The sequence below is a fragment of the Rhodococcus sp. P4_F3_2 genome, from assembly GCF_056401335.1.
In genome coordinates this window covers 1-226,137 of the sequence record NZ_JBFUJN010000003.1, presented here as the reverse complement: position 1 = coordinate 226,137, position 226,137 = coordinate 1, and the positions used below count along the sequence as shown (strand labels likewise).

Annotated in this window: 224 protein-coding genes, 4 pseudogenes and 2 riboswitches (1 of these 230 only partly in view); of the genes and pseudogenes, 136 read left to right on the top strand and 92 right to left on the bottom strand. The window is 62.6% G+C overall.

The genetic code is table 11. The features are described from left to right. The 3 genes from pabB to AC1DWA_RS05130 form a co-directional block, all read right to left on the bottom strand. Positions 1–1,279, bottom strand: partial view of an aminodeoxychorismate synthase component I gene (pabB, locus tag AC1DWA_RS05140; RefSeq protein ID WP_477846110.1) — the 5' portion only. Its footprint begins 806 nt before the window's first position; the window shows 1,279 of its 2,085 coding nt (coding positions 1–1,279); it begins with the start codon at positions 1,277–1,279; its stop codon lies off the left edge, out of view. After that, positions 1,276–1,800, bottom strand: a complete 525-nt coding sequence (locus tag AC1DWA_RS05135) for a chorismate mutase family protein (RefSeq protein ID WP_019747551.1) — start codon at positions 1,798–1,800, stop codon at positions 1,276–1,278. Before AC1DWA_RS05135 ends, pabB begins: the two co-directional genes overlap by 4 nt. A gap of 85 nt (positions 1,801–1,885) precedes the next feature. Beyond that, positions 1,886–2,362 (bottom strand): hotdog fold domain-containing protein, encoded by a 477-nt coding sequence (locus AC1DWA_RS05130; RefSeq protein WP_003940943.1) that lies wholly within the window; start codon positions 2,360–2,362, stop codon positions 1,886–1,888. Positions 2,363–2,937: 575 nt separating this feature from the next. Between AC1DWA_RS05130 and rpsJ the strand changes: the two genes are divergently transcribed. From rpsJ to truA, 32 genes and pseudogenes are all read left to right on the top strand, one after another. Next, complete coding sequence (gene rpsJ, locus AC1DWA_RS05125; RefSeq protein ID WP_003938093.1) at positions 2,938–3,243, top strand: 30S ribosomal protein S10; 306 nt, start codon at positions 2,938–2,940, stop codon at positions 3,241–3,243. A gap of 17 nt (positions 3,244–3,260) precedes the next feature. Continuing rightward, positions 3,261–3,917: a 50S ribosomal protein L3 gene (gene rplC, locus AC1DWA_RS05120; RefSeq protein ID WP_003940826.1), complete on the top strand. Its 657-nt coding sequence runs from the start codon at positions 3,261–3,263 to the stop codon at positions 3,915–3,917. Then, positions 3,914–4,588 carry a 50S ribosomal protein L4 gene (rplD, locus tag AC1DWA_RS05115; RefSeq protein WP_003940723.1) on the top strand — a complete coding sequence of 225 codons (675 nt, stop codon included), beginning with the start codon at positions 3,914–3,916 and terminating at the stop codon, positions 4,586–4,588. The genes rplC and rplD overlap by 4 nt, the downstream gene beginning before the upstream one ends. Further along, positions 4,585–4,890 (top strand): 50S ribosomal protein L23, encoded by a 306-nt coding sequence (gene rplW / locus AC1DWA_RS05110; protein WP_003940990.1) that lies wholly within the window; start codon positions 4,585–4,587, stop codon positions 4,888–4,890. The genes rplD and rplW overlap by 4 nt, the downstream gene beginning before the upstream one ends. A gap of 39 nt (positions 4,891–4,929) precedes the next feature. Continuing rightward, entirely contained in the window at positions 4,930–5,766 is an 837-nt protein-coding gene (gene rplB / locus AC1DWA_RS05105; RefSeq protein ID WP_003940895.1) for a 50S ribosomal protein L2, read from the top strand. A 13-nt stretch (positions 5,767–5,779) separates the two neighbouring features. Further along, positions 5,780–6,061: a 30S ribosomal protein S19 gene (gene rpsS, locus AC1DWA_RS05100; RefSeq protein WP_003940820.1), complete on the top strand. Its 282-nt coding sequence runs from the start codon at positions 5,780–5,782 to the stop codon at positions 6,059–6,061. Continuing rightward, the gene (rplV, locus tag AC1DWA_RS05095) at positions 6,058–6,462 is read left to right on the top strand and encodes a 50S ribosomal protein L22 (protein WP_003940717.1); all 405 of its coding nucleotides are present in this window, start codon (positions 6,058–6,060) and stop codon (positions 6,460–6,462) included. The genes rpsS and rplV overlap by 4 nt, the downstream gene beginning before the upstream one ends. After that, positions 6,462–7,268, top strand: coding sequence for a 30S ribosomal protein S3 (gene rpsC, locus AC1DWA_RS05090; RefSeq protein WP_003941003.1), 807 nt, complete (start codon positions 6,462–6,464; stop codon positions 7,266–7,268). Before rplV ends, rpsC begins: the two co-directional genes overlap by 1 nt. A gap of 3 nt (positions 7,269–7,271) precedes the next feature. Next, entirely contained in the window at positions 7,272–7,688 is a 417-nt protein-coding gene (gene rplP, locus AC1DWA_RS05085; RefSeq protein WP_003940899.1) for a 50S ribosomal protein L16, read from the top strand. Next, positions 7,688–7,924: a 50S ribosomal protein L29 gene (rpmC, locus tag AC1DWA_RS05080; RefSeq protein ID WP_003940734.1), complete on the top strand. Its 237-nt coding sequence runs from the start codon at positions 7,688–7,690 to the stop codon at positions 7,922–7,924. Before rplP ends, rpmC begins: the two co-directional genes overlap by 1 nt. Beyond that, on the top strand, positions 7,921–8,202 hold the full coding sequence (rpsQ, locus tag AC1DWA_RS05075) for a 30S ribosomal protein S17 (RefSeq protein ID WP_003941020.1): 282 nt from the start codon (positions 7,921–7,923) through the stop codon (positions 8,200–8,202). The genes rpmC and rpsQ overlap by 4 nt, the downstream gene beginning before the upstream one ends. Positions 8,203–8,559: 357 nt before the next feature. Continuing rightward, the gene (gene rplN, locus AC1DWA_RS05070) at positions 8,560–8,928 is read left to right on the top strand and encodes a 50S ribosomal protein L14 (RefSeq protein WP_003940951.1); all 369 of its coding nucleotides are present in this window, start codon (positions 8,560–8,562) and stop codon (positions 8,926–8,928) included. Then, complete coding sequence (gene rplX, locus AC1DWA_RS05065) at positions 8,928–9,245, top strand: 50S ribosomal protein L24 (RefSeq protein ID WP_003941019.1); 318 nt, start codon at positions 8,928–8,930, stop codon at positions 9,243–9,245. Before rplN ends, rplX begins: the two co-directional genes overlap by 1 nt. A gap of 1 nt (position 9,246) precedes the next feature. After that, positions 9,247–9,813 (top strand): 50S ribosomal protein L5, encoded by a 567-nt coding sequence (rplE, locus tag AC1DWA_RS05060; protein ID WP_003940924.1) that lies wholly within the window; start codon positions 9,247–9,249, stop codon positions 9,811–9,813. 4 nt (positions 9,814–9,817) lie between these two features. Continuing rightward, positions 9,818–9,931, top strand: a pseudogene (locus AC1DWA_RS05055) (uS14 family ribosomal protein); the annotation flags it as partial. 404 nt (positions 9,932–10,335) lie between these two features. Next, entirely contained in the window at positions 10,336–10,734 is a 399-nt protein-coding gene (gene rpsH / locus AC1DWA_RS05050) for a 30S ribosomal protein S8 (protein WP_003940873.1), read from the top strand. Between the two features lie 14 nt (positions 10,735–10,748). Continuing rightward, on the top strand, positions 10,749–11,288 hold the full coding sequence (gene rplF / locus AC1DWA_RS05045; protein ID WP_003940970.1) for a 50S ribosomal protein L6: 540 nt from the start codon (positions 10,749–10,751) through the stop codon (positions 11,286–11,288). Position 11,289: 1 nt separating this feature from the next. Further along, complete coding sequence (gene rplR / locus AC1DWA_RS05040; RefSeq protein ID WP_003940996.1) at positions 11,290–11,697, top strand: 50S ribosomal protein L18; 408 nt, start codon at positions 11,290–11,292, stop codon at positions 11,695–11,697. Positions 11,698–11,728: 31 nt separating this feature from the next. Continuing rightward, positions 11,729–12,400 (top strand): 30S ribosomal protein S5, encoded by a 672-nt coding sequence (gene rpsE / locus AC1DWA_RS05035; RefSeq protein WP_003940718.1) that lies wholly within the window; start codon positions 11,729–11,731, stop codon positions 12,398–12,400. Further along, the gene (rpmD, locus tag AC1DWA_RS05030) at positions 12,400–12,579 is read left to right on the top strand and encodes a 50S ribosomal protein L30 (protein WP_003940751.1); all 180 of its coding nucleotides are present in this window, start codon (positions 12,400–12,402) and stop codon (positions 12,577–12,579) included. Before rpsE ends, rpmD begins: the two co-directional genes overlap by 1 nt. Before the next feature lie 2 nt (positions 12,580–12,581). Next, on the top strand, positions 12,582–13,025 hold the full coding sequence (rplO, locus tag AC1DWA_RS05025) for a 50S ribosomal protein L15 (RefSeq protein ID WP_477846108.1): 444 nt from the start codon (positions 12,582–12,584) through the stop codon (positions 13,023–13,025). A 257-nt stretch (positions 13,026–13,282) separates the two neighbouring features. After that, positions 13,283–14,602, top strand: coding sequence for a preprotein translocase subunit SecY (gene secY, locus AC1DWA_RS05020; protein ID WP_020906895.1), 1,320 nt, complete (start codon positions 13,283–13,285; stop codon positions 14,600–14,602). Continuing rightward, positions 14,599–15,144, top strand: a complete 546-nt coding sequence (locus tag AC1DWA_RS05015) for an adenylate kinase (protein WP_003940868.1) — start codon at positions 14,599–14,601, stop codon at positions 15,142–15,144. The genes secY and AC1DWA_RS05015 overlap by 4 nt, the downstream gene beginning before the upstream one ends. Further along, positions 15,144–15,941, top strand: a complete 798-nt coding sequence (map, locus tag AC1DWA_RS05010; protein ID WP_003940806.1) for a type I methionyl aminopeptidase — start codon at positions 15,144–15,146, stop codon at positions 15,939–15,941. The genes AC1DWA_RS05015 and map overlap by 1 nt, the downstream gene beginning before the upstream one ends. Positions 15,942–16,254: 313 nt before the next feature. Continuing rightward, a complete protein-coding gene (infA, locus tag AC1DWA_RS05005; protein WP_003418601.1) occupies positions 16,255–16,476 on the top strand; it encodes a translation initiation factor IF-1 in 222 nt (73 codons plus the stop codon). 90 nt (positions 16,477–16,566) lie between these two features. After that, a complete protein-coding gene (rpmJ, locus tag AC1DWA_RS05000) occupies positions 16,567–16,680 on the top strand; it encodes a 50S ribosomal protein L36 (protein WP_003938068.1) in 114 nt (37 codons plus the stop codon). Between the two features lie 250 nt (positions 16,681–16,930). Next, positions 16,931–17,305 carry a 30S ribosomal protein S13 gene (rpsM, locus tag AC1DWA_RS04995; RefSeq protein ID WP_003940834.1) on the top strand — a complete coding sequence of 125 codons (375 nt, stop codon included), beginning with the start codon at positions 16,931–16,933 and terminating at the stop codon, positions 17,303–17,305. Then, positions 17,305–17,718: a 30S ribosomal protein S11 gene (gene rpsK, locus AC1DWA_RS04990; RefSeq protein WP_003940683.1), complete on the top strand. Its 414-nt coding sequence runs from the start codon at positions 17,305–17,307 to the stop codon at positions 17,716–17,718. The genes rpsM and rpsK overlap by 1 nt, the downstream gene beginning before the upstream one ends. A 22-nt stretch (positions 17,719–17,740) precedes the next feature. Next, positions 17,741–18,229 (top strand): annotated as a pseudogene (gene rpsD / locus AC1DWA_RS04985) (30S ribosomal protein S4); the annotation flags it as partial. Between the two features lie 99 nt (positions 18,230–18,328). Continuing rightward, positions 18,329–19,390: a DNA-directed RNA polymerase subunit alpha gene (locus AC1DWA_RS04980; RefSeq protein WP_003941016.1), complete on the top strand. Its 1,062-nt coding sequence runs from the start codon at positions 18,329–18,331 to the stop codon at positions 19,388–19,390. 29 nt (positions 19,391–19,419) lie between these two features. Continuing rightward, positions 19,420–19,977, top strand: coding sequence for a 50S ribosomal protein L17 (rplQ, locus tag AC1DWA_RS04975; protein ID WP_020906897.1), 558 nt, complete (start codon positions 19,420–19,422; stop codon positions 19,975–19,977). A gap of 6 nt (positions 19,978–19,983) precedes the next feature. Further along, on the top strand, positions 19,984–20,868 hold the full coding sequence (gene truA / locus AC1DWA_RS04970; protein ID WP_020969044.1) for a tRNA pseudouridine(38-40) synthase TruA: 885 nt from the start codon (positions 19,984–19,986) through the stop codon (positions 20,866–20,868). Between the two features lie 57 nt (positions 20,869–20,925). Here the strand turns inward: truA and AC1DWA_RS04965 are convergent, their stop codons facing one another. Next, positions 20,926–22,068 carry an acyl-CoA dehydrogenase family protein gene (locus tag AC1DWA_RS04965; protein WP_020906899.1) on the bottom strand — a complete coding sequence of 381 codons (1,143 nt, stop codon included), beginning with the start codon at positions 22,066–22,068 and terminating at the stop codon, positions 20,926–20,928. A gap of 57 nt (positions 22,069–22,125) precedes the next feature. Here AC1DWA_RS04965 and AC1DWA_RS04960 point away from each other — a divergent pair, with 57 nt between their 5' ends. Then, entirely contained in the window at positions 22,126–22,704 is a 579-nt protein-coding gene (locus AC1DWA_RS04960; protein WP_020969046.1) for a TetR/AcrR family transcriptional regulator, read from the top strand. Between the two features lie 22 nt (positions 22,705–22,726). Then, complete coding sequence (locus AC1DWA_RS04955; RefSeq protein WP_020906901.1) at positions 22,727–23,284, top strand: NADPH-dependent FMN reductase; 558 nt, start codon at positions 22,727–22,729, stop codon at positions 23,282–23,284. 16 nt (positions 23,285–23,300) lie between these two features. Here AC1DWA_RS04955 and eccE read toward each other — a convergent pair whose 3' ends face one another. Further along, positions 23,301–24,941, bottom strand: coding sequence for a type VII secretion protein EccE (gene eccE / locus AC1DWA_RS04950; protein WP_060938796.1), 1,641 nt, complete (start codon positions 24,939–24,941; stop codon positions 23,301–23,303). A gap of 97 nt (positions 24,942–25,038) precedes the next feature. Between eccE and eccB the strand changes: the two genes are divergently transcribed. After that, positions 25,039–26,505 (top strand): type VII secretion protein EccB, encoded by a 1,467-nt coding sequence (eccB, locus tag AC1DWA_RS04945; RefSeq protein WP_477846106.1) that lies wholly within the window; start codon positions 25,039–25,041, stop codon positions 26,503–26,505. 14 nt (positions 26,506–26,519) lie between these two features. Here eccB and mycP read toward each other — a convergent pair whose 3' ends face one another. Then, positions 26,520–27,932, bottom strand: coding sequence for a type VII secretion-associated serine protease mycosin (gene mycP / locus AC1DWA_RS04940; protein WP_198931656.1), 1,413 nt, complete (start codon positions 27,930–27,932; stop codon positions 26,520–26,522). A 14-nt stretch (positions 27,933–27,946) separates the two neighbouring features. Next, positions 27,947–29,413: a type VII secretion integral membrane protein EccD gene (gene eccD / locus AC1DWA_RS04935; protein ID WP_477846105.1), complete on the bottom strand. Its 1,467-nt coding sequence runs from the start codon at positions 29,411–29,413 to the stop codon at positions 27,947–27,949. 224 nt (positions 29,414–29,637) lie between these two features. Here eccD and eccCa point away from each other — a divergent pair, with 224 nt between their 5' ends. From eccCa to AC1DWA_RS04885, 10 genes are all read left to right on the top strand, one after another. Continuing rightward, entirely contained in the window at positions 29,638–33,657 is a 4,020-nt protein-coding gene (gene eccCa, locus AC1DWA_RS04930) for a type VII secretion protein EccCa (protein ID WP_477846121.1), read from the top strand. Then, complete coding sequence (locus AC1DWA_RS04925; RefSeq protein WP_070796259.1) at positions 33,654–35,156, top strand: type VII secretion-associated protein; 1,503 nt, start codon at positions 33,654–33,656, stop codon at positions 35,154–35,156. Before eccCa ends, AC1DWA_RS04925 begins: the two co-directional genes overlap by 4 nt. A 70-nt stretch (positions 35,157–35,226) precedes the next feature. Continuing rightward, positions 35,227–35,364 (top strand): hypothetical protein, encoded by a 138-nt coding sequence (locus tag AC1DWA_RS04920; RefSeq protein WP_428690527.1) that lies wholly within the window; start codon positions 35,227–35,229, stop codon positions 35,362–35,364. Further along, positions 35,339–35,644 (top strand): WXG100 family type VII secretion target, encoded by a 306-nt coding sequence (locus AC1DWA_RS04915; protein WP_003940986.1) that lies wholly within the window; start codon positions 35,339–35,341, stop codon positions 35,642–35,644. The genes AC1DWA_RS04920 and AC1DWA_RS04915 overlap by 26 nt, the downstream gene beginning before the upstream one ends. An 87-nt stretch (positions 35,645–35,731) precedes the next feature. After that, entirely contained in the window at positions 35,732–36,025 is a 294-nt protein-coding gene (locus AC1DWA_RS04910) for a WXG100 family type VII secretion target (protein ID WP_003940975.1), read from the top strand. Between the two features lie 289 nt (positions 36,026–36,314). Continuing rightward, positions 36,315–36,758 (top strand): 50S ribosomal protein L13, encoded by a 444-nt coding sequence (gene rplM, locus AC1DWA_RS04905; protein ID WP_019747566.1) that lies wholly within the window; start codon positions 36,315–36,317, stop codon positions 36,756–36,758. Beyond that, positions 36,755–37,267, top strand: a complete 513-nt coding sequence (gene rpsI, locus AC1DWA_RS04900) for a 30S ribosomal protein S9 (RefSeq protein WP_019747567.1) — start codon at positions 36,755–36,757, stop codon at positions 37,265–37,267. Before rplM ends, rpsI begins: the two co-directional genes overlap by 4 nt. Positions 37,268–37,421: 154 nt before the next feature. Further along, entirely contained in the window at positions 37,422–38,759 is a 1,338-nt protein-coding gene (glmM, locus tag AC1DWA_RS04895; protein WP_070796113.1) for a phosphoglucosamine mutase, read from the top strand. Positions 38,760–38,870: 111 nt separating this feature from the next. Next, positions 38,871–39,176 (top strand): hypothetical protein, encoded by a 306-nt coding sequence (locus tag AC1DWA_RS04890; RefSeq protein WP_070796114.1) that lies wholly within the window; start codon positions 38,871–38,873, stop codon positions 39,174–39,176. Then, on the top strand, positions 39,173–40,321 hold the full coding sequence (locus AC1DWA_RS04885; RefSeq protein WP_070796115.1) for a hypothetical protein: 1,149 nt from the start codon (positions 39,173–39,175) through the stop codon (positions 40,319–40,321). Before AC1DWA_RS04890 ends, AC1DWA_RS04885 begins: the two co-directional genes overlap by 4 nt. 46 nt (positions 40,322–40,367) lie before the next feature. On the opposite strand, the gene AC1DWA_RS04880 is transcribed toward AC1DWA_RS04885, so the two are convergent. Together AC1DWA_RS04880 and AC1DWA_RS04875 are read right to left on the bottom strand one after the other, a co-directional pair. Beyond that, a complete protein-coding gene (locus tag AC1DWA_RS04880; protein ID WP_070796116.1) occupies positions 40,368–40,562 on the bottom strand; it encodes a hypothetical protein in 195 nt (64 codons plus the stop codon). Positions 40,563–40,568: 6 nt separating this feature from the next. Further along, positions 40,569–41,408 (bottom strand): poly(ethylene terephthalate) hydrolase family protein, encoded by an 840-nt coding sequence (locus AC1DWA_RS04875; RefSeq protein ID WP_019747572.1) that lies wholly within the window; start codon positions 41,406–41,408, stop codon positions 40,569–40,571. A 122-nt stretch (positions 41,409–41,530) separates the two neighbouring features. Here AC1DWA_RS04875 and glmS point away from each other — a divergent pair, with 122 nt between their 5' ends. Continuing rightward, the gene (glmS, locus tag AC1DWA_RS04870) at positions 41,531–43,393 is read left to right on the top strand and encodes a glutamine--fructose-6-phosphate transaminase (isomerizing) (protein WP_029254924.1); all 1,863 of its coding nucleotides are present in this window, start codon (positions 41,531–41,533) and stop codon (positions 43,391–43,393) included. Positions 43,394–43,447: 54 nt separating this feature from the next. Here glmS and AC1DWA_RS04865 read toward each other — a convergent pair whose 3' ends face one another. Then, positions 43,448–43,819, bottom strand: coding sequence for a plastocyanin/azurin family copper-binding protein (locus tag AC1DWA_RS04865; protein WP_477846104.1), 372 nt, complete (start codon positions 43,817–43,819; stop codon positions 43,448–43,450). Between the two features lie 38 nt (positions 43,820–43,857). Here AC1DWA_RS04865 and AC1DWA_RS04860 point away from each other — a divergent pair, with 38 nt between their 5' ends. From AC1DWA_RS04860 to tsaD, 7 genes are all read left to right on the top strand, one after another. Next, the gene (locus tag AC1DWA_RS04860) at positions 43,858–45,291 is read left to right on the top strand and encodes an NAD(P)H-hydrate dehydratase (protein ID WP_070796118.1); all 1,434 of its coding nucleotides are present in this window, start codon (positions 43,858–43,860) and stop codon (positions 45,289–45,291) included. Between the two features lie 55 nt (positions 45,292–45,346). Further along, a complete protein-coding gene (alr, locus tag AC1DWA_RS04855) occupies positions 45,347–46,549 on the top strand; it encodes an alanine racemase (protein WP_060938805.1) in 1,203 nt (400 codons plus the stop codon). Next, positions 46,546–47,598: an alpha/beta fold hydrolase gene (locus AC1DWA_RS04850; RefSeq protein ID WP_003940782.1), complete on the top strand. Its 1,053-nt coding sequence runs from the start codon at positions 46,546–46,548 to the stop codon at positions 47,596–47,598. Before alr ends, AC1DWA_RS04850 begins: the two co-directional genes overlap by 4 nt. Continuing rightward, a complete protein-coding gene (gene tsaE, locus AC1DWA_RS04845; RefSeq protein WP_019747576.1) occupies positions 47,588–48,079 on the top strand; it encodes a tRNA (adenosine(37)-N6)-threonylcarbamoyltransferase complex ATPase subunit type 1 TsaE in 492 nt (163 codons plus the stop codon). The genes AC1DWA_RS04850 and tsaE overlap by 11 nt, the downstream gene beginning before the upstream one ends. Before the next feature lie 136 nt (positions 48,080–48,215). Continuing rightward, positions 48,216–48,914 carry a tRNA (adenosine(37)-N6)-threonylcarbamoyltransferase complex dimerization subunit type 1 TsaB gene (tsaB, locus tag AC1DWA_RS04840; RefSeq protein WP_020906926.1) on the top strand — a complete coding sequence of 233 codons (699 nt, stop codon included), beginning with the start codon at positions 48,216–48,218 and terminating at the stop codon, positions 48,912–48,914. A gap of 10 nt (positions 48,915–48,924) precedes the next feature. After that, positions 48,925–49,419, top strand: coding sequence for a ribosomal protein S18-alanine N-acetyltransferase (gene rimI / locus AC1DWA_RS04835; RefSeq protein WP_020906927.1), 495 nt, complete (start codon positions 48,925–48,927; stop codon positions 49,417–49,419). Further along, positions 49,416–50,453 carry a tRNA (adenosine(37)-N6)-threonylcarbamoyltransferase complex transferase subunit TsaD gene (gene tsaD, locus AC1DWA_RS04830; RefSeq protein ID WP_019747579.1) on the top strand — a complete coding sequence of 346 codons (1,038 nt, stop codon included), beginning with the start codon at positions 49,416–49,418 and terminating at the stop codon, positions 50,451–50,453. Before rimI ends, tsaD begins: the two co-directional genes overlap by 4 nt. A 3-nt stretch (positions 50,454–50,456) precedes the next feature. Here tsaD and AC1DWA_RS04825 read toward each other — a convergent pair whose 3' ends face one another. Next, positions 50,457–52,043, bottom strand: coding sequence for an Hsp70 family protein (locus AC1DWA_RS04825; protein WP_020906929.1), 1,587 nt, complete (start codon positions 52,041–52,043; stop codon positions 50,457–50,459). 161 nt (positions 52,044–52,204) lie between these two features. Here AC1DWA_RS04825 and AC1DWA_RS04820 point away from each other — a divergent pair, with 161 nt between their 5' ends. After that, the gene (locus AC1DWA_RS04820) at positions 52,205–52,765 is read left to right on the top strand and encodes a potassium channel family protein (protein ID WP_477846103.1); all 561 of its coding nucleotides are present in this window, start codon (positions 52,205–52,207) and stop codon (positions 52,763–52,765) included. 18 nt (positions 52,766–52,783) lie between these two features. Here AC1DWA_RS04820 and AC1DWA_RS04815 read toward each other — a convergent pair whose 3' ends face one another. After that, a complete protein-coding gene (locus AC1DWA_RS04815; RefSeq protein ID WP_019747582.1) occupies positions 52,784–54,499 on the bottom strand; it encodes a TIGR03767 family metallophosphoesterase in 1,716 nt (571 codons plus the stop codon). A 233-nt stretch (positions 54,500–54,732) separates the two neighbouring features. Here AC1DWA_RS04815 and groES point away from each other — a divergent pair, with 233 nt between their 5' ends. Together groES and groL are read left to right on the top strand one after the other, a co-directional pair. Further along, the gene (groES, locus tag AC1DWA_RS04810; RefSeq protein WP_003940763.1) at positions 54,733–55,032 is read left to right on the top strand and encodes a co-chaperone GroES; all 300 of its coding nucleotides are present in this window, start codon (positions 54,733–54,735) and stop codon (positions 55,030–55,032) included. An 86-nt stretch (positions 55,033–55,118) separates the two neighbouring features. Then, positions 55,119–56,729 carry a chaperonin GroEL gene (groL, locus tag AC1DWA_RS04805; RefSeq protein ID WP_019747583.1) on the top strand — a complete coding sequence of 537 codons (1,611 nt, stop codon included), beginning with the start codon at positions 55,119–55,121 and terminating at the stop codon, positions 56,727–56,729. Positions 56,730–56,805: 76 nt separating this feature from the next. Here the strand turns inward: groL and AC1DWA_RS04800 are convergent, their stop codons facing one another. The 4 genes from AC1DWA_RS04800 to AC1DWA_RS04785 all read right to left on the bottom strand — a co-directional run bounded on the left by AC1DWA_RS04800 (position 56,806) and on the right by AC1DWA_RS04785 (position 59,345). Further along, entirely contained in the window at positions 56,806–57,543 is a 738-nt protein-coding gene (locus AC1DWA_RS04800) for an anti-sigma factor (protein ID WP_021332460.1), read from the bottom strand. A 1-nt stretch (position 57,544) separates the two neighbouring features. Then, complete coding sequence (locus AC1DWA_RS04795; RefSeq protein ID WP_020969064.1) at positions 57,545–58,171, bottom strand: sigma-70 family RNA polymerase sigma factor; 627 nt, start codon at positions 58,169–58,171, stop codon at positions 57,545–57,547. A gap of 46 nt (positions 58,172–58,217) precedes the next feature. Further along, positions 58,218–58,883 carry a fasciclin domain-containing protein gene (locus AC1DWA_RS04790; RefSeq protein WP_007728616.1) on the bottom strand — a complete coding sequence of 222 codons (666 nt, stop codon included), beginning with the start codon at positions 58,881–58,883 and terminating at the stop codon, positions 58,218–58,220. A gap of 165 nt (positions 58,884–59,048) precedes the next feature. After that, a complete protein-coding gene (locus tag AC1DWA_RS04785; RefSeq protein ID WP_003940939.1) occupies positions 59,049–59,345 on the bottom strand; it encodes a WhiB family transcriptional regulator in 297 nt (98 codons plus the stop codon). 755 nt (positions 59,346–60,100) lie between these two features. Here AC1DWA_RS04785 and AC1DWA_RS04780 point away from each other — a divergent pair. The 3 genes and pseudogenes from AC1DWA_RS04780 to AC1DWA_RS04770 form a co-directional block, all read left to right on the top strand. Beyond that, on the top strand, positions 60,101–60,799 hold the full coding sequence (locus tag AC1DWA_RS04780) for a hypothetical protein (RefSeq protein ID WP_046379846.1): 699 nt from the start codon (positions 60,101–60,103) through the stop codon (positions 60,797–60,799). Positions 60,800–60,975: 176 nt separating this feature from the next. Continuing rightward, on the top strand, positions 60,976–61,554 hold the full coding sequence (locus AC1DWA_RS04775) for a sigma-70 family RNA polymerase sigma factor (protein ID WP_003940953.1): 579 nt from the start codon (positions 60,976–60,978) through the stop codon (positions 61,552–61,554). Then, a pseudogene (locus AC1DWA_RS04770) lies at positions 61,538–61,738 on the top strand (anti-sigma-D factor RsdA); the annotation flags it as partial. The gene AC1DWA_RS04775 and the pseudogene AC1DWA_RS04770, both read left to right, overlap by 17 nt. A gap of 678 nt (positions 61,739–62,416) precedes the next feature. Here the strand turns inward: AC1DWA_RS04770 and AC1DWA_RS04765 are convergent. Further along, entirely contained in the window at positions 62,417–62,821 is a 405-nt protein-coding gene (locus AC1DWA_RS04765; RefSeq protein WP_003940777.1) for a DUF5319 domain-containing protein, read from the bottom strand. 243 nt (positions 62,822–63,064) lie between these two features. On the opposite strand from AC1DWA_RS04765, the gene guaB reads away from it, so the two are divergent. The 3 genes from guaB to AC1DWA_RS04750 all read left to right on the top strand — a co-directional run bounded on the left by guaB (position 63,065) and on the right by AC1DWA_RS04750 (position 67,683). Further along, entirely contained in the window at positions 63,065–64,588 is a 1,524-nt protein-coding gene (guaB, locus tag AC1DWA_RS04760; protein ID WP_020723641.1) for an IMP dehydrogenase, read from the top strand. A gap of 27 nt (positions 64,589–64,615) precedes the next feature. Next, the gene (locus AC1DWA_RS04755) at positions 64,616–65,755 is read left to right on the top strand and encodes a GuaB3 family IMP dehydrogenase-related protein (protein WP_003940976.1); all 1,140 of its coding nucleotides are present in this window, start codon (positions 64,616–64,618) and stop codon (positions 65,753–65,755) included. A gap of 173 nt (positions 65,756–65,928) precedes the next feature. Beyond that, complete coding sequence (locus AC1DWA_RS04750) at positions 65,929–67,683, top strand: GMC oxidoreductase (protein WP_020906934.1); 1,755 nt, start codon at positions 65,929–65,931, stop codon at positions 67,681–67,683. 83 nt (positions 67,684–67,766) lie between these two features. Here the strand turns inward: AC1DWA_RS04750 and AC1DWA_RS04745 are convergent, their stop codons facing one another. Beyond that, entirely contained in the window at positions 67,767–69,524 is a 1,758-nt protein-coding gene (locus tag AC1DWA_RS04745) for an Ig-like domain-containing protein (RefSeq protein WP_153213051.1), read from the bottom strand. Between the two features lie 51 nt (positions 69,525–69,575). Then, positions 69,576–71,345, bottom strand: coding sequence for an Ig-like domain-containing protein (locus tag AC1DWA_RS04740; protein ID WP_477846102.1), 1,770 nt, complete (start codon positions 71,343–71,345; stop codon positions 69,576–69,578). A gap of 367 nt (positions 71,346–71,712) precedes the next feature. Here AC1DWA_RS04740 and guaA point away from each other — a divergent pair, with 367 nt between their 5' ends. Beyond that, positions 71,713–73,284 carry a glutamine-hydrolyzing GMP synthase gene (gene guaA, locus AC1DWA_RS04735; protein ID WP_019747593.1) on the top strand — a complete coding sequence of 524 codons (1,572 nt, stop codon included), beginning with the start codon at positions 71,713–71,715 and terminating at the stop codon, positions 73,282–73,284. A gap of 56 nt (positions 73,285–73,340) precedes the next feature. Here the strand turns inward: guaA and AC1DWA_RS04730 are convergent, their stop codons facing one another. Further along, positions 73,341–73,574 (bottom strand): hypothetical protein, encoded by a 234-nt coding sequence (locus AC1DWA_RS04730; protein WP_020906937.1) that lies wholly within the window; start codon positions 73,572–73,574, stop codon positions 73,341–73,343. Further along, positions 73,571–74,965 carry a PspC domain-containing protein gene (locus AC1DWA_RS04725; protein WP_477846101.1) on the bottom strand — a complete coding sequence of 465 codons (1,395 nt, stop codon included), beginning with the start codon at positions 74,963–74,965 and terminating at the stop codon, positions 73,571–73,573. The genes AC1DWA_RS04730 and AC1DWA_RS04725 overlap by 4 nt, the downstream gene beginning before the upstream one ends. Positions 74,966–75,201: 236 nt before the next feature. On the opposite strand from AC1DWA_RS04725, the gene AC1DWA_RS04720 reads away from it, so the two are divergent. From AC1DWA_RS04720 to AC1DWA_RS04710, 3 genes are read left to right on the top strand one after another with little or no spacing between them, the layout of a single operon-like run. After that, positions 75,202–76,482 carry an ATP-binding protein gene (locus AC1DWA_RS04720; protein ID WP_037134353.1) on the top strand — a complete coding sequence of 427 codons (1,281 nt, stop codon included), beginning with the start codon at positions 75,202–75,204 and terminating at the stop codon, positions 76,480–76,482. Next, on the top strand, positions 76,479–77,138 hold the full coding sequence (locus tag AC1DWA_RS04715) for a response regulator (RefSeq protein WP_020969075.1): 660 nt from the start codon (positions 76,479–76,481) through the stop codon (positions 77,136–77,138). The genes AC1DWA_RS04720 and AC1DWA_RS04715 overlap by 4 nt, the downstream gene beginning before the upstream one ends. 49 nt (positions 77,139–77,187) lie before the next feature. Then, positions 77,188–78,642 carry an MFS transporter gene (locus tag AC1DWA_RS04710; RefSeq protein ID WP_477846100.1) on the top strand — a complete coding sequence of 485 codons (1,455 nt, stop codon included), beginning with the start codon at positions 77,188–77,190 and terminating at the stop codon, positions 78,640–78,642. Here the strand turns inward: AC1DWA_RS04710 and AC1DWA_RS04705 are convergent. The 6 genes from AC1DWA_RS04705 to AC1DWA_RS04680 form a co-directional block, all read right to left on the bottom strand. Next, positions 78,639–79,847 carry an MFS transporter gene (locus tag AC1DWA_RS04705; RefSeq protein WP_060938814.1) on the bottom strand — a complete coding sequence of 403 codons (1,209 nt, stop codon included), beginning with the start codon at positions 79,845–79,847 and terminating at the stop codon, positions 78,639–78,641. The genes AC1DWA_RS04710 and AC1DWA_RS04705 overlap by 4 nt on opposite strands. A 188-nt stretch (positions 79,848–80,035) precedes the next feature. Further along, complete coding sequence (locus AC1DWA_RS04700; protein WP_029254938.1) at positions 80,036–81,430, bottom strand: sensor histidine kinase; 1,395 nt, start codon at positions 81,428–81,430, stop codon at positions 80,036–80,038. Then, positions 81,427–82,125, bottom strand: a complete 699-nt coding sequence (locus tag AC1DWA_RS04695) for a response regulator transcription factor (RefSeq protein ID WP_477846099.1) — start codon at positions 82,123–82,125, stop codon at positions 81,427–81,429. Before AC1DWA_RS04695 ends, AC1DWA_RS04700 begins: the two co-directional genes overlap by 4 nt. A gap of 75 nt (positions 82,126–82,200) precedes the next feature. After that, positions 82,201–82,842, bottom strand: coding sequence for a phosphatase PAP2 family protein (locus AC1DWA_RS04690; protein WP_019747602.1), 642 nt, complete (start codon positions 82,840–82,842; stop codon positions 82,201–82,203). Positions 82,843–82,844: 2 nt separating this feature from the next. After that, entirely contained in the window at positions 82,845–83,429 is a 585-nt protein-coding gene (locus AC1DWA_RS04685; RefSeq protein WP_019747603.1) for a M15 family metallopeptidase, read from the bottom strand. Between the two features lie 110 nt (positions 83,430–83,539). After that, positions 83,540–84,217 carry a winged helix-turn-helix transcriptional regulator gene (locus AC1DWA_RS04680; protein WP_029254940.1) on the bottom strand — a complete coding sequence of 226 codons (678 nt, stop codon included), beginning with the start codon at positions 84,215–84,217 and terminating at the stop codon, positions 83,540–83,542. Between the two features lie 151 nt (positions 84,218–84,368). Between AC1DWA_RS04680 and AC1DWA_RS04675 the strand changes: the two genes are divergently transcribed. Further along, on the top strand, positions 84,369–85,205 hold the full coding sequence (locus tag AC1DWA_RS04675) for a class I SAM-dependent methyltransferase (RefSeq protein WP_069145836.1): 837 nt from the start codon (positions 84,369–84,371) through the stop codon (positions 85,203–85,205). Continuing rightward, on the top strand, positions 85,205–86,593 hold the full coding sequence (locus AC1DWA_RS04670; protein ID WP_020969080.1) for an FAD-binding oxidoreductase: 1,389 nt from the start codon (positions 85,205–85,207) through the stop codon (positions 86,591–86,593). Before AC1DWA_RS04675 ends, AC1DWA_RS04670 begins: the two co-directional genes overlap by 1 nt. 45 nt (positions 86,594–86,638) lie before the next feature. Here AC1DWA_RS04670 and AC1DWA_RS04665 read toward each other — a convergent pair whose 3' ends face one another. Next, positions 86,639–87,838 (bottom strand): serine/threonine-protein kinase, encoded by a 1,200-nt coding sequence (locus tag AC1DWA_RS04665; RefSeq protein WP_020969081.1) that lies wholly within the window; start codon positions 87,836–87,838, stop codon positions 86,639–86,641. Between the two features lie 227 nt (positions 87,839–88,065). Here AC1DWA_RS04665 and AC1DWA_RS04660 point away from each other — a divergent pair, with 227 nt between their 5' ends. The 7 genes from AC1DWA_RS04660 to AC1DWA_RS04630 all read left to right on the top strand — a co-directional run bounded on the left by AC1DWA_RS04660 (position 88,066) and on the right by AC1DWA_RS04630 (position 95,409). Further along, a complete protein-coding gene (locus tag AC1DWA_RS04660; protein ID WP_029254944.1) occupies positions 88,066–88,971 on the top strand; it encodes a hypothetical protein in 906 nt (301 codons plus the stop codon). Further along, positions 88,968–90,521 (top strand): DNA polymerase Y family protein, encoded by a 1,554-nt coding sequence (locus AC1DWA_RS04655; RefSeq protein WP_029254945.1) that lies wholly within the window; start codon positions 88,968–88,970, stop codon positions 90,519–90,521. Before AC1DWA_RS04660 ends, AC1DWA_RS04655 begins: the two co-directional genes overlap by 4 nt. Positions 90,522–90,685: 164 nt before the next feature. After that, positions 90,686–91,531, top strand: coding sequence for an alpha/beta hydrolase (locus AC1DWA_RS04650; RefSeq protein ID WP_387404233.1), 846 nt, complete (start codon positions 90,686–90,688; stop codon positions 91,529–91,531). Then, positions 91,518–92,273, top strand: coding sequence for an alpha/beta fold hydrolase (locus AC1DWA_RS04645; protein WP_019747611.1), 756 nt, complete (start codon positions 91,518–91,520; stop codon positions 92,271–92,273). The genes AC1DWA_RS04650 and AC1DWA_RS04645 overlap by 14 nt, the downstream gene beginning before the upstream one ends. A 67-nt stretch (positions 92,274–92,340) precedes the next feature. Then, positions 92,341–92,682 (top strand): DUF6292 family protein, encoded by a 342-nt coding sequence (locus AC1DWA_RS04640; RefSeq protein ID WP_020906953.1) that lies wholly within the window; start codon positions 92,341–92,343, stop codon positions 92,680–92,682. Between the two features lie 45 nt (positions 92,683–92,727). Beyond that, the gene (locus AC1DWA_RS04635) at positions 92,728–94,365 is read left to right on the top strand and encodes a sulfatase family protein (RefSeq protein ID WP_019747613.1); all 1,638 of its coding nucleotides are present in this window, start codon (positions 92,728–92,730) and stop codon (positions 94,363–94,365) included. 87 nt (positions 94,366–94,452) lie between these two features. Beyond that, the gene (locus AC1DWA_RS04630; RefSeq protein WP_019747614.1) at positions 94,453–95,409 is read left to right on the top strand and encodes a R2-like ligand-binding oxidase; all 957 of its coding nucleotides are present in this window, start codon (positions 94,453–94,455) and stop codon (positions 95,407–95,409) included. Positions 95,410–95,418: 9 nt separating this feature from the next. On the opposite strand, the gene AC1DWA_RS04625 is transcribed toward AC1DWA_RS04630, so the two are convergent. Then, a complete protein-coding gene (locus AC1DWA_RS04625; RefSeq protein ID WP_080909687.1) occupies positions 95,419–96,057 on the bottom strand; it encodes an HD domain-containing protein in 639 nt (212 codons plus the stop codon). A gap of 126 nt (positions 96,058–96,183) precedes the next feature. Here AC1DWA_RS04625 and AC1DWA_RS04620 point away from each other — a divergent pair, with 126 nt between their 5' ends. Further along, complete coding sequence (locus AC1DWA_RS04620; RefSeq protein WP_029254948.1) at positions 96,184–97,140, top strand: GlxA family transcriptional regulator; 957 nt, start codon at positions 96,184–96,186, stop codon at positions 97,138–97,140. On the opposite strand, the gene AC1DWA_RS04615 is transcribed toward AC1DWA_RS04620, so the two are convergent. After that, on the bottom strand, positions 97,137–97,970 hold the full coding sequence (locus AC1DWA_RS04615; protein ID WP_477846098.1) for an alpha/beta hydrolase: 834 nt from the start codon (positions 97,968–97,970) through the stop codon (positions 97,137–97,139). The genes AC1DWA_RS04620 and AC1DWA_RS04615 overlap by 4 nt on opposite strands. A 127-nt stretch (positions 97,971–98,097) precedes the next feature. Here AC1DWA_RS04615 and AC1DWA_RS04610 point away from each other — a divergent pair, with 127 nt between their 5' ends. From AC1DWA_RS04610 to AC1DWA_RS04595, 4 genes are all read left to right on the top strand, one after another. Then, positions 98,098–98,601 carry a hypothetical protein gene (locus AC1DWA_RS04610; RefSeq protein WP_477846097.1) on the top strand — a complete coding sequence of 168 codons (504 nt, stop codon included), beginning with the start codon at positions 98,098–98,100 and terminating at the stop codon, positions 98,599–98,601. Between the two features lie 9 nt (positions 98,602–98,610). After that, positions 98,611–99,183, top strand: coding sequence for a YdeI/OmpD-associated family protein (locus tag AC1DWA_RS04605; RefSeq protein WP_047888590.1), 573 nt, complete (start codon positions 98,611–98,613; stop codon positions 99,181–99,183). 30 nt (positions 99,184–99,213) lie between these two features. Further along, positions 99,214–100,116, top strand: a complete 903-nt coding sequence (locus AC1DWA_RS04600) for a sucrase ferredoxin (protein ID WP_370627635.1) — start codon at positions 99,214–99,216, stop codon at positions 100,114–100,116. A gap of 184 nt (positions 100,117–100,300) precedes the next feature. After that, complete coding sequence (locus AC1DWA_RS04595; protein ID WP_477846096.1) at positions 100,301–100,882, top strand: GNAT family N-acetyltransferase; 582 nt, start codon at positions 100,301–100,303, stop codon at positions 100,880–100,882. 14 nt (positions 100,883–100,896) lie between these two features. Here the strand turns inward: AC1DWA_RS04595 and AC1DWA_RS04590 are convergent, their stop codons facing one another. Then, positions 100,897–101,511 (bottom strand): NAD(P)H-dependent oxidoreductase, encoded by a 615-nt coding sequence (locus AC1DWA_RS04590; protein WP_259118932.1) that lies wholly within the window; start codon positions 101,509–101,511, stop codon positions 100,897–100,899. A 77-nt stretch (positions 101,512–101,588) separates the two neighbouring features. On the opposite strand from AC1DWA_RS04590, the gene AC1DWA_RS04585 reads away from it, so the two are divergent. Further along, complete coding sequence (locus tag AC1DWA_RS04585; protein WP_019747623.1) at positions 101,589–102,173, top strand: TetR/AcrR family transcriptional regulator; 585 nt, start codon at positions 101,589–101,591, stop codon at positions 102,171–102,173. Positions 102,174–102,198: 25 nt separating this feature from the next. On the opposite strand, the gene AC1DWA_RS04580 is transcribed toward AC1DWA_RS04585, so the two are convergent. Next, positions 102,199–103,113: a LysR family transcriptional regulator gene (locus AC1DWA_RS04580; protein ID WP_020906961.1), complete on the bottom strand. Its 915-nt coding sequence runs from the start codon at positions 103,111–103,113 to the stop codon at positions 102,199–102,201. Between the two features lie 81 nt (positions 103,114–103,194). Here AC1DWA_RS04580 and AC1DWA_RS04575 point away from each other — a divergent pair, with 81 nt between their 5' ends. Beyond that, on the top strand, positions 103,195–104,184 hold the full coding sequence (locus tag AC1DWA_RS04575; protein WP_264614162.1) for a threonine ammonia-lyase: 990 nt from the start codon (positions 103,195–103,197) through the stop codon (positions 104,182–104,184). A 156-nt stretch (positions 104,185–104,340) separates the two neighbouring features. Beyond that, positions 104,341–105,459 carry a transposase gene (locus AC1DWA_RS04570; RefSeq protein ID WP_472796135.1) on the top strand — a complete coding sequence of 373 codons (1,119 nt, stop codon included), beginning with the start codon at positions 104,341–104,343 and terminating at the stop codon, positions 105,457–105,459. Between the two features lie 177 nt (positions 105,460–105,636). On the opposite strand, the gene AC1DWA_RS04565 is transcribed toward AC1DWA_RS04570, so the two are convergent. From AC1DWA_RS04565 to AC1DWA_RS04550, 4 genes are all read right to left on the bottom strand, one after another. Next, positions 105,637–105,903, bottom strand: a complete 267-nt coding sequence (locus AC1DWA_RS04565; protein ID WP_477846095.1) for a hypothetical protein — start codon at positions 105,901–105,903, stop codon at positions 105,637–105,639. Positions 105,904–106,129: 226 nt separating this feature from the next. Then, a complete protein-coding gene (locus AC1DWA_RS04560; RefSeq protein ID WP_172933418.1) occupies positions 106,130–108,124 on the bottom strand; it encodes an SDR family oxidoreductase in 1,995 nt (664 codons plus the stop codon). A gap of 50 nt (positions 108,125–108,174) precedes the next feature. Further along, positions 108,175–108,297, bottom strand: coding sequence for a hypothetical protein (locus AC1DWA_RS04555; RefSeq protein WP_019747629.1), 123 nt, complete (start codon positions 108,295–108,297; stop codon positions 108,175–108,177). Positions 108,298–108,426: 129 nt separating this feature from the next. Further along, entirely contained in the window at positions 108,427–110,547 is a 2,121-nt protein-coding gene (locus AC1DWA_RS04550; protein WP_264614166.1) for an MMPL family transporter, read from the bottom strand. A gap of 69 nt (positions 110,548–110,616) precedes the next feature. After that, a riboswitch (cobalamin riboswitch) is annotated at positions 110,617–110,764 on the top strand. A 116-nt stretch (positions 110,765–110,880) separates the two neighbouring features. On the opposite strand from AC1DWA_RS04550, the gene AC1DWA_RS04545 reads away from it, so the two are divergent. Genes AC1DWA_RS04545 through AC1DWA_RS04530 form a run of 4 tightly spaced genes read left to right on the top strand, consistent with a single transcriptional unit; the run spans position 110,881 to position 114,510 of the window. Continuing rightward, a complete protein-coding gene (locus AC1DWA_RS04545; RefSeq protein ID WP_477846119.1) occupies positions 110,881–111,876 on the top strand; it encodes an ABC transporter substrate-binding protein in 996 nt (331 codons plus the stop codon). Beyond that, positions 111,873–112,913 (top strand): FecCD family ABC transporter permease, encoded by a 1,041-nt coding sequence (locus AC1DWA_RS04540; protein WP_029254959.1) that lies wholly within the window; start codon positions 111,873–111,875, stop codon positions 112,911–112,913. The genes AC1DWA_RS04545 and AC1DWA_RS04540 overlap by 4 nt, the downstream gene beginning before the upstream one ends. Further along, a complete protein-coding gene (locus AC1DWA_RS04535) occupies positions 112,910–113,743 on the top strand; it encodes an ABC transporter ATP-binding protein (protein ID WP_020969107.1) in 834 nt (277 codons plus the stop codon). Before AC1DWA_RS04540 ends, AC1DWA_RS04535 begins: the two co-directional genes overlap by 4 nt. Beyond that, a complete protein-coding gene (locus AC1DWA_RS04530) occupies positions 113,740–114,510 on the top strand; it encodes a (2Fe-2S)-binding protein (RefSeq protein ID WP_092763779.1) in 771 nt (256 codons plus the stop codon). Before AC1DWA_RS04535 ends, AC1DWA_RS04530 begins: the two co-directional genes overlap by 4 nt. A 37-nt stretch (positions 114,511–114,547) precedes the next feature. On the opposite strand, the gene phoA is transcribed toward AC1DWA_RS04530, so the two are convergent. Further along, the gene (phoA, locus tag AC1DWA_RS04525; protein WP_021343627.1) at positions 114,548–116,080 is read right to left on the bottom strand and encodes an alkaline phosphatase; all 1,533 of its coding nucleotides are present in this window, start codon (positions 116,078–116,080) and stop codon (positions 114,548–114,550) included. A gap of 269 nt (positions 116,081–116,349) precedes the next feature. On the opposite strand from phoA, the gene AC1DWA_RS04520 reads away from it, so the two are divergent. From AC1DWA_RS04520 to AC1DWA_RS04505, 4 genes are all read left to right on the top strand, one after another. Then, positions 116,350–119,637 (top strand): error-prone DNA polymerase, encoded by a 3,288-nt coding sequence (locus AC1DWA_RS04520; RefSeq protein ID WP_477846094.1) that lies wholly within the window; start codon positions 116,350–116,352, stop codon positions 119,635–119,637. 216 nt (positions 119,638–119,853) lie between these two features. Continuing rightward, entirely contained in the window at positions 119,854–120,201 is a 348-nt protein-coding gene (locus tag AC1DWA_RS04515) for a hypothetical protein (protein ID WP_007727425.1), read from the top strand. Positions 120,202–120,215: 14 nt separating this feature from the next. Continuing rightward, entirely contained in the window at positions 120,216–120,986 is a 771-nt protein-coding gene (locus AC1DWA_RS04510; RefSeq protein WP_020906972.1) for a glucose 1-dehydrogenase, read from the top strand. A gap of 58 nt (positions 120,987–121,044) precedes the next feature. Then, on the top strand, positions 121,045–122,052 hold the full coding sequence (locus AC1DWA_RS04505) for a zinc-dependent alcohol dehydrogenase family protein (RefSeq protein ID WP_477846093.1): 1,008 nt from the start codon (positions 121,045–121,047) through the stop codon (positions 122,050–122,052). On the opposite strand, the gene AC1DWA_RS04500 is transcribed toward AC1DWA_RS04505, so the two are convergent. Next, the gene (locus AC1DWA_RS04500; RefSeq protein WP_099697303.1) at positions 122,039–122,929 is read right to left on the bottom strand and encodes a poly(ethylene terephthalate) hydrolase family protein; all 891 of its coding nucleotides are present in this window, start codon (positions 122,927–122,929) and stop codon (positions 122,039–122,041) included. The two genes, AC1DWA_RS04505 and AC1DWA_RS04500, sit on opposite strands and share 14 nt — an antisense overlap. 33 nt (positions 122,930–122,962) lie before the next feature. After that, positions 122,963–123,802: a CPBP family intramembrane glutamic endopeptidase gene (locus AC1DWA_RS04495; protein ID WP_031330946.1), complete on the bottom strand. Its 840-nt coding sequence runs from the start codon at positions 123,800–123,802 to the stop codon at positions 122,963–122,965. Positions 123,803–123,887: 85 nt separating this feature from the next. Here AC1DWA_RS04495 and AC1DWA_RS04490 point away from each other — a divergent pair, with 85 nt between their 5' ends. Then, the gene (locus tag AC1DWA_RS04490; RefSeq protein ID WP_019747641.1) at positions 123,888–124,196 is read left to right on the top strand and encodes a rhodanese-like domain-containing protein; all 309 of its coding nucleotides are present in this window, start codon (positions 123,888–123,890) and stop codon (positions 124,194–124,196) included. Between the two features lie 49 nt (positions 124,197–124,245). Here AC1DWA_RS04490 and AC1DWA_RS04485 read toward each other — a convergent pair whose 3' ends face one another. Both AC1DWA_RS04485 and AC1DWA_RS04480 read right to left on the bottom strand, forming a co-directional pair. After that, positions 124,246–124,887 (bottom strand): dihydrofolate reductase family protein, encoded by a 642-nt coding sequence (locus AC1DWA_RS04485; RefSeq protein WP_029254966.1) that lies wholly within the window; start codon positions 124,885–124,887, stop codon positions 124,246–124,248. A gap of 74 nt (positions 124,888–124,961) precedes the next feature. Then, entirely contained in the window at positions 124,962–126,047 is a 1,086-nt protein-coding gene (locus tag AC1DWA_RS04480) for a TDT family transporter (protein WP_044480105.1), read from the bottom strand. Positions 126,048–126,137: 90 nt separating this feature from the next. Between AC1DWA_RS04480 and AC1DWA_RS04475 the strand changes: the two genes are divergently transcribed. Next, positions 126,138–127,049 (top strand): LysR family transcriptional regulator, encoded by a 912-nt coding sequence (locus AC1DWA_RS04475; RefSeq protein WP_019747644.1) that lies wholly within the window; start codon positions 126,138–126,140, stop codon positions 127,047–127,049. 25 nt (positions 127,050–127,074) lie between these two features. Here the strand turns inward: AC1DWA_RS04475 and AC1DWA_RS04470 are convergent, their stop codons facing one another. After that, positions 127,075–127,755 carry a TetR/AcrR family transcriptional regulator gene (locus AC1DWA_RS04470; protein WP_141487872.1) on the bottom strand — a complete coding sequence of 227 codons (681 nt, stop codon included), beginning with the start codon at positions 127,753–127,755 and terminating at the stop codon, positions 127,075–127,077. Positions 127,756–127,830: 75 nt separating this feature from the next. Between AC1DWA_RS04470 and AC1DWA_RS04465 the strand changes: the two genes are divergently transcribed. The 3 genes from AC1DWA_RS04465 (at position 127,831) to AC1DWA_RS04455 (ending at position 134,200) form a co-directional block, all read left to right on the top strand. After that, positions 127,831–128,994 (top strand): FAD-dependent oxidoreductase, encoded by a 1,164-nt coding sequence (locus tag AC1DWA_RS04465; protein ID WP_477846091.1) that lies wholly within the window; start codon positions 127,831–127,833, stop codon positions 128,992–128,994. 7 nt (positions 128,995–129,001) lie between these two features. Next, on the top strand, positions 129,002–129,835 hold the full coding sequence (locus AC1DWA_RS04460; RefSeq protein WP_477846090.1) for a DUF3626 domain-containing protein: 834 nt from the start codon (positions 129,002–129,004) through the stop codon (positions 129,833–129,835). Between the two features lie 180 nt (positions 129,836–130,015). After that, a complete protein-coding gene (locus AC1DWA_RS04455) occupies positions 130,016–134,200 on the top strand; it encodes a bifunctional nitrate reductase/sulfite reductase flavoprotein subunit alpha (protein ID WP_069146063.1) in 4,185 nt (1,394 codons plus the stop codon). Positions 134,201–134,206: 6 nt separating this feature from the next. On the opposite strand, the gene AC1DWA_RS04450 is transcribed toward AC1DWA_RS04455, so the two are convergent. Continuing rightward, entirely contained in the window at positions 134,207–134,671 is a 465-nt protein-coding gene (locus AC1DWA_RS04450) for a tRNA (cytidine(34)-2'-O)-methyltransferase (RefSeq protein WP_019747649.1), read from the bottom strand. A gap of 136 nt (positions 134,672–134,807) precedes the next feature. On the opposite strand from AC1DWA_RS04450, the gene AC1DWA_RS04445 reads away from it, so the two are divergent. Next, complete coding sequence (locus tag AC1DWA_RS04445; RefSeq protein WP_020969120.1) at positions 134,808–135,488, top strand: excalibur calcium-binding domain-containing protein; 681 nt, start codon at positions 134,808–134,810, stop codon at positions 135,486–135,488. Positions 135,489–135,521: 33 nt separating this feature from the next. Then, complete coding sequence (locus AC1DWA_RS04440; RefSeq protein WP_003940770.1) at positions 135,522–136,142, top strand: pentapeptide repeat-containing protein; 621 nt, start codon at positions 135,522–135,524, stop codon at positions 136,140–136,142. A 6-nt stretch (positions 136,143–136,148) separates the two neighbouring features. Here AC1DWA_RS04440 and AC1DWA_RS04435 read toward each other — a convergent pair whose 3' ends face one another. After that, a complete protein-coding gene (locus tag AC1DWA_RS04435) occupies positions 136,149–136,424 on the bottom strand; it encodes a DUF1905 domain-containing protein (protein WP_020969121.1) in 276 nt (91 codons plus the stop codon). Between the two features lie 31 nt (positions 136,425–136,455). Then, positions 136,456–136,935 carry a GNAT family N-acetyltransferase gene (locus tag AC1DWA_RS04430; RefSeq protein WP_081328952.1) on the bottom strand — a complete coding sequence of 160 codons (480 nt, stop codon included), beginning with the start codon at positions 136,933–136,935 and terminating at the stop codon, positions 136,456–136,458. Between the two features lie 64 nt (positions 136,936–136,999). Here AC1DWA_RS04430 and AC1DWA_RS04425 point away from each other — a divergent pair, with 64 nt between their 5' ends. Together AC1DWA_RS04425 and AC1DWA_RS04420 are read left to right on the top strand one after the other, a co-directional pair. Beyond that, complete coding sequence (locus AC1DWA_RS04425) at positions 137,000–137,857, top strand: bifunctional methylenetetrahydrofolate dehydrogenase/methenyltetrahydrofolate cyclohydrolase (protein ID WP_007727401.1); 858 nt, start codon at positions 137,000–137,002, stop codon at positions 137,855–137,857. A gap of 5 nt (positions 137,858–137,862) precedes the next feature. Continuing rightward, on the top strand, positions 137,863–138,147 hold the full coding sequence (locus AC1DWA_RS04420; protein WP_003940740.1) for a DUF3017 domain-containing protein: 285 nt from the start codon (positions 137,863–137,865) through the stop codon (positions 138,145–138,147). Between the two features lie 5 nt (positions 138,148–138,152). Here the strand turns inward: AC1DWA_RS04420 and AC1DWA_RS04415 are convergent, their stop codons facing one another. The 4 genes from AC1DWA_RS04415 to AC1DWA_RS04400 form a co-directional block, all read right to left on the bottom strand. Further along, a complete protein-coding gene (locus tag AC1DWA_RS04415; protein ID WP_020969123.1) occupies positions 138,153–138,728 on the bottom strand; it encodes an SWIM zinc finger family protein in 576 nt (191 codons plus the stop codon). Continuing rightward, a complete protein-coding gene (locus tag AC1DWA_RS04410) occupies positions 138,728–140,557 on the bottom strand; it encodes a DEAD/DEAH box helicase (protein WP_241896052.1) in 1,830 nt (609 codons plus the stop codon). The genes AC1DWA_RS04415 and AC1DWA_RS04410 overlap by 1 nt, the downstream gene beginning before the upstream one ends. A 118-nt stretch (positions 140,558–140,675) precedes the next feature. Further along, on the bottom strand, positions 140,676–141,812 hold the full coding sequence (gene metX, locus AC1DWA_RS04405) for a homoserine O-acetyltransferase MetX (protein ID WP_080909701.1): 1,137 nt from the start codon (positions 141,810–141,812) through the stop codon (positions 140,676–140,678). After that, the gene (locus AC1DWA_RS04400; protein WP_477846089.1) at positions 141,809–143,134 is read right to left on the bottom strand and encodes a bifunctional o-acetylhomoserine/o-acetylserine sulfhydrylase; all 1,326 of its coding nucleotides are present in this window, start codon (positions 143,132–143,134) and stop codon (positions 141,809–141,811) included. The genes metX and AC1DWA_RS04400 overlap by 4 nt, the downstream gene beginning before the upstream one ends. Positions 143,135–143,277: 143 nt before the next feature. Further along, a riboswitch (SAM riboswitch) is annotated at positions 143,278–143,418 on the bottom strand. Between the two features lie 305 nt (positions 143,419–143,723). Between AC1DWA_RS04400 and AC1DWA_RS04395 the strand changes: the two genes are divergently transcribed. The 7 genes from AC1DWA_RS04395 to yhjD all read left to right on the top strand — a co-directional run bounded on the left by AC1DWA_RS04395 (position 143,724) and on the right by yhjD (position 150,368). After that, a complete protein-coding gene (locus tag AC1DWA_RS04395; RefSeq protein ID WP_019747659.1) occupies positions 143,724–144,947 on the top strand; it encodes an NADP-dependent isocitrate dehydrogenase in 1,224 nt (407 codons plus the stop codon). Positions 144,948–145,076: 129 nt separating this feature from the next. Beyond that, positions 145,077–146,285, top strand: coding sequence for an MFS transporter (locus AC1DWA_RS04390; protein WP_021332495.1), 1,209 nt, complete (start codon positions 145,077–145,079; stop codon positions 146,283–146,285). 36 nt (positions 146,286–146,321) lie between these two features. Beyond that, entirely contained in the window at positions 146,322–147,167 is an 846-nt protein-coding gene (locus AC1DWA_RS04385; protein WP_080909703.1) for an exodeoxyribonuclease III, read from the top strand. Positions 147,168–147,193: 26 nt separating this feature from the next. Beyond that, a complete protein-coding gene (locus tag AC1DWA_RS04380; RefSeq protein ID WP_477846118.1) occupies positions 147,194–147,727 on the top strand; it encodes a guanyl-specific ribonuclease in 534 nt (177 codons plus the stop codon). Then, entirely contained in the window at positions 147,727–148,221 is a 495-nt protein-coding gene (locus AC1DWA_RS04375; RefSeq protein WP_046378292.1) for a barstar family protein, read from the top strand. Before AC1DWA_RS04380 ends, AC1DWA_RS04375 begins: the two co-directional genes overlap by 1 nt. A 26-nt stretch (positions 148,222–148,247) precedes the next feature. Then, the gene (gene trpS / locus AC1DWA_RS04370; RefSeq protein ID WP_003941025.1) at positions 148,248–149,282 is read left to right on the top strand and encodes a tryptophan--tRNA ligase; all 1,035 of its coding nucleotides are present in this window, start codon (positions 148,248–148,250) and stop codon (positions 149,280–149,282) included. Between the two features lie 51 nt (positions 149,283–149,333). Further along, positions 149,334–150,368: an inner membrane protein YhjD gene (yhjD, locus tag AC1DWA_RS04365; RefSeq protein WP_020969131.1), complete on the top strand. Its 1,035-nt coding sequence runs from the start codon at positions 149,334–149,336 to the stop codon at positions 150,366–150,368. Here the strand turns inward: yhjD and AC1DWA_RS04360 are convergent. Then, positions 150,365–151,678 carry a D-alanyl-D-alanine carboxypeptidase family protein gene (locus AC1DWA_RS04360; RefSeq protein WP_477846088.1) on the bottom strand — a complete coding sequence of 438 codons (1,314 nt, stop codon included), beginning with the start codon at positions 151,676–151,678 and terminating at the stop codon, positions 150,365–150,367. The two genes, yhjD and AC1DWA_RS04360, sit on opposite strands and share 4 nt — an antisense overlap. 198 nt (positions 151,679–151,876) lie before the next feature. Between AC1DWA_RS04360 and AC1DWA_RS04355 the strand changes: the two genes are divergently transcribed. Beyond that, a complete protein-coding gene (locus tag AC1DWA_RS04355) occupies positions 151,877–152,449 on the top strand; it encodes a dihydrofolate reductase family protein (RefSeq protein ID WP_029254981.1) in 573 nt (190 codons plus the stop codon). A gap of 62 nt (positions 152,450–152,511) precedes the next feature. On the opposite strand, the gene AC1DWA_RS04350 is transcribed toward AC1DWA_RS04355, so the two are convergent. Genes AC1DWA_RS04350 through iolC form a run of 8 tightly spaced genes read right to left on the bottom strand, consistent with a single transcriptional unit; the run spans position 152,512 to position 161,714 of the window. Then, positions 152,512–154,017, bottom strand: a complete 1,506-nt coding sequence (locus AC1DWA_RS04350; protein ID WP_019747667.1) for a CoA-acylating methylmalonate-semialdehyde dehydrogenase — start codon at positions 154,015–154,017, stop codon at positions 152,512–152,514. 24 nt (positions 154,018–154,041) lie between these two features. Beyond that, positions 154,042–154,926, bottom strand: coding sequence for a sugar phosphate isomerase/epimerase family protein (locus tag AC1DWA_RS04345; RefSeq protein WP_070796145.1), 885 nt, complete (start codon positions 154,924–154,926; stop codon positions 154,042–154,044). A gap of 2 nt (positions 154,927–154,928) precedes the next feature. Next, positions 154,929–155,969, bottom strand: coding sequence for a Gfo/Idh/MocA family protein (locus AC1DWA_RS04340; protein ID WP_019747669.1), 1,041 nt, complete (start codon positions 155,967–155,969; stop codon positions 154,929–154,931). Between the two features lie 26 nt (positions 155,970–155,995). Continuing rightward, positions 155,996–156,901: a sugar phosphate isomerase/epimerase family protein gene (locus AC1DWA_RS04335; protein WP_477846087.1), complete on the bottom strand. Its 906-nt coding sequence runs from the start codon at positions 156,899–156,901 to the stop codon at positions 155,996–155,998. 52 nt (positions 156,902–156,953) lie between these two features. Then, on the bottom strand, positions 156,954–158,909 hold the full coding sequence (iolD, locus tag AC1DWA_RS04330) for a 3D-(3,5/4)-trihydroxycyclohexane-1,2-dione acylhydrolase (decyclizing) (RefSeq protein WP_317831037.1): 1,956 nt from the start codon (positions 158,907–158,909) through the stop codon (positions 156,954–156,956). Between the two features lie 14 nt (positions 158,910–158,923). Beyond that, positions 158,924–159,796 carry a 5-deoxy-glucuronate isomerase gene (iolB, locus tag AC1DWA_RS04325; RefSeq protein WP_477846086.1) on the bottom strand — a complete coding sequence of 291 codons (873 nt, stop codon included), beginning with the start codon at positions 159,794–159,796 and terminating at the stop codon, positions 158,924–158,926. A gap of 21 nt (positions 159,797–159,817) precedes the next feature. Beyond that, complete coding sequence (locus tag AC1DWA_RS04320; RefSeq protein ID WP_477846085.1) at positions 159,818–160,717, bottom strand: Cgl0159 family (beta/alpha)8-fold protein; 900 nt, start codon at positions 160,715–160,717, stop codon at positions 159,818–159,820. Next, positions 160,710–161,714, bottom strand: a complete 1,005-nt coding sequence (iolC, locus tag AC1DWA_RS04315; RefSeq protein WP_175470287.1) for a 5-dehydro-2-deoxygluconokinase — start codon at positions 161,712–161,714, stop codon at positions 160,710–160,712. The genes AC1DWA_RS04320 and iolC overlap by 8 nt, the downstream gene beginning before the upstream one ends. 199 nt (positions 161,715–161,913) lie before the next feature. Here iolC and AC1DWA_RS04310 point away from each other — a divergent pair, with 199 nt between their 5' ends. From AC1DWA_RS04310 to iri, 4 genes are all read left to right on the top strand, one after another. Next, positions 161,914–162,651: a GntR family transcriptional regulator gene (locus AC1DWA_RS04310; protein ID WP_003941006.1), complete on the top strand. Its 738-nt coding sequence runs from the start codon at positions 161,914–161,916 to the stop codon at positions 162,649–162,651. Positions 162,652–162,757: 106 nt separating this feature from the next. Further along, positions 162,758–163,906, top strand: a complete 1,149-nt coding sequence (locus AC1DWA_RS04305; RefSeq protein WP_020907002.1) for a Gfo/Idh/MocA family protein — start codon at positions 162,758–162,760, stop codon at positions 163,904–163,906. Between the two features lie 30 nt (positions 163,907–163,936). Next, a complete protein-coding gene (locus tag AC1DWA_RS04300) occupies positions 163,937–165,322 on the top strand; it encodes an MFS transporter (RefSeq protein ID WP_134998747.1) in 1,386 nt (461 codons plus the stop codon). Between the two features lie 121 nt (positions 165,323–165,443). Next, entirely contained in the window at positions 165,444–166,871 is a 1,428-nt protein-coding gene (iri, locus tag AC1DWA_RS04295) for a rifampin monooxygenase Iri (protein WP_243617088.1), read from the top strand. A gap of 35 nt (positions 166,872–166,906) precedes the next feature. Here the strand turns inward: iri and AC1DWA_RS04290 are convergent, their stop codons facing one another. The 4 genes from AC1DWA_RS04290 to AC1DWA_RS04275 form a co-directional block, all read right to left on the bottom strand. Beyond that, on the bottom strand, positions 166,907–167,386 hold the full coding sequence (locus AC1DWA_RS04290; RefSeq protein ID WP_243617089.1) for a peptide deformylase: 480 nt from the start codon (positions 167,384–167,386) through the stop codon (positions 166,907–166,909). Positions 167,387–167,615: 229 nt separating this feature from the next. Continuing rightward, a complete protein-coding gene (locus tag AC1DWA_RS04285; RefSeq protein ID WP_037119347.1) occupies positions 167,616–167,933 on the bottom strand; it encodes a hypothetical protein in 318 nt (105 codons plus the stop codon). A 61-nt stretch (positions 167,934–167,994) separates the two neighbouring features. Next, positions 167,995–169,179, bottom strand: a complete 1,185-nt coding sequence (locus AC1DWA_RS04280; protein ID WP_020969145.1) for a phytanoyl-CoA dioxygenase family protein — start codon at positions 169,177–169,179, stop codon at positions 167,995–167,997. Between the two features lie 95 nt (positions 169,180–169,274). Continuing rightward, positions 169,275–170,270 carry a Gfo/Idh/MocA family oxidoreductase gene (locus AC1DWA_RS04275; protein WP_020969146.1) on the bottom strand — a complete coding sequence of 332 codons (996 nt, stop codon included), beginning with the start codon at positions 170,268–170,270 and terminating at the stop codon, positions 169,275–169,277. Positions 170,271–170,350: 80 nt separating this feature from the next. Here AC1DWA_RS04275 and AC1DWA_RS04270 point away from each other — a divergent pair, with 80 nt between their 5' ends. Then, positions 170,351–171,391, top strand: coding sequence for a Gfo/Idh/MocA family protein (locus AC1DWA_RS04270; RefSeq protein ID WP_047890274.1), 1,041 nt, complete (start codon positions 170,351–170,353; stop codon positions 171,389–171,391). On the opposite strand, the gene AC1DWA_RS04265 is transcribed toward AC1DWA_RS04270, so the two are convergent. Next, positions 171,388–172,164 carry a TIM barrel protein gene (locus AC1DWA_RS04265; RefSeq protein WP_243617091.1) on the bottom strand — a complete coding sequence of 259 codons (777 nt, stop codon included), beginning with the start codon at positions 172,162–172,164 and terminating at the stop codon, positions 171,388–171,390. The two genes, AC1DWA_RS04270 and AC1DWA_RS04265, sit on opposite strands and share 4 nt — an antisense overlap. Beyond that, a complete protein-coding gene (locus AC1DWA_RS04260) occupies positions 172,161–173,186 on the bottom strand; it encodes a Gfo/Idh/MocA family oxidoreductase (protein ID WP_477916491.1) in 1,026 nt (341 codons plus the stop codon). Before AC1DWA_RS04260 ends, AC1DWA_RS04265 begins: the two co-directional genes overlap by 4 nt. Before the next feature lie 116 nt (positions 173,187–173,302). On the opposite strand from AC1DWA_RS04260, the gene AC1DWA_RS04255 reads away from it, so the two are divergent. From AC1DWA_RS04255 to AC1DWA_RS04240, 4 genes are all read left to right on the top strand, one after another. Continuing rightward, positions 173,303–174,304, top strand: coding sequence for a LacI family DNA-binding transcriptional regulator (locus AC1DWA_RS04255; protein WP_019747686.1), 1,002 nt, complete (start codon positions 173,303–173,305; stop codon positions 174,302–174,304). A 160-nt stretch (positions 174,305–174,464) separates the two neighbouring features. Further along, entirely contained in the window at positions 174,465–175,466 is a 1,002-nt protein-coding gene (locus AC1DWA_RS04250) for a substrate-binding domain-containing protein (protein ID WP_007727338.1), read from the top strand. Positions 175,467–175,529: 63 nt separating this feature from the next. After that, positions 175,530–176,588: an ABC transporter permease gene (locus AC1DWA_RS04245; RefSeq protein WP_003940759.1), complete on the top strand. Its 1,059-nt coding sequence runs from the start codon at positions 175,530–175,532 to the stop codon at positions 176,586–176,588. Positions 176,589–176,591: 3 nt separating this feature from the next. Beyond that, positions 176,592–177,404 carry an ATP-binding cassette domain-containing protein gene (locus AC1DWA_RS04240; RefSeq protein WP_007727336.1) on the top strand — a complete coding sequence of 271 codons (813 nt, stop codon included), beginning with the start codon at positions 176,592–176,594 and terminating at the stop codon, positions 177,402–177,404. Positions 177,405–177,462: 58 nt separating this feature from the next. Here the strand turns inward: AC1DWA_RS04240 and AC1DWA_RS04235 are convergent, their stop codons facing one another. Genes AC1DWA_RS04235 through AC1DWA_RS04220 form a run of 4 tightly spaced genes read right to left on the bottom strand, consistent with a single transcriptional unit; the run spans position 177,463 to position 181,155 of the window. Then, positions 177,463–178,464: a Gfo/Idh/MocA family protein gene (locus tag AC1DWA_RS04235; protein ID WP_477846084.1), complete on the bottom strand. Its 1,002-nt coding sequence runs from the start codon at positions 178,462–178,464 to the stop codon at positions 177,463–177,465. Continuing rightward, positions 178,461–179,327 carry a TIM barrel protein gene (locus tag AC1DWA_RS04230; protein WP_020969151.1) on the bottom strand — a complete coding sequence of 289 codons (867 nt, stop codon included), beginning with the start codon at positions 179,325–179,327 and terminating at the stop codon, positions 178,461–178,463. The genes AC1DWA_RS04235 and AC1DWA_RS04230 overlap by 4 nt, the downstream gene beginning before the upstream one ends. After that, positions 179,324–180,364 (bottom strand): Gfo/Idh/MocA family protein, encoded by a 1,041-nt coding sequence (locus AC1DWA_RS04225; protein ID WP_021332519.1) that lies wholly within the window; start codon positions 180,362–180,364, stop codon positions 179,324–179,326. Before AC1DWA_RS04225 ends, AC1DWA_RS04230 begins: the two co-directional genes overlap by 4 nt. Continuing rightward, a complete protein-coding gene (locus AC1DWA_RS04220; RefSeq protein ID WP_133728417.1) occupies positions 180,364–181,155 on the bottom strand; it encodes an SDR family oxidoreductase in 792 nt (263 codons plus the stop codon). Before AC1DWA_RS04220 ends, AC1DWA_RS04225 begins: the two co-directional genes overlap by 1 nt. 75 nt (positions 181,156–181,230) lie before the next feature. Here AC1DWA_RS04220 and AC1DWA_RS04215 point away from each other — a divergent pair, with 75 nt between their 5' ends. Continuing rightward, positions 181,231–182,253, top strand: coding sequence for a LacI family DNA-binding transcriptional regulator (locus AC1DWA_RS04215; RefSeq protein WP_020969154.1), 1,023 nt, complete (start codon positions 181,231–181,233; stop codon positions 182,251–182,253). Positions 182,254–182,311: 58 nt separating this feature from the next. Here the strand turns inward: AC1DWA_RS04215 and AC1DWA_RS04210 are convergent, their stop codons facing one another. The 4 genes from AC1DWA_RS04210 to sdhC are packed head-to-tail and all read right to left on the bottom strand — an operon-like array spanning position 182,312 to position 185,707. Beyond that, on the bottom strand, positions 182,312–183,079 hold the full coding sequence (locus AC1DWA_RS04210; protein ID WP_003940925.1) for a succinate dehydrogenase iron-sulfur subunit: 768 nt from the start codon (positions 183,077–183,079) through the stop codon (positions 182,312–182,314). Further along, the gene (gene sdhA / locus AC1DWA_RS04205) at positions 183,079–184,830 is read right to left on the bottom strand and encodes a succinate dehydrogenase flavoprotein subunit (RefSeq protein WP_019747692.1); all 1,752 of its coding nucleotides are present in this window, start codon (positions 184,828–184,830) and stop codon (positions 183,079–183,081) included. Before sdhA ends, AC1DWA_RS04210 begins: the two co-directional genes overlap by 1 nt. A 15-nt stretch (positions 184,831–184,845) precedes the next feature. Beyond that, complete coding sequence (locus AC1DWA_RS04200) at positions 184,846–185,301, bottom strand: succinate dehydrogenase hydrophobic membrane anchor subunit (RefSeq protein ID WP_003940699.1); 456 nt, start codon at positions 185,299–185,301, stop codon at positions 184,846–184,848. A gap of 1 nt (position 185,302) precedes the next feature. Beyond that, positions 185,303–185,707, bottom strand: a complete 405-nt coding sequence (gene sdhC, locus AC1DWA_RS04195) for a succinate dehydrogenase, cytochrome b556 subunit (RefSeq protein WP_020969155.1) — start codon at positions 185,705–185,707, stop codon at positions 185,303–185,305. Positions 185,708–185,960: 253 nt separating this feature from the next. On the opposite strand from sdhC, the gene AC1DWA_RS04190 reads away from it, so the two are divergent. The 3 genes from AC1DWA_RS04190 to AC1DWA_RS04180 are packed head-to-tail and all read left to right on the top strand — an operon-like array spanning position 185,961 to position 188,748. After that, positions 185,961–186,365: a cytidine deaminase gene (locus tag AC1DWA_RS04190; RefSeq protein ID WP_019747693.1), complete on the top strand. Its 405-nt coding sequence runs from the start codon at positions 185,961–185,963 to the stop codon at positions 186,363–186,365. Then, the gene (locus AC1DWA_RS04185) at positions 186,358–187,653 is read left to right on the top strand and encodes a thymidine phosphorylase (protein WP_477846082.1); all 1,296 of its coding nucleotides are present in this window, start codon (positions 186,358–186,360) and stop codon (positions 187,651–187,653) included. The genes AC1DWA_RS04190 and AC1DWA_RS04185 overlap by 8 nt, the downstream gene beginning before the upstream one ends. A 9-nt stretch (positions 187,654–187,662) precedes the next feature. Beyond that, positions 187,663–188,748: an adenosine deaminase gene (locus AC1DWA_RS04180; protein ID WP_133728418.1), complete on the top strand. Its 1,086-nt coding sequence runs from the start codon at positions 187,663–187,665 to the stop codon at positions 188,746–188,748. A 15-nt stretch (positions 188,749–188,763) separates the two neighbouring features. Here the strand turns inward: AC1DWA_RS04180 and AC1DWA_RS04175 are convergent, their stop codons facing one another. The 5 genes from AC1DWA_RS04175 to AC1DWA_RS04155 are packed head-to-tail and all read right to left on the bottom strand — an operon-like array spanning position 188,764 to position 191,999. Continuing rightward, positions 188,764–190,002: a hypothetical protein gene (locus tag AC1DWA_RS04175; RefSeq protein WP_020969158.1), complete on the bottom strand. Its 1,239-nt coding sequence runs from the start codon at positions 190,000–190,002 to the stop codon at positions 188,764–188,766. Between the two features lie 47 nt (positions 190,003–190,049). Then, positions 190,050–190,349: a YbaB/EbfC family nucleoid-associated protein gene (locus tag AC1DWA_RS04170; RefSeq protein WP_477846081.1), complete on the bottom strand. Its 300-nt coding sequence runs from the start codon at positions 190,347–190,349 to the stop codon at positions 190,050–190,052. Beyond that, entirely contained in the window at positions 190,346–190,699 is a 354-nt protein-coding gene (locus tag AC1DWA_RS04165; RefSeq protein ID WP_021332524.1) for a hypothetical protein, read from the bottom strand. Before AC1DWA_RS04165 ends, AC1DWA_RS04170 begins: the two co-directional genes overlap by 4 nt. Further along, on the bottom strand, positions 190,696–191,688 hold the full coding sequence (locus AC1DWA_RS04160; RefSeq protein ID WP_477846080.1) for a C40 family peptidase: 993 nt from the start codon (positions 191,686–191,688) through the stop codon (positions 190,696–190,698). Before AC1DWA_RS04160 ends, AC1DWA_RS04165 begins: the two co-directional genes overlap by 4 nt. Continuing rightward, on the bottom strand, positions 191,685–191,999 hold the full coding sequence (locus AC1DWA_RS04155; RefSeq protein ID WP_477846079.1) for a type VII secretion target: 315 nt from the start codon (positions 191,997–191,999) through the stop codon (positions 191,685–191,687). The genes AC1DWA_RS04160 and AC1DWA_RS04155 overlap by 4 nt, the downstream gene beginning before the upstream one ends. An 81-nt stretch (positions 192,000–192,080) precedes the next feature. Between AC1DWA_RS04155 and upp the strand changes: the two genes are divergently transcribed. Next, positions 192,081–192,704, top strand: a complete 624-nt coding sequence (upp, locus tag AC1DWA_RS04150) for a uracil phosphoribosyltransferase (protein ID WP_007727319.1) — start codon at positions 192,081–192,083, stop codon at positions 192,702–192,704. Here the strand turns inward: upp and AC1DWA_RS04145 are convergent. Both AC1DWA_RS04145 and AC1DWA_RS04140 read right to left on the bottom strand, forming a co-directional pair. Next, positions 192,701–194,293 (bottom strand): phospho-sugar mutase, encoded by a 1,593-nt coding sequence (locus AC1DWA_RS04145; protein ID WP_477916488.1) that lies wholly within the window; start codon positions 194,291–194,293, stop codon positions 192,701–192,703. The genes upp and AC1DWA_RS04145 overlap by 4 nt on opposite strands. After that, on the bottom strand, positions 194,290–195,087 hold the full coding sequence (locus tag AC1DWA_RS04140; RefSeq protein ID WP_477846077.1) for a purine-nucleoside phosphorylase: 798 nt from the start codon (positions 195,085–195,087) through the stop codon (positions 194,290–194,292). Before AC1DWA_RS04140 ends, AC1DWA_RS04145 begins: the two co-directional genes overlap by 4 nt. A gap of 67 nt (positions 195,088–195,154) precedes the next feature. On the opposite strand from AC1DWA_RS04140, the gene AC1DWA_RS04135 reads away from it, so the two are divergent. From AC1DWA_RS04135 to AC1DWA_RS04120, 4 genes are read left to right on the top strand one after another with little or no spacing between them, the layout of a single operon-like run. Continuing rightward, the gene (locus AC1DWA_RS04135) at positions 195,155–195,853 is read left to right on the top strand and encodes an enoyl-CoA hydratase-related protein (protein WP_019747702.1); all 699 of its coding nucleotides are present in this window, start codon (positions 195,155–195,157) and stop codon (positions 195,851–195,853) included. A 12-nt stretch (positions 195,854–195,865) separates the two neighbouring features. Then, the gene (locus AC1DWA_RS04130) at positions 195,866–197,026 is read left to right on the top strand and encodes a M20 family metallopeptidase (RefSeq protein ID WP_020969164.1); all 1,161 of its coding nucleotides are present in this window, start codon (positions 195,866–195,868) and stop codon (positions 197,024–197,026) included. Further along, the gene (locus AC1DWA_RS04125; RefSeq protein ID WP_003940741.1) at positions 197,023–198,171 is read left to right on the top strand and encodes a M20 family metallopeptidase; all 1,149 of its coding nucleotides are present in this window, start codon (positions 197,023–197,025) and stop codon (positions 198,169–198,171) included. The genes AC1DWA_RS04130 and AC1DWA_RS04125 overlap by 4 nt, the downstream gene beginning before the upstream one ends. Before the next feature lie 55 nt (positions 198,172–198,226). Next, positions 198,227–199,303 (top strand): hypothetical protein, encoded by a 1,077-nt coding sequence (locus AC1DWA_RS04120; RefSeq protein WP_021332528.1) that lies wholly within the window; start codon positions 198,227–198,229, stop codon positions 199,301–199,303. 13 nt (positions 199,304–199,316) lie between these two features. On the opposite strand, the gene AC1DWA_RS04115 is transcribed toward AC1DWA_RS04120, so the two are convergent. Further along, positions 199,317–199,787 carry a gamma-glutamylcyclotransferase family protein gene (locus AC1DWA_RS04115; protein WP_003940753.1) on the bottom strand — a complete coding sequence of 157 codons (471 nt, stop codon included), beginning with the start codon at positions 199,785–199,787 and terminating at the stop codon, positions 199,317–199,319. A 154-nt stretch (positions 199,788–199,941) separates the two neighbouring features. Between AC1DWA_RS04115 and AC1DWA_RS04110 the strand changes: the two genes are divergently transcribed. Together AC1DWA_RS04110 and AC1DWA_RS04105 are read left to right on the top strand one after the other, a co-directional pair. Continuing rightward, complete coding sequence (locus tag AC1DWA_RS04110) at positions 199,942–201,345, top strand: NAD(P)H-quinone dehydrogenase (RefSeq protein ID WP_020969166.1); 1,404 nt, start codon at positions 199,942–199,944, stop codon at positions 201,343–201,345. A gap of 180 nt (positions 201,346–201,525) precedes the next feature. Then, complete coding sequence (locus tag AC1DWA_RS04105; RefSeq protein WP_283567979.1) at positions 201,526–202,707, top strand: aminotransferase-like domain-containing protein; 1,182 nt, start codon at positions 201,526–201,528, stop codon at positions 202,705–202,707. On the opposite strand, the gene AC1DWA_RS04100 is transcribed toward AC1DWA_RS04105, so the two are convergent. Both AC1DWA_RS04100 and AC1DWA_RS04095 read right to left on the bottom strand, forming a co-directional pair. After that, the gene (locus tag AC1DWA_RS04100) at positions 202,688–203,473 is read right to left on the bottom strand and encodes a CoA-transferase subunit beta (protein ID WP_477846076.1); all 786 of its coding nucleotides are present in this window, start codon (positions 203,471–203,473) and stop codon (positions 202,688–202,690) included. The genes AC1DWA_RS04105 and AC1DWA_RS04100 overlap by 20 nt on opposite strands. Continuing rightward, on the bottom strand, positions 203,470–204,384 hold the full coding sequence (locus AC1DWA_RS04095) for a CoA transferase subunit A (RefSeq protein WP_020907046.1): 915 nt from the start codon (positions 204,382–204,384) through the stop codon (positions 203,470–203,472). Before AC1DWA_RS04095 ends, AC1DWA_RS04100 begins: the two co-directional genes overlap by 4 nt. Positions 204,385–204,468: 84 nt before the next feature. Between AC1DWA_RS04095 and AC1DWA_RS04090 the strand changes: the two genes are divergently transcribed. Continuing rightward, entirely contained in the window at positions 204,469–205,365 is an 897-nt protein-coding gene (locus AC1DWA_RS04090) for a LysR substrate-binding domain-containing protein (RefSeq protein ID WP_020907047.1), read from the top strand. Here the strand turns inward: AC1DWA_RS04090 and AC1DWA_RS04085 are convergent. Beyond that, positions 205,362–206,777 carry an MFS transporter gene (locus AC1DWA_RS04085; RefSeq protein WP_019747710.1) on the bottom strand — a complete coding sequence of 472 codons (1,416 nt, stop codon included), beginning with the start codon at positions 206,775–206,777 and terminating at the stop codon, positions 205,362–205,364. The genes AC1DWA_RS04090 and AC1DWA_RS04085 overlap by 4 nt on opposite strands. Before the next feature lie 171 nt (positions 206,778–206,948). Continuing rightward, positions 206,949–208,439: a glycerol kinase GlpK gene (glpK, locus tag AC1DWA_RS04080; protein WP_019747711.1), complete on the bottom strand. Its 1,491-nt coding sequence runs from the start codon at positions 208,437–208,439 to the stop codon at positions 206,949–206,951. 108 nt (positions 208,440–208,547) lie between these two features. Here glpK and AC1DWA_RS04075 point away from each other — a divergent pair, with 108 nt between their 5' ends. The 3 genes from AC1DWA_RS04075 to AC1DWA_RS04065 all read left to right on the top strand — a co-directional run bounded on the left by AC1DWA_RS04075 (position 208,548) and on the right by AC1DWA_RS04065 (position 211,699). Continuing rightward, positions 208,548–210,290 carry a glycerol-3-phosphate dehydrogenase/oxidase gene (locus tag AC1DWA_RS04075; protein WP_047890264.1) on the top strand — a complete coding sequence of 581 codons (1,743 nt, stop codon included), beginning with the start codon at positions 208,548–208,550 and terminating at the stop codon, positions 210,288–210,290. Positions 210,291–210,389: 99 nt separating this feature from the next. After that, the gene (locus AC1DWA_RS04070; RefSeq protein ID WP_019747713.1) at positions 210,390–210,932 is read left to right on the top strand and encodes a hypothetical protein; all 543 of its coding nucleotides are present in this window, start codon (positions 210,390–210,392) and stop codon (positions 210,930–210,932) included. Positions 210,933–210,982: 50 nt separating this feature from the next. After that, complete coding sequence (locus AC1DWA_RS04065; protein WP_019747714.1) at positions 210,983–211,699, top strand: GAF and ANTAR domain-containing protein; 717 nt, start codon at positions 210,983–210,985, stop codon at positions 211,697–211,699. Here AC1DWA_RS04065 and AC1DWA_RS04060 read toward each other — a convergent pair. Then, entirely contained in the window at positions 211,668–212,615 is a 948-nt protein-coding gene (locus tag AC1DWA_RS04060; protein ID WP_021332532.1) for a LysR family transcriptional regulator, read from the bottom strand. The two genes, AC1DWA_RS04065 and AC1DWA_RS04060, sit on opposite strands and share 32 nt — an antisense overlap. A 153-nt stretch (positions 212,616–212,768) precedes the next feature. Between AC1DWA_RS04060 and AC1DWA_RS04055 the strand changes: the two genes are divergently transcribed. Further along, positions 212,769–214,145 carry an MFS transporter gene (locus tag AC1DWA_RS04055; RefSeq protein ID WP_020969173.1) on the top strand — a complete coding sequence of 459 codons (1,377 nt, stop codon included), beginning with the start codon at positions 212,769–212,771 and terminating at the stop codon, positions 214,143–214,145. A 42-nt stretch (positions 214,146–214,187) separates the two neighbouring features. Then, positions 214,188–214,781 (top strand): annotated as a pseudogene (locus tag AC1DWA_RS04050) (SDR family oxidoreductase); the annotation flags it as partial. A gap of 22 nt (positions 214,782–214,803) precedes the next feature. On the opposite strand, the gene AC1DWA_RS04045 reads toward AC1DWA_RS04050, so the two are convergent. The 3 genes from AC1DWA_RS04045 to AC1DWA_RS04035 form a co-directional block, all read right to left on the bottom strand. Beyond that, positions 214,804–215,688 (bottom strand): aldo/keto reductase, encoded by an 885-nt coding sequence (locus AC1DWA_RS04045; RefSeq protein WP_099697419.1) that lies wholly within the window; start codon positions 215,686–215,688, stop codon positions 214,804–214,806. Between the two features lie 100 nt (positions 215,689–215,788). Then, positions 215,789–216,325 (bottom strand): hypothetical protein, encoded by a 537-nt coding sequence (locus AC1DWA_RS04040; protein WP_019747719.1) that lies wholly within the window; start codon positions 216,323–216,325, stop codon positions 215,789–215,791. Between the two features lie 17 nt (positions 216,326–216,342). Next, the gene (locus AC1DWA_RS04035; RefSeq protein WP_477846075.1) at positions 216,343–217,284 is read right to left on the bottom strand and encodes an oxygenase MpaB family protein; all 942 of its coding nucleotides are present in this window, start codon (positions 217,282–217,284) and stop codon (positions 216,343–216,345) included. An 87-nt stretch (positions 217,285–217,371) separates the two neighbouring features. Here AC1DWA_RS04035 and AC1DWA_RS04030 point away from each other — a divergent pair, with 87 nt between their 5' ends. Beyond that, entirely contained in the window at positions 217,372–217,941 is a 570-nt protein-coding gene (locus AC1DWA_RS04030; RefSeq protein ID WP_019747721.1) for a TetR/AcrR family transcriptional regulator, read from the top strand. Here the strand turns inward: AC1DWA_RS04030 and AC1DWA_RS04025 are convergent. Next, positions 217,928–218,719 (bottom strand): DNA-formamidopyrimidine glycosylase family protein, encoded by a 792-nt coding sequence (locus AC1DWA_RS04025; protein WP_019747722.1) that lies wholly within the window; start codon positions 218,717–218,719, stop codon positions 217,928–217,930. The genes AC1DWA_RS04030 and AC1DWA_RS04025 overlap by 14 nt on opposite strands. Before the next feature lie 48 nt (positions 218,720–218,767). Continuing rightward, entirely contained in the window at positions 218,768–223,315 is a 4,548-nt protein-coding gene (locus AC1DWA_RS04020) for an ATP-dependent helicase (RefSeq protein ID WP_031330957.1), read from the bottom strand. A 106-nt stretch (positions 223,316–223,421) separates the two neighbouring features. Between AC1DWA_RS04020 and AC1DWA_RS04015 the strand changes: the two genes are divergently transcribed. Next, positions 223,422–224,753 carry an anaerobic C4-dicarboxylate transporter family protein gene (locus tag AC1DWA_RS04015; protein ID WP_428690626.1) on the top strand — a complete coding sequence of 444 codons (1,332 nt, stop codon included), beginning with the start codon at positions 223,422–223,424 and terminating at the stop codon, positions 224,751–224,753. 37 nt (positions 224,754–224,790) lie between these two features. On the opposite strand, the gene AC1DWA_RS04010 is transcribed toward AC1DWA_RS04015, so the two are convergent. Both AC1DWA_RS04010 and AC1DWA_RS04005 read right to left on the bottom strand, forming a co-directional pair. After that, a complete protein-coding gene (locus AC1DWA_RS04010; RefSeq protein WP_020969180.1) occupies positions 224,791–225,882 on the bottom strand; it encodes an N-formylglutamate amidohydrolase in 1,092 nt (363 codons plus the stop codon). A gap of 34 nt (positions 225,883–225,916) precedes the next feature. Further along, on the bottom strand, positions 225,917–226,137 hold a 221-nt coding region (locus AC1DWA_RS04005; protein ID WP_477916485.1), incomplete at its 5' end, for an acyl-CoA dehydrogenase family protein.

Here is a 226,137-nt window from a genome sequence, read left to right as displayed (position 1 = left end):
TCAACGACAGGTACTGATCGCGATCATGCCGAAGGCGAGCCTGCGTCCAGACGGTGTCGCTGATCAGCGGAACCGGGGTGCGTTCCGGAAGGTCCGCGCCGATCCGCGCCAAGGTGTCGACGGTCGATTCGAGCCAATCGTCATAGCCGGCGTCCCGGACTTTCTCGCGCAACCTCAAAACGTGAGTGCGGCCGACGGTGTGATCGATGACGACGGCGCGATCGGCAAACACCAGAGCGGCATCAGGAGTGGGTGCCGGATGGACTGCCCTTCCTCCGGTCTGTGCTTTCAGTTCGTAGCCGAGGTAGCCCACGTAGCCGAGGTTGAAGTCGAGTTCCGGATGCGAGGGCACGAAGCGCGTCGCGAGTTGTGCGTGCAAGTAATCGAAGAACGGAACTCGAATGTGCTCGTCGGACAAGCCTTTTCGGCTGACAGTCAGTACCTCGGCTTGCGCGTCGTACGTGATGAACTCGGCCAGCGGCCCCGACGAATCGCCGAGAATCGAAAAGCGCGCACTCGGCTCTGCGGTTGCCGCGCGGTCCAGCCAGAACGCGTTCGGGCCGTCGGCGAACAGTGCTGCATAGGCCGCAGACGGGTCCACTGCAAAATCGAGAGTCACGTCGTCGACGTCGTAGTTGATCGCCGGCCGCAGGTCGGGTGTTTGCGAAGTCGGTTCGGGTCGGATCACCGAATCCAGAGTGCGTCCGACGGACAGATCGCGGAAGTTCGCGAGCAAATCTATGCCGAACTCGGTACTGATGGACTCCGGATGGAACTGAACGCCCCACATCGGCTTGGTCCGGTGCCGGACACCCATGAGCAGTCCGTCGGACGTCCACGCGGTGCGAACGAAGGCGTTCGGCAGATTCTCGACGGTCAACGAGTGGTAGCGAACAGCTCGGAACGGCGACGGAAGTCCGGCAAAGATGCCCGAGCCGTCGTGATCGATCAGCGAAATTCGGCCGTGCATCGGTACGGGCGCAACGACCACGTCCGCGCCGAACAACTCGCACAGGCCCTGGTGGCCGAGACAGACACCGAGAAGTGGGAGAGGCGCTTCTTCGATGAAACGGCGGCTGATTCCGAAATCACGGTCGCGATCCGGCCGGCCGGGACCTGGGGAGATGACCACGTTGTCGTATGACGCGAGATCGATGGAATCCCAATCCGCGTCGTTGCGGACCACGGTCGGCACAACCCCGTTGACCTCGGTCAACAGGGTGAACAGGTTGTAGGTGAACGAGTCGTAATTGTCCACCAGAAGGGTGCGGGAACTCATGTCGATGATCCTGATCTCGGTCCGACGGATTCCCGAACAGTGTCCTCCTCCTCAACAGGTGCGTTGATCACCAGGTCTTCGAGTCGACAGGTCTCGGCAATCATCAGCTCGTACAGGGCGTTGAAGAAGTCGGGGGAGAGGTCGTGTCTACGGGCGAATTCACGCGCCCGCTCCTGCACGAGGCGGACGCGGCCGGGTTGCATCATCGGAACCTCGCGGGAGCGCTTCCACTCGCCGATGCGTAGGCAGAGTTCCAGCCGCTGCCGCACCGTCTCGAGAAGTAGAGCGTCGATGGCGTCGAGGTCGCGCCGGAAGCTGTCCAATCCCTCGGCCTCGTCCGGATACGACGAGGTCTGCGTGCCTGCTTCGGAACTCGTTGTGGTCAAGAACTCTTCCACGAGGCCTCCCGGTGCTCGGCGTGACGCGAGGTCGACAATGTGGTGCCCGGAACGCAACCCACCTCCGGACACCGGCACCCCGACCGACCATCGCCGTTCGGGGAGGTGTTCCACGATCGTCATTCGCCGAAACCTGCGGTGGTGCCTAATTCTGCGAAACCTGTTTGGCGGTCGAATCAGGTTGCGATGCAGGCGGGTTCGTGAGTGCCTACTTCGGGGAGACCCAGGTGGTGATTTCGGCGTGGACTACTTCCTTGCCGCCCCGGTCGAAGATCGAGATGGGAACGAGAAGTTCCGTGCCACTCTCGATCGCCGCGAAGTCCGGCAAAGTCTCGAGTCGGGCGACCGCCCGCAGGCCGGTCTCGGCCTTGGCGAGGTAGTCGACCTTCATGGACTTGGGGATCCAGCGATGCGAGTTCGGAACCGTCGCTTCGCTCAGCATGCCCATTGCGACCTCCGCGAGATTGCATGCTGCGATGGCGTGAAAAGTGCCGAGATGGTTGTGGACGCCCCACCATTTGGGGGAGCGGACCTCGCACAGGCCCGGTTCCAACTTGGTCACCCGGGGGAGAACGGAGGCGAAGTAGGGCACGCGAATGGACATCGCCGCCGAGAAAACTGCATGTCCGAGGGCGTTGTCCGGCAATTTCTGCCATCCGCGATAGGTGGGGCTGGAAGTAGTCATCGGACTATCTTACTTCTGAGTAAGGTTGTTGTCGCGCAGCTCACTCGGAAAGGCTGGTTCGGGGGAGTTGAGGAATCGGGCTAGGTACGGCATACTGGTCGGGTTGCCTTGTCCGGGACGCGGTCGTTTGCGGCCGTGATCGGGTAAGGGTAAGACGTCACAGACGATCGATCGCAGATCCCGTCAGGGTAATCGGGTCAACGACTGTGACCATGCAAGACATGCAAGACGAGAAGTAATGCAGGACGGAAGCAGTACCTACTTTGTGTTCGACATCGAACACGTCCGGTACGCATCACGCGCCAGATGATCGAAAGATTGTCCGGCGCAGGATGAGTGAGAAGGCGACACGCCCGACCGCGTGTACCGGAGAACAATGACAAACGAACAGCGGCAGCAGATCCTGATCTGATCCGATGCTCGGTTTACCGCTAACACGGTCTTCCGAACTTTCGGACTTGGTCCCGATCGCTTCAGTGTTCGTCGTGTCATCGTCCAGGCAAGGACTGTGCAGACGAGGTAGCTCGAGCCTGACCAGGCGGGCTACGAAACGCGGCAAGAAAAGGACACTAAGCGTGGCGGGACAAAAGATCCGCATCAGGCTCAAGGCCTACGACCACGAGGCGATCGACGCGTCAGCGCGCAAGATCGTCGAGACGGTAACCCGTACGGGTGCCCGCGTCGTTGGACCTGTGCCGTTGCCGACCGAGAAGAACGTATATTGCGTCATCCGCTCGCCGCACAAGTACAAGGACTCGCGCGAGCACTTCGAGATGCGTACTCACAAGCGGCTGATCGACATTCTCGACCCGACGCCGAAGACGGTTGACGCGCTCATGCGCATCGACCTTCCGGCCAGTGTCGACGTGAACATTCAGTGACGGCGGAGACAAAAACAATGACTGATACCAAGATCAAGGGAATCCTGGGCACCAAGCTCGGCATGACCCAGGTCTTCGACGAGAACAACCGGGTTGTCCCGGTCACCGTCGTGAAGGCTGGGCCGAACGTCGTAACCCAGATCCGTACCGAAGAGCGTGACGGCTACAGCGCCGTTCAGCTCGCGTTCGGCGCCATCGACCCGCGCAAGGTGAACAAGCCGACTTCCGGCCAGTTCACCAAGGCTGGTGTGACCCCGCGTCGCCACGTAGTGGAGCTCCGCGTTGCGGACACCTCCGACTACGAGGTCGGCCAGGAGCTCACCGCCGAGGTCTTCGAGGACGGCGCATACGTCGACGTCACCGGAACCAGCAAGGGCAAGGGCTTCGCCGGAACCATGAAGCGTCACGGCTTCAAGGGACAGGGCGCGTCGCACGGTACCCAGGCTGTTCACCGCCGCCCGGGCTCCATCGGTGGCTGTGCAACTCCCGGCCGCGTGTTCAAGGGCATGCGCATGTCCGGACGCATGGGTAGCGACCGCATCACGACGCAGAACCTCTCGGTCCACAAGGTGGATGCCGAGAACGGCCTGCTGCTGATCAAGGGTGCGATCCCCGGCCGCAAGGGCGGCCTCGTGATCGTCAAGAGTGCAGTGAAGGGTGGTGCACGGGCATGACCAGCACCGAGACCAAGTTGACCCTGGACGTCAAGGTCGCCGGCGGCAAGACCAACGGCACCGTCGATCTCCCCGCTGAGATCTTCGACGCTCCGGCCAACATCGCGCTTCTCCATCAGGTTGTCGTCGCGCAGCTCGCAGCTGCTCGTCAGGGAACCCACTCCACCAAGACCCGCGGCGACGTCCGCGGCGGTGGCAAGAAGCCGTACCGCCAGAAGGGCACCGGCCGCGCACGCCAGGGCTCGACTCGCGCACCGCAGTTCGTCGGCGGCGGAACCGTTCACGGCCCGCAGCCGCGTGACTACAGCCAGCGCACCCCCAAGAAGATGAAGGCAGCCGCTCTTCGCGGAGCTCTCTCTGACCGCGCACGCAACGAGCGCATCCACGTCATCACCGAACTGGTTGCAGGGCAGACGCCTTCGACCAAGGGCGCAATCGCGTTCCTCGGCGAGATTTCGGATCGCAAGAAGCTGCTGCTCGTCGTGGGTCGCCAGGATGTAGCCGCTTGGAAGAGCGTGCAGAACCTGGAAGGCGTGCATCCCATTGCACCCGACCAGCTCAACACCTACGACGTGCTCAATGCAGACGATGTCGTGTTCAGCGTCGAGGCACTCAACGCGTTCATCCACGGGCCCGCAGAGAGCGCTCAGAACAAGGAGGACGCCAAGTGAGCACCATCGCTGACCCCCGCGACATCCTGCTCGCTCCGGTCATCTCCGAGAAGTCCTACGGACTGATCGAGGAAGGCACCTACACCTTCCTGGTGCACCCGGACTCGAACAAGACGCAGATCAAGATTGCCGTCGAGAAGGTCTTCGGCGTCAAGGTGACCAGCGTCAACACCGCCAACCGTCAGGGCAAGCGTAAGCGGACCCGATTCGGTTACGGCAAGCGCAAGGACACCAAGCGCGCGCTCGTGACCCTGTCCGCTGACAGCAAGCCCATCGAGATCTTCGGAGGACCGGTCGCGTAAGCGCCGGGACTTGACGAGACATAGAGGACGAGAAGACTCATGGCAATCCGTAAGTACAAGCCGACAACACCGGGCCGTCGTGGCTCGAGCGTCTCGGACTTCGCCGAGATCACTCGGTCGACCCCCGAGAAGTCGCTGGTTCGCCCGCTGCACGGTCGCGGTGGACGTAACGCACACGGTCGTATCACCACCCGTCACAAGGGTGGCGGACACAAGCGTGCATACCGACTGATCGATTTCCGTCGCAACGACAAGGACGGCATCCCGGCAAAGGTCGCTCACATCGAGTACGACCCCAACCGCACAGCAAACATCGCACTCCTGCATTACGCAGACGGTGAGAAGCGCTACATCATCGCCCCCAAGGGCCTGGTGCAGGGTTCACCGGTCGAGTCCGGTGCAGGCGCCGACATCAAGCCGGGCAACAACCTGCCGCTGCGCAACATCCCGACTGGTACCACCATCCACGGTGTGGAACTGCGTCCCGGCGGCGGAGCCAAGATGGCTCGTTCCGCAGGCGCCAGCATCCAGCTCCTCGGTAAGGAAGGCAGCTACGCCACGCTGCGTATGCCTTCCGGTGAAATCCGTCGCGTCGACGTGCGCTGCCGCGCATCCGTCGGCGAGGTCGGCAACGCCGAGCAGTCGAACATCAACTGGGGCAAGGCCGGCCGTATGCGTTGGAAGGGCAAGCGCCCGACCGTTCGTGGTGTCGTTATGAACCCGGTCGACCACCCGCACGGTGGCGGCGAGGGCAAGACCTCAGGTGGACGCCACCCGGTCAGCCCGTGGGGTAAGCCTGAAGGCCGTACCCGCAAGAACAAGGCAAGCGACAAGATGATCGTCCGTCGCCGCCGCACCGGCAAGAACAAGCGCTAGGAGGGAGTGAAGGATGCCACGCAGCCTTAAGAAGGGCCCGTTCGTCGATGACCACCTCCTCGCGAAGGTGGATGTACAGAACGAAAAGGGAACCAAGCAGGTCATCAAGACCTGGTCCCGTCGTTCGACAATCATCCCGGACTTCATCGGCCACACGTTTGCAGTTCACGACGGCCGCAAGCACGTCCCCGTGTTCGTTTCCGACTCCATGGTCGGACACAAGCTCGGAGAGTTTGCACCGACCCGCACGTTCAAGGGTCACATCAAGGATGATCGGAAGGCGAAGAGGCGATGAGCAACACCGAAACCGCCAACCCGACTGCCAAGGCTGTAGCGAAGCACGTTCGCGTTACGCCGATGAAGGCACGTCGAGTTGTGGACCTGGTCCGCGGGCGCTCGGTTGAAGACGCCCTGAACATCCTGAAGTTCGCGCCGCAGGCAGCGAGCGAGCCGGTCGCCAAGGTGATCGCCTCCGCAGCAGCCAACGCCGAGAACAACCTCGACCTCGACCCCAGCACGCTTGTCGTTGCTACGGCGTTCGTGGACGAGGGCGCGACCCTCAAGCGGTTCCAGCCGCGTGCACAGGGACGTGCGTTCCGTATTCGCAAGCGCACCAGTCACATCACCGTGATCGTGGAGAGCCTGCCGAAGACCGGAACATCGACCCGTAATCGCCGGAAGGGAAGTGCTCAGTAGTGGGCCAGAAAATCAACCCGCACGGCTTCCGTCTCGGCATCACCACCGACTGGAAGTCTCGCTGGTACGCAGACAAGCAGTACGCGGAGTACGTCAAGGAAGACGTCGCGATCCGTAAGCTCCTCGCCACCGGCATGGAGCGCGCAGGAATCGCGAAGGTCGAAATCGAGCGCACCCGTGACCGTGTTCGCGTGGACATCCACACTGCACGTCCGGGCATCGTCATCGGCCGCCGCGGCGCCGAAGCCGATCGCATCCGCTCCGAGCTCGAGAAGCTGACCGGCAAGCAGGTTCAGCTGAACATCCTCGAGGTCAAGAACGCAGAAGCTGAAGCACAGCTCGTCGCACAGGGTGTGGCCGAGCAGCTCTCGAACCGCGTTGCCTTCCGTCGTGCAATGCGCAAGGCCATCCAGTCGGCCATGCGTCAGCCCAACGTCAAGGGAATCCGCGTTCAGTGCTCCGGTCGTCTCGGCGGCGCCGAGATGTCCCGGTCGGAGTTCTACCGCGAAGGCCGTGTGCCGCTGCACACGCTTCGTGCGGACATCGACTACGGCCTCTACGAGGCCAAGACCACCTTCGGTCGCATCGGCGTCAAGGTCTGGATCTACAAGGGCGACATCGTCGGTGGCAAGCGTGAGCTCGCCGCCAACACGGCCGCACCGGCCGGGGATCGCCCGCGTCGTGAGCGTCCGAGCCGTCCGCGTCGTTCCGGTGCCACCGGTACCACTGCGACCAGCACCGAGGCCGGCCGCGCAGCGACCGCAACCGCCGATGCTCCCGCAACTGAACAGAATCAGGAGGGCTGACGCATGTTGATCCCACGGCGGGTCAAGCACCGCAAGCAGCACCACCCGAGCCGTTCGGGTGCCGCCAAGGGCGGTACCCAGGTGACCTTCGGTGACTACGGCATCCAGGCTCTCGAGCCTGCCTACATCACCAACCGGCAGATCGAGTCCGCTCGTATCGCCATGACTCGGCACATCAAGCGTGGCGGCAAGATCTGGATCAACATCTTCCCGGATCGCCCCCTCACGAAGAAGCCGGCCGAAACCCGAATGGGTTCCGGTAAGGGTTCGCCCGAGTGGTGGATTGCCAACGTCAAGCCCGGACGCGTTCTGTTCGAGATGACATACCCCAACGAGGAGATTGCTCGTGAGGCCCTGCGCCGCGCGATGCACAAGCTCCCGTGCAAGTGCCGGATCGTGACCAGAGAGGAGCAGTTCTGATGGCTACTGGAACCCCAGCAGCAGAGCTCCGCGAGCTCAGTGAAGACGAGCTGGTCACCCGGCTCCGTGAGTCGAAGGAAGAGCTTTTCAACCTTCGTTTCCAGATGGCTACCGGCCAGATGGACAACAACCGACGACTGCGCACCGTTCGTCACGAGATCGCGCGCATCTACACCGTCCTGCGTGAGCGTGAGCTCGGACTCGCTGTGGGTCCGGATGCAGGTGACGCGGCATGAGTGAGGAAAAAGCAGTGAGCACAGAAGAGCGCGCGAGCCGTAAGGTCCGTGTCGGATACGTCGTGTCCGACAAGATGGAAAAGACGATCGTGGTCGAGCTCGAAGACCGCGTCAAGCACAAGCTCTACGGCAAGATCATCCGCCGTACGACCAAGGTGAAGGCGCACGACGAGAACGGCGTTGCCGGCGTCGGCGACCGCGTTCAGCTGATGGAAACCCGTCCGCTGTCCGCGACGAAGCACTGGCGTCTGGTCGAGGTCCTCGAAAAGGCCAAGTAAGCCTGATCGAATCCTCGAGCTGATCGAGTATCACCGAATGGCCCGCTTCCCCTTGGGGGAGTGGGCCATTCGGCTTTCCGGGGGCTTTCCGGGGGCTTTCGGGGCTTTCCGGGCGAAGGGTTCGAGTTGCGTCGAGTACGGCTGATTTGGTATTCGGTGAACCCTTCCCTACAATAGAACGGTTGCCTGTGGCAGAGGTGTGTCTTCACGTGCGCAGCTCGAACGGTGCTTGCAGTGATCGTCTCCCGACGTCAGTCGGTGGGACTGCAGCTCAGACACGACGCAGGTGGCAACAATGACCGCGCGCACCGGGTCGGTAATCCGTTGCGCACGAAATTCCAGGTCTAGGGAGATCAAGTGATTCAGCAGGAGTCGCGAGTTCGCGTCGCTGATAACACGGGTGCCAAGGAAATCCTTTGCATCCGCGTTCTCGGCGGTTCGTCACGTCGCTACGCCGGGATCGGTGACGTCATCGTCGCCACCGTCAAGGACGCAATCCCCGGTGGAAACATCAAGAAGGGTGAGGTCGTCAAGGCCGTCATCGTTCGCACGACCAAGGAGCGCCGTCGTCCGGACGGTTCCTACATCAAGTTCGACGAGAACGCTGCAGTGCTCATCAAGGCTGACAGTGATCCCCGTGGAACCCGCATCTTCGGACCCGTCGGCCGTGAGCTGCGCGAGAAGAAGTTCATGAAGATCGTTTCGCTTGCCCCGGAGGTGCTGTGATGAAGGTGCACAAGGGTGACACCGTTCTGGTCATCGCCGGCAAGGACAAGGGCGCGAAGGGCAAGGTCATTCAGGCCTACCCCGCGACCGACAAGGTCCTCGTCGAAGGCGTGAACCGAATCAAGAAGCACACCGCGGTTTCCGCGAACGAGCGCGGAGCATCCTCCGGCGGCATCGTCACGCAGGAAGCCCCGATCCACGTTTCCAACGTTGCAGTCGTCGACTCGGACGGAAACCCCACCCGCGTGGGCTACCGCACCGACGAAGAGTCCGGCAAGCGCGTTCGGATTTCCCGGAAGAACGGGAAGGACATCTGACATGACCTCCACCGAAAACAAGGTCCAGCCGCGCCTCAAGGCACGCTACCGCGCTGAGATCAAGGACGCGCTCAACAGCGAGTTCGACTACTCGAACGTCATGCAGATCCCCGGCGTGGTCAAGGTTGTCGTCAACATGGGCGTCGGCGACGCTGCCCGTGACGCCAAGCTGATCAACGGCGCTGTCCATGACCTGTCGCTGATCACGGGCCAGAAGCCCGAGATCCGCAAGGCACGTAAGTCCATCGCGCAGTTCAAGCTCCGCGAAGGTATGCCCATCGGCGCACGCGTCACCCTCCGTGGTGACCGCATGTGGGAGTTCCTGGACCGCCTCGTGTCTGTCGCTCTGCCCCGTATCCGCGACTTCCGCGGTCTCTCGGGCAACCAGTTCGACGGCAACGGCAACTACACGTTCGGCCTCAACGAGCAGTCGATGTTCCACGAGATCGACGTGGACAAGATCGATCGCCCCCGCGGTATGGACATCACCGTCGTGACCACCGCAACCAACAACGAAGAAGGCCGTGCACTGCTCAAGCACCTCGGCTTCCCGTTCAAGGAGAACTGAGCGCATGGCTAAGAAGGCATTGGTCAACAAGGCCAACAAGAAGCCCAAGTTCGCGGTTCGCGCCTACACCCGCTGCCAGCGGTGCGGTCGCCCGCACTCGGTGTTCCGCAAGTTCGGCTTCCTTTGGAACCCACGTCCATTCGTGGTTTCCATCGAGTTGTGTATCGCGCCGATCCTGAAAAGAACTGTCGCGCTGCGACTCTGGTTGAAAGCGATCATCGTTCGTCGATGTCGTTCTTCGGTGACGAACGAGCAGTTCAGATTTCGGGGTGCGTCGATACCTTCCCGATCAGCGACCTTCGGGTGGCGGTGGGGGAGCCGACGTGGCATCCCGGTGGACACCTGCGCCAAAGTTCCCTACACTAGAGCGGTTGCCGTGGCTGACGCATGCGTTCAGCTCGGTGCGGTAACTTACGCCGTCTGACACAAGTCGGACGGCCCAGCCGAATTGCTGGAGGCCCACGATCGGATTCGTCCGGTGTTGCATGGGAACCACAGCGAGAAAGGTGTCGAGGTCGACCTATGACCATGACTGACCCCATCGCAGACTTCTTGACGCGTCTGCGCAACGCCAACACGGCGTACCACGATGAGGTGAAGCTTCCCCACTCGAAGATCAAGGCGAACATCGCCGAGATCCTCAAGCGCGAGGGCTACATCTCCGATTTCCGTACCGAAGACGCAGAGGTCGGCAAGACCCTCATCGTCGATCTGAAGTACGGTCCCAGCCGCGAGCGTAGCCTCGCCGGCGTGCGTCGCGTTTCCAAGCCCGGTCTCCGGGTTTACGCGAAGTCCACCAACCTGCCCAAGGTCCTCGGAGGCCTCGGCGTGGCCATCATCTCCACGTCGTCCGGTCTGCTCACCGATCGCCAGGCGGCCAATCAAGGAGTAGGCGGGGAAGTCCTCGCCTACGTCTGGTAAGGGAGGCCACCACAATGTCGCGTATTGGAAAGATTCCGGTCACCGTCCCCGCGGGCGTTGACGTCACGATCAGCGGCCAGGATGTCACCGTCAAGGGTCCCAAGGGCACCCTCGCGCTGACCATCTCCGAGCCCATCGCAATCGAAAAGGCAGAGGACGGCTCGCTGAGCGTCACGCGCCCCGACGACGAGCGTCGTAGCCGCGCGCTGCACGGTCTGTCGCGGACCCTGGTTGCGAACATCATCACCGGTGTCACCGAGGGTTACACGAAGAAGATGGAGATCCACGGTGTTGGTTACCGTGTGGCACTGAAGGGCAAGGACCTCGAGTTCGCGCTCGGCTTCAGCCACCCGGTGCCGATCGAGGCTCCTGAAGGCATCACCTTCGTCGTCGAGTCGCCCACCCGGTTCTCGGTGTCCGGCATCGACAAGCAGAAGGTCGGGCAGATCTCGGCCAACATCCGTCGTCTCCGTCGTCCGGACCCGTACAAGGGTAAGGGCGTGCGTTACGAGGGTGAGCAGATCCGCCGCAAGGTCGGAAAGACGGGTAAGTGATATGAGCCAGACTGCAAACCAGAAAGCCAAGCGGATTCCGCTGGGCAAGGATGCGTCCACCAAGCGTCGTCTCTCGAAGACGCGTCGTCACTTCCGTCTCCGCAAGAAGGTCTCCGGCACGCCCGAGCGTCCCCGCTTGGTCGTCAACCGGTCCTCGCGCCACATCCACGTCCAGCTCGTGGACGACCTGGCCGGCCACACCCTGGCCTCCGCGTCGACCATCGAAGCAGACGTGCGCGTGGCAGAAGGCGACAAGAAGGCTGCGAGCGCGAAGGTCGGTCAGCTGATCGCCGAGCGCGCCAAGGCTGCCGGCGTGGAAGCAGTTGTCTTCGACCACGGCGGACACGGCTACCACGGTCGCATCGCGGCCCTGGCAGACGCGGCTCGCGAAGGCGGGTTGAAGTTCTGATGACCAACATTTTCAACGGAAGGACAGCCTGATGCCGGGACGTCAAAGGCGTGACGGCGGAAGCGGACCCGCCGGACAGAATGGCCCCAACAGCGGTGACAACAGCAACGCTCGTGGGGACAACCGTGGTGGCGGCCGTGACCGTCGCGACGGTGGCCGTGGCGGAAACGCTGCGGAGAAGTCACAGTTCATCGAGCGCGTTGTCACGATCAACCGCGTTTCCAAGGTCGTCAAGGGTGGTCGTCGCTTCAGCTTCACCGCTCTGGTGATCGTCGGAGACGGCAACGGACTGGTCGGCGTCGGCTACGGAAAGGCCAAGGAAGTTCCCGCGGCCATCCAGAAGGGTGTCGAGGAGGCTCGCAAGAGCTTCTTCCGCGTCCCGATGATCGCCAACACCATCACTCACCCCGTTCAGGGTGAGGCTGCTGCCGGCATCGTCATGCTTCGCCCGGCAAGCCCCGGTACCGGTGTTATCGCCGGTGGCGCTGTGCGCGCCGTGCTGGAGTGCGCTGGTATCGCGGACATCCTGTCGAAGTCGCTCGGTAGCGACAACGCGATCAACGTCGTGCATGCGACCGTTGCTGCGCTCAAGGGTCTGCAGCGTCCCGAGGAAGTTGCGGCTCGCCGCGGCCTCACCCTCGAAGAGGTTGCACCCGCCGGCATGCTTCGCGCTCGCGCACAGGCTGCTGGGAGTGTGAAGTAATGGCAGATCTCAAGGTCACTCAGATCAAGAGCATCATCGGGACCAAGCAGAACCAGAAGGATTCTCTGCGCACGCTCGGTCTCAAGGGCATCCGTCAGACCGTTGTTCGTGAGGACAACGCACAGAACCGCGGTCTGATCAACGTGGTGCGCCACCTCGTAACAGTTGAGGAGGTCTAACCATGACCATCAAACTGCACCACCTGCGCCCCGCTCCGGGATCCAAGTCCAACAAGATTCGTGTTGGACGCGGTGAGGGCGGCAAGCGTGGTAAGACCGCAGGTCGCGGTACCAAGGGCACCAAGGCACGTAACACCGTGCGCGTGGGCTTCGAGGGTGGACAGATGCCGCTTCACATGCGTCTGCCCAAGCTCAAGGGCTTCACGAACCCGTTCCGCACCGAGTACCAGGTCGTCAATGTCGGCGACATCGCCCGTCTGTTCCCCGAAGGTGGAGCAATCACGGTCGAGGATCTCGTTGCCAAGGGCGCAGTCCGCAAGAACCAGCTCGTCAAGGTTCTGGGCGACGGCGAACTGACAGTTGCCGTTCAGGTGACCGCCGACAAGTTCACCGGTTCTGCCAAGGAAAAGATTGCTGCTGCCGGTGGTTCCGCCACCGAGCTGTGAGTAATCACGCGTAGCTAGTCCGATGGCCGCAGCGCAGCGTTTGCTGCGCTGCGGCCATCGGCGTCTACCAGGTCTTGTCACAGATTGGTCGTGCATGCCTCGGATGGGCCAGTATTCTGGTCACCGAGTGGCAAATGTATCTTCGGCTTACCCGGTTTTCGTGGTCTGCCCGCTTAGTTCCCAAATGCTCACTGTTAGAGTTCAAAAGTTCGACAGGTCAAACGATCTGTCTCCCTACCGTCGTGCCAGGAGGATCTTTGCTTTCCGCCTTCGTCTCGGCCCTCAGGACCCCAGACCTGAGGCGGAAGATCCTCTTCACCCTCGGCTTGGTGGCTCTGTATCGGGTCGGCGCTCTCATTCCGTCCCCAGGTGTCGACTACGGCCGCGTGCGTCAGTGCATCGATATCGCCAACTCCGGTGACTCAGCAGGTATCTACTCGCTGATCAACCTGTTCTCCGGTGGCGCTCTGCTGCAGATGTCGATCTTTGCGATCGGCATCATGCCGTACATCACGGCAAGCATCATCGTGCAGCTGCTGACCGTGGTGATCCCGAAGTTCGAGGAACTTCGAAAAGAAGGCCAGTCCGGTCAGGCCAAGATGACGCAGTACACGCGTTACCTGTCCATCGCTCTGGCAATCCTGCAGTCGACCGGCATCGTCGCTCTTGCGGCACGCGGACAGTTGCTCCAGGGCTGTGACGACATCATCGCCGACAAGTCGATCTTCGGTCTTGCCATCATCGTGCTGGTCATGACTGCCGGTGCTGCCATGGTCATGTGGTTCGGCGAGGTCATCACCGAACGTGGCGTCGGTAACGGTATGTCGCTCCTCATCTTCGCCGGTATCGCATCGCGTATCCCGAGCGAGGGCAAGTCGATTCTCGACAGCCGCGGTCCACTGGTCTTCGCCTTCGTCTGCCTCGCAGCGCTGTTGATCATCGCCGGTGTCGTCTTCGTCGAGCAGGGTCAGCGCCGGATCCCGGTTCAGTACGCAAAGCGGATGGTCGGACGCAAGATGTACGGCGGATCCTCGACGTACCTGCCTCTGAAGGTGAACCAGGCCGGCGTCATCCCGGTGATCTTCGCGTCTTCACTGCTGTACCTCCCGAACTTGATCGCACAGCTGACTTCGGCCAGTACAGCGGTCGACCCCAGTTGGTGGCAGCGCCTCATCAACACCTACCTGGTGAACCCGGCCAACCCGGTGTACATCGCGATCTACTTCGGCCTGATCGTCTTCTTCACGTACTTCTACGTCGCCATCACCTTCAATCCCGAAGAGCGCGCCGACGAGATGAAGAAGTTCGGCGGCTTCATCCCCGGTATCCGACCAGGTCAGCCGACCGCGGACTACCTCAACTACGTGCTGAGTCGCATCACCCTTCCGGGTGCGATTTACCTCGGCACCATTGCTGTTCTGCCCAACCTGTTCCTCGACATCGGGAATGGCGGCGGCGCGCAGAACCTGCCGTTCGGTGGCACCGCGGTGCTGATCATGGTCAGCGTCGGCCTGGACACCGTGAAGCAGATCGAGAGTCAGCTAATGCAGCGTAACTATGAAGGGTTCCTCAAGTGAGACTTGTCCTCCTTGGTCCTCCCGGTGCCGGCAAGGGCACCCAGGCCGCTATCTTGTCCGAGAAGTTCGGCGTTCCCCATATCTCCACGGGTGATCTCTTCCGCGCGAACATCGGTCAGGCCACCGCTCTCGGTGTGGAAGCAAAGAAGTACATCGACGCCGGCGAACTCGTACCGAGTTCGATCACCAACGACATGGTGAAGGCTCGCGTCGCAGAACCTGACGCAGCAAACGGTTTCCTTCTCGACGGATTTCCGCGCTCGGTCGAACAGGCTCAGGCACTCGAGGGAATCTTGAAGGATCTCGACACCAAGCTCGACGGTGTCCTCTCTTTTGTTGTCGACGAGGACATCGTGGTCGAGCGCATGCTCGCCCGCGGTCGTGCAGACGACACCGAGGACGTCATCCGCAACCGACTCCGGGTCTACCGCGACGAGACGTCACCGCTGTTCGATTACTACAAGGACAGCATCGTCTCCGTCGACGCGATCGGCGAGGTCGAAGAGGTCAACGCACGCGCACTGGCAGCGTTGGGTAAGTAATGGTCTTCGGGCGTAAACGCAAGGTTGTTCCGTTCCGCTCCGCGGGCGAACTCGACGCGATGGCTGCTGCCGGCGCGATCGTGGGTTCGGCGCTGGTGGCGGTGCGCGCTGCGGCAAAGCCCGGTGTCAGCACTTTGGAATTGAACGCGGTCGCAGAATCGGTCATTCGTGACGCCGGCGCCGTGCCCTCGTTCCTCGGGTACCACGGCTTCACCGGTTCGATCTGCTCTTCGGTCAACGATCGCGTCGTTCACGGGATCCCTTCAGCTCAGGACATCCTGGCTGAAGGCGACCTCGTTTCCATCGACTGTGGCGCGATCCTCGACGGTTGGCACGGTGACTCTGCCTGGACGTTCGGTGTCGGTGAGATCAGCGTCGCCGATCAGGAACTCAGCGAAGCCACTCGGCTTTCGATGGAAGCCGGGATCGCGGCGATGATCGCCGGTAACCGTCTGACGGATGTTTCGCACGCGATCGAGGTCGGTACTCATGCCGCCGAGAAGTTGCACGGTCGTTCCTACGGCATCGTCGACGGATACGGTGGACACGGAATCGGTCGGGAAATGCACATGGATCCGTTCCTCGCCAATGAAGGCGCCCCGGGTAAGGGTCCTGAACTGGTTGTCGGATCGTGCCTCGCGATCGAGCCGATGCTCACGCTCGGCACCACCGACACGGTGATTCTCGACGACGACTGGACCGTTGTGACGACCGACGGGTCCCGTGCGGCGCACTGGGAACACACTGTCGCTGTGACCGAGGACGGTCCGCGGATTCTGACACTCCGGCCGGAGTAGTTGACGCCGTCGCTGACAAGTGTTGGCAGCGAGCATGATTCACGTTCGAGAAGTCCCAGCCTCATGTCGAGGCTGGGACTTTTTCGATGGGGGAGCGGTGTGCGTCGTCACCCTGACCGGAGGCGCATTTGGCCTGGTCGTTTACATCGCGTAACATGGCTAGGCGGTGCGCTATGCGCGTCGATAGTTCGTGTGCCTACGCCCGGATCGCTCCGGGATCGGGCCCCCGAAGTGCCGACGATCTTTCCATTGCGTGCCAATGTAACGGAAGCCGATGCACGAAGCATGCCAAACCAAACGGATCGCGGAGGATATGGCTAAGAAAGACGGGGCCATCGAGGTCGAAGGACGAGTAGTCGAGCCGCTGCCCAATGCGATGTTCCGCATTGAGCTCGAGAATGGCCACAAGGTCCTCGCCCACATCAGCGGAAAGATGCGTCAGCACTACATTCGCATCCTCCCGGAAGATCGCGTTGTCGTGGAGCTCTCGCCCTACGATTTGTCGCGCGGACGCATCGTTTACCGCTACAAGTAACGAACTTCCCGGACCTGACCTGGGTCAGGGAGAAGTATGTCTGCCGCGGTTCATCGCGGCGGGCTGCGACAAAACAGGAGATCAGAAGACGTGAAGGTTCAGCCGAGCGTCAAGAAGATCTGCGAGAAGTGCAAAGTGATTCGCCGTAACGGTCGAGTCATGGTGATCTGCGAGAACCTGCGTCACAAGCAGCGTCAGGGCTAGATCTAGCTTTTCGAAGATCTGCTTGGCAACAAGCAAAGAAGACCTCCCAGTACCAGCCATTGTTGACGAGACCCCACGCGATCGTTCACCGATCGCCAAGGTCGGACAATGGTTCACCCCCGGCACGGAGGCCGGGGCCCCACTGAGTTAGTTGATGAGATCATCTGCGCCTTCGGGCGTCGGTACTCGGCAAGAGGCACAGGGGAAGGGCTGGGAGCAGACCTCCGCACACCGATAAGGAAATGCCACCATGGCACGTCTCTCTGGTGTTGATCTTCCTCGCGAAAAGCGTATGGAGATCGCACTGACATACATCTACGGCATCGGCCGTACCCGCTCCAAGGAAATCCTTGACGCCACCGGCGTCAGCCCGGATCTCCGGAGCAAGGACCTCTCGGACGAGGACCTGGCAAAGCTCCGCGAGTACATCGAGGAGTCGCTCAAGGTCGAGGGTGACCTTCGCCGCGAGGTTCAGGCCGACATCCGTCGCAAGATCGAGATCGGCTGCTACCAGGGCCTGCGCCACCGTCGTGGTCTGCCCGTGCGTGGTCAGCGCACCAAGACCAACGCCCGTACCCGTAAGGGTCCGAAGCGCACCATTGCCGGCAAGAAGAAGGCGAAGTAATGCCCCCGAAGTCACGTAGCACCGGTCCGAAGAAGACCCAGAAGACGCGTCGCAGGGATAAGAAGAACATCCCGCACGGCGCCGCTCACATCAAGAGCACCTTCAACAACACCATCGTGTCCATCACGGACCCCGCCGGAAATGTCATTTCCTGGGCGTCTTCGGGACACGTCGGCTTCAAGGGTTCGCGTAAGTCGACTCCCTTCGCCGCTCAGCTTGCTGCTGAGAGCGCTGCCCGTAAGGCGCAGGAGCACGGTGTCAAGAAGGTTGACGTCTTCGTCAAGGGACCGGGATCCGGTCGCGAGACCGCAATCCGTTCCCTCCAGGCTGCTGGCCTCGAGGTCGGCACCATTTCCGATGTAACCCCCCAGCCGCACAACGGCTGCCGTCCGCCCAAGCGGCGTCGGGTATAGCGGGAAGGATAGGTAGAAGAAAATGGCACGTTATACCGGACCCATCACCCGCAAGTCGCGTCGTCTGCGCGTCGACCTCGTTGGAGGCGACCAGGCATTCGAGCGTCGCCCGTACCCGCCCGGACAGCACGGCCGCGCGCGTATCAAGGAGAGCGAGTACCTGCTCCAGCTGCAGGAGAAGCAGAAGGCTCGCTTCACCTACGGCGTCATGGAGAAGCAGTTCCGCCTGTACTACAAGGAGGCGAACAACCGCCCCGGCAAGACCGGCGAGAACCTGCTTCGCATCCTCGAGTCGCGTCTCGACAACGTCGTGTACCGCGCAGGCCTCGCTCGCACGCGCCGTCAGGCACGTCAGCTGGTCACGCACGGTCACCTTCTCGTGAACAACAAGAAGGTCGACATCCCGAGCTACCGCGTCTCGCAGTACGACATCATCGATGTCAAGGAGAAGTCGCTCTCCACGCTTCCGTTCCAGGTTGCGCGTGAGACCGTCGGCGATCGCCCGGTTCCCGGTTGAGGAGTCTCCGGACTCCTCAACCACTCACAGGGCCGCAGGCCCTTTCCCATCGTGGGCGTCAAATAGTGGACGTCCGTACAGGAGGAAATACCAATGCTCATTTCTCAGCGACCCACGCTGACCGAAGAGGTCATCGCTGATAACCGCTCGAAGTTCGTCATCGAGCCCCTGGAGCCAGGTTTCGGGTACACGCTCGGCAATTCGCTGCGCCGCACGCTGCTCTCGTCGATCCCCGGCGCTGCTGTCACCAGCATCCGTATCGACGGCGTTCTCCACGAGTTCACCACCGTCCCGGGAGTGAAGGAAGATGTCACCGACATCATCCTGAACCTCAAGGGCCTCGTCGTGAACTCCGAAGAGGACGAGCCGGTCACCATGTACGTCCGCAAGCAGGGCCCCGGCGCTGTTACTGCAGGCGACATCGTGCCCCCGGCAGGCGTCACCGTGAACAACCCTGATCTGCACATCGCCACCCTGAACGACAAGGGAAAGCTGGAGATCGAGCTCGTTGTCGAGCGCGGTCGTGGCTACGTCCCCGCCGTCCAGAACAAGGCGTCCGGCGCAGAGATCGGCCGTATCCCGGTCGACTCGATCTACTCGCCGGTGCTCAAGGTCACCTACAAGGTGGAGGCCACTCGCGTCGAACAGCGCACCGACTTCGATCGGCTCGTTCTCGACGTGGAAACGAAGAACTCCATCACCGCACGGGACGCGCTCGCTTCGGCGGGCAAGACCCTGGTTGAGCTCTTCGGCCTGGCCCGTGAGCTGAACGTCGAAGCAGAAGGAATCGAGATCGGACCCTCGCCCGCCGAGGCCGATCACATCGCTTCCTTCGGACTCCCCATCGAGGATCTGGACCTCACGGTCCGCTCCTACAACTGCCTCAAGCGCGAAGGTGTTCACACCGTCGGTGAGCTTGTCGGCCGTACCGAGTCCGATCTGCTCGACATCCGCAACTTCGGACAGAAGTCCATCGACGAGGTCAAGGTCAAGCTGCATTCGCTCGGCCTGTCCCTCAAGGACAGCCCCGCATCCTTCGATCCCACCACCGTTGCCGGCTACGACGCCGCCACCGGAACGTGGAGTGACACTGATGCCGGTTCCTTCGGCGATGCCGAAGGTACCGAGGACTACGCCGAGACCGAACAGCTGTAGCAGCTCAGGTCCTTTACTAGGAGATCATCATGCCCAAGCCCAAGAAGGGTGCCCGCTTCGGCGGGTCGGCTTCCCACCAGAAGGCGATTTTCGCCAATCTGGCTACCGCGCTCTTCGAGCACGGTCGCATCACCACCACCGAGTCCAAGGCCAAGGCACTGCGCCCCTACGCCGAGAAGCTCGTCACGCACGCGAAGGCCGGCACGCTGGCTCACCGTCGTGAGGTGCTGAAGGTCATCCGCAACAAGGATGTCGTTCACACCCTGTTCGCCGAGATCGGCCCGTTCTACGCGGACCGTAACGGTGGATACACCCGCATCATCAAGACGATCCCCCGCAAGGGCGACAACGCTCCGATGGCAATCATCGAGCTCGTCAAGGAAAAGACCGTCACCTCCGAGGCTGACCGCGCTCGTCGCGTCAAGTCCTCGCAGGAAGCTCCCGCCGCAGAGAACGTCGTCGAGGCCGTAGAGGCCGACGCGACCGAGGCTGAGGTCGAGAACGCTGACGCAGTCGTCGAGGCCATCGAGGACGAGACCGCAACTGCGGCCGACGCTCCCGAGGCCGAAGAGGCCAAGAAGGACTAGTCCCCCTTGGTTTCGGCACACGCTGAATCGAACGAGCCCGCCGCCCCCATCGGGGACGGCGGGCTCGTTCGATTGCGGCTGGACATCTCCTACGACGGCACCGACTTCTCGGGCTGGGCCCGTCAAACCGATCTGCGCACCGTGTGCGGTGAGATCGAAGACAAGTTGGGAACGGTACTACGGCAACCGGTTCAGCTGACTGTTGCCGGTCGCACGGACGCCGGCGTTCACGCCACGGGGCAGGTAGCGCACGTCGACGTCCCGAGCGAGTTGCTCCCCGACGATCCGTCGCGACTCGTGCGCAGACTTGCACGCTTCCTGCCCAAGGACGTTCGGGTCAAACAGATCTCGGTGGTTCCGGGTGACTTCGATGCGCGCTTCTCGGCGATGCGACGCTACTACGAGTACCGGGTGACCAACGCGGCATTCGGAGTGGAACCCCTACGCGCGCGCGATACGGTGTCTTACCCCAAACCACTCGATCTCACAGCGATGCAAGAAGCGTCGAATCGGCTTCTGGGCCTGCACAACTTCGCGGCATTCTGCAAGCGTCGAGAAGGCGCTACGACGGTGCGGGAGCTGCAACGCTTCGACTGGGCGCAGGAGGGCACGGTGTTCACGGCGTACGTGAATGCCGATGCGTTCTGCTGGTCGATGGTCCGGAGTCTTGTCGGGGCAGTCCTCTCGGTCGGTGAGGGACGCCGCACCGCCGACTGGGTGGCAGGTTTGCTCGACGAAACGTCGCGGTCGAGTTCGATCCTCGTTGCGCCGGCGCACGGACTTTCGTTGGTTCGCGTGGACTACCCCGACTACTCGGAACTGGCTGCCCGCAACGCGATTACCCGTGAAACCCGCGAGATTCCGTCTTCGGGCGGGTGCTGCGGCGACTGACCGCCTCGATACAAAATGCCCTCCCACTCTGCGTGGGAGGGCATTTCACGTCGACGACTATCCCGCCAATTGGCGCGCGATGACCAGACGCTGAATCTGATTGGTGCCCTCGAAGATCTGCGTGATCTTGGCCTCGCGCATGTAGCGCTCGACGGGGAAGTCCTGGGTGTAGCCGTACCCGCCGAACACTTGAACGGCGTCGGTGGTGACCTTCATTGCTGCGTCGGTGGCAACGAGTTTGGCGACGCTGGCGTTGCGCGAGTACGGAACTCCGGCGTCGCGGCGGCGGGCTGCATCGAGGTAAGTGGCGCGAGCGGAGTCAACTGCGGCCGCCATGTCCGCGAGCACGAATCCGAGTCCCTGGTGATCGATGATCCGCTTGCCGAATGCCTTGCGCTCCTTCGCGTAGGCGACCGCGTCGTCGAGTGCGCCCTGAGCGATTCCGACGGCAACAGCAGCGATTCCGAGTCGGCCGGAGTCGAGCGCGCTGAAGGCGATCGGCAATCCCTGGCCGCGCTGACCGATCAACCGCTCGTCAGGGACGAAGGCGTCGTCGTAATTCGCGGATGCAGTGGGGACCGCGCGCAGTCCCATCTTCTCCTCGGGCTTGCCGAAGCTGAGGCCTTCGGTGTCCTTGTCCACCAGGAGGCAGGAGATGCCGCGAGAGCCGTCGTCACTGGTGCGGGCGAAGAGGTTGTAGAAGTCTGCCTTGCCGCCGTTGGTGATCCAGGCCTTCGAGCCGTTGATGCGGTAGCCACCGTCGGTGGCCGTCGCCTTGCACGACAATGCGGCGGCGTCGGATCCGGCCTGCGCTTCGGAAAGGCTGTATGCGCCGATGGTGTTGCCGCCCAGCATGTCCGGCAGCCAGCGGGCCTTCTGTTCGTCGGTGCCGAAGGTGAACAGTGGGAAGCACGAGAGGCTGTGCACGCTCACCGCCACTGCAACCGCTGCCCAGCGCGAGGCGATCTCTTCGAGGACTTGGAGGTACACCTCGTACGGCTGATCGCCGCCACCGAATTCCTCGGGATACGGAAGGCTCAGCAGGCCTGCCTGTCCGAGTGCGGGGAACACGCCTTCGGGATACTTCTCGGCCTTCTCGTATTCGTTGACCTTGGGCGCGAGTACCTTGTCCGCGACATCACGCGTCAGTTCGATGAGATCGCGAGCTTCTTGGCTGGGCATCAGGCGTTCGACGGGCACGGTCGGCTCCTAGCTAGGTAGTAGTACTGGGAACGATACTGCAGTACTGTCTTGCGTATGGCAAGGCTGGTTCACAAGACGACTGCGCGCAGGGCAGAGTTGTTCGATCAATTGGTCGAACTGTTCTTGAGCGAGGGTTTCGCCCACCTCACGCTCGACGAGATCTCAGCTCGTCTGCACTGCTCCAAGAGCACCTTGTACACCGTGGCGGCCGGCAAAGAGGATCTGGTGCGGGCTGTGACGGTGCACTTCTTCCGTGCGGCGACCGATGCGGTGGAGAGTGCCGTCGCTGCCGAGTCGACACCCACTCGTCGAGTTGCGGTGTATCTCGAAGCAGTCGGTGATCAGCTGACCGCGGCGTCCCGTCAATTCATGGAAGACCTGGCTGAATCGGTGTCGGCGAGTCAGGTTTACGAGAAGAACACGTCGATCGCCGCGGATCGTGTGCGAGCGCTCATCGTCGAGGGAGTGGATTCGGGCGCATTCCGGCGGGTACACGCGTCATTTGTCGCTGATGCGGCCGCAGCGACAATGGTTCGGATCCAGCAACGCGCGGTCTATCGGGCTACCGGGTTGGACGATGCCAGCGCGTATCGGGAACTGGCCGCACTCATCACGGACGGGATCACTGCGTGACGAGTCGCTAGCATCGACGTTCATGGCACCTTTGAAGGTCGAAGTCATCGTAGGTTCGGTCCGCGAGGGGCGAATAGGACGAGCAGTGGCGGATTGGTTTGTCGAGCGCGCAACCGCGAACCCGTCGTGGAACGTATCGGTGATCGACCTCAGAGAGCTGTCGTTGCCCCAGGATTTCTCGGATTCACCTGCCACGGAGGTTTTCCGCCAGCGAATCGGACGAGCCGATGCTGTTGTTGCTGTGACCTCCGAATACAACCACGGGTACCCGGCTGCCCTCAAGACCGCATTCGATTCCGTGAAACACGAGTGGCGTGCCAAGCCGATCGGATTCGTGTCCTACGGCGGGATTTCAGGTGGTGTTCGGGCCGTCGAACAACTGAGGCAAGTAGTGGCGGAGCTGCACATGGTCTCGGTGCGTCAAAGCGTGACCATTCACCGGGTACGCAAGCAATTCGGACACGAGCCGTACGGCGTCGATTCGATTGCGATCGATGCCAGCGAGAAGATGATTCGTGAATTGCATTGGTGGGGGAGTGGATTGCGGATGCAGCGTGCGAGTGATCCCTATCCTGGCTGATCTTGGACATCCGCGATCACGCCATCTGGTGAGCGTCGCCGGCTCGAGGACGGCCGATGAACGAGGTCTCGGAAGCAATGGTTACCAGAGTCAGTTCGACGCGCGTGCGGCCGGTTTCGACTGTGATCTTGTCACCGAGTGCGAATGGCTGGACTATCGATATTTCAGGGTCGATCCGAGGCCATTGGCGTGGATGTCCGTACACGTAGATCGCGGTCACGCCGGCACGCGGCGGTAACCCCTCGACTCCGTCGAACACGACCGTGTTGAAAGCGCCCTCGAGCCCACCACCCTGCCCGGACACGCGGAGTCGGTCAGGCACTCCCATGGAGTCGGTGAGCGCGGTCCATGCTTCCGGTCGATCGGTGTGGATGAGTACCAGTGCGCCGGTCGCGATGGCTCGAAAGATCAATTGCTGAGCCAGATAGAGTTCGCCGGCGACAAGAACGGTGTTGACGCCCGACCCCGAAATTCTGGCCGCGACACCGTGCCCGTTTCGGTCCGAGCCGATGAGCTGGCCGCACCCGGCAAGAGGTAGAGCGAGTGAGTCGAGTGTGCCCCCGTCCATGCGAATGTGCGGCGTGATGCGGTCCAGCGCGGCCAATGCGGTTGGCAGGTTGGTCAGCAATCCGTCGCGCTGGCGCCCACGTAGCGAGACCAAACCGGCCAGCGGTGCGTTCTCAGGTGGATTGCGCGTGGTGAAGCGACATGTCGCACTGACCCTCGCCTCTCCGCGTTCGCCCGTGGGGCGCAACCGAATTGTCACGGACGTCCCGACCGTTGCCACTGCCCATACTCGGGTCAGGGTCGAGTTGGTGATGAAACGGGGTTCGATTCCGTATCCGACGTTGGACACACCAGGCAAGGGGGTACTTCGCCACGTTTCGGTGACCTCGTGGCTGGCGACTCCTCTTGTGACCTGGGCAGTGGACGACGCGATCTCCGGTGCGGTGAGGATCCGCGCCTTGCATCCCGCTGAATCGAGCACCCGGATGACACGATTGGCGGCAACAGCGATCGCGCGGCCCGCGCCCTGTTCGCCCCCGCCTCGGCGTTCGACTGCTGCACGACCCTCCAAAGCGTCGAAACGTAGTGCAAGCCAAACACTTCTGGTGGCGGTGGCTGGTAGTGGCCCGATGAGACGTTCGTAGACTTCGGTGGCCGGCGTTCCTGATGCGGCGCGGTATCCATGACTGACAATGTCGATGCCGGTGAGTGAGATGTCGTGCTGATACAGACAATTGACCAGGGCTGCCGTGGGCAGAAGGTGGGAAGCGTCGAATGAATGGCGCCCGATCCTGGTCAGGTAGTCGCGTGGGGGAGCGATCTCGACGACAGCGACGAGTGAAGATCCGTCCACTCGGAGCCCGATCGACTGTTCGGAGGGAGTGTGAAAACTGACGATCGTGCTGCCGTCGGCGTCCTTGCGGCGCAAATAGCGAAAGTACTTGACAATCCAGGACATTACCGACCAACCGCCCACATGGAGGAGCATTGATCCGGCAACCACACAACCGATTGCCAGCGCCCAGAGCCAATCCAGCCCACTGGCCATCGCGATTCCGCCTGCACTGATTCCGAGAATCTGTGCCGACACGAATTCGTGCGTCGAAATCCTGTGTGACGACGGCCAATGCTTCAACCGCGATCGGTCCACGGTTCCTCCCCGATACCTGACCTGCGAACTACCCGAAAATTTCCGCCCCAGCCAAACTGTACTGTGTCTTCGCAAGGGGATGTAAGGCACGGGGGGAATGATGGCTGCAACACCTACCACGCGCTGGCAGGTCAATGGGTACCGATTCTTGGTCAGGCGGATGGAACATGCGCTGGTCAGACGAGACGTGCGGATGCTTCACGATCCGATGCGGTCACAGTCCCGCGCCTTCACCGTCGGAATAGTCCTCGCTGCACTGGGATTGGCGGGTTGCGCGGTACTCGCTCTGTTTCGACCACAGGACAAGATCGGCGATGCAGAAATCGTTGTTGCAAAGGAATCTGGCGCAATGTTCGTCGCCATGGAGGGTGCTTTTCGCCCTGTGCTGAACTTGGCCTCCGCCCGACTGATTCTGGGTTCGCCAGGAAAACCGGCAATAGTCAAGGCGTCTGAGGTCGAGGCGAAACCCCGGGGAGCACTCGTCGGCATTCCTGGCGCACCGTCCGCGCTGCCGGAATCAGCCGACCCGACCAACGCCTTGTGGACGGTATGCGACTCCGTCGGATCCGACGGGAGAAAATCGTTGACGACTTCGGTCCTGGTCGGCTCGTCCAATGTCGGTGAAAACACGACATATCTGACGAGGGACCGTGCATTCCTGGTGAAGTCGGGTTCCGATCACTTTCTCGTATACGACGGGAAGCGAGCGGAAATCGATGTGGACAATCCGGCGATCATGCGGGCTTTGGGGCTGGAAGGAGCACAGGCGCGACCGATCAGTGCCGGATTTCTCAATTCGATCCCCGAAGTTCCGCGCATCGAGGCTCCGCGAATCCGCGAACTGGGATCAGCGCCCCGGTTCCCGCTGCAGAACAAGACTGTCGGCTCCGTCGTTCAGGTTTCGGTGGGCGCGGACCTGCAGTACTACGTGGTGCTCGAGAACGGTATCCAGAAGGTCGGTGCGGCGCTCGCCCAACTGATCTACTTCTCGGATTCGCAGGGCGCCACCGGGATCGCGAGCGTCACCCCTGATGCCATCAGTCGTATTCCCTCGGTGAGGGAGCTGGCCGTCGACTCTTTGCCGCAGGTGGTTCCGGAGATCGTCGATGATCATGGCGCACCTGTCGGATGTCTGGAATGGGCTCCCTCACCTGCAGTCGACGGCGGCGAAAGTAGTTCTGCAACATTGAAACTCGTCGCTGGATTGCAGGTTCCGATCCCGGAGGGTGGCAAGTTGGTGTCCTTGGCGCAGGCGGACGGATCGGGCGACAATCTCGACAGCGTCCACGTCGAACAGGGCTTCGGCGGTTTTGTTCAAGCGACTGGAATCGAGACGAACAGCACCAGACACGACGGAGTGTTCTACGTAGCGGATACCGGTGTGAAATACGGAGTGCCGGACGAAACCTCTGCTCGCGCGCTCGGATTGACGCGAACGCCTGATCGTGCGCCTTGGCAGATGCTCGATCTACTTGCATCAGGTCCGGCGCTCGAGAAGAGCAATGCACTGATAGCTCACGACGGAGTCGCCCCCGATTCAACGCCGGCCGCTCCGGTGAACTGAACACCGTTGACGGTTCAGAGATCGACGTCCCGTCGTTCGGGAAGTCTCCGACGAATTACTCGACGAATGGGCATCGACGCCAATAGCGTCAGTAGGGCTAGGGTGCCGACCGTTCCGGCTCCGACGAGTGCCGCGTCGCGAGATCGGTTGTCGGGGGTCGGCGGCGTGGGTAGGGGATCGATCGTTACCGACTGATGATTGACCTTGACGCGTTCCCCCGGTGCCAATTCGCCCGTTACCGCGGCGAGTGGATCGATGACGCCGTGACCGACGTAGGGATTCCAACCCTGCGCCGGAGCGTGGGCGGTGGCTTCGATACGTTGCATGACCTGAGGTGCAGTCAGTTCCGGGTGAACCGACCGGACCAGCGCGGCGGTTGCCGCGACATAGGGCGCAGCGAAACTGGTCCCGTTGAACGACTGTACGGCGCCGTCGGAGCCGTAGACTCCGTTGGTCAGACCAGGCGACGTCGGGTGAAGTGAGATGATTCCGGTGCCGGGCGCCGCAACGTCGACCCATGGACCGCCGAGGCTGAAGGAGCTGGCGGTGCCATTGGGGTCGACCGACCCGACGGTGAGGACATAGTCGTCGTACCAGGCAGGACTGGCAATCGTCGTAACCGAGTTCCATGGATCGGCTTGTGGATCGAGGGGATCCGGCGGTGGATTCTGGTTCTTGCAACCTCCGGATCCGACGTTCCCTGCAGCAGCGACGACTACGGCGTTCTTCGCGATCGTGGCGTATTCGATTGCAGCGCCCAGTCGTTGGTCGTTGATCCCGTCGCCGGCAGGCTTGCAAGCGACCTCGGAGATGTTGATAACGCTTGCACCCAAGTCAGCAGCGTGACGTACGGCCAGTGCCATGGTGTCGACGTTTCCGTAGCCGGACGAATTCTCGGCTACGGCAGGGTCTTCGCGTTGGCCGGCCACCGAGAAAGCGGCACTGGACTGCCTGATCGAGATGATCTGTGCGTCCGGCGCAGCTCCGGAAAATCCGGAACCGTCGACCTGCTCGGCGGCGATGAGACCGGCGACGACTGTTCCGTGTGAGTCACAATCGTCGGTGCCGTCGGAGGTCCCGACATAGTCACCGCCGCCTTCGAGGGCCGGTAGCCGGGGATGTCTGCTGACGCCGGTGTCGATGACAGCAATTCGCTGCCCTGCCCCTCGGGTGATCGACCACACCGAATCGAATCCCAGATCCTGTTGAGAACGTGGAATATCCGCGCCGTCACCACCCGCTACGGCGGGGACGCACAGGGTTCGTTGTTCGGTGGGTTGGGGAGGTGTGGGTGGACCGTCCTCCGGCAGCATTGCAGGATCGATGGGGGAAGGAACCGCACTCGATGCGGCACCCGCCCCGGCGAGAACTGTGAAGACAACGATCACGAGTGCGGCACAGATGTTCGTCGCGCGTCGAATCACCATCGAGATCCGATCGCTCAGAGACCGCGCATGAGCGCGAAGAGCCCACTGACCCAGCAGATCAGCGGAACGATTGCTGCAATCGCAGCGAGGTCCAACAGTTCGGCCGCGCGTCGCATCACGGGGCTGAATGTGTTCTGGGGGGCGAGGATTCCCAGAATCAGTGACAGGAGGAGAACAGTCATCGTGATGGCGAAGACGACCAATGCATGGTCGCGATGGGTCCATGCCATGCCGCCCAGGAGAGCGAGAACCACCGAGATGCCTGCCGAGATGAGTGGGACCGCCTGATGTGCGCCCGCGTAGGTGCGCCCGCGAAACATCAGCACGACGGCCGTCGCGAATGCGAGAGCAAGGTTCGGCCAGACGATTCCCTGACCGGGCCAGGACCACGCGAGCGCGACTGCGGCAGTGAGCGCGACCACTGACGTGGCCACGATCAGTCCGGTCAGGTAGCTACGAGCCCGCCCTGCCCTTTCAGTCAACTCGGTCAGCCCGGGCAGTTCGGGCTCGGGCAGTCCGTCGCGATCGTCGTCGAGGGGATTACTCGGCGTCGGAACCGGGGGAAGTGGTAATCGCGCGAACAGCATCGACAGTCGAGCGGTGAACGTGAGAACGATCAATGCTGCGGCAATCACCGCGCTGCTGACGGTTGCGGTGCGCGCCTCGGGAAGCGTCGTCGCGACGGCGAAGGTGCCCACCGCAGCAAGGAGGACGACGAGAAGTGCGGTGAAGACGGCTAATCCGGCACCGCACAAGCGGAGGCAGATCAGACTCACCGCGGCTGCGAATGCCGAACCGAGAAGGAGATGAGCAGAAAGAACAGTGCCGGGTACGCAGAGTGCGCCGGAGACGAACGCCAGTGGCACCGCTGTGCATCCGAGCGTGATGGAGCTTGCAGTGTCTCCGTACACCCGCGCTGCCACGACGGCGGCGACGGTGAGCACCAAAGACGTCACTCCACCGCAGACAGCGCCGATCAGACCTGTATCGCCGAGGACCAGGGCGAGGGCCGCGACGAGCGCAGCGACGAGGGCGGCGGACGAGCCGACAATGCGCGCGGTGATTGGAGTCCACCGTCGGTAGATGTCTGCATCCGTCGCCGCGACGGTGTACATGATGTCGTCGAAGAGTGGGGGCGGGGCAGCGGTGTCCGCGGCCGCGAGTACGAGCAATTCCCCATCGCGGATTCCATGCTCGTGCAGCGACAGCGTCGGTGCCAGCGGTGCCCTGCCGACTTTCGACAGAGTCCAGTCGACGGGCTCGAATTGTTCGGCGCTGTGGTCGAACTCGTTGAAATTGCTGTGGTTGACAACTGTGTCCACAATGCCCGGAATGACCACCGCGAGTGGAACACGAAGAGGCACCGCAAGATCCACCTGCGAATGGGCTGAAAGTACCGTCAACCTGCACAGTTCGGCAGAATGGGTCGCGCGTCGTCCGTTTGCGGTGTGAGCAGCGCTGGTTTCAGTGGTGCTGGTCAAGATCTGTCCCCTCCTATGACGCGATTCCCCTGTCACGTCACCCCAGTTCACCCGAACAATACGACATGAACTGTGCGCCTGTGTCGGCGACAGCGCAGACAACAGGTGGCACCGACCCGAGTGTCGGTGTTGTGATCTACTCTCTTGCAATTGCGTGACTACGCCTTGGGGGGCGGGCCGGCGGTAGTCGGACGAGGCGCGTGGCGGCAACAGCTGCAGCACCGATGGGGGTGGGTGAATTGAGCACTGTCAGATTTGCGCGTCGAGCGCGCCGTGAATCGCCGCGTACACCGGGCGGCGAGGTGACGCTTCAGGCCCCACCGGAGATTCCTCGCGTCACGCCGGGAAACCTACTGACCAAACTACTTCCGGTGATCATGGTGGTTGCCATGATCGGCATGGTGGCGCTGATGTTCTCTTCCGGCATGGCGCGCAATCCGATGTCTCTGCTGTTTCCGGTCATGATGATGGTGTCGATGCTCGGGATGCTCGCCGGGGGCGGTCGTAGCGGTGGAGCACGAGCGTCCGAAGCGAACGAGGACCGCAAGGACTACCTGCGGTATCTGGATCAGATGCGCAGCGATGTTGCTGCGACGTCTGGTGCGCAGCGTGCTGCTCTCGAGTGGAGCAATCCCGAGCCGTCGCAGCTTTGGACACTGGCCGGGACTGTGCGGATGTGGGAACGTCAGATCACCGACTCGGACTACTGCCACGTTCGGGTCGGTCTGGGTACACAGCGATTGGCCACCAGGCTTGTATCTCCGGAGACGGGGCCGGTCGAGGATCTCGAACCCGTCGCTGCTGTCTCACTTCGGCGATTCGTCCGTGCGCATTCGGTTGTAAAAGACCTGCCGACCGCCGTCTCGCTTCGCGGATTTGCTGCGATGTCCATTGAGGGGCAGAGGGATTCCGCTCGAGCGCTCGTCCGCTCGATGTTGATGCAGCTGTGCACTTTCCACGGTCCGGACACCGTCCAAGTTGCAGTGGTGTGCGGTCCCGATACCGAAGCCGAGTGGGAGTGGGTCAAGTGGCTCCCACACGTGCAACACCCGGAATCTCAGGACGGCGCCGGCACTTCACGCATGGTGTTCGGTTCGTATCTCGAGTTCGAAAGTTCCCTCGGGGAAACGCTTTCGATGCGTGCTCGATTTGCTCGCAACACTCCAGCGAGTGCGGGCGTTCCGCATCTCGTGTTGGTCGTGGACGGTGGCTTGCTCGAAGGTGACACCGGCCTGTTGTCCGAAACCGGGCTCGACTCGGTGACCGTCCTCGACCTGTGCGGGTTCTGCCCGCGGCTGGCGGCGGCGCGTGGTTTGCGACTGGTCGTCGGTAGCGATCAGATCGGCGCGGTGAGCAGCGCAGGAGTCGAGAACTTTGCGACGCCTGACGCCGCGACGACGAGCCTGGCGCAGTCGTTCGGACGTCGCATCGCACCGTTCCGTTCGGCATCGCAGAACGCCGTGGACGCAACTGACGACGACCGATCCCTTCGGACCTGGAGCCAGATGTTGGGGATAGGAAATGTTGCGAGGTTCAATCCTGAGCATGGCTGGCTGCCACGTCAGGGGCGCGACCGACTCCGCGTGCCGATCGGTGTCGGACAAGATGGAAACCCTGTCGAACTGGATCTGAAGGAGTCGGCCGAGAACGGTATGGGTCCGCACGGGCTGTGTATCGGAGCCACCGGTTCTGGTAAGTCGGAGTTCCTGCGAACCTTGGTGCTCGGCCTGATCGCGACGCACTCACCCAACGCGCTGAACCTCGTACTGATCGACTTCAAAGGTGGTGCAACCTTTCTCGGCCTGGAGGAGGCGCCGCACGTTGCTGCGATCATCACCAACCTTGCCGAGGAATTGGCGATGGTCGATCGTATGAAGGACGCGCTCGCCGGCGAAATGAATCGTCGACAGGAGCTGCTGCGTGCGGCAGGAAACTTCGCAAACGTGTCTGACTACGAGAAGGCGAGGCTGGCCGGCGCTGCACTCGATCCGTTGCCTGCACTCTTCGTGGTTGTCGACGAGTTTTCCGAACTGCTCAGCCAACAGCCGGAATTTGCCGAATTGTTCGTGGCCATCGGGCGATTGGGCAGGTCACTTCATATTCACCTGCTGCTGGCCAGTCAGCGGCTCGACGAAGGAAAGCTTCGGGGTCTCGACAGCCATCTTTCGTATCGCGTCGGTTTGAAAACTTTCTCGGCGAACGAGTCTCGTTCCGTTCTCGGCGTTCCCGATGCTCATCACCTGCCGGGCACACCCGGTGCGGGATACCTGAAGTCCGATTCTGCTGAGATCGTTCGCTTCCAAGGTGCATACGTGTCAGGCCCGTACGAGGGTGAGCGGATAGCGCCCACTCGATTCTCGGTAGATTCCCCCGTCGAACTCGCGCCGCTGCCGTTTACCGCGACGCCCGTGGTCGGGCCAGAGGCTGTTGTCGTTCCCGTCGAGCCCGATGTCATCGACATGGGTGAAGTCGGTGACGATGCACGTACTCTCATGGGAGTCCTCGTCGACCGAATGCGCTCTCACGGTCCACGCGCGCACGAGGTGTGGCTACCGCCGCTCGAGGCATCCCCGACGCTTGACCAGTTGTTGCCGCGGTGGGCGGCCGGTGATCAACCTCGCGGAAATCTGAGCGCACCCTTCGGCGTAGTCGACAGGCCGTTCGATCAGCGCCGCGATCTTCTCGTCGCCGATCTGAACGGATCAACGGGCAACCTCGCGATCGTCGGCGGCCCGCAGTCGGGAAAGTCGACGGCCTTGCGCACGTTGATCTTGTCTCTGAGCATGACGCACACGCCGGAACAGATTCAGTTCTACTGCCTCGACTTCGGCGGTGGAACGCTCCTCGGATTGAAAGATCTGCCGCACGTCGGATCGGTGGCAAACCGCTTGGATTCCGACCGCGTCCGCCGCACGGTTGCCGAGGTACTCGGTGTGGTCGCGAAACGAGAGCGACTGTTTCGTGACCTCGGCATCGACTCCATGGCTGATTTCCGAGGATTGCGAACAGCTGATCCTGCCGGGGAAGGTGTGGCGGCGGGACTCCGAGATGACCCGTACGGTGACGTCTTCCTCGTCGTCGATGGTTGGCCCAGCGTTCGTTCGGATTTCGAATCACTCGAGCCTCAGATCAACATGCTCGCCGGTCAAGGTTTGTCCTTCGGTGTGCACGTGATCGTCACGACGTCGAGGTGGGCCGAGATCCGGCCGGCACTCAAGGATCAACTGGGTACTCGCATCGAACTTCGATTGGGTGATCCGGGAGATTCGGATGCGGGTCGCCAGAAAGCCAGCCTGGTGCCGGAAGGTCGACCGGGTCGTGGCATCACGCGCGACGGGCTTCACCTTCTCACCGGACTACCTCGAATCGGCGGTTCGCCCGGTAGTGAGAATTCCGGTGGGTCTGTGGCGTCGACGGTCGAACATATTGCAGCCATGTCGAATTCGCGCCCGGCGCCCACCGTGCGGATGCTTCCGGATTCGTACTCGCGGGCAGAACTTCTCGAAGCTGTCGGAACCCGGTGGCCCTCACCGAGTGCGGCCGACGGTCGGTGCCTCACCGTGCCGATCGGGCTCGGTGAGACCGACCTCGCCCCGGTGTACATGGACTTCCGGGAACACCCACACTTCTTGATATTCGGCGACACCGCGTGTGGCAAGACATCTCTTTTGCGCGGAATAGCGGAAGGGATCATCGCGTCGAACACACCGGCGCAGGCCAAGCTGATTATCGGTGACTATCGGCATTCCCTGCTGGGAGTGGTCGAAGGGAATCACCTCGGCGGTTACTCGGCGTCGTCGACGACCTTCGGTGAGTTGATGGTCGACTTGGCTCGGATCGTCGCCGCCAGAATGCCGAACGCCGAAACAACACAGCAGCAATTGCGGGAAAGGTCGTGGTGGAGTGGGCCGGAGATTTATGTACTGATCGACGACTACGACCTTGTGGCCACACCGAGTGGTAATCCGGTGGCGCCGTTGCTCGAGTACATTCCGCATTCCAAGGACATCGGTTTGCACCTGGTGATTGCCCGCCGTTCCGGTGGCGCGGCCAGAGCACTCTACGAGCCGGTCATTGCGAGAATTCGCGACATGGCACCGGCCGGATTGATCATGAGCGGAAGTCGCGACGAGGGAAATCTCGTCGGCACCGTCCGCGCGTCGGCATTGCCGGAAGGTCGTGGGGTCTACGTTTCTCGGTCGCAAACCCAACTTGTCCAAGTTCCGTGGATGCCACCGCTGTGACCGTTCCGTCCTTGGTGTCGGTCTCGCTACATTGGGGTGCATCCAATATCTGGGTCGTCTCGGGTCAACGCGAATTCTGTTGCAGTGCAGACCTCAGACGCGAACCGGCGTCGGGTCCCGGTACGACCGGAGAAAATGCGATCGATTACGTCGACGACGATTATGTCGACGTAGATGGTCGGATTGTCCCCACCGTCCTGGAGCTGGCCAGGCTGATCTCCAGTGCGATGGACGGGTGCGGAATCGTCGATGCAGACATCCTCTATCTCAGTCATCCCTCGGACTGGGGTGCCCCACGCAGGCGGCGATTGCTCGATGCCGCACGGCGAGTGGCGCACGACGTCGTCCTCGTTCCGACGTCGGTCGCGGCGGCGAGGTCGGCTCGTACAGCCTGGCGATCACGGTGTGTCGTCCTCGAACTGCGTGGCGGAATGGTGGTCGCTTCTGTTGTCGTTGAGGTCGACGGTGAACTCCGAATCGACGGGGCACAAAGCTCGGCGATCGCAGACGTTGCGGGGTTGTTTTCCGGAATCGGGGACTTGTCGGTTCGGGACGCTGTGGTGTTGGTCGGGCCGCGCTCCCATGCCGTTGCGGCTTCGCTCGAACGTGGGTCGACGAATGTCCACGGCCATGCGAGCATTCGAATTCTGGACGAGAGTCGGGTGGCGTCGTCTCTGGTGGATCCTCGGACGCTCGTTCGCCAGACAACTGCGCGGGACAGTTCCGGTCGAATCGTCGACAATTCAGCTTTTGGCGCCGGGTGGGTAGGCGATCCGGATGGCGCGATGTCGATTCCTTCCGTGGACTCGACTGCCACCTCGCCCCGTCGAGTCGGCGGGTGGCACGGAGGCCGTCGACGGTTCGCGGCGGCGCTTGCGGTGCTCGCCGTCGTCGCTGCTGTCGCGGCAACGGTCGTGGTGTCGACTCGCGACCGAGGCGATTCTCGGTTGGCGGACTCGGTCGCAGCTGCGGCGGAAGACAAAGTCGAGATCGTGGAGGCGTCGAAAGAGCAGGAAAAGCCTGCGCCGAAGACTTCGATTCCGTCGATCGAGTCCGGTGTCACGCCGGAACTCACGCGTGTGGAGGTGGGGAGCGTTGCAGCAGAGCTGCCTTCCGATTGGAAGCTTCTGTCACGAGGGACCTCGAGCGGGCGCACCGATTTGATACCCAGTTCCGGCGCTGATCGCAAGATCGTGGTCATCGAGAAACGTCTTGCGGAAGGTGCTGGATTCGATTCCGTCGAAGCCGCTTTGCGTCAGCAGTTTTCGGCGTTCGAGGACCCATTGCGGTTCGGAGAGTTTTCTGTGATCGACGATGCCGCAGGAAAACAGGCAGTGGTGTACGTCGAGTTTCCGGACGATTTCTCCGAGGTGCGTTGGCGCGTGTACGTCGACAACGGTCGGCAAGTGAGTATCGGCTGCCAGTATCTGGTCGGTGAGTGGGACAGTCTCGAAGCGGACTGCCTGCGGATGTGGCAGTCACTCGAATTCACGCCCTGACCGGATCGGTCGGTTCTGCAAACATTCTTCGATCGGGCCGGAACCGTTGGCACGGAGGTCGCGTCAAAGTATGTGTAGCGCACATCAGGGAGTTCCGCTCGACCCCGGTGCACATCTGACGGACAAGCCGTCGTGGGTGGTCGCCGATACCGAACGGTACTCACCGAATCCAGGGGGACGACATGGGCTTTACCGCAACTACCGCTGAATTGATCGATTCGGCGGGGACCATCGACGGACATCTCGGTGACATCAGGGGACTGGTCAACGCTGTTCGGTCGGAGGCCGACGCTTCGCACAATTCGTGGAACGGTGCGGCGCAGGTCGAATACGCAGGAATCATGGAGCGATACAACAGCGCGGCCCTGAAGCTGGACACTGCTCTGACCGACATCTGCGAGCAGATCAAACAGGCTGCGGGAACCTTCGACTCGACCGAAGACGACAACGTCAGCTCGCTTCGCGGCGCGACGGTGAACATGTCCTGACCGTCAGCTCTTCGCCGTTCGATCAAGCAGTCCTCAGCCAGTAGTTCTCACAAAGTTCTCTCCAGTCACACCGAACCGGGAGCAGTTATGTCCGACAGGATCAAGTACGACTTCGGCGGCCTCGCAATGCTGTCCGATCAGATGAAACAGCAGGCCAAAGCGATCAACGACAAGCAGGGCGACATCAAGGTTGTCGTAGACAAGCTGCAAGCAGGCTGGGAAGGGGCAGGTTCCGAAGCCTGGAACGACGCACAGCGCCGCTGGGCCCAGGCGTCCGAAGAACTGAACATGGTTCTCGCGCAGATCGCCGGAGCGACGGCGAGCGGCTCGGAGAAGATGCAGGAAGCTGACCGGATCGCCGCAAACGGGTTCGGTCGCTGACAACATTCATGTCGTGACGACACCCCGACTGCCCCGGTACCGTCAGGTTGCCGGGGCAGTCGCATGTCGATCGCTTACCTGCTGGTTCCGGACGAGGGCATTGTCGGCGGAGATGGCTGCGCTTTGACCTGGCAGCGGGTAGACCGGTATCGTCTATCGGTGGCGTGCCGTAGGGCTCCGGCAGAAATGCGTGGAGACCGGCGGTTCTCGGGTCTCAACTGGCCGCCGAGGATCGTTTACGCGATACGCACATGGTCAGCAGTGGAATGAATTAAGACGAGGAAGATCTGTGTCTACGTACACCCCGAAGGCCGGAGATGTGACCCACTCGTGGCACGTCATCGACGCCACTGACGTGGTGCTCGGCCGTCTTGCCGTTCAGGCAGCGAACTTGCTGCGTGGCAAGCACAAGCCCACCTACGCGCCGCACATCGACGGTGGTGACTTCGTTGTCATCATCAACGCTGAGAAGGTTGCCATCAGCGGCAACAAGCTGCAGGGCAAGAACGTTTACCACCACTCCGGATTCCCGGGTGGCCTGAAGTCCCGCACTGTCGGTGAGGTCCTCGACAGGACTCCCGATCGTCTCGTCGAGAAGGCCATTGTCGGCATGCTCCCCAAGACGAAGCTCGGCCGCGCAATGAGCAGCAAGCTCAAGGTCTACGCGGGCCCGAATCACCCCCACACCGCGCAGCAGCCGGTGCCGTTCGAGATCAAGCAGGTCGCACAGTGACATCGCCGGAAGAGCAGAACGTGTCCGAAGAGAACATCGAAGCAGTGGAAGAGCTTGTCGCCGCTGACGCAGTCGAGGTCGTCGAAGAGGTTGCTGCAGCTACGCTCGCACCGATCGTCCTCGATCGCCCGGTCCAGACCGTCGGTCGCCGCAAGGAGGCTGTCGTTCGCGTCCGGATGACTCCCGGTACCGGTCAGTTCAAGCTCAACGGCCGTACGTTGGAGGATTACTTCCCCAACAAGGTTCACCAGCAGCTGATCAAGGCTCCGCTGGTGCTCGTCGAGCGTCCCGAGTCTTTCGACATCATTGCACTGCTGCACGGTGGCGGCCCGTCCGGTCAGGCAGGCGCACTGCGTCTGGCTATCGCGCGCGCACTCATCGAGGTAACCCCTGATGATCGTCCGGCCCTCAAGCGTGCAGGCTTCCTGACGCGTGACGCCCGCGCGGTCGAGCGTAAGAAGTACGGCCTGAAGAAGGCCCGTAAGGCATCGCAGTACTCCAAGCGCTGATGCTTTGCCGAGGTTGACCCGACGGGTCTGCTTCGGCACCTGTTCACCACAAGAGCGGGCGTCCATCGTTACCGGACGCTCGCTCTTGTGTTTCTCGGAGAAATTCCATTCTCGAGTTTCATTCTCGAGGTTCACAGGATTCAGGAGTCGTTCTATGGGTCGGTTGTTCGGTACTGACGGTGTTCGTGGACTTGCCAATTCGGATCTGACTGCAGATCTTGCATTGAGATTGGCGGTTGCCGCGGCGAGCGTACTGACAGCCGGCACTTCGGATGCCCGTCCGACCGCCGTGATCGGCCGCGATCCTCGCGCCAGCGGTGAGATGCTTCAAGCCGCGGTGACGGCCGGGTTGAGTTCCGCAGGCGTCGACGTGCTCGACGTGGGTATCCTTCCGACTCCGGCAGTTGCATACTTGACGGCAAAGCTCGACGCCAGTCTCGGTGTCATGATTTCTGCATCGCATAATCCCATGCCGGACAACGGAATCAAGATTTTCGCGGCCGGTGGGCACAAGTTGGATGACGCTGTCGAGGTGGCGATCGAGGATGCACTCGACGGCACTGCGCCGCCGGTCCTTCCGACAGGTGCCGGCATCGGCCGAGTCCGCGCGGTCGACGACGCCGCTCAGCTGTACCTTGCGCATCTGGCGAGCGCGGCGAGCGAGCCACTCGCTGGACTTACCGTTGTCGTCGACTGCGCCAACGGCGCTGCTTCCGCGCTCGCACCGGTTGCCTACGCAGCAGCGGGCGCTCGCGTCATCGCGATCAGCGCCGATCCCGACGGCCTCAACATCAACGACGGCTGCGGATCGACGCACCTGGAGAATCTTCAGAAAGCCGTAGTCGATCACGGGGCGGATCTAGGCCTCGCGCACGACGGCGACGCCGACCGCTGCTTGGCCGTCGACGAGACCGGCGCGGTGGTCGACGGTGACGCGATCATGGCTGTTCTGGCGATCGCGATGAACGAGGCCGGGGAGTTGGTCGAGAACACTCTCGTCGCGACTGTCATGAGCAATCTCGGTTTGCACATCGCGATGCGCGAGGCAGGCATCAACATCGTGACTGCTGCCGTAGGCGACCGCTACGTCTTGGAAGAACTGCGCGCGGGCGGGTACAGCCTCGGTGGCGAGCAGTCAGGTCATGTTGTGTTGCCGGCGTTCGGCACCACGGGCGACGGAATTCTCACCGGTCTCCGGCTGCTCGGACGCATGGCTCGTACGCGTAAGTCGGCATCGGCATTGGCTGCAACGATGACCACCCTCCCGCAAGTGCTGATCAACGTGAAGGTCGGGGACAAGGCGACAGTCGCAGCGTCGCCGTCGGTACTTGCAGCAGTCGCGGACGCCGAGCGCGTTCTCGGTGACGGTGGTCGAGTGCTCCTGCGCCCGTCCGGGACAGAGCAACTGGTCCGCGTCATGGTCGAGGCCACCGAACTGCCGCTCGCGCAGAAGCTGGCTGACGAGTTGGCCGAGATCGTCGGTTCGGTGTAGCCCCCTCATTACGCGTTCGCGTTTTGAGGGAACGTAATTGCGCCCTGCTGCGTCCAAGGAGTCAAAGGCCACTCGACGTGCGAGTGGTTCCGTTGAAACTTGGGGGCGCTCGTGGATGTCGACCGCGCTGGAACAGATGAATTGGCACGCCATGCGGTGTCGGTGGCCCAGGGTCTGCGCGATTCTGCCGAGCCGATCAAGCATTTGCGATGGGGCGGTGCCGCTCCGGGCCGTGACTACGCCGAGCACGGAGCCGCGTTGGCGTCGGCATTGGCGGTCCTGAATTCTCGCTTGACTGGCCGTGCGGATCTTCTCGATACGTTGGCGCGCCGGCTTTCCTCTTCGGCTGAGGCAATCACTGAGGCGGATCGCGAGGGTGCGCGGCGGGTGCGGGACTCCGGCGGGTCGGCCTCGTGATACCGAACAGCCTTACAGCCCAGGCAGTACCGAACGGCCCATGTTCTTTCGAAGATATTCTTGCACTGCGTGATTCACATGCTCATCCCGACGAAATTCTGGAAGCGGGCGCCAGCGGACTGCAGTTCTTCGGCCGATTTCACGACCTGGCCACTCGGTTGGGTTTCGAAGAACGGATGCTTACCTCCTACGAGGATGCATATCGCGCAGAGGCGGGCATCGATATCGCGGCACTGACGCGAGACATGTCGGACATGGCTGCGGCGGTGGACGGTTCGGTCGCGGAGATCGCGATGCTGACGGTCCTGGCCGAGAATCTTCCCGCAGTGTGGAATGTTTCCGGCGTGGATGCGGTCGTCGATCAGGTCTTCGCCGCGCGGCGCGAAGCTCGGTCCGATGCGGATTCGGCGCCACTGTTGATCACGCTAGCCGACGAACTTGCGCGGACTGTTCGAACGGCTTTGGCAGACAAAGCTTTCAAGGTGGCCAGCCTCGACCGGGCGACCATCGGCGGTCTGGGTGCGGGGGAGATCGATCAGCTGGCTCACGTCGCTCCCAGCGGTCGTGGCGCGGCGCCATGGTTGGACACCGTTTTTCGCTCGGCGTATCTGGATGCCCGCGACGAATTCGACAGGGCGTGCGCGCAGTGTGCGAGCGCGGTAGGCGATGCTTTTGATGCCGCGACTCAGTGGGTGACAGACGCCTTCCCGTCGACCTTGCCGGTCGCCGAGACGATCGAATCCGGTGCCGCGGCTGCGCCGATCTCTTTCTCGATCGGCGGCAACACATGGGGCTTCTCGATTGCGCCCGACGGTCGTGGGGTGAGTCTCGATGTCGCCGGCGCCGACGGGAACTCTGTGTCGGTCGCCGTGGAGTTGGACGAAAACGGTTGGCCGAGAATAGTTTTTGATGCCGGTCAGGAGGCGGTCGTGCAGGAGACATACCCGCAAGAAGCGTCCCAGCCCGCGACACTTCAACCCGAAATTCCCCAGCCCGATAATCCCCAGCCCGAGATACCGGTTGAAACCACCGCCGAAGTCTCGCCCGCGCCGGACCCGGAGCCGCCTGTCACAGTCCCGGACGAGTCGATCGCCGGCCCCGACGGAGAGACGGGCGCTGAGCTGGCCGGAGCTGGTCCGCTGTGAAGTCCGTTCACGCTCCCTTCGAAGAGATCCGTCGAACTCTCGATTCTCAACTCGACGACTTCCGTGAGCGCAGAGCGGCAGCGGCGAGCGAGGAATCGCGCCAGGAGCCGCCGTCCGAAACGACGTCTGCCGATAACGACACGGAAGGGTCGGTCAGATCCGGCCCGTATCTGCGATCCGCGTCAGAGCCGACGCCGACGCCGACGAAGCCGAGCCCGCCGCCGGAGTCGGGGGCGGGCACGGACTCCTACTTACGCAACAGCTGGCTGGCCCGCGCGTCGGAGTGAGGTTCAACCGGGAGCAACGGCGCCGTGTGTGGAATCTCGACGTCAGGATCAGCAAAGTCCTGGTACTTCTTGTCGCCGGTCAGATGGAACAACAGGAAGCCCGTGAGCAGGCACCGTGTGGCGGACTGTGTCTTGCGCTCGGATCCACCGAGGCCCAGGGCTCCGAGGAGTCGGCGGCCTTCGATCAGTCCGGCGTCTTGGCCGTCGTTCACGGTGCGTGCGACGACGGGACCGCCCCACTCCACGCTCAGCGGGCGCGCATTGCTGGTCAAGGAATCGACGTCGTCTTCGCCGGCAAGGATCAATCCGGGCGCTGTGATCTTCGACGCGTAGTTCTCCGCCTTGGGTGCTGTCGGGGCCGGGAACAGCGCGGCTACCGCACCGACATCCCCGCGCTGCGCTGCGGCCAGTACCGCCGCGCCAGCGCCCATGCCGTGACCGGCAAAGGCGACTCGATCGGGGTGGACGCTGATCTGGCCAGGGCCGAGTCGTACGCCGACGCAGATGTCGAGCGTCGCTCGAAGATCTGCAGCCAAGCCGAGATGGGATGGGACCGGACCGCGTTCGCTGTCGGGCGCCGCTGCGACAATTCCCCAGGAAGCGAGGTGCTGGAGTGTCTGCTCGTACTTGTGGGACCCGACCATCCACCCGTGCGCGAAGGCAACGGCGGGGAGATTGAAACCGGTTTCCGGCGTGTACACGACACCCGGCTGTCCGGCCAGGGCGAGGTTGCCGCGGAGAACTCGGTGCGGGCCGCGCTTGGACAGCTCACGGGTCAGTGTCTTCAGTTTCGGTGCCACGGTTGAAGACGTTATCCGATGAGCCGTCTCGTGTATGCGGAGCCGACGCTGCAACCGGCTGGGGGATGTCTGTGGAACCGCAAAATGCGCCCACCGCCGATGTCCAAGTACCCTGAGTCACCATGTGCGGAATCGTGGGATACGTCGGCCACCGCCCAGCTCTGGGCGTTGTGGTGGAGGCTTTACGGCGAATGGAGTATCGCGGGTACGACTCGTCGGGAATCGCGATTCTCGACGGAACCGGTGGGGTCGAGATCGAGCGTAAGGCCGGTAAGTTGGCCAACCTCGAGGCGGAGCTCGGCGAGTACGGCGCGGATCACTTTGTCGGTACGTCGGGTATGGGTCATACCCGGTGGGCGACGCATGGGCGACCGACCGACCGTAATGCGCATCCGCATCGTGATGCGTCGGGCAAGCTGGCTGTCGTTCACAACGGAATCATCGAGAATTTCGCCCCGCTGCGTGCGGAGCTCGAGGCTGCAGGCGTCGAGCTTCAGAGCGACACGGATTCCGAGGTGGCAGTTCACCTGGTAGCCCGGGCGTACTCCGACGGGCCGACGGCAGGTGATTTCATCGAGAGTGCGCTGTCGGTGGTTCGTCGGTTGGAAGGTGCGTTCACGCTCGTCTTCACGCACGCCGACCACGCGGACACGATTGTCGCCGCCCGCCGCTCGACGCCGCTCGTCGTCGGTGTCGGTGAGGGCGAGATGTTCCTCGGCTCCGACGTCGCTGCGTTCATCGAGCACACACGCGATGCGGTTGAACTCGGACAGGATCAGGCAGTGGTGATCACTGCCGACAGCTATCGGATCTCCGACTTCGCGGGCAACGAGGCAGAGGGGCGCCCGTTCCGCATCGACTGGGATCTCGCGGCCGCCGAAAAGGGTGGTCACGACTACTTCATGCTCAAGGAGATCGAAGAGCAGCCGACCGCTGTCGCCGACACGCTCCTCGGCCACTTCGAGAACGGGAAGATCGTCCTCGACGAGCAGCGGTTGTCCGATCAGGAACTGCGCGACGTCGACAAGGTGTTTGTCGTCGCCTGCGGTAGTGCCTACCACTCCGGACTGTTGGCGAAGTACGCGATCGAGCATTGGACGCGTCTACCTGTCGAGGTCGAACTCGCCAGCGAATTCCGTTACCGCGACCCGGTTCTGGATCGCTCGACGCTTGTTGTCGCGATCTCGCAGTCGGGGGAGACGGCGGACACACTCGAAGCGGTCAAGCACGCCAAGGACCAGAAGGCACGCGTCCTGGCGATCTGCAACACCAACGGTGCACAGATCCCGCGCGAAGCCGACGCCGTTCTCTACACGCGGGCAGGACCGGAAATCGCGGTTGCGTCGACCAAGGCCTTCCTGGCGCAGGTGACCGCGAACTACCTCGTCGGTTTGGCTTTGGCGCAGGCTCGCGGCACCAAGTATCCGGACGAGGTTGCGCGCGAGTACGCCGACCTCGAAGCTATGCCCGCATTGGTCAGCAAGGTGCTCGAGACGGCAGAACCGGTGCGCGCGTTGGCACGCCAGTTCGCGCACGCGTCGACCGTGCTGTTCCTGGGGCGCCACGTCGGCTACCCGGTGGCGCTCGAGGGTGCGCTCAAGCTCAAGGAGCTTGCGTACATGCACGCCGAGGGCTTTGCCGCCGGTGAGCTCAAGCACGGCCCGATCGCGCTGATCGAGGAGGACCTTCCGGTCATCATCGTCATGCCGTCGCCGCAGGGTCGCGCTGTCCTGCACTCGAAGTTGGTGTCCAACATTCAGGAGATCAAGGCGCGCGGGGCAACGACTATCGTCATCGCGGAGGAAGGCGATACCGTCGCCGCGGCGCACGCGGATCACCTGATCGAGATTCCGGCGTCACCGACTCTGCTGCAGCCGTTGCTGTCCACGGTTCCGTTGCAGATCTTTGCGGCCGAGGTTGCCGCGGCGCGCGGATACGACGTCGACAAGCCGCGTAACCTGGCGAAATCGGTTACGGTCGAATAGTTTTCGTAGGGAATTTCGGGCCCCGCAGTCGAAAGACTGTGGGGCCCGAGTGCGTTACGGCGTCTCGACGACGACGGTTCCGCGCATCTCGGGATGCGGTGTACAGGTGTAGTCGTAGATTCCGGGTTCGGTGAACGTGTAGGTGTAAGTTCCCGATTTCTTGAGTGGGCTGCGGAGTTTGCCCTTGGCGTCTCCGAGGCCGTTGACGTCGTGGGCCATTCCGTTGTCGTCGAATACCCACGTGACGGTGTCGCCGACGTTCACGGTGATGGAAGCGGGGGAGTACGCCATCCCGGAGATGGTCACCACAGGTCCGCTCGCCGTCGTTTCGGCCGCAGATGGTGTGGAGTCGGTGCCGGAACTGCACCCGACCAGACCGAGAGCGAGGACGAGTCCCGCGATTGCCGGGCGAAGACGTGATTTCATGGTTTCGAGGGTAGCGACGGCAACTGAAGGGTTCCGACATGCGTGGGTACTACACAGCCGATCAGGTGCGAGCAGCGGAGGCGCCGCTGCTCGACAAGCTGCCCGACGGAGTGCTGATGCGTCGAGCGGCGTACGGTCTCGCGCGAGTCGTCGCGGACGAATTACGTTCCCGTACAGGATCGGTCGCACATCGGTCAGTGACGCTTCTGGTCGGTACCGGCGACAACGGCGGTGATGCCCTGTGGGCGGGTGCGTTGCTCCGCAAACGAGGTGTGAGTGTTCGGGCCGTGTTGCTCGATCCGGCGCGCGCTCATCGGTCGGGCCTCGACGCTCTCCTGAAGGCCGGTGGCCGAGTCGCTGCCGAAGTCGGGTCGCCGGATCTGGTGATCGACGGCATCGTCGGGATTTCCGGGCACGGCGGTCTGAGGCCTGACGCAGCCGAGCTCGTCGGCCAGGTGGAGGCACCGATCGTGGCGGTCGATCTTCCGAGCGGCGTCGACGCGAACACCGGCGCAGTGGACGGCCCGTCGGTGACCGCTGATGTGACGGTCACATTCGGTGCGCTCAAGCCGGTGCACGTACTCGCGGCTCCGCTGTGTGGTCGTGTCGAACTCGTGGATATCGGATTGAGCGTCGGCGAACCGGCGTTCGGTTCGCTCGATCCGGCCGAGGTCGGTGCGCTGTGGCCGGTTCCAGGCCCGGAGGACGACAAGTACTCGCAGGGTGTGGTGGGCATCGTTGCGGGAAGTGAGCAGTATCCCGGCGCGGGCGTGCTCTGCACCGGCGCCGCGGTGACCGCGACCTCCGGCCTGGTCCGCTATGCCGGGCACGGCGTCGCCGAGGTGCTCGCCCGGTTCCCGGAGGTGATTGCGAGTGAGACGTTCCAAGCCGCCGGGCGGGTTCAGGCCTGGGTGGTCGGACCCGGTATGGGTACCGACGACGACGCCGCGCGGCTTCTGGCGTCGGTACTGGCTACCGATGTACCCGTTGTTGTCGATGCGGACGGCCTTACCCTCCTCGCTCAGCGTCCCGAACTTGTCGCAGCCCGGACCGCGCCGACTCTTCTGACGCCCCACGCCGGCGAGTTCGCACGATTCACACCACTCGGCGACGACAGAATCGCGGCCACGCGTGCTCTCGCCGAACGCCTCGGAGTCACGATTCTGCTGAAAGGCCATACGACGGTGATCTCGGATCCCGGCGGTGAGGTCCTGGTCAACGACGCCGGCGGCTCCTGGGCGTCGACCGCAGGCTCGGGTGACATCCTCTCCGGTGTGATCGGCGCGTTGCTGGCGGCGGGTCTGAGCCCTCTCGAAGCCGGGGCCGTCGGGGCGCGGGCTCACGCGTTGGCTGCGAACATCGCCGCTGCCGGCGGTCAGAGCGATGTCGCCGGAGCACCGATTTCGGCTTCGCCGCTGCTGGGAGGTCTGCGCGAGTCGGTGCGTGTGCTTCGCTCTTTTGCCCTTGATTGAGGGTGTTCAAACCCGAACACGTGTCCGATTCTGCGCGGGTGGCAGGATTGTCGCCATGACGCTTGCCCAGGGAAGAGCACCGAAGGAGCCTGCGGAGGGGAAGGCGAGCCGACTCGACGACGCAGTAGGGCCGCAGACGGAGGCAGTCGTCGATCTGGACGCGATCGCGCACAACGTGCGTGTCCTGCGTGAATTTGCCGGTGATGCAGCGTTGATGGCGGTCATCAAGGCGGACGGATACAACCACGGCGCAGTTGCGGTTGCGCGGACGGCACTGTCGGCCGGAGCCCGGGAACTCGGCGTCACCACCATCGCGGAGGCACTGGTCCTTCGCGAGGCAGGCATCACCGCTCCCGTCCTGGCCTGGCTGCACGGCCTCGACGCCGATTTCTCCTCGGCGATCCGGTCCGACGTCGAGATCGGCGTGTCCTCGCCGCGGCACCTGGCTGCTGTCGTCGACGCGGCACGGGTTCTGGGACAACAGGCGACTTTGACGCTCAAGGTGGACACCGGTCTCAATCGCAACGGCGTCTCGAGAACCGAGTGGCCGCAGATGCTCGACGACCTCGCCACTGCCCGGGACGAGGGCACGATAAGGCTGCGCGGAGTGTTCTCCCATCTTGCGCACTCGGACGAACCGCATCACGACGTCATCGACATGCAGAAGCAGCGTTTGATCGAAGCGGTTGCCGACGTCCGCGCTCGCGGATTCGACCCCGAAGTCGTTCATCTTTCCAACTCCGCCGCTACAGTCACCCGTCCTGACCTGCAATTTGACATGGTTCGACCCGGGATTGCGATATATGGATTGTCTCCGGTGCCCGAACTCGGAGATTTCGGTTTACGACCGGCGATGACGCTGCGAGCGAAGGTGATTCTGGTGAAGAAGGTGGCCGCCGGAGAGGGCGTCTCCTACGGGCATCAGTGGGTCGCACCGCACGACACCACTCTTGCGCTGCTTCCCGTCGGCTACGCCGACGGTCTGACTCGTTCACTGAGCGGCAAGTTCGAAGTGCAGTTGGGCGGCAAGCGTCGCCAGGCCGTCGGGCGGATCTGCATGGACCAGGTGTTGGTGGACCTGGGGCCGGACGGCGACGGAGTTCGCGAAGGCGACACCGCGATCTTCTTCGGCAACGGCGATCACGGCGAACCCAACGCGCAGGCCTGGGCCGACGTACTCGACACCATTCACTACGAGGTCGTGACCGGAATACGTGGACGCACTGTGCGTACGTACATCGGGGGAGAGACGTCATGAAGACTGCAGGAAAGATGAGCATTCTCGGTGGCCTGCTCAGCGCTGTGGCGCTCGGCTCGATGGCCGGCGTGAATGCATTCAAGACCGCGACGCGTCCGGGCCGGGAAATCTACGCGGACGAGGACTTCGACCTCATGACGCGCGACCGCAAGAGCACGGTGCGCACCGAGGACGGCGTCGAGCTGGCAGTTCGCGAAGTGGGACCGGATGACGCTCCGCTGACAGTCGTTTTCGTGCACGGGTACTGCCTGAGTGCGCTGTCCTGGCATTTCCAGCGCCGCCAGCTCGAAGAGCGATGGGGCAACAAGGTTCGCATGGTGTTCTACGACCAGCGCGGACACGGAGATTCGGGCATGCCGCGTTCGAAGAGTTGTACGGTCTCGCAGCTTGGCCGCGACCTCGCGACTGTCGTCGAGGCCAAAGTGCCCAAGGGACCGATAGTTCTCGTCGGCCACTCGATGGGCGGCATGACGGTGCTCGCGCTTGCCGGTCAGCGACCCGAATGGTTCGAGGGCCGAGTCATCGGCGTCGGGCTGGTCGCGACGACGGCGGCAGGGCTGGCCGAGACCGGTCTGACCCGCAATCTGCAGAATCCGATCATCGACGGGTTCCGGTTGGCAGTGCGCACCTCGCCAGGAGTGGTTCAGCACGCCCGGGGCGCTGCGCGAGTACTGATCACGCCGATCCTGCGTGCAGCGTCGTACGGCACCGATGTCAGCCCACGACTGCATGAGCTGTCGGACGGCATGCTCGACCGGACCTCGGTCGTGACCATCGTCAATTTCTTGCGGACGTTGGAACTGCACGACGAGTCCGCGTCCCTCGAGGTCCTCGCGCACACACCGGCAGTCGTGATCTGCGGCGATCAAGACATGATGATTCCGTTCATCAGCTCCAAGCGTCTCGCTGCCGATCTCCCCGAGTCTGAACTCGTGAGAGTTCACGGGGCCGGCCATCTGGTGCAGCTCGAGTTCCCGGCGATCGTGACGGACGCAATCGACAAGCTGGTGCAGCGTGCACAGGTAGAAGAGCGGTCCGATGTCGGCTGAGAACGCCACGGGACTTCCCGAATCCGGACAGATCACGTTGGAAACGGCCGAGGACACCGAGGCTTTCGGCCGACGGTTGGCGGCGGGACTTGTTGCCGGCGACCTGGTGGTGCTGGACGGGCCACTCGGGGCGGGCAAGACCGCGTTGACGCGCGGAATCGGCGCCGGGCTCGGAGTGCAGGGCCGGGTGACGTCCCCGACGTTTGTCATCGCTCGTGAGCATCGTCCGGGCACCCGCCCCGGCGGCGGAGTTCCCGTCGGCATGATCCACGTCGACGCATACCGGCTGGGAGACAGCGGACCGCATGCGCTCGACGAACTCGATGCCCTCGACCTCGACACCGACCTCACCGATGCAGTGGTGGTGGTCGAATGGGGTGGTGACGTCGTGGAAAGGCTCGTCGAACGACACTTGCGAGTGCAGCTTCATCGGGAACCTGAATCGGATGTGCGGACTGCGAGTTGGTCCTGGACGTCGTGAAACGGCGTTTCGTGTCGCAGACGTCGTGAAACGGCGTTTGGTGTCGCAGACGTCGTGAAACGGCGTTTGGTGTTACGGACGTAGTGACCCTCCCGGGCCGGAAGTAGTTCTTCACGTGCGGGTACCCTGAGAAATCGTGCTTGTTCTCGCAATTGACACCTCCACTCCGGCAGTCACTGCCGGAGTCGTCTCCCTGTCTGCTCCGTCACCGGACGCAGAGTCACCGGGCACCGAGTCGCCTGGCACCGAGTCACCGGGCACAGTGGAGACGCTTGCCGTGCGTGTCACGGTCAATCCTCGTGCGCACGCCGAGGTCTTGACCCCTCACGTCCTCGAATGCCTCGCCGAGGCCGGGCTCACGCCGGCAGAGTTGAACGCCGTCGTCGTGGGTGTCGGGCCGGGGCCGTACACCGGACTGCGTGTCGGCATGGCGACAGGCGCTGCCTTCGGTGATGCACTCGGTGTTCCCGTGTACGGCGTGTGCAGCCTCGACGCCATCGCGGCTGCGGTACCGACCACACAGAGCCTGCTCGTCGTGACTGACGCGAGGCGTCGCGAGATCTACTGGGCGCGCTACGACGGCGGAGTGCGCGTCGAAGGGCCGGCTGTGAATTCCGCCGGCGACGTTGATCCTTCGCCTTCGACGCTGATTGCCGGATCTGCTTCGCACGTGGACTTCTTCGATCTGCCCGTCGACCCGGCGGAGACACCCTCTCCGGCCGGCTTGGTCACAGTCGCTGCTCGCGAGATTCTGGCCGGATCGGTTCCGGCCCCGCTCGAGCCGCTGTACCTCCGACGCCCGGATGCGAAGACCCTCGCAGAACGTGGCAAGTGAGACCGAGCAGATGAAGTACAGCATCGAGCCGATGAACGTCGATGACGCCGAACGGTGCGGGGAGTTGGAGCGCGCGTTGTTCGCGGGCGACGGACCCTGGAGCGCGCAAGCGTTCGTCTCGGAACTTGCGGGCGCACATAATCATTACTTCGTTGCCAGGGAACCCGACGGTCACGTCCTCGGCTACGCCGGAGTCGCGTTGTTGGGCGCGTCGCCGAACATGGAGGCCGAGGTTCACACCATCGGTACCGATCCCTCGGCTCAGCGACTGGGAATCGGCGGCGCGTTGCTCGATGCGCTTCTGACCCTGGCGGATTCACGGCAGTGTCCGGTGTTCCTGGAAGTGCGCACCGACAACGACCCTGCCATCGCGCTGTACCGGCGCGAAGGATTCGAGATCGTCGGAACACGAAAGAAGTACTACCAGCCCAGTGGGGCAGATGCGTACACGATGAGACGGCCCGCCGTGCTCGGTGTCCGCGAAATTGAGGAGCAGCAAGCATGATCGTCATGGGTGTCGAAAGCTCTTGCGACGAAACAGGTGTCGGTATCGTTCGCTGGAACGGTGACGGAACCTGCGACCTGTTGGCCGACGAGGTGGCATCGAGCGTGGATCAGCACGCCAGGTACGGGGGAGTGGTTCCCGAAGTAGCCTCGCGGGCTCACCTCGAGGCGATAGTGCCGACGATGCGCCGTGCCCTTGCTGCCGCCGGTATCGAGAAGCCCGACGCACTTGCCGTCACCATCGGACCCGGCCTGGCCGGTGCGCTACTGGTCGGTGTCGCCGCCGCGAAAGCCTATGCCGCAGCCTGGAACATACCGTTCTATGCGGTCAATCATCTCGGCGGTCACGTCTCGGTTGACACTCTCGAGCACGGTCCGTTGCCCTCGTGCGTCGCATTGCTGGTCTCAGGTGGTCACACGCACCTGCTTCACGTCGAAGATCTGGGCAAGCCCATTGTCGAACTGGGCACGACTGTCGACGATGCCGCCGGTGAGGCCTTCGACAAGGTGGCCAGACTGCTCGGGCTCGGCTTTCCCGGCGGACCGGCACTCGATGCTGCTGCGCAAGAGGGAGATCGGAACGCAATCGCCTTCCCTCGCGGCATGACCGGTCCGCGCGATTCGCGGCACGACTTCTCGTTCTCGGGACTCAAGACGTCCGTCGCCCGCTATGTCGAATCGAAAGAGCGCGCAGGCGAGGCCTTTTCGATCCCGGACATCGCTGCCTCGTTCCAGGAAGCGGTTGCCGACGTCCTGACGCTGAAGGCAGTGCGTGCAGCCAAGGACGTCGGGGTCGACACGTTGGTTCTCGGCGGCGGCGCCACGGCCAATTCACGTATCCGTTCACTCGCCGAGCAGCGCTGCGCCGAAGCCGGCATCACGTTGCGCATTCCGAAACCTCGACTGTGCACGGACAACGGCGTGATGATCGCTTCGTTGGCTGCCCACCTGATCGGAAACGGTGCAGGCCCTTCGGAATTGAGTGTTGCCACGGACCCGGGGCTGTCGGTCTCGGTCAGCCAGTTGATGCGCTGAGAATCAACCGACTGGGACCGGTTCCCGATCCGGTGTGGTCGCGGGGCCGGTTTCGGGCGTCGAGGTATTCGGTTCACCGGGTTTTGTTGTCGGATCACCACCGGGGGTGGTGAGTTCGGTTTCGGTAGAACCGGATCCAGGATTTTCCGGCGTCGTCGGGTTTTCGCCGCCGCTCTCACCCGGGCCGAGACCGCCGCCGGGGTTTGCCTCGGTCGGATCGACCGGGGGCGTCGCCTCGGTGTCCGGAAGCGTCGGCCACCACGCCGGTGGATCGGGCAGCGTGATTCCGGGGATGGTCGGCCAATTCGGGGTGGTCGTGGTCGTCGTCGGCGGTGTGGTTGTCGTCGACGTGTCCGGTATCGGCGCCGGCGGAAGCGTGTACTGATGCGTTGTGTACGAGTGCGTGTCGAACGGCTGTGAGTCGAACGGCGTTGTGGGATAGCCGTACTGCGGGAACGTGCTGCCCACTACCGAAGGCAGAGGATCATGCGAGGGGATGATCGTCGATCCGGTGCTCGGCGTCGCTTCGGGGCTCACCGTCGTCGTGGTCGAACCGGTTCCGACAGGAGAGACCGCGGTGTCGTCGGTCGGCACCAATTCCTTTGCGCCGTAGCCGAGTACCAGTCCGCCGACCACGAGCGCACCGATCAAAGCTCCCGAGACCTTGGCGGTGGATCCCGAGCGCTGGTCACTTCCGGAGCCCAGCAAGGGGAAACGAATTGCGGTGATCGAATCTGCCAGGAGTGCAGCACCTTTGGTTGCCGCAGTCTCGGGCTCGACGATCTCGACCAAGGGGAGGTCGACGGCAGCGGCGACGGCGGACCGCACGGCCGGAATGTGTGCGCCACCGCCGATGAGCACAACGGCACCGACCGGCCGCGGTGAGCCGTTCACGACTTCACGGATGAAGGTGACGGCGCGCTCGATATCCGGGGCGATGATGGCTTCGAACTCGTCGCGCGTGATCGCCATTGCGTCGACGGGAAGGTCGATGGTCACCTTGGCGGCGGTGGACAGTTGCTCTTTCGCGACGTGGCACCGGGCAGCAAGAAGCTCCGCGTCGGTGTACCGGCGCAGGTGCCCTGGCGCCTTCTCCGTCACGAAGTCGACCAATGCCCGGTCGATTCCGGCCCCTGCGAGGGCGTCGATACGGTCGGAATGCAGAACCTCACCGGTGTGGTCGACGACGGACACCGTCAGACCCTGATCGCCGACGTCCACCTGAGCTGTCGTGTCGTACCGCTCGGTTTTCCCGGTCTCGGCGAGATACGCGTGTACTGCGGCAGGTTCGGGGATGGCACGGACCTGCTTCGGCGAGCGCGAGAGAGATGACCTGATGCTCGCGAGCTGGTCGTCCGTGCGATAGCTGACACCGATCGAGCGCGGCGCTTCAGATCCGTCCGTTACCTGCGTCGTCATCAGCTTGATGGACGCCCGGACGAGGTCACCGACGTTGGAATTGGCCTGATCCGCCGAGACGAAGCGAGTCTCGGCAGGTACCGCTCCTGGCGCGTTTGTGCTGGTATCGGTGTCGACGAGTGCTGAATAGACACCGGAAGATCCAGTGGAAATTCCCAGTGAACAACTCATCGCGCACCTCCTCACAGTCAATACGGGTCAATGTTCAATCGACCGCCGTTATATGAACGTTACAGAAGGTTCGTGAGGATTGCTCAGTGCTTTTTGTCTCCATGACACCCTTTTCGGACCGAAAGGGTGGTTTTACCTGCGAAATTGTCGATCATTGATTCATGCGGAAAAAAGGCGATTCTCCCCACATCGACCGGGATCGACGACGCGCGCTGATCCGGGGTGCGGTGCTTCGACCCACGCTGACGATGATCGCCTTCGGATGTGCGTACTTCTTCCTGCCGTGGATCGATGTCCACACACTGGGTGCGATTTTCCTCTTGATCGGTGGAGGGGCAGCGGTGCTTGCCGTGACGACCTGGCAGGTGCGTCGAATTCTGCGTTCCGATGTGCCTTCTCTGCAGGCGGTCGAAGCAGTGGCGGTCGTGATGCCGACCTACTTGCTGTTGGTGTCCATCACTTATTTTTCGGTCGAGCATGCGAGCGTCGGCAGTTTCACCGAACCGCTGTCGCGTATGGCGGCCCTGTACTTTTCGCTGTCGGTGTTCTCGACCGTCGGCTTCGGCGACATCGCTGCACAGACGGACCTTGCCAGGGGACTCGTGAGCCTTCAGATCGTCTGCAATCTGGTGTTGATCGGATTCGGCGTTCGATTCGTGGTTGCCGCAGTGTCGTGGGCGAAAGCGCACCGCTCGCCTTCGAGCGGACCTGAAATCACCTAGACACTGCGGCAATCGGAGTCATCGTCCGGTGTGGACCAACAATTCGACGTTCTGGTCGACGCCGGTACCCGTCAACTTCGGGTCGCGGTGGATGTCGTTGAACGACAGTTCGCGGTACAGCGAGGCGAGCCCGGCTGCCGACTTGTCGCTGTACTCGACTGAATTGGGACTTTCCGCTTCGAAGAGCGTCGCAAGCAACGACACCGTTCCGTCGTGATTGTCCGCGATCTCGATGATGCGCCCGAGCTGTGGGTAGTCGATGTGAGAGGCGGTGTTGATCTCCCAGAAGCCCTGCTCGGGGGTCGCGCCGGGCCACGGGGTGATCTTGTTCTCGTGGGTGTGTCCGTTCACCCAGGCAAGTACGTTCGGGAAACGATGCAGCAAGTCCAGAAGCTGTGAACCGCGCAGGCGCGGCTCGAGGACGTTCTCGGGGTCGGGAATGAGATTGTCCATCGTGTCGCTCGTGTGGTGACTGAACAGCACGAAATAGGTGTCACTGCGCGACTCGGTGACGCGAGAGCCCGCGGCGTCGTAGTAGGTGCTGCTGCCGGCGCGCAGGGTGTTCTCGATCCACTGGAACTGAGCGGCGCCCAGCGAACCGTCGACAAGGCCTGCGCGGTTGGTGGAGTCCATGCTGATGCCGACGACGCCCGGTGCGATCTGGAACGAGTAGTAGCCGATACCGGTTTCGCCGGCGTCGGGGGCGAAACCGTGCCCGACAGGGCCGGGGCCGGTGTGCGCGGGATCAAGGTGTGCGGCGATGAACTGCCGGGGTGTGAACGGTGCGCGCGACGGGTCGGGGGTGACCTGGCGCGGCGGCGTCGTGAAGGCGGACAGGATTCCGGGAATCGCACTGGGATCGAACTTGGTGGCGATGTCGATCTGCTTGGCCTGCTCCGGTGAACCGGGCACCTCGAATTTGAGAGATCCCGTGTACATCGCTTCGAGCGGTGGGATGCCGCTGGGCACCGTGCCGGACACCGAATCGTCGTGGTTGCCGAACACGCAGTACCAAGGGGTGTTCAGGCCGGGGCTCGACACGGGAGTGAACGCGGCCCCGAAGAAGTCCGGAATCTCCGGGAAGCCGGCCTTCTTGTACATGTCGAGCATCGGCGATTCAGGGTTCCAGTACAGATCGGCACCCGAGTTCTGCACACCCTCGTAGCGGTCCTTGGCGCCGGTGTTGGCGACGACGGTTCCGCCGTTGAGTGAGGTGAGGAACCAGTCGAGTTCGGCGAATTCCTTGTTGTCCGTGTTGTCGCCGGTGGTGACCACGGCATCGAAGGGGCGCGAGGTGTGCGGGCCGCTCCCGATCGAATTGACGCGTCGGACAAGCGAAATCAGCCCGTGCGCCGTCAAGGTCTCCTGGGGGCGGAACGCCGAGCCGGTGATCTGATGGACGTATTCGAAGCGCATGGGGGACTGGGCGTCGACGATGTGGACGTCGGTCAACTGCACGAGTGAGGCGAGCGCGGTGCGTCGGTCCTCGCGTCCTGACTTCGGCTCGGCCAACTCGCTGCGCACGATGTTCGCCCAACCGGGACCGGCAGTGAGCCTGGTGTAGCCGCTGCTGCTGACGGGCGTGGACACGGACTCGAGAGTGGTGCCGGGACCTGACGTCGGAATGGTCGACGCGCCTGCGTATTGCAGGCCCCACGGCTTGCCAAGGCTGACCGCGCCGACGGCGCCGAGTCCGGCGAAGGTCAGAAAACTACGGCGATTGATGTTCGTCACGAAGTGAACAATAGGTGAACGTGGTGGACGGCTGTCCTGTTTCGCTCTGGACGAAGAGAAAAATGCGCCCAGTCCTTGAGGGTTGGCACTCTCACGTATAGAGTGCCAATTGGCGCTGATCGAGTTCCGGCACCCGCGACGACGGGACTGCAGTGACGCGCCGTAAACGGCATACCCAAACAGCTGTCCGAGGATCGCCTCGGACGCACATACCCCAAAGTGGAGGGCTCATCGTGGCGAGCGTCAACATCAAGCCGCTCGAGGACAAGATCCTCGTCCAGGCCAACGAGGCTGAAACGACGACGGCTTCCGGCCTGGTCATTCCTGACACAGCCAAGGAAAAGCCCCAGGAGGGCACCGTCGTTGCAGTCGGCGAAGGCCGCGTCAACGAGCAGGGCAACCGCATCCCGGTCGACGTCAAGGAGGGTGACACGGTCATCTACTCCAAGTACGGCGGAACCGAGATCAAGTACGCCGGCCAGGAATACCTGATCCTGTCGGCACGCGACGTGCTGGCTGTCGTCTCCAAGTAAGACACACGTGATCCGCCCCGGAGTCCACACAGGATCCCGGGGCGGAATGCGTTCACGCCCCGAAGATTCAGGAGCTGACAGAACAGATGTCCAAGCAAATTGCGTTCAACGAGACCGCACGCCGCGCTCTCGAAGCCGGAGTCGACAAGCTTGCCGACGCCGTCAAGGTGACCTTGGGCCCGCGTGGACGCCACGTCGTGCTCGCCAAGGCATTCGGCGGCCCCACCGTCACCAACGACGGTGTGAGCATCGCCCGTGAGATCGAGCTCGAAGATCCCTTCGAGAACCTCGGCGCGCAGCTCGTCAAGAGCGTCGCCACCAAGACCAACGATGTTGCCGGCGACGGCACCACGACCGCGACCGTTCTGGCCCAGGCCATCGTCCGCGGCGGACTCAAGAACATCGCAGCGGGCGCGAACCCGATGGCGCTCGGCGTCGGCATCAACGCCGCAGCCGACAAGGTCGTCGAGGAACTGCTCGCCGCGGCCACCCCGGTCGAGGGCGAGAAGTCGATCGCCCAGGTCGCCACCGTCTCCTCGCGTGACGAAGAGATCGGCAAGCTCGTCGGCGAGGCACTCACCCGTGTCGGAACCGACGGCGTCGTGACGGTCGAGGAATCCTCCACCGTTGCAACCGAACTCGTTGTCACCGAAGGCGTTCAGTTCGACAAGGGCTACCTCTCGCCCTACTTCGTCACCGACATCGATGCGCAGAAGGCCGTCTACGAAGACGCGTTGATCCTGCTCTTCCGCGAGAAGATCAGCTCACTTCCCGACTTCCTGCCGCTGCTCGAGAAGGTTGCCGAATCCGGCAAGCCGCTCTTGATCATCGCCGAGGACGTCGAGGGTGAAGTTCTCTCCACCCTGGTGGTCAACTCCATCCGCAAGACCATCAAGGCCGTCGCCGTCAAGGCGCCGTTCTTCGGTGATCGTCGCAAGGCATTCCTCGACGACCTCGCAGTCGTCACGGCAGGCACCGTCATCAACACCGACGTCGGCCTCTCCCTGAAGGAAGCCGGCCTCGACCTGCTCGGCAGCGCTCGCCGCGTTGTCGTCACCAAGGACGAGACGGTCATCGTCGACGGTGCCGGCACCGCTGACGACATTGCGACCCGCGTCGCGCAGTTGCGTCGTGAGATCGAGAACACCGATTCGGATTGGGACCGCGAGAAGCTCGAAGAGCGTCTGGCGAAGCTGTCCGGCGGCGTGGCCGTCATCAAGGTCGGCGCAGCCACCGAAACCGATCTCAAGGAACGCAAGTTCCGCGTCGAGGATGCGGTCAACGCAGCCAAGGCAGCAGTTGCCGAGGGCATCGTCCCCGGTGGCGGATCGGCTCTCGTTCAGGCCGGTACGGCTCTGATCGGGAACCTCGGCCTGTCGGGTGACGAGGCCACCGGCGTTGCCGTGGTCCGTGAAGCACTCAACGCTCCGTTGTTCTGGATCTCCAGCAACGCAGGCATCGACGGATCCGTCGTTGTCAGCAAGGTCGCCGAGATGACCAAGGGCGAAGGCTTCAACGCTGCCACCCTCACCTACGGCAACCTGCTTGCCGACGGCGTCGTCGACCCGGTCAAGGTCACTCGCTCGGCAGTGGTCAACGCCGCTTCCGTCGCGCGCATGATCCTCACGACCGAGAGCGCTGTCGTCGAGAAGCCGACCGAGGCAGTTGCCGACACCGGACACGGTCACAGCCACTAACTCGCTGCTCGTAGTTTCGACAAAGAAGAGATCCCCCACCGGATTCCGGTGGGGGATCTCTTCTTTCGTCTGGCGATCAGATGAGCGGTATCGTTGCGAACGGCTCGCTGGTGGGCTGCTGCGATCCGCCGGGCGGTTCGACCGTGAACGCCAACTTCGTGTTCGGGCCGATGCCGTCGAGCACCACCTGGGTAGTGGGTTTGACGTCGCTCGGAGCCATCGTCCCCATCGGGATCATCGTGGTGTCGTCGGTGTCGCCCGGCACCAGCCACATCTGGTAGACGGTATCCGGAGTCGGGGGAGTCACATCGTTCATCACGAGGACTGCGGCGTCTTCGGAGGGCGAGAACAGCGTCGTGGCACTACCGCCGCCCGGAATGTCACGCGTCGTGGCATGAACGTCGGGTGCTGCCATGATTTCGGATGCGGGGTTCTGCGGCGGCGTGTTGTCGGACAGCGTGCGTCCGATTCCGATGCCGCCGACCAGGATTGCGACTGCGGCGGCCGCCGCAAGAGCCATGGTCCACGGGCGTCGACGGTTACGACGCTCGGCCAGCGAAACCGGGGCGTTGGGAGCCGCGGTCTGTTCTGCGATCGAGGCGAGGACGCTGCTGCGCAGTGACGGCGGGGGCTCGACGGCGTCGACGACGGTCATCGCGGCCATGGTTTCGGAGGTGAGTCGGACCTGGGCGTCGAATTCGGCGCGGGTCGCGGAGTCCGAAGCGGCAAGTCGTCTGTCGACCTCACGGCGCTCGTCGAGGTCCAACGCATCGATCGCGTAGGCGTACGCGTAGTCGATCAGCTCTTCGTCCATCTCACATCACCCCCAAACATCCACGTAGGCGCAGTAGTCCGTCGCGAATTCGCGACTTGATCGTGGGAATCGCCACGCCGAGATCTTCGGCCACCTCGCGGTACGTTCGGCCGCCGTAATAGGCGAGAGTCACCGATTGGCGCTGAGTGTCCGTCAGCGTTTCGAGACAGTCGGTGACAGCACGATGCTCGTCTCTTCGTGTCACTTCGTCGCTGACGACGTCGAACTCGGGAGTGGCATTGGTGGTGTCGTAGAGAGCCTGTCGATCCGAACTCGACTGTTCGGAGCGCACGCGATCCACCGCGCGGCGGTGGGCAAGCGTCAGAAGCCAGGAGAGTGCGGACCCCTTGGCAGGATCGAAGCTGTCGGCCGATTTCCAGGCTTGGAGGTAGACCTCTTGGACCGCTTCCTCGGAGAAGCCTGGATCACGGAGTACACGGAGAACCATGCCGTAGACACGGGAGCTGGTTCGGTCGTAGAACTCGGCAAAGGCGCTCTGGTCGCCACCGGCCACGTTCGCGAGGATCACTGCCAGCTCGCGTGATTCCACGATTCGCGCGGTGCGGGCCGCAGAATTGTCCGTCGGGCATGCGTCGGCCGCATCCGACGCATGGTCTGGCTCGCTCACCTTTATTAACCGCGGGGGGTTAATAAAGGCGCACAGCAGGTGGGGACTACTGCGGCATCAGCACCGAATCGATGAGGTAGACGGTGGCGTTTGCGGTCTTGACTCCACCGCAGACGACAGTTGCGTCGTTGACCTTGATGTTGTCACCGGATCCGGTGACGGTGACCGTTCCGCCCTCGGCGGTGGGGTGCGTTCCGTCGATCGCGTCAGGAGCGATCTGGCCGGGAACCACGTGGTAGGTGAGGATCTTGGTCAGCGTGGCGCTGTCCGTCTTGAGGCTGTCGATCGTGGCGGGGTCGATCTTGGCGAATGCCGAGTCGATCGGTGCGAAGACGGTGAACTCGCCGCCGTTGAGAGTGTCGACCAGGTTGACGTCCGGGTTGAGCTGTCCGGAGACTGCCGCGGTCAAGGTGGTGAGCAACGGATTGTTGGATGCCGCTGTGGCAACCGGATCCTGGGCCATTCCGCTGACCGATCCGGCGCCGCTCGGCACTGCGGCTGCATAGTCGGCACAACCGGCACCGACCAGATCAGAAGCAGGCTCCGCCATCGCGCTGCTGGGAGACATGCTCGATCCCATGGCAGAAGACGTCATGGCGGCGCTGGACGTGTCGGTCGACGAATCGTTGTCGTCGGAGGAGCAACCGACGACGCCGAAGACGGCGAAAGAGGCTGCTGCGGTGACTGCCAGAACTCGAGTAGAGGTGTTCATGGGTCTGCCTTCCTGAAGGGATGTGCTGAGGTGCACTGTCAGAAGGCATTCGGAGTCGGTTGTCGACAGGATGGGTCGGAGTCGGAAATTCTTTTCAGGAGCTGGTGTACACAAGCAAAAGCCCCCGAAAACTCTCGGGGGCCTTGTGCACTCGACCTACGTGTATCAGGAAGCTATGCGGGTGGTGCGACGGTGGCGCGCATGTAGTTCACGTTCGGTTTCCGACATTCCTCCCCAGATGCCGTACGGCTCGGCGACGGTCAGCGCGTGGCTGCGGCACTGCATCAGTACCGGGCACTGACGGCACATCTCTTTTGCGCGGGTTTCGCGCTGGGCACGTGCTCTACCGCGTTCGCCATCGGGATGGAAGAACATGGAGGAGTCGACTCCGCGGCACAGACCGTGCATCTGCCAGTCCCAGATGTCTGCGTTGGGGCCTGGAAGGTGATTCGGTGCAGGCATGTTGACTCCTTACTGCAAGCTCGCGTTGATCAACGAGCGGACCAAGTTGCCCGGAGGTTATCCGGGCCTTCTGAATCGTTCACGCTTGCTAACCGTAAGGGTGCTGAGTAAATCGCGTCAATAGGCTCGTTCAGTGGCGATCGGCATATATCGAAATGCGAGAGTTAACGAAGTATATATTTACATTTCGGGTCTCTCATGCGTTGTGCTGCGCCGATGTTGAAATCGGGTCGATCGAGGTGGTGGCAGGCAAGCCTGGCTGCTTGAGATGCGAAACCCACAGATCAGGGATATGTTTGCTGCTGATCGCCCGGCGAAAACACTCAGCCCGCCGGCTCGGTTTGCGTCATTTGTCCGATATTGCGCGGGCAGGGCCGTACTCCATTTCGGGACTTAGTGCCCAAGTTTCAACTAGGACATCTGTCCAATAAGTAATGCGCAGTTAACGTCACGGATATATGCCCGTTAAATATCATTACGAGTACATTCGGCAAATCTCAGTTGAATATCTGATTAACTCCGACAAACTTGCCTTTTCGTCTTCCCGTGCGGCAAACGGCATCGGTCAGGCGCTTGTCTGTTGGCGCTGCTGCGATGATCTACCTGTGTCGACACCTGAGCCCCCTGAATCGCCTTCGTTCACTGAGTCACCTGGCCGTCCCGGGACTCTCGAATCCGCCGCATTCGGTGCGGATCCGGACCTTGACCGTCTCCCGGCGCCGTGCTCTACCCGGGATTGGTGGACAACGGCAGTAATTCTGGGTGGTCAGGGGCACTACGCCAGGGCGCGGGCAGCATTGGATGTCCTCGATCGGCTCACGACGGGGTCCTCGACGCACTCGGATCGAGTTCTTGCCTCTCTCTCTGCCAGCACGAGGGCGTCGTTTCTTCGCCAGAGTGGACGTCATGCACTCGCGTCGACGTGGGACGGGCGCGCACTGGCGATTGTCGGCGGTCTGCCAGTCGATCCAGAGGCTGCCTGTGACGCTCTGACCGGTCTGGCCGCGGACGCCCTCGGTTGTGGCCGGCTCCCGCTCGGCTGGCGCCTGCTGGGGGAGTGTCGGACCCGTCTGGGCGGCGAGGGCGGGCTGTGGCGGCAGGAAATTCGGATCGAATGGGTCTCGGCGGAACTGGCGCTGGCGGGAGGTGACTTCGCGCGCGCCCGCAGACACGCAGAACGCGCCGTCGAATTGTCGGGGAAATCGGAGTCCGTCCGGCACCGCGTGAAGTCGGATCTACTGCGCAGCGCCGCGCTGACCGGAACAGACCCAAGCGCTGCCGTGGAGTCGGCAGCGGAAGTGCTTGCGAGGTGTCAGCAATACGGCCTGCTGCCCCTGGCCTGGGCGTCGTCGCTGCTGATCGAGGGTGTGAGCGGCGGGAGGACCTCGCCGAGTGCCCGTGAGATCGGCGATCTGATTGCGATGCGCGGTGGATCACTCCTACCTTTGTCGTAATCGATCCACCCGAAGTCTCTCGCGAACGATTCCCACAGGGCTGTTTCGATATCGCGACTGCTGGGCGGGCATGCGGAGACCAGCCGGTCCGGATGGTTACTCTTAGAGGGTTCCGCTGAGAGCGGGAGCACACCCGCTCGGGAGGTGCCACTGTAACGCCAGGATTTTCGCTGACGATGACAAATACGAGCGATGAGTTGGACACCGCGGTCGCCGCTGCTGCGCAGGGCGACCGTACAGCTCTAGCTTTGGTTCTGGAGAACATCCGACCGATGGTGGTGCGCTACTGCCGCGGTCGAGTGGGTGCGGCCGAGCGGGGACACCTGTCCGCTGACGACGTCGCGCAGGAAGTGTGTCTGGCCGTGATGACCGCGCTGCCGCGTTATCAAGACCAGGGACGCCCGTTCATGGCCTTTGTGTACGGAATTGCCGCGCACAAGGTTGCGGACGCACATAGAAGTTCCGCCCGTAACAAGTCGGAGCCCGTTTCCGAAGTACCGGATGTAATAGCACTGGATGATGGTCCCGAACAGCGAGCACTCGATTCGGAGTCCAGCAGACAGATGCATGAACTTCTCGGCACACTTCCGGAGAAGCATCGAGAAATCTTGATACTTCGCCTGGTGGTCGGGATGTCGGCCGAGGAAACGGCCGTCGCCGTCGGTAGTACCGCCGGAGCTGTACGAGTCGCTCAGCACAGGGCGATCGCGAAACTGAAAAAAGAAGTAACGAAAGCAGGTGAGAGCTTTGGCTAGAGACGAGGGGCGTGACGCTTCGAATCTCGGTGATCTCGCCGACGACGGTACGCCAGTGGACTTGGCTGCGGTTCGGCGTGACGATGCGCTGATCGAGTCCATTTCGAGTGGCGGGCCGGTAGCAACCGATAGCACCGAACAGTACGAACTTGCGTTGATTCTCTCGCAATGGCGTGACGATGTCGTTGCGACTCCGATGCCCGAGGGTCCGTTGTTGGACGATGTCATCGCTGCAATCACAGCGACGCCGTCCGGCTTCTCCGATCGTCAGCGTTCACGTTCCCGTTCCCGATTGCGTGTGGTCCGCCCGATCGCCGCCGCAGCAGCTGTTGCAGCAGTGGTCTTCGGTGGTGCCACAGCGATGGCGTACGACGCCCAGCCCGGCGATGCCCTCTGGGGCGTCAAGCAGGTCGTCTTCGCCGACGAGGCCAACTCGACGGTCGCGAAGATCGACACGACATCCGAGCTGGAAAAGGCCGAGCGTCTGTTGGCCGCCGGGGACATTCCCGCGGCAAAGATGGTGCTGGACAACGCAGCTCACCGTGCCGATGCGGTCAAGGACTCGCAGGACAAGACGGATCTCGTCGAGCGTTGGGGCAAGTTGATGACGCAGGTCCAGGAGACCACGTCACCCGCAGTACCGCCGTTGACGTCCGATCAGCAATCCTCGCTTGCCACCTCTCCCACGGCGATTCCGGGGACTTCAGTCAATCCGGCCAACCCTCAGTTGTCTGGCGGCGTGACCACAACGACAACGCCCGACCCTGGAATCATGCAAGCGCCTGGTCCAAGCGCGGCGTCGTCTACACCGTCATCGTCGCCCACGACCCCCCACTTTCGTATGAACCTGGTGGGGTTTCGCTCAGCTGTCGAAACCGTCGCCGTGCATCGCCTCGTTCATCGACGCGTCGGCGTATCCACGGCAGTAGTCCCACGTGACATATGCCTCAGGCATCGGGTCGTAGGCAGGCTCGTGGGGGCGGACGGTTCCGTCCACGAGGAGCTGCAGCAGGTTTGCGCGCAGCATGTCCCAGTCGTGGTAGTGATCTTGTTGGCAGTCTTCGCAGCACACTACGAGACCGCGGATGCCGCGGTGAGCGAGGAGCGCCTCGTAGACGGCGAGGTCAGCGAGATCCTCCTCGACCGCTTGGCGTTCGTGGGGGTCGAGTGGTTGACCCGGCTCGATGGCATCGAGAGCCGCGGAGGGGTCAGCTGGGTCGCCGGCGAAGGGATCTGGCGGCAGACCGGGGGGCAGTTGATCACGCACAGCACCACGGTACGCAGGTCAGGGGGGTCAGCGCCACTTGTTACGCGTACCCGCAGCGTGGGTGGGATGGTTCGGACCTTTGAGTGAGCCGATACCATGGTGTGCAACGCCGGGAAAAGGTGCCAGGAATTTCTTTCCGTGCAGGCGCCTTCTATCCGATATCCAGCTTTCGTAATCCGTTTCGAGGCGGCTGCTACAGCGGTCGCCCTGGGCGAATCTAGGTCCATGGAGGGTCCTGACCGCATGAGTAGTTCTGCAGGACATGTACACACCGGAGGAGACGACCCCAACAAGGTCGCGATGCTGGGACTGACTTACGACGACGTGCTGCTGTTGCCTGCTGCGTCCGACGTCATCCCGAGCCAGGTCGACACGTCCAGTCAACTGACCCGCGACATCCGTCTGCGGATTCCGTTGGTCAGTTCTGCGATGGACACCGTCACCGAGTCGCGCATGGCAATTGCGATGGCACGCGCCGGCGGCATGGGTGTTCTGCACCGCAACTCGTCCGTCGAGGTTCAGGCAGGACAGGTCGAGACCGTCAAGCGCTCCGAGGCCGGCATGGTGACCGATCCCGTCACGTGTAAGCCGACCGACACGATGGGTGAGGTCGACGCGAAGTGCGCTCGCTTCCGCATCTCGGGTCTGCCGGTCACCGACGACGCCGGACAGCTGGTCGGCATCGTCACGAACCGTGACATGCGTTTCGAGGTCGACCAGAATCGTCCGGTCGTCGAGATCATGACCAAGATGCCGCTGATCACCGCTCAGGAAGGCGTCACCGCAGACGTGGCACTGGGCCTTCTTCGTCGGCACAAGATCGAGAAGCTGCCGATCGTCGACGGCAACGGCAAGCTCACCGGTCTGATCACGGTCAAGGACTTCGTCAAGACCGAGCAGCATCCGGACGCCACCAAGGACCGTGACGGTCGACTGCTCGTCGGCGCTGCAGTCGGTGCAGGCGACGACGCCTTCCAGCGTGCGATGGCCCTCACCGATGCCGGTGTGGACGTACTCGTGGTCGACAGTGCGCACGGGCATTCGTCCAACGTTCTCGACATGATCGCCAAGCTCAAGCGTGAACTGGGTGAGCGGGTTCAGATCATCGGTGGCAACGTCGCTACGCGCGCGGGTGCTCTGGCACTGGTCGAAGCCGGTGTCGATGCCGTCAAGGTCGGAGTCGGTCCTGGTTCCATCTGCACCACCCGCGTCATCGCCGGCGTCGGTGCCCCTCAGGTCACGGCCATCCTGGAAGCGGTTGCCGCGTGCAAGCCTCTGGGTGTGCCCGTCATCGCTGACGGTGGACTCCAGTTCTCCGGTGACATCGCGAAGGCTCTTGCCGCGGGTGCGTCGACGGCCATGCTGGGTTCGCTCCTGGCCGGTACCGCTGAATCGCCCGGAGAACTGATCCTGGTCGGCGGCAAGCAGTTCAAGAGCTACCGCGGAATGGGTTCGCTCGGCGCGATGCAATCGCGTGGCGAGGCCAAGTCGTACTCCAAGGACCGGTACTTCCAGGACGACGTACTTTCCGAGGACAAGTTGGTTCCGGAAGGCATCGAAGGACGTGTTCCGTTCCGTGGCCCGCTTTCCCAGGTGACGCACCAGCTCACCGGTGGTCTGCGCGCTGCCATGGGTTACACGGGGTCGGCGACGATCGAGCACCTGCAGAACGCTCAGTTCGTCCAGATCACGGCGGCCGGTTTGAAGGAAAGCCATCCGCACGACATCACGATGACTGTCGAAGCACCCAACTACACCGCTCGTTAGCAACCAGTACACGAGAAAGGGGCGCGCGTGCGCGACCTCGTTGAGATCGGCATGGGTCGAACGGCCCGACGTACCTACGAGTTGGACGATGTGAACATCGTTCCCTCCCGGCGAACCCGTTCGTCGAAGGAGGTGTCGACTGCTTGGCAGCTCGACGCTTACAGGTTCGACATCCCAGTCCTCGCACATCCCACCGACGCGTTGGTCTCGCCGACCTTCGCGATCGAGCTGGGTAAGCGCGGCGGCCTCGGTGTCATCAACGGTGAAGGCCTGTGGGGCCGTCACCCCGATGTCGAGGAGAAGCTCCGGCGTCTCGTCGAGATCGCCGAGAAGGACGGTGGCGTCGACGCAGCCATCCGCTACTTGCAGGAGCTGCACGCGGCACCGCTGCAGGCGGGTCTTCTGGCTGCTGCGGTGGCGCAGGTTCGTGATTCGGGGGTCACCACTGCCGTTCGGGTCAGTCCGCAGAATGCGCGCGCACTGACGCCCGAGCTGATCAAGGCCGGAATCGACCTGCTGGTCGTCCACGGGACGATCATCTCGGCCGAGCACGTCGTGCACACCGAGCAGGAACCGCTGAACCTCAAGACGTTCATCTCGGAACTCGACGTTCCGGTTGTCGCTGGTGGGGTCAGTGACCACCGCACCGCGCTGCACCTGATGCGTACCGGCGCTGCCGGTGTCATCGTCGGGTACGGCTCCACCGAGGGTGCAACCACCACCGGTGAGGTCCTGGGTATCGGCGTTCCGATGGCCACGGCCATTGCCGACGCTGCAGCAGCCAGGCGCGACTACCTCGACGAGACGGGTGGACGCTACGTCCACGTCATCGCCGACGGTGACATCGCAACTTCGGGTGATCTGGCGAAGGCCATCGCCTGCGGTGCCGACGCTGCCGTTCTGGGCACGCCGCTGGCCGTGTCCGCCGAGGCGCCGGGTGGCGGCTGGTACTGGCCGTCCGCTGCGGCTCATCCTTCGGTTCCGCGTGGAGCGCTTCTTCCGGTTTCCTACGGCGAGCGTCCGAGCCTGGATCAGGTCCTGAGCGGTCCTTCGGATGATCCGTACGGTTCTCTGAACTTCGTCGGCGGTCTTCGTCGGTCGATGGCCAAGGCGGGCTACTCCGACCTCAAGGAGTTCCAGAAGGTCGGGCTGACGGTCCGCGCGTAGTTTGTACCTTTCTGTGGCCCCGGTTCTTCGTGAACCGGGGCCACAGTTCGTTGTGCAGGACTTTCTTCCGTTCCTGATACTTGCGGTTACGCTTATGGGGCCCCTTGTGGTGGTAGTCACAAGGGATAGGTGCATACTGGCGGGTAACTACGGTTCACGGTGGAGGTGTCCTGATGGGCAAGCAACGGGCAACGGACTACGACGTACTGATCGTCGGATCCGGGTTCGGCGGAAGCGTGAGCGCGCTTCGTCTCGTGGAGAAGGGCTACAAGGTCGGCGTCATCGAAGCCGGCCGACGGTATGCCGACGAAGATTTCGCGAAGACCAGCTGGGATCTCAAGAAGTTCCTCTGGGCTCCGAAGCTGGGTTGCTTCGGCATTCAGCGCGTGCATCTGCTGCGCGACTGCCTCATCCTCGCGGGCGCAGGCGTCGGCGGCGGGTCGTTGAACTACGCCAATACGCTGTACCAGCCACCGGAGCCGTTCTTCCAGGACAAGCAGTGGGCGCACATCACCGACTGGCGAAGTGAGCTCACCCCGTACTATGAGCAGGCTCAGAAGATGCTCGGCGTCGTGCAGAATCCGCACATGACGCCCGCTGACGAGATCATGAAGTCGGTCGCCGACGACATGGGCGTCGGCGACACGTTCATCCAGACGCCCGTCGGCGTCTACTTCGGTGAGCCGGGCAAGAAGGCGAAGGACCCGTACTTCGGCGGCGTCGGACCCGAGCGCACCGGTTGCATCGAGTGCGGCGAGTGCATGACGGGCTGCCGTCACGGCGCGAAGAACACTCTCCTCAAGAACTACCTGGGCCTTGCCGAGACAGCCGGCGCCGAGATCATTCCGATGACCACCGTGTCCGGACTTCGTGAGGCTCGCGACGGTTCGTGGGACGTGTTCACCGAGCGAACCGGTGCATTCGGGCGAAAGAACCGCCGCACCTACACGGCTGCGAACGTGATTCTCGCGGCCGGGACGTGGGGCACTCAGCATCTGCTCTTCGACATGAAGGACACCGGAGCGCTGCCCAAGCTCTCCGACAAGCTCGGCGAGCTGACTCGAACAAACTCCGAATCCATCGTCGGCGCAGGCAAGTACAAGGTCGATCCTGCACTCGACCTGACCCGCGGAGTGGCGATCACTTCGTCGTTCCACCCGAGTAGTGACACCCACATCGAGCCGGTCCGCTACGGCAAGGGTTCCAACGCGATGGGACTGCTGCAGACCTTGATGACGGATGGCGGTGGCTCGACACCGCGGTGGATCAAGTTCCTCGGTGTGGTCGCGAAGAACCCGTACCAGATGCTGCGCATGCTGACTGTCAAGGACTGGAGCGAGCGCACGATCATCGCGTTGGTCATGCAGAACCTCGACAACTCGATCACCACGTACACGAAGAAGGGCCTGTTCGGTCGACGCAAGGTCACCAGCAAGCAGGGCCACGGTCAGCCGAACCCGACGTGGATTCCCGAGGGCAACGAGGCGACGCGTCGAGTTGCCGCGAAGATCGACGGCGTCGCAGGCGGCACGTGGGGCGAGATCTTCAACGTTCCTTTGACCGCGCACTTCCTGGGTGGTTGCGCAATCGCGTCGGATTCCGATCACGGCGTCATCGATCCGTACCACCGCGTGTACGGCTACCCGACGCTCAGCGTCGTCGACGGCGCAGCGGTCTCGGCCAATCTCGGCGTGAATCCGTCGCTGACCATCGCCGCTCAGGCCGAGCGATCGGCCTCGCTGTGGCCGAACAAGGGAGAGACCGACCTGCGTCCCGCCCAGGGCAGCGGCTACGAACGCTTGGCTCCGATTGCACCCAAGTCGCCCGTGGTGCCGGCGTCGGCTCCAGCCGCGCTGGTTCTGCCGATCGTGAAGATCACCGGCGGCAAGACGGCTACAGCCGTTCCGGCGGAGCCTGCTGCCGGATAGTTCACCGCGAACCGAAAAGGGGCGTGTCTTCGAAGATTCGACGGCACGCCCCTTTTGCAGTTTCAGATCGTCAGCCCACCTTCTCAGCCGCCCAGCGACCCGAAGAGGGTGCCGAGGTCGAGGCTGCCGGTTCCGCCACCGGGTCCGCCGTCGGTATCACCGGGGACGGTCAGGGTCTGCGGCGCAGAGGCCGAGGACGTGTAGCCCGAAGCACCCACGAATTCGGCAGTGACACTGTAGGTCCCCGAGTTGTAGAACGTGGCCGGTACCGTTGCGACACCGTTGACCACGTCGACCGGTCCACCGATGAGGGTGTCACCGACCTTGAACTGGACCTTGCCCGTGGCCCCGGCCGGATCGACCGTTGCCTTGAGTGTCACCGGGGTGTTCTTCTGGACAGTTCCGACCGCGTCGAGAACCGTGGACGTCTCGACGTCAGCGGGAGCCGGAGTCGTGACACTGACCGGGAATGCCGGGGCAGCGGACGGCGCGAATCCTGGTGAACCCGTGAACTTCGCGACAACCTTGTGCGTTCCTGTCGAGGTGAAGGTGTACGGAGCGATGGCAACTCCGTCGGTTCCGACCGTGGCAGTCAGCGTTTCGGTGCCGTCGACGATGAAGTCGACGGTGCCGCCGGTGCCCTGCGGATCGACCTTGGCGGTGAGGTTGACGTCCTGACCGACCTTCGCGGTAGACGGCGAAACCGTTGCGGTAGTGGTCACGGCGTCAGGCGGCGCATCGGTCGTGACGGTCACGATCTTGGCCGACGCCGACGTCGACGCCAGGAATCCGGGTGCACCGCTGTAGCTCGCGGTGATGGAGTGCGGTCCGTCCTCGGTGAAGGTCGGGGAGATGCTTGCCGACCCTCCGGTTACCGGCACCGCGTCCCCGAGGGGGTTGTCGCCGTCGAAGAACTGGACGGTTCCACCGTTTGCGCCGCCGCTCACGTTGGCCGACAGAGTGACAGGAGTTCCGTTCTTGGCGTTGGCCGGTCCGACGACAGTGGTGGTGGTTGCCTTGTCCGCCTCGATGATCCGTGTCGTGGCGAGGGGGCCTGCGCCGCTGTTGAGAGGACCGTTCTCAGCGTCACGAGGGGTGCACCGAGTAGGCGCCCAGGCGGTGATGACCAGGGTGGCCTTGGGGAGGAACGTGAGGAAGTTGCGATCGTTGTTCCATGCTCCTGCGCTGCCGCCGGTGCGTACCTTCATCGCGACGTCCCCTGAATCGCCGGCCTTGAGAACTGCCTTGACCTGGGGGAGTTGGAACTGGGTGTAGCCGTCGGCATTGTTGGAACCGTCGACGTTCTTGCCGGTCGCCTTGACGACGATGCCGCCCTCGGAGTTGATGCTCGAGCTGGGGCTGTTTCCGATGACCTGGTTGTTTCCGGAGAGGCGCAGAATCGTTCCGTTGGGATCGACGTTGCCGTTCTCGTTGACGCGCAGGATGTTCGGCGCGACACCGCTGAGCCCAGCCGAAGTTCCGGGAACGATGGTGGCTTCCACCAGGGTGGCGTTCGCGGGAACGTCGACGTCGACCTTGATGCGGGAGACGTTCTGGACGGTCGCCCCCGAAGCCGATCCGGGGAAGGCGATGGGACCGGGTTGGATGGTGACCTCGAAGGTCTCACCCGCTCCGACGCTCTCCGGTGCGTCGACGATGACCGAACCGGACTGGGACTGCGTGGTCGGACCGGCGACGGCGGACGGGGTTGCGAGGCAACTCGTTCCGAAAGTTGTTGTCACCGGGGCCGCTGACGCGGGGATTCCCGCGAGGATGACGCCACTGGCGAGTGCCGTGGCGGCGATCGGCGCCGCGATGCGACGTCTGGAGTACACGAACATGGATTCTCCTGAGCTGGGTACGGGAGTGGTGTCCAAAGCTGATGTGGGGGACTAGCTTCCGAAGAGCGGGATGAGGCCGCTGAGCGAACCGGTGTCCACGCTTCCGGTGCCGCCGCCGTCGGTCGGTGCGGTGCCGACCTGCACGACCGTCGGGCCGGAGACGGAGTTCTTCCAGCCGGCGTCGCCGACGAAGTTGGCAGTGAGGCCGAACGTTCCCTCGTCGTCGAAGGTGTGCGTGAGCGTCGCGACGCCGTTGACGACGGCAACGGGTGCGCCGATGGGCGTCGTGCCGGACTTGAACTGGATCATTCCGTTTGCTGTTCCGGGTGCAACAGTGGCCTTGAGTTGCAATGCCTTTCCGACCTGAGCGGAGCCGCTGACAGTCAGGACGGTCGTGGTGTCCGCGCGGGCGGGCTCGGGATCGGTGACGTTCACCGTGAACGATGTGGACGTGGAGCCGATGAATCCGGTTCCGCCGGAGAACTCGGCAACCACGGCTGCGGCACCGGCTGATGCGAAGGTGTGCGGGAGGATCGCGACGCCGTCACCCGTGCCGACGGGTGCGGTACCGATCTCGGCGCCGTCGACCTTGAACGTCACGGTTCCGCTGCTCGGGATGGGGGAGACGGTGGCCGAGAGGTTGGTCGGTTCACCGACGACTGCTGTGAGCGGTTCGACAACGGTGGTGGTGGTTCCCCAGTCGGGATCGCTGACGTCGAGTTGGGTTGCGGTGGACACTGAATCGCCGTAGCCGGCCTCGCCGGTGAACACTGCGGTGAAGCTGTGCGTGCCGGAGGCGTCGTAGCTGCGGGTCAGGGAAGCCGTTCCGTCGACCACGGCCACCGGTGCGCCGAGGTTGGTGTCGCCGTCCTTGAACTGCACCGTGCCCACGGCGTTGGCCGGAGTGACGACGGCGCTCACGGTGATGCTGTCACCGACCAATGCTGCGTTCGGAGCCGAGATCGTGGTGGTGGTGTCCGCGGAGACGTCGACGGTCTGGACTCCGGAGGTCGAGCTGTGGAATCCCGGACCGGCGTTGTACGCGGCGGTGATGTCGTGGGCGCCGACGCTGTCGAAGGTGTGGGAGAGGGTGGCGCTACCGCCCGAGACCGGGACGGGTGAGCCGATGTTGCTGCCGCCGTCCTTGAACTGGACGGTGCCGCTCGCGTCGGACGGCGCAACCGTCGCGGTCAGGTCGACCGGCGTGCCGACCTTCGCCGTTGCCGGTGCAACCAGAGTGGTTCCGGTGGCGACAGACGGGTCGACGACCTGGACGTTGACGTTGATCGGGTTGAGGCCCTGCTGCGTGCTGAAGGCGTTGACGTCGAAGAGCATGCCGCTGTCGTACGTCCCGAACGCTGTGCCGACAGGGACCGTGTAGGTCGCTTCGAGCGTGACGGGTTGGTTCTTCTTGACGACGAATCCACCGACAAGGAAGGTGCAGCCGCTCGAGCACTTCGCTGAGACTCCGCCATCTGATTCGTTGCTGATCGTCGCCCGGTTGGTCACACCCAGGTAGGTGGCCTTGGCGCTGCCCGGCACGAGGACGAATCCTGCGGGCGGGATGTCACGGATCTTTGCGATCGACCGTTCGATGCCGCTTTCGTTGTGCTTGATCTCGGTCTTGTACGTGACGGTGTCACCCGGGTGAACTGCCGCGTTCCCGATGACGCTCTTCGTGAAGATCAGATTGTCGGTCGTGCCGGTGAAGGTGGTCGGCGGGGCTTCGTCAGCAGTGGCCGGCGTGCCGAGGACTAGAAGTCCGGCGGCAGCCGTCACAGCCGCGACAGGTATGGCGAGTCGTCGTATGAATCGACGCACAGGTCCTCCTCGAGGTGAGCGCCGTTCGGCGGCGCCGGCCGTTTGCGATCGTGATCCTGATCACTTGACGGGCGAGATTACCTTTACTGGACGTTTGGTTCAGGCGAATCGGTCAAACGTCCAGAAAATTCACCCTCCGTCCATTTCGGGCTCTGGCCTGCGATGATGTCGCCGTTTTGATTGCCGAAGCTAAGGTGCTGACGATTGGGGCATCGTTGACCTGGACGGTGGTCTAGTTCGCCCCGAGGTCGCCGCGCAGTCCGGAGGGTCGGCCTTTGTAGTGACGTACCTCGCGCTCACTCGGCCGAGGAGCGGGCTGAGTCCATGCATGCGCAGAAGCGCTGGCTGCGGCGATTAGACTGCACCTGTGGCAGATATCGAGCAGCAGAGACCAGTTCTTGTCGTCGACTTCGGAGCGCAGTACGCGCAGTTGATCGCACGGCGAGTTCGCGAAGCCAAGGTCTACTCGGAGGTGATTCCGCACACCACGACCGTCGAGGAGATCGTGGCCAAGAACCCCTTGGCTGTTGTGCTCTCGGGTGGGCCCTCGAGTGTCTACGCAGACGGTGCTCCCAAGCTCGATCCCGCACTTTTTGATCACGACATCCCGGTTTTCGGAATCTGCTACGGATTCCAGGCAATGGCAGGCGCCCTCGGCGGCACCGTTGCCGAGACCGGTACCCGCGAATACGGCCGTACCGACATCGCGGTATCCGGTGGGTTGCTGCACGATGGACTTCCCGCGACGCAGCCGGTGTGGATGAGCCACGGTGACGCCGTCACCGAAGCGCCGTCCGGCTTCGAGGTGACTGCGACCAGCGATGGCGCTCCCGTCGCAGCGTTCGAAGATCGCGCCCGCAAGCTCGCCGGCGTGCAATACCACCCCGAGGTTCTGCATTCCCCACACGGTCAGCAGGTCCTGAGCCGCTTCCTGCACGAGATCGCCGGTATTCCGGCAGCGTGGACGGCGTCCAACATCGCCGATGCGCTGATCGAGCAGGTTCGCGAGCAGGTCGGCGACGGACACGCCATCTGCGGTCTGTCCGGTGGTGTCGACTCGGCTGTCGCTGCGGCTTTGGTTCAGCGGGCAATCGGCGACCGGTTGACGTGTGTATTCGTCGATCACGGTTTGATGCGAGCCGGTGAGCGCACGCAGGTCGAGCAGGACTTCGTCGCGGCAACCGGTGCGCGTCTGATCACCGTGGATGCTGCGGACACCTTCATCGGTGAGCTGGCTGGGGTCACCGATCCCGAGACCAAGCGCAAGATCATCGGCCGCGAGTTCATCCGCAGCTTCGAAGGCGCAGTCAGTGATGTTCTGGGCGAGAACGCATCTCACGGTGCGACCGTCGACTTCCTCGTACAGGGCACCCTGTACCCGGATGTCGTGGAGTCCGGCGGCGGCACGGGAACTGCAAACATCAAGAGCCATCACAATGTCGGCGGGCTGCCGGAAGATCTGCAGTTCAAGTTGGTCGAACCGCTGCGTCTGCTGTTCAAGGACGAGGTCCGTGCAGTGGGCCGCGAACTCGGCCTGCCGGAAGAGATCGTCGGTCGCCAGCCGTTCCCCGGTCCCGGACTCGGTATCCGCATCATCGGTGAGGTCACCCGCGATCGCCTCGAGATCCTGCGTCATGCAGATTCCATTGCGCGCGAAGAGCTTACGTCTGCAGGCTTGGACGGAACGATTTGGCAGTGTCCGGTGGTTCTCCTCGCTGACGTCCGCAGCGTGGGCGTGCAGGGTGACGGCCGGACGTACGGTCATCCGATCGTGCTGCGTCCGGTCTCGAGTGAAGACGCGATGACCGCGGACTGGACGCGTCTGCCGTACGAGACCCTCGAGCGCATCTCGACTCGAATCACCAACGAGGTTGCGGACGTGAACCGCGTAGTCCTCGACGTGACGAGCAAGCCGCCGGGAACTATTGAGTGGGAGTAAAAAACAACTGTGCGCCTTTATTAACCCCCCGCGGTTAATAAAGGCGCACAGCAGTTTTACTTGCGGTTGCGCCGATTCGGCAGAATCACCAGCAGTAGTCCTGCCACGACGGCGGCACCGACGAACAGCCAACGGAATTGAATGTTCGCTGCCGGCGCCAGGGAGAACGGCCCGACCAACGCCCACACGCTGACCAGTAGTGCGGCCAGTCCGGCGATCAGCAGAAGTGCCGAGGGGCGCTTGGATTCTCGGGTCTCGTCCTGGTCTGTCGTCTCGTCGTACTCGCTCATGATTGCGTCACCTTCAGACTGCCGAACGTGGCTTTGGCGTTGATGGTCAGTGTGGGCGAATCCGGTGTCACATCACGGCCCGGGTGTATTCCGCCGTCGAGGCAACCCGATCCGTCACCCATGACGACGGTGCAGCTGTTCTTGACGTTGACGGTTGGTGGCACCATGACGGTGAACTCGCCGAACGACGCCGCGACGTCGATGGTCTTGTCCTCGGTGAACTTGACCCCGTTGAGGTCGAGAGTGAAGCTTCCGAAGGCTCCCGAATACGACGGATCCAACTCGGAAGCTGTTGCCGGAGTCCATCTTTGCTCACCCGAGGCGTCGAACTCGATCGGGTAGACCAACGAGGCGAGAAGCACGAAACCCACGAGTGGTCCGGTGACGACCAGCAGGCCGTGCCCCTTGCGGAAGAATGCCCCGAGGATCAGGCCGAGTGCGATGACGGCGAGTCCGACAGCACCGGCTCGGCCGGGAGTGAACCACTCGTTGCCGGTTGCGGCGCCCGCTGCCCCGGTGACTGCGGCGACGATGATTGCGAGTCCGAGGACCGTCAGCGTCCAACGCGAGCGACGCTTACGTGGCGGCAACGGGAGCAGCGGTGTGGCCTTGGCTGCCGGATCCGGAAGATCCCAGGCGAACGGAGCGACACCGAGCGGATCCCAGGACGGCGGCGTGATGGCGGCCTCACCGATCACCTCGGTCGGATTGGTGCTGACCGAAGCGCTCGGGTCCTTCGACAGGTTGATCGTCGGATGAGCGGCCTGAGATTGTGGTGACTGCTGCGGCTGGTCGGCCGGTCGTTCCTCGGGCACATAGCTGTCGGGGAGTTTGGTGTACGGCGTGTACACGGGAGGCTGATTGGGCGCGAAGTATCCGGGGGTGAACGGCCCAGGCGTGAATCCGGTGCCTGGATACGCGGTACCTGCGCCGACATAAGGCGACGTGTTCTGCGGCAGTGCGGGCGGGATGGGCGCTCGTTGGTAGAGCAGCCACAGGCCACCGACCATCAGGATCAGCCCGATCAGTCCGGAACCACCCAGACCGACGCCGACGGGGCCGACAGTCGTGGCCGCGATGGCGAGGGCCACCAGCAAGACGATGGTCTTGGTACTGGAATCGGAACTGTGTCCGCGGCCCATCAACGACTGCGCGGGGGACGATCCGTCACCGGCACGGGCAAGTACCAACCAGCCGGCGAGGTAGAGAAGGACGCCTGAGCCACCGAAAATGGTGGACGCGACAAACGCCACGCGTACGAGAACGGGGTCGATGCCGTACCGGTATCCGATTCCGGCGCATACCCCAGCCACGTGACCTTGTGCCGGCAGACGCACGGGGCGGGTCCGCCACAGATCCTGGATCTGTTCTTGGAAAGTCGGATTGTTCATGAATCAATCCTGGCTTCCGAGGCAGCCTCCGCGCATCAGGGCCAACCCTGATCTTTGTGGTGATCGCGGGTGAGGGTGGCGGCCTGATTCAGGGTTGGACCCTGATGTGTGTCCGCGTGGTTCGTGCCAGTATCGACTATGTGCAATATCTGTCAGATCCGCCGTTCGTGAGCGGTCCCGCTCCCGGGTTTGCGGGAGGCCCGCCCGTCAACGGGGTACCGGTGCATCCCGTACCCATGAAGAAGGGCGTGCCCATTCCGGGTGCCGTGCCACTGCGAAAGCTGGAGCGGCGCTCCGGCGGTCGCATCGTCGCCGGAGTTGCGGGCGGGATCGCCGATCATCTCGGTATCGACGTCCTGAAAGTGCGCGTCGCCTTCACGATTCTTGCGGCGATGGCTGGATCCGGCATCGTCATTTACGGCGCCTTGTGGATCTTCACCTCCGCCGGCACGGACACGCAGAAGCCGTCCGCGGCCGAGCGGCAGCGGGCGTACGGCTTGATCGCACTCGGATTGGGCGGCGCAGCCGCGTTGTCCTGGTTGTTCAGCGGCACGGCGGGTTCGGTGCTCGCGCCGTTCTTCGTCGTCGCGATCGGTGCCGCCTTGGTGTGGCGCGAGTTCGACTCCGACGGTCCCCGTACTGTCATCGGCTTGCCGCAGCGGCCTACCGTTCTGACGTGGGCGCGGGTGGTCGGGGGAGCCACCTTGATCATCTTGGGTCTTGGCGTTGTCGTCCTTGCTCAGGTCGACCTCGAAGCACTGCGCTCGTCTCTCTTGGCTGTGGTCGTGACGCTGATCGGTGTCGGTTTGTTGACGGTGCCGCTGTGGCTGCGGATGTGGCGTGCTCTCGGCGCCGAGCGTGCGGCCCGAATTCGCAACGACGAACGTGAAGAGATTGCGTCGCATCTACACGACTCCGTCCTTCAGACGTTGGCTCTGATTCAGAAGCAGTCCGACAACCCACAAGAGGTGGCGCGCCTGGCCCGCGGTCAGGAACGCGAGCTGCGCAAGTGGTTGTTCAGCGGCGGCGACATCGACCACACGAGCCTGACGGAAGGCCTGAAGATCATCGCCGGTGAAGTGGAAGACCAGCACGGTGTCACGGTCCGTCCCGTCACTGTCGGCGACGTACAACTCGAAGGCGAAGGCGTCGAGAACGGCCTGCCCAAGGAAGCGTTCACCGCGCTCCTCGGTGCGACGCGTGAAGCTCTCGTGAACTCGGCAAAGCACTCGGGGGAGAAGGAAATCAATCTGTTCGCCGAGGTCGAGGGTGATCAGGTCAGTGTGTTCGTTCGTGATCGCGGCGTCGGATTCGACGTCGACGCGGTGCCGGAGGATCGCCAGGGGCTGGCCAAGTCGATTCGTGGTCGAATCGAGCGGCGCGGTGGCCGCGTCGTGGTTCGATCCGACATCGGAAAGGGCACCGAAATCCGCGTGCACATGCCGCTCGGTGATTCTGCTCTAAAGTGGGACCAGACTGCTGACCGTGTCGACAACCCCGAGGAACAGCCCCAGTGACTTCGCTTGCGCCGCCCCCGTACCGCGTATTTCTTGTCGACGATCATGCAGTGTTCCGCTCCGGGGTGAGGGCCGAGCTCTCGCGCGAGACGGATATGGATGTCGTCGGTGAGGCCGGCGGCGTGGCGGAGGCAATCGCCGGTATCAACTCGACGAAGCCGCACGTCGTTCTGCTCGATGTCCACATGCCCGACGGTGGTGGAGTGGCAGTTCTGCGTGGAATCGATTCGGGCCCGGTGTGCCTGGCGCTCAGCGTTTCCGATGCCGCCGAAGACGTGATCGCGGTGATCCGCGGCGGTGCGCGCGGGTATGTGACCAAGACGATCTCGGGATCCGAACTTGCCGAGGGCGTACGACGCGTTGCCGGTGGTGACGCGGTGTTCGGGCCGCGCCTGGCAGGTTTCGTGTTGGACTCCTTCACCGGACGCTCCAATGCACCCGAGCCACAACTCGATCCGGAACTCGACTCGCTCACTCCGCGAGAACTCGAAGTGCTCAGATTGCTGGCACGTGGGTACACCTACCGTGAAATTGCCGAGGACCTGGTGATTTCCGTGAAGACGGTCGAGACTCACGCATCGAACGTTCTGCGAAAGACTCAGCAGTCCAATCGCAATGCGCTGACACGTTGGGCACATCGCCGACAGATCGACTGAATTTCCGCGCACCCTTTCGCGATTGCGAGTGAAGGCGCACCATGGACCGATGACGGAACCACTGGCGCTCGCGTCGAGACGTGGGCGTTGGGTTGTCGCCGCCACCGTTCTCGGCTCGAGCATGGCTCTCCTCGACGGCACCGTCGTCAACATTGCTCTGCCGCACATCGGCGAGGACTTGAATTCCGGTGTCGCCGGGCTGCAGTGGACTCTCAGCGGATACACCTTGGCATTGGCGTCGCTGATACTGCTCGGCGGAGCCCTCGGCGATCGTTGGGGTCGGCGGCGGGTATTCGTGTGGGGGACGGTCTGGTTCGCGGTCGCGTCGTTGCTGTGCGGAATTGCACCTGACATCACATTTCTGGTGATTGCGCGGATCCTGCAGGGAGTGGGAGCTGCGCTCTTGACGCCTGGCAGCCTTGCCATCATTTCCGCGTCACTTCGCGAGGAGGACCGCGGTGCGGCGATCGGCTTGTGGTCGGGCTTGGGTGGTGTCGCCGGCGCTATCGGTCCGCTGTTCGGTGGTTGGCTGGTGGAAGTGGCGGGATGGCGATCGGTGTTCCTGCTCAACATTCCGTTGGCGATCGTCGTGGTGTGGGCAGCGGTGCGCCACGTGCCCGAGAGCCGCGATCCGCATCCGCCCGAGCACCTGGACGTGGTCGGATCTGCCTGCGCAGTAGTCGGTCTCGGGGCGCTGACGTACGGGCTGATCGAAGTCAACCCGATAATCGGGCTGGTCGGGGTGCTCGCGCTGTGCCTGTTCGTTGTGGTGGAACGTCGATCGCCGAGTGCGTTGGTGCCGCCGTCCCTGTTTCGTTCGCGGATGTTCGTCGCGGCCAATCTGGTGACTCTCGCGGTCTATGCGGCTCTTGGCGGTGTGTTCTTCCTGCTCGTGCTGCAATTGCAGTTGGTCGCGGGGTACTCACCGGTGGCTGCCGGCGTCGCAACGGTACCGATCACCTTGGCATTGTTGCTGTTGTCTTCGCGCGCGGGCAGTTACGCGCAGACGCACGGACCGCGATTGCCGATGACGGTCGGGCCCGCCGTGGCCGCGGTGGGGTTGGTGTTGATGACGCGGATCGGCCCGGATGCGTCGTACCTGACCGTCGTGCTGCCGGGAGTTCTGGTCTTCGGGCTCGGCCTGGCGGTGATGGTGGCGCCGTTGACCGCCGCGGTGCTCGGCTCGGTGCCGGTGGAGCAGTCCGGGATCGCGTCCGGAGTGAACAATGCCGTTGCTCGCACGAGCCAGCTTCTTGCGGTTGCGGCCTTGCCTGCCCTGGTGGGTATCGATGCCGAGAGCCTGGTCGATCCGTCGAGTTTCTCCGACGGTTTCCGGTACGCGATGTACATCTGTGTGGCGCTGCTGTTGATCGGTGCGGCGATCGCCGCGACGCTGATTCGTACTCCGGCAGTCGAGCCTGTTCAGGAAGCGGATTCGGTTGCGTGCAAGCCGCATTGTGATCTGACGGGACCTGCAGTGCAACCGAATCCGATGAGGGACTAGACGCTGATGTCGCGATCTCGGCTGGGCACCAAGGGGATTGCCGCGGCTGGAAATGCCGCGACTATCGCGAAAGCGAGCGGGTAGCCGACCGCGCCGATCAGCGCACCGACCACCGGGCCCACTGCTGACGCGGCAATGAACTGGCCGGTGTTCTGTGCGCCCAACGCCTTTCCTTGCCATTTCGGCCCGGCAGCTTCGGCGACGGATGTGAACGCCAAACCGTTGTCGGCGACGCTGACGGTTGTTGCCAGCAGCAGGATCAGGGCCGGAACGCCCCAAGGCGCTGCGCCGGCTGCTGCCATGGCCAACATGACCGCGGACGCGGAGACGGCAACCAACCTCAGCGGGCCTACTCTGCTTCCGGCACGATCACTCCAGATGCCGACGACGATGCGGCCGAGCGCACCCACGAACTGGGAGATCCCGATCAGGAGTCCAGCGGGCGCCGCATCCCAGCCTTGCTCGCTGATCAGCCAGACCAGACCGAACGTCGAGAGGGTGAACTGCGGAAATACCAGCAGTGCCGAGACGACGTGAATGCGCCAGAGGAACCAGTTCGAGCGATAAGGGTTGATCGTCTCGACCGGGATATCTGTGGACCGTGCCGCCGGGCGCGGGGGATTGACCAATGCGACGGCACAGATCAGGGCGAGGACGCCGTTGAGCGCCACCGACAGTCCGACGGCCGAGCCGATTCCTACGTTCGCGGCGAGAGTCGGGATGGTCAACGACGCAATGGTCACGCCCAGTGGCTGTGACATCTGCCTGATGCCCATCGCAAGGCCGCGCCGATCCTTGGGAAACCAGCCGACCACAACACGCCCACTGGCGGCGTTGGTGCTCGCCGCAGCCATTCCGCCCAGTAGAAATGCGATCCCGAGGAGGGCGTAGTTGTCGGTGGTGGTCGCGGCGAGCGCGGCGATCGTCGTCAGCGCGAGCCCGATGGAGATGACCCATTTCTCACCGAATCTGTCAGCCATCGCTCCCCACGCCACCAAGGTGAGAACCATGCCGAAAGTGGGTGCAGCGGCCAGGGTTCCGGCTTGCGTCAACGAGAGACCGTGCTCGGAATGCAGCAGGGGGATCAAAAAGGCGGGGGTGCTGACGAAGACGGTGCCTGCGGCCTGGGCGGCGACGCCGATTCCGAGCATCGTCCACGCCTTCGGGGAGACGGCCGTCTTTTCCAACCGCGACGCCTGCGTCATGGTGCCCTCCGATTTCTACGCTGTTCGACGATGCCGACGCTACTCGTGTGGTTTCACATGTTGAAACCAGAATCCCACTATTTGGTCAAACTTGGGCGGCCCAGGGTGCGAAGTGCCCACCCCTTTTCGAGCGAACGGTACGACGATCGCCTTGGGTGCGCCGAAAGGTACGTTCGCTCGGGAAGGGGTCAGCGATGGGGCAGGCGAACCGTGAAGATCGTGCGCCCGTCCACCTGGTCGACGCCGATGGTGCCGCCGTGCAAGTGCACGTTTTCGACGGCGAGGGAGAGCCCGAGTCCGCTGCCTTCGCTGCGTCCGCGCGCGGTGTCGACCTTGTAGAACCGCCGAAAAATCGCCTGCCGGTCTTCGGGTGAGATGCCGGGGCCGTGGTCGACGACGGTGATGACGGAGAAACCGGGTTCTGCGCTCAACTCGACGCGAACCGGAGGCGCTCCGTGGCGCAGTGCGTTGCCGACGAGGTTGGCGACGACTATGTCGATTCGACGCGAATCCACTCTGGTGCTGACGTTTTCGGGTGCACGGAGTTCGACGGTTTCTGTCCAACCTCGGCTCTCGAGTGTGCGCTCGGTCAATTCGACGAGGTCGACGTCGTCGAGGACGAGACGCGCCTGTTGTGAGTCGTGGCGCGACATTTCGATCAGATCTTCGACAAGTCGAGTGAGCTTGCCGATCTCACTGCTCACGATGCGCGCTGCAGCGGCGGCGTCCGGCGGAAGATTGGGGATCTCTTCGCGGAGGATTTCGCTGACCGGAACCAATGCCGCCAGCGGCGTTCGAAGCTCGTGGGAGACGTCGGCGACAAATCTTCTCGACTGCTCTTCCGATTCTTCCAGACCTCGGATGACCGCTTCGTTGCGAGCGACCATGTTGTTGAAAGTTGTTGTGACCTGGGCAAGTTCGGCTACTCCGTCTTCGGGGAGCCGGACGCTCAGGTCGCCGTCGGCGGCGCGGGCGGCGGCCTCGTCCAGGCGTTTGAGCGGACGGACCAGCGTCGACGCGATCCAGAGTCCGAGCAGACCGCTCACCAGCACACCCGCCGCGAGGGTGAGACCGACAGCTCGAAGCAGGTCGTCGAACTTGTCCTGCACCCCTACCAGCGGCCGGATGGTGACGGCTTTGACCAGTGTCTCGTTGTCGTAGCCGTCGTCTGCAGTCATGTCCACGACATTGACCGACATTCCCAACATGATGCGCTGGGAGTCGAGTCTCTCGAAGCGGATCAGTTTGGGACTGTCCAAACCCTCTTCGAAGCTGGGTGGGATCGTTGCCGCATCCACTGATCCTTGACGGATGACTTCGCCGTCGACGATCAGAGTCATGTCGGACTGGAAGATCTGGTCGAGGGTGTCAGGTGTCAACCCGTCTACCGGCGGTCCGTTGCTGTACTGCAGTTCGTCGCGAAATTGTGCCGTTGCCACGTCCTGAGCGTTGGAATAGATCCACGACCGCGCCATGAACGAGACGACGCCTGCGGTTGCTCCGGCGATGATCACGACGATTGCGATGAACACGAGCACGAGCCTGGTCCGCAGACCGTCGACCCGAAGCCAGGTCGGTCTCATCGGGCCGGGCTGGTGTTGAAGCGATACCCGAACCCGCGCACCGTTTCGATCACGGTCGGTGCGGCTGGGTCGTCCTCGATCTTTCCGCGCAGCCGCTGCACTGCTGCATCGACGATTCGTGAGTCGCCCAAGTATTCCTGGTCCCAGGCTGCGGACAACAATTGCCTGCGGCTGAGAACCTGTCCGGGGTTTTCGGTCAGCGCCAGTATCAGTCGGAGTTCGGTCGGAGTCAGGGTCAGCAGCGTCCCGGCCTTGCGTACCTGCAATGACGACCGATCCAATTCCAGGTCGCCGAACTTCTCTGCGCCCGGCGCCACATCTGAACGCGATGTTGCGGGGGCCGAGCGCCGCACGATGGCTTTGATCCGAGCATCGAGGACACGCGGACTGGCCGGTTTGACGACGTAGTCGTCGGCACCGGCCTCGAGGCCGGCAACAGTGTCGATGTCGTCGGATCTGGCGGTCAAGATGATGATCGGGATCGAACTGCGCGTACGGATGCGTCTACAGATCTCGTAACCGTCGGCTCCTGGCAGTCCGAGGTCGAGTAGGACGAGGTCGGTGGAGCCGAGGACGTCGTCGAAATCGCCGTTACCGTCGGGGCGATGGCTGACGTTGTGCCCGAGTCGGTTCAGTCCCAACGTGATTGCCTCGGCCACCGCTGGATCGTCTTCTATGAAAAGAATGCTCACCATGAGCTCACCTTGGACTCGCCATGATCAGGGGCCTTCTGCGGTCGGAGGAATCTCGGTCAGCCAAGGGTACAGGGGTCACACTTTCGAGAGCCGTTCGTTGCCTGAGTCCGCCAGTACTGCGTGCCGTGCGACGCTGGTGTTCAACGGAAATGCCGACACGGCGAGGGTGTAGCAGCCGACGAGCAGTAGCGCACCGATCACGTCACTCGGCCGGTGCCATTGCAACACGACTACCGAGATCGCGGTCCCGATGGTGATCAGCGCGCCGTTGACTGCAACGACTGCCCGCCACCTCGAGGGTGTGACGAGCACGATCGCGCAGACCAGAGCAGCGATGGCCGTCAGCGTGCCGCTGGGGAAGGAATTGTGCATCACCAGACCGTTCAGGTCCGGTCGATCCAACGATTGTTTGAGAACCCAGGCCGTCGTGATGGGACCGAGGGTCACGACGACGACGCGTAGGGCCAGCGCAATCGGGTTGTTGCGCAATGTGATCATGAGTGCCACGAGCACTCCTCCCACTATCAGTATCGGAGTGACGAGGCCGATGAACTCGGTGGAGAACACACTGAGTCCTTCGGAGGTGGCCGCGCCCACCATGAGTTGTTGGTCGACGATCTGACCACCAGTCGTGTTGACTGCCAGTTCGAATTCGACGACTCCGAGGATCAGGAGTGCCAGTGCGGCAATCAGTCTCGCGGGTTTGACTCGTGTCATGATCAGCCTTCCGCTCTCTCGTCCGAAGGGTTGCTCAGTTGGGGCGGGCATTCCCCGCCGGGAGTGGTTGCCAATTCGAAATGCCACATCTCGTTGGCATAGGTCTGACAGAGGCCGTAATCATTGCCGTGCTGGATGAGCCAGTCGTCGGCATCGGTCGGTCCGATGTCGACGGCTTGTCCGCTGACATGCTTCGACAGACTCGGGGAGTGCACCCATTTGGACGCTTCGTTCATGCTGCCGTACTTGACGACGGCTTCGTCGAACAGTCGCTGTTGGTATGCGGCGGACCGCCAACCCGAGGTGACGTGCATGTTCACTCCGGAGGCCTGTGCGTCGGCCGCTGCCGACTGCAGCGCCGCGAGAAGGGCGGAATCGAGACGGGCCAGTGCAGGTACATGGGTATCCTGCACGCTGATGCCGTCCTCGATCTCGCCGCCTGCGGGTCCTGAATCAGGCTGAGTGGCAAGGTAATTACCACTCTTGGGCTTTGCTTCTTCTGTGTACGAGCATGCGCTGAGCGTGAGCGCACCGAGTACGACTGCACCGAGTGCGGCGAGGCGGATTATTCCGCGGTGGCTGGGCATACAACAGAGACTGCTCGGTCAGTGTCACCGTCAGGTGGTCGCCGTTCGTCGACGGTGTCACGGTCTGAAACAGCTCTGTAACAGGACGGAACGGGGCTGGTGAGCGCGCTTTACACGGGGCGCGGGATCGATGCGAAAGTCGACAGTTCGAACCACGAAGGCAAGCTACGACGCAACGCCGTAGGCCCCGAAATGGTGACGTCACCTGACCGTATGGCGTCCGACCAGGTCAGGTTACCGCGCCAGATCTCGGTCATCGGTCGCAAGCCCGCAGAGACCGACACCGCAACGTCGAAACCCGGATCGATATCGCACATGTCCACCTCCCCGGAATTGATGACGAGCCACCAGTTTCGCGAATGTTCACGCACTCCGGAGAAAACGAAGTGCACCACGGTCTTTCCGTCGGGAACCACGGAGTGATCCACGCGTCGATGCATGTCCCACAGCAGCAGTTTCGGATCCAGGTCTTCATCGCCCAGCTCGCCGATCCACCTGGTACCCCAGATTCCGAGAGCTTCGACCACAGGGCGCAGTTCTCGGCCCGCGTCGGTCAATCGGTAACTGACGACGCAGTCGGTTTCTTCTCGCTCCACGATGCCTGCGATCGCGAGTTGGTGCAGCCGCGTGGAGAGCAGAGTCGGTGACATTCGCGGAAGTCCGCGTCGGAGATCGTTGAAATGGTCGCTTCCCATCATCAGTTCGCGGAGGAGAAGCAGCGTCCACCGCTCGTCGAGTAGCTCCATCGCCTTGGCGACGGGGCAGAACTGGTGGTACGAGGACCCCATCACTCGATCGTAGGCCTCTGGAGTGCTCCGGTACAGATTTCGTACTGGAGCGGAGTGAACCGTCGTCGTAGCGTCGAAGTAACGGCATGAATGTTGTCGGGCTCCGAGGTTGTTGGGCTCCGAGTACCAAAAATATTGAAGGAGAACGGTAATGAGTGAATCGACGGAAACGCTCGGGCTGGATCGTGAGCTGAAGGCCAAGCATCGGGCCATGTGGGGTCTCGGTAACTATCCGGCGGTGGCCACGCAGGTCATTGCGGAACTCGGGCCGGTACTGGTCGGCGAGTGCGGTGTGCAGAAGGGTGACCGCGTGCTGGACGTCGCGGCGGGGTCCGGCAATGCCGCCATTCCGGCGGCCGCGCTGGGTGCGCAGGTGATTGCCACTGACCTGGCTCCCGAATTGTTCGTAGCGGGTAAGGAGGCCGCTTCCCTCGCCGGAGTCGAATTGGACTGGCAGGAGGCCGATGCCGAGGCTCTTCCTTTCAGTGACAACGAGTTCGACGTGGTGCTTTCGTGCGTCGGTGTGATGTTCGCACCGCATCATCAGCGCGCCGCGGACGAACTTGTGCGAGTGTGCCGACCCGGCGGAAAGATCGGAGTGCTGAGTTGGACTCCGACGGGATTCATCGGCGAGATGTTCAAAACGATGAAGCCGTACGCACCGCCGCCGCCTCCTGGTTCGCAGCCGGCGCCTTTGTGGGGCGATGAGAACCATGTTCGTGATCTGCTCGGCGATGTGGCCTCGAGGAAAGACGTACTTCGTGTGGACACATTCAGCGGGCCGGAAGAGTTCCGTGATTTTTTCAAGAAGAATTACGGGCCGACCATCGCGGTGTACCGGAACATCGCCGGCGATCCCGACCGAACGCAGGCGCTGGACCGCGATCTGCTCGAATTGGCGGAAAGGTACGGCAGCGGAAGCGAACCGTTCACGATGGAGTGGGAGTACCTGCTGGTCACCGTGACGCCCGGTGGGGGAGGTGCGTGATGACGACGGTCGAGTTCGCGCCACTGAAATCGGCGATCACAGGTTCTGTGTTCGGCCCCCGAGATCCGGAGTACGACGACGCCAGATCGATCTGGAACGGGCAGATCGATCATCGTCCGGCGGTGATCGCCAGGTGCCGGTCGGCGTCGGATGTGGCTGTGGCACTTGCATTTGCCAGAGCCCATTCGTTGGAGGTTTCGGTCAGAGGTGGCGGGCATTCCTACCGAGGCACATCGGTGTGTGAAGGCGGCGTGATGATCGATCTCAGTGCGATCAACGTAGTCAGCGTCGCCCCGTCAGCAAAGCGAGCCAGGGTCGGTGGTGGTGCGACGATCGCCGACCTCGACAAGGCGACGCAGGAACACGGGTTGGCGGTGACCGGCGGAGTGATCAGTGATACCGGCGTCGGTGGCCTGACACTCGGTGGTGGTATGGGGTGGTTGACCCGCACGCTCGGCCTGGCGATCGACAATCTGGTGTCGGCAGAGGTGGTGCTCGCCGACGGTTCGATCGTTCGAGCCTCCGAGAACGATCACAGCGACTTGTTCTGGGCACTGCGCGGTGGCGGCGGAAATTTCGGAGTGGTCACCGAGTTCGAGTACCGTCTGAGCGAGATCGGTCCGGAAGTGCATCTGGGACTGTTCTTCTGGGGGATGGAGGACGGACCCGCGGCGCTTCGTCTGTGCCGCGAGGTAGTGCCTGCCCTGCCGGGAAATGCGGGCGCGATGGTTGCCGTCAGTTTGTCCGCGCCGCCGGCGCCGTTTGTCCCGGATCAATTTCACCTACTGCCCGGATACGCGTTGCTGGTAGCCGGTTTCGGATCGGAAGAGGAACACTCGAACGCGATTGCGCCGATTCGAGAGGGCTTGCCGACGCTTTTCGAGTTCGTCACTCCGATCCCGTACGTCGGCTTGCAGTCGATGCTCGACGAATCGGAACCGTGGGGTGCGTACGCCTATGAGAAGGCTTTGGACCTGGTGGATTTCTCCGACGACGTGATCGATGTTCTGACCGAACAAGCGGGCAAGAAATCGTCGCCGATGTCCTTCATGCCGATCTTTCCGCTGCAGGGAGCTTTCACTTCCGTCGGCGAGGACGACACAGCGTTCGGTGGTTCTCGCACACCGCATTACGTGTGCAATATGACGGCGACGGCCACCGATGCCGGGACGCTGGAATTGGATCGATCGTGGGTGCGTGAGACCTGGGAAGCCTTGCGTCCGTTCTCGTCCAACCAAGGCGGGTACGTCAACTTCATGACCGACGTCGACGAGGACCGAGTGCGAGCTTCCTACGGCGCGGGGAAGTACGCGCGGTTGTCCGCAGTCAAGGCGAAGTACGACCCGGACAACGTGTTTCACCTCAATGCAAATATTCTGCCTGCGTGAAGCTTGTGCTCAGACCGTGAACACCAGTCAGACCGTGAACACCAGTCAGGCCGTGAACACCAGGATGACGACGATCAGTGCGGCCAAGATGATGACGGCGACCATGCCGGTCATGGCGAGGGGAGCCCACGCGACTACCTTGTCGCGGGTGCTGGCATCGGTGGGTCCGGTCGGTATCCGCGGCGGCCAGGAGAACATGTCCATCGGACTGGGAACGTTTCGCAGTGGCGTGTTCTGTTGCACTGCAGGAAGTCCGGTGACCGTGGAGCCGGTCAGGCGATTGCGGCGGTGTGGGTCGGCGAGTTGTGTGGTGCGGTGAGCCCAGGCCGGCACGGCGCCCTCGGACGAGTAGACGGGAGCGTCGATCAACTGATCGATCGTGCCGCCGCCGGTCGCGGCTGCGGCGAGCGCGTCGCGTGCCTGAGCCATCGTCGGCCGACGGGTCGGGTCCGGCTCGAGGAGCTGAAGGAGAACATCGGTGAGCGGTCCAGACTTGGTGGGTCGGTAGATCTCGGCCTTGGCGACACGATGCAGTAGGGCGATAGCGTCCGAGTCGATGCCGAAGGGCGGTTGGCCCTCGATCACCGTGTAGAGCGTCGACCCGAGTGAGAAGACGTCGCTGGCCTCGGTGGGGTCGTCGCCGCGGGCAACTTCGGGTGCGAAGTACGCGGGAGTGCCGGTGATGACCTCGTCCTGGGTGTCGGACACGTCGCTCTTTGCGCGGGCGATGCCGAAGTCGCTGATCTTGACGGTGCCGAGGGACTTGCCTCGGTCGGCGATCAGGATGTTGCCGGGTTTGATGTCGCGGTGGACGATGCCGGCGGCGTGCGCTTCGGTGAGTGCCGCAGCGATCTGCGCGCCGATCTGCGCGACTTCGAGTGGTGGCAACGTGTCCGCCAGGTTCATGGCCTGGGCGAGGCTGCGAGCCGGGAAGTACTCCATGACCAGCCAGGGTTCGCCGGACTCGATCGCGACGTCGTACATGGCGATGGAGTGGGGATGGGTGAGCTTTGCGGCGTTCCTGCCCTCGCGCAATGTACGTTCACGGACCTCTTCGGCCGTTTCGGTGTCGAGGCCTTCCGTGCTTGTGACCTGTTTCACCGCGACGTCACGGCTGAGGAGGGTGTCGCGGGCCAGCCAGACGGCGCCCATCCCTCCGTCGCCGATCTTGGAGCGGAGTCGGTACCGCCCCGCCAGCAGGTATTCGGGCCCGATGCCCCTCCCGGTCTGCTCTTGAGCTGTCACATCTCAAGGTTAATGGATTGATGCCACTGTGACGCTCGAGGCTCCTGTGAACTGGGTTTTTGGCTCTGCTTGACGTGTCGGGGGTGACACGGTTTACTGAAAACAGTTCGAAAATATGTTCGAAATTGCTGTTCGTTGGATGCATGTCAGACCCGACTTCCCCGCGGTTTGCCGGCTGGTTATGGATTGCTGCCGAGTGAGTTTTTCCGGTGTTCCGGAGGATGGGGATGACCGAGGTGACCGAGTTGGTAGAGCTGTCGGCAGATGCGGCGGGGTTGTCCCGTCAGGATCGGCTGGCACAGCTCCGCCGACAGATCGCGTCCATTCCCTCGCGAGGCGATACGTCGTTTTCGGGACCGAGTGTTTCCGGGCCCGGTGTTTCTGTGGCCGGTGTTCCTGTGGCTGGTGTTTCCGGGACAAGTGCAGCGGCCTCCGAGAGTGTTGCCGACCGGGACAGGCCGGTCGTGGACCGTGCGCACAAAGCCGGTGTCCTCCCGGTGCCGGAGGGTATCGCCGCATTGTTGCCGCAGGGCGGTTTGGTGCGGGGAACCGTGGTGTCCGTCGAGGGTGCAGCGTCCTTGCTTTTGGGATTGGTCGCGTCGGTGACGGCGTCCGGAGGACATGTTGCAGTCATCGGGCAGCCTCGACTGGGATTGCTGGCGGCGTACGAGATGGGTGCGCAACTGGAACGTCTGGCACTCATTCCGGCGCCTGGGCCGGATCCGGTCGAGATCGCCGCCGTGCTGCTCGACGGTATGGATCTGGTGATTCTGGGATTGGCGGGTGCGTCGGTATCCCCGTCGCGTGCTCGGGCGGTGGTCGCACGTGCTCGGAGCAAGGGCTCGACTCTTGTTGTCACCGAAGGTCACTGGGACGGAGCCGAGGTTCGGTTGGACGCTCGGGTTCATGGCTATGGTGGGTTCGGTCAGGGCCGGGAGTTGGGGCGTGGACGGCTCAGTTCCCTGAGCCTCGCGGTTCGTGCTCGGGGGCGCTCGTTCCAGCCCCGGACCACGCGTCTGGACATCTGCAGTGCAGCCGGGCGGGTCGAGTGGGTACCTTCTCGGCCGGTCGAGGATGTGTCGTCGCAGGTGGTGTCGGAGCAGGTGGTGTCGGAGCAGGTGGTGTCACTGTGAGCAGAGTTCTGGCGTTGTGGTGCCCGGACTGGCCGGCGGTGGCAGCGGCAGCGCTTGCCGATCTTCCGGCCACACATCCCGTCGCGGTCACTTCGGGTAATCGGGTGATCGCATGTTCGGCGACGGCTCGTGCGGAGGGAGTGCGACGAGGCCTGCGCCGACGCGAGTCGCAGGCTCGCTGCCCGGAACTGTATGTGGCGATGGCAGATCCGGAACGCGATGCAAGATTGTTCGAGCCGGTGGCCGCGGCCATCGACGCGGTGGCACCGGGCGTCGAGGTACTCCGTCCTGGTTTGTTGGTGCTCAGCGCGCGTGGTGTCAGTCGGTACTTCGGTTCTGAGGAAGCTGCGGCGGAACGATTGGTGGATCAGGCATCTGCTGCGGGTGTCGAGAGTCAGGTGGGGGTGGCAGATCAGCTGTCCACGGCGGTCATTGCCGCGCGCCGGGCAGCGCTGGTGCCGCCGGGGGAGGGAGCACGGTTTCTGGCGCCGCTACCCATGCCGGAGTTGGCTGCCGAGCCCAGCCTGTCTGCACCGCATCGCGGGGAGTTGGTGGATCTGCTGCGCAGGCTCGGGATCAGAACCATCGGTGCTTTTGCGGATCTGCCGGCAGTGGACGTCGCTTCGCGTTTCGGTGCCGATGCGGTGCTCGCGCATCGTGCGGCGCGCGGTGAACCCGAACGGCCACCGTCGGCGCGGACACTTCCGCCGGACCTGGAGGTGGAGCAGCATTACGATCCGTCGATCGAGCGGGTGGATGCCGCAGCGTTTGCCGGGCGCGCCTTGGCGAGTCTCCTGCACGACAAGTTGTCTGCTGCCGCGGTGGCGTGCACCCGTCTGTCGATTTCGGCCAGCACGGGTAACGGTGAAAATCTTTCTCGGACTTGGCGTTGCGCCGAACCTCTGACGCCGGAGGGAACGGCCGATCGAGTGCGATGGCAACTGGATGGCTGGCTCACCGGGCGCAGTGAGACCCGGCCAACCGCAGGCATAGCCGTGTTGCGTCTGGAACCGGTGGAGGTGGTCAGTGCCGGCGCTTTGCAGTTGGGGCTGTGGGGCGGTGTCGGCGACGAGGAGGAGCGAGCCAGGCGAGCATTGGTGCGCGTGCAGGGTCTTCTGGGTGGCGAATCGGTTCAGGTCGGTGTCCTGAGCGGAGGTCGAGGGCCCTTGGAGCGAATTACCTTGTTGCCCTTGGGCGACGAGCGGGTAGCTACCCATGATCCGACAGCCCCGTGGCCGGGCCGTCTGCCACAACCGTCTCCGGGGTCGATCTTTGTCGACAATCCCAAGGTGTGGCTGGGGGATGTGGCCGGTAACGCCGTGTACGTCACTGAGCGCGGTGTCTTCAGTTCGCAGCCGGGAAGGCTGAAGTGGGGGAGCAAGGAATGGGCAGTGCAGGGGTGGGCCGGGCCCTGGCCGGTTGACGAGCGATGGTGGGACGCTGCCTCGGCACGCACGGCGGCGCGGGCTCAGGTTCTGTTGGAGGAATCGCGTGCGCTGCTGATGATCTGTGAAGGCGGTGGATGGTCGGTGGAGGGTGTGTACGAATGAGCTCGCAGGTATAGCCAGCTGTACCCGCCTGGTCGAGTCGACTGTACGAACAGTAGGGGCGTTGGCACCATCGTCATGCCGTCGCTCGGCTCCTAGCGTTGATGACATTCAAAAAGTAACCGTTGCAATGATTCTCACCGTTGCAACTCTTTACGAGGAGTGTCATGGCAACGGCGGGTCGACCTGAAGTTTGCGGAACCGATCGACTTCACTACGAGCAGACGGAGCTGCACGACGCACAACTTCTGGCGTACGACGAGTCTGGCGAAGGCCGGATCGTGGAGGTGTTCGGCGATGTCGCCACAGCCGAGCACATCGTCATCTTCGTGCCGGGCAACGACAACGGATTGGGAAACTACTTCGACGAGAACCGTCCGACCGGACCACGAGCGAGCGGATGGACACTGGGAAGAATGCTCCGAACGCTCGGACGGAACGACCACGTCGCGGTGATCGTGTGGGTCGGTTATCGGACGCCGTGGGGATTTCTCGAGTCGTTCTCGCGGACACTCGCAGAACGCGGTGCGATCGATCTGGCGCGATTGACACGCATCCTGCCGCGTTCGGCGCATGTGACGCTCGTCGGACACAGCTACGGGGCCGTGGTGTGCGGACTCGCCCTCCCGTCGGCGCGAGTAGACGATTGTGTGGTGCTCGGTAGCCCGGGGATGGGGACCAGTTCTCGCGAAGACCTGTGCTTTGCCGGAAATCTCTGGGCCGCGCTGGGGCCGTCGGACTGGATTCGGTATTTCCCACGCGTGAAGATCGGTCGCCTCGGGCACGGCCCGTCTCCAGTTCGGGCGCAGCACGGAGCTGTTGTTTTCGACACCGGTGCCATTCGAGGGCATTGTGGATACTTCGCCGATGCAAGCGAGTCGCTGCGCAACATCGCGAGGATCGGTCTCGGTCGCTACGACGAGGTCACGCGGCCAGGGCAGTTGCCGCCTCGGCTGACAGCTTCAGCAATCCACGAGGACAGGTCTATCCTGGGAACTCGTGAGTGTCGCTAACGTACGAAGTGCCGGCGGGGTCCAGATCAGCTACCGCGATTCCGGCTCGCATCCCAGTGTTGCCGATCTGCCTCCGGTAGTCCTCGTGCACGGGATGGGTGGCGACAGCGGTACCTGGGACAAGTTCGCGCGGACCTTGCGATCACGCAACCGGCGAGTTGTTTCGGTCGATCTTCGCGGCCACGGCCGGAGCGCTCGGGCGTCGTCGTATCTGTTCGACGAGTTCGCCGACGACGTCATGGACGTGTGTGATCATCTCGAACTCGATCAGGTGGATCTCGTCGGCCATTCGCTCGGCGGGCACGCGGCGTCGTTGATCGCGCAGAAACGACCCACCGTGGTGCGGAAGTTGGTCATCGAGGAAGCACCGTTGCCGCTACGCGCAGGTGACGCAGAACAAGTATTCGCGAGGAAATTGCCGAGTGTGCCAGAACTGTGGCATGCAACAACAAGTTTGGTGCGGCATCCGCGAGCTGCACTGACGTTCGATCGCTCGATGACGCGGTCCGCGCTCGAGCAGTTCCGCCGACCGGATCCGCAGTGGTGGGATCGGTTGCCGCTCATCGAGGCTGACATGTTGTTCCTGCGTGGAGGTCTGGGCGGGATGGTGGATCCCGATCGCCTCGACGCTGTTGCTGCCACCGTCGCGCGCTGCGAATTGGTCTCGTTCCGTACCGGCCACAGTGTCCATCGCGACGGCCATCGCCAATTCGAATCCGTTGTGTTGCCGTTCATTTCCTGAAAGCGCAATACTCGATCAGTTCCGGCAAGAACCCATCCGCTACGCGTGCGGCACCGAATGTACTTCCATGCATACCAACGGCAACGACTGGTCCGCACACGAATACGTCGACGCGGTAGCACGATCCGTTCACGGTGAGACCGTCCGATGGCCGCAGGGACCGAGTATGGATGCGGTGATCGTTCTGCCAGTTCATGCCCGAAACCATCCGGGGAAGAACGCGGTTCTGCTCTGGAATCACGACTTCGGTTGGTCGTGGGGTGTCGAGGAGGCTGACGTGCGAAGGACGATTTCGATTGTCGACCCTCTCGGTATCGGCCGGACACCGGATCCGCTGCGCTGCGCGGATCGAGTCATCGAACTGATCAGCGCCGAGGCAGTTTGCTCGCGCATGTGTAGCGAACACTGATTCGGTCAACTCTGGGGCCACAACGCCTCCGAGAGGACGACGCCCGTGAACCCAGAGAACGTTCCTGCATCGCACTGTCATTCATTGCCGCGCCGGACGTTCCTCGGTGGCGTCGGTGCTCTTGTCCTCGCCGGAGTGGCAGACGTGGCAACCGGCGCGGCGAGCGCGGCGCCGGCGAAAGCATCGCCCGCCGATCGGTTTCCGCAGAAACCCAACATCGTTGTCATCATCACCGATCAGGAGCGCCGGCCGATGTATTGGCCGCAGGGCTGGGCTGATCAGAATCTGCCCAACCGCAAGAGGATTGCCGATCACGGGCTGACGTTCGACCAGGCAGTGTGCAATACCGCGATGTGCTCGCCCAGTCGTAGTACGTTCTTCACCGGCCTCTTTCCCGCGCAGCACGGGGTCACCAGAACCCTCACCGAAGGCGGCACTGTCTCACCCACCGAGCCACAGTTACAAGTCTCCGAGCAGAACATGGCAAAGCTGCTGGCGTCGGCCGGCTACAACGTTCAGTACCGGGGGAAGTGGCATCTGAGCAAAGGCGTCGAGGGTGGTGATCCGACAAGTGACGATGTAGCGGGATTCGGCTTCGAAGGGTGGATTCCCCCCGACGCGGGTCAGGACACCAATCCTGACCACTTCGGTGGCGGGTGCGCCGACCATGATCGCCGTGTTGCCGAGGAGGCAGTCGATTTCCTCTCCGGATCTGCGGTCGCATCCGGGCAGCCTTGGGCGCTCATCGTCTCGTTCGTGAACCCACACGACGTCCTCGCGTACCCCCAGACCTGGAATGCGATGAACGGAACGTGCGACAACTATGGATCGGACGCGCCAGGTGCCTTCGAGCAGGGGATCGACTTGCCGCCCACTTTCGACGAGATCCTGGCACTCAATCACAAACCGACAGCGCAGGTTCAGTCGGAATTGCTACTCGCAGCCGGGCTCGGGCCGCTGCTCGGGCCTGATCAGGCACGCAACTACATCAACTTCTACGCCTACATGCACAAGGTGGTCGACGAACACATCGGCAGCGTGCTCGACGCGATCGAAGCCACCCCGCAGATGCTCGACGACACGGTGATCGTACGGATGTCCGATCACGGAGAGATGGGGATGAGCCACGGAGGTTTGCGGCAGAAGGTGTTCAACGCCTACGAGGAAACGCTGCGCGTTCCACTGGTCATCAGCAACCCCCTGCTGTTTCCCGAACCCGTTCGCACAGACGCCTTGGCGTCGTTGATCGACGTGATGCCCACTCTCGCCACTCTCGCCCAAGCGCCAGCGCGTGAATCGTGGAACTTCTCGGGTACCGATCTGACACCGGTCATCATCGACGCTGCCGCCTACCCCCACGGACCCAGCGCGCAGGTTCAGGACACGATTCTGTTCACCTACGACGATCAGAATTGTGCGACGCCCGACGGTCAGAACATCGTCACGCAGCCCAATCACATCCGCTGCATCCGGGAGAGCCGGTGGAAGTACACGATGTACTTCGATCCTGCGGGAGTTGCTGCGCCGCAATACGAACTCTACGACTTACAAGCCGACCCCTTGGAACTGAACAATCTAGCCAATCCGCTCAATATCGGCTCGTATCGGCCGGATCTGGCGGCTCAGATGAACGCCAAGCTCTTCGCAGTGATGGAGACCAAGGGCGTTTCGCTGAAGGAATAGATCGAATTTCGCCAAAACTGATTCACGTTTCAGTTCTGCGGGCATGCTGATGGGGCATCTGTCTTCGGTTCGGGAAGAAGGAATGTCATGACTGTCACCTCGCCGGGGCGAGAAGGTTTCAGTACTCTTCGGTCGGGAGGGTTGAACTGGGATTCGTTCCCACTCCGATTGTTCACCAAGGGAAATGCCAAATTCTGGAACCCAACCGACCTCGATTTTTCCCAGGACGCTCGTGACTGGCAGGAGCTGACCAGCGAGCAGCAGCGCAGCGCCACCTTCCTGTGCGCGCAGTTCATTGCCGGTGAAGAAGCCGTCACCGAAGACATTCAACCGTTCATGAAAGCGATGTCGACCGAGGGGCGATTCGGCGACGAGATGTACTTGACGCAGTTCTGTTTCGAGGAAGCCAAGCACACCCAGGTCTTTCGGCTGTGGATGGACGAAGTGGGATTGACCAGCGATCTGCATTCCTACGTCGCTGACAATCCGTACTACCGGCAACTGTTCTACGAGGAGTTGCCTTCGTCGCTACGCATTCTCGAGACGGATCCGAGTCCGGTCAACCAGGTGCGTGCCAGCGTCACGTACAACCACGTCATCGAGGGCAGTCTGGCGTTGACGGGCTACTACGCCTGGCAGAAAGTCTGTGCGACGCGCGGAATCCTGCCTGGCATGCAGCAATTGGTGCGAAAGATCGGTGACGACGAGCGACGGCACATGGCTTGGGGGACGTTCACCTGCCGAAGGCACGTAGCTGCCGACGATCACAACTGGGACGTCGTCCAGCAGCGGATGGGTGAACTCATGCCCATGGCACTCGGAATGATCAACTGGGTCAACGATCAATTCGAGGTGCAGCCGTTCGGTTTGGACAATCAGGAGTTCCTCGAGTACGCCGCAGACCGTGCGCAGCGCCGACTTTCGGCGATCGAGTCCGCGCGCGGGCGCGACGTCGCCGAGATCGACCTCGACTATTCGCCGGAGACCCTCGAGGAAAAGTTCGGGGCGGAAGATGCCGCTGCGATGAGTGAGGCGGCCAAATGACAGCGAATTCTACTGGGGCCAAGCCGAGTTCTGGATGACCTCGACAAAATCGATGTGCCGAAATCCCGGCACAAAATGTTCGAGTACGTCAGCGTTGACCGTCCCGAATGTACTTTCGGGACGGTGCTTGAAGCCTTCGGTGAAAGCCTTCAAGATCTGATTCTTGAAATCCGGGCGCGGGTGAGCCTCGGTGACGGCGTCAATGTCGGCCTGGTCGAGTTCGCTGTATCCGATTCCGAGTACATCGGTCTCCACACCCGCTGTCACCAAGGCGATTTCGGGTTCCAATCGGGAGGGGATCTCGGGCGTCGTGTGCAGAGCGATGCCTTCCCACACTGTGCGGATGTCGGTTTCGTCGATTCCGTAGCCGGTGAGGAATCGCCGCGCTTCGTCGGCGCTGTCCAATTCGAAACGTGACGTACTGTCCCGGAATTTCTCGGTGAGCCCCAGGTCGTGGAACATGGCGCCGACGTAGAGCAATTCGGGGTCTGCCTGCAGACCCAGACGCGCTCCTTGAAGCGATCCGAAGAGGAAGACACGTCGCGAGTGGTGAAACAGTAACTCGGACGCCGTATCTCGTACCAGCTCGGTGGCGTCGGCAGCCATCTTCGAATCGGGGATTTTCACACCGGCAATGATCGTGGTCATCGGTACCTGCTCTGCTCGTCGTTGCTGCGAATTTCTCGGTCTATCCCAGTGTCGGTCGAGCACGCCCGCGGGCGCACCCTGATCTCGGCCATACTGTCCACAGATCAGGACGAAGGAGAGCGCATCGTGACCGCAGTGCATCGAGTTGCCGTCCTGGTGTTCGACGGCGTCAAACTGCTCGACGTCGCAGGTCCGAGTGAGGTGTTCGCGGAAGCCAATCGCGGCGGGGCGAACTACGAGTTGGTGATCTGCTCGGTAGGTGGACACGATGTCGACTCCTCGACCGGGATGCGCATTCCGGTCGACCGTGACGTTGTAGATTCCGGTTCTTTCGACACGTTGCTGGTCATGGGTGGAGACGTGTTCCCGTCGACGCCGGTGAGTCCGGAACTGCGCGAGGCAGCGAGCGATCTGGCGGGGCGTTCGGGCCGGGTTGCCTCGATCTGTACCGGGACATTCATTCTTGCGGCGAGTGGATTGCTCGACGGACGCCGCGCTACGACACATTGGCAACACACGGCAACGCTGGCGCGCGCCTATCCACAGATCACGGTGGTTCCTGACGCCATCTTCATTCAGGATGGCGCGGTGTTCTCGTCTGCGGGTGTGACCGCCGGCATCGACCTCGCTCTCGCATTGCTCGAGCGTGATCATGGTGCAGAAATGGCTCGACGCGTCGCACAACTTCTGGTGGTATTTCTCCAGCGTCCAGGCGGACAGTCACAGTTTTCGCCCTCGCTCAGTGGGCCGCGGCCTCGGGTCCCTGCGCTGCGAGAAGTGGTCGACGCCGTCGCGGCCGATCCGGCGGGGGAGTATTCGGTCGAGCAACTGGCTGCCCTGGCGCACCTGAGCCCGCGTCATCTGACGAGGCTCTTTCGCGAAGAATTAGGGACGACGCCGGCCAAATACGTCGAGTTGATCCGTTTCGACGCTGCGAAGGCGCTCCTCGATGCCGGCCACTCGGTGACCGAAGCCGCGCAGTTGGCGGGATTCGGCAGTTCGGAATCCCTACGACGAGCATTTTCGACTCATCTCGGAATCTCGCCCCAGGTGTACCGTCGTCGGTTTCAAGCGTTCGGCTAGGACTGACTTTCGTGCTTGCCTTGTGGCGGGCTCATGCCCTGCTTGTCGAGCCAGGCAAGGCTGTAATCGGCGATCTCACGCCAACCGTGGTCGATGGTCAGCGAGTGACCTCGGTCGCCGAATACCTTGTATTCGTTGATCGTCGGGGCCTTGGCGTACTTCTTGAACGAGCTGTCCGAACTGGCCTTCGGTACTGTGCGATCCTTACCGCCGCCGATCATCAGGAGGGGGCCGCGGCGGGCGTTGAAATCCACTGCAGCGGGGCTGTGGGGCGCGAAGTTGGCGAGTGCTGCCTCGAACAACGGCCGTCCGGGGGCGGGAATTGCATACTGCTCGAACAGGGCGTCGGACTCGTCCTGGGACACGGCGCTGGCGAAGGACTTGTGGAACGATTTTCTGTTGTGTGAGTAGGCCTTCCGGTAGTTGCCGGGGTTGGACAGGACAGGGAACACGCTTCCAAGCTGAACGAGAGGAAGTTTCAACACACCTTTGGGCTGAGCGGGGTCGATGGCAATTGCCGCGGTCGCCAACTTCTGGCCCAGCAGTTTCTGCGCGATCAAACCTCCGAACGAATGCCCGACCACGATCGGTGGTTCGTCGAGATCAGCGATCACCTTGGCGTAGTGGTCCATCACGTCGTCGATGCCGTGTCCCGCGATGTCCTCCGGGTGTTCGCGCGTCTCACCCACCGTGGACGCATCCCCTGGCCATCCAGGTGCCATCGTGGAGTACCCCTGCGCGTTGAAAACCTGCGCCCAGGGATCCCACGTGGTCGGGTGCATCCAGAGTCCGTGGATGAACAGAACAGTCGGGTTGGACTTGGGCGACATGCGCGCTCCCCGCTATCGGACCGATGATCGATACGGGATGCCCGCTTTTTACAACCTCACGCATATTTTGTGGAGCTTTTCCGTCGGGTCATCCCGTTCTGTTGTTCGAAGATGGCACGATCGTGGCATGGCACTAACCTGCTCTGCGAAGACGATGGCACTGTGGACCACCGCTTTTGTTGTCTCACAAGCAAACATTGCGCGTTTACTCGGGCCGGTGGCTCCTAAAGTATTGGAAGTGCAGACGGCGTTTTCCGCTCGTCGGTACCTCGAGATCTTGGACTCCATGGATGCGGAGGCCACGGCGCGATTTCGTAGTCACTACTACCCGGACTTCGTACATCCCGCGATCTACGCGATGGCTTTGCGGTCCGCAGGCAAGCGGCTCGGAGAGCGGGCTCCCATTTCGGCCGCAACTCGGCGCGCGCTTGCCGTAGCGCCGGTGGTGTCGGCGGCGGGCGACTATGTCGAGAACGTGGTCGGCCTCCATTTCCTCGATCATCGCGACAGCATCACCGACTCGAGGGTTCGCGCCGCCTCGACGGTCAGTATTGCCAAATGGGTACTCGCACTCGGAACTTTCGGATATTTGTCGCAGGGTTTTGTCAGAGTATGGGTATCGCGAAAATGAGGAGCACTGATGGCAGTCGAACTCGGTACCGAATACTTCGCTGACGGAGAAGAGTTCCGTCGATGGCTGTGCGAGAACCACGAGGCGGTCCCCGGGCTTTGGCTGAAAATGGCCAAGAAGACCTCGTCACACAGTTCGATCGACTACGACCAAGCGTTGGACGTTGCCCTGTGCTTCGGCTGGATCGACAGCCTCTCCCGGCGAATCGACGACGATTTTTTCGTGCAGAAGTTTTCGCGTCGCACTGCGCGGAGTCCGTGGTCCAAACGCAACGTCGAGATAGTCGCCCGCCTCGACACTGCGGGACTCCTCGAGCCATCCGGCATCGCTGAGATAGAGAAGGCCAAGGCCGACGGCCGCTGGGATCGCGCGTACGAGGGAGCAGCCAAGGCCGAGGTCCCGAGGGACTTTCTCGATGCGCTTGCGGAAAACCCGAAGGCTCGCGAGTTCTACGCGACGCTCAATTCCACCAATCGATTCACCATCGCGTACCGACTGCAGGAGGCAAAGCGTCCGGAGACACGCGCCAGGCGGATCGAGAAGTTCGTGAACCAACTCGCGGAGGGCAAGAAGTTCTACTGAGCTGACTGGGACGGCTGATCGACTTTCAACGTGGCTGACACAATAGGGCTCGTGATCGAAGCCGAGACCTGTTCCGCGCTGTCTGCTGTTGACGAACCGTTGCCAGGCAGCGCTGCCGTCGTGCGGGGTTGGGTATGCCTCGAATTCAATGCCGCTTGGGGCCGTGACGTGCTGGACGGTACGGCCTTGGGGGAGGAGCTTGCCGCCGAGCTGAGTCGGCGAGCTGATGCTGCCGACGTACGAATCATGTTCATTCGGCGACCAGGCCGCACCGATCCGCTGACTGATGGGCACACGGTCTTGCTCGCGCGCTCCGATCCGAGCGACTCGTGGTGCGAACGGTTGCGCATCGATTCACCGGCTGATCTGCTCGACATCGATTTCGCGCTACTCGACGGCCCTCCACCAGGATTGGGCGACTCGGTGGACGAGCCAGTCGTCTTGGTTTGTGCGCACGGTAAGCGTGACCAATGCTGCGCTGTGTTCGGCAGGCCGATTGCCGCAGCGCTGATGTCGTCCTTCGGACCCCAGGTGTGGGAGTGTTCGCATACTGGCGGGCACCGATTTGCGCCGTCGATGATCCTGCTGCCGAGCGGCAATACGTACGGCCGTCTGTCCGCTGGTGAGAGTGTCACGGCCGTGGAGGTGGCTTCCCGAGATCAGGTCCATTTGCCAGGCCTGCGTGGACGGAGTTGCTGGTTTCCTGCGGGGCAGGCTTCGGAAGTTGCTGTACGACAACAAATCAGCTGCGGAATCGACGATTTGGCTGTCATCGAGCAGGCCAGTGACGGGACATGCGTCGTCGCACAGGTGGACGGACGGCGGTGGATGGTCGAGACGGCGGTCTCCGAACTCGCGCCGCGTCCACCGAGTTGCGGCGCGGCGCCCAAACCGGTCAGGCCAGTTGTCGTCACGTCGATTCGAGAACTGTGATTCCCTCGTCGGTTCCATACGATCAGTTTCGATGAATGCGATCACATGGGCCGGCAGGTGGCGCTGAGGATACGGACTCCATCAGATCCACAGTCTGCTGGCGTGACAAGCGGATTCGGGACTTAGGCAGCGGCGGTTCGGGGGAATAGCGGCACCGTTGCAGGTGCGAAGTAGCATCGCAGCTATGACTGTCGATCTGGTTGCACCTGACGAGGCCTTGTGGGCGTCCTGGTTGGAGTCGCGTGACGAGTGGGGCGGACCGCAGGCGGACCAGTCCGGTTCGGCACTGGGAGTTGCGCAACGTCTAGATCTCGATCTTGCCTCCCGGGATGGATTCGGGCAGTGGGTGCAGGAGTTGTTGGCGCAGCCAGAGGCAGTGCCGGGGCCCGACATTGTCCCGGCAACCAACTGGTGGATCGTTCGAGACGGCAGGTACCTCGGCGCTATCCAGTTGCGGCACAGCTTGAATGAGTTCTTGGCCGATGTCGGTGGTCACATCGGCTATGGGGTCAGGCCGTCGGAACGCCGGAAAGGTTTAGCGTCGGCTGCTCTGCGGGAGGTGCTCACGTATGCAGGCGACCCGGTGGGGCTCAGTCGCGTCCTGATTACCTGCGACGAAACGAACGCGGGTTCACGTAAGGCAATCGAAGGGTGTGGTGGTCTACTCGACAGCGTGCGCCCAGCTGATCAGTTGTCGCGCAACCTCGGTCACACGGGGGATACGCTTCGCTACTGGGCAGTCACGGGCCGGTCAAGCGTCAGTTGACCGATGTCTGACCGTCAACGGGAAGCCACGGTCGCAGGGTAGGCGACACGGGCAGCGATGCTTTCGCTGAGGTCTTGGATTTCTGCGGCGAGGGTATCGCGGCGCTTCGTGTCCGACTCGTGAACGAATGTTGTCGATCCCAGTGTGGCACCGCAGTATTCGATGATGCCGCGCTCGATCTGTGTCTGGAAGGCCTCGTACACACCGTGGCGTTCGAAACTTTCCGCGTCGTCACCCGCGACAGGGATCAGGTGGACCGTGAGTCGGTCCAGTTTCTTCACGAATTCGCTTCCCGGGGTGAACTCGTACGCCCATCCGCTGACGAAGACTCGATCGATCCAACCTTTGAGTAGTGCGGGCATCGACCACCAGTACATCGGAAACACGAGAATCAGATCGTCTGCTCGATCGATTCGGTCCTGCTCGGCTACAACGTCGGCCGGGGGAGTCCCCTTGCCGCGGAACAGGTTCACATCGGCTTTGGAGAATCGGGGATCGAAATTCTCGGCATGTAGGTCCGCGATGTCGACATCGCCGCCCAGGTCGCGGATCGCGTCGGCGGAAGAACGGGCGACATGCTGGGTAAGTGACTGTGGATCGGAGTGGGAGACTACGACGAGTGTGGTCATGAGCGTTCCTTCGGTAGATGGTGCGCTTATGTACTAAGAGTAGGTTACTATTGGTATATAGCGCAAGGAGGTGTCCGATGGCACGAACGAGACTGTCGCGAGCCGACAGGTACGAACAACTCGTGGAGGTGTCGTGGGCACTGGTGCGAGAGGAGGGCGCGGATGCGCTGACCCTCGGCCGGTTGGCTGAACGTGCCGGCGTTGCAAAGCCGGTCGTCTACAGCCATTTCGCCTCCCGCGCTGCGCTGTTGGCGGCCCTCTTCAAGGAATTCGACGATCGTCAGACGGTGATGCTCGGGGAATACCTCGAAGCTGCGGAGGAGTCTGTGAACGGGCGGGCGAATGCCATCGCCGACTCCTATGTCGGATGTTCACTGGCACAGGGGCGTGAACTGACGGGAGTGCTTGCAGCGCTGGAGGGCTCGCCCGAGCTGGAGCAGGTCAAGCGCGAGTCGGAACGCGCCTATTCAGAGCGTTGTCGCGAGGTGCTGGCTCCTTTCAGTGCCGACGGGCTTGGACAATCATCGATGACTGCGATATTCGGTGCTGCAGAGGCCCTCTCGCACGCGGCGGTCGTCGGAGTGCTCTCGCCCGAGGGCGCCAAAGGTGAACTTGCCGCGCTGATCGTCGCGGTTGTCGGCAGGCCATCACTGACTGGGTAGTGCGGTGCAGCCGTGATCTCATCGCCTACAGGTGCCCATCCAATTCGAACCGCTCACGCACGGAGTCGGATGTCGCCGCCAGGGTGCTGACGAACGCGTCGATGGCAGGAGCGAGCGGAGGTTTCCCGAAGGTTGCGACGGAGACAGTGCGTCGCTCGCCGCGAATGCGGTGTGCGCGGATACCCGGGTTCTGATGTGCATGGAGAGCGAGGGCGGGAAGGGTGCTGACTCCGCTTCCGGAGGCGACCAGCGCTTGGACCGCGACGTAGTCGTCGGTCTCGAACTCGATCCGTGGAACGAACCCAGCTCGATTGCAGGCGGTGAGAAGGTGGGCGCGGCAGCTCGGACAGCCTGCAATCCAGGTCTCACCGGCGTAGTCCGTGATCTCGTTGGCGGCATCTGCATTCCGCGCAGAGGTGATCAGGTACAACGGATCGTCCAGCAACGTCGTTAGGGTGACGTGCTTCAGCCCCACATCCGGGGTATCCGCGTGTGCGAAAACGACAGCTACGTCGACGTCGTTGTTACGAAGCATTGCAAGTGCTTTGGGTGGTTCTGCATCAACGAGGCTGATGGACACGTCGGGGTACTGGGACGTGAACGCTGCCATCGCCTGCGGAATCAAACTCGCCAGGGCTGACGGGAATGCGGCAAGTCGTACCCGCCCCGCCCTCAGTCCCGCGTACGTTTCGACTTCGGCTACGGCAGCGTCGACGTGACCGAGAATTTCCGTGGCGCGCCGAACCAGTACCGCACCGGCATCCGTCAGACGTAGCCCACGACCGGCTCGCTGGAACAGCGGAACTCCGACTTCCGATTCGAGCTGTCGAAGGTGGTGACTGATGGAGGGCTGCGCGTAACCGAGCGAATCGGCGGCGGCTGTCACCGATCCTTCCTGCGCGACAGCGACCAAGACCCTCAGCCTAATTAGATCGAGCATGACGAAATCATAGAGAATTTCGATGCTTTCGACGAAAACATGTATTAGACCTATGAATCGGTGTTTGACAGGGTGATCCACATGGCACAGGCACCTGATCTCGCGGCAACAACCGGGCTACAACCACCCACATGGGCGGACATTCAGCGTGCAAGTCAGGTTGTCCGACGCCACCTACCGGTCACGCCCCTGATATCGCACCCGACCTTGGGAGCGGGCTCGTGCAGCCAGTTGTTCGTCAAACATGAGAACGTGCAACCCACAGGTGCGTTCAAGGTTCGTGGTGGACTGAACCTGGTGGCTGGACTCGATGAGCCGACGCGGGCCCGAGGCATCATCGGCTACTCGACGGGAAATCATGCTCAGTCCCTGGCGTATGCCGCAGCGGATGCGGGCGTGCGGTGCGTAATTGTGATGCCGGCTGGGGCGAATCCGGTCAAGGCTCACGCTGTCCGCATGCTTGGGGCCGAGCTCATCGAGCACGGCGCAAACTTCGACGAGGCACGCGCTCACGCAGAGTTCATCAGCGAACGTGACGGCCTGCGTCTCGTCAGCGCCGCCAATGAGCCGGCAATCCTCGCCGGTGTTGCTACGGCGTACGTCGAACTCGTCGAGCAGCAGCCAGATCTGGACGCAGTGGTCGTCCCCGTCGGTGGTGGCAGTGGTGCGGCGGCCGCTTGCCTCGTCGCCAGTGCGCTTGCACCGCACCTGGAGGTGTTCGCGGTGCAGTCGGAGGCCGCACGAGCGGCGCACGACTCGTGGACTTCCGGCACCTGTGTCGAGCGCCCGAACGCCACTCGTGTCGAAGGGCTCGCGACCGGGGCCGGATTCGCATTGACTCAACGCGTCATGCGAGAACGGCTAGGTGGTTTCTTGCTCGTCACGGACGATGACATCACCCTCGCGCAGCGGGCTCTCCTTTTCGACGCACACACTTTGAGTGAGGGCGCCGGTGCGGCCGCACTTGCTGCGGTCCACGCACATCCGAACACCTTCGCGGGTAAGCGTGTTGCCGTCGTCTGTACGGGCGCCAATGCCTCCGAGAGTGAGATCCGCAGGGTCGTCAGCTAATCGATAACACGATCGGAAGAATGTGTAGTGGCAGGGAACTGACGCGCGAAGCTGTTCTCGCGTCAAACTCGTCCGGATATCGCATCACGCCGGTCATCAAGGTGCACGGCACTGCGCACAAATCGCGTCGCGAACTTTTGCGATAGGTTCCCAGATATGAAACAGTCCGGGGTTGCTGTTGTCGATCACCATCAGTTCGTTGTCGGATCGAGGGACGCCGAAACCTACGAACCGTTGGAAACGGGCAGTGCAATGGAAGTAGGCCCAAATTTTGTCACGATCCTGACCGGTATCGCGTATGGGCCGGTCGCGTTAACCGTCGAGGTATTGGACTACGTACCAATCGAACTCGATCCATCTGCGGTGTGGGAGGTAATAGAGGAAGCGACGATCAAAATCAGCAAACCTGTCCGGGTTGTCACCATGGATGGAGTGCTCTCGTCGGACTTCACGCGAGTGTCAATCGGCAAGGGACTGCACACATTCCGTGTTTCTGGCCTTGGCCGCGACAGCAACTGGGATCTCACAGTGACAGAACCCGTGGAGTCCTACTTGCTGCAGGTGTGGAAGGCTACCTATCCCGCTGCCATGCGAAGACTTCACAAAACCGATGCCGCTTGGGACCAGGAGATTGTCACTCACAAGGTTCGCAACTTCTGGGATCCTGATCCGGCAGGAGATGCGACCCTCTACCTGAAGTACGGCTACGAGCAGATGGCGACGTGGGCCAAAGAGGAGGCAATCCGATGGGGAGGACGCCCACCCACCGACAAACTGCGAGGCCAGCCATATGCCAAAGAGTTTGCGGGCCACGACAGGATGCTTGTTGATGCGATGGTTCGTTGCCGAGGGCCAAAGCTGCGGCGAATCGCGGCATGGTCAGCGCGCCGGGCGTACACGATCGCCGGAATCGTCGAGATCGAATGGATCCGGGCCGGTCTCGACGCGTTGGACAACGGCGATCCACTGCCGTACCCGTTCGACAGTAGGACCGGTGCGAATGTTTGGGACACTTTTCTGGCGGAATCGCGCATCGAAATGTGGACCACAGACGACACCGGAGAGAAACACGCGACGATTGCTCTCGTCGCCCACCGCGCGTTGGTCGATGCCAACATGGAAGAACCATTGTCGGCCGCTTTCAACGGACTGCGGACTGCGGCAATTGCCGATGGGCACAACTATGTGCAACTCATTGCCGACCTGCGCCGTGAGTTCTTTCCGAAGCTGGCACCAGCCGACGAGTACGAGCGCTGGATAGGGCACAGCGTTTGATCGTCTGACCATCGCCGTACACCCGCACGGAATGTGGCGGCCCACCTGGATCCGACCTACTCGACATCGCCGTAGCCAAGGGTATTTCGGCCAGAAGCGTTGTGCGACCAGGTGCTGTCCGTGGCTGACCTACTGCACTTGGCTCCGGGCTGCGTCTGGTTGCTCAAGCAGCGCCAACTATTCCGGACCCTTGGGGTGCAGGAGTTCAGTGATGCTTATGTGCCCGGCCTTGGGTTCGTTCGGAAGGCTGACCGGCGCAAGCCCCATGCTTTCCCGACGCGCGTTGACCGAAAAGACGTACTGGGCAAATTCAGGCTTGACGTGCACGTCCGGAAACTGCGCCCGAAGTTCGCCCACGATCCGATAGCCCTCGTCGTACCAGTCGAAAATATTGATCCCTGGACGCCACCGCGGTCGCATCGCGAAGCCGTCGATCTCAGTCACAAAGAACTTTTGGAAGCGATCAGTCCACGCCAGTATCTTCTCTCCGAGTTCGTCGTCGATCCCCATTTGGCTCGGGAGAACAAAGGGCTGATCCGACTGAATGATTACCAGTCCCCTCGAAGGCCATAGCGAACTGGGATGACCATGGTCAGGATAGATTCTGATGACTAACACTGCAGATCCCTTGCGGTGGCCAACACGCTACGAGGCGAAGTCACACCACCGGTCACCAGTGCGTTCCGGGCACGAGTCGGGCGGCGCGTCGGCCGAGTTTGCGGATGCGCGAGCGTGAATGGCGCTGACGCGACGGTGTTGCCGAAACGTCTGACGGAGTTTCTTTGTCTACCTGCCCCTTTGCCGCCGGGGAGTCAGGGAAGGCCTGGTACATCTGGTTGAGAATCCGGTCCTTGGTGTGCGGTGCGAACAAGGTTCCCAGATCACCCAGAGTGCCCAGTGGCACGTCGATGCGCTTGGGGCGTTCGATCAGCGCGCGGATCACCATTGCCGCAGCCTTTTCCGGGCTGGTGATCGGGCCGTTGTTGTATTCGCCGGTCGGAGCGATCATCGGCGTTTCGACCAGCGGCATGTGGATGGTCGTGAAAGTGATTCCGTCCGCCAGGGTTTCGGAGGCAGCTACGTCGGAGAAACCGTCGAGGGCGGCCTTGCTCGCCACGTAGGCCGAGAATCTAGGGGTTGCCGCCTGGACTCCCGCGCTGCTGATGTTCACGATGTGACCGAAGCGGCGAGAACGCATGGTGGGCAACAATGCGAGCACCAATCGCACAGCGCCGAAGTAGTTCACGGCCATCGTTCGTTCGTAGTCGTGGAAACGATCCGTGGAATGGTAAATGCCGCGCCGAATGGATCGGCCGGCGTTGTTCACCAACATGTCCACGTGATCATGTTCTGTCAGAATGCTTTTGATCGTGTGCTGGACCGACTCGTCGTCGGTGATGTCGCAGGGATAACCGAACGCTTTGCCTCCGGTTGATCGAATCTCCTGTACCGCGGCATCGAGTTCGTCGGTGCGGCGTGCGATCAGGAGAACTGTGGCGCCTTTCTGGGCGGCGGCGATGGCAGAGGCCTTGCCGATTCCGGACGAGCCGCCGGTGATCAGGACTATCCGACCGACAAGTGGTCCTTCGGGATGGTTGCGACGTGCGCGATTGGGATCGAGGTTTGCGCGCCAGTACTTCCACAAGACCGTCGAGTAGGAGCCGAACTCGGGGACCGTCAGGCCTGATCCGGCGAGGGCGGCAACGGTTCTCTCGGAGGTGAAGGTCGGCGCCATCGTCATGTTGTCGAGCAACGCCGCAGGCATGCCGATGCGATCGAGGAAGACTTTTCGTGCCGATTCTGCCGAGTCCATCGGCAATGGCGAGACAAAGGGTTTGGCGATCACGCCCGGCAGGCTGAGCGCGGGCCGCGGTGCTCCGGCGGCCTTGGCGAGGCCGGCATAGATTTCGCGTACCGGTTGAGGTTTCGGATTGACGAGATGGAATGCTTCGCCGTCACGGCCGGGCACATGCATCAACTCGACGAGGGCAGCGGCCACATAATCGACCGGCACCACGTTGGTTGCCCCGAGGTTGGGGATCGGGACAGGTAGTGCTGCAGGTAGTTTCGCGAGTAGCGCCAGACCTGGGAACAAGTAATACGGTCCGTCGATCTTGTCCATCTCTCCGGTGACGGAGTTGCCGACCACGGCAGACGGCCGATAAACACGCCAGGTGAGGCCTTCTCGTTCTCGAACGAGCTTCTCGGCCTCGAACTTGGTTCGGTGGTACGGCGTCGGAAAGCCTTGGCCGCAATCGAAATCGGTCTCGCTGAACGTGCCCGGATAGTCGCCTGCGACTGCGACCGATGACACGTGATGAAGGGTGGCTCCCAGTTTCGCAGCAAGTTCGACCACGGAGCGTGTGCCCTCGACATTCGTCGAAGCCTGCTCGTCTCCGGCCGTGATGTCGTAGATCGCGCCGAGGTGAAGGACGTGGTCGGCCGGCGGGGGAGAGTCGATGCCCAGCTCGGGCTCGGTCAGATCGCCAACGAGCGGATGCACTCGATCGCCGCCGGGAATTGCCGACACCTGTGCTTCGAGTTTTGCGACAGAACCCGCTCTGACCAGCACGTGGATCTGAGCAGTTTCATCATGCTCGAGCAGGAGCGGTAGTACAGCTCGTCCGAGGAACCCGGTGCCGCCAGTGACGATGTATGTGGCCATGGTCGGTAACTTACTCCAAAGTAAGATCGACGGCTAGAGGGAACCGGACATCAATGCGTCATGACGCCATCCTCGGTGTCGAAGTCGATGCCCGCAGTGATGATTCCGGAAAACAGGAACGCGACGGCAAGTGCAAGAGCGGGGATTGCAAGGATCCATTCGAAAATTGTCATGCTCCAAGTCTGACGAAATCAGCTTCGGAGAACATCGCCCTGCGGAGCGATTTAGGCGATCGGGCAGTCATCCTCGAGGACGACTGCCCGATCAGGGAAATCCACTAGTGCGTGATCAGTGGCCCGAAATCAGTGGCCGATGCCGACCTTCGCGTGAACTTTTTTCATCCAGGCCGGAGCCCACCAGTTCGCTTCGCCCATCAACTTCACGAGCGAGGGCACGAGCAACATGCGGATGATGGTCGCGTCGACGATCAGCGCGACGATCATGCCGACGCCCAGGAACTTCATCACCGACAACCCGGACATCGCGAATGCCCCCGTCACCACGATCAGGAGTAGGGCGGCGGCCGTCACGATTCGGCCGGTGCGTTCGGTTCCGAACTTGACTGCTTCCTCCGTCGTCGCTCCCGCGTTCTTGGCCTCGACCATCCGGGACATCAGGAAAACCTCGTAGTCCGTGGACAATCCGAACACCACCGCCAGGATGAGCACGACGAACGTCGCCTCCAGCGGAGTTTGACTGACCCCGAGGAGTTCGACGCCGTGACCGTCCTGGAAGACGAAGGTGAGGACACCGAAGGTGGTCGCGAGGCTCAGCGCGGCCATCAGTACCGCCTTGATGGGCAGGACCACCGAACCGAACGCGAGAAACAACAGGATCAAGGTCGATCCGACCATGATGAGGATCATCACCGGCAACCAGTGCAGGACGGCGTTGTTGCCGTCGTCGACCATGGCTTGACCGCCACCGACAAGCAGCACTGTTCCGTCAGGAGCGGAGATCGCACGCAGATCTGTCACTGCGGTGCTCTGTGATTGGGATGTAGAGCCCTCGCTGTAGAGAGCCTGAACCGCGATGAGTTGATTGGTGCTCGCGACGACGGTCGCCTGACCGATGCCCTCGACCTGACCGGCGGACTCGGCGATCGCTGCACCTTCGGCCGGGGTGAGAGTGTTCCCGTCCTCGGCCTGAAGGATCATCGTCGCGCCGTTGCCGGTCTGCGGGAAGTCTTTGACCAACGTGTCCATTGCGACGCGAGCAGGGTCGTTGTCCGGGAGTGCGGTGTACGAGAGTTCTCCCAAACGGGCACCGAGCAGCGGCGAGGCCATCACGAGCAGCACGGCCACGATCGTCACCGAGACCGCGACCGGACGCTTCATCACCCACGTGACGACGCGGCCCCAGAACTTGCGCGAGCGTTCCTCCCCGCGTTGCGCCGCATCCTTGCGCCACGTCAGGGCGTTGATGCGATGCCCCAGAATGGCAAGCAGCGCAGGCACAGCGGTCAGCGACAGAACTGCCGCGCTCAGTACTGCTGCGATCGCACCGAAACCCAAAGACCGGATGACGGCCTGCGGGAAAACGAGCATGCCGCTGAACGCGCAGATCAGCAGCAGACCCGAGAACATGACGGTGCGACCCGCGGTCAGAACTGTCCGCTGCGCAGCCGCTCCCGGGTCCGAGCCCGAATTCAGTTCTTCACGGAACCGACCGACCACGAACAGTCCGTAGTCGATTGCAAGTCCCAACCCGAGAAGAGAAGCAACGTTGATCGAGAACGAGGACACATCGGTGATCAGCGTGAGGATTCGCAGAACCGCCAAGGCGCTCAAGACACTGAGTACACCCACGAACACCGGAACCGCCGCAGCGACGACGCCGCCGAAGATGAAGACCAGCAGCACCAGAGTGATCGGAATGGCGATGGCTTCGGCGACCACCAGGTCTTTCTCCAGCTTGGTGTTGAACGCGACGCCGACAACGGTATTACCCGCGAATTGTGCCTCGGCACCTTCAACTTCGAGCTTCGGCAAGAGATCGGCGAAAGTGGCCGGTGTGACGCCCGAGTCCGGTGCCAACGTGATCGCAACGGCCGCCATGGATCCGTCGTTCGAGAGCAGACTGGCCTTGGCCGCGGCGTCCGTTCCCCAATACGACTTCACCGACGCGGTCGGCACTTCCGTTTTGAACTGGTCGACGGCGGCCGTTACTGCCGGCCCGATGTCGTCGAGGGTCTTGCCGTCGGTGGGTGAGTAGATCGCGATGATGTCCGGGGTCTGCGGCCCGAGATTGTCTTCGATGATGTCCGCAACCTTCGCGGAGTCGCTGCCCGGATCGATGAAGCCGCCCTGGCTGAGCTTGCCGAACACTCCGAGTCCCCACACCCCACTGATGAGAACTATCAGAACCGCGAGGCTCAGTACCCACCATTTCCGGGCGACGACGGTTTGGGCCCAGCGTGTCATGTATCAACTCCGGTGTGTGGGGGCGTCTGGCCAGATCGACTGTAGTGGGCGTTTGGTCTTGAATCGGAAACGTCATGCATACTGCTCGAAGCACTTGCAAGCCACGCGTGTGGGGGAAGCCGGTCCGAATCCGGCGCTGACCCGCAACGGTAGGTCGATTCTCGGTAGTCACCGAGCGTCGGCAAGCCCGATTACCCACCGCGCGGTGTGCGACATCCATTCGTCGTGGTCTACGAAAAGGAAGTCCAGCAGGAGCTCTGGCCGAGTATCAGTGTGCGGGCGGAGTTGTCTGTCGGATTCTCATTCGTGGCTCAGAGCCCTTACGAGGTCCCCGTGTCACTTCAGTTCTCCCCGTCCCGCGCCGCCGCTGTTCTCATCGCGGTCGCCTTGGTTTCGGCAGGTTGTTCCAAAGGCCAGGAATCAGAGTCCGCGTCTGCTGCGGAATCCTTCGCACAGCCTGTGTCCGTGACCAACTGCGATCGAGAGATGACCTTCGACTCGCCGCCGCAGCGCATCGTGTCTTTGAACGGGCATGTCACCGAGGCGCTCATCGAAATCGGTGCGGGTGACCGGATCGTCGGTCGGGCGTACAGCGACAACCCGCCAACTGCCGAGACCGCCGATGTATTCAACAAGATTCCCAGCCTCTCCGATACGTTCCCCAGCATGGAGCAGGTTCTCGACGTCGACCCGGACTTCGTGGTCGGAGGAATGACCAGTGCCTTCAACGAGAAGCAGGGCCGTTCCCGAGACGCCTTCGGCGAGCGCGGAATCAACACCTTCTTGTTCTCCGAATACTGTGGCACCGGTTTCCCCGACATCGGATTGCTCGAGAACGACTACACGCAACTCGGTCGAGTCCTGGGCGTTGAAGATTCCGCCCGCGAGGTCGCAGAGGAGATCAGCGATGGTCTCGATACCGTCCGCGCTTCGGTCGGGGACGCGGCGCCGGTACCGACCTTCTTCTACGACAGTGGTGACCAGGTTCCGACGACTATCGGCGGAGTCGGCGTCGGTCAATTGGTCGCGGAATACTCCGGTGTCTCGAACATCTTCGCCGAAGGGACAAAGCCCTACATCGACGCATCGTGGGAAGCTGTTGCCGAGCGTGCACCCCAGGCGATCGTGGTCATCGACTACGGCGACAAGACGGCCGACCAGAAGATCGACTTCCTCCGTGCCCAGCCGTTGATGGCGACCACCCCTGCTATGCAGCAGAACCGGTTCGTCGTGGTTCCTCTCGCGGACCTGTTCGAGAGTTCACGGTTGGTGCGTTCGGCACAGACCATCGCGACGGCCTTCCATCCGGGCGCTGACGCGGCGAAGTGACCCGCACGCGTTACGGGTACGGCGCCCTACTTGTCGGCTTGGCGGTCGCCTTGGCGATCGTCCTGGGGTTGGCCGTCTCCTTGGGATCGGTTCGCATTCCCGTCGGTGACGTCTGGGCGATAGTCGGAGCCCGTTTGGCGCCAGGGACTTTCGAAACGTGGTGGACCGCGGCGCGGGAGTCGATCGTGATCGACTCCCGCCTGCCACGTGCACTCACGGCTGCGGTCGTGGGTGCTTCCTTGGCGATGTCGGGTGCTGTTGCTCAGGCTGTCACACGGAATCCTCTTGCCGACCCGTATCTGCTCGGAGTTTCGTCGGGTGCGGGATTCATGGTGGTGCTCGTGTCGGTGCTGGGTTTCGGCGCCGGCCTCCTCGGGGTTTTCACGATTCCGGTCGCAGCATTCGTCGGGGCGATGATCCCGTTGTTTCTCGCACTGCTGATCGGCGGCCGGTATCCGCAGCCGACCGCGATCATTTTGGTGGGTGTAGCGCTCGCCCAGATATTCTCGGCGCTCATCACCTTTTGCATCCTGGTGTTGGCCGATGATCGGCACGTGACGTCGGTGATGCACTGGATTGCCGGCGGATTCGGTGATGCGCGATGGTCGACGCTGATCTTCCCGACGATCGCACTGGTCGTCGTCGGCACGGCCCTTCTGTTCAGTTCGCGGTGGATGGACGTCTTGCAGACCGGTGACGACGGGGCTGCAGCACTCGGTATGAACGTCCGACGGTTCCGAGTGTTGTCCTTGCTTGCGGTCTCCGTACTGGCGGGCGCGGCAGTCAGCGTTGCCGGTGGAATCGGATTCATCGGCCTCCTGATCCCACATCTGGCCGGTTTCATCGTCGGCACCAGAGCAATTCGACTGCTCCCTGCTGCAGCCCTTCTGGGCGCCGTCGCGATGGTTGCCGCGGATACCGCTGCGCGCTCGGTGGCACAATCCACCGAAGTTCCGGTCGGAGTGATCACCGCCCTCGTGGGTGCACCGATCTTCGTCTGGATGCTCTACCGGCAGTATCGGAGGCTCGAACAGTGACGCAGACCAGAACAGTGACACAGGCCAGAACAGAGACACTCCCGAAGGACGCCGAAGCTGCGCCTCTGCTCGAACTCGTCGAGACCCGGGCGCGGCTTGGCAACCGCGAAGTCCTGCGCGGCATCACTTTCGCGGTGACGTCCGGTGAAATATTGGGCTTGGTCGGACCCAACGGCAGTGGCAAGACGACGGCGCTGCGCTGCTGCTACAACGCTTTGACTCCGACAGGTGGCGCAGTTCTGATCGATCAAGCCGACTCGACTACGCTCTCGCGTAAGGACATCGCCAAAACCATCTCGGCGAGCGTCCAGGAACCTACTGTCTCGGCAGGACTTTCGGTTCGTGAATCGATCGCGCTCGGACGAACTCCGCACCGTAGCTGGTTGGACCGAAGCACTGAGCGAGATACCGCCATCGTGGACCGGTGCATCGAGCAGGTTGGTTTGGTCGAGCTTGCCGGACGCGACGTGTCCACCCTGTCGGGTGGTGAGCGGCAACGTGTCTCGATAGCGCGCGCATTGGCTCAGGAGCCCAAGGTTCTGTTGTTGGACGAGCCGACCAATCATCTCGATCTTCGTCACCAGTTGATCGTGATGGAATTGCTCGCCGAACTTGCGTCGGCGGGGCTCGCGGTTGTGGTCACGATGCACGATCTACGGTTGGCAGTCGAGTACTGCGACAACCTTGCCGTGCTCACCGAAGGTGAACTCCGCGCGTGTGGGTCTACGGTCGAGGTGTTGGACGAGCCGTTGTTGGCCGAGGTTTTCGGCATCAAGGCGCGAGTCGAACGCGGAGTACGTCCGCGGATGGAGATATTGGGGCTGGCATGACGGAATCGGTAGCCGGGATCTACGCCCGTATGGCATTAGCGGTGCCGTTCTTCGACAACCTGAGCGCGTATCCGGATACGGTGCCCGCGGTGTTGATGACCGACCCCCAGTGGTTGGCAGCACGTGTCGCCGATACGGCCGAGCGATGGGGGAGTGCGGACAGCCGAGTGAACGGCACATTGTGGTGGTACTCGGCCAGTTCCACGCTGACTGGCATTCCGATCGGAACCGGTATGGTCACCGGGTTCGCGGCCGATCCATCGTTGAACGGTGGGCGGATCTTCTTGCGTGACAACGGCTATCTGGGCGGGTTTGCTGCCGGATCGGTCATTCCGATCTCGCAGAGTGTGGCGGAGTTGGGCCACGCGATGCTCCGCTCACTCAGTCCCGTGATCGAGGTACTCGCCGAGGTGTCCGGCGTTCGGCAGCAGGCGCTGTGGGCGATCGCGACGGACTCCATCGCCAATCGCAGCCTCGACGCCGCCGGTAGCGCGAGGGAGCGCGGAAGTGCATTTGCTGCTGGTCTGATCGATGTTCTCCGCGGTGAGAACCCGGGCATTCCCGTCCCGCGTTTCGTCGATGTCGACCGCAATGAAAGTGTTGTGCGCGTTTCTAATCCGTTGACACCGGTGGCATCAGGGCGACGCAGATTCACGCAGCGGGCATCGTGCTGCCTGATCTACGAGGTGCCCGGTGAAGGCAAGTGCACCAGTTGCCCGAAGCGCGCACCCGAAGATCGGGTGCGCGCCTTGGCTACTCTGGTGTGACTGGACCCAGGCTTTTACCGGGTCGGGTTTGGTCAGGTCAGTGAGCTGCGACCTTGGAACGGTCGAGTCCCAGCGCGTCGGTCATCGTGAAGAACAGATCGGTCTGGTCCGTGAGGCCGCTGACATTGGCCGCGTGCGGGCCGAAAGCTGCTACGCGCAACTGAGTTCCGGTATGCCCTTCGGATTCGACGGCCGGATCTTCGGACGTTCCGTAGCTGATCGTCATCTCCGAGCCGTCCTTCGTGGTCAGCTTGCGGGTCAGACCGGGGTAGACGATTTCCTGGGCGCGCTCGACCGGGATGTTCTGGTCCTTGGCGATGGTGGCGATGTCGTCTGCGCTGACGTTGGTGACGATCTGGCTGGTGTGAGCGTGGTCGGCTGTGACGATGACCAGGGTTTCTCCGTCGGTCTTCGCAAATTCGAGTGCCTTCTGCACAGCTTCGTCGAGGTCGACGGTTTCACCGATCTGACCGCACGCGTTGGCTGCGTGATCTTGCTTGTCGATCGAGGCACCTTCGACTTGGAGGAAGAATCCGTTGTCGTTGACCTTCAGTAGGTCGATTGCCTTCTGCGTCATGTCCGCGAGCTTCGGTACGTCGGAGGTTCGCTTGGGGTTGTCGATGCAGGTCTCGGCGGGCTGCAGGTAACCGTCGCGGGTGGCGACAGAGCCTTCCCAGCGGACGGGCATGTTGCCGTCGGCGAACAGTCCGAGCACGGGTGCGTCCTGATCGGCCTTGCCGACCTCGTTCATCTCGGCGGCATTCTTCACCAGCTGGTAGCCACGAGCGGCAGCTTGCTCGTTGAGGGTCTTGCCCTGCCAGTCACCGGCTTTCGCGGTTTCAGCGAAGGACTTGGCGCCGCCGGCAAAGGTGACGTCGGCGCGGGTGTCGAGGAGCTGTTCGCTGATCGATCCCTTGCCGCCGTTCTCGATGGCGTTCTCCGGGCAGGACTTGGACGTCGCCTCGGGTCCGTAGCACTTGCGGCCGCTCACGTGCGCGACCTGCACTGCGGGGGTGGCGTCCTGCACCTCGGCGGTGGAGACGTTGCCGGTGGCCTTGCCGTTCGCCTTGGCGATCTCGAGGACGGTCGACTGGGCCTGCCCCTTGATGTCGACGGAAATCGCGCCGTTGTAGGTCTTGGTGCCGGTGGACCATGCCGATCCACTGGCAGCGGAGTCGGTGACGTAGTCGGGCTTGCCGTCCTTGGTCAGTGCGTAGTGCGTGTACTGGCCGGTGATCGGCAGGGCGTCGAGGCCGGCGAAGCTGCCAGCAGCACCCTCGGCGTAGTTGCGCGCGGCGGTGATCTCCGAGTCGCCCATGCCGTCCCCGATCAGGAGGATGACGTTCTTCGCGCCGGACGCGTTGACGGCGTCACGCACTGCGGCCGACTGATCACCGTCGATGCGGCGAGCACCACCGTTCGAGGACAGTTCGCCGGTCGCGGCGCGATCGACGGTCGTGCCGTTCGAACCTGTTGCCTCGTCGGCACTGCTGCTGCAGCCGGCGGCGGCCAGAACGGCGACGGCGCCGGCGACGGCCGTCAACCTACGTGTGTTGCGCGAGAACGACATACGAGTAGTACTCCTGGAAACAGTATGGATGGAGATTATGAACGCCGCTAATGATCTGGGGCCAAAGTGAACGGAGTGCAGACATGCGTACATCTGAATGTGACGAGACGGTGAGGGTTGAGATTCGCTCTGTTGACTGCGGGTGAGTGACCTGTCAGACTGAATCTGCATCGAACATCAGTTCGATGCATGTGGTGCGTCTTCCCTTTCGGCATCCTCGAGTAGTCGGTCGTCCCGTGACGGCCGGCTCGATCAGGTGCGAGGTCAGTGTGGGTTGGGGAAATGGGCCGCCGACGTGGTCCGAGATGGAACGGGTGCTGTCCGGACGGCCAGGCCGCGTGGAACACGAGGATTTGTTCCCGGGCGACGGAAGTGACAGTCCCGCCTGGTCACGAAAGCGCGGCGAGTATCACGCAGGCGAACTCACTCGTGGCACCGGCGTGGTTCCTTACGCAGAACTGCACGCTCACTCGGCCTTCAGCTTCCTCGACGGCGCATCACCGCCGGAAGAGCTGGTCGAGGAAGCTGTGCGTCTCGGGCTCGAGGCGATTGCCGTCACCGATCACGACGGGTTCTACGGCGTGGTGAGGTTTGCGGAGGCTGCGCGTGAATGGGGAATGCGGACCGTGTTCGGGGCTGAGTTGTCGCTCGATTCGGTACCCAGAACTGGGACGGCAGATCCCGGTGGAACGCATCTTCTGGTACTTGCCCGTGGGCAGGAAGGATATCGCCGTCTTTCGCGGGAGATAGCCGCCGCACATCTGGCGGGCGGTGAGAAGGGCAAACTGCAGTACAACTACGACGCGCTGACCGAAGCCGCCGGTGGGCACTGGCAGATCCTGACCGGGTGCCGCAAAGGTCATGTGCGGCAAGCCTTGACGTCGGGTGGTCGCGAAGCCGCGGCGGAGGCCTTGCAGGATCTGGTCGAGCGTTTCGGGGCGGAGCGAGTGTCGGTGGAGCTCACTCATCATGGGTTGGCGGAGGACGACGAGCGCAATGCCGTTCTTGCAGAACTGGCGAGAGAACGTGGACTACGTACGGTGGCGACCACCGCCGCACACTTCGCCGCTCCTCCGCGTCGACGCCTCGCCATGGCAATGGCAGCTGTGCGGGCGCGTCAAAGCTTGGATGAGGCAGCTGGATGGTTGGCTCCGACCGGCGGAGCACACCTGCGGTCCGGCGCGGAGATGGCGACGCTGTTCTCGCTCTATCCCGAGGCTGTCAGTGGTGCCGCCGATCTTGGTCGTGAGTGCGCTTTCGATCTCAAGCTCATCGCGCCCAAATTGCCACCGTTCGACGTTCCTGCCGGGCATACCGAGGCGTCGTGGTTGCGTGAGCTGACCATGGTCGGGGCGCTGGAACGCTACGGACCCCCGGAAGGTGCACCGAAGGCATACAAACAGCTCGAACATGAACTTGCCATCATCGAGGGATTGAACTTTCCCGGATACTTCCTGGTCGTGCATGACATCGTGTCGTTCTGCAAGAACAACGACATCCTCTGTCAGGGAAGGGGTTCCGCTGCGAACTCTGCGGTGTGTTACGCGATCGGCATCACCAACGTCGATCCGGTTCGCAACAAATTGCTGTTCGAGCGGTTTCTTGCGCCCGAGCGCGACGGCCCACCGGATATCGACGTGGACATCGAGTCGGATCGCCGGGAAGAGGCGATCCAGCACGTGTACGCGAAATACGGGCGTACGTATGCCGCGCAGGTAGCCAATGTCATCACCTATCGAGGAAAGTCGTCGGTGCGGGACATGGCCCGCGCGCTTGGCTTTTCGCAGGGCCAGCAAGATGCGTGGAGTAAGCAGGTCGGCCGGTGGGGTGGTATCGACAAGAATGCGGATACCGATATTCCGCGTCCGGTACTCGAACTGGCGGCGCAGATCGAAGGCTATCCACGGCACCTCGGTATCCACTCCGGCGGAATGGTCATCTGTGATCGTCCCATCGCCGACGTTTGCCCGGTGGAGTGGGCGCGGATGGCCAATCGCAGTGTCCTGCAGTGGGACAAGGACGATTGTGCTGCCGCTGGGTTGGTCAAGTTCGATCTACTCGGGCTCGGCATGCTCTCGGCTTTGCATTACATGATGGATCTGGTGGCCGAACACAAAGGCATCACAGTCGATTTGGCGCATCTCGATCTGTCGGAAACAGCGGTGTACGAGATGTTGCAGCGGGCAGATTCGGTAGGGGTGTTCCAAGTGGAATCACGTGCGCAGATGGCGACACTGCCGCGTCTGAAGCCTCGAAATTTCTACGACCTGGTGGTCGAAGTCGCGCTCATCCGTCCCGGGCCGATTCAAGGCGGATCAGTCCATCCGTACATCCGCCGGCGCAACAAACTCGAACCTGTGTCCTATGACCATCCGTCGCTCGAGAAGGCACTCGAACGCACATTGGGGGTTCCGTTGTTTCAGGAACAGTTGATGCAGATGGCCGTTGACGTTGCGGGTTTCACGCCGTCCGAGGCCGATCAATTGCGTCGGGCAATGGGATCGAAACGTTCCACCGAGAAGATGGAGCAACTGCGAGCGAGGCTGTACCAGGGCATGCGAGACCTACATGGCATCGGCGACGAGGTTGCCGACCGAATCTACGAAAAGCTGTACGCATTCGCTAATTTCGGTTTTCCGGAAAGTCATTCACAGAGTTTTGCCGCACTGGTCTTCTACTCCTCGTGGTTCAAGCTTCATCACCCCGCCGCGTTCTGTGCCGGACTTCTGCGAGCGCAGCCGATGGGTTTCTACTCACCACAGTCCCTGGTCGCCGATGCGCGCCGGCACGGAGTGCAGGTACACGGTGCAGACATCAATGTCAGCCTCGCGCATGCCACCGTCGAGGCAGGTGGATTCGAGGTTCGGCTGGGACTGGGGGAAGTGCGCAACATCGGCGATGCGCTCGCCGAGAAAATTGTCGAACAGCGCGACCTCGGTGGACCGTTCACGTCGTTTCTCGATCTGACCGGTCGGGTGGAACTGACTACCGCGCAAGCTGAATCGTTGGCGACTGCCGGCGCGCTTGCCAGCTTCGGCATCTCGCGTAGAGAAGCGCTGTGGGCCGCGGGCGCTGCGGCAGGGGAGCGTCCGGACCGCTTGCCCGGTATCGGTGCGTCGGTCACAGCTCCCACCCTTCCCGGCATGAGCGACGTCGAATTGGCGGCAGCGGATGTCTGGGCGACAGGAGTATCTCCCGACACGTATCCGACACAGTTTCTTCGCCCACAGCTCGACGCGCTCGGCGTGGTGCCGGCTTCGAGGCTGCTCGACATCCCGGACGGCGACCGTGTGCTGGTAGGGGGAGCGGTCACACACCGGCAGCGTCCGGCCACAGCTGCGGGCGTCACGTTCATCAACCTCGAAGACGAAACCGGCATGGTCAATGTCGTGTGTTCGGTGGGGTTGTGTGCAAAGTACCGAAAACTGGCAAATACGGCGCCGGCGTTGCTTATTCGAGGAAAGGTGCAAAATGCGGAAGGCGCTGTCACTGTCGTGGCAGACCGGATGCAGCTGATGGATCTGCGAGTCACAGCCAAGTCGCGAGACTTTCGCTAATGCCCGATTCTGCTCGGAGTTTTGTGCCGAGAGGACAAATGTGGAGCTCAACTCTGACCTCCGAGCATATGGCGCGGGTCACAATCCCTACCTAGGGTTGTCGCTTGAGCGGCCATCGAATCGCCTGGCACGGCCACGACCAGTGGCCTCGCTGGTGAATATTGTCGCCTTCCAAACATGCTGAATCCAAAGCACTTCGAGTTGAAGAGGAACTCCATGAGCACAGCGATTCTCGTCGCACACGTACACCCTGCCGATCCGTCTTCGGAGGACGCGTTCAACCGCTGGTACGACGACGTGCATATTCCGCAGGTCGTCGAACGAGTGCCTGGAGTTGTCTCCGCCTCCCGATTCTTCCTGGCGGATGTGCAGTTGCTGCCCGAGGATGCATTGCCCGCGCGCCGCTACCTGAGCATCTATCAACTCGACACGGAAGATCTCGCGGGCACGGCGCAGGCGTTGGGAAGTGCTTTGGGCGACGGGACTCTCGACATGTCCGAGGCCATCGCGACTACCGGCGACACCGGACCCGAATTGCTTTTCTACGTCCCGACCGAGAACTGAAGGGGAACGCTGACATGTCCGATCTTCTCGCGAACAAAGTTGCAATTGTCACCGGCGCAGGTGCCGGAATCGGCGCCGCCATTGCCCGGGCATTCGGGGCGGAGGGCGCGAGCGTCGTAGTCTCCGACATCAACGGTGACGCAGCACAGGCAGTGGCGGACTCGATCGACGGAGCTATCGCTGTCACCACTGATGTCACCGACGAACAGCAGGTCAAGGATCTCGTCGCCAGGGCGGTCGAAGAGTTCGGCGGACTGAACGTCGTAGTACCCAACGCCGGCATCGCCACCACGACTCCGCTGATCGAGACCTCGTTCGAGGACTGGCGGAAAGTCATGTCGGTCAACCTCGATGGAGTGTTCTTGACCGTCCGTCATTCGCTACCCGCGCTCGTCGCATCCGGAGGCGGTTCGATCGTGAACATCTCGTCGATCTCGTCGACCACCGGGTCGCCCTTGATCGGTAGCTATGCCGCCGCCAAAGCAGCAGTTCGCAATCTCACCGAAACCCTGTCAGCCGAACTTCGCTTCCACGGAATCCGAGCCAATGCCCTGCTACCCGGATTCATCGACACAGACCTGGTCAAGAGTCACCAACAGGATTTCGAGAACGCACTCGGCCTCGAGTCCGGCGGCTTCGACGACCTGATGGTCACGAAGCAAACCCGCTACGGCCGGACCGAGGAAGTCGCCGCCGCCGCAGTGTTCTTTGCGAGCGACCAGTCGTCGTGGTGCAACGGCAGCAGCCTGGTTCTCGACGGAGGGTTCACCGCTTCTCTCCTCTGAGCAGCGGAACCCTTTCCGAACGTCACCCGAAATCGTCAATCGTGCGAGGATCCACACCATGACCAACCGCGCTGTATACGTACTTCCGCCTGGAGGGTTGAACAACCTCGAATCGAGGACGATCGAGACGCCAGGGCCAGGTGAGGGTGAGGTGACGATCGCGATCCGCGCGAATTCGCTCAACCACCACGACTACCTCGTGGCGACCGGCGAGATACCGACCGACGGCCCTCGCATTCTGTTGTCCGACGCAGCGGGTGAGGTAGTTGCCGTCGGCGACGGCCTCACACAGTTCGGGGTCGGGGACCGTGTGATGAGCACCTATCTGCCGCATTGGCGCAGCGGTGCACCGGATTTCGACGGATTCGGAAATTCACCCGGTGACGGCGTCGACGGGTTCGCCCGTGACACCGTCACCGTGCCGGTATCGGCAGTGACGTCGATGCCGCGAAACTACACGTACGAAGAAGCCGCTACCTTGCCCACTGCGGGCTTGTCCGCGTGGCGTGCATTGTTTGCCGGCGTCCCGATCATCCCAGGTTCGTCGGTGTTGATTCCCGGGACCAGCACGGTAGCGCTGTTTGCCGTCCAGCTTGCCAAAGCTGCTGGAGCTCAGGTGATCGCAACCTCGTCGGCTCCCGACAAGATGGCTCGATTGACCGAGCTCGGTGCCGATCACGTGGTCAACTACCGTGAGCGCCCGGACTGGGGATCGGAAGCGATGCGGCTCAGCGGCGGGATCGACCTTGTGCTCGACGTGGGCGGGCCGTCCACCCTCGGTCAATCTCTGGCGGCAGTCCGACCAGGCGGCCGGATCTGCGCGCTGGGCATCATGAACGGCCCGTCGTCGTCGATCGACCTGACTTCGCTACTGACCAAACAGGTCACCATCGAAGGTGTTCTGGTGGGCAGTCGTGCACATCAGGAGGAGATGGTTGCAGGGCTGGAGAGCCTCGCGCTTCGTCCCGTCATCGATTCGTCGTACCGTCTGGACAATCTTGCCGAGGCGTTCGAGCAGCAGAAATCCGGGCAGGCCTACGGCAAGATCGTCATCACAAACCCTTGATCGCTTGCCGGTCCCAGTGGGGATCGGTGAGGATTTCCGCCGAGTCGCCGACAAACGCACGTCCGGCAGTCTGGTCGCCGCTGAGGGCGAACCTCAGCCACGCGGTCAGGTAACCCCGGAATCCTTCGCCGTCGGCGGCCCAATTGTGGCCGACGCCAAGTAGTCTGCCCCGGACCGCCGGTGCTGCGGTTTTGTCGAAGTACTCAGCTTGTGGATCGGCGGTGGAGACCGGATCGTCGGCGCCGGTCATGAAGAACGTCGGCCCGGTCAACTTCGCCACGTCGATGACATCGACAGGTCGCGAAGCCCACCACGGGTCCGGCAGGTCGAGCACCGCAGTGGCGGTGATCAGATTCGCCGACTGAGTTGCAGCGTTGATCGCGCCGCCTGCCCCCTGGGAGTGCCCGACCGAGGCGATGTTGTCGGTATCGATCCTCTGGTGAAAAATGCTCTCAGCGTTGGTGTTCTGATCGACGAGGTACTGAGCGGCACCCAAGATTTCAGTACCGTCGCCGGTCACACTGCTGTCGGCCACCACAACAACAAAACCCCACGACGCAAAGTGTCGGAGGAGGGCCTCGTACTCTTCGAACGTCGCGTAGCTACCGTTGCCGAACGTGATGACGGGATGCCGCTTGCCATCAGCGGACAAGTCGGCTGGGTAGAACAATTGGTATCCGGGAACCGAATCGGCAGCCACCTCGTGCGCACCCTGGGCTGCGTACAGATCGCTGATCGACTCCGATGCGATGGATTCGGTAGTCGCGGCTTCGGGAGCGGCCGGAACCCCCGCAGCGGCGTGTGTGACGGCACCCGATAGTGCCAGAACAAATGATGCGGTCACGACGGCGATCGAATGTGTGGTCCGAGAAGGCATGGGTACAAGTATGTCTTGTACCCATGCGATCAGTCAGGCCGAGACGCGCGTGGGCTGTTCTTCGCCGACCCGGCCGCGGATGAAGAAGATGGCAACTACGCCGAAGGCGACCAGCACGACAGTGAGCAGTGTGGCGATCGTGGTGGCTCCGCTGGCACCCGTCGTCACCGAGGTGTCGAGTCCGCCGGTCGAGAGGATGGTGGTGGGGTCGGTGAGGCCGTGCAACACGATTGCGGCCCAGATCGTGCCCGTCACGCGCATGGTCAAGTACATGCACATTCCGAATCCGAAGGTGTAGACGACGGTGGCAAGGACTGTTGCCAGTTCCATTCCCGCGATGAAGTTCACCGTGTGCATGAGTGCGAACAGTAGGGACGACACAACAGCGACGAAGCGTTCTCGGTGGCCGGCATCACGAAGCATCTTCACTGCAATACCTCGGGTGACCAATTCCTCTGCGAGACCGACACATACACCGAGGGCGATCAACGAGACGATTTCGCCGGCCGACCACGCGCTCCAGTCGGTTCCGGCCAGGTGGGCAGCGATGGCGGCAACGACGATAATCGGCCCGATCCACATCCAGCCGCGTCCGCGTACCGGTTGAGGGCCGAAGATACTGCTGAGCCAGCCGACCTTGACCGTGAAGATCAGCAACGCAACTGCACCGATCGCGATGGGCAACATGACGCCGAAGATGATGCTCGAGGCACTCGAGACCACGTTGTCCGTGTCGATCTGGTCGGCGAAAACACGCGAGATCACCTGCCCGGCGGCAAGGTAGAAGACCAAATAGGCAACGATGAGAAGGAGCAACTTCCACAAAGTGGGTCGACTCCAAAAACCCGACTTTTCGGGAACAGTATTGGTCATTGTCAGATCGTAAAGGCAACCACACGAAATCACGCGGTACCGTCTATTCGGACAGCAGCGAACACGAAGGCAGGACGCAGAAGACATGTTGGAAGTCGACTTGAATGCACTGGACACGGCATTGGCGGCAGGTGAGCCGCTGATCGACGTCCGTGAGCCCGACGAGTTCGCTCAGGTCCGAGTTCCCGGTGCGGCGCTCATTCCGCTCAGCGAATTCGTCTCTCGCGTCGGTGAAATTCCGGACGCGGAAACGGTGTACATCATCTGCGCCGTCGGTGGCCGTAGCCTGCAGGCCGCGGAGTATCTGCAGGCCCGTGGCATCAATGCCGTTTCGGTGGCCGGTGGAACAATGGCGTGGTACCAGTCGGGGCGCCAGGTCGAGACCGGAGCCTAAGACACAACTGATGGGGGCAGTTCCCGTTTCGGGAGCCGCCCCCCACCGGTCACTTTCGCCAGAACAGGTGATGCGTCACGCCGCTCGGGCTCGGCACGATTTCGAGGTTGAAGCGGTCGCGCAACTCATCAGGTGTCTCCCACAGGCGTAGACCGGATCCGAATTCGATCGGGCAGACAGCGATGTGCATCGTGTCGACCAGATCGGCGTCGAGGAATTCACGGATAGTGCTGACCCCGCCGCCGAGTCGAACGTCCTTGCCCTGCGCTGCCTCACGTGCCTGCTCGAGGGCCGTCGCCGGGTCAGCGTTGACGAAGTGGAATGTCGTGTCCGATAGCGTGAACGACGGCCGCACGTGGTGGGTCAAGACAAAAACCGGGGTGTGGAACGGTGGCTCGTCGCCCCACCACCCCTGCCACTCGAGATTCTCCCAAGGGCCGCGGTATGGTGCGAATTTGTTGCGGCCCATGATTTCGGCACCGATGTTGTTGGAGAAGTCCCGCGTGAAATAGTCGTCGATGCCTCGGCTGCCGCCGGGATCGGTGCGATTGGGCCAGCTCGCTGTAGCTCCCGCCCACGCAAACATTTCACCGTGGTCCAGGCCGAACGGGCTCTCGAAGCTTTGGTCCGGACCGCAGGCTATTCCGTCACTGGAAACGCTGAAATTCTGTACTCGTAATAACTGACTCACCATGTACTCCCGCTCTCGACAATGGTCTACGTGAGTACAGACCGTACGGCGAGGCAAAACTCATCGGTGCCAATTCATGCAGCCGCGGGAAGAGCTCCACTGCGGATCGATCGGACGGTCCGCACCGCGACGGTTGCCCAGATGGGGATCAGCACGGTCAGCAGGGCAAGTGCGATTCCCAGAATCAGTGTCGAACCGGTGGCGACTCCGAAGGCATTCGCTCCGACTGCACATGCTCCGATGGGGAAGGTGAAGCTCCACCAACCGAGCGAGAAGTCCAAGCCGCGGCGCAGTGCGTGGATGGTCACGGTGGTGACGGTGACAAATGCGATGACGCCGATGATTCCGACGACGGTTCCGTATGCGATTCCGAATTCGTGCAGGGTGTCGGCGTGCTCGGTACTGAGTGCATGCCGTGAGGCGGCGGCCAACAGGTTGGATGCTGCGATCGACTGTCCGATCACGCCCAACGGAATCCACAGCGAGGGAATGGCATTGAACGGGATCACGTCGACGCCGGCCGAGCGGTTGCGTGCGAACTGCCTCGCGACGGCTATCAGAATGCCGATAGCGGCGGTCAGTGCCAGAGCGAACAGGATGTAGCAGAAGATCAGTACCGCGATGCGCGGAGCGCCTTCGGGCATGTGGGTGCTGACCGCTGCGCCGGTGGTGGCCGAGACCATCGGTGGTACGACGGGCATCAGCCAGAACGGCATTGCCGTCGCCATCCCAGCATCTCGAACGAGACGAATCATCATCACGACGTAGGTGACCAGGCCGAGTGCCGTGCCGAGTATCCACAGAGTCAGCGAGACGGTGATCGCCACGTCGTGGCCGAGGAAGTCCGGCCCGGTGATGCCGGTTGCCGATCCCACGGTCAGTAGGGCCATGGCGACGGCTCCGTAGAACGGGAACATCGCGGGACTGTGCAGGTAGGCGAGGGCCTGACATCGATGTTGTGACCAATGGGTGGCAAATGCGCCGATCAAGGCGCACAGTACGAGAACCGCCAGAACCCAGAAGATTTCCGAGACCAGCTTCAAGCCTTCGATCTCCGGTTCGAGCGAAGCTGCGGCCACCGAGACGATTCCCGTTCCCATCGCTGCCGCGAACCAGTTCGGGGTGATGTGGGCGAAGGTGGGACTCGTTGTGGTGGTCATGTATTTCACTGTCGTCTCATCCGGTTCGTACCGGTAGGCCGGTTGTCCTTGAATGCCCACAATCTCGCCTTGTGGGTCTAATCTTGGTCTATGTCGTTGTCTCCTCGGGTGCCGGAACTCAGTGCCCTCGACGTCCTGCTTTCCGTAGGGCGTCTAGGCAGCATGGGCGCTGCCGGCCGGGAGCACGGACTCAGTCAGCAAGCGGTCAGCGCCCGGGTGCGTTCGGTCGAACGGCAGCTCGGAATCAAGGTTTTCGATCGAGCGGCGACCGGTGTTCGTCCCACCGCCGAGGGCGGTCTGATTCTCGAGTGGGCAAGTCACATCCTCGTCAGTGCCGAGGAAATGGCATCGGGAGTTGCCGCACTTCGCGGTGAACGCGACGCTGCCGTCACAGTTGCCGCCAGCATGACCATCGCCGAGTATCTGGTTCCCGGATGGACGGTCGCGATGCGGCACAAGTTCCCCAACGTCGTGGCGTCGGTGAGCTTGCACAATTCCTCGGATGTCTCTGCTCAAGTGCAGGCAGGCCAGGCCGATATCGGATTCGTCGAAGGTCCGGATGTGCCGTCGGCGCTCGCGTCGTGCGAGGTGGCGCGTGATCACCTCGTCGTGGTTGTGCCGCCGGGACACGACTGGGCCAATGGTGTGCCTGTTCCGGTTGCGGACCTCGCACGCACGCCGCTGATTCAGCGCGAGTCAGGGTCAGGGACGCGTCTGACGCTCGAGAATGCTGTTCCCGATTGTGTGCCGCCGTTGCTCGAGCTCACCTCGTGCACCGCAGTCAAGGCTGCGGTGGTGGCAGGCAACGCGCCCGCCGTTCTGTCGTCGTTGGCCGTTGCTGCCGACCTGACGGACGGCCGACTGGTCGCGGTCAACGTCGACGGCTTGCGGATGCCGAGGCGACTCCAAGCCGTCTGGGATCCCGATCGCGGATTGCGCGGTGCGGCAAGAGATTTCCTCGACATAGCGCTCGGCTCCAACACCGCTGTTCATTCGCGTTGACGGCTGCGGTTGACGGGAACGGCTGCTATCGGACGGTGTCGATCCCCGCGAGGATGAGATCGATGCCTGCCAGAAACTGTTCTCGGTCGTCGTGGTCGCGCAATTGCGCCGTCACCTGATTGAGGAACGGGTACTCCGCGGAATCGAGTTCTTCCCACCGCTGCGCGACGGTGGCGAGGAAGGCGGACCGATCTGTCTCGCGGGGGAGGAGGCGGGCCCCCGCGGCATACTGTCCGGCGAGGCCGAGCACGTAGTTCAGGAGTGCGGACGCACAATCGAACTGTGCCGATTGGGGAACGCCGAGTGCTTGGAGTTGCCCTCCCAGACTCTCGAAGATCTGCATCACCGCTGATTGCCACGGCTCGCGAGAGAGTTGGGTGCCGACCCACGGGTGCGCGTCGATCGCGTCGAACACACCGAGAGTGATGATCCGGATCGCCTCCCGTGGGGTTGCGCTTTCGGTTCCTTCGGTGGTCACGCGGGCGATGACGTCGTCGGTCGCCGCGGCGAGCAGTTCGCTCTTGTTGGCAACGTGCCAGTAAATCGCCCCGCTACCTGTTGCCAGGCGTGCGGAGAGTGCGCGAAATGTCAGCGCAGCTTCGCCCTCGTCGTCGAGGATCTCGATCGCAGCCTCGACGATTCGCTCCTTCGAGAGCGCGTCCGTACGTCGCTCGGTCCGCTGATTCCTGGTTGCCATGCGCACCATCTTGACATATCTGGAACGCCGTTCCAAGATGGTCAGTGGAACGACGTTCCAATAGAAGCCTGAAAGGAAACGAACATGAGCAACTCGATAACGATCATCGGGGCGGGCCTCGGCGGTCTGACCCTCGCGCGCGTCCTCCACGTTCACGGAATTCCGTCGAAGATCTACGAGGCGGAACCGTCGGCAGAAGCTCGCACGCAGGGCGGCCAACTCGACATCCATGAACACAACGGTCAGGCGGCGCTCGACGCTGCCGGCCTCATCGACGAGTTCCGCGCGGTCATCCACGAGGGCGGTGCCGCGTCGCGCGTACTCGATCAACACGCCGCTGTACTCCTCGACGAACCCGATGACGGCACGGGAGTCCGTCCTGAAGTGCTGCGCGGAGACCTCCGACGGATCCTGCTCGAATCCCTTCCGGACGGCACGATCGAATGGGGACGCAAGGTCGACAGTGTCCGCTCGCTCGGCTCACGGAACACTGCCGACGAGCGCGCTGACGGCCGACACGAACTGACCTTTGCCGACGGTTCGACGGTGACTACCGACCTCCTCGTCGGCGCCGACGGTGCCTGGTCGAAGATTCGCCCGTTGCTCTCCGATGCGAAGCCCGAATACGTCGGCACGACGTTCATCGAGACGTATCTGTACGACGTCGACGAAAAGCATTCGGCTGCAGCCGAGGCAGTCGGTGGCGGGGCGATGTACGCGCCCGCACCCGGAAAAGCGATCGCCGCGCATCGAGAGGCGGGGGACATCGTGCACACCTACGTCCAGCTGAACCATACGGCGGAGTGGTTTGCCGGTATCGATTTCACCGACGCCGCTGCTGCGACAGCGCGGGTCGCGGCCGAGTTCGACGGTTGGGCAACGGAACTCACTGCGCTGATCACAGACGGCGAAACCGCGCCGATTCCGCGCGCGATCCATGCACTTCCCGACGAGCACCGATGGGATCGCGTGCCTGGGGTCACACTCCTCGGTGACGCGGCACATCTGATGGCTCCGTCCGGTGAGGGTGCGAACTTGGCCATGTTCGACGGCGCCGAACTGGGAAGGGCGATCGCCGCGCACCCGGACGACATCGAAGCGGCACTGAGCGGTTACGAGGAAGCGATGTTCGTGCGCAGTGCATCCGAGGCCGCTGACTCGCACGTGATCCTTGATCTCTGCCTCGGTGAAGGCGCACCGTATTCACTGGTCGACTTCTTCACCGGCGCTGCTTCCGTGTCCGGATAATGGACGAATGCCTGTTGATTCCACTCCCTCGTCTGCCGCGATTGCGCACGTGCGCGGTCTCTCGAAGGGTGACCAGGTGGATCGAAATCACCGGGTGACGTTGCACTTTCATCCAGACCTCCCGTCTGAACGTGGTCTGACACTGGCCTCGATCGCACGTCAAGGCACCTACGTGACCCAGTTCGAGACTCGTACCAGCAACGGCGGACTGACAGCGCATCACGGCGGCGACCGTTGGCGTTGGGAGAGTCGGATATTCGGCGGGGCTTACGACGAGCGAGAGCCGTCGGAACGGCCGAAATACGGATCGTTGAACTTCTCCGCCGATCCGTACGGGGCATCCCCTCGGTTCGGCTCGTCCTACTTCCGGCTTGCCGAGCACACACTCGACCGCACCACCTTCTGCTTTCCGGACAGCGTCTTCGAGCCTGATCTCTTCGGAACGGCCGAAGCGATGAGCTTGGTCGGCGCCGCCGGAGCCGCCGAGTTCGACGATCCGCTCGACCACTACATCGAGGCGCACGTCCACGGCGTCGTCGACATCGGAACGGACGTCGAGGCACTCGTCCTGGACCCGAGTTACCGCGGCACACGGATCGAAGAGATCGCCCACTCACTCACGTGCCCGGTGCTGTGGCACGACGGTTACGCGGTCGATGTCGAAGAGATAGCCGAACATCCCGAATACCGGGGAGCGACCGTCGTCGACCTTGCCCGAGAAATTGCCCGCGGCAGGCGACTGACGCCTGCCGTACTGGGGCTCGCACGGAGCGCGTCCTTCGATCCGCAGGACGTCAAAAAGGTCTGGCACTACATTGCTCGATTCGGCGGCAGGGCGTAGAACTGGGCATTCGCGTATCGCTGCCCGTCGACGACCGCCGGTTCCGGGACCGCACATCGGTCCGAAGGGCGCGGTGAGGAAAGAGTGATTGATACGCAACATCGAGCATGAACTCCCGAAACAACTGCATCCGAAGATAGAAGTCGACCTTGATCCTCGGTCGAAGGGATGCATGAATCGATGGGCGCTCAACTCACCACCACCAGTGTCGACACACTCTGCGCGTACTGCGGGGTCGGCTGTGGTCTTGTCCTCGACATCATCACCGATCCGGAGACGGGACGCCGGAAGGCTGCGAAGTCTTCCGGTCTGAAGACACATCCCACCAACTTCGGGCGTCTGTGCACCAAAGGGGCCACGACCGCAGACATGCTCGCAGGTCCAGGGCGAATGGACTCTGCATATCGCCGTCCGCGCCGAGGGGATGCGATCGAAGCCGCGGACATGGACGCCGTCATCACTGACACCGCCCAGCGTCTACGGGCAATCATCGACGAGCACGGCCCCGACGCATTTGCGTTGTACGTGTCCGGGCAGATGTCTCTCGAAGCCCAGTACTTGTCGAACAAGCTGGCCAAGGGATTCATCGGGACCAATCAGATCGAATCGAATTCCCGGTTGTGCATGGCGAGTGCCGGCACCGGCTACAAACAGTCTCTCGGGGCCGACGGACCGCCCGGTTCCTATCAGGACTTCGAACACGCCGACGTGTTCTTCGTGACCGGCGCGAACATGGCGGACTGCCATCCGATCCTCTTTCTGCGGATGCAGGAGCGGATCAAGGCAGGCGCGAAGTTGATCGTCGTCGACCCTCGACGCAGTGCCACCGCCGACAAGGCGAACTTGTTCCTGCAGATCGCTCCCGGCACCGATCTCGCGCTACTCAACGGACTACTCCACCTGCTCGTCGTGAACGGCCACACCGACCCTGACTTCATCGCCGACTTCACCGAAGGCTGGGAGGTGATGCCCAGTTTCCTCGCGGAGTACACCCCGGAGAAGGTCAGTGAGATCACCGGTATCCCCGAAGCCGACATCCGCACTGCAGCGCAGTGGATCGGTGAGGCTGCAAACTGGATGAGCTGTTGGACAATGGGTTTGAACCAGAGCACCCACGGCACGTGGAACACCAACGCCATCTGCAACCTTCACCTTGCGACCGGTGCGATCTGCAAGCCCGGCAGCGGTCCGTTCTCGCTGACCGGGCAGCCGAACGCCATGGGTGGGCGTGAAATGGGCTACATGGGTCCAGGTTTGCCCGGCCAGCGTGCAGTGATGGTCGACGCCGATCGCGAATTCGTAGAGGAGAGGTGGGGGATCCCGCAAGGCTCGCTGCGCACCGACATCGGCGGTGGCACCATCGACATGTTCTCCCGCATGGCGGCGGGTGACATCAAGGCATGCTGGATCATCTGCACCAATCCCGTTGCAACGGTAGCCAACCGAAAGACCGTTATCGACGGCTTGGAGAAGGCTGACCTCGTCATCACCCAGGATGCGTTCCTGGGCACCGAGACCAACGAATACGCCGATGTTCTGCTGCCCGCCTCACTGTGGACAGAGTCCGACGGAGTGATGATCAATTCCGAACGCAACCTGACGCTCTTTCAGCAGGCACTGGATCCGGTCGGGCAGGCGCTGCCTGATTGGCAGATCATCGCCCGGATCGCCTGCGAGATGGGGTATGTCGAGGCGTTCACCTACACCTGTGCCGAAGAGGTGTTCGAAGAGATCAAGCAGTTCTGGAATCCGAAGACCGGCTACGACTTACGCGGCGTCACCTACGAGCGCCTCCGCAAGACATCAATCCAGTGGCCGTGCCCGCCAGACAGTGATCAGGACCGTCATCCCATCCGATACGTCAATAACGGTGTCAGTCAAAGGCTCCTGATCCGCGAGGACGGCAGCACTCCGCGGCTCGCATTTCCCACCGCCACTGGCCGTGCGATGTTCTTCGCACGGCCGCACATGCTTCCCGCCGAAATGCCCGACGACGACTATCCATTCCTGCTCAACACCGGTCGTCTCGCGCACCAGTGGCACACCATGACCAAGACGGGCAAGGTCGCCAAGCTGAACAAACTCAACCCAGGTCCCTTCGTCGAGATCCATCCCGACGACGCCGCCAGGCTCGGCGTCGTCGACCAGGATGCGATCGAGGTTGCCTCACGCCGCGGTCGCGCTGTGCTTCCCGCCGTCATCACCGACCGAGTGCGTCCGGGGAACTGCTTTGCCCCATTTCACTGGAACGACGCCTTCGGCGAATATCTGTCCATCAACGCTGTCACCAACGACGCCATCGATCCAGCCTCGCAGCAACCGGAGTTCAAAGCCTGTGCTGTCACTATGACGAAGGTCGCCGTGAACACACCTGAAACAGTGCTCGCCGAGGCGCCGCTGGTGGCTTCCGCGCCAGCTGATCGGGCTTTGTCGCGAACCGATGTCCTCGCGGATGTCATCGGTCAAACAGGAACACCTGCAGTGGTATTCGATGCGCTCCAGCAGAGCTACCTGGCCGGTCTTCTCGCCGCGTTGCGTGCGGACGCCGATCGCACTGCCGGGGTACCGACGTTGCCGTCGACGGCGCCGTTCGATGCCGAAAAGCGGATGTGGGTCGACGGGGTATTGGCCGGCCTGTACTCGCGAACCTCGCTCCCTGACACCGACGGGCCCGCGTTGTCCTCGGCTCCGAGCATTGCGACAGAACGCGCGCCGATCGTGGTGCTCTGGGCATCGCAGACCGGAAACGCGGAAGAATTTGCCGCCGCCTGCGCTGCTCGCCTTGGGGAAGTTGGCTTGCCCGTGGTGATGCATGCAATGGACGAGTTCCCGGCCGCCGACCTGGCGGCCACCCGAGAGGTCCTGTTGATCACCAGTACCTCCGGTGACGGCGAATCCCCGGACAACGGCAGCGGTTTCTGGGATGCGTTGGCTGCTGACACGGCGCCCCGCATGGCCGAGACACGGTATGCAGTCATCGCTTTCGGTGACTCGAACTATGACGACTTCTGTGGGCATGGACGAAAGCTTGACGCCCGCCTTGGTGAACTGGGGGCCAGTCGTATCGTCGATCGCGCCGACTGCGAGCCCGATTTCGAGGACACCGCTGCTGGTTGGCTGGACTCTGTCACGGCTGAACTTCAGCGCTCGGCGGCTGGTGAGACGGCCGACGTCGTCGTTGCAAAGAAGAATTCTGGGACAACCGTTGCGGCCACGCCGATTTCACCGGCGATGTCGGCGCCGCTGCAGTACAACAAGAAGGCGCCGCTGACCACAGCCTTGACGCGCAATGTCGTGCTCAACCGGCCAGGCTCTTCCAAAGACGTGCGGCAGTTGGGCTTTCACCTTCCGGACGACACGGTCAGTTACGAAGCTGGCGACGCTCTCGGAGTCTGGCCCCGAAACAGCTCTCCGTTTGTCGACGAGTGGCTCACCCTCACCGGCCTCGACGGTGAGGAGGTCGTCGAACTGGGGCAGTACGGCGATATGACCCTGCGTGCCGCGCTCACCGAACGCCTGGAGATCACTCGAATCTCGAGCGAGATGATTCGGTTCGTGCATCAACGAACTCGCGACGCGGACCTCGCCGAGTTGATGAAGCCGGAGAACATCTCCACGCTCAAAGACTGGTCGTGGGGACGACAGTCCGTCGACGTACTTGCGCAGTCACCCGTTCGTGCCTCGACGGACGAATGGCTCTCCCTCCTCAAACCGCTTCAGCCGCGGCTGTATTCGATATCTTCCAGTCCGAAGGAGAACCCACGCGAAGTGCAGCTGACGGTGTCCGCGGTGCGCTACAACGTCGCGGGTGTCCCACGGCGTGGGGTGTGCTCGACCTACCTCGCAGACCACGCCCACGATGATGACATCGGCATCTTCGTGCAGAAGTCGACCCATTTCCGGCCACCGTCCGATCCCGAAACCCCGATGATCATGGTCGGTCCGGGAACCGGCATCGCGCCGTTCCGTGCTTTCCTGCATGAGCGTCGGGCATTGGGGCACACGGGCCCGAACTGGCTGTTCTTCGGGGAACAGCACGCCGCGACCGACTTCTACTACCGCGAAGAAATCGAAGAATTGCGGAAAGACGGATTCCTCACCGAACTCGACCTCGCATTTTCCCGGGATCAAGCCGACAAGGTCTACGTGCAGGACCGGATGCGTGAGCGCGGTGCGCTGCTGTGGGAGTGGTTGCAGAAGGGCGCCCACTTCTACGTCTGCGGCGATGCCAACCGGATGGCCAAGGACGTCGACAGTGCCCTCAACGGGGTGGTCGCTCAACACGGAAAACTGGCACCTCGTAGTGCGGAGGCGTACGTGAAGGCACTCTCGGCCGAGAAGCGGTACGTCCGAGACGTCTACTGACGTCGATCAGACGGCGCCCTTGAACCCGTGCTGACGCCACGCCTCGTACGTCACGAGGGCGGCAGCGTTGGACAGGTTGAGGGACCGGCGTCCGGGAAGCATCGGGATACGCAGGCGCTCGGTGATGTGTTCGTCCGCCAATACCTCTTCGGACAGTCCGGTGGGCTCGGGCCCGAACAGCAGGACGTCGCCGGGTTGGTAGGCGATATCGGCATAGGACGTGGTCGCGTGCGCGGTGAAGGCGAACACGCGCGCGGGCGTGACGGCTTCCCACGCCGCAGCAAGGTTCTCGTGGACCGTGACAGTCGCCAGATCGTGGTAATCCAAGCCTGCGCGCTTGAGTTTCGGCTCCGACAAGTCGAACCCGAGAGGCCCGACCAGGTGGAGTTCGCAACCGGTGCCCGCGACCATGCGGATCGCGTTTCCGGTGTTGGGTGGGATGCGGGGCTCGTGGAACATCACTCGGAACACTCGAGGAACTGTACCGGGCGTCGTATCGGTGCCCGCGTCCGTGAGAAGACCGGTCGGGAAGTGTGGGCGAATTGGTAACAAACCGGCCAGTCCGTGCGAATCTATTTCCGGCACTCTTCGCAGAACGGACATTTTGATGAACCCTCCCGCCGGTTGGAACCCCGACCCCTTCGACCCCACGATCGACCGTTACTGGGACGGTCAGCAGTGGACTGCACAGACACGGCCCAAGGGCGTCGACGCACCCACTCAAGCCTTCGGCACTCCCACCCAGGTCTTCGGTGCTCCCGGTTCGCCGGTGCCGGACGCAAACGCCGAGGAAGGCAAGACGCGGCGTAAGTGGCCGTGGATCGCCGGCGCAGCAGTCGTGGGGCTGGTTGCCATCGCCGCGGCGACGGGCGCGGGCAAGTCGGAAGAATCAACGACGCCTGCTGTGACCTCTTCCACGACAGCGGCGGCGACGACAACCAAAAGCACGGTCCCGTCGACGACGAAGACCACGACGTCGTCCCTCTTGCCGACGACGACAACGATCGTGCCGCCACCGACGACGACAACCGTGGCAATCGTGCCGCTGGTTCCGCAGGTTCCGGTAACCACGACTACGCCGTACGTTCCGCCCGCCCCGGCGTACACCCCGCCGAAGACAACGGAACCCGCGTACGTTCCGCCGCCGGCAAAGGTGCCTGATGCAGGGGTGTATTACGCCAACTGCTCAGCGGTGCGAGCGGCTGGTGCTGCCCCGATCTACCGCGGCGATCCCGGCTATTCGTCCAAGCTTGATCGTGACGGTGACGGCGTGGCCTGCGAGACCTAGGCGATCGAAGCGGTGTCGGTGCGGCGGGGCAGTATGGACGGCATGCTCCCCGAAGAATCCGACGACGTCGTCGGCGAAGACTATTCAGACGCGCGGCTGGCCGGGCAGAAGTGGCGTCAGCGCACTTTCACCAATTGCAATTTCCGAGATGCCGACCTCACCGGACTCACGACGGAGTCGGTGGTGTTCACGGATTGTGATTTCACCGGCACCGATCTGGGGGAGTCCGTGCACACGGGAACGGCGTTTCGCTCCTGCAATTTTGCTCGGACCAGCCTGTGGCACAGTACGTTCCGAAACTGCAGTCTGCTCGGGTCGACGTTCGACGGTTGCCGTATCCGGCCGTTGACGCTCGACGAAGTCGACTTCTCGTTGACCTCACTCGGTGGGGCGGACCTGAGGAAGATCGACTTCACCTCATGCCGATTCCGTGAAGCGAACCTGGTTCGGGCCGACATGCGGGGCGCGGTGCTGGCGTCGGCGGATCTGTCCGGTGCTCGTACGGGTGGACTCAAACTCGAAGGTGCAGATCTGCGCGGCGCGCGGATCGATCCGAGCCTGTGGACGTCCGCATCCGTCGGAAACGCGCAGATCGAGTTGATGCAGGCGGTGGCTTATGCGTCGGCGCACGGTCTTGTCGTAGACATGAAGTAGAGGCGCCTAGCTCTCCACGCGCTCCTCGAGGCGCACTGTCACCATCTCGCCGGTCTCCTTGCCGATGGCCTTGCGAAGATCGGCTTTGACCGGCAGCTTGTGGTTGCCGTCTCCCAGCGCCATGAACGAACTCTGGAACGGATGTCCGTCGATCGTCCCGCGTACCTTGACCAGGCCGCGGGTGCCGAAGAACTCGGCGGACTCCGGCCAGATCACGTAGGTCCACCCACCCTTGGCGTCACTCTTCTGCAAGGTGGCCGTGAATTCCTTGTCCAGCAACATGATGACTGTCCCTTCGGGTCGTACCTTGTGATCAGCGGATGAATTCCCGTGCGAGCAGATCCATCAGCAGTCCGTCCTTCCACACACCATGGCGATCTCGCGAGTACTCGCGCATCACCCCGACGTCTTTGAACCCCACCGATCGGTAGCAAGCGATGGCGACGGAGTTGTCGACTTCCGGGTCGATGACCAGACGGTGGAATGCGAGGTCGTCGATCAGGTGGGCACACAGCACCCGAATCGATTCGCGACCGAACCCTTGGCTGTGAAAGTCGGGATCGAGGAACAAGTCGAGCCCGGCGTGGCGGAAGTCGGGGTTGTCCTCCGCCTCGTACCACTGGATGAAGCCGATCAGGCGGTCGCCGTAGAAGATGCTGTAGCGCGTGGTGCCGGCCTCCGGCGCTGCAGGCCAGTCGTCGTCGGGATTTTGCCACCACTGCACGACGTCCGGGTGCAGGTGAATTGCCCGCAGACGGGCGTGATGATCGGGCGCGACGGGGGAGAGGAGCACCCTCGGGCCGCGTAGTTCCGGAGCCGTTGTCACTCATCGACCCTAACCTGGAACAATGGTCGCCGTGACTGCAACGATCCTCGACGGCAAAGCTACCCGCGACGAAATCTTCGAAGACCTGAAGGTGCGGGTGAGCGCTCTGAAGGCAGAGGGCATCACACCCGGCTTGGGCACCATCCTGGTGGGCGACGACCCGGGATCCGCGGCTTACGTGCGCGGCAAGCACAACGACTGCGCCAAGGTCGGTATCAATTCTTTGCGACGCGATCTGCCTGCCGACATCACGCAGGAACAGCTCAACGCGACGATCGACGAGCTCAATGCCAATCCCGAGTGCACGGGCTACATCGTGCAGTTGCCGCTCCCCAAGCACCTCGACGAGAACGCGGCCCTCGAGCGTATCGACCCCGACAAGGATGCCGACGGCTTGCATCCGGTCAACCTCGGTCGACTGGTGTTGGGCAAGGAAGCCCCGCTGCCGTGCACCCCACGTGGAATCCTCCACCTTCTGCGTCGCTACGAGGTCCCGATTGCCGGTGCACACGTGGTGGTTGTCGGACGCGGCGTCACGGTCGGTCGTCCGATCGGATTGCTGCTGACGCGTCGTAGCGAGAACGCGACGGTCACGCTCTGCCACACCGGTACCCGCGATCTCGCGGCCGAGGTTCGCCGCGCCGACATCATCGTCGCTGCCGCCGGCGTTCCCGGCCTCATCACCGCAGACATGGTCAAGCCCGGGGCAGCGGTCCTCGACGTCGGCGTCAGTCGCACCGACGACGGCCTGCGCGGCGACGTGGCAGCCGACGTGAACGAGGTCGCCGGCTTCGTCTCACCCAATCCCGGTGGTGTCGGACCGCTGACCCGCGCGTTCCTGATCACCAACGTGGTCGAGCGCGCCGAGCGGGTTCTGGCCGGAGTCTGAGTCCGATGTCCTCACTGGTCGGCCTCGCGAAGAAGAATCTGCCCATGCTCGCGGTCCTCGCCGTGATCGCGGCGGCCGTGGTTCTCGTGCTGGCCGACCGGTGGCGTCGCGGCGCCCTCGTCTTCGGTGTTGCCGTCATCATCGGAGCTGCCGCTCGGTGGTTCGTTCCCGAGAATCGTGTGGGGTTGCTCGCGGTGCGTGGAAGGGTCTTCGACACTGCGGCGATGGGTGTGATGGGTGTGTTGATCGCGACGCTCGCCCTGACCATCGATCCGCTCGGCACCGACTGAGAAGATCAGTCTCCGTAGAACGAGCGAATGTCGATATCACTCAAGGGGATCCACTCCGGTGAATCTGTGGATGTCGACTTCTTTCCAGCCTTGACCGGTGCACTTCGCAGCGTCACCGCAAGTGCAGGTTCCTCGTCGATTCGCCCGGCCAGGGCGTAGATCGCGGCGAGATGGTGAACGCACGGCGAGCGTCGACCTGAGCAGTCGCAGCTGGCAGTGCACTCCGAAAGATCAACGGCTACTGCGATATTTCGAGCCTGCAGTTCGGTGACGATGCTGTCCGGCAGTTCGCCGGTGGAGACGGATCTGTTGGCCTTTCCCGCCGAACGGAGAAGGCTCTTCACTGCGGCGATTTCGGATTTGGTCCAGAGCGGGACAGAAATTGTCACCGACGAGGTTTTTGCTTTGGTGCTCACCTCCGCGACGACGGTCCCCGATGAGACCACGGTGAACTCCACGGAACCGTTGCGTGCGAGGGTACGAGCCGTCGGCAGGGACGGGTTCGGACCGGATGCCGCGGTCCGCTCCACTGTGCGCAGCCATGCTCGACCCCAAGCGGTGACACCGAATTCGTTGGCCATCAGATGATCACCGCGCCGTCGAGTTCGAGGAGTTCACGCAGTTCGGTGTCGGGTAGATCAGCCAGGGCGGCCTCGACGTTCCCGGAAACAGCATCGGCCACAGCTCGTTTGGACTCGTGCATCGCTGCGATGTGATCCTCGACGGTACCGCCCGTCACCAAGGTGTGGACGTTGACGGTGCGCTTCTGGCCGATGCGGTGTGCCCGGTCGGTTGCTTGATCCTCGACGGCTGGGTTCCACCACCGGTCGTAGTGCACGACGTGACTTGCGCGCGTGAGGTTGAGGCCGAAGCCGGCGGCGCGCAAGCTCAGAATCAGAACCGGTGGTGAATCCGTGTCGTTCTGGAATGCGTCGACCATCGCGTCGCGCTTGTCGGTGTTCAGGCCGCCGTGAAGGAACGGGATTGCGCCGATTCCCAACTCGGAGCCCAGGTGCCGCGAGAGCATCTCGCCCATCGTCCGGTACTGCGTGAATATCAGCGCGCGATCGCCGTCGTCGACGATCTCGGCGATCATTTCCGTTGCGCGGTCGAGCTTTCCGGATCTTCCGTAGAGGTCATCCGTATCGCCGGTGACCTGCGCCGGATGATTGCATACCTGCTTGAGGGTGGTCAGCAGTGCAAGGATATTGCCGCGCCGGGCAATTCCCGTACCCAAACCGGTGTCGAAAGCATCTGCAACTGCAGACCGATAGATGCGCGCCTGTTCCGACGTCAGAGTGCACGAGACGGTGGAAAATTGCTTGGGCGGAAGATCCTTGGCCACTGTGTCTTTGGTTCTGCGCAGAATGAACGGATCGATGACCGCGGCAAGCCTGGTCGCCGCGGTGGCCGATCGACCGGATTCGATCGGTACGGCAAAGCGTTGACGAAACCGTGCGCGAGTTCCGAGGACTTCGGGATTGGCGACGCGAAAGAGCGACCACAATTCTTCGAGGCGGTTCTCCACCGGCGTGCCGGTCATCGCTACCTTGACGTCGGCCGACAACTGCATTGCTGCTTTCGCTGCCAGCGAAGAGGGGTTCTTGATCTGTTGTGCCTCGTCGAAGACCACTGAACTCCAATGGATCGGGGCCAATTGTGCTGCGTCGGAACGCAAGACGCTGTAGCTGGTCAGAACCGTGGTGCCGGCAGGAACACGAGTGGGAAGTGTGCGAGCAGTCCCGTGATGAACGTGTAGTGGCAGATGCGGAGCGAATCGCTCGATCTCGCGGCGCCAGTTTCCTATCACCGAGGTGGGACACACAACCAGGTGCGGACCGTCGTCGGCGCGGATCGCGATCATCGAAATCGCTTGCAGTGTCTTGCCCAAACCCATCTCGTCGGCGAGGATTCCACCGCCCGAACCCGACAGTGCAGTCAGCCAGGCAACTCCGTGCACTTGATACGGGCGCAATGTCGCCTGAATCTTTGCTCGGCGAAGACTCTCGATGGCCGCGCGCGCTTCCGTGAACAATTGCACCGTCGACCGGGCGCTTCTGATTCTCGTGTCGTCGCGCTCGATCGCGGCATGCGCTGCAGTCGGAATGTCATGTGCGCCGGTGTCGATGACGCGCTTCCATGCGAGCAACGACGGTCCGAGGTCGTCGCGACGTGCATCGAGGGTGTGCAAGGCGTCGATCGCGGTGGCGAGGTCGAGCAGTTGCGCTTCGACATCGGTCGCTGTGATCGACTCGTCGACCGGGATCGCCAGCCGGCAGATGCCCGGCGATCCCGTCGGCATCCCCAGCGCCGACAGACGCGCTGCCGGATCTGTGTCACCCCAGAACGCGAAGGACATGTGCTCGGGAATGTACGTAGCCTGCAGGCGCGTCGAGCATGGCTGATTCACGTTCGCCGATGCTAGCCGCGCCGGCTCAGGGACGCCAATGAAAATGTCGGGAAAACCTGCAGATCAGCTGTGGTTTTCCCGACATTGACGGATCCTGAAATTGTGCCTCTGTGCCGGATCAGCGGGCCGTGCGTGCGAACTCCATCGTTCGGCGAAGCAGTCCGGCGACAGCGTCCGCCTCCGTCAGGAAGCCGTCATGGCCGTCTCTGGACTTGAGAATCTCGAGGCCAGTGCACGTCGAAATGCCGTCCGCGATCTCCTCCTGCAAACGAAGGGGATACAGCCGATCCGAGTCCACGCCGCCCACGACGACCGGCGCCGTGATCGATGCCAACGCCGCTACAACGCCGCCGCGTCCACGACCGATGTCGTGCCGGTTCATGGCCTCGGTCAGGAGGACGTACGTGCTCGGGTCGAAGCGGTCGACCAGCTTGTCTGCCTGATGTTCCAGGTAACTCTGGACGGCGTATCGTCCACCGTTCCAAGGATTTTCGTCGTTCTGAGCGGAGTTCTCGAAGCGCGCATCCAGTTCGGACTCGGTGCGGTACGTCAGGTGCGCGATGCGACGGGCGATGCCGAGTCCGGCGCGAGGTACCCGCCCCGTTCCGTGGTAGTCACCGCCCTGCCAATCCGGATCGGAGACGATGGCAGCGATCTGCGTCGTCTGGGTGCCGATCTGATCTGCGGTGGCCCGTGAACCGGTTGCGAGAACCAACGCGGAGCGAATGCTGTCCGGGTAGGTAACTGCCCATTCGAGGGTGCGCATGCCGCCCATGGATCCGCCGACTACCGAGGCCAACTGGTCTATCCCGAGGAGATCGACGAGCTTCTTCTCCGCCGCGATCTGATCCCGGATGGAGATCTCCGGGAACCTGCTGCCCCACGGCTTGCCGTCGTCGGCCAGCGAACTGGGACCGGTCGTGCCGCGACAACCACCGAGGACATTGGTTGCGATGACGCACCATTCGCCGGTGTCGATCGGTTCGCCGGCGCCGACCATCCCGTTCCACCAACCGGGGGAGGGCTGATTTGCGGAGATCGGTCCGGTGACGTGTGAGTCTCCGGTCAGTGCGTGCTCGACGAGTACGACGTTGTCGCGGTTCGGGGACAGCTCACCCCACCGCTGAACGGCGAGCGAAACCGAGGGGAGTACCGCGCCGCTCTCGAGTTCCAGGGCGCCGATGTCGACGAACCCCACCTGGCCGTCGGGCGGGGGAAGGAGGTCGATCCTGGGCTCCAATTCGTTCACGGTCACGAGTTTGCCACCGCAGCCAGGCCGACGGTGATATCGGCGATGATGTCGTCGATTCCTTCGATACCGACCGCGAGGCGAACGAGTCCGGGTGTGACACCGGAGGCGAGCTGCTCTTCGGGGGTGAGCTGCGAGTGTGTCGTCGAGGCGGGGTGGATGACGAGTGAGCGAACGTCGCCGATGTTGGCGACGTGGCTGTGCAGCGTCAGAGCGTTGACGAACGTCTTGCCCGCATCGATACCTCCGGGCAGCTCGAAGGTGACGATGGCGCCGGTTCCCTTGGGCGTCAGCTGCTTTCCGCGTTCGAACCATGGCGAGGAGGGGAGTCCCGCGTAGGAAACGGAGGCCACCTCGCCGTGGCCGTCGAGGAATTCGGCGACCTTCTGTGCATTGGACACGTGACGCTCGATGCGCAGGCTCAAGGTTTCGATGCCCTGCGCGATGAGGAACGCGTTGAACGGCGCCACGGCGGAGCCGAGATCGCGCAGCAGTTGGACGCGCGCCTTGAGTGCAAACGCCGGCGCGCCGAGGTCTGCGAAGGTGACGCCGTGGTAGCTGGGATCAGGCGTCGTGAAGTTCGTGTGGCGACCCTGCGTCCAATCGAAGGTGCCGCCGTCGACGATCACGCCGGCGATCGCGGTGCCGTGTCCGCCAAGGTATTTGGTGGCCGAGTGAACGACGATGTCGGCGCCGTGTTCGAGTGGGCGGAGCAGGTACGGCGTCGCGACTGTGTTGTCCACGATCAACGGAAGACCGTTCTCGTGGGCCAGCGACGAGATGCCGGGCAGGTCGAGGATGTGGTTCTTGGGATTAGCGATCGTCTCGCCGTAGAACGCCTTCGTGTTCGGGCGAATGGCTTCGCGCCACTGCTCGAGATCGTCGGGATCCTCGACGAAGGTGACTTCGATGCCCAGCTTGCGAAGGGTGTAATGCAAGAGGTTGTACGTGCCGCCGTACAGGTACGGGCTCGAGACGATGTGGTCGCCGGCTTCGGCAATGTTGAGGATCGCGATGGTTTCGGCAGCCTGACCCGAGGAGAGGAGGAGTGCGGCGACTCCGCCTTCGAGGGCGGCGATGCGCTGCTCGACGGCGTCCTGTGTGGGATTCATGATCCGCGTGTAGATGTTGCCAGGCTCGGCGAGGCCGAACAGTGCCGCAGCGTGATCGGTGCTGTCGAAGACGTAGCTGGTGGTCTGGTAGATCGGCAGAGCGCGCGCATTGGTGGCGGTGTCCGCTGTCTGCCCGGCGTGCACCTGCTTGGTCTCGAACGACCAGTTCGCGGTCGGATCAGAAGTTGCTGCGGCGTCGGCTGTGTTGTCGGTCATGATTTGTTCACTCCAGTGGTCTGACGGATAGATGTCGGACGGGGGCGAAGGATCGCCGCCCCGTGCTGGGGTCTATCTACAAGTGCGACACATACTGAGTTACCTCCGTGGGGCTCGGCCCGGTCTGGGGTCCGTCCCTGTCGGACCCGCGCTTGTCACCCGAATTGCGGTGGAACTGCGTGAGCAGATCCACGTCGGGAAACCTGGTCATCACCCGGGGCACCCCACCGCGGTTGGAGGGTTGCCGTCCAGCGAGCCGGGGCTTGACGCTGGCACTCATGACCAAGTCGGATTCTACCGGGAAGTGAGCGCAGTCCTGACGCGGGGCGAATTGTGAGCCGCAACCGCACGCGAGACAGAGCGACGCAGCCCACTAGCAGGCAAAAGTTACTCGCGAGTAGAGACCGATGGGTGGACCTGCCGGTTGCGGCCTCACGGGTTAGCAGTACGCTTGTCTTGTTTGGGACTCATCTCCCGAGATCAGTCCACACCGTCTAGGTTTGATAATCGAACCGTTCGCGGACCCACTCACAAAGTGTGACCGCAACCGTGTAACCAGGGAAACTTCCTAGGAGGACGCGAAGCACCCATGTCCAAAATCAAGGTTGAGGGCACCGTCGTCGAACTCGACGGCGATGAGATGACGCGCATTATCTGGCAGTTCATCAAAGACAAGTTGATCCATCCGTATCTCGATGTGAACCTCGAGTACTACGACCTCGGTATCGAGTACCGCGACGAGACCGACGACCAGGTCACCATCGACGCAGCGCACGCGATCCAGAAGCACGGCGTCGGCGTCAAATGCGCCACGATCACGCCGGACGAGGCACGTGTCGAGGAATTCGGTCTCAAGAAGATGTGGCGTTCCCCGAACGGAACGATCCGCAACATTCTCGGCGGCACGATCTTCCGCGCACCGATCATCATCTCCAACGTTCCGCGACTCGTTCCGGGCTGGACCAAGCCGATCATCATCGGCCGTCACGCATTCGGCGACCAGTACCGCGCCACAGACTTCAAGGTCCCCGGCCCCGGCAAGGTGATGATCACCTACACGCCTGAGGACGGCAGCGCACCGATCGAGCACGAACTGGTCAACTTCCCCGAAGAGGGCGGCGTCGTCCAGGGGCAGTACAACTTCACCACGTCCATCCGTGACTTCGCTCGCGCGTCGCTCACCTACGGACTGCAGCAGAACTACCCGGTGTACCTGTCCACCAAGAACACCATTCTCAAGGCGTACGACGGTGCCTTCAAGGACATCTTCCAGCACGTCTACGAGACCGAGTTCAAGGCTGAGTTCGATGCCGCAGGTCTGACCTACGAGCACCGCCTCATCGACGACATGGTCGCTTCCGCACTCAAGTGGGAGGGTGGATACGTCTGGGCATGCAAGAACTACGACGGCGACGTCCAGTCCGACACCGTGGCCCAGGGCTTCGGCTCGCTCGGCCTCATGACGTCGGTTCTGCTGACACCGGACGGAAGGACCTGTGAGGCAGAGGCTGCTCACGGCACCGTGACGCGTCACTACCGTCAGCACCAGCAGGGCAAGCCCACCTCGACCAACCCGATCGCGTCCATCTTCGCGTGGACCCGCGGGCTCGAGCATCGTGGCAAGCTCGACAGCACCCCTGAGGTCATCGGCTTCGCGCAGGCGCTCGAAGACGTTGTCATCAAGACCGTCGAAAGCGGCCAGATGACCAAGGACCTCTCGATGCTGGTCGGCGGCGATCAGGGCTACCTGACCACCGAGGAGTTCCTCGGCGCACTCGACGTGAACCTGCAGAAGGCCATGGCCGCGAAGTAGATTCACTGTTTCACCTTCTGATGGGACGTCCGGGAAACCGGGCGTCCCATTTGTGTTCGCGGTCTCACGTGAGTGAACTCACCCGCTCTCACTTGGAAGTTCAACCAGGTGTGAGACCACAATTGATCAGTGACTTCGTCTACCCTCTCCCGTTCTGACACCTCGACACCCGGGGTTCGTTCCGCCAGAGGTCCAGCGATGCTCGCTCTTGCCCTCGGCGGTTTCGGTATCGGCACAACCGAGTTCGTCGCCATGGGATTGCTCCCGGAAATGGCATCCGGGCTCGGCGTCTCGGAACCCATCGCTGGTCACGTGATCTCGGCGTACGCGCTCGGGGTTGTCGTCGGTGCTCCGCTGATCGCTGCTCTCACCGCACGGGTACCGCGCCGCACCCTGTTGATCGCACTCATGGTCGCATTCACCGTCGGCAATGCCGCTTCGGTCTTTGCGCCCTCGTACACGACGCTGATGATGGCTCGATTCGTCGCTGGATTGCCGCACGGCGCGTACTTCGGAGTCGCCGCACTGGTCGCCGCTCATTTGGCCGAACCAGGTAAACGCGCGAAGGCCGTGGCGATGGTGATGATGGGTCTGTCCGTGGCCAATGTGATCGGGGTGCCGGTCGCGGCCTGGATCGGCCAGGCACTCGGCTGGCGCAGCGCCTTCGCCTTGGTCGCCGTGATCGGGGTGGCAACCGTTGCTTCGCTGTTCGTCTGGATTCCGCGGTTGGACGGTATGCCGGTGACGAATCCGATCACCGAACTCGGGGCGCTGGGCCGCGTTCAGGTGTGGATGACCCTGATCGTGGGAATGGTCGGATTCGGCGGGATGTTTGCCGTCTACACCTACATCAGTACGACGCTCACCGACGTGTCCGGTCTCGGTGCTTCGTTCATTCCTCTGGCGCTCATGCTGTACGGACTGGGCATGGTCGCCGGCAACTTCGTCGGTGGATACCTCGCGGATCGCGCACTGATGAAGGGTTTGTTCCTGTCGATGGGATCCCTCGTGGTGATCCTCGCGGTCTTCGTGATCGCCGTGCGCAATCCGTACACGGCGCTTGTCTTCGTCTTCCTCATCGGGCTTGCCGGGTCTTCGATGGTTCCTGGCCTTCAAACACGGTTGATGGATGTCGCCGAGGACGCTCAGACCTTGGCTGCGTCTCTCAATCACGCCGCGCTGAACATCGCCAATGCCTTCGGAGCATGGATCGGCGGCGTCGTCATCGCTGCCGGTTACGGGTATACCGCACCGGCAGCGGTTGGGTCGTTGCTGGCCGTCGCGGGTCTCGTCGTGCTGGCGGTTGCGGTGATTCTGCAGCGTAGGGCCGTGCGCTGACCTGGGCGCCCATCCGCGTCGGTGGAATCGGCTACGGTGCTTGCCGTGCCACAAACTGCTGACTCCCACATTCTTGCGCCCCACACCATCACGTCCGTGAACGTCAACGGCGTTCGAGCAGCTGCCCGCAAGGGCATGCTCGATTGGCTGGAGAAGACGTCGGCGGATTTCATCTGCCTTCAGGAAACGCGTGCGTCGGACGATCAGCTTCGCGAGACTCTCGAACCAGCGCTCGGCAACGGATGGTTCCTCGTCTCCGCCGAGCCGTCCGCGAAGGGACGCAACGGAGTCGCTGTGCTTTCACGCACGGAACCTGACGCGGTGCGGATCGGTCACGGCGACGACGAGTTTCTCGACGCCGGTCGATACATCGAAGCCGACTTCGCGGATCTGACCGTCGCGAGCCTGTACCTGCCCTCCGGTGAGGCGCTCACGCCGAAGCAGGAGGAGAAGGAGCGGTTCATGGCGTCCTTCGCAGTTCACCTCGCCTCCACCGCTGCGGCGGCCGAGGCTGCCGATCGTCACGTGGTGGTCAGCGGCGATTGGAACATCGCGCACACCGAACTCGACCTCAAGAACTGGAAGACCAACAAGAAGTCTTCGGGATTCCTCCCCGAGGAGCGCGCCTGGATGGATCTGCTGTTCGCCGAAGATTCCGCGTGGGTCGATGTCTTCCGCACCCTCCATCCGGGTGTCGACGGTCCGTACTCGTGGTGGTCGTACCGCGGCAAGGCATTCGACAACGATTCGGGTTGGCGTATCGACTACCAGGTTGCCACCCGCGGATACGCCGAACGGGCCAAGGTTGCCATCGTGGAACGCGCTGAGTCCTACGACCTCCGTTGGTCGGATCATGCGCCTGTCACCGTCTCGTACCGGTAGGAGCGCTCGTGCCTGAAGGACTGAAAATGCCGAGCGCAAAGACGCGCAACGCCATCATCACCGTCGTGGTGGCGGTGGTGGCGCTCGTACTGGCGGTCACCCTTTCTTCACGTGACTCCGACGGTTCGGCGTCGTCGGTTGCGAAGTCCTCGAGTGCCCAGTCCTCGACTGTTCAAGCCAAGCCGGGTGCTACCACCAAGGCCGCGCCGTCGAGTTCCGTGCCCTCGAGCTCCGCGCCCTCCAGCTCCGCCGTCAAGACAACGCAGCAGACGAACAGCGATGCGCCGACGCGCGTTCTCGCCACGCTCGTGGAGATCGACGCCGGGCGGTGGCCGGATTCCGCCAATGCGCCGGGCACCAAGGGCGGCATCACCTTCCGCAACAGCGAAGGGCGTCTGCCCGCTGTCGGTGCCGGTGGCGGACGTGTCGTCTATCAGGAATGGGACGTCAACGCGAAGAAAAACGGCCAAGGTCGTGATGCCGAGCGAATCGTCACCGGTAACGACGGTTCGGCGTGGTACACCCTCGATCACTACGACACGTTTGTGAGGATTCGCTGATGTCGGACTCGTCTACGGTCAGCGTGGCGCAGTGGCTGGATCCGTCTTCGGATGTGGCTTCGGTGGCCCTGCAGAGCGACCCGGCCGTTGCGGATGATCTTGCACGTGAACTTCGTGGCGAGAATTTTGTCGTTCGGGTGGTTCGCGGAGAGAACATGCGAACAACGGCGCAGGTCTTCGACGAGTTCGCGGCAGCCTTCCAGTTTCCGTCCCACTTCGGGCGCAACAAAGACGCTTTCGACGATGTCATGCGCGATCTCGACGACGTACTCGGACTCGGCGCCGGATATGTAGTTGTGATCCGAGGTGCGGGTTCTCTACTGTCCGAGCAACAGGATCAGTTGGAGTGGTTCCGCGAAACGATGGACTTCTACACCGAAGAATGGGAACCCGTCGTTTTCCGGACCGTCTACCAGTTCGGTGCGGAGGACCTCACCGCCCACGGTGAAGACCTCGTCGAACTCGACTACCCGGGCACCACGCCACTGCACTGATTTCCACTCGTGAAAAGATCGGAACCATGTCGACCCCTGCAGAACAGAAGCCCACCGCAAAGCCTCGCGTGCTTTCCGGAATCCAGCCGACGTCGGATTCTTTCCACCTCGGCAACTACCTGGGTGCGCTGCAGCAGTGGGTTCCGTTGCAGGACGATTTCGACGCTTTCTACTTCATTCCGGATCTTCACGCCATCACGGTGACGCAGGACCCGAAGGAATTGCGTCGTCGCACCAAGGTTGCGGTGGCTCAGCTCCTTGCGGTGGGGATCGATCCGGATCGGGCGACGCTGTTCGTACAGAGTCAGGTTCCCGAGCACGCACAGTTGGCGTGGGTCCTGAACTGCATCACCGGTTTCGGTGAAGCCAGCCGTATGACGCAGTTCAAGGACAAGTCCGCCAAGCAAGGCAGCGACAACGCCAGTGTCGGTTTGTTCACGTATCCGGTTCTGATGGCCGCGGACATCCTTCTGTACCGCCCGCAGCGAGTTCCGGTGGGTGAGGATCAGCGTCAGCACCTCGAACTCGCACGCGATCTGGCCGGCCGGTTCAACACCCGCTACGGCAAGGCGTTCGTTGTTCCCGAGCCGCAGATCATCAAGGGCACGGCAAAGATCTACGACCTGCAGGATCCGACCGCCAAGATGAGCAAGTCCGCCGCCAGTGCGGCCGGACTGATCAATCTGCTCGACGATCCGAAGGTGTCGGCAAAGAAGATCAAGTCGGCCGTCACCGACAACGAGCGCGAGATTCGTTTCGACCCGCAGGCCAAGCCGGGCGTCAGCAACCTGCTCACCATTCAGTCGGCTCTCTCGGGAGTGCCGATCGAGACTCTGGTGGCCGGTTACGAGGGCAAGGGGTACGGCGACCTCAAGACCGATACCGCTGACGTGCTGACCGAGTTCGTCACCCCACTCAAGGCGAAGGTCGACGGTTACCTTGCCGACGAGGCAGAGCTGGATCGCATCATCGCGGCTGGAGCGCACCGCGCCCGTGAGGTGTCTTCACGCACTCTCGCCGCTGTCTATGACAAGGTCGGATTCCTGGCACCGAAGGGCTGACTTACGCGAATTCGGACTCACGACGCCTGACCGAACATGAGGGGGACGGCAATGGCTGACACGGACGACGACGCACCGAGCTTTCTCGAGAAGCAACGAGCAGCGCGACCCTGGCTCGATCATCTGGTTCGCGCCGCAGGACGTTTCCAAGAGCAAAAGGGCGATTACTACGCTGCGGGAATCACGTACTTCAGTGTTCTCGCATTGATTCCGATCATGATGGTCGCGTTTGCAGTGGCCGGTTTCGTATTGGCCGGGCATCCCGAGTACCTGGAGTCGATTCAGGAGCAGATCACCAAGAGCATTCCGGGCAGCTTGGGTGACACCATCAACACGCTGATCGATTCGGCTATCGACTCGCGCGCGAGCGTCGGAATCTTCGGTCTCCTGGGTGCCGCGTACGCGGGTCTCGGTTGGATGGCAAATGTTCGCGACGCGCTGACGGCGATGTGGGAGAGCAAGCGCGAGCCGAAGGGTTTCGTTCGTACCAAACTCGGTGACGCAGGGGCCCTCATCGGTCTGGCTCTCGCCATGGTCGTCTCACTGGGAATGTCGGCGCTGAGCAGCGGGCCGGTTGCGACTCAGATCGTGAAATGGCTCAACCTCGAGAACATCACCGGTGTCGGCGTGGGGCTCAGAGTCGTTTCACTGTTGCTCTCACTCCTGGCGACGTGGGCGGTGTTCCTGTGGGTGATTGCCCGGCTACCGCGCGAGCCTGTCACGCTGCGCAGCGCCGCGCAGGCAGCGCTTATCGCCGCGGTCGTGTTCGAAATCTTCAAGCAGGTAGGTGCGATCTACCTCGCGGCCGTCACCAGTGGCCCGGCGGGCGTGGCATTCGGCCCGATCATCGGTTTGCTCGTGTTCGTGTTCACTGCGTCGAGGATGCTGCTGTTCTGCACGGCGTGGGCGGCGACGACAAAGGAAAGTATGGCTCTCGCCTTCGTTCCGCCGCCGGATCCGGCCGTGATCTCGCCGCGAATCGTTGTCAGTGACGGAGCTTCACCGTCTCGCGTGGCTGCGTTGATCGCCACGGGTGCGGTTGCCGGCCTGGGTCTTTCGGGCTTCATGCGCCGTCGGCCGCGCTAGCGCCTTCGATGGTTCAGGGCAACGGCTCCCGCCACCAGCGCGATCACCACAACTCCGCCGACAGCACCGATGAGGATGCGGTCAGTGGTGTCCGACTCGGTGTCGGTAGCGGTGGGTGCTGCCGAGATCGAGCCTGGTGCAGCGGCAGACGGTGTGCGAGTGACATCGGGCGTGGCATCGTCGGTCGATCGGTCCGTCAACGAGCCGACGGTTGTGCTGGCGGGGAGTGCATATCCGTAGTCGAGTAGACGGGCAGCCTGCTCCCACGGACGGATCGGCTTGGCTTCGCCGCCCATCAATGTCACCAGTAGTTTCCGGCCGTTGCGCTCCGCAGCACCGACGTACGTGTGGCGGGCGTCGTCGGTGAAGCCGGTCTTGCCGCCCAATGCGCCGTCGTAGTTGTAGAGCAACTGATTGTCGTTCGCGAGAGTGAATCCGGGGCGGTCCTGATCGTCAGGAATCGTCGGATCTTTCGGGAAGCCGGGAAACTCGACGGTTTCGGTATGGATCAGTCCGGCAAACGTCGGATTCTGGAGGGCTGTATGGAAGATTACGGCCAGGTCGTACGGTGAGCTGCTCATCCCCGGGCCGTCGAGTCCGGATGGAGTTGCCGTGCGAGTGTCGAGGGCGCCGAGTTCGGCCGCGAGCGCGTTCATCTTCGACACGGCTGCAGCGTCACCGCCGAGTTGGCGGGCAAGAGCGTGCGCGGCATCGTTTCCCGACGCCATGACCAGACCCTGCATCAGTTGCCGGTTGGTGTACTTGCCGCCCTTGCCGATGCCGACAGCGCTACCTTCAGCGTCCGCATCTTCGGCAGTTGCGGTGATTTCGGTGTCGAGATCGAGTTCGTCGAGAGCGACGAGAGCCAACAGCATCTTGATGGTGCTGGCCGGTCGGTAGCGACCGTGCGGATCTTTCGCGGCGAGGACCTCACCGGTTTCGGCGTCCGCGAGTACCCATCCGGATGCCGCGATGTCGGCCGGGAGCGGGGGAGCGCCGTCAGGAAGTACGACGCCACACTCGCCGAGCTTGTCTCCACCGACGGGGCTTTCCGGAATCGGGACAGCAGTCGGGGCCGTGGATCCGGGCGCAGGTGCTTCGGAGAGATCGATCGCCGGCGCCGGGCTACTCGTGAACGGGCAGCTGTCGGTGTTGGGTGTTGTGAACGGTGCCTCGGTGGTGGTGGTGGGCGGCGGCGGGGCCGGTTGGGCGCCGGCCACTCCCGAGGTCCCTACGACACCGGTAAACGCAATGCTCCCTGAGAGCACTGTTCCGGCCACTGCCACTGCACACTTTCGACGCCACATCATCGATATACGAGGGTATGCGAACGTGAGGGAACGTCCGAATCGCCACGCAAGCAGAGGGATCGAAAACAGGCGATTCGGTTTGTACATCGGTCATAGTGGACGATCGCCGCTGATGAGTTCCACCACCACGCAGAGTCTGTAACAGTGGGGTAGTCGACTACTCGAATGGCGCACACGCACTGACGACAGGGGATCGGTATGGGCAAGATCGTGGTGACAGAATTCGTGTCTTTGGACATGGTCATGGAAGCGCCCGGTGGCGAACCGGGTTATGCGCACACTGGATGGGTCTTTCCGTACCAGGAGGGCGATCAGATGAAGTTCAAACTCGACGAAACCCTCGCCGCGGACGTGCTTCTACTCGGTCGACGGACCTACGAGAGCTTCGCCGGTGCCTGGCCTGAGCGCGAAGACGACCAAGGCTTTGCGGACAAGATGAACGAGATGCCCAAGTACGTCGTCACGAGTTCGACGGAGCCGCTCGAATGGAACAACTCGACGGCGCTCACCGATCCCATCGAGGAATCCGTTCCGAAGCTGAAGGAACAGATCGACGGCGAAATCCTGGTCGCGGGAAGTCGGACGCTCGTCCACGCGTTGTTGCTGGCCGGTCTGGTCGACGAGTTACGGCTGATGGTCTTCCCGGTCATTCTCGGGTCCGGCGGGAGAGTGTTCCCCGAATCGGCCGACAAGATCGACCTCGAGTTGAAGGACGATCGTCGGTACGAATCCGGAGTTCAGGTGCTGACGTATCACCCCACGGTCGCGTAGACCTCTCGAAAACATCTGTGGCCGAGCCTCTTCGAGAGTCTCGGCCACAGATGTCTTGCCGGCTAACTGTTTTCGGGGAAGCCGAGGTTGATGCCGCCGTGGCTGGGGTCGAGCCAGCGACTGGTGACGGCTTTACCCCGCGTGAAGAAATGAACACCTTCTGTCCCGTGAGCGTGGGTGTCACCGAAGAGGCTGTTCTTCCAGCCGCCGAAGCTGTAGTAGGCCATGGGAACCGGGATGGGGACGTTGATGCCGATCATGCCGACCTCCACCTCGTTCTGGAAGCGTCGGGCAGCGCCGCCGTCGTTGGTGAAGATGGCGGTGCCGTTTCCGTACGGGTTGTTATTGATCAGTTCGAGGGCTTGGTCGTAGGTATCGACGCGCACGACGGAGAGAACAGGCCCGAAGATTTCGTCGGTGTAGATCGACATGTCGGTGGTGACGTGGTCGATGAGGGTGGGTCCAAGCCAGAAGCCGTCCGGTCCACCATCGGCCTGGACTGTACGTCCGTCGACCACGATGGTGGCGCCGTCCTTCTCGCCTGCATCGACGTATGAGGCGACCTTGTCGCGGTGGGCCTTGGTGACGAGCGGACCCATGTCGGAGTTCTTGGTGCCGTCACCGGTGACGAGGGGAGTGGTGCGCTCGACGATCTTGGCGACCAGTTCGTCGGCGATGTCGCCGACTGCGACCAGGGCGGAGATCGCCATGCATCGTTCGCCCGCGGAGCCGAATCCCGCGTTGACCATTGCGTCGGCGGCGAGGTCGAGGTCGGCGTCCGGCAGAACGATGGCGTGGTTCTTGGCGCCGCCGAGTGCTTGCACGCGTTTGCCATTGGCGGTGCCGGTGGCATAGACGTACTGGGCGATGGGGGTGGATCCGACAAACGAAATCGCTTTGACTGCTTTGTTTTCCAGAAGTTCGTCGACGGCGAGCTTGTCACCTTGGAGGACGTTGAAGACGCCGGGGGGCAGACCGGCTTCGGCCCAGAGTTCGGCGAGCCAGATCGCCGCGGTGGGGTCCTTCTCCGAGGGTTTGAGAATCACGGTGTTCCCGGCGGCGATGGCGACCGGGAAGAACCACATCGGGACCATCGCGGGAAAGTTGAAGGGGGAGATGATGCCTACGGGGCCGAGAGGTTGGCGGATGGAGTAGACGTCGACCTTGGTCGATGCATTCTCGGTGTATCCGCCCTTGAGGAGATGCGGTATTCCGCAGGCGAATTCGACTACTTCTTGTCCGCGGCTGATTTCGCCGAGGGCGTCGGAGAGAACCTTGCCGTGCTCGGCTGTGATGATCTCGGCGAGTTCACCTTTGCGAGCGTTGAGGAGTTCGCGGAAGCTGAACAGTATCTGTGTGCGCCGGGCCAGGGAGGTGTCACGCCAGGCGGGGAAGGCCGCCGCAGCAGCGTCGATGACGGTGCGAGCGTCCTCGAGGTTCGCCAGGGCGAGTCGGCCGGTGATCTGTCCGGTGGCGGGGTTGGTGACGGGGGCGGTGTTCTCGGATGTTCCGGCGAACGACTTGCCGTCCAACCAGTGCGCGATGACACGAGTATCAGTGCTGGTCATGGTATTTCCTAGTGGTCTGGTGGCTCAGGAGTTCGGGGAGGTGTACTTGGCGACATAGTCGTTCATCGTCTCGCGCTGGTACCGGGAAACCTCGTGTGCGTTTTCGTTCTCGGCGAAGACGCTCGACACCATCACGGTGTTGTCACGATCGTAGAAGCCGAGTTTGCCGAGGCCGCCGAAGAATTCGTCCCAGTTGACGTCTCCGTCCCCGATTTTGAGGTGTTGATGCACTCGAACGGCATTGCCTGGCGGATTGGTGATGTAGCGAAGTCCGTGGGAACGGTGATGATCCATGGTGTCTGCCACATGTACGAGACGGACCATGTCGCCGGCGGCCTCCATGATGGCGGGAAGGTCCCCACCCATGTGGAATTGGTGGCACGCCACGATCACCATGCCGAGGTTCTTGGAGTTCACGCCACGGATCGTGCGGATCGCGGCAAGTCCGTCTTCGACAAAATCGTCCGGGTGCGGGTCGATCAGGACGTCGATCCCCTCGCGTTCGATGATCGGAAGCAGTTCCTCCATCGAACGATAGAACGCACGCTCGGACTCTTCGGCTTTCTCGGGGCGGCCGGAGAATTCGGTGTTCATGACGTTGACACCGAGATCGACCGTGATCTGGATGGCCCGCTTCCAGTAACGCACTGCTGCTTCGCGAGCGTCCTCGTCCGGGCCGGACCACCGAAGGACCGGGAGCACCGACGCGATGCCGACTCCCGCACTCGCGCAGGCCTTCCGGAACTCGGTGACGAGCGCGTCGTCGGCTTTCGGGTGATTGAAGAACGGGATCATGTCGACGTGCGGTGTGAGCTGCAGATACTCGTACCCGAGATCGGCAACAACTCGGGGAAGCTCCAGCAGCGAGTAATCGTGATGGAACGGTGTGGGATCGAGAGCGACCTTCATCGCTACGCTCCGGCCACAGAATCGCGCGCAACCATGTCCACGACGACGCGTTGACCCGTCTCCAGAGACTTCACGCCAGCGGCGCAGACAGCGGCCGCGGCGTACCCGTCCCAGGCGCCTGGTCCGTCGATGTAGTTGCCGGTGCCGGCGCCCGTCTTCACTGCCTTGATCCACCGGGCGAACTCGGTGTCGTATGCCTGCCCGAAGCGTTCGCGGAATCCTGGGGTGATCTGCCCACCCCAGTTGCCGGGCTTGGTCTTTCGGATCAGTCCCACGTCGAGTCCGATCATCGCGCTTCCGAGTTCGCCGACAACTTCGGTGCGCACTTCGTAGGCAACTCCGGTGGTGACAAACACCTCGGCGTCGACGTGTCTACCGGACTCGGTCTCGAATATCGCGATCTGTGGGTCTTGAATGCCCTCGGGAGCAAGCGAATTCGCAGACGGCCGAATTATCTGCACCGAGGTGATCTCTTCGTCGAGCAGGAATCGCGTCACGTCGACCTCGTGGACGAGCGAGTCCTTGACGATCATCGCGCTGTCGAAGCCGTTCGGAACCGCAGGATTGCGGTGCGCGCAGTGCACAACGAGAGGGCGACCGAGATCGCCGCTGTCGATCAAATCCTTGAGCTGGGTGTATTCGTGGTCGAACCGGCGCATGAAACCAACCTGGATCAGTTTCTTTCCCAGCGCTGCTTCGGCTTTGACGATCGCCAGCGAACTGTCCGCGTCGGTGGTCAGCGGCTTCTCGCAGAGAACCGGCTTGCCTGCTTCGAGGCAGGCAAGTACCTGCTTCTCATGGGTCGGGCCTGGGGTTGCGAGCACAACGGCGTCGACGTCCTCGGCTGCGATGGCATCGAACGGATCGACGACGACGCGTGACCCCGGCGTCAATGCTGCGATTTCCTCGGCGCGGGCAAGAGAGTAGTCGTTGACGACGGTGACTCGGGCACCGCCGATTTTGTTGGTGATGCGGTCGACGTGATCGGCCCCCATGATGCCGACGCCGAGCACTGCAATCCGGAGATCCTGGTTGTCAGACATGCGGTGGTACTCCTCGATTGTGTTGCTCAGCTGAAACGGACGGCGGGGACGCCACAGGTGGACAGGTATTTCTGAGTGCGCTGTGCGATGGGCAGCGGTGTGTCGGGATGGCAGGGATACATGTCCTGCTCGACGATCGCGAACACGTCGATGCCGAGCTTCTCGATGGCCTCCAGAAGCGGTGGCATGTCCGGTATTCCGCGCGGTGGTTCGATCATCGCGCCGAGTTTGACGGCTTCGCCGAACGGCAGGTCCTCCGCCTCCACCTTGGCGACGATCGCCGGATCCACCTGCTTGAGGTGCAGGTACCCGATGCGCTCCGGATGCTTGTTGATGATGGCGAGATTGTCGCCGCCGCAGTAGCTGATGTGGCCGGTATCGAGGCACAGGTTCACGAAACGCTCGTCTGTACCTTCGAGGAACTTGTAGACGTTGTCCTCGATGTCGACGTGGCTGTCGGCATGAGGGTGGTACTGCGCCATGACGCCGTACTCCTCGAGCATCGTCTTGCCGAGAGCGTTCATGCCGTCGGTTTTCTTGCGCCACTGCTCGGGAGTCAGATTGCGATCTTCGAGTACTTCTCCGGTGGAAGGATCGCGCCACATCTCGGGGATGACCACTACGTGCTTGCCGCCGACGGCTGCGGTCAACTTGGCGACGTCCTTGATCTGATTCCAGACGGCATCCCAGGAATCGTCCTGGTGCAGGTGTTCGAAAACGGTACCGGCCGAAAGCTTGAGGCCGCGTGCTCCGAGTTCGTCAGTCAGCTTGGCTGGATCGGTCGGAAGGTATCCGAACGGGCCGAGTTCGATCCATTCGTATCCCGACGCGGACACCTCGTCGAGGAATCGTGTGTATGGGGTCTGCTGAGGGTCGTCCGGAAACCACACACCCCAGGAGTCGGGGGCTGATCCGACGCGAATCGCGCTCATGTCTAGATTCCTTTCGCGGGCAAGCTTTTTGGGGTGTGTCTGTGCGGAATTTTCATTCGGATGGACGTAGATACGGTCGCTGGATCTTCTTCCAGGACTCGTAGGTTGTCCGGGCGTTCTTGGTCGATTCCAGTTCGGAGGTAGCCGATACCGGTACATCCCACCAGGATTCGCTGTCCGGGGCGCCGATCAGCGGATCGGTTTCGACGTGGATGACCGTGCTGGTGTCGCTTGCTTTGGCGACTTTGATTGCGTCGGCGAACTCGGCGGCGGTGTTGGCGCGGATGACGTCGACACCGAGGCTGGCGGCGTTCGCGGCCAGATCGACCGGGAGAACACCTCCGTCGAGACGTCCGTCATTCGAGCGGTAGCGGTACTGCGTGCCGAAGCGCTGGGAACCCAGCGACTCGGACAGCGAACCGATGGAGGCAAATCCGTGATTCTGCACCAGGACGACGATGACCTTGAGGCGTTCCTGTACGGCGGTGACCAATTCGGTGGCCATCATCAGATAGGAACCGTCGCCGACCATCACGAACACGTCGCGATCGGGGCACGCCATGCGGACGCCTAGGCCGCCGGCAACTTCGTATCCCATGCACGAGTACCCGTATTCGACGTGATACCCCTTGGGATCACGGGTTCGCCACAGCTTGTGGAGGTCACCCGGCATGGACCCGGCAGCGCACACCACGACGTCACGTGGATCGGACAGAGTGTTGACCAGGCCGATCACCTGATTCTGATTCAGTGACCCGTCGGCAGCGGGTTCGGCTGGGTTGTAGACGGATTCGACGATCGCATCCCAATCGCGAGCGAGTTCACCGATCCTGGACGCGTATTCGTCGTCCACCCGGTAGTCGTTCAGTGCGATCGCCAGCGCGTCGAGTGCCTCACGTGCGTCGGCGACCACGCTGACTCCGCCCTGCTTCACGGAGTCCAGTGAAGCGACGTTGATGTTGACGAAGCGAACGTCGGGATTGGTGAATGCGGTGCGGGACGCGCTCGTGAAATCGCTGTACCGCGTGCCGATTCCGATGACGACGTCCGCCTCGGTGGCCAGTGCGTTTGCGGCCGTAGTGCCGGTGGACCCCACCGCCCCGACGGATTGTGGATGGTCGTAGACCAATGAACCCTTGCCGGCCTGGCTCTGCCCCACGGGGATTCCGGTCTGCGCGCAGAACGCTGCCAGAGAGTCGGTGGCCTGGCTGTAGATCACTCCGCCGCCGGCGACGATCAGTGGTTTGCGAGCCGAGCGGATGATCGCGGCGGCGCGTTCGATCACCGATCGCTCGGGGAGCGGGCGGGCCACGTGCCAGACTCGCTCGGCGAAGAAGGACTCGGGCCAGTCGAAAGCCTCGGCCTGCACGTCCTGCGGGATGGCGATGGTGACTGCGCCGGTCTCGACGGGATCAGTGAGAACGCGCATCCCGGCGAGCAGAGCGCTCGGCAACTGCTCCGGGCGCCATACCCGATCGAAGTATCGTGAGACCGGTTTGAAAGCGTCGTTGACTGTGACGTCGCCGCTCGACGGGAGTTCGAGTTCCTGCAAGACGGGGGCACTGGCGCGGGTCGCGAAAGTGTCTGCGGGAAGGAGTAATACAGGTAGACGGTTGATGGTGGCCAGTGCCGCGCCGGTGATCATATTGGTGGCACCTGGGCCGACGCTGGACGAGACTGCCCACGTCTGCAGGCGGTCCTTCATGCGGGCGTGCGCGACAGCCGAGTGCACCATCGCCTGTTCATTGCGGCCGAGCACGTAGGGGAGTGTCGGCTCACGGCCGGCATCGAGATCCTGGATCTCGGCCTGCAAGAGTGCCTGCCCCAGTCCGGCGACGTTGCCGTGCCCGAAGATTCCGAAGCAGCCGGCAAACAGCTTGGTGCGCTGGCCGTCGCGTTCGGTGTACTGGTTGGCGAGGAAGCGGACGACAGCTTGAGAAACGGTGAGGTGTACGGTCGGCTCGTCGCGAGGTAGACGATTGCCGGTTGCGTTGTTGGTGGGTGCCACAGCTTTCACTTCCGTCAGTTGTGGGACTGCAACGGCAGTCGAGGGTCGATGTCCTGGTGATCCCAGCTTCCACGTAGCCAGGTGTGTTGCGGATCGTCACAGATGTTCCACGCCCGGATCTCGCCCGAACCTGCCATGACATTGAGGTAGTACATGTGGTGGCCCGGCGCTGCGATGGACGGGCCGTGATAGCCGTGCGGCACGAGGACGACGTCGCCCGAGCGGACTTCCTCGAGCACCTCGATAGGTCTCTCGGCGGTTCCGTACACGCGGTGGTAGCCGAAACCTTCGGTCCCGGTGGGGCTTCGGTCGATCTCGAAGTAGTAGATCTCTTCCAGAGCCGATTCGACGTCGCTGTTCTCGTCGTGCTTGTGGCTGGGATACGACGACCAGTTCCCGCCGGGGGTGATGACTTCACACGCGATGATGGAGTCGGCCTCGAAGGTGTCTGCGGTGGCGAAGTTGTGAACCTGTCGGCTGCAGTTACCGGCACCTCGGAGTTCGACGGCAACTCCCGACACCGGGCCGTAGCGATGGGGCAGCTTGGCTCCGGCGCGCGCTCCGCACAGGGTGAAGCGGCCTCCACCTGCGCTGGCCACTGTGTAGTCGGAATCGCGTCCTACGTAGGCGAAGTCGCTCGGTCCGTCGAAGACCGACGCGCGGCCGGTCAGGGCGATCTCCGTCCCCTCGGCAACTATCACGGCCGAACCCGACAGTGGAACGACGACTATCTCGTTCTCGCCGGACTGCAAGCGGACGCTCGCGCCAGGGGCGAGTTCGAGTGTCCACAAGCTGGATTCGGTCCAACCCGCGGACTCCGGCGTGACCACTGTCGTGAAATCACCTTCGGCGGACGATCCGGCGGGGACGTAGTACTTGCTGAACATCTTGCTCCTGCCAGGTCGGTTCTAGTGGACGAGTTTGACTGCGGTGTCGACGGCCGCGGTCACGTCGCCGTCCGGTGGGTAGAGCAGCGCGCGCCCGACGATCAGTCCGCGCACGGACGGCAGCTGAAGGGCAGCGTCCCACTTTGCGTACGTTTCTTCCGGCGCGATCTGCGGATCGCCGCCCAGGAGGAGCGTCGGGAGGGTGGTCGCATCCATGACGCGTTCCATCTCGTCGACGACCGGTAGTTTCATCCACGTGTACGCCGAGGTGGAGCCGAGACCTTGGGAGATGTGGATGGACTTGATGACGGCGTCGGGGCTGAGATCGTTGACGACCTTGCCGTTGACGCGGCTGGAGAGAAACGGCTCGAGCATCGCGATCAGTCCGGCCGCGGCCAGTTCGTCAACGGCTTCGGCACATGCCGTCATGGTGGGCAGGGTGCCCGCGTCGTCGAGGGCGATGCGCAGCAGCATCTTTCCGCCATTCATTCCGAACTTCGCGGTGCCCGCCGCGGTATATCCGGTCATGCGGTCGTCGAGTTCGAAGCTCGCACCTGCCAGGCCGCCGCGGTTCATCGACGAGAAGACGACCTTGTCCTCGAGGGCCCCGAGGAGGAGCAGATCGTCGAGAATGTCCGCGGTACCGAGAACGCCGTCGACTCCGGGATTGTCGAGCGCCGTGCGCAATCTGTCGAGCAGATCGGTACGACTGTTCATCGCTGTCGGCTTGCCGCCGACAGACAATGCCCCACGCGCTGGGTGATCGGCAGCGACGATCATCAGTCGTCCGTTGCCTCGAACGGTGGCGCGAGGAGTGCGTGCTGCCCAGGTCTTTTCGATGATCTGCGGATCGCTCGCACGCAGTTCCGTCACGTCGGCGTAGGTGGTGGCGAGGGGGCGGGCGGCGAGCTTGTCAGACATTGACTGCCTCCGTGGCTGTGGCTTCGGCGAGATCGTGGACTTCTTCAGCGTTTGGCATCGCAGTGGAGCATTCGAGCCGAGATGCGACTATGGCACCGGCTGCGTTGGCATAGCGCAGTACCTTCTCCAGTGGCCACCCGGCCAACAGTCCGTGGCACAGTGATCCGCCGAAGCTGTCGCCAGCACCCAGCCCGTTGACCACGTCGACGGCGTTGGGTGGCACGGTGATCGATTGCTTTCGTGTTTTGCCGAGGACACCCTTCGGGCCCTGCTTCACGATGGCCAGTTCGACTCCGAGGTCGAGAAGCGCGTCGGCGGCCTTGTTCGGATTGGTCTCACCGACCGCGATCTCGCACTCTTCGCGGTTTCCGACGGCTACCGTCACGTGCGCGAGAGCGCGCTGCACCTGAGTGGTCGCTTCTTGGGGTGTCGACCAGAACATCGGGCGGTAGTCCAGATCGAGGACCGTCAGCGGGCGTCGTTCGCGGGCTTCCCAGGCAGCGAAGTGTGCACTGCGACTCGGTTCTTCGGACAGCCCTGTCACAGTCGACCAGTAGAGGGACGCTGTTCGAACGGCGTCGAGGTCGATGTCTTCCGGGGTGATCCGAAGATCGGGCGCATGCGGCTTGCGGTAGAAGTACAGCGGGAAGTCGTCAGGGGGGAAGATCTCGCAGAACGTCACTGGTGTCGGGTACTCGGAATTGGTGACGACAAACCTGTTGTCGACGCCCAGACGTGCCAACTCGCGTGTGACGAACTTTCCGAAGGGATCGCTGCCTACGCCGGAGATCAGTGCTGCTCGCCGGCCGAGGCGTGCAGCCGCCACCGAGACGTTTGCTGCGCTGCCGCCGAGAAACTTGCCGAAGGTCTCGACGTCTTCGAGTCCGACACCGGTTTGAAGTGGGTAGATGTCCACCCCCGATCGGCCGATGGCAAGCACGTCGAATGGTGCGTCAGGGATGTGTGACCCGCTCTGGTGAGTGTTGATGCTTGTCAAGACTGACTCCCGAGAGTTCGTGGTGGGCTGCCCGCGCAGGGCACCGTTGTATGACTGAAACTGTGCGCCGCGACACAGCGATTGTCAATAGTTTGTCTGGACATTATGACTTGCGGTCAAGTGAATGTTAGTGTTCGCATACACTGCCGAGAGAAGTAGCGTCGATACGGCGCCTTCCCAAGACAGATCGGAGTTGACCGTGGTCGCAGCACTCGCCGTCGAGTTGGACCGCTCGAGCCCGGTGCCGCTGTATTTTCAGCTGGCCCAGGCAATCGAGGGCGCTATTCTCGGTGGCGAACTTGCCCCAGGTGATCGCTTCGAGAACGAACTGGCGTTGGCCAAACGGCTCAATCTCTCACGTCCGACCACTCGACGTGCGATCCAGGAACTGGTGGACAAGGGCCTACTTGTTCGTAAGCGGGGAGTCGGAACTCAGGTGGTGCAAAGTCCGGTGCACCGCCCGGTCGAGCTCACCAGCCTGTTCGACGACCTTGCGAGGGCCGGCCAGGCGCCGACGACCAAGCTGCTCGAGTTCACGGTGGGAGTTCCCGCCGAGGACGTTGCCGCGGAACTCAACCTCGAACCTGACGCCGAAGTGGCTACCATCAGGCGTCTGCGAAGCACCAACGGCGAACCGCTGGCAGTGATGACCAACTACATTCCGGTGGACATCGCACCCGATCCCGAGGAGTTGGAGACGCAAGGGCTGTACCAAACCTTGCGAACTCGCGGCGTTCACATCCGTGTGGCGCGGCAGCGAATCGGCGCTCGGGCGGCGACTCGCGAAGAAGCAGGATTGCTCGACGAGAAAGTGGGTGCTGCCCTCTTGACCATGAGCCGCACTGCATTTGACGATTCAGGTAGTGCCGTCGAGTACGGCAGCCACTGCTACCGAGCGTCGCGTTACTACTTCGACACCACCGTGGTCGACCGCTAGATCTCGATCCCGGTGACACGAGTACCCGCCTGACCGAGTCAGTGGGGGTGATTTGTGATCCCAGCATTTCTGCGATCCTTCGATCATTTGACCCGAACGGAGCCTCATGACAGGCATTTCAGTAGCAGTTGCCGGATTCGGATGGATGGGCCGCGTACACACGCAGGCGTATCTGCGTCTGCGGCAGCACTATCCCCAGCTTCCCGTGATCCGCCTGGCCGCCGTCGCCGACGAGGTGCCGGGCCGAGGGGAGGAAGCGGCGGACCAATTCGGTTTCGAAGCTTTCACCCAGGACTGGCGCGATATCGCAGCCGATCCGGCCATCGACGCGGTGAGCATCACGGCCCCGAACTTCTTGCACCGTGAAATCGGCGTCGCAATGGCAGAAGCCGGCAAACACATCTGGATCGAGAAGCCCGTCGGCTTGTCCACGGAAGACGCCAAAGCTGTTGCCGCAGCGGTCTCGAAGGCCGGTGTGCAGTCGACCGTCGGCTTCAACTACCGAAACGCGCCGGCTGTAGCCCTGGCAAAGAGCCTGATCGACTCAGGGGAGTTGGGCACGATCACGCACTCGAGGTTTCGTTTCCTCAGCGACTATGCGGCCCACCCTGAAGGCGCTTTGAGTTGGCGATACGAGCGTGAGCGCGGCGGCGCCGGCGTCCTGGGCGACTTGGCTTCGCACGGCATCGATCTGATTCGTCATCTTCTCGGTGACGTCGACGCTCTCGTTGCTGATACTGCGATCTTCATCCCGGAGCGTGCGCGTCCGTCCGCCGCTACCAGTGGACATGCCCGAGCCAGCGGCGGGGAGATGGGAGCTGTCGAGAACGAAGACTTCGTCAGCGCACTGCTGCGGCTCGGCTCGGGCGGCCGCTGCACCCTCGAAGCGTGCCGAGTCGCCGTGGGAGAGCAGAACAACTACGGATTCGAGATTCACGGTACGAAGGGTGCCGTGTTCTGGGATTACCGCCGGATGGGTGAACTGGGCACCAGCCTCGGCTCGAAGTACCAGGACCAATCCGTCACGACGGTTTTGGTCGGCCCCGAGTCAGGTGAGTTCGGACGCTTCCAACCCGGCGCGGCCAACGCCATGGGTTATGACGACCTGAAGGTCATCGAGGCTCGCAATTTCGTCTCTTCGATCGTGGACGGAGCGCCGCAGGGCGCGACCATCGCTGATGCTGTCGCGTCGGCGCAGGCTCTGGACGCGATGGTTGCCTCGGTCTCCTCCGGTGGCTGGATTTGTCTCGGCTGATCGAGAATCGCTCCGAAAGGCTCTGGTGCAGTGACATTTCCCCGCGGACTGGCGTTGCTCGTGGCAGCAGCACTGTTCATGGAGATGCTCGACGCGACGATTCTCGCAACCGCACTGCCGTCGATCGCCCAATCCTTCGGAGTTGACGCCGTCGACGTCAATGTCGCCGTTTCTTCGTACCTCCTGGTGTTGGCCGTCCTGATCCCGGCGAGCGGATGGATGGCCGACAGGTTCGGAACGCGACGTGTCTTCATCTCTGCCATAGCCGTTTTCACGGCGGCGTCGGTGGGATGTGCACTGAGCACCTCCCTCCCGATGCTGGTGGGGATGCGCGCACTACAAGGGGTAGGCGGCGCCATGATGGTGCCGGTAGGGCGGCTCGCAGTATTGCGGGTGACGTCGAAGGCGGAACTCGTACGGGCTATCGCTTACTTGACGTGGCCGGCGCTCACAGCGCCGGTTCTTGCGCCCGCTGTGGGTGGAGCCATCGTGTCGATCGCTTCGTGGCGCTGGATCTTTCTGATCAACGTTCCGATCGGGATCGTCGGGTTTCTGCTGGCATTGCGCATGGTGCCCGACATTCGGCAAACACAGAAACGGAGCCTCGACTGGCTGGGATTGGTGGTGATCGGAGCAGGCGTCGCAGTGCTTGTCGTGGCGCTCGACAGCGTGCACAGTGCCGGAACCGACTGGCTACGAGTGGGCCTCGGGATCATTGCGGCTCTGATCTTGTTGAGCTTGGCCGTCATTCACCTCATCCGGTCGGATCACCCGCTCATCGCGCTCCGCGTCCTCCGACTTCGATCGTTTCGGCTCGTCGCGTCGAGCGGCTCGCTGTACCGGCTCGTGATCATGGGCGTGCCGTTTGTGCTGCCGTTGTTGTTCCAAGTGGGATTCGGAATGTCGGCGTTCAAGGCCGGTCTGCTGGTGATGGCTCTGTTCGCGGGGAATATCGCGATCAAACCGCTCACCACTCCGCTCATGCGTAGATTCGGGATCAGACGAGTTCTGGTGGGAAACGGAGTTCTGTCGGTGGTGTGCTTCGGTGCGCTGGTACTGATCTCGTCGACGACACCGGACGTCGTTATCGCTGTTGCACTGTTTGTCAGCGGCGCGTTGCGATCCATCGGGTTCACCGCGTACAACAGCTTGGCGTTCGCCGATGTCGACTCGGGTGAGCTGACCGATGCAAATACTCTGCATGCAACGCTGCAAGAGTTGGCATCCGGTCTGGGTATTGCACTGTCCGCGTTGGTGATCACGCTCTGCACACCGTTGGCGGAGTCGGAGGATCTGAGCGGCGGAGTGCCGTTTTCTCTGACGCTGGGTGTTCTCGGGGCCATGCTGGTGCCGACGGTGATCGAGAGTTGGCGGCTCCCACGCGATACAGGTGCTGTGGTGTTGGTGCGCCGATAATGAAGCGTCTTCCGCCACCTTCATCATAACGCGGGACCCGGGGCTTGCGGCAAGGCCCCGGTGATGGTGCACACTCGTCTGCTGCGAGCAAGCAAAAGCCTTGCCCGAAGGAGGGGATCGCATGAGTGACGTCATCATTGTCGGTGCTGGACCAACTGGATTGATGCTGGCAGGTGAGCTCCGGCTACAGGGCGTCGATGTCGTCGTCGTGGACAAGGACGAGGAGCCGACTCAGTTCGTCCGTGCCCTCGGCATCCATGTGCGCAGCATCGAAATCATGGAGCAGCGCGGGTTGCTGGACAAGTTCCTCGCGCACGGCCGCAAGTATCCGCTCGGTGGATTCTTCGCGGGGATCAGCAAGCCGGCACCTGCGCACCTTGATACTGCGCACGGGTACGTACTGGGAATACCTCAGCCCGAGATCGACAGGATTCTTGCCGAACATGCCACCGAAGTCGGCGCGGAAATTCAGCGAGGGAAGCGTGTCGTCGCGATCCGTCAAGACGCCGACAAGGTCACAGCGGAATTATCCGACGGCACAACACTTCACGCGCGTTACCTCGTGGGCTGCGACGGCGGCCGCAGCACTGTTCGGAAGCTGATCGACGTCGGGTTTCCCGGCGAGCCGTCGAGCGCCGACACGTTGATCGGCGAAATGGACGTGACCATGCCGGCTGATGAACTGGCCGCCGTTGTCGCCGAAATCCGGGAAACGCACAAACGATTCGGAGTCGGTCCCGCCGGCAATGGTGCTTTTCGTGTCGTGGTCCCTGCAGCCGAAGTTGCCGACGGTCGCGCAACACCGACCACCCTCGACGACATCAAACAACAGCTACTGGCCATTGCCGGTACCGACTTCGGTGTGCACTCGCCGCGGTGGCTCTCGCGCTTCGGCGACGCCACTCGTCTGGCGGAGCACTACCGGCGCGACCGGGTGTTTCTCGCCGGCGACGCCGCACACATCCACCCACCGATGGGCGGTCAAGGTCTCAATCTCGGTGTGCAGGACGCCTTCAACCTCGGCTGGAAGCTCGCCGCCGAGATCAACGGCTGGGCACCGGAGGGCCTGCTCGACACGTACGAATCGGAACGGCGTCCGGTGGCTGCCGACGTGCTGGACAACACGCGCGCCCAGGCCGAGTTGATCTCCACCGCTGCCGGACCACAAGCGGTGCGGCGCTTGATCTCCGAGCTGATGGAATTCGAAGACGTCAAGCGCTATTTGACCGAGAAGATCACTGCGATCTCGATTCGCTACGATTTCGGCGAAGGCGACGACCTACTCGGTCGGAGGCTGCGTAACATCGCGTTGACCCGCGGCAACCTGTACGACCTGATGCGATCCGGCCGCGGACTTCTTCTCGACCAGGGTGGCCAACTGTCCGTCGATGGTTGGAGCGATCGAGCCGACCATATCGTTGACACAAGCACTGAATTGGAAGCTCCGGCTGTCCTGCTTCGGCCGGACGGTCATGTGGCATGGGTCGGGGATACGCAGGCGGAGTTGGATACTCAGATGTCTAAGTGGTTTGGTCGGCCAACGGCGTAGGGCTATCTGGTTCCACCTCTAAGCCGACTGGCCGCTTAACACGCCGGCCAATGGGCTGTGTATTGATCCGATACTTCGACGTGGTCGCGATAGAGCTGTTTGCGTTTGCGCGTTGGAAGTCGGTCGCCGAAGACAATGCCGTTGATGTGGTCGGTCTCGTGTTGGAAGCAGCGCCCGAGGGTGCCACCTGCAGTGATTTCGATCGGGTTGCCGTATTGATCGTTTCCGCGACAGGTCGAGAAGTCGGGTCGCGCGAGGTCTGTGTAGGCGCCGGGTAGGGACAGACAGCCTTCGCAGTAGTCGACTAGCTGCCGGTCGACTCCTTCAGGAAGGTCAACGACGGGATTGCAGACGACGCCGGTGCGTTGCGTCCCTACCTCGTCGGTGCAGTCGTAGATGAACACCGCGAGGTCGACGCCGATCTGTTGAGCAGCGAGTCCTGCGCCGTTTGCGGCGGTGTTGGTAGCGAACATGTCTGCCAGCAGATCTTGGAGATCGCTGCCGAATTCAGTCACTGGCCGAGCTGGCGTATGAAGGACAGGGGTGCCCCAGCGAATGATCGGTTGCGCGGTACCTAGGCGGAGAAGTTCGGAGACAGGCATGAGGTTCATGTTCCGCTCTGCTCCTGCCCAACGCAACGAGAGTGTTCGCGTTCGACCGCTACGTTCCTCACCGCCGTGCAGCGCCGGTTTACTCTCCCGCGTCGCGCGGACCGCTGTCTGAACATTGGATCTGGTGCAACTTTCAGTCAGCGTGCTTGGCGGTCCCTTCGCCTCCACGCTGTCGAGCCCTACCGGGATTGATGTGGAGCCGAACACCCTCATAGGTGACTGTGTACGGCACATCGTCATCGTTGTCCGGGTCGCCGGAGTCCGCAGGATCCGGCAGTTCCGCGATCTGTTCGATGACCGTCTGTGCTCGCGCCGCACCAGGATCGAACATTTCCTGAAACGGCCCCACGAACGAGCCACCGAGTCCGCGGCGCTTCGCCCGAACAGCCGCCCACCCGAACGTCGCCAACGGGCCTATCATGGCGAACAGCACTAACAAGTCCCACCCCATGCTTCGAGCGTACCGACCGATCGGCATTAAGCGGCACAAGTCTCTTCAGTGCTGCCGTCCCTCAGCTCATTCGTCTCTCGGACTGTGCCTTCAGTAGATCGGCCAGTCGACCAGGTGAGATCCGCTCGCGAACCGCCTCCGTCACGAGTTCGGCCTGCGTCTGAGGCGCGAGGCCGTCGATCGGTTGGTCTCGGTCCAGATTGGTCGGGAAGGCGTAGCCCTCGGCGGAGGCGGCGACGGCACACCGAACTGCCTCGTCGGACCCCGCCTCGCTGAGAGCGAGCAGTGCCGGATAGATCGCGTTGACGAGTGCCTCCCGGTCGATGGTTCCGAGGGCTCGACCGAAGGCCGACGACACCTGTAGGAGATTTGCCATACGCAGGACGTCGGCGGACTTGTTGTGGCCTGCCGCGTGGAACAGGGCTGGGTTGAAGAAGACGGCATCTCCCTTCTTCAAAGGTAATTGGACGTAGTTGGCTTCGAAGAACTCCTTGAACTCGGGACGCTCGAACGCGAGGTATCCGGATTCGAATTGCTGCGAGTACGGCAGATACTTGGTCGGGCCCGTCTCGGCCGGCATATCCACGTGGGCGACTGCACCTTGCAAGGTGAGGGCAGGGGTCAAGCGGTGAACATGCGCCCGAAACTTCGCGGCTACGTCGCTCGACATGAAACCGAGGTGGTAGTCGCGATGTGGATTCTGTGCGGCGCCACCGGGATTGACGACGTTGACGTCCGACGTCACCTGATACATGGGGCCGAGCCACGCTTCCGAAGCTAAAGCGACAATGCTGTTTGCGTAGTAGTCGACGTAAGCCTTGGGATCTTCGAGCGCCAACTTCAGTTGTGCGCCCCAGATTCGGTCATTGGCACCAGGTTTGGCGAAGTGATCTCCGGACGCTGCACCGGATTCGTGTTGGCGTGCAATGAGTTCACGGAAGACCGCGCTGGCGCGATCCAGTATCTCCGCGTCGAACGCGCCTTGAAAGACTGTGATGCCGGGGCCGGTGAGTAACGCCCGGGCGATCTCGTCTTGGATCTCGGCCCGGGTTTCAGGATTCGACGATTGCTCTACCAATGCTTCGGAGCGGTACAGAAGAACCCCGTCGGCCACTGAATCGGCGTACGGGTAATCGGCAAGGTCGGTGTCGTGCGCGACCAAAGCGGCGAAGTCGTCGATGTTGCAGTCTTCTCGGTGCAACCTACCTGCGGACGGCACGGTGTGGTTGGTCAGTGATGGAGTCATTCGGGGCCTTTCCTGCGGTGTTCAAGATGCGCTGTACCTCAAAGACTGCCAAGGAGAACCCATCGAAACTACCCCTGAAATCCATCAAAAAGACCTCAGAAACTTTCCCCCACGGGCTCGACCGAGACAGTTGTCCCCGCGGAGTGCATCGACTTGATCACGGCAGCTGCCACGAGATTTGCCCGCAGGCCGTCCGCGGCTGTGGCCAAGGTCGACGGTCTTCCGGTGCTCAATGCGTCGATCCACTCTTGAAATTGGCGCCGATACGACTCGGCAAAACGCGGAATCCAATCCGCCGCATAGCCGTACGAGTGGGATCGATCCGCGTCGGTGTGGATGACCACCGGTTCGGCGAGACGAGCGGCGCCGATTTCGCCCACGACCTCGCACCGAGTGTCGTAGCCGTACCGCGCGTTGAGAAAGACCTCGACCGTGGTGAGAACGCCGTCGGCGGTGCGCAGCATGATTATCTGCGGATCCTGGCGATCGTTCACCAGCGAACTCGAGCGCCCGCAGTGCCAGCTGGCTGCGACGACGGGGGAGTTCAAGATCCACGGCACGATGTCGAGTTCGTGAATCGCGGAGTTGGTCACCGTGGATTCCGAGCTGCCACCCGGGTAGGCGCTGACAGTGCGACTCGAGCAGTGCACGATCAGTGGGTCACCGATACGGCCGGAATGTGTTTCGGCCTTCAGTGCCACGTATCCCGGATCGAAGCGGCGCATGAATCCGACGCTCACAAGGGGGCTTTCGGGGTTCTCGGCCGCAGCGACGCGTCGGCAGTCCTCTGCTGTCACTGCGAGGGGCTTTTCACACAGAACCGGTTTTCCGGCTTCGACAGCAGCAAGCGTGAGGTCGGCATGCGTTGAATCATGGGAAGCGATGACTACGGCGTCCACACCGGCGTCGTTGATCAGTTTCAACGGATCGGTCACCCACCGTGCGCCGACTGCGGACGCTACGGACTTTGCTCGCTCTTGATCGAGGTCTGCAACCACAGAGACCGTTGCCCCGGAGACCGTGGAGTGGAGATTGCGGACGTGGTCGGCGCCCATGACGCCGGTTCCGATCACACCGACACGAATCGACATGAGGTTCCTACTTCCAGAGGATTGAAACGGACAACCTAATGTCCTTACATATTTCGAGATTCGACTCTACAGTTCGAGGCATGACTTCTTCTACAGTTCTGGAACTCCCTCGCACCCGGGTCCCCGATCCGGTCGACGCTCCGACTTTGCGCTGGGGGATCCTCGGGCCTGGCTGGATTGCACAACGCTTCGTGGAGTCACTGCAGAGAAATACAGCGCAGGAAGTCACGGCCGTCGCTTCGCGCGGACTCACCCGCGCTCAGGCCTTCGCGGACAATTGGGGGATCGGACGCGCTCACGGTAGCTACGACGCTTTGCTTGCCTCCGAGGATGTGGACGTCGTCTATGTCGCAACACCGCACACTGCCCATTTCGATTGCGCGATAGCGGCATTGGATCACGGCAAGCATGTCGTGGTCGAAAAGCCGCTGGCTTTGAACGCAGCGCAGGGACGGGCGATTCAGGAGCGGACGGCTGCGCTCGGACTGTTTTGCATGGAGGCGATGTGGACGTCGTTTCTGCCCAAGTTCGACGTGATCGACCAGATCCTCGAGGCGGGGCTGCTGGGAACCATACGTACGGTTCTGGCCGATCACGGCGAACGGTTCGAGACCGATCATCGTATCTACGATCCAGCGCTTGCGGGTGGGCCACTTCTCGACCTCGGGACCTATCCGGTCAGTCTCGCGTATCGGGTATTGGGTGTTCCTACTGCGGTTGCTGCCCTGGGCGAGCCGGCGAATGACATGGTGAACGGCCAGATCTCAGCGGTTCTGTCCTGGGCAGGCATTGCTCAGGCCAGTCTGAACACCACGATCCTTGCTGACACGCCCAACACGGCCTCGATCTGCGGCGACAAGGGGATGATCGTTCTGGACTCGACGTTCTACCGGCCCGGGGCCTTCACTGTCCGGCTAGGTGACGGAAGATCTGCGCGCTACGACGATCCGGTCGACGGATACGTCGGAGGTCTCGCGTTCGAGGCGGCCGAGGCGGCGCGGCGGATCACCGCCGGGGATATCGAGTCGCCGGTCCATCCGCTCGACGCGGCCATTGCGACGCTCGACATCCTCGACGAGATCCGCCGTCAGGTGGGGATCACGTTCCCGGGTGAGGGCTAGAGCGTAAAGGCCTTCCGGAAAGCAGTGAGTGCGGTGTCACTGTCTCCGGATGCCCAGCCCTCCAAACCGATCGTGCCGGTGTAACCCTGGTCGGCGAGCACGCGTGCGATGGCGGGGTAGTTGATCTCGCCGGTTCCGGGTTCGCATCGGCCGGGTACGTCGGCCACCTGAATCTCGCCGATGTTGTCACCACAACGCCGCACGAGTTCGATGAGGTTTCCTTCGCCGATCTGTGCGTGGTAGAGGTCGAGCATCATCTTGAAGTTGGGGTGTGAGACGGATTCCACCAGTGCCAGAGTGTCTTTGGCGCGGGCCATCGGTACGCCGGGGTGATCGACGATCGTATTGAGATTCTCGAGGCAGAAGACGACTCCGGCTTCTTCGCCCAGTCTCGCGATCTTCTCGAGAGCGCGTTGGGCGGTCAGCCACATCGCTCCCGTAGTTCGATACTGCGGGCGCGCAGCCTGTCCGTCGATGAGCTCGCCGGTATGGAAGTTCAGCCGGGGAACGCCGAGTTTCGCTGCCGGAGCGAGGCATAGCGCCGCTGTGCGTACCAGTTCGGCGCTGCCGGCTTCGTCGAACAAATCGCCGTGGAGATAGCCGGTCATCGAGGAGAACCGAGCTCCGGTGGCGACCAGAGCTTCGAGGTCTTTGTCTTGCCAACTCCAGATCTCAGCTGCGAACCCCGCCTCCGAGATCCGCCGAACACGCTCGACGACAGGGAGTTCGGTGAACGTCATCTCGGCAGAGACCGCCAAGTCGAAGGGGCTCACTGCGGCACCGCCAGCAACGAGACGGGCAGTCCGGTTTCCACGGATTCTTTTGCGGCCAGTGCGATTTCCAGGGCGTTGCGAGCATCGAGACCGTCGACCGACGGCGCACTGCCGGAGAGGATGCAGTCTGCGAAGTGCACCAGCTGGGCAACATAGGCGTCGTGAAACAGTTCGATGTTCACCCGAGGTGTGTCGGCCAGAACGCCCGGTGAGCTGTAATGACGCATCGCGGTCCGCGTGACCTCGCCTGCACTCACCATTCCACCGGAACCGAAAACTTCGCCGCGCACGTCGTAACCGTAGGTGGCTTGGAAGTTGGCCTCGGCCGACGCGAGGGCGCCGTTGTCGAAGCGCAACTGAACCATCGACGTGTCGAGGTACCCCTGCTCCTTGTACTGCGGATGGATGAGAGCATCGGCCTGCGCGAACACCTCGACGACGCGTGCCCCGGGGTTGAGCCAGAGCAGAGCGTCGAAGTCGTGAATCAGCGTCTCGTTGAAGATGGTCCACGGCTTGACTCGGGAGGAGACGTCGGCGGTGATTCCTGGGTCGCGGGTCAGAGAACGAAGTAGCTGTGGGGTTCCGATCCCGCCGGCGGTGATCACGTCGTGGGCCGCGGTGAAGTCGGCGGCGAAGCGCCGGTTGAAACCGACTTGCAGCGCAACGTTGTTCGCGGCACACGCGCCGACCGCGCGATCGGCGTCCTCGAGTGTCAAGGCCATCGGCTTTTCGCAAAAGACATGTTTGCCGGCCTCCGCGGCGGCCACCACGAGATCGGTGTGAGTTGATGCGGGCGTACTGATGAGCACCGCTTCGACGGTCGGATCGGCAATCAGCTCAAGGGCGTCGGTGTACGCGCGGGCGTCGGGACTGACACGTTCGATCAACGACGCCGCAGCGCCGGGCGCAGGATCGGCGACGGCGACGAGACGGGTGCCGGGGATACGCAGCGCGACGGACTCGCCGTGGAAGCGGCCGATCCATCCGGCGCCGATGAGACCGACTGCAACAGAGGCAGACATGGGGGCTCCGTTCGGAGTGAGAATGAGGAACTAGATCGTTCTAGTCCATGCCAGTAAAGCGCCGGATGCGGCGCGCGTCAATGCTTCGGTGCTTATTCGCTGGAACGATCTAGTCTGTGGAGGTGAACAGTCGACGCCCCACCTTGCAAGACGTAGCAGACCTGGCCGGTGTGTCACGCGCTCTGGTGTCCATCGTCATTCGTGATGTCCCAGGTGCCAGCGATGCGACGCGGGTACGGGTCAAGGCGGCCGCGGACGAACTCGGCTATCGACCCGACAACGCGGCGCGACTGCTGCGCCAACATCGCAGCCGCCTGATCGGTGTCAGTTACGTTGCGGCGCAAACGTTTCACGCGGAGCTGCTCGACGAAATCTATGTGGCCGCCGAACGGTCGCGCTACGACGTCGTCCTCAGTGCGGTCTCGGAGCGACGGCCGGATTCTCGTGCAACGCGGACCCTGCTCGACGACCGGTGTGAGGCGATCTTGCTGTTGGGTTCACAGGCGCCGGAAGCAGAGATCGTCGACCTGGCCGACAAGGTTCCCGTTGTCGTAATCGCGCGGAAGATGTCGTCAGTGCACGTGGATGTTGTCCGAACAGATGACGAGGCGGGCGCGGTGATGGCTGTGAATCACCTTGTCGAACTCGGGCACCGCTCGATCGCCCACGTCGACGGCGGGCGAGGCCCGGGCGCCCAGGAACGGCGTCAGGGCTACCGCAAGGCCATGCGAGCGGCAGGTCTGGAGCCGAGAATTCTTCCCGGCGGTCTCACGGAGGAGTTCGGCGCAGCTGCCGCCAGGTCGATGGTCGAGGGTGGGTTACCCGGGGCGGTCTTCGCTTTCAACGATCGCTGCGCGCTCGGAGTTCTCGACGTCTTCCTGCGTGCCGGGATCTCGGTGCCTGGCGACGTTTCCGTGATCGGATTCGACAACAGTGCATTGGCAGGTTTGGCGCACATCGATCTGACCAGTGTCGGGCAGGACACGGCGTTTCTGGGCGGCGCCGCGGTGGAGCGGATCTCCGAACGCCTCGACGGCGGAAGTGGGCCATTGGGCAAGGACATTGTCGCGCAGCCACAACTTGTGGTTCGAGGTTCAACTGGACCCGCAGGGCATTGACCTGCAGTTTCGACTTCAATCAGTTTGTTCGGTCTTTGATAAGCAGTCCTAATGTCAGAACAAACTATTGACATTCGACTGTGACGGGTATTACATCTTTCACATACAACCGAGCACCATCCGTTCGCGGGCCGTTGGTTGATGTCGAGAGGGAGTTCACATGTCGTTTCTCACGGGACGCAAGAGCGTTGCCGTACTGGCCGGAGCCTCAGTCGTGGTCTTGGGTCTGGCCGCCTGTTCAAGCACCGGCGGAAAGCCGGATTCTTCCGGATCCGGAATGGGCGCGGGTACGGCGGACACGCCCCGCGCCACTATTGCGATGATCACTCACGAAGTTCCCGGTGACACGTTCTGGGATCTGGTGCGCAAGGGAGCCGAAACCGCAGCGGCCAAGGACAACATCGAGCTTCGGTACTCCGCCGATCCCGAGGCGCCGAATCAGGCCAACTTGGTTCAGAGTGCGATCGACAGCAAGGTCGACGGGATTGCTGTGACCCTCGCGAAGCCCGACGCCATGGTTGCCGCGGTCCAAAGTGCCACCGCCGCGGGCATTCCGGTGGTCGCCCTCAACTCGGGCCTCGAGACCTGGAAGGACATGGGCGTCAAGGAGTACTTCGGTCAGGACGAGTCGATTGCCGGTGAAGCTGCCGGCGAGCGACTCAACACCGAAGGTGCCACCAAGGTGTTGTGCGTCATTCAGGAGCAGGGCAACGTGAGCCTCGAATCACGTTGTGCCGGAGTGAAGAAGTCGTTCAAGGGAACGACGGAGATTCTCAACGTCAACGGCAAGGACATGCCGTCGGTGGAATCGACCATCACCGCGAAACTTCAACAGGACCCGGCAATCGATCGAGTTCTCGCACTCGGTGCTCCGTTTGCCTTGACGTCCGTGACGTCGGTCGGCAATGCGGGCAGCAAGGCGAAGGTCGTCACTTTCGACACCAACGCGGCGCTCGTCGACGCCATCAAATCCGGTGACGTGCAGTGGGCAGTGGACCAGCAACCCTTCCTGCAGGGCTACCTCGCCATCGATTCGCTGTGGCTTTACCTCAACAACGGCAACGTGATCGGTGGCGGCTTGCCGACCCTGACCGGACCCGCGTTCATCGACAACACCAACATCGACTCGGTCGCCGAGTACGCCAAGAACGGAACTCGCTGATCCGGGCGCACGGAGGGCTGAGAGTCCGCCCTCCGTGCGCCTGTCCAGCACGGAAGGGAAATCATGTCCACTCAGGCAGATCTCGACCTTGCCGCCCACAAAGTCGTGACCGATGAACGGGTGAAGGAGCAAAAGCGCATTCAGCGCCTACTGCTCCGCCCGGAGATGGGTTCACTTGTCGGCGCCATCGCCATCTTCATCTTCTTCTGTATCGTCGCGGCACCGTTCCGTACGCCGGAAGCGCTTGCGACAGTGCTCTACTCCAGCTCCACGATCGGCATCATGGCTTGCGCGGTCGCCCTGCTCATGATCGGCGGCGAGTTCGACCTATCCGCCGGCGTCGCAGTCACCACGTCCTCGCTCGCCGCGTCGATGATCGCCTACAACCTGCACCTCAATCTGTGGGTGGGTGCGATTCTGGCGCTCGTCGTTTCGCTCGCAGTCGGATTCTTCAACGGCTACCTCGTCATGAAGACGAAGATTCCCAGCTTCCTCATCACCCTGAGCTCGTTCCTGATGCTGACCGGAATCAACCTGGCCGTCACCAAGCTCGTGAGTGGTCAGGTTGCCACACCCAGCGTCTCCGACATGGCCGGATTCGATTCCGCGAAAAAGGTATTCGCGTCGTCGTTCTCGGTCTTCGGGGTGTCCGTCAAGATCACGGTCGTGTGGTGGCTGCTGTTCACCGCGATTGCAACATTTGTTTTGTTCAAGACCAAGATCGGCAACTGGATCTTCGCGGTCGGCGGCAATCAGGACAGCGCCCGCGCGATCGGTGTGCCGGTGACCGCAGTCAAGATCGGTCTGTTCATGACCGTCGGCTTTGCTGCCTGGTTCGTGGGCATGCATCTGCTGTTCTCGTTCAACACCGTTCAGTCCGGTCAGGGTGTCGGTAACGAGTTCCTGTACATCATCGCCGCAGTCATCGGCGGTTGCCTGCTCACCGGTGGTTACGGAACCGCGATCGGTGCTGCGATCGGCGCATTTATCTTCGGTATGACCAACCAGGGCATCGTCTACGCAGGCTGGAACCCGGACTGGTTCAAGTTCTTCCTCGGCGCCATGCTGCTGTTCGCGGTCATCGCCAACAACGCATTCCGCAACTACGCTGCGAAAAGGTGACACATGAGTACCACAGCTGAAGTTCCCGCTCTCTCGAACTCGGGCGGCAACGTGCCACTGATCGAGCTCAAGGACGTCGGTAAGCAATACGGAAACATCATCGCGCTCAAGGGAATCAACCTGCGCGTCGGTGCGGGTGAAGTGACCGGTGTGCTCGGTGACAACGGCGCAGGCAAGTCCACGCTGATCAAGATCATCGCCGGTCTGCACCAGCAGAGCGAAGGTGAACTACTCGTTGACGGCGAACCGACAACGTTCCACTCGCCTAAAGAGGCGCTTGGCAAAGGCATCGCGACGGTCTATCAGGACCTCGCCGTTGTTGCGTTGATGCCGGTGTGGCGCAACTTCTTCCTTGGGCAGGAACTACGCAAGGGTGGTCTGATCAAGTCGCTCGACGCCAACGCCATGCGCGCGACGACTCTTTCGGAACTGTCGAAGATGGGCATCGAACTGCCTGACGTCGACGCACCGATCGGTAGTCTCTCCGGCGGTCAGCGTCAGTGTGTTGCCATCGCCCGCGCCATCTTCTTCGGTGCCCGCGTGCTGATTCTCGACGAGCCGACAGCAGCGCTCGGCGTCAAGCAGTCGGGAATGGTGTTGCGCTACATCACCGCTGCCAAGGAACAGGGATTCGGCGTCATCTTCATCACGCACAATCCGCACCACGCGTACATGGTCGGCGATCACTTCGTGCTCCTCAACCGAGGCAGGCAGAAGCTCGACGCCAAGTACGACGACATCTCACTCGAAGAACTGACCAAGGAGATGGCGGGCGGTGACGAGCTCGAGACACTGACCCACGAGCTTCGCCGCTAGATCAAAACCTCGCGACTACAGCCTCGGTTCGAATCGAACCGAGGCTGTAGTCGTTTCGTCAGAGGATGGTCGTCGGCCGAACCCCGAGGCCGGAATGCATGTACGCCTCGTCGATCATCGTCATGTTGGCTACCGCGTCGCCCGGCCCGATCGGCAGCGCCGAGACCCCGGACAGATGATCGGCGAACGCTTCGAGTTGATAAGTGTACGACGACTTCGTGCCCAGCTGCTCGATACTCGTGCGCCCATCGACAGTGACGGAGACACGGTCGTCGACGTCCGGCTGGAGGAAGTTGTGCACCAGGACGTCTCCGTTGGATCCGAAGACCCGGAAGGTGAAGTGGTACTGCTCGTCCAACATCGTTGTCACAACGGATGCCCGCGCTCCGCCGGGATACTCGAGTTCGATGTCGAACCACGAATCGACCCCCGGAGCGTATTCCTCGTGGCGGGTCCCGGTCACCACTGGCGCACCACCACAGACGTCACTCAGCATCCGGGAAGCATGTAACCCGTAGCAGCCCAGGTCCATCAGTGACCCGCCTGACAAGGCGAGCTCCCACCGCGGGTCGTTCTCGGATGGTTTGGGCATCCGCAGTACGGTTTCCACCCGAGTGACCGCGCCGACTGTGCCGCTCCGAACCACATCCAGCAGGCGCCGGTTCACCGGATGAAAGAGGTAGTGGAACCCCTCGAGCAGCGTCACTCCGCTCACGCGCACTGCCTCGGCTACAGCACGCGCTTCCACCGCGTTGCTCGAAAACGGTTTCTCCGTCAGCACGTGCTTGCCGGCCTGAACGGCGGCGAGATTCCACGGTCCGTGCAGGCTGTTGGGCAGCGCGTTGTAGACGACGTCCACCTCCGGATCCGAGATCAGCTCGGCGTACGAACCGACCACCCGTTCGATCCCATGCCGGGCTGCATAGGCTCTGGCCCGCTCGGGGCTGCGTGCGGCAACGGCCACCAGGCGGTGCCCGGTGGCCGTTGCAGGTTTGATCATCGCGTTCTCGGCGATGCGTGAGGCTCCCAGAATGCCTATCCGCAGCGGGGCAGGTGTCACAGAACCGACCGCAGATACTCGACGCTCGCTCGCACATCGCGCACCGGTCCCTCGTCGGACGGAGCCTCGGCCAGAATGGTGTCCTGCTCGAGCACGTACCACCCGTCGAAACCGTGGCGCTGCAATATGGCTGTGACACCGGCGATGTCGACGTCGCCGCCACCGAGCGGACGGTACATTCCCGCCTTCACGCCGTCGGTGTAGGTGAGCTCACCACTGCGAACGCGTGATGCGAGGGCATCGTCGACGTCCTTGAGATGCACGTGGGTGATGCGCTCGGGAGCTTGACGCGCCAGGTCGACCGGATCGGTGCCGCCGATCAACAGGTGGCCGGTGTCCAGACACAGTGGGATGGCCGAGCCGTCGAGCACTCGCAGGACCTCGTCGCGCTGCTCGATCATCGTTCCGACGTGAGGGTGGACAACTGCCCTGATTCCACGCTCGGCCGCGGCGTCAGTGAGGCGATCGAGATTGTGCAGCAGGGTTTTCCAACTCTGCTCGTCCAGTTCTGGGCGTGAATCGTAGCCGTCGGAACCCGTCGCGGCGGCCAGAACCAAAACCTCGGCACCTGAGGCGACAAAACCGTCGAGGATGGGGGAGATGCCGGGTACCGGATCATGATCGTCATCGTGCAGCAGTACTGGTGCAAACCCGCCGACTGCGCTCAGGTCGTGATCCGCGAGCACCTTGGCCATCTCGGCAGGTGCTGTCGGCAGAAAGCCCTCCGGTCCGATTTCCGTTGCCGCCAGACCGACTTCGCGCATTTCCCGGAGGACTTGCGCAGGGTCGAGTTGGTAGCCCCAGCCCGGGACTTCGCACACGCCCCAGGAGATCGGTGCGCCGGCGATGCGAGGAGTGCTCATGTGTGTGCCTCATTCTTGTCGTGAAGGAACAGATCTTTGACTTCGGTGATCGTGACGGGCCGACCCTCGCGCAGAGAGTGCGTTGCAGCTTCGGAGATCCACGCCGACTCGACCGCATCTGTGGGCGTGCACGGTGATTCCCGACGCCCGGCGACAACGCCGAGGAATGCTTCGAGTTCCGCACGGTAGGCGGACGTGAAGCGGTCCATGAAGAACGTGTACGGCTCCTTCGAGGGGAACGATGTTCCGGGGTCGAGCGAGCGGAGTGGCAAGCGGTCGTCCAGCCCGGCAACGACGGAGTCCGCCGAGCCGAGTACCTCGAGTCGGCAGTCGTAGCCGCGGCCGTTGTAGCGGGTATTTGACACGACCGCGATGGTTCCGCCTTCGAAAGTGAGAACCGTTGCGGCGGTGTCGACGTCACCGGCATCGGCGATCCCGCGATCACCCTGATTCGAGCCGGTGGCAAAAACCGTGGTGACTTCGCGGCCGCTGACCCACCTGACGATGTCGAAATCGTGGATCGAGCAGTCGCGGAAGATGCCGCCGGAGTGTTCGATGTACGAGATCGGCGGGGGAGCGGGGTCGAGGGTGGTCGATCGGAGAGTGTGGATCCAACCGAGTTCTCCAGATCGAACTGCGTCGTACGCCGCCACAAATGACGGGTCGAATCGGCGCTGAAATCCGATCTGGACTGGTACCGACGTCTGCTCGGCAGTCGCGAGTACACGAACCGAGGATTCGATGGAGTCGGCTACCGGCTTTTCGCAGAACGTCGGGATGTCTCGTCGGACAGCGGCTTCGATCAGGTCGGCGTGCGAACTCGACGACGCGGCGATCAGAACACCGTCGATGCCTGACGCTAAAAGCGCGTCGGGATCGGCAGCGGACTCCACGTCGAGTTCGCTTGCCACGTCCGAGGTTCGACGTGCGTCGACGTCGGTGACAACCAGTGCGTCGACGCCGTCCGTCGTCAGCAGGTTTCGGGCGTGGTAGCTGCCGATTCGTCCGAGGCCGATGACTCCGATACGAGCGCCCATCAGTCCAGCCCTCCGAAGACGTTCTGGTCCCAGTCGATGATCGAGCCTGTCACGACTCCGCTGCGATCGGAGAGCAGGAAGACGACGAAGTCGGCGATTTCGTCGACCTGTCCGAGCTTGCCCATGGGGAGGGTGCTGCCCGCACGTTCCTGCCAGTCGTCACCAGCGTCGTGAAAAGCTCTCTGCGTGAGGTCTTCTCCCTCGGTCTGTGTCCACCCGATGTCGAGACCGTTGATCCGGATGCGATCCCAGCGATGCGCATGGGCGGCGTTGCGGGTCAACCCCGCCAGCCCGGCCTTCGCTGCCACGTACGGCGCGAGATACGGTTGCCCGCCGAGTTCGGACGTGGAGATGATGTTGACGATGGACCCGGGGACCGCACGCTCGCGCATGTCCTTGACGGCTGCCTGCATCGTGAAGAACGGACCGCGGAGGTTCACCGCGATGTGCTGGTCGAAGAGTTCCTCGGTGGTGTCGAGCAGCGTGCCGCGCGAGGTGAGTCCGGCAGAATTGACGAGGGCATCCACGCGGCCGAAATGTGAGATCGTCTCGGCCACGCTGGCGAGCGCGGAATCGGTCTGCGCCACATCGGCTTCGATGAAGTGGGTTCCCGAAAGTTCTGCCTCGAGAGCCTTTCCGACGTCCGGGCGTCGGCCGGTGAAAGCCACCTGAGCGCCCTCACGGACTGCGGCGCGTACGACGCCGGCGCCGACGCCTTGCGAGCCGCCACTGACCAGTACGACGGTGTCGGCTAGGAGTACGGGCCTGGTTACGCCCGGCGGAGAAGTCATGGGTTTAGTCTGGCTGTGACGAAGACCTCGAGCAACAGCGAAAAACCATCAAATATCCATCATCGTGAGGTAGTTGTGGCGCATCGATTCAAAGTCCGGGAGATCGCTCAGCAGTCGGGCCTGAGTGAGGCCACCGTCGACCGGGTGCTCAACGACCGTCCTGGAGTTCGGGAGGGCACACGATCGGAGGTTCGCCAGGCGATCACGGACCTGGAACGTCAACGCTCGCAACTGAAACTGGTCGGGCGCACGTTCATCGTCGACGTCGTGTTGCAAACTCCCGCAAGGTTTTCCGACGCAGTCCGTGACGCGCTCGAGGCCGAACTGCCGACCCTTGCGCCTGCTGTTGTTCGTTCTCGGTTCCACTTTCGTGAAACCGGTTCGGTCGAAGCGATGACGTCGACGCTCGACAAGATTCGCCGACGCGGATCCCACGGAGTCATCGTCAAGGCTCCCGACACTCCGGAAGTCGTGGCGGCGATCGACCGGTTGGTGGCGGCCAAGATTCCGGTCGTCACGTTGGTGACCGATGTTCCCGGTAGCAGGCGAGCCGCCTACATCGGCATCGACAACCGAGCCGCCGGAGCCACCGCCGCGTACTTGATCGATCAGTGGCTGGGGGATCGGGACGGCAACGTGCTGGTCAGCATGAGTAGCGGATTCTTCCGTGGGGAGGAAGAACGGGAGATGGGATTTCGCTCCGCTATGCGCGTCGCGGCTCCGCATCGACGGTTGATCGACATTCCGAACAGTGACGGTCTGGATCAGACGAGTAGGAAACTGGTGCGAGCGGCACTCGAATCCGATCCGCAGATCCGTGCCGTGTATTCGATCGGTGGTGGCAACCTGGCCACTGTCGACGCGTTCGAAGAACTGAACCGGGAGTGCAGTGTCTTCATCGCTCACGATCTCGACGGTGACAATCGAAAGTTGCTGGGGGAGAGGCGAATATCAGCGGTGCTCCACCACGATCTGCGGGCGGATGTTCGCACTGCCTGTCAGGTGGTCATGAAAGAACACGGCGCCATGGGCGCTCACTTCGGCTTTACGACGTCACCGGTTCAAGTCGTGACACCGCTCAACATGCCCCCGACATAGCTGTGCGCGGTTAAGGAGTCCGGAGACTCCCTAACCGCGCACAAGGCCGAAGGCCTGACTATCGAGCGAAGAGCAGCGCTCGCTTGACTTCCTGAATAGCCTTTGTCACCTGGATGCCGCGGGGGCATGCGTCGGTGCAGTTGAACGTGGTGCGGCAACGCCACACGCCGTCCTTGTCGTTCAGGATGTCGAGACGCTCGGAAGCGGCCTCGTCACGGCTGTCGAAGATGAACCGGTGTGCGTTGACGATGGCAGCGGGACCGAAGTAGCTGCCGTCGCTCCAGTACACGGGGCACGACGTGGTGCAGCATGCGCAGAGAATGCACTTGGTGGTGTCGTCGAAACGAGCACGGTCGTGCTGGCTCTGGATGCGCTCACGCGTGGGCTCGTTGCCACTGGTGATGAGGAACGGCTTCACGGCGCGGAATGCGTCGAAGAAGGGTTCCATGTCGACAACCAGGTCCTTCTCGACGGGCAGGCCCTTGATGGGCTCGACCGTGATGGTGACCGGCTTGCCGTCCTTGGGCAGCATGTCCTTCATCAGCAGCTTGCAGGCCAGACGGTTCACACCGTTGATCCGCATGGCGTCCGATCCACAGACACCGTGTGCGCAGCTGCGACGGAACGTGAGGGTGCCGTCGAGGTAACCCTTCACGTACAGCAGCAGGTTGAGCAGACGGTCGGTGGGCAGTGCCGGGACCTGGAAACTGTCCCAGTGCTGGCCCTCGCCCGATTCGGGGTTCATCCGCGCGATCTTGAGAGTGACCATGACGGCCCCCTCGGGAACAGCGGGGAGTTTGGGTGCATCTACAGCAGGCGCAGACATCAGTACTTACGCTCCATCGGCTCGTAGCGGGTCTGGATCACCGGCTTGTAGTCCAGACGGATGTCGGAGAGCAGGCCGTCACCCTCCTTGTACGCCATCGTGTGCTTCATGTACTCGGCGTCGTTGCGATCCGGGAAGTCTTCACGAGCGTGGCCGCCGCGCGATTCCTTGCGGTTGAGGGCGCCGACGACGGTGACCTCTGCCATTTCGAGGAGGAAGCCCAGCTCGATGGCCTCGAGCAGGTCGCTGTTGTAGCGCTTGCCCTTGTCCTGGACCGTGATGTGGTTGTAGCGCTCCTTGAGAGCACGCACATCCTTGAGTGCCTGGGTGAGGCGCTCTTCGGTGCGGAAGACGGAGGCGTTGTTGTCCATCGACTGCTGCAGCTCGGTGCGGATGTCCGCAACGCGCTCGTGGCCGTGATCGGACAGGATGACGCCGACCCAGTCTTCGACCATCGCAGCCGGGGTTTCCGGCAGGTCGACGAACTCGGTGGAGTTCGCGTACTCGGCGGCAGCGATGCCGGCGCGGCGGCCGAACACGTTGATGTCGAGGAGCGAGTTGGTGCCGAGGCGGTTTGCACCGTGCACGGAAACGCAGGCACATTCGCCGGCGGCATACAGGCCCTTGACGACCTCGTCGTTGTTGCGCAGAACCTCACCGTTGATCTTGGTGGGGATACCGCCCATGACGTAGTGGCACGTCGGGTAGACGGGCACGGGCTCCTTGACGGGGTCCACGCCGAGGTAGGTGCGCGAGAACTCCATGATGTCGGGGAGCTTCTCGTCGAGAACTTCCTCGGGGATGTGCGTCACGTCGATGTAGACGTAGTCCTTGTTCGGGCCGGCGCCGCGGCCTTCCAGAACCTCGAGGACCATCGAACGGGCCACGATGTCACGCGGAGCGAGGTCCTTGATGGTGGGGGCGTAGCGCTCCATGAAGCGCTCGCCGTCGGCATTACGGAGAATGCCACCTTCACCACGGACGGCTTCCGAGATCAGGATGCCGAGACCGGCGAGTCCTGTCGGGTGGAACTGGTGGAACTCCATGTCCTCGAGGGGCAGGCCCTTGCGGAAGATGATGCCCATGCCGTCACCGGTGAGGGTGTGCGCGTTGGACGTCGTCTTGTACATACGTCCCGAGCCGCCGGTCGCGAAGATGATCGACTTGGCGTGGAAGATGTGCAGCTCGCCGGTTGAGAGCTCGTAGCAGATGACACCGGTGGCAACCGGGCCGTCCTCGGTCTCGGTGATGGCGATGTCGAGCGCGTAGAACTCGTTGAAGAACTCGACGTCGTGCTTGACGCAGTTCTGGTACAGCGTCTGCAGGATCATGTGACCGGTGCGGTCGGCTGCGTAACACGCACGGCGGACGGGTGCCTTGCCGTGGTCACGTGTGTGGCCACCGAATCGACGCTGGTCGATCTTGCCTTCGGGCGTGCGGTTGAACGGCAGACCCATCTTCTCGAGGTCGAGCACCGCGTCGATGGCCTCTTTGGCCATGATCTCGACGGCGTCCTGGTCGGCGAGGTAGTCGCCGCCCTTGACGGTGTCGAAGGTGTGCCACTCCCAGTTGTCTTCCTCCACGTTCGCCAGTGCGGCACACATGCCGCCCTGGGCCGCGCCGGTGTGGCTGCGGGTGGGGTAGAGCTTGGTCAGTACGGCCGTGCGGGCACGGGGGCCAGCTTCGATTGCCGCACGCATGCCTGCGCCGCCGGCGCCGACGATGACCACGTCATAACGATGTTCCTGCATGAAGTCTGTGCTCCCCTAGCTCGCCGAGATATTGGGGTCGAAGGTGAAGATGACGTACGTGCCCAGGCCCATGATCAGGATCATCGAGAGAACGAGGATCGTGGTCAGCCAGAAGCGCGTGGAGTCCTTGCGGGAGTAGTCCGCGATGACCGTGCGCAGGCCGTTACCGCCGTGCAGCTGTGCCAGCCACAACATCGTCAGATCCCAGAACTGCCAGAACGGGCTGGACCAGCGACCTGCGACGAATGCGAAGTTCAGACGGTGAACGCCACCGTCGAGCATCAGCATGATGAACATGTGGCCCAGGACCAGAACGATCAGGGCGACGCCGGAGAAGCGCATGAACAGCCATGCGTACAACTCGAAGTTGTTCCGAGCCTTCGCGCGCGGGGACCGCGGGTTGTCCAGGCTTGCGGGACGGTCGTATGAGGTGCCCAGGCTCTTGGCTTCGGGTCCGTGAGTAGTCGCCATGTCAGTGCTCCGCAAACATGTTGATGAGGATGCGTCCGGCGCCTGGGATCATCACCAGGAACCAGATCGTCAGAATGGTCCAGAGCATGACGCGCTGGTACTTCGGGCCCTTCGACCAGAAGTCCACCAACATCACGCGCACGCCGTTGAGGGCGTGGTAGAGGACTACGCCGACGAGGCCGATCTCCATGAGGCCGACGAGGGGGTTCTTGTACGTGTCGATCACGGCGTCGTACGTATCGGGATTGACCCGAACGAGTGCCGTATCGAGAACGTGTACGAATAGGAAGAAGAAAGTAGCGACGCCTGTGATCCGGTGTAGAACCCAGGACCACATTCCGGGGTCGCCCCGGTAAAGCGACCTCGTGCGCTCCTTCTGAGGAGCGGCTTCAGTCGTAGTACTCATCGAGTGCTGTGCCTCCAACGTCATTGGTGGACGCGTCGAGCCTGCAGAGAGCTTCGATGTACCTCAGCCCGGGCTCGACGGGATCCTGAACCGACTTGACTCAGACTCTAAACCTATGTGAAACCGGGAACTAATCAGATGCGGGATTCGTACGCGTACCAAACTCTTTGTAAGGTTTGCCTTTCCAATCTCACCTAGCCGGTTTCGGCGTGGTTTCTGCATCCATTCAGTCGGCGTGATTGGATAACGAACCATGGGTGACATCGACTGGAAGTTGTTGCGGCACAACGCGCAAGTGGTCATGCGGCAGGCTTATGCACCGTACTCGGGCTATGCAGTGGGTGCAGCTGCCCTGGTAGACGATGGTCGGATCGTCTCAGGATGCAATGTGGAAAATGTCTCATACGGTTTGAGCCTGTGTGCCGAATGTGGACTCGTCGGTAACTTAGCCGCCACCGGGGGCGGGCGGCTGGTTGCCTTCACGTGCTGCGACGCGAAGGGCTCGATTCTGATGCCATGCGGCAGGTGCAGACAGCTTCTTCTCGAGCACGGCGGGGGTGAGATGCTTGTCGACACGAGCAGTGGGTTCAAGCCGCTGAGCGAGCTGTTGCCTGATGCTTTCGGGCCGGAACAAGCAGAGGGGCTCCGCCATGTTTGACGCAGTTTCCATCATCGGCGCCAAGCGTGACGGCCGCGAGTTGTCGGGAACCGAGATCGACTGGATAGTTCAGGCGTTCACTGAGGGGGTCGTCGGCGACGAGCAGATGTCGGCGCTCGCGATGGCGATCTATTTCCGAGGAATGTCACGAGCAGAGACCGGCCGATGGACCGAGGCAATGATCGAATCCGGCGGGAGGATGGACTTTTCGGACTTGCCGCTGCCCACTGTCGACAAGCATTCGACCGGTGGTGTTGGGGACAAGATCACCCTTCCGCTCGCGCCCCTCGTCGCGGCATGTGGTCTTGCAGTCCCGCAGTTGTCGGGACGCGGACTCGGCCACACCGGCGGAACTCTCGACAAGCTCGAGGCCATTCCAGGTTGGCGAGCCGAGCTCACGGCGACGGAGATGGTCGACATTCTCGCGGACCCGAAAATCGGCGCGGTGATCTGCGCTGCCGGAGCGAACCTGGCCCCCGCCGACAAGAAGCTCTACGCGCTGCGCGACGTGACCGGAACGGTGGAATCCATTCCGCTGATCGCAAGTTCGATCATGAGCAAGAAGATTGCCGAGGGAACCGGCGCCCTGGTGCTCGACGTCAAAGTCGGTTCCGGAGCGTTCATGAAGGACCTCGGCGACGCGCGAGAGTTGGCACGCACGATGGTCGAGTTGGGCAACGACGCCGGCGTGCGTACAAGTGCTCTCATCACCGGGATGGACACCCCGCTGGGATTGACGGCTGGCAACGCTCTCGAGGTGCGTGAATCCGTCGAGGTGCTGGCAGGCGGCGGGCCGTCCGACGTCGTCGAGCTGACCCTGGTCCTGGCTCGGGAGATGCTGTCCGCGGCTGGGATCGACGGTATCGACCCCGCAGTCAGCCTGGCCGACGGCACGGCCATGGACCGGTGGCGCGCGATGATCGCCGCACAAGGTGGGGACCCACACGCGACGCTGCCGGTGGCCCGGCACAGCGACGTCGTCACCGCGGACCGAGACGGCGTGCTGACCCGACTCGACGCCATGGCGGTGGGCATCGCGGCCTGGAAGCTCGGAGCCGGACGCGAACGACAGGGCGAAGCCGTTCAGGCCGGTGCCGGCATCGAGATGCACGCGAAGCCCGGCGACGTGGTCCGCGCCGGACAGAAGCTGATGACACTGCACACCGACACTCCCGAGAGATTTGATGCTGCGCGGCGGAGCCTCGGCGGAGGCTGGTCGATCGGGGCCGATTCCGACACCGTTTCGCGACCGTTGCTCATCGAGCGAATTGTGGGTGATTCGCGTTAGCGTTGGCGAATGAACGCACCGGAGTTGACCACGATCCGCAGCGCACCCAAAGTTCTTCTCCACGATCATCTCGACGGAGGACTCCGACCCGAGACTGTCCTCGAACTGGCCGAGCAGTGTGGCTACGACGAGCTGCCGGCGAATACGGCATCCGAACTCGCGCAATGGTTCCGAACTGCCGCTGACAGTGGATCGCTCGAGCTCTACCTCGAAACGTTCGCGCACACGGTCGCGGTGATGCAGACCCCGGAAGGGCTTGCACGGGTAGCGCGTGAATGCGCCGAGGATCTGGCCGACGACAACGTCGTCTATGCCGAAATCCGTTTTGCGCCCGAGCAGCACCTGGAACAAGGCCTGAGTTTGGACGAGGTCGTCGAGCACGTTCTCGAAGGTTTCCGGGCCGGCGAATCCGCTGCCAGGGTCGCGGGACGGGAGATCCGAATCGGGTGTCTTCTCACGGCGATGAGGCATGCCGCCCGGTCACGGGAGATCGCCGAACTCGCTGTGCGATTCCGGGACCGCGGCGTCGTCGGTTTCGACATCGCCGGTGCCGAGGCCGGTAACCCGCCGAGCCGGCACCTCGACGCTTTCGAATACATGCGTGATGCGAACGCCCACTTCACGATTCACGCGGGTGAGGCGTTCGGGTTGCCGTCGATCCACGAAGCCATCGCCTTCTGCGGAGCGGATCGGTTGGGTCACGGCGTGCGGATCGTGGACGACATCGACGTAGCCGGCCAAGGTGGGGCAGAGCTGGGTCGACTCGCGAACTACGTCCGTGACATGCGCATTCCCCTGGAACTGTGCCCGAGTTCGAACGTGCAGACCGGAGCCGTAGCGGCCCTGTCGGACCATCCGTTCGGACTGTTGGCGGACTTGCGCTTCCGCGTGACCGTCAACACTGACAACAGGCTGATGAGCGACACCAGCATGAGCCGGGAAATGGCCGCGTTGGTCGAGACCTTCGGTTACGGCTGGACCGATCTGGAACGCTTCACCATCAACGCGATGAAGTCGGCCTTCATCCCGTTCGACGAGCGCCTCGCGTTGATCGACGACGTCATCAAGCCGGGTTACGCCGTGCTCATCGGCTAGCTGACGTGCACCCGACTACTCAGATCGCAGCCGGGCCTCGAACTCACGCTCGAGTTCGCGCCAGGCCTCGGATTCCTTGGTGAACGGCGCACTCGGAGCCATCCGCGACGGATCGGGGTTGAGGAGGTACGAGACGTACCAACCCAGCTCGTTCGACGCGGACAGAGCCTCCTCGGTGGAGTCGTCGTCGGCGAAATCCGCTGCATCGGTGAACAATTCGACGGCAAGTTCCAGTTGCTCGGCGTCGACGACGTCCGGGCCCTGGGCGAGGTCGTCGGCGATGCCGGGCAGAACGTAGACGTTCTCGTCCGTGACCTCGATTTCGAGTGAACCGTCGACGGCAGCATTCTGAATTTCGCCGTACGTGCTGACCTGCGAGAGATCGTGTTCGTGGTTGTCGGCGAGGTAGCGAGCGAGTGCGCGCTCGCTACGGAAAACGGTGATCAGTCCGTCCTTGCCGAGGAAGATCGCCTGATCGCCCATGTAGCAGCGCAGAGTGTAGAACGTCTCGGCTGAGGTGATGATGCGGATCGGGTCGACACCGACCTCGCCCCAGAAGGTCTCGACTTCGTCTTCCTCCTCGTCGAGGTCGTCTTCGTCGAATTCCTCGTCCTCGCCCTCCTCGGCGACATCGTCGGCGTCGACGGTGTTCTCGGCGGCAGCGAGCAGTTCAGCTTCGGCGACCGCGACGGCAGCTGCATCGACCTTCGGGGAGGTGACCACCTTGTCGATGGCGTCGAGAACGGCGTCCCAGTCCTTGACGATCGCAGCGCCGACCTGGTCCCACAGCTCCAGGCCTTCGCGACCTTCGAAGGTGCCGGCGCCGGTCGCAAGCGCGCCGAGAACCGGATGGCCGCTGAAGAAGCGGATGACCGCGTCCAGTTCGCACACCTCGCCGATGTTGCGAGCCATGTTCAAGGTGTCTTCGAGTTCCGAGACCGCCAGTGCCTCAGGATCACCTGCGGCCAGTTCCGGCACGCCGACGAAGTCGAAGGTGAAGTTCTCTTCCGGTTCGAGCTCGGCTGCCGACAGTCCGGAGACGACGGCCCACGCCGGATGCTCGACCAGGTCGTTGTCGGAGTCCGTTCGGATGAAGGCCGCGAGTTCTGCGACGGAGGAGAACCCGTACAGGTCTTCCTCATGGCCGAGGAACGCTTCCCACTCGTCGTCGCCCTCGCGCCAGCGGGGTGCCCACAAAGTGACGAGGTCTCCGTCGGTGAGTCCGATTTCGATAGGGACGATGTCTCCAGCCATGGGCGGAAGCCTATCCACCGCAGAGCGAAAGGCATAGCGGGGGTTCGTCACGTTTGTTTCAGTGCCACTCGGAGCTCACTGACCAGTCGCTCTCGTTCGTCGTTGGACTGTCGAACTGCCTGGTGAATTGTTGCGACAGTCAATGCGGCCACAGTGCGAGAATTCATCGTGGTGATTGCGTCGGTAATCCGTAGGTCGACCAGAGCGCCCAGCCCGTCGACAGTCGCCGTGACTATCCCACCCTCGCTCGAGACGACCGCCCGCAGAGCGCCGACCCCGTCGACGGCGTCCTGCAAGAGTCCGGTCCGGTGTTTCGCCAGCTCCATGAATCGATCAATCTCGCTCATATCGAACGCATCCAGCTCGACGGAAGGATCTGGCCCTCGGCGGCATCGACATCGGCCAGTTCGTCTCGGGTCGCGAGACCGAGCCGATCGAGGATCGCTGCCGGGACTCCGGTCTCTTCGAGCTCCACACGATGGCGGGCGCCGGCCTCGATTGCTGCTTTCGAGCACAGTGTGAGTATCTGTTGCGCCAACCGTTCCCCGCCGTACCGCAGTTCCTCCTGGCTGATCCGCAGGTCCACGGGAATGGCGTGCTCCGTGGCGCGGACCGCGATGGTTCCAGCGCGGTTGACGGAGACGGCTGTGATGATCGGCGGTGATTCCCGCATGTTCTCGTTCATGTTTCCTGTCATTCTGTCGGACGGTAGAAACCGTGAAAGCCCATGCCGCTGTTCGTGGTTCGGATGGCGCTGATTTCGACTGGGTCGCCGGCTTCGATCATCTGGCCGCCGCCAATCACCATCGCGACGTGGCCGTCCCAGACCGCGAGGTCGCCCGGCATCAGATTGTTCTGATCGACCTGGTTCCCGATTCCCTGTTCCTGAGCCAACCTCGGAATATCGACTCCGGCCTGGCCGTACGCCCATTGCGTCAGACCACTGCAGTCCAGACCGACTCCGGGTGTCGTGCCTCCCCAGGCGTACGGGACACCCTGTTGAGTAAGCGCGTTGCGTACGGCAGCAGCGGCCTCGGCGTTCGGTGCGGTGGCAATCGAGCCGTCGGGAAGTTCGACCTCTACTCCACCGACGGGACCAGAACCACCGACGGAACCGGAACCACCGACGGAACCGGAACCACCCACCGAACCGGAGACTCCAGGTGCGGGATCGGGTATCGGGACGGACGGGACGAGTGCGGACATTTTGTCGGTCGACCCCGCCAGCTCACCGCGTACCCGCTCGATAACCGATACCGCGCGTCCGAGGTGCTCCAACGCGGCCGACAACAACATCAATTGGCCCGTCGGTGTCATGAGCGTCGGCCCGGCCTTGATCGCGAGTGTCAGAAACGACTGGAGAATCTCACCGAGTTCGGTCATTCCCGCGTACACGGACGTTGTTGCTTCGTCCACGACGCCGGCGATGTCGGTCCCACGATCGGCGAGGTTTCGCGTCGACGTCTGCGTCTGCTCGGTTTTGGTCACCGCAGCGGTGAGTGCCGTGGACGAGCTCTGAGAGGACGCCAATTCGCTCAGAGCAGCGCTTCCCAATTGGTATGCGATCTCGAGGGCGTCCGTAGCGATTCGGATGCCGACGTCGGGTCCACTTGCGCTGGGGACGCCAGTCCCGACAATGTCGACCAGATCGATGATCGGTCGTGCGAGTGCGTCGACGTCGATCATGAGCGTGCGGCTTCAGCGAGAGTCGTTCGTACCGATTCCTCGGAGTCGAGATAGACGGCGTGAGCGTCGCGGGTGGCTGACTGGACGCTGGAGATCACAGCGGACAGTCGATCGATGTCGTCGATGTGCGCTTGCTGTGCTCGGCTCGCGACATCGACGAAGTCGCCGCCGATCAGCCCCAGCACAGCGGGCAGAGCCAAGTGATCGCCACCCGCCGCGTCCTGTCGAGCTTGCGCGACGTTGTCGGCAACAGTGCCCAACCGCGTGGCGAACTCCGCGATGCTTTCAGTGTCCAGATCCAGATTTGTCAACTTGTCTTCCCCCCGTTGCGCTTACTCCTTCTTGGACGCCGCGCGGGGTGCTCCGGTTCCCGAGGAACTATTCTGATGGTCATGCAAACGCACGTAGTCGACCATCCGCTCGCGGCGGCCCTCTTGACGACAATGCGTGATGCACGCAGTGAGAACGCAACTTTTCGTTCCGCACTTCGCAGGCTCACGCACATGCTGGTCTACGAGGCCATGCGTGACGCGGAGGTCGAGGAGTTTCCGGTCGACACCCCGGTAGCAGCGACGACGGGCATCCGGCTCGCGAAGCCGCCGTTGTTGGTACCCGTGCTGCGGGCCGGTCTGGGCATGGTCGAACAGGCGAGTGCGCTGATTCCGTCGGCCGGCGTCGGCTTTGTCGGAATGGCACGTGACGAAGAGACTCATCAGCCGGTTCCGTACCTCGAATCCCTGCCTGCGGATCTGTCCGGTATCCCGGTGTTCGTGCTCGATCCGATGCTCGCCACCGGTGGCTCGATGGTGCACACCATCGACTTGCTGGTTGCGCGTGGCGCGACGGATGTCACGGCAGTGTGCGTCGTGGCCGCTCCGGCCGGCGTCGACGCGCTGGCAGCGTCCGGCCACCCGGTTCGTCTGGTCATCGCGAGCATCGATGACGGACTCGACGAGAACGCTTTCATCGTCCCCGGTCTCGGTGACGCCGGCGATCGGCAGTTCGGACCCCGCTAGAGCGAAAGGGCGAAGGTTCGGAGTTCCGCCAGCCGGGCCTTCGCCTGCTCTAGTGCGTTCGCGAGGTCGTCGCGGTTCGCCACCGGGACGACAACTTCGAGATAACACTTGAGCTTGGGCTCGGTTCCGGACGGTCGAACAACCACGCGGATCGACGGCCCGTCGAATATCACTGCGTCGGTGCGCATACCGCCGCGAACCAGGGACAAGTCCTCGGTCGTGACCGGCTCACCCGCGAGTTGGCCAGGAGGATCGGCGCGTAGTCGTTTCATCATTTCGGCGATGTCGCTCAAATCCTCGACGCGGCGGGATACTTGGTCCCCGCGATGCAGTCCGAATTCGACGGCATAGTCGCCTAGAACGTCCAACAGGGTTCTGTTGCGGCCCGCGAGGGTGGCAGCCAAGTCGGCCACAAGGACGGCAGCTGAGATTCCGTCCTTGTCCCGCACCACATCCGGATCGACGCAGTGCCCGATCGCTTCCTCGTAGGCGTAGACGAGTCCGTCGCCGGCGCGCGTGAGCCACTTGAATCCGGTGAGTGTCTGCGCAAACCTGGCTCCGCGAGCTTTCGCCAACTTCGAGAGCAGAGTCGAGGAGACGATCGTCGTCGCCACCAACGAATCTTCGGGCGCCGAGTGCAGTACGTGGTCGGCCAAGAGCACCCCGGTTTCGTCGCCGCGCAACATGCGCCACTGATCACCGTCGCGAACTCCGACGGCGCAGCGGTCGGCATCCGGGTCGAGTGCGATCGCCAGATCCGCGTCGACACTTCGGGCAAGGGCGAGCAGGCGGTCTGCGGCACCGGGCTCTTCGGGATTGGGGAACTCGACGGTCGGAAACGTGGGGTCGGGATCGAACTGCTCCGCCACGACGTGCAGATCGTCGAACCCTGCTGCTCGCAGAGCCGCTGTCGCAGTCTCCCCGCCGACGCCGTGCATTGCCGTGAACGCAATCCGGATCGAGCGGGCGTCGCCGTGCGGGAGGGTCGCGATGCGGGCGATGTACTCCTCGACCAGAGAATCGTCGGCCGGAATCACCGATGCTCGCGCGACGTCGGCGGCACCACCGATGCGGGCGATCTCGCTCTCGATTTCACGATCGGCGGGGGAGACGAGTTGCGCTCCGCCCGAGAGATACACCTTGTAACCGTTGTCGGCGGCAGGATTGTGGGAGGCGGTGATCTGGATACCTGCCGCTGCCCCGAGCCTGCGCACCGCGAACGCCACCAGCGGTGTCGGCAGTGGGCGGGGGAGCAGGGTCACCTCGAACCCGGCCGCTGCCATGACCTCGGCGGCGGCGAGAGCAAATGCCTCTGAACCGAGCCGGGCGTCGCGGCCGACCACAACGCGGGACCCGCCCTGGCAGCGAGCTGTCAGCCAGGCCGCCAGACCGGACGTGGTCCGGATGACGACCGCGAGGTTCATGCCGTTGGGCCCGCCGCGCACCGGCCCGCGAAGCCCAGCAGTGCCGAACGTCAGTGGTGCGGAAAAGCGTTCGGCCAGTTCATGTTCGGAAAGGGCTGCTAATTCTGCGCGGGTAACTGGGTCCGGATCGGCGTCGATCCACTCGGTGACGTTCAGTGGTGTCACAGCTGCTCGACCAGTTGACGCAGCAGCACTCCCATCCGGGCCGCCGATGCTTTGCCTGCCGCCAGCACTTCCTGATGGTCGAGCGGGGCGCCCGTGATTCCGGCGGCCAGATTGGTGACCATGGAGATGCCGAGAACGCGGGCGCCGAGCGCGCGAGCCGCGATGGTCTCGTGAACCGTCGACATGCCGACCAGATCGGCGCCGAGTGTACGAAGCATTCGAATCTCGGCCGGAGTCTCGTAGTGCGGACCGGGAAGCCCGGCGTAAACACCCTCGGCAAGGTCCGAGTCGATCGAGCGAGCCAGCGCACGCAGTTCCGGCGAATAGGCGTCGACCAGGTCGACGAACTCTGCGCCGACGAGGGGAGAGCGGGCCGTCAGGTTCAGGTGGTCACTGATCAGCACCGGTTGACCGACTGTGTAGTTTTCGCGGATACCGCCGGCCGCATTGGTGAGGATGACCGTGTCGGCGCCGGCAGCAATGGCTGTCCGGACCGGGTGGACGACGGTACCGAGATCGTGGCCCTCGTATGCGTGCGCACGCCCGAGCAGCAGCAGGACTTCGGTGTTTCCGACGCGCACCGAACGAATGGTGCCCGCGTGACCGAGCGCGGACGGTGGGGCGAAGCCAGGAAGATCCGCCATCGAGACTTCGGCTGTCACGTCCGCACCGGCGTCGCCGAACACGTCTGCGGCATCGGTCCACCCCGACCCGAGCACGATGGCGACTGACGGTGACGAAGAGCCAGTCATGGCGGACAGAGCAGCGGCGGCGGCCTCGGCGATCGTTCCCATGTGAGCAACCCTACTGAGGAGTCGGGTCGGTTCGCCGGGTGAGTTGGCGGGCGTTACTCTCCCATCCATGCCTTATCTCGAACGCGACGGCGACGTATTCATCCTGTACCTCGGCAACGAGGGCGAAACGGACAACGAGAACCGCTTCGGCCCTGAGTGGATCGACGCTGTTCACAGCAAGTTGGACGAAGTCGAAGCGCACGAGGGACCCGCAGCCCTGGTGACGACGGCGACGGGCAAGTTCTACACGAACGGCCTGGACACGACGTGGATCTTCGGCAATCTCGACGGTCTGCCCGGCTACCTGGACAAGGTCCACACCATCTACAGCCGTTTGTTGACCTTCCCGATGGCCACGGTCGCGGCCGTGCAGGGGCACGCGTTCGGCGCCGGCGCCATGCTCGCGTCCTCACACGATTTCCAGATCATGCGCGCGGACCGCGGCTTCTACTGCCTCCCCGAGGTCGGACTGAACATGCCGTTCACTGTCGGCATGTCAGCACTGTTGAACAGTCGTCTGCCCAAGCAGACGGCAGTCGACGCGATGACGACGGGGCGTCGATTCGGCGGCGCCGACGCGCTTGCTGCCGGCATCGTGCAGGAAACGGTCGACGGCGACGGAGTACTCGCCGCAGCAGTGACCAAGGCGTCGGCACTGACGTCGACTCACGGCAAGAACTTGGCGGGAATCAAGGCAGGCATCCACCGCGATGCTCTTGCGGACCTCGCTCAGGTGACTGACAAGAGCAACTTCTCCTTCGGGTGAGACAATGATCGCGTGAACCAGAATGTCGACAGCGCAGTCAGGTCCGTAGAGGCCGATCTGATTGCGCTGTCGCATTCGATTCACAGCGATCCGGAACTTGCCTTCGAGGAGTTCCGCAGCGCTGCCAAAGTGTCGGACCTGCTGGCGCAGCACGGTTTCGCGGTCACTCACGGGATCGTCGATCTGCCGACGGCCTTCGATGCCACCTACGGCAGTGGAGAGTTGGTCATCGCGATCTGCGCCGAGTACGACGCGCTGCCCGAGATCGGTCATGCCTGTGGGCACAACATCATTGCCGCCGCCGCGGTCGGGGCCGGCATCGCGTTGGCTACCGTGGCCGACGAACTGGGGATCACAGTCCGAGTGATCGGTACTCCCGCGGAGGAAACCGGTGGCGGCAAAGTTCTGATGCTCGAGCGTGGTGCATTCGACGGCGTCGGCGCGGCCATGATGGTTCATCCAGGACCGATCGACATCATCGGTGCCACCTCGCTGGCCCTGGCGGACATCGCCGTCAGCTATCACGGTCGCGAAGCGCACGCCTCTGCTGCGCCGGAATTCGGTCGCAATGCCGCTGATGCAGCGACGCTCGCGCAGGTGGCGGTCGGATTGTTGCGCCAGCACCTCCAGCCAGGGCAACAGATTCACGGAATCGTCAGTGATGGCGGCACTGCTCCCAACATCGTTCCGGCTCGGTCCGAACTGCTGTACTACCTGCGTGCCGAGACGGCCGCATCGTTGGCCAATCTGTCCGAGCGTGCCGACGCCTGCTTCGCCTCGGGCGCACTCGGCACCGGATGCACCCACGAAATCCGCACGGTATCGCCCACTTACACCGAGTTGACCCCCGATCCGTGGCTGGCGGCGGCGTATCGTGAACAGATCGTCGACCTCGGGCGGGTGCCACTGGCAGCGGAATGGGAGCGCTCCCGTCCACTGGGTAGTACGGATATGGGTAATGTGACCAATGTGATTCCGGGAATTCACCCGGTCATAGGCTTGGATTCATCGGGGGCAGTGACACATCAGCCGGAGTTCGCGGCCGCGTGTATCACCACCTCCGCAGATCGAGCGGTAGTCGACGGTGCAATTGCGTTGGCCCGCACTGCTGTCCGGGTAGCGTCCGATCCAGAACAACGCACCCGTCTGTTGGAAGGGGTAGATCGCCGGTGAACGCGGCAATCGACACGTGGATTCACGCGCACACCGACGACCTAGTCGCGTGGCGTCGACACATCCATGCCAACCCGGAGTTGGCTCGCCGCGAATACGCGACCACCGAATTCGTCGCGACCCGCCTCACCGCCGCGGGGCTGTCGCCGAAGATCCTTCCCGGTGGCACCGGACTCACGTGCGACATCGGACCTGAGGGGCCGCGAATCGCACTTCGCGCCGACATGGACGCTTTGCCGATGCAGGAGGCGACCGGGGCGACGTACTCGTCCACGGTCCCCGGTGTGTCTCATGCATGCGGGCACGACGCCCACACCACCATCCTGCTCGGCGCCGGATTGGCTCTGGCCACGCTGCCCGAACTTCCCGTCGGGGTTCGGCTGATCTTCCAGCCCGCCGAGGAAGTCATGCCTGGTGGTGCACTCGACGTCATCGCTGCCGGCGCGCTCGACGGCGTGTCCAGAATCTTTGCTCTGCACTGCGATCCGCGACTCGAGGCAGGCCAGGTCGGAATGCGTCTTGGCGCGATCACCTCTGCTGCAGACACGATCGAGGTCGTTCTCGACTCTCCGGGTGGGCACACGTCGAGGCCGCACCTGACCACGGACCTCATCTACGCACTCGGCACAGTCGTGACCGGGCTGCCGGGAATGCTCAGCCGTCGTATCGATCCGCGTACCGGCACCGTGATGGTGTGGGGTGCGGTCAGTGCAGGTCAGGCGCCCAACGCGATTCCGCAGACCGGCATGATGACGGGCACGGTACGTACCGGCGATCACGACACGTGGGAGTTGCTCGAACCGCTCGTGGAAGAAATCGTCCACGGACTGCTCGCGCCCACCGGAGTTCGCTACCAACTCAACTATCGTCGCGGAGTGCCACCGGTGGTCAACGACGAGGTGTCCACTCGGATGTTCGAGGACGCCATCGCGACCGTCGGACAAGATGCTTTGGCGGACACCCCGCAATCCGGTGGTGGCGAAGACTTTTCGTGGTACCTCGAAACCGTGCCGGGTGCCATGGCGCGGCTCGGCGTGTGGTCGGGTGAAGGCGATCAGCTCGACATCCACCAACCCACTTTCGATCTCGACGAGCGTGCACTCGGCGTCGGTGTGAAGGTTCTGACGAGCCTGGTTCTGGGATAGTTCCGGTTCCCGTCGGGGGTACCGTTTTTCGTGTCGTTCGAGTGAAGGTACGGGCATGTCCATAGGTGTGGGAGTGCGAATCGGCACATTGGTGTCGACGGCTGTAGTTGCGTCCAACGATCCGGGTTCGGCCGATCCGGTGGTGTTGGTCAGGGACACGATTCTCAATCAACGCAAGGACGGAACGACCGTGCTCGGCGGTACCGAGCAATTGGGTGCCGGCCGTGAATTCTCGGAATCATGGTCAGGTTTTGTCGGCCGTGTGGGGGACCCGAGTGGCGTCTCCGGAACGGCCGATACCCGTTACCGCGCCGAGGATTTGGTGGCGACGTCGATTCGCTGCCTGTTGCAGGAATGCGAGCCGCTGCCCGATCGTGGTGGTCGAAGTGGGGGAGCGCCCGACATCGTCGCGACCTACCCGTCGCGCTGGGACTCGTCCACAGCGGCCCTCATGCAGGATTCTCTGGTCTATGCAGGCCTCGAGCGTGTCACTCTCGTCTCGGACGCCGAGGCGGTCTCGGCGTGGTTCGAGTCGGAAATCGCGGCACTCGCCGGCACGCTCATCGGCATCTATCACGTCGACGACACCGGGGCCGCGGTCACGCTGGTGCGTTCGGGCGTCGCCGCCGGCCGCGCATTCGGCTTCGCCGGCGACGGGAGTTCACCGAGTTCACGCCTCGCGACGGCACTGGGTGCGTTCGGTTGGATGCCGGAGAACCTGGACGCCGTAGTCGTCACCGGTGACGGAGAACCGGCGACAGACAAAGCAGCCATGATGTCCATAGCGGCCGGAATCGCCGAAAAGCTCGGTGTCAGATGTGAACTCGGGCCCGGACCGGAGCAGTCGGCCGCGCTGGGAGCCGCAATTCTGGCTGCCGGTTTCACCTCGACGTCGCACACGATCGTTCCGATCGGTTTGCCGCCTTCACACGACGTGACGGAGGTGTTCGACACTCTCGGACGTGAGAAGGTGGCGGCTGAAACTGCAACCGGGGTGGCAACAGTCGAGCCGGAAACTGCAATTGCCGCAGGCGAATCGGAGTCACGCGGTTCCAAGCGTGTGCTCATCGGCCTGACGATTGTGGTGGTACTCGCAGCACTTGCAGTGCTCGCGTATTTCCTGCTGCTTTGAGCAGGACAGCTATCTAATCGGTAACACCGTTACCCGGACCCACGTTGCGGCTGTTTCTCGTCCGCAACTCTCGCACGTACTCGGCCGGCGCTCCGGCAATCTCGGCGGCGTCGGCCATCACGCCGATGTAGCGGGCCGACGGCAGTCCGCCTTCGTACGCATCCATGACGTAGAGCCAAGCGAGCACCGCATCGCCTGCGGTGTCGACCCGCACGCGGATCTTGCGGTGCAGACCGAGTTCGGCACCTTCCCAGCGGTCCAGACTCACTTCGTCCTCTTCCGGGACGTCGTAGAGGACCACGAAAACACTGGAATCGGGGTCTTCGACCACGGTGGCGAGAGCCCCCTCCCAGCCGAGGTCCTCGCCGCTGAAGGTCAGGCGCCAGCCTCGCAGCCACCCTGTCCCGGACATGGGCGAGTGTGGGCAGCGCAACAACATCTGCTCGGGATGCATGTTGGAACCGTAGGCGGCATAAATCGACACGGGCGCAAGCCTAAACCGTGGTCCGAGGGTGTGGCGAAGCGGACCACCGGACGCAAGTAATCTGGTACAAGCACTGCGCGACACGTGGTGCTCGAATAGCGTGACACTGGTCGACGGGAGACCCCTGCCGGCCACGCGAGGACTTGGAGGACACATGACCCGGATCGTGATCATCGGTGGCGGACCCGCCGGCTACGAGGCGGCACTGGTAGCCGCGCAGCACGGGGCCACGGTCACCCTGGTCGATTCGGACGGCGTCGGCGGCGCGTGTGTGCTGTTCGACTGTGTCCCGTCGAAGACGTTCATCGCGTCCACCGGAATCCGCACCGACATGCGTCGTGCATCCGACCTCGGCATCACTCTGGATCCGGAGCAGGCTTCGGTGTCACTGCCGAAGATCCACTCCCGAGTCAAGAGTCTCGCGTTGTCCCAGTCCTCGGACATTCGCGCACGGTTGCAGACGGTCGGCGTCGAGGTTCTCTCCGGCACCGCCGAACTGACCGATCCGCTCCTCGGTATGGCAGCACACCAGGTTCGCGCGACGCTCGGAAGCGGCGAGCAGAAGACCATCGACGCAGACGTCGTGTTGATCGCCACCGGCGCCAGCCCCCGCATCATCCCGGGAGCCGAGCCCGACGGTGAGCGAATCATGACGTGGCGTCAGCTCTACGACTTGGACGAGCTGCCCGAGCACCTGGTCGTGGTCGGTTCGGGTGTCACCGGTGCCGAGTTCGTCTCCGCGTACACCGAGATGGGCGTCAAGGTCACACTCGTGTCCAGTCGTGACCGTGTTCTGCCCGGCGAGGATGCCGATGCGGCGCTCGTGCTCGAGGACGCCCTCGCCGAGCGCGGTGTCACCCTCGTCAAGCACGCCCGCGCAGACGCCGTCGAGCGCACCGAGAAGGGCATCATCGTCAAGCTCTCCGACGGCCGCACGGTCGAAGGAAGCCACGCTCTGATGACCGTCGGTTCCGTCCCCAACACCAACGGTCTCGGCCTGGAGCGGGTCGGCATCGAGTTGGACAAGGGTGGATACCTGCGTGTCGACCGGGTCTCGCGCACCACGGTTTCCGGTATCTACGCCGCCGGTGACTGCACCGGACTGCTCCCGCTCGCGTCGGTGGCTGCGATGCAGGGACGTATCGCGATGTACCACGCACTCGGTGAAGGCGTCAGCCCGATCAAGTTGAAGACCGTCGCATCGGCCGTCTTCACGCGCCCCGAAATTGCAACGGTGGGTGTTTCGCAGGCCGCGATCGACAACGGAGAGGTGCCTGCTCGCACCGTCATGTTGCCGCTCAACACCAACCCGCGTGCCAAGATGTCCGGTTTGCGCCGCGGCTTCGTGAAAATCTTCTGCCGCCCGGCTACCGGCGTGGTCATCGGCGGTGTTGTGGTCGCGCCCACCGCTTCGGAACTCATCCTGCCGATTGCGATCGCCGTGCAGAACAACCTGACGGTCAACGACCTGGCTCAGACGTTCTCGGTGTACCCGTCGCTGACCGGATCGATCACCGAGGCAGCTCGTCAGCTCATGCGTCACGACGACCTGGACTGAGAACGGACCAGAGTCTTCTTACAATGTGAGAAGTCTGTTTCACATACTGAAGTATTGGTGAGATAGTCGAGATACCGACCGAATCAAGGGTCGGTATCTCGGCGCTCTCCCGCCCCGTTGACCCAGGACGGCTCAGGGTGTTTTCCTCTGACCTTCATTCTGCGTGCCTGGGAGCTTCACATGACACACGCCGCGCTGTCCGCTCGTATGGACGGACTCCGTAGTTCTGCAATTCGCGATCTGCTCACCTTGACTGCCCGACCCGACGTCATCAGCTTGGCCGGCGGACTACCCGATCCTGATTTCATTCCGCGGGAACGAATCTCGAAGGCAGCCCACGACGCACTCGGTGACCCCTCGTCCGTTCAATACGGCGAGACGTCAGGCCTGCGGCGCCTCCGTGAGGTGATCGCCGAGCGCGAATCCTCCAAGATCGGGCGGGCACTCGACGTGTCCGAAGTTGTGATCACACACGGTTCTCAGCAAGGTTTGAGCCTGCTCGCGCAGGTCCTCCTCGACGCCGGTGACGTTGTGGTCGTGGAGGAACCGGCATATACCGGTGCGCTGCAGGTCTTTCGGACGGCGCAGGCTCGTCTCGTTCCCGTCCAGTTGGACGAGGACGGAATGGACACCGACGCGCTCGAGGCGAAACTCGCCGCCGGTCTTCGGCCCAAAGTTGTGCACACCGTGAGCAATTTCCACAACCCGCGGGGCGCGGTGCTTTCGGCGCCGCGGCGAGCGCACTTGGCGGCGCTGGCGGACCGATACGGGTTCTGGGTTCTCGAGGACGACCCGTACGGCGAACTGTACTTCGGCGAGAAACCGCCCGCACCGCTGGCGGCGTTGTCGGACAGGGTGATTCGGCTGTCCAGTGCTTCCAAAGTGTTGGCACCGGCGCTGCGCGTCGGCTGGCTGCACGGCGACCGAAAGGTCTGCGAGGCGGTCGAACTGATCAAGCAAGGCGCTGACCTGTGCGGGTCTTCGCTCACCCAGCAGATCGCCGCAGACCTCTTCTCCGACGTCGATTGGTTCGAAACGCACCTCGACAAGCTCCGGGAGGGTTACGGCGCCAGAGCGAAGGCGTTGGTCACGGCCGCCGAGACGGAATTGAGTGGGCGTGCACGCTTTTCCGAGGTCCGCGGCGGGATGTTCTGTTGGATGGATTTCGTCGACGACGTCGACACCACCGAACTCCTGGGTGCCGCGCTCGAGCATGGCGTGGCATTTGTCCCAGGTTCGGCCTTCGCGGTCGAAGCTGACCTCGGTCGAAGCGCTCGACTGTGTTTCGCGACGTATCCCGAAGTCGTGCTGGTCGATGCCGTCGGCAGGCTCCGGAAGAGTGTTACCGCAGGTACAGCCTGACCTTGTCGATAGTGTTGCGGAGCAGATCGATCTCCGTGCTCGATGGTGGGGTGGTGATGGTGACGTGCTCGGCGACGGCGAGGTCCCATCCCGTCGACTCTCGGACTTGATCGACAGAGATTCCCTCGTGGACGCTGGTCAACTCCAATTCGCCGCCGGGGCCCTGGTGTGTCAGGACGCCGAGGTTGGTGAATACCTTGGTCACTCCTGCACCTGCCGGCATGATGCCCTTACCGCTGGCGTGGGCGCGGGCAGGGCTGGGTGAGGTGCAGAAGTCGAGCTCGGCCGGAAAAGAATTGAGGTCGTGGCGACGCATAACGACGAAGATCTCGGCGGCGTTCGCGATGATCTCGACGGCCCCGCCTGCTCCGGGCAGTCTGACCGTCGGGTTCTTCCAGTCACCGATGAAACTTGTGTTCAGACTGCCCGTTCGATCGATTTGAGCGGCCCCGAGAAATCCGACGTCGACGTTGCCACCTTGCAGGACGTAACCGAAGAGCGCGGCCATGCTCAGAACGGATTCGGCACCGGAGACAACCACAGAGTCCGCGATACCCTCGGCCATTGCCGACGGATGTGCACCGCACACTCCGGATTCGTAGATCAGCTCGACGTCCGGATTCGACGTGTGCCGCGCGAGATCGACTGCGAGCGTGGGTAGCCCAACTCCGGCGAAGACCCGGCGCTTACCCGCCAATTCGCGTGCCGCGACGGCGACGATCGTTTCGGTGGATGTGGTGTTACCGGTCCCGATCGTGGTGGTCATAGTCTGCTCCCGTAGTCGACTGGTGTGGAGAGTTTTGGTCCGACCTCGAGATCCGACCAGTAGTCGGCTCCGAGTTTGGCGAGATACTCGCCGTGACTGTCGAGTGCGTACACCCATTCGTCGAGCCAATTTCTCAGCCGTGAAGGGTCTTTGGAGATTTCGGTCCAGCGTCGGTAGAAGCCGCAATCGCGGTCGTAGTATCCCTGCGCGTACGACGGGTGTGCGCCGCGCGGGCAGACGACAACCGCGTCGACTGCATGCGAGGGAATCAGAGTTCGGCTCGGGTCTGACCTGATGACCTCGTCGTCGACCAGTTCTTCGACAACGACGATTGCCTTCTTCGCGGCGTACACGGCCTCTTGCTGCACCCCGGCGATGCCCCAGATCTGCGCGTTCCCGGACGTGTCCGCTCGCTGTGCGCCGATGATCGTGACATCCGGATTCAATGGCGGCACAACGTAGACGCTCCCGCCGCCGTACGGGTCCTCGACGAGTCTCAGTTGTGGGTTGAGTGCGGGTAGATCACTACCGGCGTACGACCGTAGCGGGAAGAAGGGAAGCCTGGCGGCTCCCGCCTGATACCGGCACACCATGCCGTAATGGCTGTATTCCTCGACTTCGAGGGGGAGCGGGTCCTGGTTCTCGATGCGTCTGCGTAACTCGTACAGAGAACCTGCGGAGCCGCTGGCGAAGAACGAAGCGACCAGCTTTCGGACGCAGCCGGCGGCGACGAGTTGATCGGAAACGATGTCCGGCGTCATCCGGCACAGCGTGAGGTCCTTCCTGCCCTGCCGGATGATCTCGTGTGCCGCGGCAAATGGAATGAGATGCGAAAAGCCCTCCAACGCAACAGTCATTCCGTCGCCGACGTATCGACCGATAGCCTCTTTCATCGAGAGCGTCTTGTCCACGTGTGTACCTCTTCTTACGTTCTCGCGCACTTGGTCGGTTTCGGAAACTTGACATGGTCGGCCGGTGTGGCGCAACAATGTCGGGTGGAAATTCATCAGATCAACGCATTTCTCGCGGTGGCTGAGGAGCTACATTTCGGCCGTGCGGCTCAGCGCCTTCGGATTGCGCAACCGCCGCTGAGTCGAACGATCAGGCAATTCGAGAAACAGCTCGGTTCGCCGTTGTTCGATCGAAGTACTCGAACTGTGCGGTTGACTGCTGCCGGTGAAGCACTGCTGCTTCCGGCGCGCGAAATTCTGGACGCGTGCCGGATGGCCGAGATCGCGGTATCCGCGGCAGGCCAGGGAACGACAGGTCGCGTTCGCCTGGGCTTCGCGGGAACCTCGTCGCACCTACTCGTCGGGCGGTGGGCGAAATTGGTGAGAAAGACGAATCCCGGTATCGAATTCGTGCTCGACAGTTCCGCTTTCGCGAACGAGGCGTTGTTGATGTTGCTCGATCGACGCCTCGACATCGGGATGGTCCGGTGGACCGTCCCGCCGCTCGGGATCACGTCGAGATTGATCGCCGAGGAGAACTTTCTGGTTGCCATGTCGAAAGACCACCCGTTGGCGTCGAGGGAATCGGTTCGGTTGATCGAATTGGAGTCCGAGAATTGGGTGACGCTTCCGGCGGAGCCGGGTTCGATTCTGCGGGAGTCTCTGCTCACTGCGTCGAAGAACGCAGGGTTCCTGGCTCGAATCGTGCAGACGGCACCGGATTCGATGTCGTTGATCGCGCTGGTGTCCGCGGAAATCGGATGCTCGTTGACTATTTCGTCGGTGGCCCAAAGCATCGTGAACCCTGATGTTGTCTTTGTTCCCGTCATGGATCCACCTCCTCCCCTTCAACTGCGTATCGCCTGGCGAGATGGAGACGACAGACCTGCTCTTCTCGAAGTGTTGAAATTGTCCGAGCAGGCGCTGCCGTCCCTGGCTTAGACGGTTGCCCTCCCGGTAGGAATTTCACCCGCTTCGGACTTCGGCGAGTTTGCAGTATCGGCAAGAGCGTTCTCGAGTTCGAGCTCGTCGTAATCCGCTTGCTCGGCCGTCGAGAGTTCGCTTGCGTTGTAGCCGGTACGTCGGAGCAGGAGAAGGGTGCAGATCAGCGAGACAAGTGCGTACAGTCCGGACACGATCGCGACCCCGACGATGTTGCCTGACGTGTTGAGCATCCACTGCGCCAGTACCGGAGTTCCGCCGCCGACGACAAGGGAACACAGTTGATACGCCGTCGACAGACCCGTGTAACGGATGTTCGCAGGGAAGGCGCGAGCGAGAACGCCGGCGATGGCGCCGTAGAACATCGAGTGCGGGATCGTGGCGAGACACATCGCAACGACTGCGATGGTGAAGTTCCCGGTTCTGATGGCAAAGAACATCGCGGGCATGAGAACGAACTCCGGTATCACCATCAGGCACATGGCCTTCCGCATGTCTATCTTGGAAACCAGAACGGCCCCGAACGGTTGGACGATGAACTGCACGACAAGTGCGATCGCGATAGCGGCGAGGAATGTGCCGCGGTCGTATCCGAGTTCTTTTGTAGCCCAGGACAATGCGAAGGTGTTCTTGAAATAGGTGACCTGGGCGAGGGGGAGTGCGCCGGCGCCGAGGAGAACCAGCACCCAGTGCTTGCGCAATACTTCGGCGAGCGGAAGTTTGACGACCTTCTTGCGGGCGAGAACGGCCTTCATCTCGTCGGACTCTTCGAGTTTCAGGCGAATGATCATGCCGAGGATGACCAGGCCTGCCGAAACGAGAAAAGGGATTCGCCAGCCGTAGAGAAGGAATGACGGCGTCGGCATCGAGGACAGCAGGAAGAATGCGATGGTTGCCAACAGATTTCCCGCGGGGGAGCCCTGCTGAGCGAACGCGGAGTAGAGGATGCTCTTGCCCTTCGGTGCGTTCTCGCTGGCGATGAGTACCGCGCCACCCCACTCACCACCGACCGCAATTCCTTGGATCACGCGAAGGGTGACCAGACCGATCGGGGCCCACATGCCGACCTGCGCGTAGGTGGGGAGGAGTCCGATCCCGACAGTGGCGACGCCCATCATCATCAAGGTGATGACCAGAGTGTTCTTGCGCCCGATCCGGTCTCCGAGATGACCGAAGATGATCCCGCCGATCGGCCTGGCGAGGAACCCTGCCCACAGGGTGATGAAGGCGAGGAGCGTGCCGACTCCGTTCGGCAGCGTGTCGGAGAAGAAGATCTCGCCGAATACCAGGGCAGCCGCGGTGCCGTAGATATAGAAGTCGTACCACTCGATGGTGGTTCCGATGAATGAAGCGATACCGGCTCTTCGTGCCTTGGCGTTGATCTCCTCGGAACTGCGAGTGGGTGAACTCATGCGTGGCGACCTTTCTCTGCAACATTCGCGGCGCCGAAACGTGGCGCGCCTGAATGAGATTCGCAGAGTGGTGTAGGTCACGTCCAATACCAACTTGGTCGCCTATTGATACCTCAGGAGTATCAATAGGCGACCATGATCAGCTCTTCCGGTATGGAAGGATCGGGGTGATTACTCGGACCAGTTGTACGTCCGCTCGACGGCCTTGTTCCACTCCGCGTACAGCCGTGACCTTTCGGACTCGTCCATCGCCGGTTCCCAGGTTTGGCCGACGGCCCAGTTGTTGCGGATGTCTTCGGTGTCGGCCCAGTAACCGATGGCGAGGCCCGCTGCATACGCAGCGCCGAGTGCTGTCGTTTCGTTGACCACCGGGCGGATGACGGGAACTCCGAGGATGTCCGACTGGAACTGCATCAGGGTTTCGTTGACCACCATGCCGCCGTCGACCTTCAGCGCGGACAGTTCGACTCCCGAATCCGCACGCATGGCGTCGATGACCTCACGGGTTTGGTATGCCGTCGCCTCGAGCGCCGCGCGAGCCAGGTGTCCCTTGTTGACGAACCGCGTCAGGCCGACGATCACGCCGCGTGCATCCGGTCGCCACCGGGGTGCGAACAGTCCGGAGAACGCGGGTACGAAGTAGGCGCCGCCGTTGTCGTCGACACTCGCGGCGAGCGGCTCGATGTCCTTGGCGTTCTGAATGATTCCGAGATTGTCCCGAAGCCACTGGACCAAGGAGCCGGTCACCGCGACGGAACCTTCGAGTGCGTAGACGGCAGGGGCTTCGCCGAGTTTGTAGCAGACGGTCGTCAGCAGTCCGTGCTTGCTGTGCACCGGCTTCGTTCCGGTGTTGAGAAGCATGAAATTGCCGGTGCCGTAGGTGTTCTTGGCTTCACCCTCGGAGAGGCAGGCCTGGCCGAATGTGGCTGCCTGCTGGTCACCGAGGATTCCGGCGACCGGCACACCGGCGAGATTGCCGCGAGGACGGCCGGTGCCGTAGACCTCGGACGAACTCCGGATTTCCGGGAGCATCGACATCGGGATTCCGAAGTCCGCGCAGATCGATTCGTCCCACTGAAGGGTCTCGAGATCCATCAGCATCGTGCGTGACGCATTGGTGACATCTGTCACGTGAACACCGTCGGTCAGGTTCCATACGATCCACGTGTCGACGGTGCCGAAGCACAATTCTCCGGCCTCCGCTTTGGCTCTCGCGCCGTCCACGTTGTCGAGAATCCACCGGATCTTCGGCCCGGCGAAGTAGGTCGAGAGCGGCAGCCCGGTCTTGTCTCGGTACTTGTCCGGACCCTCGTCGCCGCCCAGTTCGACACACAGTTGATCCGTGCGCGTGTCCTGCCACACGATCGCGTTGTAGATCGGCTTGCCCGTCGAACGCTCCCAAACGACGGTCGTCTCACGCTGATTCGTGATTCCGACGGCCGCGATGTCGGCCCGCGTGAGGTCGACCTTCGCGAGAGCGCCGGCCACCACCTCCCGGGTGTTGATCCACAGCGCAACCGGGTCGTGCTCGACCCAACCGGCACGCGGGAAAATCTGCTCGTGTTCTTTCTGCGCAACGCTCACCACGGCGCCGTCGTGATCGAAGATCATGCAGCGGCTCGACGTCGTGCCTTGGTCGATGGCGGCGATGTATTGATTCACTGTGCTCCTATGTTCGGGCGCGTTCGCAGTTATCCGTGCGCTGTCGCAGTATGTGGATCAAGCTACTAGCCTGTAAACGGATTCGTCGTCGACTTACAGGAGACCGGGTTGAGTAAGCAGCAAGGTGCGCAGTTTCTCGGCCCGCAGCAGCGTGAAGCTGCTTGGGAACAGCTTCAGACCGAGCAATTCGACGTCGTCGTTGTCGGCGGCGGTGTTGTCGGTGTCGGGGCTGCGCTCGATGCGGCCACCCGCGGACTCAAGGTTGCGTTGGTCGAGGCCCGTGACTACGCATCCGGCACGTCCAGTCGCTCGTCGAAAATGTTCCACGGCGGTCTCCGCTATCTAGAGCAACTCGAATTCGGCCTCGTTCGTGAAGCATTGCGTGAGCGCGAACTCTCGCTGACCACGCTCGCTCCGCACCTGGTCAAGCCGCTGAAGTTCCTGTTCCCTCTGGCTCACCGAGTGTGGGAGCGCCCGTACATGGCGGCGGGAATCTTCCTCTACGACCGAATGGGCGGCGCAAAGTCGGTCCCCTCCCAGAAGCACTTGACGCGGGCGGGCGCACTACGCATGTCGCCGAGCCTCAAGCGCAGTTCGCTGACCGGTGGCATCCAGTACTACGACACCGTCGTCGACGACGCTCGGCACACCATGACCGTCGCACGGACCGCTGCACACTACGGCGCGGTCGTCCGAACGTCGACGCAGGTAGTCGGCTTTCTGCGGGAAGCGGATCGGGTCTCGGGAGTTCGTGTTCGCGACTGCGAAGACGGCCGTACCGCCGAGGTCAAGGGTCACGTCGTCATCAATGCGACCGGTGTCTGGACGGACGAGATCCAAGCGCTCTCACGTCAGCGCGGACGGTTCCGGGTGCGAGCGTCGAAGGGCGTACACATCGTCGTCCCGCGCGATCGCATCGTCAGTGAAGCCGCCATCATCCTGCGTACCGAGAAGTCGGTGCTGTTCGTCATTCCGTGGGGCAGTCACTGGATCATCGGCACCACTGATACCGACTGGAACCTGGATCTCGCACATCCGGCGGCAACCAAAGCAGATATCGACTACATCCTCGGCCACGTGAACTCCGTCCTGGTCACGCCGCTGACGCACGCCGACATCGACGGTGTGTACGCCGGTCTGCGTCCGCTGCTTGCCGGTGAAAGCGACGAGACGTCGAAGCTCTCGCGCGAGCACGCCGTTGCCCGTGTGGCTCCAGGTCTGGTCGCCATCGCCGGCGGAAAGTACACGACGTATCGGGTCATGGCGGAAGACGCCGTCGACGTCGCAGCAGAAGACATTCCGGCGCGGGTTGCGTCGTCGATCACGGAGAAGGTACCGCTCGTCGGCGCCGACGGATACTTCGCGTTGATCAACCAGACCGTGCAACTGGGCGAGCAGTACGGCTTGCATCCGTATCGCGTCAAGCACCTGCTCGACCGCTACGGTTCGCTCATCACCGAGGTCCTCGAACTCGGCCGGCAGACACCGGAGTTGTTGCAGCCCATCACGGACGCGCCCGATTACCTTCAGGTCGAAGCTGTGTACGCCGCCGCGGCCGAAGGGGCACTGCACCTCGACGACATCCTCGCCCGCCGTACGCGTATCGCAATCGAATATCCGCATCGTGGTGTCAACTGCGCACAGCAGGTCGCCGGATTGGTTGCCCCGATTCTCGGTTGGGATGCCGCCACCGTCGAACGCGAAGTCGACACGTACCGAGCGCGTGTCGAAGCGGAAATCGAGTCTCAGACCCAGCCGGACGACGAGTCGGCGGACGCATTGCGCGCCGCAGCGCCGGAGTCGCGGGCCGAGATCCTCGAGCCCGTCGTCGTGGTGCCGGATCGGGTCTGAGTCGCCCGTCGTTTGTTTCCAGTCTGTCGCGGGTAGGCGGATGGCGAATCACCACCCGTGTCAGCACAGACCGGTCGAGCGTCGCCCAGGAGGATCTCAATGTTCGGTAATCGGTCGCGATCTGCTGAGGAACACATAGCTACCGGCTATCTGGTCACTCACCTGTGCGGGGCGATGGTGGGGCTGCAACTCTCGCGGTCACTCTCGGACTCGTACGGCGTCTGGGCCGACGGTGAGCTGGATTCGTTGCCGGGCGAGCTCGAGTACGAGATCGAGCAGCTGCTGCAACTTATCGAGGACACCCAGGGCATATCTCTGCCGCGGTACTCCAAGATCGACGCGACGGTCAATCGGATCAGACGTCTCGTCCATGTCGACGCCATCTGGCGTAATCGCCTCGTGAAGTTGGCAACGCTCGAGATCATGCGGACCGCGCTGTGCGGCAAGAGTGCGATGTGGGAGGTCCTGCGAGACATTCCGGCCGGGGAGACCGAGGAGCAGTATCGCGAACTCAACGACCTGGTGTCCAAGCAGATCACCACGGTCACGGCGCTGCATCACCGCGCAGCTACGGAGGCTTTCCAGGGGACGGACGGGCGGGAATCGGCGAGCGGCGGCGACCCCATCAGGTCGAGTAAGTAAGGTTTGTACCGTTCGATGAAGAATTCGATGAACGGTAGACCCCGAGGTGTATGGAGATGGCTGAGCGCGACCAAGCACTGACAGAACCCAAGGCAGTGTTCGCGGCGTTGGCGGAGATCCTCTACTCCGCGGCAGACAGCGCCGAGGTGTACTCCGCGATCTGTTCGGCGGCTGTCGAGTTGATTCCCGGTTGCGACCACGCAAGTCTGATGCTGCGACGTGGAAACACCAACGTCACCGTAGCGGCGAGCGACGAGATCGCCGATTATGCAGACGATCTCGAGCGTGCCACCGGTGAGGGGCCGTGCATCGACGCCCTCGATACGGAGGCGCCGCAACTCGAGTCGGACCTTCGCACCCCGAATCAGTGGCCCGAGTTCGCTCGGAAAGTAGTGGCAGAGACACCCATTCGCGGATCGATGGGGTTCCGGCTGATGGTCGATCGTCAGAAGTTCGGTGCCCTCAACCTCTTCTCGGACACTCCGGGGGCTTTCACCGAAACCGTTGCCGACCACGCGATCATGTTGGCGTCATTTGCATCCGTGGCCGTCACTGCGCTGACGCGAGGCGAGGATGCCGACTCGCTGCGACGTGGTCTGGCAAGCAGCCGCGAAATCGGTCAGGCCGTCGGTCTGCTGATGGCACTGCATCGTGTGTCCGACGACGAGGCCTTCGACATTCTGGTGCGAACCTCACAAAACATGAACGTCAAGATCGCCGAATTGGCGCGCAAGGTCATCGTCCAGCATCGTTCGACTCTGGACTGAGCGCTTCGTTCGTTCCGGGAGAACCGAGGAGTTGAGATCGCTTGCGATCCACCGTCTCTCGAAGAGCTGTCACCACCGCTGCGACTTCCGGGCGTCGCAAGGATTCCGAACGGGCCACCAACCAATAGGAAAGTCTCACCTCGATGTGAGCCGGTAGAACGCGAATCAAATCGTCGTGCTGCTCGGCCATGAAACAGGGGAGAAGGCCGATGCCGGCACCCGCGCGCGTTGCCTCGATGTGTACGAACACGTTGGTGGACGTGACGGCCTCGCGCATGGAAACCGTGAGCTTGCGAGCCAGATCGAGTTCGTCGACCTGCAGCATCGAGTCGATGAAGTACACCAGCGAGTGATCGGCCAGATCTGCGGCACTCTCGGGAACAGCATTCTGACGTAGATAGTCTCGGGACGCGTACAAACCCAGCGCGTAGTCGGCCAGATGGACTGCTTCGGCGCGGTGAACGTGAGGCTTGCCGACCACAACCTCGATGTCGAGACCCGAGCGTATCTGCGACGCCTTTCTGGTTGCGACAACAATCTCGACGCTGACGCGGGGATGGCGTCTGCGAACCGCGGCGCCGGCGGGCGCCGCGATGTATGCGCTGAATCCGTCGGTCGCCGAGACTCGCACGACGCCGTCGAGTTGCTGCTGACCGGTGGAGTCGAGCGCCAGTTCGTTCACCGCAGCCTCGATGCGCTCGGCCGCGCTGAGGGCTTGTCTGCCCAGGTCGGTCAGCTCCCAGCCGCCGGACGAGCGAACCAGGACACGGCCGCCGAGACACTTCTCGAGCGAGGAAATGCGGCGCGAGATGGTGGTGTGATTGAGGCCGAGGTCGTCGGCGGCGGTGTTGAAGCGACCGGTGCGACCGACCGCGAGAAGCACCAGTAGGTCGTCCGGGCTCAGTCCGAGAGTCATATCTGCATTTTTGCACCTATATGGTGCGAGATTTGTCATTGTCGCGCCATCAATCTGCACTGATACTCATCGAGTCACAAAAAGTGTGCGAGCGGTCACATTCCTGATCGTGAAGAGCAGGCGAATCGCGAACTGAAGACGAGGGAGTCCACGATGAGCGTCGACAACATGCCGAAGCCCGAGAGCCAAGCCCCACCATCGGGGCTGAAGAAGGTGGTCGGCGCCTCGATGGCGGGCACCGTGGTCGAGTGGTACGAGTTCTTTCTGTACGGCACGGCGGCCACGCTGGTCTTCAGCAAGGTCTTCTTCCCGGGCGGCGGCAACGAGCTGGATGCGATCATCGCGGCTTTCATCACCTACGCCGTCGGATTCGCCGCCCGGCCACTCGGCGGAATCGTCTTCGGATACTTCGGAGACAAATTCGGCCGAAAGCAGTTGCTGCAGTTCAGTTTGCTGTTGGTCGGCGCCGCAACGTTCTTGATGGGATGCCTGCCTACCTACGGTCAGATCGGCTACTGGGCGCCGGCAATGCTGGTCACGCTGCGCTTCATCCAAGGATTCGCGGTCGGCGGCGAATGGGGTGGGGCGGTACTCCTGGTCGCCGAGCACAGCCCGAATCGATCGCGCGGATTCTGGTCTTCGTGGCCTCAGGCCGGCGTGCCGATGGGCAACCTGGTGGCGACGGTCGTGCTGTTGATCCTGACGTCGACGCTCTCGGACGAATCCTTCATGAGTTGGGGCTGGCGCGTTGCCTTCTGGCTCTCCGCGGTGATCGTTCTGGTCGGGTACTACGTTCGGACCAAGGTCACCGATGCTCCCATTTTCATTGCGGCGCAGAAGGAAGCAGAACTGGTCAAGGCAACCTCGTACAGCGTTTTCGAGGTCGTCAAGCGTTACCCGCGCGGAGTGTTGACCGCGATGGGGCTGCGTTTCGCCGAAAACGTCATGTACTACCTCGTGGTGACCTTCTCGATCACTTACCTCAAGGTCGTCGTTCATGCGGACACGGCGCACATCCTCTGGTGGATGCTGATGGCACATGCCGTGCACTTCGCAGTGATTCCGTTGGTAGGCAAACTGTCCGACACGATCGGTCGACGCCCGGTGTACATGATCGGCGCCGTCACCGCCGGAACGTGGGGATTCTTCGCCTTCCCGATGATGAACAGCGGGCACAATGCAGTCATCTTGTCGGCGATCATCATCGGGCTCGTGTTCCACGCGTTCATGTACGCAGGCCAACCCGCGATCATGGCCGAGATGTTCCCGACTCGGATGCGCTACTCCGGTGTCTCCCTGGGTTATCAGGTCACGTCGATCGTGGCGGGTTCACTGGCTCCGATCATCGCGACCGGATTGCTGAGCAAGTTCGACTCCTCGGTCCCCATCGCGATCTATCTCCTGCTGGCATCCCTGGTCACCATCGTTGCAGTCATTTTCGCGCGGGAGACCAAGGGAATCTCGCTCGAGTCCGTCGACGCCGCTGACGCCCGTGTTCTCGCCGACGAGCGGGCCGGTGTGTCTGTATGACGCTGACCGGAAAGTCTGCTCTGGTCACCGGTGGTGCCAGCGGGATCGGCGTGGGCCGTCGATCTCCTCGACACCGACCAACTCGTGGATCTGTCACTCGAAACGGACATACTCGTCAACAACGCCGGCATTCAACGGGTCAGTCCTATCGAGGATTTCGACGTCGAGGACTTCCGGAAGATTCAGCGCCTCATGGTCGAAGCGCCATTCCTCCTCGCTCGGGCCGCCCTGCCGCACATGTACCGCAACAGTTTCGGTCGCATCGTGAACATTTCCTCGGTCCACGGGCTCCGCGCTTCGGCATTCAAGAGTGCATACGTCACGGCTAAGCACGGACTCGAAGGACTGTCGAAAGTTGTTGCGCTCGAAGGCGCCCCACACGGTGTCACCAGCAACTGCGTCAATCCGGGCTACGTCCTGACGCCACTGGTGCGATCCCAGATCTCCGACCAGGCAAAGGTTCACGGAATCAGTGAATCCGAGGTTGTCGAAAAGGTGATGCTCACCGAGAGCGCAATCAAACGGATGGTCGAGCCTGCGGAGGTGGCATCGCTGGTGGGCTGGTTGGCATCGACCGAGGCGTCGATGGTGACGGGGGCGTCGTACACCATCGACGGAGGGTGGAGCGCCAGCTAGACCACCCGAGCTGCTGGGTTTTTCACGCTTCGGGGATCTCGATTCCGAACTTCTCGCGAGTGATGACCTCGGGTTCGGGACCACCGCGAACTCCGGTGTCGAGTGCGTCGATTGCGGAGAGTTCTTCGGCGGTGAGTTCGAAGTCGAACACGTCGAAGTTCTCCGCGATGCGTGAGGGAGTCACCGACTTGGGGATCACCTGGCGGCCCTGCTGGAGGTGCCAGCGGAGCATCACCTGTGCGGGAGACTTGCCGTGAGAGGAAGCGATAGCGCCGATGGTGGCGTCCTCGAGGGTTGAGCCGTGAGAGCCGTCGCGATAGAACGTGATTCCGCCGATCGGTGACCAGGCCTGAGACAGAATGCCGTGATCGGCGTCGGCCTCGAGCAAGGTCGACTGCCTGAAGTATGGATGGACCTCGATCTGGTTGACCGCCGGCACTACGGACGTTGCGTCCAATAGTCGGGTGAGGTGATCCGGCATGAAGTTACTGACTCCGATGGCACGAACCTTGCCGTCTGCGAGAAGTGTTTCCAGGGCCTTGTATGCGTCGATGGTGCGCTCGAACTCGCTCGGCAACGCCTGGTGAAGGATGAGGAGGTCAAGTTGCTCGACTCCGAGTTTGCCTGCGCTCTTGTCGAAGGCGTGCAAGGTCTCGTCGTATCCGTAGTCGGTGATCCAGACTTTCGTTTCGACGAAGATCTCACCGCGATCGAGACCGGATCGCCGGATCGCCTCGCCGACGCCCTTCTCGTTGCCGTAGGCCGCAGCCGTATCGATATGGCGATAACCCACCGAAAGCGCGGACTCGACTGCGGCGAGAGTTTCGTCCGGCGGGGTCTGGTAGACGCCGAAGCCCAGCGCGGGGATGTCGACGCCGTTGTTCAGTTTCAGGCTCGGGATGCTCATGTCGTCCACGGTAGCGGCGGCCACTGGTTCGGTGGGAGTGACTGCTCAGCCGGGTAACGGCAGTACCCCTTCAGGCCTGGCAATTTGCAGTTGTGGCTCGTCAATGAGTGAGCACTATCTTCAAGCCGACTATGAGGGTGGCGACGGCAGCGAGGCCGAAGGCTGCCAGATGTGTGTTCGTGCTGACTTTCTCGCCGTGAAGACGGCTGATCACGTAACTGGTGGATCCGATGCGCAGGATCAAGACGATTTCCGCGATCAACTGCGCCGTCCGTGGTTCCAGGAAGTTGAACCACGCCGTCGCGAGAATGGCGACAGGAACAACCGCAGAGGTGAGGATCGGGACAGAATCGCGCAGCGAGTCGATTCTCTCCGCGGTGGTGAGACGGCGGTCGTTGCGAATGCTCTCGCCGACGCTCTCGGCAAATGTGTGGGCGATGTACGTCGACAATGCCGTGCCGACCACAATCGCGGCGCCCAGTGATTCCTGAGATTTTGTCACCGGGACGAGTGCGGCGAGGACAAGAATGTTGCCGTAGATGTACGCGGTGGTTCTCGCCGCCACACGTTCTTGTCCCAGCGGCGCACCGTGAGACGTGATCGGCCGGTTCAGCAGTGTTCGCAGGTCCCACTCCATGTTCAGAGCATGGCAGATCAGACGCTCGGGCTGTAGTGCATCGGATTATCTCGCTGCTCGAGCGGCGGTAGATTGCGGGCCGGCGTGTGGACCAGTGGCGCCCCGGCGGGAATTCTGCCGCTGGCTCGGTCCCACCCCGCGCGAGCGCGCGGTTGATACCGGTATCGCCACGGCACCAGGCGGAAGACGGCGTTGACGGTGCGGCCGACAGCGTTGTGAATTTTCTGATCGCGACTGGTCCACGAGTAGCCGAGAAGGTCGCGAACCGGTTGGTCGTACATGCCCACTGTCAGCCACACGAATCCGCGGGCGAGGGGAATCCGCGTGAGCCGCCACAAGGGATCGGGTAGCCACGTCATGTACGGGGGCTTTCCCAGCCCCGACAAATCCAAGACGTCGCGGGTCGCTTTGTTGTCTTCGAGTACGTTGCGGCACATGTGGTCCCAATACTCCTGAAATGCTTCCCAGGTTTCGGGAACCGGGCGCATGCTCATCCCGTACAGGCGGTACCACTGAATGTGCTCGGTGAAGAGTTGTCGTTTCTGGGCCTCGGTCAGGCCACCGGAGAAGTTCTCGGCGGTGACGATGGTGCCCATGAAGAATGTCGCGTGCGCCCAGTAGAAGGTGTCGGGATCAAGTGCGTGGTACCGGCGTCCCAGCTTGTCGATGCCCTTGATCCGTGTGTGATAGCCACGGACTTCTTCGGCTGTCTGCTGCGCGCGATCGCCGTCGAAGACCACGCCGGCAATGGGATACAGCGAGCGGTACAGCCGTTCCCAGCGCTCGTCGAAGAACTGCGAGTGCTCCTCGACCCCGGCGCCGAGACCAGGGTGCATGTTTTGCATCGAACCTGCCCAGACACCTTGGAGCATCCCGCGCCAGTCGCCGAAATACTTCCAGGTCAGGGAATCCGGACCGAGGGGAACCGGGGTGCTGCTGTCGCCAAGTTGACTACGCATGTTGTCAGATTAGGATCGACAACAGCGGTAGTCAAGGATCGAATACCGGGTGCATTGAAGAACAAGTGTCGGAGAAGTGGGGAAGTTGTGAGCATCGAAGAACGCAGGGCCACTCGAAAGGCGACGTTGTTCGACGTCGGAGTGACACTGCTCGGTGCGGTCGACGGTCCGGCCGTCAACGTGCGAGCGGTCTGCAAGGCCGCTGGTCTGACCGAGCGGTACTTCTACGAGAGCTTCACCGATCGCGATCAGTACGTTGTCGCGGTCCACACGTTTGTCGCCGAGCGCGCGCAGTCGGCGCTCGCCACGGCAGTGGAGTCCGAGACGACATCCGAGGCAGTCGCCACCGCTGCGGTCGACGCTTTCGTCAAGCTGATGGTCGACGACCCGGCAATGGGGCGAGTGCTTCTGATCGCTCCGCTCTCGGAGCCGGTGCTGAGCGGACGCGGTATCGAATCGATGCCGGCGTTCGTGGACCTGGTGTACGACCAGTTGTCCGAGATTGCTGATCCGGTGGACAAGCAGCTGGTGGCAGTCGGGCTGGTCGGGGCGTTGTTCACACTGTTCATCGGTTATCTGGACGGCTCGATCGTCGTCGAGCGCGAGCGATTTGTGCGCCATTGCGTCCGGCTGCTGATCAACGCTAACCAGGCGTGAACGGCTGGCACACGGGGCAGAAGAAGATATTTCGCTCGGTGAGCTGATCCGGTCCGAGGGTGTCTTCTCTGATGCGGGTTCCGCATCGGCGGCAAGGTTTTCCGCGTCTGCCGTACACCCACGTTTGCCTACCTGGGCGGGTGTCGCCGGTGGTGACCCGGATGCGACGCGACTTGTTGACGTTGATGGTGCGGAATGACAGATCCACAATCGCGTCGAGGTTCCCGGCGCGGTGTGTCGGCGTCTTCGGGTGAATGCCTCGTAGGAAGCAGATCTCGTTGCGGTACACGTTGCCCAGTCCGGCCATCACGCGCTGATCCAGGAGCGCGATTCCGATCGGTACGGAGTCTGCAGCGCGAAGATTCTCGACGGCCACGGAACTGTCCCAATCGGTCCCGAGCAGGTCCGGTCCGAGGTGCCCGACGGCCTCCTGTTCCTGCCCCAGTTCGAGGATCTCGGTGATTCCCAGTGAAAAGCCCACTGCTACAGAGTCTTCGGTGGCCAAGATTATGCGCGCTTGGTGGGCGGGTCTGCGCCAGCGCTCGCCGGGGCGATAAATCTGCCACTGACCCTCCATCTTCAGATGCGTGTGAATGGACGCTTCGCCCACGCGGATCAGCAGATGCTTTCCGCGGCTGGCGACGGAATCCACACGATGACCCGACAGATCCACGGTGGCATAGCGAGGAACGCGGACATCGCAAGTGGTGAGTACCTTCTCGGCCAGGGCTGCGCGCAGATCGTTGGCGGCCCGCCACACGGTATCGCCCTCAGGCATGGTCGCCGCTCCAGCACTTCACGATCGCAACCATCATGACCTCAATCCTCATGACCTCAACCGGAATCCGCGAGGAGTGGCGGCGAAGCCGGCTTCGACCAGGACGGGAGCAAAATCGTTGCCGTGGATGGTCTCTCCGTCGACCTTCTCCACTACCAACTTGTCGACAGCGCGAGAAGTCACCTTCTGGGCAAGCGACAGCGCTGCCAGGCGCAAAGTTCCGCCGTCGTCGGTGAATGTCAGGATGGTGCGACCGCCGCGCTCGACGAACAGAACCAACTCGCCCTCCACCAGAACGACCAGTGCTCCCGCCTTACGTCCGGGTCGGTGTCCGGGTGACTCTTCGCCCCCCGACGCCGGCCACGGCAGTGCGGCGCCGTAGGGATTGGCCGGGTCGCACGCCGCGAGAGTGACTGCAGCCGAGGAGGTGTGGCGCCCCTCGATGGAATCACCGAACGTGCGCAAGCGGTCGACCACGGGAGGCGTCGAGAATTGAGCGCCGCCCAGGGTGTCCACGAAGTATCCGCGTCGAGCGCGCCCGTTGTCCTCGAACGTGCTCAGTACCTTGTAGATCAACGCGAAACCGCCCGGCACGTTCTCGCTCATCACCGATCCGCGGGTGACTACGCCGTACCGTTCGAGTAACAGATCGGCCGTGGCGTGCGCCCGGATGGTCGGGTCCGGTTCGATGGCCGGCAGTTGGAACCACCGACCGGAAGCGGTTGCCGGTCCCGTGCGAGCCGGGGTGGAAGCGCGCGCCATTCCGCGGTACGGACGGGCACGAGGAACACGTCGAGGCGATCGGTGACTTGTGGTGGTTCTGGTGGTGTCCGAGAGAAGTGCGCGCAGCGGTGCCACGGTGTCGTTACCGATGTGTCCGAGCCACACCAACTCCCACAGTGCCGTCGTCACCGCACTGTCGACCGTGTCTGCAGCCGACTCCGTAGTTTGCAACGCGTCGACCAACTGGCGGAAGAAGTAGGCACCGCCGCCGGACAGCAGGTCGAGGATGCGTTTCTGCAACTCCGAGACGTCGGTGTCGGCGGGCGAATTGAGCGTGATCGGTGCCAGGTCGGCGGGGTGCAGAACTACCCACCCGTCTTTGCCGGAGATTGCTCCGGATCCGGACCACAGGACTTCGCCCGTCGAGGTGAGTTCGTCCAACATCGCGGGGGAGTAGTCGGCGACTCGGCTCGGCAGGATCAACGATTCGAGGGCGGACGCCGGAATCGGTACGCCCGCAAGTTGATCGACTACCGTTGCAACACCGTCGATTCCGCGCAGCGTGCCGCCCACATGCTGCCAACCGGGAAGGAAACGTCCGAGCGTTGCGGTACTGACCGGCTCGACCTCCTGCCGTGCCGCGGCGAGCGAGCGACGCCGCAAGCGGCGCAGGACTTCGGCGTCGCACCATTCGCTCCCAGTTGCAGACGGTCGGAATTCTCCTTCGAGAACACGCTTTTCGAGCGCGAGCCGACCGAGAACGTCACGCGCGACGGATACTCCGATACCGAAGCGTGCAGCCGCATCCGTGAGAGTGAATGGTCCGTGGGTGCGTGCGTATCGGCTCAGGAGGTCGTCGAGTGGCTGATCGACCGGCTCGATGAACGCGGCCGGAACCCCGATGGGTAGGGGAACGCCGAGTCCATCGCGAAGGCGCGCTGCATCTTCGACGACGGTCCACCAACTCTCGCCCGCATAGGAGACGTGGAGGGCACGTTTGTCTGCGACCAACTTGTCGAGCCACGAGACCGGATCTTCGAGACAGCGTTCGGTGACTTCTTCGGTGGTCAGCGGGCCGAGCATACGGAGAAGGTCGGCGACGCCCTCGAGGTCCTTGGCCTTGCGGTCCGGAGCGAGCCGTTGCAGTTCACGTTCTGCCTGCTCGATCACTCCGGCGTCGAGCAGCTCGCGCAGTTCGACGCGGCCGAGGAGTTCGGCCAACAGCGTGGAGTCCAACGACAGTGCGGCGGCGCGTCGCTCGGCCAGGGGGCTGTCGCCCTCGTACATGAACGCGCCCACGTAGTTGAACAGGAGCGCACTTGCGAACGGTGAAGGCGAGGGCGTCTCCACTTCGACTATTCGAATCTGGCGCCGTTCGATCTTGCCGAACAATTCCTTCAGTGCCGGCAGGTCGTAGACGTCCTGCAAGCACTCACGCACGGTCTCGAGCAGGATCGGGAATGTCGGGAACTTGCGAGCGACGTCCAGCAGTTGCGCCGACCGCTGACGTTGCTGCCACAGTGGAGCACGCTTGCCGGGATTGCGGCGTGGGAGAAGCAGTGCGCGGGCGGCACATTCGCGGAATCGGGAGGCGAACAATGCCGAGCCACCCACCTCCTGGGTGACCAGATCTTCGATGTCCTCGACGTCGAAGGTGAACAGTTCGGCGCCGGGAGGTTCGTTCTCGGTGTCGGGGAGACGGATGATGATGCCGTCGTCGGAGGCCGTCGGACTGGAATCGACGCCGTATCGTTCCTGCAAGCGGGCCCCGATGGCGAGGGCCCACGGTGCGTGAACCCGTTGGCCGTACGGGGAATGCAGCACCAGACGCCAATCGCCGAGTTCGTCGCGGAAGCGCTCGACAACCAATGTTCGATCCGACGGGACCTGCCCGGTGGCATTCTTCTGCTCACCGACGAGTTGGATCAGATTGGTTGTGGCGTTGTGATCGAGCCCGCCCACGCGACAACGCTCGACGACGTCGGCTTCATTACCCAGCGCGGTCTCTCGAACGAATTGTCCCAACGCCTGTCCGAGTTCGGCAGGGCGACCGAGTCCGTCGCCATGCCAGAAGGGCAAACGACCGGGCATGCCGTAGGCGGGGCTGACCAGAACCCGATCGAAGGTGATCTCCTCGATCCGCCAACTGGTGGCGCCGAGCGCAAAGACGTCGCCTACCCGGGATTCGTAGACCATTTCTTCGTCGAGTTCGCCGACTCTTGATGCTTTCTCACCGACCATGTAGACCGTGAAGAGGCCGCGGTCGGGGATGGCGCCGCCGGAAGTGACTGCCAAGCGCTGCGAACCCGGGCGGCCCGTCAGAGTGTTGGACTCGCGATCCCAGACCAGGCGCGGACGTAATTCGGCGAACTCGTCCGAGGGGTACCGCCCGGCGAGCAGATCCAGAGTCGACTCGTAGGCCGAACGGGGAAGCGTTGCAAAGGAACCGCTTCGGCGCACCGTCTCGAACCAGTCGTCGACGTCGATCGGTTCCAGAGCGGTGGCCGCAACAGTTTGCTGGGCAAGGATGTCGAGGGGATTGGCGGGAACGGCCATCGCCTCGATCTTGCCTTCGACCATGCGCTCGACGGTCACCGCGCAGTGAATCAGGTCGGTGCGATGTTTGGGGAAGACGACGCCTCGTGAGATCTCGCCGACCTGGTGGCCGGCGCGACCGACACGTTGCAGGCCGCTGGCAACCGAAGGCGGCGCCTCCACCTGGATGACCAAGTCGACGGCGCCCATGTCGATTCCGAGTTCGAGACTGCTGGTGGCGACGACGCATCGCAATCGACCCGATTTGAGGTCGTCTTCGATGAGGGCTCGCTGGTCTTTGCTGACCGATCCGTGGTGGGCGCGAGCAAGGAGGGGTTCTGCGCCGTAGTTGACCTCGGTGGGAGCTCCGATCTGCGCGGGCGGGCGAGGTGTTTTCTCGACGGCCAGACCGATGCGTTCTGCATGAATCTCGTTGAGCCTGGCTGTCAATCGTTCGGCGAGGCGCCGAGAGTTGGCGAACACGATGGACGATCGGTGATCGAGCACGAGGTCGACGATCTGTTCCTCGACGTGAGGCCAGATCGAACCGGCTTGCGGGGTGGGGGATTCGGAACCGTCGGCGGGCGTCGCGATACCCAATTCGGTCATGTCCTCGACGGGGACACGGACCGTGAGATCGAAGGTCTTGGCGGCAGGCGGTGCCACGATTCGGATCGGTGCCGAACCGGCGAGGAACCGCCCGATCTCCTCGTGGGGACGGACAGTGGCCGACAATCCGATGCGTTGCGCCGGACGCTCGAGCAAGCCGTCCAGACGTTCCAGAGAGAGCGCAAGGTGCGAGCCGCGCTTGGTACCCGCCACCGCGTGAACCTCGTCGACGATCACGGTGTCGACGCCGACCAGTGTTTCCCGGGCAGCGGAGGTGAGCATGAGGAACAACGACTCCGGCGTCGTGATCAGGATGTCCGGAGGACGCTTGATCAACGAGCGCCGATCGGCCTGGGACGTATCGCCGGAACGGACACCGACGGTGATCTCTGGCGGGGTGAGGCCCAGACGTTTCGCAGTTTGTGTGATGCCGACCAGCGGCGCGCGAAGGTTCCGTTCGACGTCCACGCCCAGCGCTTTGAGTGGCGAAATGTAGAGGACTTTGGTGGCGCGTTCGCCTTCGTCCTTCGCGGCGAGTTGATCGAGGGCCCACAGGAACGCCGACAATGTCTTGCCGGAGCCGGTGGGTGCGACGACAAGTGTGTGAGAGCCACTCGCGATGGATTCCCAGGCACCGAGCTGCGCAGCAGTCGGAGCGCTGAAAGCGCCGCCGAACCACTCGCGTGTGGCGGGCGAGAACCTACCGAGGACGTTGGTCACGACCACCATATTGCCCCTTCCCACCGACAGCGTGTTCGTGCCCGCAGCCGAAGTGCAGAGCATACTATTTGCCCTGTTATAGCGATTCTCTTGTTATCGAGAAGGCGAGTGCCTGATGGAAGCAGTCAAGATTGTCCTCGAGCTGGCGGTAGTGCTCGGGGCGATTGTCATGGGTACCAGATCGAGCGGTGTCGCTCTCGGTCTGTGGGGCGGCGCAGGTGTTGCCGTCCTCGTGTTCGTCTTCGGAGAGGACGTCGGCAGTCCGCCGGTCGACGCTCTCCTCATCGTCCTGTCCGTTGTCCTCGCGTCGTCGATGATGCAGGCGGCCGGTGGTATCGACTGGATGGTCACCATCGCGGCCAAGTTGATCGAATCTCGCCCGAAACAGATCACGCTGATCGCGCCGTTGGTGTCATTCCTGTTCTCGGTCGGTGCCGGTACGTCCAACATCCTCTACCCGCTGCTCCCCGTCATCTACGACGTCTCGTACAAGAACGGTGTGCGGCCGTCACGGCCGCTGTCGCTGTCGGTTGTCTCGACCGGTGTGGCGCTGGCGTGTAGTCCGGTGTCCGCGGCGATGGCGGCGATGGTCACGCTGACCGACGTGCCGCCTTACGATTTCGAACTCATCGACATCATCAAGATCACCTTCCCGGCCGCTGTCGTCGGCATCGTCCTCTCCTCCATCGCGGTCAACAGGCTCGGTAAGGATCTCGACGACGACCCGGACATACAGGCGAAGATGAAGTCGGGCGAATTGGCCGGACCTGGTGCAGCGTCCAAGACCGAACTCGTCTCGACGAAGACCGGACGAAACGCGGCACTGATCTTCCTGGCCGGCGTTATGGCCATCGTGATCTTCGGCCTGTTCAAGGGAATTCGCCCCGAAGCCGCCGACGGTTCCCCGATGGGGATGACACCGATCATCGAAATGCTGATGTTCGTCGTCGGTACGTTGATCCTGCTGGTGTGCCGCCCGAACGTTGCCGACGTGCCCTCGTCGACGGTGTTCCGTGCCGGCATGGTCTCGGCCATCGCGCTGTTCGGTCTGGCATGGCTGACGGACACGTTCATCAGCGCACATTCGGAGCTGATCACGAGCACCGTCGGCGACTGGGTCAACGCCGCGCCATGGATCTTCGCGCTCGGTGTCTTCCTGGTCTGTGTCCTGACGACCAGCCAGTCGACCGCGACGAGGACCATCGTGCCGATCGGTCTCGCTGCCGGGATTGCACCCGGCCTGGTGAGCGGCATGTGGGCCGGAGCCTTTGCCGGTGTCTATCTGTTGCCGACAAACGGTTCACAGATCGCAGCTGCGAACTTCGACCTCTCGGGCAGCACGAAGCTCGGCTCCAAGCTCGTCGACCACTCGTTCTTCCTGCCGACCATCATCTTGGCCGTCACGACGATTGCGGCCGGCGCGGTGTTCGGAGTCGTACTCGGTTGAGTGATACCGCTGAGTCAGCCTGAGTGATATCGCTGAGTCAGCTGTTGCGGTAGTGGTCCCAGCTCGCCTTGCACGCGTGGGCGAGCTGGTCCACCCGTTCGGCGTCGGGTGTAGGCCAATCGAGGCCGGGTTCCATGATGTATGCGGCCAGTTCGTCTCCCAGTAGGAATTCTCGTTTGAATTCGGCCTGAACCGCACTCAACGTGATCCCGGCTTCGGCGGCGCGGGCGCTCAATTCGGCGAATCTGGCTCCGGCTCGGATGATTTCGAAACTGCCGAGGTACGGCTGATTGAGAGCGACGGCATCTGGATCGTCGACCTGAAATCCCTTGCGATGTGAGACCGCAAGTGTGCGAATAAGCTCCGGATCCATCGTCACGGGATTGTCGCCGCGTCGATTGCCGTGGTGGTCGCCACGATTGGAGAGTGCGACGACGTCGGGGAGTCGATCTGCTTCCGGCCGTTCGACATTGACGGCGCCGTCCCGCCGGGTGGTGTGGTTCATCGTGTCGTGGAACGACAACGTCGTGAACGATCGACCGAGTTCGAAGCTCTTCTCCACCATGGCTTCGATCAGTGCGTCGCGAGTTCTTTCGTAGACACCCAAACCGTGTTCGGCTGTCTCGGTGAAGGTCTCGGCGAGGTTCTTCCAGCCCGCGTCGTCGGTCGGCTCGAGCAACAGGGGGTAGAACGAGAAGGTGACAGGGCGAACTGCGTCGACGCCGGTGAGGTCTGCTTTGTTGCCTGCACCGGCCTTGTGGACGCGGGCGAAGGCTTCGCGCAGTGACGCTTCCAGGTTTTCGGGCTTCGCACGGTTGGGATCGCGAATCATGCGAGGGTGCGGATTCTCCACGTACACGATGCGCGAATCGATTTCGGCCCAACGGCGCACGATGGGACTGGTGGACATGTCGGTGAAGTCGAATTGCAGCCGCTGTGTGAACTCGGGTGCGAGAAAACGTGAGAGTTCTGCTGGAATCGCGGAACCCGAGTGTGGGCAACTGACAAGAAGGTCGGCTTCGGCGATGGCGTCGTCGAGACTGCGGGAGTCGCGATCGGCATAGAACGTCAGGTCCTCCGGCGTGAACACGGTTCCGGCCGGGATGAGTACTGGTTCTCCACTGGTCATGAGCCCCAGCGTAATCGAGTGCAACCGTGCAGACTCAGTATCCGCTGAGTCGTTCCACCAGAGCTGTCTTGATCTCCGGTCGACCAGCCGCGACAAGAGTGAAGGTGGCTTCTCGCATGAGCCGCTCGGGGGTGTTGCTGCCGACGAGGGCGCGGCTTCCGGTCGCAGTGACGAGCGCGGCCGACGCTCGTATCGCAAGTTCCGATGCGCGGGCGCGTGCGGCCGACATGTCGCCGCCGCCGCGCAGTGCTGCAT

What these genes read in the sequence shown, in the direction of transcription:
- AC1DWA_RS05135 (WP_019747551.1), bottom strand. Translation starts at nt 1,800, where the DNA reads ATGACGATCGTGGAACACCTCCCCGAACGGCGATGGTCGGTCGGGGTG.
- AC1DWA_RS05130 (WP_003940943.1), bottom strand. Translation starts at nt 2,362, where the DNA reads ATGACTACTTCCAGCCCCACCTATCGCGGATGGCAGAAATTGCCGGAC.
- rplC (WP_003940826.1), top strand. Translation starts at nt 3,261, where the DNA reads ATGACTGATACCAAGATCAAGGGAATCCTGGGCACCAAGCTCGGCATG.
- rplD (WP_003940723.1), top strand. Translation starts at nt 3,914, where the DNA reads ATGACCAGCACCGAGACCAAGTTGACCCTGGACGTCAAGGTCGCCGGC.
- rplB (WP_003940895.1), top strand. Translation starts at nt 4,930, where the DNA reads ATGGCAATCCGTAAGTACAAGCCGACAACACCGGGCCGTCGTGGCTCG.
- rpsS (WP_003940820.1), top strand. Translation starts at nt 5,780, where the DNA reads ATGCCACGCAGCCTTAAGAAGGGCCCGTTCGTCGATGACCACCTCCTC.
- rplV (WP_003940717.1), top strand. Translation starts at nt 6,058, where the DNA reads ATGAGCAACACCGAAACCGCCAACCCGACTGCCAAGGCTGTAGCGAAG.
- rplP (WP_003940899.1), top strand. Translation starts at nt 7,272, where the DNA reads ATGTTGATCCCACGGCGGGTCAAGCACCGCAAGCAGCACCACCCGAGC.
- rpmC (WP_003940734.1), top strand. Translation starts at nt 7,688, where the DNA reads ATGGCTACTGGAACCCCAGCAGCAGAGCTCCGCGAGCTCAGTGAAGAC.
- rpsQ (WP_003941020.1), top strand. Translation starts at nt 7,921, where the DNA reads ATGAGTGAGGAAAAAGCAGTGAGCACAGAAGAGCGCGCGAGCCGTAAG.
- rplX (WP_003941019.1), top strand. Translation starts at nt 8,928, where the DNA reads ATGAAGGTGCACAAGGGTGACACCGTTCTGGTCATCGCCGGCAAGGAC.
- rplE (WP_003940924.1), top strand. Translation starts at nt 9,247, where the DNA reads ATGACCTCCACCGAAAACAAGGTCCAGCCGCGCCTCAAGGCACGCTAC.
- rpsH (WP_003940873.1), top strand. Translation starts at nt 10,336, where the DNA reads ATGACCATGACTGACCCCATCGCAGACTTCTTGACGCGTCTGCGCAAC.
- rplF (WP_003940970.1), top strand. Translation starts at nt 10,749, where the DNA reads ATGTCGCGTATTGGAAAGATTCCGGTCACCGTCCCCGCGGGCGTTGAC.
- rplR (WP_003940996.1), top strand. Translation starts at nt 11,290, where the DNA reads ATGAGCCAGACTGCAAACCAGAAAGCCAAGCGGATTCCGCTGGGCAAG.
- rpsE (WP_003940718.1), top strand. Translation starts at nt 11,729, where the DNA reads ATGCCGGGACGTCAAAGGCGTGACGGCGGAAGCGGACCCGCCGGACAG.
- rpmD (WP_003940751.1), top strand. Translation starts at nt 12,400, where the DNA reads ATGGCAGATCTCAAGGTCACTCAGATCAAGAGCATCATCGGGACCAAG.
- rplO (WP_477846108.1), top strand. Translation starts at nt 12,582, where the DNA reads ATGACCATCAAACTGCACCACCTGCGCCCCGCTCCGGGATCCAAGTCC.
- map (WP_003940806.1), top strand. Translation starts at nt 15,144, where the DNA reads ATGGTCTTCGGGCGTAAACGCAAGGTTGTTCCGTTCCGCTCCGCGGGC.
- infA (WP_003418601.1), top strand. Translation starts at nt 16,255, where the DNA reads ATGGCTAAGAAAGACGGGGCCATCGAGGTCGAAGGACGAGTAGTCGAG.
- rpsM (WP_003940834.1), top strand. Translation starts at nt 16,931, where the DNA reads ATGGCACGTCTCTCTGGTGTTGATCTTCCTCGCGAAAAGCGTATGGAG.
- rpsK (WP_003940683.1), top strand. Translation starts at nt 17,305, where the DNA reads ATGCCCCCGAAGTCACGTAGCACCGGTCCGAAGAAGACCCAGAAGACG.
- AC1DWA_RS04980 (WP_003941016.1), top strand. Translation starts at nt 18,329, where the DNA reads ATGCTCATTTCTCAGCGACCCACGCTGACCGAAGAGGTCATCGCTGAT.
- rplQ (WP_020906897.1), top strand. Translation starts at nt 19,420, where the DNA reads ATGCCCAAGCCCAAGAAGGGTGCCCGCTTCGGCGGGTCGGCTTCCCAC.
- AC1DWA_RS04960 (WP_020969046.1), top strand. Translation starts at nt 22,126, where the DNA reads ATGGCAAGGCTGGTTCACAAGACGACTGCGCGCAGGGCAGAGTTGTTC.
- AC1DWA_RS04955 (WP_020906901.1), top strand. Translation starts at nt 22,727, where the DNA reads ATGGCACCTTTGAAGGTCGAAGTCATCGTAGGTTCGGTCCGCGAGGGG.
- eccB (WP_477846106.1), top strand. Translation starts at nt 25,039, where the DNA reads ATGATGGCTGCAACACCTACCACGCGCTGGCAGGTCAATGGGTACCGA.
- mycP (WP_198931656.1), bottom strand. Translation starts at nt 27,932, where the DNA reads ATGGTGATTCGACGCGCGACGAACATCTGTGCCGCACTCGTGATCGTT.
- eccCa (WP_477846121.1), top strand. Translation starts at nt 29,638, where the DNA reads ATGGGGGTGGGTGAATTGAGCACTGTCAGATTTGCGCGTCGAGCGCGC.
- AC1DWA_RS04920 (WP_428690527.1), top strand. Translation starts at nt 35,227, where the DNA reads ATGTGTAGCGCACATCAGGGAGTTCCGCTCGACCCCGGTGCACATCTG.
- AC1DWA_RS04915 (WP_003940986.1), top strand. Translation starts at nt 35,339, where the DNA reads ATGGGCTTTACCGCAACTACCGCTGAATTGATCGATTCGGCGGGGACC.
- AC1DWA_RS04910 (WP_003940975.1), top strand. Translation starts at nt 35,732, where the DNA reads ATGTCCGACAGGATCAAGTACGACTTCGGCGGCCTCGCAATGCTGTCC.
- glmM (WP_070796113.1), top strand. Translation starts at nt 37,422, where the DNA reads ATGGGTCGGTTGTTCGGTACTGACGGTGTTCGTGGACTTGCCAATTCG.
- glmS (WP_029254924.1), top strand. Translation starts at nt 41,531, where the DNA reads ATGTGCGGAATCGTGGGATACGTCGGCCACCGCCCAGCTCTGGGCGTT.
- AC1DWA_RS04865 (WP_477846104.1), bottom strand. Translation starts at nt 43,819, where the DNA reads ATGAAATCACGTCTTCGCCCGGCAATCGCGGGACTCGTCCTCGCTCTC.
- AC1DWA_RS04860 (WP_070796118.1), top strand. Translation starts at nt 43,858, where the DNA reads ATGCGTGGGTACTACACAGCCGATCAGGTGCGAGCAGCGGAGGCGCCG.
- alr (WP_060938805.1), top strand. Translation starts at nt 45,347, where the DNA reads ATGACGCTTGCCCAGGGAAGAGCACCGAAGGAGCCTGCGGAGGGGAAG.
- AC1DWA_RS04850 (WP_003940782.1), top strand. Translation starts at nt 46,546, where the DNA reads ATGAAGACTGCAGGAAAGATGAGCATTCTCGGTGGCCTGCTCAGCGCT.
- tsaE (WP_019747576.1), top strand. Translation starts at nt 47,588, where the DNA reads ATGTCGGCTGAGAACGCCACGGGACTTCCCGAATCCGGACAGATCACG.
- rimI (WP_020906927.1), top strand. Translation starts at nt 48,925, where the DNA reads ATGAAGTACAGCATCGAGCCGATGAACGTCGATGACGCCGAACGGTGC.
- tsaD (WP_019747579.1), top strand. Translation starts at nt 49,416, where the DNA reads ATGATCGTCATGGGTGTCGAAAGCTCTTGCGACGAAACAGGTGTCGGT.
- AC1DWA_RS04825 (WP_020906929.1), bottom strand. Translation starts at nt 52,043, where the DNA reads ATGAGTTGTTCACTGGGAATTTCCACTGGATCTTCCGGTGTCTATTCA.
- AC1DWA_RS04820 (WP_477846103.1), top strand. Translation starts at nt 52,205, where the DNA reads ATGCGGAAAAAAGGCGATTCTCCCCACATCGACCGGGATCGACGACGC.
- groL (WP_019747583.1), top strand. Translation starts at nt 55,119, where the DNA reads ATGTCCAAGCAAATTGCGTTCAACGAGACCGCACGCCGCGCTCTCGAA.
- AC1DWA_RS04800 (WP_021332460.1), bottom strand. Translation starts at nt 57,543, where the DNA reads ATGGACGAAGAGCTGATCGACTACGCGTACGCCTACGCGATCGATGCG.
- AC1DWA_RS04790 (WP_007728616.1), bottom strand. Translation starts at nt 58,883, where the DNA reads ATGAACACCTCTACTCGAGTTCTGGCAGTCACCGCAGCAGCCTCTTTC.
- AC1DWA_RS04785 (WP_003940939.1), bottom strand. Translation starts at nt 59,345, where the DNA reads ATGCCTGCACCGAATCACCTTCCAGGCCCCAACGCAGACATCTGGGAC.
- AC1DWA_RS04775 (WP_003940953.1), top strand. Translation starts at nt 60,976, where the DNA reads ATGACAAATACGAGCGATGAGTTGGACACCGCGGTCGCCGCTGCTGCG.
- guaB (WP_020723641.1), top strand. Translation starts at nt 63,065, where the DNA reads ATGAGTAGTTCTGCAGGACATGTACACACCGGAGGAGACGACCCCAAC.
- AC1DWA_RS04750 (WP_020906934.1), top strand. Translation starts at nt 65,929, where the DNA reads ATGGGCAAGCAACGGGCAACGGACTACGACGTACTGATCGTCGGATCC.
- AC1DWA_RS04745 (WP_153213051.1), bottom strand. Translation starts at nt 69,524, where the DNA reads ATGTTCGTGTACTCCAGACGTCGCATCGCGGCGCCGATCGCCGCCACG.
- AC1DWA_RS04730 (WP_020906937.1), bottom strand. Translation starts at nt 73,574, where the DNA reads ATGAGCGAGTACGACGAGACGACAGACCAGGACGAGACCCGAGAATCC.
- AC1DWA_RS04725 (WP_477846101.1), bottom strand. Translation starts at nt 74,965, where the DNA reads ATGAACAATCCGACTTTCCAAGAACAGATCCAGGATCTGTGGCGGACC.
- AC1DWA_RS04720 (WP_037134353.1), top strand. Translation starts at nt 75,202, where the DNA reads ATGAAGAAGGGCGTGCCCATTCCGGGTGCCGTGCCACTGCGAAAGCTG.
- AC1DWA_RS04710 (WP_477846100.1), top strand. Translation starts at nt 77,188, where the DNA reads ATGACGGAACCACTGGCGCTCGCGTCGAGACGTGGGCGTTGGGTTGTC.
- AC1DWA_RS04705 (WP_060938814.1), bottom strand. Translation starts at nt 79,847, where the DNA reads ATGACGCAGGCGTCGCGGTTGGAAAAGACGGCCGTCTCCCCGAAGGCG.
- AC1DWA_RS04700 (WP_029254938.1), bottom strand. Translation starts at nt 81,430, where the DNA reads ATGAGACCGACCTGGCTTCGGGTCGACGGTCTGCGGACCAGGCTCGTG.
- AC1DWA_RS04695 (WP_477846099.1), bottom strand. Translation starts at nt 82,125, where the DNA reads ATGGTGAGCATTCTTTTCATAGAAGACGATCCAGCGGTGGCCGAGGCA.
- AC1DWA_RS04690 (WP_019747602.1), bottom strand. Translation starts at nt 82,842, where the DNA reads ATGACACGAGTCAAACCCGCGAGACTGATTGCCGCACTGGCACTCCTG.
- AC1DWA_RS04685 (WP_019747603.1), bottom strand. Translation starts at nt 83,429, where the DNA reads ATGCCCAGCCACCGCGGAATAATCCGCCTCGCCGCACTCGGTGCAGTC.
- AC1DWA_RS04680 (WP_029254940.1), bottom strand. Translation starts at nt 84,217, where the DNA reads ATGGGGTCCTCGTACCACCAGTTCTGCCCCGTCGCCAAGGCGATGGAG.
- AC1DWA_RS04675 (WP_069145836.1), top strand. Translation starts at nt 84,369, where the DNA reads ATGAGTGAATCGACGGAAACGCTCGGGCTGGATCGTGAGCTGAAGGCC.
- AC1DWA_RS04670 (WP_020969080.1), top strand. Translation starts at nt 85,205, where the DNA reads ATGACGACGGTCGAGTTCGCGCCACTGAAATCGGCGATCACAGGTTCT.
- AC1DWA_RS04660 (WP_029254944.1), top strand. Translation starts at nt 88,066, where the DNA reads ATGACCGAGGTGACCGAGTTGGTAGAGCTGTCGGCAGATGCGGCGGGG.
- AC1DWA_RS04650 (WP_387404233.1), top strand. Translation starts at nt 90,686, where the DNA reads ATGGCAACGGCGGGTCGACCTGAAGTTTGCGGAACCGATCGACTTCAC.
- AC1DWA_RS04640 (WP_020906953.1), top strand. Translation starts at nt 92,341, where the DNA reads ATGCATACCAACGGCAACGACTGGTCCGCACACGAATACGTCGACGCG.
- AC1DWA_RS04630 (WP_019747614.1), top strand. Translation starts at nt 94,453, where the DNA reads ATGACTGTCACCTCGCCGGGGCGAGAAGGTTTCAGTACTCTTCGGTCG.
- AC1DWA_RS04625 (WP_080909687.1), bottom strand. Translation starts at nt 96,057, where the DNA reads ATGACCACGATCATTGCCGGTGTGAAAATCCCCGATTCGAAGATGGCT.
- AC1DWA_RS04615 (WP_477846098.1), bottom strand. Translation starts at nt 97,970, where the DNA reads ATGTCGCCCAAGTCCAACCCGACTGTTCTGTTCATCCACGGACTCTGG.
- AC1DWA_RS04610 (WP_477846097.1), top strand. Translation starts at nt 98,098, where the DNA reads ATGGCACTAACCTGCTCTGCGAAGACGATGGCACTGTGGACCACCGCT.
- AC1DWA_RS04605 (WP_047888590.1), top strand. Translation starts at nt 98,611, where the DNA reads ATGGCAGTCGAACTCGGTACCGAATACTTCGCTGACGGAGAAGAGTTC.
- AC1DWA_RS04595 (WP_477846096.1), top strand. Translation starts at nt 100,301, where the DNA reads ATGACTGTCGATCTGGTTGCACCTGACGAGGCCTTGTGGGCGTCCTGG.
- AC1DWA_RS04590 (WP_259118932.1), bottom strand. Translation starts at nt 101,511, where the DNA reads ATGACCACACTCGTCGTAGTCTCCCACTCCGATCCACAGTCACTTACC.
- AC1DWA_RS04585 (WP_019747623.1), top strand. Translation starts at nt 101,589, where the DNA reads ATGGCACGAACGAGACTGTCGCGAGCCGACAGGTACGAACAACTCGTG.
- AC1DWA_RS04580 (WP_020906961.1), bottom strand. Translation starts at nt 103,113, where the DNA reads ATGCTCGATCTAATTAGGCTGAGGGTCTTGGTCGCTGTCGCGCAGGAA.
- AC1DWA_RS04575 (WP_264614162.1), top strand. Translation starts at nt 103,195, where the DNA reads ATGGCACAGGCACCTGATCTCGCGGCAACAACCGGGCTACAACCACCC.
- AC1DWA_RS04570 (WP_472796135.1), top strand. Translation starts at nt 104,341, where the DNA reads ATGAAACAGTCCGGGGTTGCTGTTGTCGATCACCATCAGTTCGTTGTC.
- AC1DWA_RS04560 (WP_172933418.1), bottom strand. Translation starts at nt 108,124, where the DNA reads ATGGCCACATACATCGTCACTGGCGGCACCGGGTTCCTCGGACGAGCT.
- AC1DWA_RS04555 (WP_019747629.1), bottom strand. Translation starts at nt 108,297, where the DNA reads ATGACAATTTTCGAATGGATCCTTGCAATCCCCGCTCTTGCACTTGCC.
- AC1DWA_RS04550 (WP_264614166.1), bottom strand. Translation starts at nt 110,547, where the DNA reads ATGACACGCTGGGCCCAAACCGTCGTCGCCCGGAAATGGTGGGTACTG.
- AC1DWA_RS04530 (WP_092763779.1), top strand. Translation starts at nt 113,740, where the DNA reads ATGACGGAATCGGTAGCCGGGATCTACGCCCGTATGGCATTAGCGGTG.
- phoA (WP_021343627.1), bottom strand. Translation starts at nt 116,080, where the DNA reads ATGTCGTTCTCGCGCAACACACGTAGGTTGACGGCCGTCGCCGGCGCC.
- AC1DWA_RS04515 (WP_007727425.1), top strand. Translation starts at nt 119,854, where the DNA reads ATGAGCACAGCGATTCTCGTCGCACACGTACACCCTGCCGATCCGTCT.
- AC1DWA_RS04510 (WP_020906972.1), top strand. Translation starts at nt 120,216, where the DNA reads ATGTCCGATCTTCTCGCGAACAAAGTTGCAATTGTCACCGGCGCAGGT.
- AC1DWA_RS04505 (WP_477846093.1), top strand. Translation starts at nt 121,045, where the DNA reads ATGACCAACCGCGCTGTATACGTACTTCCGCCTGGAGGGTTGAACAAC.
- AC1DWA_RS04500 (WP_099697303.1), bottom strand. Translation starts at nt 122,929, where the DNA reads ATGCCTTCTCGGACCACACATTCGATCGCCGTCGTGACCGCATCATTT.
- AC1DWA_RS04495 (WP_031330946.1), bottom strand. Translation starts at nt 123,802, where the DNA reads ATGACCAATACTGTTCCCGAAAAGTCGGGTTTTTGGAGTCGACCCACT.
- AC1DWA_RS04490 (WP_019747641.1), top strand. Translation starts at nt 123,888, where the DNA reads ATGTTGGAAGTCGACTTGAATGCACTGGACACGGCATTGGCGGCAGGT.
- AC1DWA_RS04480 (WP_044480105.1), bottom strand. Translation starts at nt 126,047, where the DNA reads ATGACCACCACAACGAGTCCCACCTTCGCCCACATCACCCCGAACTGG.
- AC1DWA_RS04475 (WP_019747644.1), top strand. Translation starts at nt 126,138, where the DNA reads ATGTCGTTGTCTCCTCGGGTGCCGGAACTCAGTGCCCTCGACGTCCTG.
- AC1DWA_RS04470 (WP_141487872.1), bottom strand. Translation starts at nt 127,755, where the DNA reads ATGGTGCGCATGGCAACCAGGAATCAGCGGACCGAGCGACGTACGGAC.
- AC1DWA_RS04465 (WP_477846091.1), top strand. Translation starts at nt 127,831, where the DNA reads ATGAGCAACTCGATAACGATCATCGGGGCGGGCCTCGGCGGTCTGACC.
- AC1DWA_RS04460 (WP_477846090.1), top strand. Translation starts at nt 129,002, where the DNA reads ATGCCTGTTGATTCCACTCCCTCGTCTGCCGCGATTGCGCACGTGCGC.
- AC1DWA_RS04455 (WP_069146063.1), top strand. Translation starts at nt 130,016, where the DNA reads ATGGGCGCTCAACTCACCACCACCAGTGTCGACACACTCTGCGCGTAC.
- AC1DWA_RS04445 (WP_020969120.1), top strand. Translation starts at nt 134,808, where the DNA reads ATGAACCCTCCCGCCGGTTGGAACCCCGACCCCTTCGACCCCACGATC.
- AC1DWA_RS04440 (WP_003940770.1), top strand. Translation starts at nt 135,522, where the DNA reads ATGGACGGCATGCTCCCCGAAGAATCCGACGACGTCGTCGGCGAAGAC.
- AC1DWA_RS04435 (WP_020969121.1), bottom strand. Translation starts at nt 136,424, where the DNA reads ATGTTGCTGGACAAGGAATTCACGGCCACCTTGCAGAAGAGTGACGCC.
- AC1DWA_RS04420 (WP_003940740.1), top strand. Translation starts at nt 137,863, where the DNA reads ATGTCCTCACTGGTCGGCCTCGCGAAGAAGAATCTGCCCATGCTCGCG.
- AC1DWA_RS04415 (WP_020969123.1), bottom strand. Translation starts at nt 138,728, where the DNA reads ATGGCCAACGAATTCGGTGTCACCGCTTGGGGTCGAGCATGGCTGCGC.
- AC1DWA_RS04400 (WP_477846089.1), bottom strand. Translation starts at nt 143,134, where the DNA reads ATGACCGACAACACAGCCGACGCCGCAGCAACTTCTGATCCGACCGCG.
- AC1DWA_RS04395 (WP_019747659.1), top strand. Translation starts at nt 143,724, where the DNA reads ATGTCCAAAATCAAGGTTGAGGGCACCGTCGTCGAACTCGACGGCGAT.
- AC1DWA_RS04380 (WP_477846118.1), top strand. Translation starts at nt 147,194, where the DNA reads ATGCCGAGCGCAAAGACGCGCAACGCCATCATCACCGTCGTGGTGGCG.
- AC1DWA_RS04375 (WP_046378292.1), top strand. Translation starts at nt 147,727, where the DNA reads ATGTCGGACTCGTCTACGGTCAGCGTGGCGCAGTGGCTGGATCCGTCT.
- trpS (WP_003941025.1), top strand. Translation starts at nt 148,248, where the DNA reads ATGTCGACCCCTGCAGAACAGAAGCCCACCGCAAAGCCTCGCGTGCTT.
- yhjD (WP_020969131.1), top strand. Translation starts at nt 149,334, where the DNA reads ATGGCTGACACGGACGACGACGCACCGAGCTTTCTCGAGAAGCAACGA.
- AC1DWA_RS04360 (WP_477846088.1), bottom strand. Translation starts at nt 151,678, where the DNA reads ATGATGTGGCGTCGAAAGTGTGCAGTGGCAGTGGCCGGAACAGTGCTC.
- AC1DWA_RS04355 (WP_029254981.1), top strand. Translation starts at nt 151,877, where the DNA reads ATGGGCAAGATCGTGGTGACAGAATTCGTGTCTTTGGACATGGTCATG.
- AC1DWA_RS04350 (WP_019747667.1), bottom strand. Translation starts at nt 154,017, where the DNA reads ATGACCAGCACTGATACTCGTGTCATCGCGCACTGGTTGGACGGCAAG.
- AC1DWA_RS04345 (WP_070796145.1), bottom strand. Translation starts at nt 154,926, where the DNA reads ATGAAGGTCGCTCTCGATCCCACACCGTTCCATCACGATTACTCGCTG.
- AC1DWA_RS04340 (WP_019747669.1), bottom strand. Translation starts at nt 155,969, where the DNA reads ATGTCTGACAACCAGGATCTCCGGATTGCAGTGCTCGGCGTCGGCATC.
- AC1DWA_RS04335 (WP_477846087.1), bottom strand. Translation starts at nt 156,901, where the DNA reads ATGAGCGCGATTCGCGTCGGATCAGCCCCCGACTCCTGGGGTGTGTGG.
- iolB (WP_477846086.1), bottom strand. Translation starts at nt 159,796, where the DNA reads ATGTTCAGCAAGTACTACGTCCCCGCCGGATCGTCCGCCGAAGGTGAT.
- AC1DWA_RS04320 (WP_477846085.1), bottom strand. Translation starts at nt 160,717, where the DNA reads ATGTCTGACAAGCTCGCCGCCCGCCCCCTCGCCACCACCTACGCCGAC.
- AC1DWA_RS04305 (WP_020907002.1), top strand. Translation starts at nt 162,758, where the DNA reads ATGACAGGCATTTCAGTAGCAGTTGCCGGATTCGGATGGATGGGCCGC.
- iri (WP_243617088.1), top strand. Translation starts at nt 165,444, where the DNA reads ATGAGTGACGTCATCATTGTCGGTGCTGGACCAACTGGATTGATGCTG.
- AC1DWA_RS04285 (WP_037119347.1), bottom strand. Translation starts at nt 167,933, where the DNA reads ATGGGGTGGGACTTGTTAGTGCTGTTCGCCATGATAGGCCCGTTGGCG.
- AC1DWA_RS04280 (WP_020969145.1), bottom strand. Translation starts at nt 169,179, where the DNA reads ATGACTCCATCACTGACCAACCACACCGTGCCGTCCGCAGGTAGGTTG.
- AC1DWA_RS04275 (WP_020969146.1), bottom strand. Translation starts at nt 170,270, where the DNA reads ATGTCGATTCGTGTCGGTGTGATCGGAACCGGCGTCATGGGCGCCGAC.
- AC1DWA_RS04270 (WP_047890274.1), top strand. Translation starts at nt 170,351, where the DNA reads ATGACTTCTTCTACAGTTCTGGAACTCCCTCGCACCCGGGTCCCCGAT.
- AC1DWA_RS04260 (WP_477916491.1), bottom strand. Translation starts at nt 173,186, where the DNA reads ATGTCTGCCTCTGTTGCAGTCGGTCTCATCGGCGCCGGATGGATCGGC.
- AC1DWA_RS04250 (WP_007727338.1), top strand. Translation starts at nt 174,465, where the DNA reads ATGTCGTTTCTCACGGGACGCAAGAGCGTTGCCGTACTGGCCGGAGCC.
- AC1DWA_RS04245 (WP_003940759.1), top strand. Translation starts at nt 175,530, where the DNA reads ATGTCCACTCAGGCAGATCTCGACCTTGCCGCCCACAAAGTCGTGACC.
- AC1DWA_RS04240 (WP_007727336.1), top strand. Translation starts at nt 176,592, where the DNA reads ATGAGTACCACAGCTGAAGTTCCCGCTCTCTCGAACTCGGGCGGCAAC.
- AC1DWA_RS04230 (WP_020969151.1), bottom strand. Translation starts at nt 179,327, where the DNA reads ATGAGCACTCCTCGCATCGCCGGCGCACCGATCTCCTGGGGCGTGTGC.
- AC1DWA_RS04225 (WP_021332519.1), bottom strand. Translation starts at nt 180,364, where the DNA reads ATGGGCGCTCGTATCGGAGTCATCGGCCTCGGACGAATCGGCAGCTAC.
- AC1DWA_RS04220 (WP_133728417.1), bottom strand. Translation starts at nt 181,155, where the DNA reads ATGACTTCTCCGCCGGGCGTAACCAGGCCCGTACTCCTAGCCGACACC.
- AC1DWA_RS04210 (WP_003940925.1), bottom strand. Translation starts at nt 183,079, where the DNA reads ATGTCTGCGCCTGCTGTAGATGCACCCAAACTCCCCGCTGTTCCCGAG.
- sdhA (WP_019747692.1), bottom strand. Translation starts at nt 184,830, where the DNA reads ATGCAGGAACATCGTTATGACGTGGTCATCGTCGGCGCCGGCGGCGCA.
- AC1DWA_RS04200 (WP_003940699.1), bottom strand. Translation starts at nt 185,301, where the DNA reads ATGGCGACTACTCACGGACCCGAAGCCAAGAGCCTGGGCACCTCATAC.
- sdhC (WP_020969155.1), bottom strand. Translation starts at nt 185,707, where the DNA reads ATGAGTACTACGACTGAAGCCGCTCCTCAGAAGGAGCGCACGAGGTCG.
- AC1DWA_RS04190 (WP_019747693.1), top strand. Translation starts at nt 185,961, where the DNA reads ATGGGTGACATCGACTGGAAGTTGTTGCGGCACAACGCGCAAGTGGTC.
- AC1DWA_RS04185 (WP_477846082.1), top strand. Translation starts at nt 186,358, where the DNA reads ATGTTTGACGCAGTTTCCATCATCGGCGCCAAGCGTGACGGCCGCGAG.
- AC1DWA_RS04180 (WP_133728418.1), top strand. Translation starts at nt 187,663, where the DNA reads ATGAACGCACCGGAGTTGACCACGATCCGCAGCGCACCCAAAGTTCTT.
- AC1DWA_RS04175 (WP_020969158.1), bottom strand. Translation starts at nt 190,002, where the DNA reads ATGGCTGGAGACATCGTCCCTATCGAAATCGGACTCACCGACGGAGAC.
- AC1DWA_RS04170 (WP_477846081.1), bottom strand. Translation starts at nt 190,349, where the DNA reads ATGAGCGAGATTGATCGATTCATGGAGCTGGCGAAACACCGGACCGGA.
- AC1DWA_RS04165 (WP_021332524.1), bottom strand. Translation starts at nt 190,699, where the DNA reads ATGACAGGAAACATGAACGAGAACATGCGGGAATCACCGCCGATCATC.
- AC1DWA_RS04160 (WP_477846080.1), bottom strand. Translation starts at nt 191,688, where the DNA reads ATGATCGACGTCGACGCACTCGCACGACCGATCATCGATCTGGTCGAC.
- upp (WP_007727319.1), top strand. Translation starts at nt 192,081, where the DNA reads ATGCAAACGCACGTAGTCGACCATCCGCTCGCGGCGGCCCTCTTGACG.
- AC1DWA_RS04140 (WP_477846077.1), bottom strand. Translation starts at nt 195,087, where the DNA reads ATGGGAACGATCGCCGAGGCCGCCGCCGCTGCTCTGTCCGCCATGACT.
- AC1DWA_RS04135 (WP_019747702.1), top strand. Translation starts at nt 195,155, where the DNA reads ATGCCTTATCTCGAACGCGACGGCGACGTATTCATCCTGTACCTCGGC.
- AC1DWA_RS04120 (WP_021332528.1), top strand. Translation starts at nt 198,227, where the DNA reads ATGTCCATAGGTGTGGGAGTGCGAATCGGCACATTGGTGTCGACGGCT.
- AC1DWA_RS04110 (WP_020969166.1), top strand. Translation starts at nt 199,942, where the DNA reads ATGACCCGGATCGTGATCATCGGTGGCGGACCCGCCGGCTACGAGGCG.
- AC1DWA_RS04105 (WP_283567979.1), top strand. Translation starts at nt 201,526, where the DNA reads ATGACACACGCCGCGCTGTCCGCTCGTATGGACGGACTCCGTAGTTCT.
- AC1DWA_RS04100 (WP_477846076.1), bottom strand. Translation starts at nt 203,473, where the DNA reads ATGACCACCACGATCGGGACCGGTAACACCACATCCACCGAAACGATC.
- AC1DWA_RS04085 (WP_019747710.1), bottom strand. Translation starts at nt 206,777, where the DNA reads ATGAGTTCACCCACTCGCAGTTCCGAGGAGATCAACGCCAAGGCACGA.
- AC1DWA_RS04070 (WP_019747713.1), top strand. Translation starts at nt 210,390, where the DNA reads ATGTTCGGTAATCGGTCGCGATCTGCTGAGGAACACATAGCTACCGGC.
- AC1DWA_RS04065 (WP_019747714.1), top strand. Translation starts at nt 210,983, where the DNA reads ATGGAGATGGCTGAGCGCGACCAAGCACTGACAGAACCCAAGGCAGTG.
- AC1DWA_RS04060 (WP_021332532.1), bottom strand. Translation starts at nt 212,615, where the DNA reads ATGACTCTCGGACTGAGCCCGGACGACCTACTGGTGCTTCTCGCGGTC.
- AC1DWA_RS04055 (WP_020969173.1), top strand. Translation starts at nt 212,769, where the DNA reads ATGAGCGTCGACAACATGCCGAAGCCCGAGAGCCAAGCCCCACCATCG.
- AC1DWA_RS04045 (WP_099697419.1), bottom strand. Translation starts at nt 215,688, where the DNA reads ATGAGCATCCCGAGCCTGAAACTGAACAACGGCGTCGACATCCCCGCG.
- AC1DWA_RS04040 (WP_019747719.1), bottom strand. Translation starts at nt 216,325, where the DNA reads ATGGAGTGGGACCTGCGAACACTGCTGAACCGGCCGATCACGTCTCAC.
- AC1DWA_RS04035 (WP_477846075.1), bottom strand. Translation starts at nt 217,284, where the DNA reads ATGCGTAGTCAACTTGGCGACAGCAGCACCCCGGTTCCCCTCGGTCCG.
- AC1DWA_RS04025 (WP_019747722.1), bottom strand. Translation starts at nt 218,719, where the DNA reads ATGCCTGAGGGCGATACCGTGTGGCGGGCCGCCAACGATCTGCGCGCA.
- AC1DWA_RS04020 (WP_031330957.1), bottom strand. Translation starts at nt 223,315, where the DNA reads ATGGTGGTCGTGACCAACGTCCTCGGTAGGTTCTCGCCCGCCACACGC.
- AC1DWA_RS04015 (WP_428690626.1), top strand. Translation starts at nt 223,422, where the DNA reads ATGGAAGCAGTCAAGATTGTCCTCGAGCTGGCGGTAGTGCTCGGGGCG.
- AC1DWA_RS04010 (WP_020969180.1), bottom strand. Translation starts at nt 225,882, where the DNA reads ATGACCAGTGGAGAACCAGTACTCATCCCGGCCGGAACCGTGTTCACG.